161 protein-coding genes and 1 other RNA gene are annotated in these 173,106 nt (G+C 41.5%); 27 read left to right on the forward strand and 135 right to left on the reverse strand.

Annotation, left to right across the window (positions count from 1 at the left end):
- Positions 1–7 precede the first annotated feature (7 nt).
- The 6 genes from DWB64_RS01205 to DWB64_RS01230 all read right to left on the reverse strand — a co-directional run bounded on the left by DWB64_RS01205 (position 8) and on the right by DWB64_RS01230 (position 4,820).
- Positions 8–889 (reverse strand): class I SAM-dependent methyltransferase, encoded by an 882-nt coding sequence (locus DWB64_RS01205; RefSeq protein ID WP_164980153.1) that lies wholly within the window; start codon positions 887–889, stop codon positions 8–10.
- Positions 890–1,009: 120 nt separating this feature from the next.
- Positions 1,010–2,056 (reverse strand): CHAP domain-containing protein, encoded by a 1,047-nt coding sequence (locus DWB64_RS01210; RefSeq protein WP_129486353.1) that lies wholly within the window; start codon positions 2,054–2,056, stop codon positions 1,010–1,012.
- A 325-nt stretch (positions 2,057–2,381) separates the two neighbouring features.
- Complete coding sequence (locus DWB64_RS19590; protein WP_371682592.1) at positions 2,382–2,486, reverse strand: hypothetical protein; 105 nt, start codon at positions 2,484–2,486, stop codon at positions 2,382–2,384.
- Positions 2,487–2,595: 109 nt separating this feature from the next.
- Complete coding sequence (locus DWB64_RS01220; protein WP_129486354.1) at positions 2,596–3,054, reverse strand: ASCH domain-containing protein; 459 nt, start codon at positions 3,052–3,054, stop codon at positions 2,596–2,598.
- A gap of 87 nt (positions 3,055–3,141) precedes the next feature.
- On the reverse strand, positions 3,142–4,047 hold the full coding sequence (locus tag DWB64_RS01225; RefSeq protein WP_129486355.1) for a TIM barrel protein: 906 nt from the start codon (positions 4,045–4,047) through the stop codon (positions 3,142–3,144).
- Positions 4,048–4,301: 254 nt separating this feature from the next.
- Entirely contained in the window at positions 4,302–4,820 is a 519-nt protein-coding gene (locus tag DWB64_RS01230) for a GNAT family N-acetyltransferase (RefSeq protein WP_164980154.1), read from the reverse strand.
- 337 nt (positions 4,821–5,157) lie between these two features.
- Between DWB64_RS01230 and DWB64_RS01235 the strand changes: the two genes are divergently transcribed.
- Entirely contained in the window at positions 5,158–6,222 is a 1,065-nt protein-coding gene (locus tag DWB64_RS01235; RefSeq protein ID WP_129486357.1) for a GGDEF domain-containing protein, read from the forward strand.
- A 403-nt stretch (positions 6,223–6,625) separates the two neighbouring features.
- Here DWB64_RS01235 and DWB64_RS01240 read toward each other — a convergent pair whose 3' ends face one another.
- Positions 6,626–6,832 carry a DUF2087 domain-containing protein gene (locus tag DWB64_RS01240; RefSeq protein ID WP_129486358.1) on the reverse strand — a complete coding sequence of 69 codons (207 nt, stop codon included), beginning with the start codon at positions 6,830–6,832 and terminating at the stop codon, positions 6,626–6,628.
- 195 nt (positions 6,833–7,027) lie between these two features.
- On the opposite strand from DWB64_RS01240, the gene DWB64_RS01245 reads away from it, so the two are divergent.
- Positions 7,028–7,465, forward strand: a complete 438-nt coding sequence (locus tag DWB64_RS01245) for an ECF transporter S component (RefSeq protein WP_129486359.1) — start codon at positions 7,028–7,030, stop codon at positions 7,463–7,465.
- 72 nt (positions 7,466–7,537) lie between these two features.
- Here DWB64_RS01245 and DWB64_RS01250 read toward each other — a convergent pair whose 3' ends face one another.
- Positions 7,538–8,287: a hypothetical protein gene (locus DWB64_RS01250; protein ID WP_129486360.1), complete on the reverse strand. Its 750-nt coding sequence runs from the start codon at positions 8,285–8,287 to the stop codon at positions 7,538–7,540.
- A 274-nt stretch (positions 8,288–8,561) separates the two neighbouring features.
- Between DWB64_RS01250 and DWB64_RS01255 the strand changes: the two genes are divergently transcribed.
- Positions 8,562–9,248, forward strand: a complete 687-nt coding sequence (locus DWB64_RS01255) for a DUF2284 domain-containing protein (protein WP_129486361.1) — start codon at positions 8,562–8,564, stop codon at positions 9,246–9,248.
- A gap of 52 nt (positions 9,249–9,300) precedes the next feature.
- On the opposite strand, the gene DWB64_RS01260 is transcribed toward DWB64_RS01255, so the two are convergent.
- From DWB64_RS01260 to DWB64_RS01400, 29 genes are all read right to left on the reverse strand, one after another.
- Positions 9,301–9,729 (reverse strand): GNAT family N-acetyltransferase, encoded by a 429-nt coding sequence (locus DWB64_RS01260; RefSeq protein ID WP_129486362.1) that lies wholly within the window; start codon positions 9,727–9,729, stop codon positions 9,301–9,303.
- A 138-nt stretch (positions 9,730–9,867) separates the two neighbouring features.
- Entirely contained in the window at positions 9,868–10,344 is a 477-nt protein-coding gene (locus tag DWB64_RS01265; protein WP_164980155.1) for a DUF3795 domain-containing protein, read from the reverse strand.
- 66 nt (positions 10,345–10,410) lie between these two features.
- A complete protein-coding gene (locus tag DWB64_RS01270; protein ID WP_129486364.1) occupies positions 10,411–11,361 on the reverse strand; it encodes an N-acetylmuramoyl-L-alanine amidase in 951 nt (316 codons plus the stop codon).
- A 217-nt stretch (positions 11,362–11,578) separates the two neighbouring features.
- Positions 11,579–11,992, reverse strand: a complete 414-nt coding sequence (locus DWB64_RS01275) for a hypothetical protein (protein WP_129486365.1) — start codon at positions 11,990–11,992, stop codon at positions 11,579–11,581.
- 253 nt (positions 11,993–12,245) lie between these two features.
- Positions 12,246–15,287, reverse strand: a complete 3,042-nt coding sequence (locus tag DWB64_RS01280) for a glycoside hydrolase family 38 C-terminal domain-containing protein (RefSeq protein ID WP_129486366.1) — start codon at positions 15,285–15,287, stop codon at positions 12,246–12,248.
- A 56-nt stretch (positions 15,288–15,343) separates the two neighbouring features.
- Positions 15,344–16,237, reverse strand: a complete 894-nt coding sequence (locus DWB64_RS01285) for a helix-turn-helix domain-containing protein (RefSeq protein ID WP_129486367.1) — start codon at positions 16,235–16,237, stop codon at positions 15,344–15,346.
- 48 nt (positions 16,238–16,285) lie between these two features.
- Positions 16,286–17,599, reverse strand: a complete 1,314-nt coding sequence (locus DWB64_RS01290) for an ADP-ribosylglycohydrolase family protein (RefSeq protein WP_129486368.1) — start codon at positions 17,597–17,599, stop codon at positions 16,286–16,288.
- Positions 17,600–17,649: 50 nt separating this feature from the next.
- Positions 17,650–18,162, reverse strand: coding sequence for an AAA family ATPase (locus DWB64_RS01295; RefSeq protein WP_129486369.1), 513 nt, complete (start codon positions 18,160–18,162; stop codon positions 17,650–17,652).
- 19 nt (positions 18,163–18,181) lie between these two features.
- Positions 18,182–18,940: a WecB/TagA/CpsF family glycosyltransferase gene (locus DWB64_RS01300; protein WP_164980156.1), complete on the reverse strand. Its 759-nt coding sequence runs from the start codon at positions 18,938–18,940 to the stop codon at positions 18,182–18,184.
- A gap of 331 nt (positions 18,941–19,271) precedes the next feature.
- Entirely contained in the window at positions 19,272–19,835 is a 564-nt protein-coding gene (locus tag DWB64_RS01305; protein ID WP_164980157.1) for a DUF2441 domain-containing protein, read from the reverse strand.
- A 42-nt stretch (positions 19,836–19,877) separates the two neighbouring features.
- Complete coding sequence (locus DWB64_RS01310; RefSeq protein ID WP_129486372.1) at positions 19,878–20,360, reverse strand: GNAT family N-acetyltransferase; 483 nt, start codon at positions 20,358–20,360, stop codon at positions 19,878–19,880.
- Positions 20,361–20,537: 177 nt separating this feature from the next.
- Positions 20,538–21,035 carry a GNAT family N-acetyltransferase gene (locus tag DWB64_RS01315; protein ID WP_129486373.1) on the reverse strand — a complete coding sequence of 166 codons (498 nt, stop codon included), beginning with the start codon at positions 21,033–21,035 and terminating at the stop codon, positions 20,538–20,540.
- The gene (locus DWB64_RS01320; protein ID WP_129486374.1) at positions 21,007–21,282 is read right to left on the reverse strand and encodes a hypothetical protein; all 276 of its coding nucleotides are present in this window, start codon (positions 21,280–21,282) and stop codon (positions 21,007–21,009) included. The genes DWB64_RS01315 and DWB64_RS01320 overlap by 29 nt, the downstream gene beginning before the upstream one ends.
- Before the next feature lie 73 nt (positions 21,283–21,355).
- Positions 21,356–21,922, reverse strand: a complete 567-nt coding sequence (locus DWB64_RS01325; RefSeq protein ID WP_129486375.1) for an HD domain-containing protein — start codon at positions 21,920–21,922, stop codon at positions 21,356–21,358.
- Positions 21,923–22,100: 178 nt separating this feature from the next.
- Positions 22,101–22,457, reverse strand: coding sequence for an MmcQ/YjbR family DNA-binding protein (locus DWB64_RS01330; protein WP_129486376.1), 357 nt, complete (start codon positions 22,455–22,457; stop codon positions 22,101–22,103).
- 208 nt (positions 22,458–22,665) lie between these two features.
- Entirely contained in the window at positions 22,666–23,646 is a 981-nt protein-coding gene (locus DWB64_RS01335; RefSeq protein WP_129486377.1) for a Fic family protein, read from the reverse strand.
- A gap of 95 nt (positions 23,647–23,741) precedes the next feature.
- The gene (locus DWB64_RS01340; protein ID WP_129486378.1) at positions 23,742–24,212 is read right to left on the reverse strand and encodes a hypothetical protein; all 471 of its coding nucleotides are present in this window, start codon (positions 24,210–24,212) and stop codon (positions 23,742–23,744) included.
- A gap of 114 nt (positions 24,213–24,326) precedes the next feature.
- Positions 24,327–24,611 (reverse strand): hypothetical protein, encoded by a 285-nt coding sequence (locus DWB64_RS01345; protein WP_129486379.1) that lies wholly within the window; start codon positions 24,609–24,611, stop codon positions 24,327–24,329.
- Positions 24,612–25,076, reverse strand: coding sequence for an MBL fold metallo-hydrolase (locus DWB64_RS01350; protein ID WP_164980158.1), 465 nt, complete (start codon positions 25,074–25,076; stop codon positions 24,612–24,614).
- A gap of 265 nt (positions 25,077–25,341) precedes the next feature.
- Entirely contained in the window at positions 25,342–26,082 is a 741-nt protein-coding gene (locus tag DWB64_RS01355) for a YafY family protein (protein ID WP_129486381.1), read from the reverse strand.
- Between the two features lie 65 nt (positions 26,083–26,147).
- Positions 26,148–26,663, reverse strand: coding sequence for a leucine-rich repeat domain-containing protein (locus tag DWB64_RS01360; RefSeq protein ID WP_129486382.1), 516 nt, complete (start codon positions 26,661–26,663; stop codon positions 26,148–26,150).
- A gap of 417 nt (positions 26,664–27,080) precedes the next feature.
- On the reverse strand, positions 27,081–28,091 hold the full coding sequence (locus DWB64_RS01365) for a sensor histidine kinase (protein WP_129486383.1): 1,011 nt from the start codon (positions 28,089–28,091) through the stop codon (positions 27,081–27,083).
- Entirely contained in the window at positions 28,063–29,208 is a 1,146-nt protein-coding gene (locus DWB64_RS01370) for an iron-containing alcohol dehydrogenase (protein ID WP_129486384.1), read from the reverse strand. The genes DWB64_RS01365 and DWB64_RS01370 overlap by 29 nt, the downstream gene beginning before the upstream one ends.
- A gap of 975 nt (positions 29,209–30,183) precedes the next feature.
- Complete coding sequence (locus tag DWB64_RS19155) at positions 30,184–30,324, reverse strand: hypothetical protein (RefSeq protein ID WP_164980159.1); 141 nt, start codon at positions 30,322–30,324, stop codon at positions 30,184–30,186.
- Positions 30,325–30,703: 379 nt separating this feature from the next.
- Positions 30,704–31,816, reverse strand: a complete 1,113-nt coding sequence (locus DWB64_RS01380) for an alkaline phosphatase family protein (RefSeq protein ID WP_164980160.1) — start codon at positions 31,814–31,816, stop codon at positions 30,704–30,706.
- Positions 31,817–32,000: 184 nt separating this feature from the next.
- Positions 32,001–32,624 carry an HD domain-containing protein gene (locus tag DWB64_RS01385; RefSeq protein ID WP_129486387.1) on the reverse strand — a complete coding sequence of 208 codons (624 nt, stop codon included), beginning with the start codon at positions 32,622–32,624 and terminating at the stop codon, positions 32,001–32,003.
- A gap of 57 nt (positions 32,625–32,681) precedes the next feature.
- Positions 32,682–33,254, reverse strand: a complete 573-nt coding sequence (locus DWB64_RS01390; RefSeq protein WP_129486388.1) for a GDSL-type esterase/lipase family protein — start codon at positions 33,252–33,254, stop codon at positions 32,682–32,684.
- 68 nt (positions 33,255–33,322) lie between these two features.
- Entirely contained in the window at positions 33,323–34,024 is a 702-nt protein-coding gene (locus DWB64_RS01395) for a hypothetical protein (RefSeq protein WP_129486389.1), read from the reverse strand.
- A gap of 112 nt (positions 34,025–34,136) precedes the next feature.
- Entirely contained in the window at positions 34,137–34,739 is a 603-nt protein-coding gene (locus DWB64_RS01400; protein ID WP_129486390.1) for a YdcF family protein, read from the reverse strand.
- A 190-nt stretch (positions 34,740–34,929) separates the two neighbouring features.
- Here DWB64_RS01400 and DWB64_RS01405 point away from each other — a divergent pair, with 190 nt between their 5' ends.
- Positions 34,930–35,793: a phosphotransferase family protein gene (locus DWB64_RS01405; RefSeq protein WP_164980161.1), complete on the forward strand. Its 864-nt coding sequence runs from the start codon at positions 34,930–34,932 to the stop codon at positions 35,791–35,793.
- Positions 35,794–36,656: 863 nt separating this feature from the next.
- Here DWB64_RS01405 and DWB64_RS01410 read toward each other — a convergent pair.
- Together DWB64_RS01410 and DWB64_RS01415 are read right to left on the reverse strand one after the other, a co-directional pair.
- Positions 36,657–37,229, reverse strand: coding sequence for a hypothetical protein (locus tag DWB64_RS01410; RefSeq protein ID WP_129486392.1), 573 nt, complete (start codon positions 37,227–37,229; stop codon positions 36,657–36,659).
- Positions 37,226–38,368 (reverse strand): DUF3179 domain-containing protein, encoded by a 1,143-nt coding sequence (locus DWB64_RS01415; protein WP_129486393.1) that lies wholly within the window; start codon positions 38,366–38,368, stop codon positions 37,226–37,228. The genes DWB64_RS01410 and DWB64_RS01415 overlap by 4 nt, the downstream gene beginning before the upstream one ends.
- 395 nt (positions 38,369–38,763) lie before the next feature.
- Between DWB64_RS01415 and DWB64_RS01420 the strand changes: the two genes are divergently transcribed.
- Entirely contained in the window at positions 38,764–39,669 is a 906-nt protein-coding gene (locus DWB64_RS01420) for an L-2-amino-thiazoline-4-carboxylic acid hydrolase (protein ID WP_164980162.1), read from the forward strand.
- Positions 39,670–40,003: 334 nt separating this feature from the next.
- On the opposite strand, the gene DWB64_RS01430 is transcribed toward DWB64_RS01420, so the two are convergent.
- The 3 genes from DWB64_RS01430 to DWB64_RS01440 form a co-directional block, all read right to left on the reverse strand.
- Complete coding sequence (locus DWB64_RS01430; protein ID WP_129486396.1) at positions 40,004–42,412, reverse strand: PEP/pyruvate-binding domain-containing protein; 2,409 nt, start codon at positions 42,410–42,412, stop codon at positions 40,004–40,006.
- A complete protein-coding gene (locus DWB64_RS01435) occupies positions 42,413–43,084 on the reverse strand; it encodes a TetR/AcrR family transcriptional regulator (RefSeq protein WP_129486397.1) in 672 nt (223 codons plus the stop codon).
- Positions 43,085–43,314: 230 nt separating this feature from the next.
- Positions 43,315–43,932: an HXXEE domain-containing protein gene (locus DWB64_RS01440; RefSeq protein WP_164980164.1), complete on the reverse strand. Its 618-nt coding sequence runs from the start codon at positions 43,930–43,932 to the stop codon at positions 43,315–43,317.
- Between the two features lie 269 nt (positions 43,933–44,201).
- On the opposite strand from DWB64_RS01440, the gene DWB64_RS19160 reads away from it, so the two are divergent.
- Genes DWB64_RS19160 through DWB64_RS01450 form a run of 3 tightly spaced genes read left to right on the forward strand, consistent with a single transcriptional unit; the run spans position 44,202 to position 45,320 of the window.
- Positions 44,202–44,372 (forward strand): hypothetical protein, encoded by a 171-nt coding sequence (locus DWB64_RS19160; RefSeq protein WP_164980165.1) that lies wholly within the window; start codon positions 44,202–44,204, stop codon positions 44,370–44,372.
- Entirely contained in the window at positions 44,372–45,142 is a 771-nt protein-coding gene (gene istB, locus DWB64_RS01445; protein ID WP_129486399.1) for an IS21-like element helper ATPase IstB, read from the forward strand. The genes DWB64_RS19160 and istB overlap by 1 nt, the downstream gene beginning before the upstream one ends.
- A complete protein-coding gene (locus DWB64_RS01450; protein ID WP_129486400.1) occupies positions 45,135–45,320 on the forward strand; it encodes a hypothetical protein in 186 nt (61 codons plus the stop codon). Before istB ends, DWB64_RS01450 begins: the two co-directional genes overlap by 8 nt.
- An 869-nt stretch (positions 45,321–46,189) precedes the next feature.
- Here the strand turns inward: DWB64_RS01450 and DWB64_RS01455 are convergent.
- From DWB64_RS01455 to DWB64_RS01550, 22 genes are all read right to left on the reverse strand, one after another.
- The gene (locus tag DWB64_RS01455) at positions 46,190–46,852 is read right to left on the reverse strand and encodes a response regulator (RefSeq protein WP_129486401.1); all 663 of its coding nucleotides are present in this window, start codon (positions 46,850–46,852) and stop codon (positions 46,190–46,192) included.
- Complete coding sequence (locus DWB64_RS01460; protein ID WP_164980166.1) at positions 46,827–48,083, reverse strand: HAMP domain-containing sensor histidine kinase; 1,257 nt, start codon at positions 48,081–48,083, stop codon at positions 46,827–46,829. Before DWB64_RS01460 ends, DWB64_RS01455 begins: the two co-directional genes overlap by 26 nt.
- 34 nt (positions 48,084–48,117) lie before the next feature.
- A complete protein-coding gene (pgsW, locus tag DWB64_RS01465; RefSeq protein WP_164980167.1) occupies positions 48,118–49,242 on the reverse strand; it encodes a poly-gamma-glutamate system protein in 1,125 nt (374 codons plus the stop codon).
- Entirely contained in the window at positions 49,239–49,682 is a 444-nt protein-coding gene (pgsC, locus tag DWB64_RS01470; protein ID WP_129486404.1) for a poly-gamma-glutamate biosynthesis protein PgsC, read from the reverse strand. Before pgsC ends, pgsW begins: the two co-directional genes overlap by 4 nt.
- Positions 49,675–50,808, reverse strand: a complete 1,134-nt coding sequence (gene pgsB, locus DWB64_RS01475; RefSeq protein WP_129486405.1) for a poly-gamma-glutamate synthase PgsB — start codon at positions 50,806–50,808, stop codon at positions 49,675–49,677. The genes pgsC and pgsB overlap by 8 nt, the downstream gene beginning before the upstream one ends.
- Positions 50,809–50,952: 144 nt before the next feature.
- A complete protein-coding gene (locus tag DWB64_RS01480) occupies positions 50,953–51,573 on the reverse strand; it encodes a DUF6305 family protein (protein ID WP_129486406.1) in 621 nt (206 codons plus the stop codon).
- 199 nt (positions 51,574–51,772) lie between these two features.
- Positions 51,773–53,545 (reverse strand): gamma-glutamyltransferase, encoded by a 1,773-nt coding sequence (gene ggt / locus DWB64_RS01485; protein WP_129486407.1) that lies wholly within the window; start codon positions 53,543–53,545, stop codon positions 51,773–51,775.
- A gap of 143 nt (positions 53,546–53,688) precedes the next feature.
- Positions 53,689–54,246, reverse strand: coding sequence for a succinylglutamate desuccinylase/aspartoacylase family protein (locus DWB64_RS01490; protein WP_164980168.1), 558 nt, complete (start codon positions 54,244–54,246; stop codon positions 53,689–53,691).
- Between the two features lie 173 nt (positions 54,247–54,419).
- Positions 54,420–55,532 carry a succinylglutamate desuccinylase gene (locus DWB64_RS01495; RefSeq protein ID WP_129486409.1) on the reverse strand — a complete coding sequence of 371 codons (1,113 nt, stop codon included), beginning with the start codon at positions 55,530–55,532 and terminating at the stop codon, positions 54,420–54,422.
- A 179-nt stretch (positions 55,533–55,711) separates the two neighbouring features.
- Complete coding sequence (locus tag DWB64_RS01500) at positions 55,712–56,986, reverse strand: SLC13 family permease (protein WP_129486410.1); 1,275 nt, start codon at positions 56,984–56,986, stop codon at positions 55,712–55,714.
- A gap of 41 nt (positions 56,987–57,027) precedes the next feature.
- A complete protein-coding gene (locus DWB64_RS01505; RefSeq protein WP_206736634.1) occupies positions 57,028–57,630 on the reverse strand; it encodes a DUF6305 family protein in 603 nt (200 codons plus the stop codon).
- 265 nt (positions 57,631–57,895) lie between these two features.
- Entirely contained in the window at positions 57,896–58,483 is a 588-nt protein-coding gene (locus DWB64_RS01510; RefSeq protein ID WP_129486411.1) for a hypothetical protein, read from the reverse strand.
- Positions 58,484–59,095: 612 nt separating this feature from the next.
- Positions 59,096–60,814 (reverse strand): recombinase family protein, encoded by a 1,719-nt coding sequence (locus tag DWB64_RS01515; RefSeq protein WP_129486412.1) that lies wholly within the window; start codon positions 60,812–60,814, stop codon positions 59,096–59,098.
- 33 nt (positions 60,815–60,847) lie between these two features.
- The gene (locus tag DWB64_RS01520) at positions 60,848–61,849 is read right to left on the reverse strand and encodes a virulence RhuM family protein (RefSeq protein WP_243118932.1); all 1,002 of its coding nucleotides are present in this window, start codon (positions 61,847–61,849) and stop codon (positions 60,848–60,850) included.
- Between the two features lie 136 nt (positions 61,850–61,985).
- Positions 61,986–62,132, reverse strand: a complete 147-nt coding sequence (locus DWB64_RS19165; protein WP_164980169.1) for an SHOCT domain-containing protein — start codon at positions 62,130–62,132, stop codon at positions 61,986–61,988.
- Positions 62,133–62,162: 30 nt separating this feature from the next.
- A complete protein-coding gene (locus tag DWB64_RS01525; protein WP_129486413.1) occupies positions 62,163–62,462 on the reverse strand; it encodes a hypothetical protein in 300 nt (99 codons plus the stop codon).
- Positions 62,463–62,633: 171 nt separating this feature from the next.
- Entirely contained in the window at positions 62,634–62,990 is a 357-nt protein-coding gene (locus DWB64_RS01530; protein ID WP_129486414.1) for a hypothetical protein, read from the reverse strand.
- 69 nt (positions 62,991–63,059) lie between these two features.
- Entirely contained in the window at positions 63,060–63,497 is a 438-nt protein-coding gene (locus tag DWB64_RS19595) for a hypothetical protein (RefSeq protein WP_348983855.1), read from the reverse strand.
- The gene (locus tag DWB64_RS19600) at positions 63,494–64,015 is read right to left on the reverse strand and encodes an AAA family ATPase (protein ID WP_348983854.1); all 522 of its coding nucleotides are present in this window, start codon (positions 64,013–64,015) and stop codon (positions 63,494–63,496) included. The genes DWB64_RS19595 and DWB64_RS19600 overlap by 4 nt, the downstream gene beginning before the upstream one ends.
- A gap of 392 nt (positions 64,016–64,407) precedes the next feature.
- The gene (locus tag DWB64_RS01540; RefSeq protein ID WP_129486415.1) at positions 64,408–66,972 is read right to left on the reverse strand and encodes a PEP/pyruvate-binding domain-containing protein; all 2,565 of its coding nucleotides are present in this window, start codon (positions 66,970–66,972) and stop codon (positions 64,408–64,410) included.
- Positions 66,973–67,007: 35 nt separating this feature from the next.
- The gene (locus DWB64_RS01545; protein ID WP_243118933.1) at positions 67,008–68,258 is read right to left on the reverse strand and encodes an MFS transporter; all 1,251 of its coding nucleotides are present in this window, start codon (positions 68,256–68,258) and stop codon (positions 67,008–67,010) included.
- A gap of 26 nt (positions 68,259–68,284) precedes the next feature.
- The gene (locus DWB64_RS01550; protein WP_129486416.1) at positions 68,285–68,905 is read right to left on the reverse strand and encodes a TetR/AcrR family transcriptional regulator; all 621 of its coding nucleotides are present in this window, start codon (positions 68,903–68,905) and stop codon (positions 68,285–68,287) included.
- 772 nt (positions 68,906–69,677) lie between these two features.
- Between DWB64_RS01550 and DWB64_RS01555 the strand changes: the two genes are divergently transcribed.
- Genes DWB64_RS01555 through DWB64_RS01565 form a run of 3 tightly spaced genes read left to right on the forward strand, consistent with a single transcriptional unit; the run spans position 69,678 to position 71,864 of the window.
- Positions 69,678–70,490, forward strand: coding sequence for an ABC transporter ATP-binding protein (locus DWB64_RS01555; RefSeq protein WP_256369607.1), 813 nt, complete (start codon positions 69,678–69,680; stop codon positions 70,488–70,490).
- Entirely contained in the window at positions 70,471–71,178 is a 708-nt protein-coding gene (locus DWB64_RS01560; RefSeq protein ID WP_164980170.1) for an ABC-2 transporter permease, read from the forward strand. Before DWB64_RS01555 ends, DWB64_RS01560 begins: the two co-directional genes overlap by 20 nt.
- The gene (locus DWB64_RS01565; RefSeq protein WP_129486419.1) at positions 71,175–71,864 is read left to right on the forward strand and encodes an ABC-2 transporter permease; all 690 of its coding nucleotides are present in this window, start codon (positions 71,175–71,177) and stop codon (positions 71,862–71,864) included. The genes DWB64_RS01560 and DWB64_RS01565 overlap by 4 nt, the downstream gene beginning before the upstream one ends.
- 220 nt (positions 71,865–72,084) lie before the next feature.
- On the opposite strand, the gene DWB64_RS01570 is transcribed toward DWB64_RS01565, so the two are convergent.
- From DWB64_RS01570 to rlmD, 3 genes are all read right to left on the reverse strand, one after another.
- Positions 72,085–74,352, reverse strand: a complete 2,268-nt coding sequence (locus DWB64_RS01570; protein WP_129486420.1) for a TIM-barrel domain-containing protein — start codon at positions 74,350–74,352, stop codon at positions 72,085–72,087.
- Between the two features lie 451 nt (positions 74,353–74,803).
- A complete protein-coding gene (locus DWB64_RS01575) occupies positions 74,804–75,580 on the reverse strand; it encodes a class I SAM-dependent methyltransferase (RefSeq protein ID WP_129486421.1) in 777 nt (258 codons plus the stop codon).
- A gap of 301 nt (positions 75,581–75,881) precedes the next feature.
- A complete protein-coding gene (rlmD, locus tag DWB64_RS01580; RefSeq protein WP_129486422.1) occupies positions 75,882–77,234 on the reverse strand; it encodes a 23S rRNA (uracil(1939)-C(5))-methyltransferase RlmD in 1,353 nt (450 codons plus the stop codon).
- A 210-nt stretch (positions 77,235–77,444) separates the two neighbouring features.
- Between rlmD and DWB64_RS01585 the strand changes: the two genes are divergently transcribed.
- Positions 77,445–78,797: a GerMN domain-containing protein gene (locus DWB64_RS01585; protein ID WP_129486423.1), complete on the forward strand. Its 1,353-nt coding sequence runs from the start codon at positions 77,445–77,447 to the stop codon at positions 78,795–78,797.
- Positions 78,798–78,853: 56 nt separating this feature from the next.
- On the opposite strand, the gene DWB64_RS01590 is transcribed toward DWB64_RS01585, so the two are convergent.
- The 10 genes from DWB64_RS01590 to DWB64_RS01635 form a co-directional block, all read right to left on the reverse strand.
- Complete coding sequence (locus tag DWB64_RS01590) at positions 78,854–79,864, reverse strand: aldo/keto reductase (RefSeq protein ID WP_129486424.1); 1,011 nt, start codon at positions 79,862–79,864, stop codon at positions 78,854–78,856.
- 129 nt (positions 79,865–79,993) lie between these two features.
- A complete protein-coding gene (locus DWB64_RS01595; protein WP_129486425.1) occupies positions 79,994–80,410 on the reverse strand; it encodes a thioesterase family protein in 417 nt (138 codons plus the stop codon).
- A 129-nt stretch (positions 80,411–80,539) separates the two neighbouring features.
- Entirely contained in the window at positions 80,540–82,294 is a 1,755-nt protein-coding gene (gene pyk, locus DWB64_RS01600; protein WP_129486426.1) for a pyruvate kinase, read from the reverse strand.
- Between the two features lie 49 nt (positions 82,295–82,343).
- Positions 82,344–83,303 carry a 6-phosphofructokinase gene (gene pfkA / locus DWB64_RS01605; RefSeq protein WP_129486427.1) on the reverse strand — a complete coding sequence of 320 codons (960 nt, stop codon included), beginning with the start codon at positions 83,301–83,303 and terminating at the stop codon, positions 82,344–82,346.
- Between the two features lie 117 nt (positions 83,304–83,420).
- Entirely contained in the window at positions 83,421–86,891 is a 3,471-nt protein-coding gene (locus DWB64_RS01610; protein WP_129486428.1) for a DNA polymerase III subunit alpha, read from the reverse strand.
- 79 nt (positions 86,892–86,970) lie between these two features.
- Entirely contained in the window at positions 86,971–88,206 is a 1,236-nt protein-coding gene (locus DWB64_RS01615) for an ABC transporter substrate-binding protein (protein WP_129486429.1), read from the reverse strand.
- A gap of 114 nt (positions 88,207–88,320) precedes the next feature.
- The gene (locus DWB64_RS01620; RefSeq protein WP_129486430.1) at positions 88,321–89,478 is read right to left on the reverse strand and encodes an HD-GYP domain-containing protein; all 1,158 of its coding nucleotides are present in this window, start codon (positions 89,476–89,478) and stop codon (positions 88,321–88,323) included.
- A 192-nt stretch (positions 89,479–89,670) separates the two neighbouring features.
- A complete protein-coding gene (locus tag DWB64_RS01625; protein ID WP_129486431.1) occupies positions 89,671–89,937 on the reverse strand; it encodes an HPr family phosphocarrier protein in 267 nt (88 codons plus the stop codon).
- Position 89,938: 1 nt separating this feature from the next.
- Positions 89,939–90,877, reverse strand: coding sequence for a DNA-binding protein WhiA (whiA, locus tag DWB64_RS01630; RefSeq protein WP_129486432.1), 939 nt, complete (start codon positions 90,875–90,877; stop codon positions 89,939–89,941).
- Positions 90,878–90,894: 17 nt separating this feature from the next.
- Positions 90,895–91,326: an NUDIX hydrolase gene (locus DWB64_RS01635; RefSeq protein WP_129486433.1), complete on the reverse strand. Its 432-nt coding sequence runs from the start codon at positions 91,324–91,326 to the stop codon at positions 90,895–90,897.
- A 240-nt stretch (positions 91,327–91,566) separates the two neighbouring features.
- Here DWB64_RS01635 and DWB64_RS01640 point away from each other — a divergent pair, with 240 nt between their 5' ends.
- Positions 91,567–92,400, forward strand: coding sequence for an alpha/beta fold hydrolase (locus DWB64_RS01640; RefSeq protein WP_129486434.1), 834 nt, complete (start codon positions 91,567–91,569; stop codon positions 92,398–92,400).
- A gap of 74 nt (positions 92,401–92,474) precedes the next feature.
- Here the strand turns inward: DWB64_RS01640 and yvcK are convergent, their stop codons facing one another.
- Genes yvcK through murB form a run of 4 tightly spaced genes read right to left on the reverse strand, consistent with a single transcriptional unit; the run spans position 92,475 to position 96,028 of the window.
- A complete protein-coding gene (gene yvcK / locus DWB64_RS01645; RefSeq protein WP_129486435.1) occupies positions 92,475–93,464 on the reverse strand; it encodes a uridine diphosphate-N-acetylglucosamine-binding protein YvcK in 990 nt (329 codons plus the stop codon).
- 10 nt (positions 93,465–93,474) lie between these two features.
- Positions 93,475–94,326 carry an RNase adapter RapZ gene (gene rapZ / locus DWB64_RS01650; protein ID WP_129486436.1) on the reverse strand — a complete coding sequence of 284 codons (852 nt, stop codon included), beginning with the start codon at positions 94,324–94,326 and terminating at the stop codon, positions 93,475–93,477.
- A 40-nt stretch (positions 94,327–94,366) separates the two neighbouring features.
- On the reverse strand, positions 94,367–95,110 hold the full coding sequence (locus tag DWB64_RS01655; protein WP_129486437.1) for a PHP domain-containing protein: 744 nt from the start codon (positions 95,108–95,110) through the stop codon (positions 94,367–94,369).
- Positions 95,111–96,028: a UDP-N-acetylmuramate dehydrogenase gene (gene murB / locus DWB64_RS01660; RefSeq protein WP_129486438.1), complete on the reverse strand. Its 918-nt coding sequence runs from the start codon at positions 96,026–96,028 to the stop codon at positions 95,111–95,113.
- Between the two features lie 202 nt (positions 96,029–96,230).
- Between murB and DWB64_RS01665 the strand changes: the two genes are divergently transcribed.
- Positions 96,231–97,088, forward strand: coding sequence for an FISUMP domain-containing protein (locus tag DWB64_RS01665; RefSeq protein WP_129486439.1), 858 nt, complete (start codon positions 96,231–96,233; stop codon positions 97,086–97,088).
- 60 nt (positions 97,089–97,148) lie between these two features.
- Here DWB64_RS01665 and panD read toward each other — a convergent pair whose 3' ends face one another.
- Genes panD through DWB64_RS01685 form a run of 4 tightly spaced genes read right to left on the reverse strand, consistent with a single transcriptional unit; the run spans position 97,149 to position 100,087 of the window.
- Positions 97,149–97,538 (reverse strand): aspartate 1-decarboxylase, encoded by a 390-nt coding sequence (panD, locus tag DWB64_RS01670; RefSeq protein ID WP_129486440.1) that lies wholly within the window; start codon positions 97,536–97,538, stop codon positions 97,149–97,151.
- Positions 97,539–97,541: 3 nt separating this feature from the next.
- A complete protein-coding gene (gene panC / locus DWB64_RS01675; RefSeq protein ID WP_129486441.1) occupies positions 97,542–98,390 on the reverse strand; it encodes a pantoate--beta-alanine ligase in 849 nt (282 codons plus the stop codon).
- Positions 98,391–98,411: 21 nt separating this feature from the next.
- Positions 98,412–99,245, reverse strand: a complete 834-nt coding sequence (gene panB, locus DWB64_RS01680; protein WP_129486442.1) for a 3-methyl-2-oxobutanoate hydroxymethyltransferase — start codon at positions 99,243–99,245, stop codon at positions 98,412–98,414.
- Between the two features lie 5 nt (positions 99,246–99,250).
- Positions 99,251–100,087 carry a Rossmann-like and DUF2520 domain-containing protein gene (locus DWB64_RS01685; protein WP_164980171.1) on the reverse strand — a complete coding sequence of 279 codons (837 nt, stop codon included), beginning with the start codon at positions 100,085–100,087 and terminating at the stop codon, positions 99,251–99,253.
- Positions 100,088–100,575: 488 nt separating this feature from the next.
- Here DWB64_RS01685 and DWB64_RS01690 point away from each other — a divergent pair, with 488 nt between their 5' ends.
- Positions 100,576–101,190 (forward strand): hypothetical protein, encoded by a 615-nt coding sequence (locus DWB64_RS01690; protein WP_129486444.1) that lies wholly within the window; start codon positions 100,576–100,578, stop codon positions 101,188–101,190.
- Positions 101,191–101,269: 79 nt separating this feature from the next.
- Here DWB64_RS01690 and DWB64_RS19170 read toward each other — a convergent pair whose 3' ends face one another.
- From DWB64_RS19170 to DWB64_RS01730, 9 genes are all read right to left on the reverse strand, one after another.
- The gene (locus DWB64_RS19170) at positions 101,270–101,440 is read right to left on the reverse strand and encodes a hypothetical protein (protein WP_164980172.1); all 171 of its coding nucleotides are present in this window, start codon (positions 101,438–101,440) and stop codon (positions 101,270–101,272) included.
- Positions 101,441–101,691: 251 nt separating this feature from the next.
- The gene (locus tag DWB64_RS01695; RefSeq protein WP_129486445.1) at positions 101,692–103,365 is read right to left on the reverse strand and encodes a glycosyl hydrolase family 18 protein; all 1,674 of its coding nucleotides are present in this window, start codon (positions 103,363–103,365) and stop codon (positions 101,692–101,694) included.
- 13 nt (positions 103,366–103,378) lie between these two features.
- On the reverse strand, positions 103,379–104,833 hold the full coding sequence (locus DWB64_RS01700; protein WP_129486446.1) for a PLP-dependent aminotransferase family protein: 1,455 nt from the start codon (positions 104,831–104,833) through the stop codon (positions 103,379–103,381).
- A gap of 22 nt (positions 104,834–104,855) precedes the next feature.
- Positions 104,856–105,032, reverse strand: a non-coding RNA gene (gene ssrS / locus DWB64_RS01705) — 6S RNA.
- Positions 105,033–105,102: 70 nt separating this feature from the next.
- The gene (locus tag DWB64_RS01710; protein WP_164980173.1) at positions 105,103–106,140 is read right to left on the reverse strand and encodes a nucleoid-associated protein; all 1,038 of its coding nucleotides are present in this window, start codon (positions 106,138–106,140) and stop codon (positions 105,103–105,105) included.
- 116 nt (positions 106,141–106,256) lie between these two features.
- A complete protein-coding gene (locus tag DWB64_RS01715) occupies positions 106,257–107,510 on the reverse strand; it encodes an efflux RND transporter periplasmic adaptor subunit (RefSeq protein WP_164980174.1) in 1,254 nt (417 codons plus the stop codon).
- A 13-nt stretch (positions 107,511–107,523) separates the two neighbouring features.
- Positions 107,524–109,845 carry an ABC transporter permease gene (locus DWB64_RS01720; RefSeq protein ID WP_164980175.1) on the reverse strand — a complete coding sequence of 774 codons (2,322 nt, stop codon included), beginning with the start codon at positions 109,843–109,845 and terminating at the stop codon, positions 107,524–107,526.
- A gap of 29 nt (positions 109,846–109,874) precedes the next feature.
- Positions 109,875–110,576: an ABC transporter ATP-binding protein gene (locus tag DWB64_RS01725; protein ID WP_129486450.1), complete on the reverse strand. Its 702-nt coding sequence runs from the start codon at positions 110,574–110,576 to the stop codon at positions 109,875–109,877.
- 12 nt (positions 110,577–110,588) lie between these two features.
- On the reverse strand, positions 110,589–111,209 hold the full coding sequence (locus tag DWB64_RS01730; protein ID WP_129486451.1) for a TetR/AcrR family transcriptional regulator: 621 nt from the start codon (positions 111,207–111,209) through the stop codon (positions 110,589–110,591).
- A gap of 240 nt (positions 111,210–111,449) precedes the next feature.
- Between DWB64_RS01730 and DWB64_RS01735 the strand changes: the two genes are divergently transcribed.
- Complete coding sequence (locus DWB64_RS01735; RefSeq protein WP_129486452.1) at positions 111,450–112,157, forward strand: HAD family hydrolase; 708 nt, start codon at positions 111,450–111,452, stop codon at positions 112,155–112,157.
- 28 nt (positions 112,158–112,185) lie between these two features.
- Here DWB64_RS01735 and DWB64_RS01740 read toward each other — a convergent pair whose 3' ends face one another.
- From DWB64_RS01740 to ltaE, 5 genes are all read right to left on the reverse strand, one after another.
- Positions 112,186–113,091: an RluA family pseudouridine synthase gene (locus DWB64_RS01740; RefSeq protein ID WP_129486453.1), complete on the reverse strand. Its 906-nt coding sequence runs from the start codon at positions 113,089–113,091 to the stop codon at positions 112,186–112,188.
- 68 nt (positions 113,092–113,159) lie between these two features.
- Complete coding sequence (locus tag DWB64_RS01745) at positions 113,160–113,720, reverse strand: hypothetical protein (RefSeq protein WP_129486454.1); 561 nt, start codon at positions 113,718–113,720, stop codon at positions 113,160–113,162.
- Positions 113,721–114,055: 335 nt separating this feature from the next.
- Positions 114,056–114,826, reverse strand: a complete 771-nt coding sequence (locus DWB64_RS01750) for an enoyl-ACP reductase (protein ID WP_129486455.1) — start codon at positions 114,824–114,826, stop codon at positions 114,056–114,058.
- 88 nt (positions 114,827–114,914) lie between these two features.
- Positions 114,915–116,696 (reverse strand): oligoendopeptidase F, encoded by a 1,782-nt coding sequence (gene pepF / locus DWB64_RS01755; protein WP_129486456.1) that lies wholly within the window; start codon positions 116,694–116,696, stop codon positions 114,915–114,917.
- 8 nt (positions 116,697–116,704) lie between these two features.
- Positions 116,705–117,727 carry a low-specificity L-threonine aldolase gene (ltaE, locus tag DWB64_RS01760; RefSeq protein WP_129486457.1) on the reverse strand — a complete coding sequence of 341 codons (1,023 nt, stop codon included), beginning with the start codon at positions 117,725–117,727 and terminating at the stop codon, positions 116,705–116,707.
- Between the two features lie 310 nt (positions 117,728–118,037).
- Between ltaE and DWB64_RS01765 the strand changes: the two genes are divergently transcribed.
- Positions 118,038–119,951, forward strand: a complete 1,914-nt coding sequence (locus DWB64_RS01765; protein WP_129486458.1) for a glutamine synthetase — start codon at positions 118,038–118,040, stop codon at positions 119,949–119,951.
- A 35-nt stretch (positions 119,952–119,986) separates the two neighbouring features.
- Here DWB64_RS01765 and DWB64_RS01770 read toward each other — a convergent pair whose 3' ends face one another.
- The 11 genes from DWB64_RS01770 to DWB64_RS01820 form a co-directional block, all read right to left on the reverse strand.
- Positions 119,987–121,174 (reverse strand): RNA-binding domain-containing protein, encoded by a 1,188-nt coding sequence (locus DWB64_RS01770; protein ID WP_164980176.1) that lies wholly within the window; start codon positions 121,172–121,174, stop codon positions 119,987–119,989.
- Between the two features lie 123 nt (positions 121,175–121,297).
- On the reverse strand, positions 121,298–122,704 hold the full coding sequence (locus DWB64_RS01775; RefSeq protein WP_129486460.1) for an aminopeptidase: 1,407 nt from the start codon (positions 122,702–122,704) through the stop codon (positions 121,298–121,300).
- Between the two features lie 88 nt (positions 122,705–122,792).
- Positions 122,793–123,428 carry a response regulator transcription factor gene (locus DWB64_RS01780; RefSeq protein WP_129486461.1) on the reverse strand — a complete coding sequence of 212 codons (636 nt, stop codon included), beginning with the start codon at positions 123,426–123,428 and terminating at the stop codon, positions 122,793–122,795.
- On the reverse strand, positions 123,415–124,572 hold the full coding sequence (locus DWB64_RS01785) for a sensor histidine kinase (RefSeq protein WP_129486462.1): 1,158 nt from the start codon (positions 124,570–124,572) through the stop codon (positions 123,415–123,417). The genes DWB64_RS01780 and DWB64_RS01785 overlap by 14 nt, the downstream gene beginning before the upstream one ends.
- A 139-nt stretch (positions 124,573–124,711) precedes the next feature.
- Positions 124,712–125,170, reverse strand: coding sequence for a chemotaxis protein CheW (locus DWB64_RS01790; RefSeq protein WP_129486463.1), 459 nt, complete (start codon positions 125,168–125,170; stop codon positions 124,712–124,714).
- Between the two features lie 14 nt (positions 125,171–125,184).
- Positions 125,185–125,358, reverse strand: coding sequence for a DUF896 domain-containing protein (locus DWB64_RS01795; RefSeq protein WP_129486464.1), 174 nt, complete (start codon positions 125,356–125,358; stop codon positions 125,185–125,187).
- 59 nt (positions 125,359–125,417) lie between these two features.
- Positions 125,418–126,944 carry a histidine ammonia-lyase gene (gene hutH / locus DWB64_RS01800; RefSeq protein ID WP_129486465.1) on the reverse strand — a complete coding sequence of 509 codons (1,527 nt, stop codon included), beginning with the start codon at positions 126,942–126,944 and terminating at the stop codon, positions 125,418–125,420.
- A gap of 151 nt (positions 126,945–127,095) precedes the next feature.
- Complete coding sequence (locus DWB64_RS01805) at positions 127,096–129,045, reverse strand: YgiQ family radical SAM protein (protein ID WP_129486466.1); 1,950 nt, start codon at positions 129,043–129,045, stop codon at positions 127,096–127,098.
- A gap of 74 nt (positions 129,046–129,119) precedes the next feature.
- Positions 129,120–130,124, reverse strand: coding sequence for a LacI family DNA-binding transcriptional regulator (locus DWB64_RS01810; protein WP_129486467.1), 1,005 nt, complete (start codon positions 130,122–130,124; stop codon positions 129,120–129,122).
- A gap of 12 nt (positions 130,125–130,136) precedes the next feature.
- Positions 130,137–135,494, reverse strand: coding sequence for a diguanylate cyclase (locus DWB64_RS01815; RefSeq protein ID WP_129486468.1), 5,358 nt, complete (start codon positions 135,492–135,494; stop codon positions 130,137–130,139).
- A 15-nt stretch (positions 135,495–135,509) separates the two neighbouring features.
- The gene (locus DWB64_RS01820; protein WP_129486469.1) at positions 135,510–135,944 is read right to left on the reverse strand and encodes a MarR family winged helix-turn-helix transcriptional regulator; all 435 of its coding nucleotides are present in this window, start codon (positions 135,942–135,944) and stop codon (positions 135,510–135,512) included.
- Positions 135,945–136,451: 507 nt separating this feature from the next.
- On the opposite strand from DWB64_RS01820, the gene DWB64_RS01825 reads away from it, so the two are divergent.
- Positions 136,452–137,438 carry a M23 family metallopeptidase gene (locus DWB64_RS01825; RefSeq protein ID WP_129486470.1) on the forward strand — a complete coding sequence of 329 codons (987 nt, stop codon included), beginning with the start codon at positions 136,452–136,454 and terminating at the stop codon, positions 137,436–137,438.
- A gap of 15 nt (positions 137,439–137,453) precedes the next feature.
- The gene (locus tag DWB64_RS01830) at positions 137,454–137,927 is read left to right on the forward strand and encodes a polymer-forming cytoskeletal protein (RefSeq protein WP_129486471.1); all 474 of its coding nucleotides are present in this window, start codon (positions 137,454–137,456) and stop codon (positions 137,925–137,927) included.
- A 50-nt stretch (positions 137,928–137,977) separates the two neighbouring features.
- Here the strand turns inward: DWB64_RS01830 and DWB64_RS01835 are convergent, their stop codons facing one another.
- On the reverse strand, positions 137,978–139,162 hold the full coding sequence (locus tag DWB64_RS01835; protein ID WP_164980177.1) for a S1 RNA-binding domain-containing protein: 1,185 nt from the start codon (positions 139,160–139,162) through the stop codon (positions 137,978–137,980).
- 9 nt (positions 139,163–139,171) lie between these two features.
- Positions 139,172–140,554 carry an FAD-dependent thymidylate synthase gene (locus tag DWB64_RS01840; RefSeq protein WP_129486473.1) on the reverse strand — a complete coding sequence of 461 codons (1,383 nt, stop codon included), beginning with the start codon at positions 140,552–140,554 and terminating at the stop codon, positions 139,172–139,174.
- 168 nt (positions 140,555–140,722) lie between these two features.
- On the opposite strand from DWB64_RS01840, the gene DWB64_RS19175 reads away from it, so the two are divergent.
- Positions 140,723–141,385 (forward strand): MgtC/SapB family protein, encoded by a 663-nt coding sequence (locus tag DWB64_RS19175; protein ID WP_164980178.1) that lies wholly within the window; start codon positions 140,723–140,725, stop codon positions 141,383–141,385.
- A 96-nt stretch (positions 141,386–141,481) separates the two neighbouring features.
- Entirely contained in the window at positions 141,482–142,033 is a 552-nt protein-coding gene (locus DWB64_RS01850) for a hypothetical protein (protein ID WP_129486474.1), read from the forward strand.
- A gap of 81 nt (positions 142,034–142,114) precedes the next feature.
- Here DWB64_RS01850 and serS read toward each other — a convergent pair whose 3' ends face one another.
- Both serS and asnS read right to left on the reverse strand, forming a co-directional pair.
- Positions 142,115–143,395 carry a serine--tRNA ligase gene (gene serS / locus DWB64_RS01855; RefSeq protein ID WP_129486475.1) on the reverse strand — a complete coding sequence of 427 codons (1,281 nt, stop codon included), beginning with the start codon at positions 143,393–143,395 and terminating at the stop codon, positions 142,115–142,117.
- A 347-nt stretch (positions 143,396–143,742) separates the two neighbouring features.
- Complete coding sequence (gene asnS, locus DWB64_RS01860; RefSeq protein ID WP_129486476.1) at positions 143,743–145,131, reverse strand: asparagine--tRNA ligase; 1,389 nt, start codon at positions 145,129–145,131, stop codon at positions 143,743–143,745.
- Positions 145,132–145,508: 377 nt separating this feature from the next.
- Here asnS and DWB64_RS01865 point away from each other — a divergent pair, with 377 nt between their 5' ends.
- On the forward strand, positions 145,509–146,696 hold the full coding sequence (locus tag DWB64_RS01865; protein ID WP_129486477.1) for a GGDEF domain-containing protein: 1,188 nt from the start codon (positions 145,509–145,511) through the stop codon (positions 146,694–146,696).
- Between the two features lie 43 nt (positions 146,697–146,739).
- Here DWB64_RS01865 and DWB64_RS01870 read toward each other — a convergent pair whose 3' ends face one another.
- The 17 genes from DWB64_RS01870 to DWB64_RS01950 form a co-directional block, all read right to left on the reverse strand.
- On the reverse strand, positions 146,740–147,579 hold the full coding sequence (locus DWB64_RS01870) for a hypothetical protein (protein WP_129486478.1): 840 nt from the start codon (positions 147,577–147,579) through the stop codon (positions 146,740–146,742).
- Position 147,580: 1 nt separating this feature from the next.
- On the reverse strand, positions 147,581–148,060 hold the full coding sequence (locus DWB64_RS01875) for an S-ribosylhomocysteine lyase (protein ID WP_129486479.1): 480 nt from the start codon (positions 148,058–148,060) through the stop codon (positions 147,581–147,583).
- A gap of 28 nt (positions 148,061–148,088) precedes the next feature.
- Entirely contained in the window at positions 148,089–150,380 is a 2,292-nt protein-coding gene (locus tag DWB64_RS01880) for a BTAD domain-containing putative transcriptional regulator (protein WP_129486480.1), read from the reverse strand.
- Positions 150,381–150,555: 175 nt separating this feature from the next.
- A complete protein-coding gene (locus tag DWB64_RS01885; RefSeq protein ID WP_129486481.1) occupies positions 150,556–152,235 on the reverse strand; it encodes a formate--tetrahydrofolate ligase in 1,680 nt (559 codons plus the stop codon).
- Between the two features lie 166 nt (positions 152,236–152,401).
- On the reverse strand, positions 152,402–153,307 hold the full coding sequence (locus DWB64_RS01890; RefSeq protein ID WP_129486482.1) for a chemotaxis protein: 906 nt from the start codon (positions 153,305–153,307) through the stop codon (positions 152,402–152,404).
- A gap of 180 nt (positions 153,308–153,487) precedes the next feature.
- A complete protein-coding gene (locus DWB64_RS01895; protein WP_129486483.1) occupies positions 153,488–154,675 on the reverse strand; it encodes a glycine C-acetyltransferase in 1,188 nt (395 codons plus the stop codon).
- Between the two features lies 1 nt (position 154,676).
- The gene (gene tdh / locus DWB64_RS01900) at positions 154,677–155,723 is read right to left on the reverse strand and encodes an L-threonine 3-dehydrogenase (RefSeq protein WP_129486484.1); all 1,047 of its coding nucleotides are present in this window, start codon (positions 155,721–155,723) and stop codon (positions 154,677–154,679) included.
- Between the two features lie 106 nt (positions 155,724–155,829).
- Positions 155,830–156,795, reverse strand: coding sequence for an epoxyqueuosine reductase (locus tag DWB64_RS01905; protein ID WP_129486485.1), 966 nt, complete (start codon positions 156,793–156,795; stop codon positions 155,830–155,832).
- Positions 156,796–156,818: 23 nt separating this feature from the next.
- Entirely contained in the window at positions 156,819–157,649 is an 831-nt protein-coding gene (locus DWB64_RS01910) for a deoxyribonuclease IV (RefSeq protein ID WP_129486486.1), read from the reverse strand.
- A 46-nt stretch (positions 157,650–157,695) separates the two neighbouring features.
- Positions 157,696–158,247, reverse strand: a complete 552-nt coding sequence (locus DWB64_RS01915; protein WP_129486487.1) for a helix-turn-helix domain-containing protein — start codon at positions 158,245–158,247, stop codon at positions 157,696–157,698.
- Positions 158,248–158,264: 17 nt separating this feature from the next.
- A complete protein-coding gene (locus DWB64_RS01920) occupies positions 158,265–159,935 on the reverse strand; it encodes a PP2C family protein-serine/threonine phosphatase (protein WP_129486488.1) in 1,671 nt (556 codons plus the stop codon).
- Positions 159,936–160,163: 228 nt separating this feature from the next.
- The gene (locus DWB64_RS01925; RefSeq protein WP_129486489.1) at positions 160,164–161,822 is read right to left on the reverse strand and encodes a nucleoside kinase; all 1,659 of its coding nucleotides are present in this window, start codon (positions 161,820–161,822) and stop codon (positions 160,164–160,166) included.
- 63 nt (positions 161,823–161,885) lie between these two features.
- A complete protein-coding gene (gene lepB, locus DWB64_RS01930; RefSeq protein WP_129486490.1) occupies positions 161,886–162,428 on the reverse strand; it encodes a signal peptidase I in 543 nt (180 codons plus the stop codon).
- Positions 162,421–162,948 carry a signal peptidase I gene (gene lepB / locus DWB64_RS01935; RefSeq protein ID WP_164980179.1) on the reverse strand — a complete coding sequence of 176 codons (528 nt, stop codon included), beginning with the start codon at positions 162,946–162,948 and terminating at the stop codon, positions 162,421–162,423. The genes lepB (DWB64_RS01930) and lepB (DWB64_RS01935) overlap by 8 nt, the downstream gene beginning before the upstream one ends.
- Before the next feature lie 7 nt (positions 162,949–162,955).
- Positions 162,956–163,771, reverse strand: coding sequence for a hypothetical protein (locus DWB64_RS01940; protein WP_129486492.1), 816 nt, complete (start codon positions 163,769–163,771; stop codon positions 162,956–162,958).
- Positions 163,772–163,817: 46 nt separating this feature from the next.
- The gene (locus tag DWB64_RS01945) at positions 163,818–164,711 is read right to left on the reverse strand and encodes an RluA family pseudouridine synthase (protein ID WP_129486493.1); all 894 of its coding nucleotides are present in this window, start codon (positions 164,709–164,711) and stop codon (positions 163,818–163,820) included.
- Positions 164,712–164,723: 12 nt separating this feature from the next.
- Positions 164,724–165,551, reverse strand: coding sequence for a GNAT family N-acetyltransferase (locus DWB64_RS01950; RefSeq protein ID WP_129486494.1), 828 nt, complete (start codon positions 165,549–165,551; stop codon positions 164,724–164,726).
- A 333-nt stretch (positions 165,552–165,884) separates the two neighbouring features.
- Here DWB64_RS01950 and DWB64_RS01955 point away from each other — a divergent pair, with 333 nt between their 5' ends.
- From DWB64_RS01955 to hydG, 3 genes are read left to right on the forward strand one after another with little or no spacing between them, the layout of a single operon-like run.
- Positions 165,885–166,142: a TM1266 family iron-only hydrogenase system putative regulator gene (locus DWB64_RS01955; RefSeq protein WP_129486495.1), complete on the forward strand. Its 258-nt coding sequence runs from the start codon at positions 165,885–165,887 to the stop codon at positions 166,140–166,142.
- Positions 166,139–167,182 carry a [FeFe] hydrogenase H-cluster radical SAM maturase HydE gene (gene hydE, locus DWB64_RS01960; RefSeq protein ID WP_129486496.1) on the forward strand — a complete coding sequence of 348 codons (1,044 nt, stop codon included), beginning with the start codon at positions 166,139–166,141 and terminating at the stop codon, positions 167,180–167,182. The genes DWB64_RS01955 and hydE overlap by 4 nt, the downstream gene beginning before the upstream one ends.
- A 1-nt stretch (position 167,183) precedes the next feature.
- Entirely contained in the window at positions 167,184–168,560 is a 1,377-nt protein-coding gene (gene hydG, locus DWB64_RS01965) for a [FeFe] hydrogenase H-cluster radical SAM maturase HydG (protein WP_129486497.1), read from the forward strand.
- Between the two features lie 265 nt (positions 168,561–168,825).
- Here the strand turns inward: hydG and DWB64_RS01970 are convergent, their stop codons facing one another.
- From DWB64_RS01970 to DWB64_RS01985, 4 genes are all read right to left on the reverse strand, one after another.
- Positions 168,826–169,350 (reverse strand): hypothetical protein, encoded by a 525-nt coding sequence (locus DWB64_RS01970; RefSeq protein WP_129486498.1) that lies wholly within the window; start codon positions 169,348–169,350, stop codon positions 168,826–168,828.
- An 89-nt stretch (positions 169,351–169,439) separates the two neighbouring features.
- Complete coding sequence (locus DWB64_RS01975) at positions 169,440–169,694, reverse strand: hypothetical protein (protein ID WP_129486499.1); 255 nt, start codon at positions 169,692–169,694, stop codon at positions 169,440–169,442.
- Between the two features lie 218 nt (positions 169,695–169,912).
- Complete coding sequence (locus DWB64_RS01980) at positions 169,913–170,398, reverse strand: DUF2971 domain-containing protein (protein ID WP_129486500.1); 486 nt, start codon at positions 170,396–170,398, stop codon at positions 169,913–169,915.
- A 157-nt stretch (positions 170,399–170,555) separates the two neighbouring features.
- On the reverse strand, positions 170,556–172,253 hold the full coding sequence (locus DWB64_RS01985) for an S-layer homology domain-containing protein (protein ID WP_164980181.1): 1,698 nt from the start codon (positions 172,251–172,253) through the stop codon (positions 170,556–170,558).
- A gap of 292 nt (positions 172,254–172,545) precedes the next feature.
- Between DWB64_RS01985 and DWB64_RS01990 the strand changes: the two genes are divergently transcribed.
- Positions 172,546–172,767 carry an ATP-binding protein gene (locus DWB64_RS01990; protein ID WP_207713424.1) on the forward strand — a complete coding sequence of 74 codons (222 nt, stop codon included), beginning with the start codon at positions 172,546–172,548 and terminating at the stop codon, positions 172,765–172,767.
- Positions 172,760–172,945, forward strand: coding sequence for a hypothetical protein (locus tag DWB64_RS01995; RefSeq protein ID WP_129486400.1), 186 nt, complete (start codon positions 172,760–172,762; stop codon positions 172,943–172,945). The genes DWB64_RS01990 and DWB64_RS01995 overlap by 8 nt, the downstream gene beginning before the upstream one ends.
- Positions 172,946–173,106: the final 161 nt, after the last annotated feature.

The following is a 173,106-nucleotide window of genomic DNA, read 5'->3' on the forward strand; positions in this document are numbered from 1 at the left end:
TTATACTCTATTTAATGCCTCTTACCATCATCAGCAGATTCGCAGCGGTCTGCCAAGTTGATCCACCTTCTAGTGTGCGTTTTAGCAAGTTGTCATAACGTGTGTTGACAAGCGAGACCAAGCGTTCAAACTTTTCACTTTCAATCTTTCCTTCTAAGAGTTTCTCATCGATCCTTATGCAATCAAGCACACAATTTCTTTCAATTTCGACAATGTCTATTTTATGTTCTTCGTTCGAACGGTGATCGTCTGGTATATAGGTAATCACTTCAAAATCGACTTCAATATTCCTAAAACCAGTCTTTTCAAACCACTTAGGAATTTCGGTGATCCCTAAAGGATACTCGCAAACACCGGCTAGTTTTCCACCCTTTTGCTTTCTAATCAGTTCCCAAATGTCTTTTTCTTCAGAAGTGGTCTCGTCTTCATCATTCCTATGAATCGCCAGCTCCGGTCTTGAACTGATGACCGATAAGGTGCCACCATTTTTGAGCACGCGGTACTGCTCGTCAAAGAATTCTTTTGTAGGAACGTGTTCAATGACTGTGTGAGAAGTGGTCAAATCAAACGTTTCATCTTTAAAAGGTAGTTTGAGAGCATCGCCTTCCACAGCGGTAATCTCCAAGTTACGTTCAAGCGATTTTTGCTTCACATACTCCACAAAATTCGAATCCCTATCAAGGGCAGTCACACGTGCGTCAGGCAGCCATTCCTTTATTCTAAAACTAAGTGACCCGGGTCCACAACCGATCTCTAGAATGTCGGTGCCACCCTTTGCACCAATCCCTTTAAGTAGCTTGACTTTGTAAGCATGTCTAAACCTGATATTTCGTGTCTGATACAGTAGATCTGCTGTTTGAACTTGATTGGACCAGAATGTATGTTTCATAACAACCTCCATCTTTCACTTTAAGCCAGTTCTAAAAGTTTATCATAATTGACTCCGAAGATTTCGGATTAAATGCTTATAACAAAGTTATGCGTGACTGCGACTATCAAGAAAGGCATGCTAAAAGGAATACTCATAGTCATTCGCAATGCGTATAAATCCATCGATATTACTATTGCGATCTCTTGATACAACACCGGAATAATTCTTATTGTCAACATTCCCTTCAGCGACCTGAAGAACCCTTCCATCATAGTCCAAAACAATCCCTATGTGGTCACAAGCGGTAGCTGACATCAACTTATCATAAATAACGATATCTCCCCTTTGTGGGGTAAAGGTTTCATCTGTTGCTTCATGATAAAAATTGACGGACTTGTCCGTCGCCCAGTCCTTCCATGCGGGGCAAGCTCCGAATCGTATTTTTGATCCAATATGTTTGATCGGCAGTTCGAAGCCTGCCATTTTACAGCAGTAAAAAACAAACATCGCACACCAATTATTACAGGCGGTCTTGTAAATATTATCATCCGGCCAGTATTTGCACATATTTCTAAAATTTGTGTCAGCTGCTGTTCCAATAATATTCTCAAAAACCAGCTCTTGTGCGATGCTTGCAAGGCGATTTCTTCTATTATCCCCTGTTGCTATTTTAGGGATTGTTGCGTCTTCTAAGATTTCAAACTGGATAGGCAGCGACAACTCTTCAAGTACCATTGTCAGTCTGTTCACATGTTCTTTTTTTACCCCATGGTTTACATGATGCAAATATTTTTGAAGCAAGTCAGCATCCTTAATCAGTTCATCATACGCAGTATGGACAGCTTCCTTATCCTCATGATGAAAAATTGCACTAAGGATCGTATGTTGCTCTTCTTGATTGAAGATTCCCATGTCTCTGATTATCGGGCGGACCGCTTCTGAACTGTTCTGGGCATGATACTTCTGAACACCTGTGCTCATTAGATAGTAATCATGAAGCATACCTATTATACTGGCCAGCTCAGGATTCAACTCTCTTTTCATCGCCAATATCGCCGCTGTCTGGGCCACGCCATATAAATGGACAGATGCACTGCGTCTGTCTTTTGTACTATCAATCGTGAGCAGCATCTCATCTACAAGTACCTGCACACTTTCCAACCTGATCTGTTTTTTTAGTTGCATGATTACACCTTTCTTTGGAGTGATCTAATTCTCTACAAGCTCCTAACACCTCTCAACAGCCAAATCATGAACTTGAAGGGCAGCTTTCTTGTACCACTTCATATCTACATATTATACCAGAAAAAACCATTACAGTTAGGAGAATCTATGTTGATTTTCATGTGCGCCTACAATAACATAGGTTGGATTCTGTTCAGCGAAACATTCGGCAGACATAATTAAAGTACAAAAAAAGCTTCTCAATATAATTAAGAAGCTTTCTATTTTGCCTACATATTCTTATGACCTCTGACCAGTCACATCATCTCCTGATCAGAGGACTTGTCTATAAGTTCGATAAAAGCTTGCCTACTACTGACTTGACACTTTCTGTATATGTTCTGAACGTGTTTTTCACTGTACTTTCCGTGATGTACAGTTCAGATGCGATTTCTTTGTTAGATTTCCCTTTTAAAACAAGTTAAGCAAGGGCTTTTTCCCTTGAAGTAAGTAAACTTCGTTATGTGCTTATACAGGGTGTATGCCAACGCATGCTTTTCCTATACTTCTAGATTCCACAAGCCCAATCGTCCTTTTACGACTTCACCTGCAGCTTCCACTTTTTCGACATTTTCAAGTATCCAAGCATATCTTCCTGGTTCAAAATTTCCAAAGAGAAGTTCGTCGCCCTCCACTTTCAGCCCATTAGATAACACAGCATGTTCGTCTGTCAGCACTTTCATTTGAACGCAGTCCACCAGATCGGCATAGGCGACCACTTTGCCAAAATCAAAGTTGTAGACAGTTTTTTTGTCCTTAGCCAGTTGAATATAATCAGGCTGGAGTATGGTTAAGTACTCAGCTATTAGACAATCTTCCTTACTTGCCTTGTTGATGTTCTTTGACGCATGTATGGCGATTCTACCACGGAAACTGGTTTTCCATGATCGTGTTTCTATTCTTTTATTGCCTAGTGCGATCAGTGTCGCATACGGTTCCATTATTGTCAGACATTTCATTGAACGAGAAACCTCCATATTGGTTTAGTAAATAAGTTGCTAAACTTTAACTTAGAACGGCAGAACACTATTACAAACTCATCCCAGCTATCCTTTAAGCGTTTGGATAACCCAGTCATAACAGCTTATCAACTCTACAATTGTGATTCTTGTTGATTGATGTTCAAATAGGATGTTCAACTCCTTTGGTTGCTTGCTAGCGTTGAATGTTTGCAAGAAAGAGTGAGTATCCCCGTAACCGTCGCTTGTTCTTTCATCTTTCGAAACCGGATGATGACGATTGTGCAGTCCGTGTTCACTCACCATCACATTGGATAAGTGCAAAACCTTTGTATAGGGTGCCAACCTGCCGACCAGCTTTTGCATATCAAAGTTCGGGTCGATCTTAGCATTGACATGCATCCTTGCGCTATCGAGACATACTTTTACTGCCGAATTTTCTTTGAGTAACCCACTTAAAAACACACCATCGTTCAAATAACCGTTCAGCAAGTCCAGTTCGAGCACAATTGGTAGATCGTAATGAGTCGACAGTTCGTTAAGGCGCTTTATACAGTCTATGCATAGTTCTTCAAATTCCTTTTTACTGAGTTCCGATTCCGTGTATCTTTCCTTGTCCTGAACCACAGCTAGGTTCCAAGGTAGCTTAACATCCAATGGCATTGGTTTTGGAAAGTGCATGAGCAAGTACTCTATTCCCATTCGCTTACCTAAGATCAGCTCTTGCTCAATCGCATAGAACGCATCCTCACGCTCCTTTTTTTCCTTATGCAAATATAAAGGATCGCGCTGCTTATAATTCCCTTTAAACATGGGAAAATGTACTCCAACACTGAAACCATGCTTTTCCTTATGTTCAAATAGGGTGTTCACCTCGTCCATCGTTTCAAAACTGCACACTTCGATTCCTTGTATAAATTCAGGCATGTAATCTCTTGAAAACTTGTCGTGATCAAAGCCACCATGCATGCCAATACGATATGTTTTTTTCATGCTGTCCTCCTTGCATCTTATCCATTACTACTTATTTTACCAAATAGCACGGGAGAACAGGATGGATTTAAGGTATTTGTAATACTAATAATTGAAGTCCAGAAAACTTGCCGTTGAGGTGGGCATAAGAATAAAAAACAGCTTCACTTTTAACAGTGAAACTGTTTCCATTGTTACTCTTAGTTTAATCGGCAACGATCTCTTCACTCATCGCCAATCTTAGCCCATCAGCACTTAAACCAAAGACACTGAACTTATCCTCCAATTTTTTCTGAAGCTCGCCAGAGCTCTCGCGATGTGAAAAAGAGACTTCCACGATCCTGCATGTCGTGCACTTCTTCTATAAACCTATTCTGTTTAAGAAACACGATTGAATTCCTATTTTCAGGGTGTGTCTCCGCAAAAATTTCATCTTCATTTGTATGCGAGAAGTAGTTTTCGATCAACACTTTTGCCGCTTCCGCACAGTATCCCCGCTTCCAAAACTTTGGCATCATCCTGTATCCCAGTTCCGCCTTGCTATCTGAATCTCTCTTGAATATTCCAATCAAACCGATTGGCTCTGTTGATTCTGTTATCTCAAAAAGATAGACATTCAATAGACCATCACCATATTTCTCGTTCCAATCGTTAATGGAATCAATACAGTATTCCATGGACGCCGTGTCGCTAGATCTAAATCGATTGACCTCTTTATCATTATTCAATTCGAATAGGAAGTCCTTGTCTTGCATTGTAAAGGGTCTAATTGTGAGTCTTTCTGTCCTTATCATCTTTTTCCTTTCCACCTTCCAGGCGATGGCCTCCATTTGAGTGGAATCACATCATCATTTGAGCCCAACCCATACCTGGAGTAATTGTAATACTTGCTTGGAAATATTTTCATTTCTTATTTTACACTATTTCTAGACCTAATTACATAAATCGCTTCGTTTTATTTTGCTTTCAAAGTTCACTTCAAGACCTAAAGCTTCAAAGATCGCGGGCGTGTTATTGGGGTTTAGACTCACATCATCCGCTTTAACATTTGAGTACCAGAAAACAAGTTGGGTATTAAGCGAATATAGACTAAAACACATTCATCTCAATCATGTTTAATAGGAGCAAAAAATGAAATCACTGGAAGTGCTGAATAAATTAACTCACGAAGAACTTTTACTTTACTCCTTACTTGCGATAATCATTCTAACAACGGTCTTATTTCTGAGCATTTATATGATCTGGGTTCCATTTTGGCCTGCCCGGTTGGTGCATATCGTCTATTTGGCATTTCACTTCACACTCATCAGCGCTCTGAAACGGAAACGCTATTTGTACGTGAAGTTGAGTATCATCATAACAAATATCGTTCAGCTTTCTTTAGCGACATTCCTTTGGTTTCCTTTGACGACTAATTATGAGCTTTTTTATTTCTTACTGCCGATGGGATCCTTCGTAATAATGGATATCACCAAGCTAAAGGAAAGAGTTTTCGCATTAGCAATTAGTTTTGCCAGCCTCTTTCTTTTTTTTATCAGTCGATTCTCAGCAGTGAACTTCTACATTTATGAGATTGGACACGCTCCCGCAAGGATCATTTCTTTCTTTACCATTCTCTCTACCATGACCATACTCATCCTATATTTCTATTTGCATGCTTATTACTTAGCACAAAAAAGAGTGGAACTGGAGTACCTGGCAAACACCGACAGCCTTACCGACATTAGCAATCGACGAAACTTCTACAATCAAAGCAAGTTGGAATTTGATCTTGCACATAAGTACAATCACACCTTTACTTTGCTCCTTATGGACATTGACCATTTTAAAAAAATCAATGATACCTATGGTCATGATGCCGGAGATGAAGTCCTAAGGCAAGTTACCAAAGCTATAAAAGAAAACGTAAGAGATCAAGATATCTTTGCAAGACATGGTGGTGAGGAGTTCACACTTCTGCTAAGACGCACTGATGAGGTGAAAGGCTTATTGATTGCAGAAAAAATCCGTCACCTTATTGAGGACCTTGACATAATGACTCATGGTCATATCTTAAAAATAACTGTAAGCATAGGAGTTGTTCAGTTTACAAAGAGTTTATCTGAATTTGATATGCTGGTAAACCTGGCAGACCACGCTTTATACGAAGCGAAAAGACTTGGTAGAAATCGTTTCGTATTCAAGGAATCAACTTAATAATGGATCCCTGCCGTGCCCTTCACCTACATTATGCCATAGGACCGTCAGGTTTGAGGATGGATTCTATCTATTTAAAGCAACTTATCTCTTCCTGTTATGCTGTTTCACAATTTTTCACTTTCCAGTATTGTGAGCTGTTTCGGGTGCGCTCAAAAGCTTATTCTCAAACTTTCCAGCGATATACTTCAATTTAAGGTTTTATTATCAGGCCATTTGACTACCCGCCCCTGATCATCTAAAAATTATTAACCATACTCATGATGGTTCTTCCTTAGTATCCAGCAAAGCTTAGCAGTTCAATCAAAATTTAATTTTCCCCTTCATACTTGTGTAATCCCAATAAAAAACTCCAGTCATTCACAAGAAATCATGATCAACTGGAGTTAACTGCAAATTATCTTTATTTTTTAATCCAATACAGTCTACAGTCCTTCGGTCTGTCAAAGAAGCCGTACTGTATCAGATATCGCCTTATCCTTGCTATATCATCACTGATGGTTTTTAACCTTTCGTTTAACTCCTTACTCAGAGCAGACGTTTGATAAAGAAACCGATCAAGCTGGATTTGATCTTTAAAGACTTCAACGACGGCAAGGTCCAAGAGCATGTCTAGGATATCCTTATGATCGACCTCTATGTGCGTTTCGATAATTTCGAATCGGCTATTCCTAAAATCTAGAAAAAGCTTGTTAATATAGCTTACCAGTGGCTAACATCATTTAATCTTGTTAGAATGAAGCCGTTGGAGTATTATGATAAGTGTACCCCCACCCAATTAAGTATTGGAAGCACCAGGAAATATATGACATCAATATCTAAAAGAGAACTAACCAAAAAATTTGACACAAAAGAAATGATCAGGGCTTCAGTCTTGATGGGAACTGGTGTGATAGTGCCATTTGCAATGCACTTTTTGGGAGCCGCGAGCCCGGTGTTTTTACCTATGCATATTCCAGTAATTGTTGCAGGCTTCATACTTACTAGCCCCTATGCCGTGCTGGTTGCAATCATGACACCTCTTGTGAACAGCCTCTTGACAGGCATGCCACCTATTTATCCAATTTTGCCTATAATGATAGTTGAACTTACTTGTTACGCGCTGGCTGCAAACCTAAGCTATAAAAAGTTCAAACTCATCGTGCTTCTTTCTCTGCTGATCAACCTTATTTTCGGAAGACTCGGAGCAGGTCTTACCCTTGCAGTCTTAGTCGCTGCAATGGGGCTGAAGATTGAGCAGTAGAAGACAAGTTGGGTGCGAAATGAGTATCGCGTATACAAATCCATTGCAAGACAAGAGGATTACTGGTTGCTTTTAGTCTCCATAGGTCGCATCCTTTATGAAATTTTCATATGCGAGTTTTTCTTCTGAGAATAGATCCTTATAGACGTTCAGAGTCTCTTCGTCAATTTCCTCGTTCATGTACTTATAAATCGCAAGTTCATAATTTGATTTAGCTAGCAAAAGTCTAGAATCTTGAATGCCACCTCTTAAATCCACTAAAAAGTTATGAGAACCGATTACCTGATCCGACCAATCCAAGTTACCTATCTCACTTATTTGATTTTCAGATAAGCTGGCTTTGGTTAACTCTGTTAATTTAACGAAACTTTGTATGTATCCACTGATATGGTCAAGACTTGTCTCATATAGATATGGTTTAAACTTAATCCAATCTCCATCTTTTACTTGCGAAAAATAGGTAAAGCCAACCGGATCGTCAAACGGAAATACAATAGGTTGATTAAGCACATCAAATTGAGTTCCAATTTCACTTTTGCTCTTTTCAATCTTTGAAATAGTCGATTCCATTTCCTTAATGATACCTTCAAGTTCTTCAACTGAGCCTTTCAACACTTCATTTTGACTGTTAAGTTTAGTATTTTCATTCTTAAATCCTTCGATTGCAGTTTCTCTATCAGAAATCAAATGGTTTAGTTCGTCTTGATTCCTTTCTAATTCAGTAATTTTACTGTGACTAATCATATTGTTATAAGCGAGTAGAACTAACCCGATGATTGAACCAGTGAGTACAATCGTTAGGAGAATCTTATTGAATTTCATTGCTTATCTACACTCCTCTCATCTATCTTTACTTTGAGCAACGAGCAAATCGGAAAGACGTCACCATCTATCTTGTTAAAAGTCCTTCATGGCCAAATCAGCCTCGTGAATCTCTTTATTAAATTCTCCTTCTTTAACACTCGAAACCTTTGAAACATACCTGTTAATGAGCTGGTTTGCAGATTACACTACTCCCACTAATTTTTTTTGCGAGTCAATGACAGATATGCGTGCTTGCCTTTACACGCTATACCCTAGGTGTTAGAATGATTTTATGATAAAAGTCGACTTCAATATAAAATGTTTTACAAAAGAAGAACTGAATATCGCATATAAACCGGATGAAGCGTATGAGGGCTGCAAAAGATGTAGTAATTATAATTTCAATTACAGCTGTCCTGATTTACCCTACACCGCTGAAGAATATCTTAAGGACTATGATTACGTCCTATTTGTTCTTGCAGAAATTCACACCGAATCCATCCAGGAGCATATGGAAAACTGGGACGTGTCCGATTTTCCATCAAGGGTGCTGACCAATCATCTCAAAAGGCTGGATGATAAAGAAGTGCCTCTCAGTAGTGCCGTGTCCATGTATCTGTACAATCAGATAAAAGACATCATGACAGAGCGTCTTCTTTTGATGGAAGCGGATTTGGATGTGTTGGGGCTGCCACCGGGATCTTGCACAAGGTGCAAAGACTGCCTGAAGGAGATTGGAAAACCATGCGTTCACCCAGATAAGATCCGCCATTCGATAGAAGCGCTAGGTTATCTTGTATCCGATATCTACCGTCTGTTCTTTGATAAGAAACTGGGTTGGACAAAAGGCAAGCTGTCAGATACCATTCACAGTTGCAATGTAATCTTTGCGAAAGAGGAGTTAAACGTAGACGTTATAAGACCTTATTTAGAAGGCATAACCCTTACTCTTCCAGAAACAAAGGACCCTTACATTTAGCTAAAATGAGCACTGCATTCTACGAAATTTTCATAGAGAGCAGTGCTCATTCTTAATCCTCATAATAAAGGTAATCCGATTTTCCAGGGTATTTTGCCATGGCTGTCTTATGTTTATTGAATCCTAGTTTGGTATAAAAGTCTACCGCTTCAAAAGATGAGGTCAGACCGATCAGTAGATTTTCATTACCTTCAATAAGCTTATCCATAACCGCTCGACCGATTCCCAACTTTCTGTGCGAAGGTAGAACTGCAATATCGTGTATCCAACCATAGCATTCACCATCCGAGATCATTCTACCCGAACCTATGACAACTCCCGATTCCCACGCGGTAACAACAGAATGGCTCTTTTCAAAGGCTCTACGGATTTTATCGGTTTCTCGTTTACGACCTAAACCAATGCACATATTCGTCACATCATAAAGGTCAACCAACTTCTCCCAATCAAGATCTACCAAATCGGTTTTGTATGTTATCATCTCTTTCCTCCATGCGCTATAGATCATCTGAATAATCATTTGCCGATCACTCACAATTATATCATTCAATTCATTTCAAAAATGCGAAAGAACTCCTATACCTATCTTTTGAGCCTTTTACTACTCGATGAGTCGTGTTCAAATCTCCTCTTTTGTCGCATATGAATCAAGCGTCTCCTTGCAGCGATGGCACTGCTTCTCATAATACGAGAATTTCAGACCACAGCTGCAAGTCCATCTGCGTTCCGATGCGTCAAGCCACTCTTTCAATCCTTGCCTCATATGATCTGTATTTTTAATAATATCGAGTCGATGTCTTGCACCGTCCAATACAGCACCGTCTTGATGGAATTTCATTACGATGTCGCAAGGAAAATCATTACATGCACCACAATACTCTAGTCCCTTGTTATGAGCGCATTTTCTAATTTCACATTTGCTACAGTGCTCTGATAGCGAATCAGAATTACAGCCGTTGCATTTAAGCTTATCAATAGCTGGAGTTAGGTACTTATCCGTTTTAAGAAGATGCTCCTGCCCTTCTTGAAAAGCAAGATAATTATCACAGCCACCGCAATATAGACCACACGCACCTATTAGCTTATCATTCATCATTCGATCCTCCATGTTTATCTAAAAAAACTCGACCAACCAACTTTAATTTTAGTAAAATCCTCAAACTCATTTTTCAGTTAACGACAAATAAACAATGATCGCATTCGCGGCATTTTCAACTAGCGATTCCCAGTGATCACTTATGTACACTGCGTCGCCCTCATGATCTGCAAAACCATATTCGATGATGTAGCTAGGTGAATCGATGTACTTATGCATAAAATAGTAATCAAACTCAGGCGTGTCGCCCCTTCTATTGATGACTCTTAAAACCTTCAGATCCTCACTAGCGATTGCCTGGGCTAAAGTCTGAGCAAACTCCCGATCTGAGAGTTGACTGTAATGCACCTCAATCCCACTTGTCTTTTCATTGTATTTATTTATATGATTGCTGATAAACAGATCCGGCTTGATATAATTCGCAAGTTCAGCTCGTGTGAGGTTGGATACATAGTCGTCGGTGTCCCTAGTTAGAACGACATTGATTCCTGCGGCCTTTAGTAGCTCTTCCATTCTAAGGGTCATCTTAAGATTCATCTCTTTCTCAATAAATAAATCACTGTTCCCTTCACCCTCATCTAAGCCCCCATGCCCTGCATCAAGTACTACAAGCGGCCTATCATAAGTAAAGTTCAGCTGACCTTGGGGATTTCTTAACCACTGCAAATGCGAAATTTCAGAAGTATTGGGGTCATATAGGTATTGCACCTCTACTATCGAACCGATCTGAGCAAGTCGGTATTCAACAGCACTAACTGCTAGAACATCAGCATACTCTGAGTTGAGCAGTTCAAATTCAAGTAAATAGTCTTTTGTCTCATCCTCGTCAGTCCACTTATCGCTAATCATCACTTTTGATGTCTGCCATTCCAGCTGTTGTTCTATTGCTGCTTCAACCACTACTTTAGGAACCTCAGCTTTTTGAGTTCCTTTATCCCATAGGTATTTTCCAACTAATAGACCGATACCGATTCCTATGATGAGTAGTACAATTTGAATACTCCTTTGTTTTTTCATTTAGTTAAACCTTTCATACATTGCTGTCAGAGGCGGTTCGGGTTTGTCTTCACTATTTATACACTTATTATAGCATGGACCTAGAGGGATGTTCATCATTGCACCAAACACAAGTTTATTTACTTTCATCATAACAAAAAAGCAACTGTCATTAGTTTTTAAACTCATAACAGCTGCCAATATTCAAGTACTCTCTTTGATTTCTGTAATCCGACAATCAATTCACTGTATTCAGTGGTTCATCTTCTACAACATCTTCTACAATATCTTCTACAACATCTTCTACAACATCTTCATTCATCGCTAACTTCAATCCATCAGAACTTAATCCGAAACTATTGAACTTTTCTTCCAAGCGCTTCTGAAGATCCGCAGTTACTTTAAGCATTCTGTTACTCCAGTAAACTAGTTTAATCACGTTAGTTGCATGATCAACAACGATCACCGTTTTACCAAACTGATATTTGACAAACTCGTTATGCAGCTTTTCAGAATGAACTGCTGTATGAACTATCGCACTTAAGTGTTTTTCCAATATATCCTTTTTAGCTTCTGTACCTTTTTTTGAATAACTTCTAAAATCCTTTTCAGAATCTGCTGTTAGTTGATAAATTTCATCTATCTCTGCCATTTTCTACTCCGTTCTTAACTAGTGTCCACCCATATGATGCAATATTAAAAATTTCTTTGCTACTCATTATCTTTATACGATTCAATGATTTTTTTCGAATATGGTGACTTCAACTATAACTTTAGCACCTTCGACCAGAGTTATCAAATTCTTTTTAATAATTCATCCATGACATCGTGTGTTTTTAATACATATTGTTAATCGGTAACCCAATTTTCCTATTCACCATGGTACATTTTCCTTTTGTACATTATCACCGATTTACAAGCTTTAACGTGATTACCTCAAATGGGCTATAAGAGAGTTCAATGCATCCTTCTATGACTTCGATCTCTTTTATTGCCTTGCCGTTCATTTTGGTTTTTATGGCTTGGTTTACTTCACTTGGCAGTTTGATGTCACATGTGCCACTTTGGTTAAAGTATTCGACCAGCCTAAGTTCTATGCAATCATCCACTTGCCTAAACGAACTGATAAAAAGGTTCTCTGGTAGTTCAAAATCCGTCATACGATTTGTGGCTTCTTGATTGACGGGGTTTAACCTGAGTGTGTTGATACCTTCAGTGTAGAAGAGAGCTTCACGATGTACACCCGCTGCCGTATGTCTGCCTCTATGAGGCAGTACTGCGTAAGCAAACTCATGTAGACCGATATCAGATACTTCATTGGGCCATGTTGGAGACTTAATTAAACTAAGCCCGATGGTACCGCCTTTGGCATGATAACCAAACTTGTCGGGGCTCATGAGGGCTATGCCGTAGTTCTCTTCAGACAAATCCCCCCAGTGCTGGGCGCAAACTTCAAACATAGCCTGTTCGTAGCTGTTGTTGGCTCTATTAGGTCGATTTACATGTCCAAACTGGGTGTCATAAGTGGCATGTGTCGCATGGATGCTGGTGTCAAAGTCAACTCGTAAGAGCGTCTGAGTCTCCTTCCAATCCACTGCGCATTCAAAGTCGATGCGCTTATGATTGTGGTAAAAGAAAACTCGCTGGCTTATGGACGACTCATTCACCCTATACTTGATTTCTAGCACAATGGCATGTGCTCCCTCGCTTAAAAGAGTCACAGATTCACAGATGATGATATGCCTTTCGTAAGCTGTGTAGTCATCGTTGATATCCCATGCATCCCATTTGATCGGGCGGTCTTCAAAGAGTCTAAGTCTATTCCATGCCCCCTTTGCAGCGACAAGGTCTCGCTTGTTTTCTTTGTCATAGAGCTTGGTGATTCGGCCTTTGTCATCCAATGAAACATGATAATGGGCCGTACTGAAGTCCCTAGGATTGATCCTTTCTGTGATACGCTTTCTATTCACACATACCTTATCCGCCGGACTGGCACTTAGTGGCAAAAGGTTGGATACTTCCAACAACGCAAGGTCATCGCTTACAATCTGCGCCAGTCCTAAGAGCTTATCACTCAGGTCTGTTGGATTAAACTTAACTAGACCTTCAAATGCATGACCATGGGGATTAAATAGGCTAAGCTCTGAGTCTCTGTTTACAAGCTTGCTTTCCTCTAGTTTGCCGTCAATACTCTCAAGCGCCTTATCGAGTTGTTCATAAGCCTCATCGTAAACCCTTTTGATAGAGGTTCCTGGAATGATATCGTGAAACTGGTTTAAGAGAAGCACTTGCCACTGCTTACTTAAATCAATGGTAGCCTCACCCAGTACCGATAACAGTTTTTCTGTATGAATAAGCTTTTCTTCAAGCAATCTGTGTTTCTTCTTAATAAGCCCGTTTGTCGTATAGGTGCCACGGTGGTATTCAAGATAAAGCTCACCCACATGTACCGGCAGTTTTTCAAGGGGCTGTTCTTTTAAGTCGCTTAAAAAGTCGCTGACATGAGACATGACAACACTTGGCATTCCCGGCACGCCTTTAGCGAGTCGGCTTGCGGTTTCGAGCATCTCTTCTGTGGCACCACCACCTCCGTCACCGTAACCGTAGGGCATGAGGGCCAGTGGCACTTCCTTTATTTGCTGTTGACGTTTAACAGCGCCAAGAACCTCTGAAGGTGTGAAGTTGCCTTCGTAAATGGTTTTAAACTCTCCCCTTTTCAAAGTTTCATAGGGAATTGTCGTGATAAACTGGGTGAGAATTTTTGAACTGTCTAGACCTTCCCAGTAAAAGCTGTCAAAGGGCACTTTATTGGTGTCGTTCCACGATATTTTAGAGGTGACGAACAAGTCGATGTCGAAGCCCTTTAAAATTTGAGGCAGAGCGGCGCTATAGCCAAAGACATCAGGTAGCCAAAGGGTTTTGCTCTCGTTGTCAAAGTGCTCTTTTAAGAAGGCTTGTCCCTTTTCAATTTGTCTGATCATGGACTCGCCGCTAATCAGGTTGCAGTCCGCTTCTAAGAACATGGCGCCTTCCAGTTCCCAAGTGCCTTCCTGAAGGGCTTTTTTTATTTCTTCAAATAGCTCGGGTCTTTCTTCCTTGACCATTTCAAGCAAAATCGGCTGACTCGCCATAAACAAGTAGTCTTTGTATCTCTTTTGAAGATCTAGGGCCGTTGAGAAGCTTCTGACGACCTTTTCACGTGTTTGTTTCAAATCCCACAGCCACGCCACATCAATATGCGTATGGCCAACAGCGTGCACCCTACGCCTTGCAGCTAACGAATTTACACCATACAGCCTTCTGTTCAGGCGCTTGCTTAGTTCTTTGACTGATTTTAACGTTGTCTGGTCAGCTTTTGAGTGTAAAACAAGCTGCCTGACCGCTTCTAAAAGTTCCTCTTCAATCAGCTCCTTGCCGTCATTGCCTTCATCGAGGGTCTTGTATGCATCATAAAGTACTTTCAAGTCATAATACGCCCTATGGATGCATTCGTTTCTTTTAATAAGCTTTACCCTAAGTCTTGTCTCAGCCTTTGCCATTCCCGTGTAAAGGTGCAGGTCAACACTGACCGATTGATTGCTGAAGTTCTCATCAAAATGCACATACCTGTGGTTGGTATCGAGTCCACAGGTGATTTTGCCGTTGATAAAGCAAAGCATCTGGGGATTGACCGCATCCCATTCCCCTTCTCTGCCTGTGCTTACTTCTAATTGGTAGACGCTTCCTTCTTCAAAGGTCGGGAGTGTCAGATCAAAGTTAATAAAGTATCTTGAATCGCTTTCACGGATGGTAAAGGGAAGCAGGGTCGACACAAAAAGGTTCTGGTCGACTGCTTCTATATGCTTATAGTCACCCCTGATCATCTTTACTTTTTCAACGGTTTCCACATCATCGTAAATCCAGCTTTTCAACGTGTGCAGTACGCGTTCTATTCTATTTTCAATCATAAAAAACACCTCTCTTTTTTAATAGTATAAAAAAGAGAGGTGAAAGATGACATAGACTATTTAAGCCTTTTTTTATCATTTTCGGACATTTTTCTGTAATCACTTGGGCTCAACTTAGTATGCGTTTTAAAATACTGGCTAAAGTAATAAACGGATGAAAAGCCAAGCAAATCTGAAATCTGCGTAACCGGGTCGCTGGTGATTGAAAGCAGTTCCTTGGCCTGGTCGACTTTGGATTTAGTCAGATAATCCTTAACACTCATGTCCCTTTCCCGCCAGACAATTCGGTTGATGTGCCTGGTGCTCAGGTGCAGGTATTTTTGAAGGCTGCTGAGCCTTACGCATTCGTGCCTGTGGGTGCTGATGTACCTGTCTATTTCAGCCATGGTATCCGTAGAACTTTTTACCGGTATGTCGATTTGAAGGTCTTGAGTGCTGGCTACTTTTCTAACCGTTTCAAGTATGATCTGCTTAACCAGAGACTTTATCATCATATGATACCCCAAGGGCCTATGAACAGCTTCTGACAAGGCACTGTCAAAACAGCTTTTGATTCTCTCTATGCCGTCTATGGGCTGACACTTTACTGCGCTTAAGGCATTCATAATCTGTAGTTCCTCACTTTGATCTGAAGGCTTTACAATAATTGAACAGTTGAGGGAATACTCGATATAATTACTGGCACTACCTGACGTTTGGGCATGGTAGACACCAGGGGCTGTGATATACATTTGGTTTTCTTTAACCCTAAAGTCTCCATCGTCAGTAGCGACCACAGAATCGCCACTCATCACATAATGAAATTCAAACGAGGCGTGCGAATGTCTCTCTATTGCCCAGTCGCCTTCTTTCTTCATGACTCTGAACCAAAGCACTTTCAGGTTGAAGGTAGATTCATCTATGCTGATATCGACTTTTGATAATGCCTGAGAAGCTTTTTTTAGGTCCATGGGATTCTCCGTGATTCATTTATCTACACCTATAAGCGATATGGTCTACTACCACTCAAATTCGGATGCTCTCTGTGCGAGTCTAATGTATCTTTCTAAGACATCCGAAATCTTAAATTCATTTATTCCGTTCAGGTAGGTGTCAATCGTATCGTTAAAGGGTAGGTACCAGTGCTCCCCAAGATTCTTAACACCATATACGATACCCGCTATGCTGCCGGCGGTTGCAGCAGTACAGTCATTGTCCATTCCCATCGCCACGGTTTCAGCAATTACTTTTCCAATATCGCTGCCACCAATATGAAGCCCGAAGATGGTCAAGCATGCGTTATTATTGGTATGTGCATGACTCATTCCTTCAAATCGTTGGTCGACAAGCGATCTGGCATCCTTATAATCCTTTACCTGTTCTCTCACTTGTAGTGCCCATTTTATGTCTTGTGCCAGTAAACAGTTTTGCGGTATTTCTGTCAGCCCTATTTCAATGGCGTCTATTGTATCTTCACTCACAAAAGCGGCAGCGATTGCAGCTGCAAAGAACATAGCCCCGTAAACACCGTTTCTGCGATGGCTTAAAATAGCATCCCTATAGGCAAGTTCTGCCGCCTTTTCAGGATTGCCAGGTGTGACATAGCCATAAGAATCGATTCTAATATCTGCGCCGATCCACTGAGAATAAGGATTATCCTTTTCGCAAGCCTCGTGAACAGATATTCCTTCTTTAAGATGGTCTAAGGTAATCAGTTCGGCCGTATAAGCCATGGGTAAATACACTTTCCAGGCTTCAGCCACATCTTCCGTTGTAAAGTCTAAACCGTACTTTTCCATCACCATTAACCCCAACAAGGTGTAGGCGATATCATCATCGACTGGGACCTTATCTAAATTTTCCTTGGTGTATTCAACAAAATCGCCTTTGGTGTATCTTATTTCATTTGGGTGTTTGGTTTTGCTCCAATAATCCACTGGCGGAAAAGGTTCTGCGCAGTAGTCCGCCCAGTTTTTCATGTCATCCACCGACCAAAACTCCACTGGCGCACCCAGTGTACAGCCTGCAAGCCTTGAATAGAATCCACCCTTCAACTTGTCCAAAAACTCAACTTTGCTTAGCTTTTGAGGCATACGTCTTGGACCGTGTGGTCTTAGTTTTCTAATTTCTTCTAGACTATTCGGTTCTTCTAGTGCTAACGCTTTAGAGCCTTCAAGATTTTTAAGTTTTTCCAAGCACTTGATAAGTGATTCATCAAGCCCACTTAAAATCTCAGCTACGCCTTGTGCACCTTCCTCTACTTTTAAAGTCGAATAGTCTCTAATCAAGTTACCAAGTGTCTCAAAATCCGGTAGTTTAGGATAGTTCGGCATATTCACTTTCCTTTCACTCTAAGTTCAATCTCAATAGTTGCAACTATAAACTAAAGACGCAATGTTCTCATTACCCTTAAGTAAATCTCTTCTTTTTCCACCACGCTGTCAATGATGTTTTCACCTTCAAGCGGATAAATATCATATTTGGCATAATGTTCATGTGCACTCACAGTAGACCAAATACACTGGTTCGGACCTTCCGGATTTTCGATTCTCGCCAGAATCCTGCTTTCCCAAACCAAATCATCACTGCATGTGAAAAGGAACAAGCGAACTTTGTCAGCTGAAAGGGACATTTTCTTTAAGAAGCCTTCAAAGAATGGCGTATGCGAAAGGCCTATATCAACGATTGCAGGGATATTGTTATCATGATGCCACTGAATGTCCTGAACCAAACGGTCATAGGTAGTGTTATTCGCAGTTTCCCAGTCAACACCTTCATTCAGGAGTTTGTCAAAGACACTGTCCTTGTCCAAAACTGCTATGTCGTGTTGATTTGCAATGTATTTCGCCATTGTTGATTTCCCTGTAGCTGCTTTGCCTCTAAAAAATGTTATCATTTTTCTCTCCTATTGACTATTAACTTGATTTCCTAGGACGGTAGCCTATCCAAACTCTTTCTTTGACAACTTCAAATGCAAATCGATAAAGATCCTTTTGCCTCTCTTTTCTGCTAGGGTCTTGGAGTCTTCTATATAACCATTCAATATTCATCTTTTGAACAAATGCCGGCGCTCTTTTGACCGCTCCTGTTAAAGCATCAAATCCACCACCGACATCGATCGTCATTTTTATATTTAGCTTATCCCGGTTTTTCTTGAACCACTTATGTGCACGTGGTGACCCCATGGCCATTACTAGAAAATCAACATCCGATTCCCTTATTTGGCTTACAATTTCATCATCCTCATCTACATCAAAGTAACCGTTTCTTCTACCTGCAATTTTTAAGTTCGGATACTCTTTTCTGATTTGTTCATACAACGTTTGGTTTGTTTCCTCACTTGCACCTAACAGATACACCGAATGTTTTTTTTGCTCACACAAACCAAATAGTTCCGTCAATAAATCAATCCCCATGATTCTGTTTTTAATCCTTCTTCCTAGTATGAAAGAACCCCACACTATTCCAATACCATCTGCAACGATCAAATCTGAGGCTTCTGCTATCTTCTTGAACTCATTATCCCTGTTAACCTGCATAACAATCTCTGGATTAGCAGTAATGATGTGAAACGGCTGTGCTTTTTCTTTATTGAGTACCCAGTCTAAATACGTTATTGTTTCAGCCATCGTGTGATCAGAAAATGAAACACCCAATATGCTTCTCTTCTTCAATATCGTTCTCCTTTTTACAACATAGTATTCTGGCGACATTTAAAGCGGTTCTTAAACATATGCCAGATACTAACAGTCTAATTGTCCTTATCATTATACCATCTCAATTTATTCCATCAAAACAAATGGGAAAAAGTGGTGGCATATTTTACATTTTAAAAATCCAATTGGCAATTAACGAACGTGCGCATAATTAAAGAGCAAGATTTCTCTGGCCCTTTTACAATTATAGTTATATTCATTTTACCAAGAGACCGGCATCGTGTTGCTGCTATAGGCACACATTCAACCTTTTGCAGTGAATTATTCTAAGCTGAGTATGGTTAATCCGTTATCCCTTCTTAAAATCCTTAATCACTTCTACCACTCGAATTTGACCATCGATGATTGTTTCTAAGACTGGTGTTTCATTCTTATCATTCTTTAGTACCTTCCAGTAGTGTAAAGCACGTTGCACTGCCTCTTTTTCACTTAGACATTCATACCAGCAATTATGTGCATCCCCGGTAAAACTATTCCCTGTGTTTTCAAGAGCAACAATCTGAAAAGTTTCTCGACCAACCTCTATAAAAAAATCAGCCCATTTCTCAGCTTCTTCTAGGCTCTCAGAAACATAGAGGCAAGCCATTCTTGATGGATAATCGCTAAAGTTTTCTTTTCTCACCTTTTCAAGCATAGTTGCTCTGTTTGCTACATTGATCCAGTGCCCCATATTATCAAGCAAAACTTGGTCAAAGGGCGCTAAATCAGCCGGTGACATCGACGGGTTTTCTTTTAGTTCATTCACCCTTTTTACTAGATTGGCAACACCATTCTGGTGTTCAGAATCAAAGACAATCACTTGATTTAGAGCCATTGGCCTTTCTGTAACAACGTGGTAATATCTCTTACTCATCATGTCTCCTTCAACATTCATTCTTTTCTCGGTGCCAGGTCCTCACAGCAGTGCTTTATAATTTCCATAAGCTTTCATCAGTGTTCCAAATGAATTGACTGCAGTTTGAGCTAATCTAGTAAAACCGCACTTCTCATGCACACGTATTGAGGATAAATTCTTATCTGAGATATTCACAAAGATTTCCTTTATCCCTTCCTTCTTTAGTGCTTCCATGCCAAGTTCACTGATTTTTGTAGCGATCCCGCTATTCCTTTTGGCTTCGTGTACTTGAAGTCCTTCTAGGTACCATTTGTCATTCACATGGGGAGTGCACCAGAATCGAACAATTCCTACAACAGAACCCTTCTCAACGTGCAGCACGGTAAGTTTATCACCTTTGACTTCACCACTCACCCACTTTTCTGTGTATTCCAGTAACTCATCAAATCGATCAGGCTCATCATCTGCAAGTAGAGTCGCAATCCCTTTTGGTATCTGTTCTAATGCCAGTTGCTCTATAGTTGAAAACACGATTTTATTCATATGAACTCCCTAAGTTTCAATTTAAAATTAAACGTCTGCATTTTCATTATACAAAAACTACCACTTGTATTGTGGTAGTTAAGGTAATTGTAATATAAGTTAATGAATTACTATCGCGTGCCCCCCTTCATATTATGAAGCTTCCTTATTGGTATCACTCGATTGGTATCACTCGATTTATAACCAGGATTCTTTCGATGTGATGAATATGCTGCCTCTATCTTTTAGGTGATGTATTTCTTCTACAAACCTATTATTCTCAAGAAATCTAATTGAATTGGTATTCTCGGGGTGTGTCTCAGCAAAGATTTCAATTTCGTCAGTAGCAGTAAAGTACTGAATGATCAGGGCACTTGCTGCTTCTTTACAGTATCCCTGTCCCCAAAACCTCGGCATCATTCTGTATCCAAGTTCTGCTTTGCTGTCTGGACCACTCTTAAATATACCAATAAGTCCAACTGGTTCTTTTGAAGCGGTTATCTCCATAAGATTGACATTCAACAGACCATCACCAAATCTTTCGATCCAATCGTTAATTGAATCAATGCAGTAATTCATTGTCGCGCTGTCACTTGATCTGTATCGATTGACCTCTTTGTCATTATTCAGTTCATATAAAAATTCTTTATCTTGTAAAGTAAACGGCCTAATTGTGAGTCTTTTCGTATTCATCATTAAGTCCTCTCTTCTGATGTGTCAATAAATTTCTAGAAACGGTTATAAGTTGTGGACTATACCCCGCATACACTGGAACACCAACTACTAAAAAGTCTTCAGCGCTTAGTGAAAGCTCAAATGCATCTCTTTCACTGCTCGTTAAATCATGCAGGATAAAATCATCTGAAACGCTGTCAGCAACTTTATTCACAACAGACTTGGTCGTTCCAGTGGGACTAAAATGAACTTTATGATAGGTTCTCAAAGATACCTCCTGATAAAAGTTGTGCGAAAAAAAGAAATTTCACATTGGTGACTGTCAATGATGTGGTGCTCAGTTACATACTCAGTGTGTAGTTTTGCGTCATAAACTCATTAAATTTAAGGTCATTTACCACATTCTCTATCCGTTTTCCATGCTCCCTAGTCGTCGGGATACCATGTAAATATCTATCAAATGAATCCAAATCTTTCATTAGTTCGACATACTCATTATCTGATACTACGTCTTTATTACTATGCTCGGTAATCGCCAGCAGTATGGTTTCCAATTCATCCTCTGTGATTAAAGAAAGTCCTTTTCTTGCTTTCTCATTGTATCTTTCTATGAATTTGACAACATGTACTTTGGCATTCTTTGCATGATTCTCTTTCCGCTTGGTTTTAACAACTCCATAATCATGCAGTGCTGCAATTATTCCAGCTATTTCTGGATCCAAATTTCGTTTTAATGCCAAGATTTTTATCATTTGAGATGTGCTGTACATATGCATCATACTCCATCTCAGTGGCAGATCTCTATCTTCATCTTCTAATGCTGAAATTTCTTGAAAAAGCATTGCTAGAATTCTGTTAAGTCGCTTAACACTAATTTCATTTGACTGAAACTTTAAATTTTGTACCATGATACATCTCCCTATCTTACAATTGTGATTACTATTGATATTACTTGAATAGCACTCAAAATTCTTCACAAACGACTTGCGTAGCTTAACGAGTAATTTCCAGCACCTTCTTTGTATGCGTGTTGTTCTGAGACTTCATTGAATGACAAAAAATAACAGGAGTAATGATTTCTGATCATTATTCCCCAATTAATTCCTTTTGAATTTTTCTAGTGAGTGAGTGAAACATCATGTCATAGGACTGATCAATTAAAAATCTAATTTCATCATCAGGAACATCTGCATCAAGTAAAACGACATTCCATCGAAGGTTATCCAAGTTATCTGGCAGCAGTATTCCTTTATACATTTGTCTTAATACAATATTGAGTTCAGGGTCTGATTTAAGCACAAATCCTTTCATACCCAATACTTCATAGACTCTACAAAACTGTTTGCTACCAACAGTAAATGTTTGAATCTTATTGCTAAAAATATACTCCTCTTTAGCTCCAATTTTACTTAGACAGTATTTTACAGCATCCATATATTCCATAAAATCAACTCCTCAATCACTTTTACCAAATACCCTTATTCCATTTTAAAGAAAAAACACTCTAAGTTGAGTGTTTTTCTGAATATTTAAGGTTTATTTAATATCTGTGCTTAAATATGAACGAATGCGTCATTATTAGTTACAACAGCCTCGTAGCGAGCGTCTGGTGAATCCCCCTAAAAATTAGAGTACCCCAGCAAATAGATTATTACCTGATTTTACGATATCTTTGCTTGCTACTATTGGGTTTGTCAGGTATGGTCATTACAATGTAACCAAGTTCAATCGCCGGAAGCAAATAATTTTCCCTAAATGTAGGTCTATGTTTTATTCCGACTAGTTCCATCAACTCCTTGCTAGATAGAGACTCTGAACCAATCACATCTAGTAACTTTTTGACTTGTTCGGTGACTTGTTCGCCAACTTGTTCGGTCAAACTTATCTCTGTAAGCGTATCTAAAATAGCTTCTAACATAAACTCAATAAATTCCCCTGAATCCGCAGCTTTATCACACTCTCCTAACACATCGTAGTACTCCTGTTGCCTTTCTTTAATCAAGGATTCTACTGGTAACCAACCAAATATTTTTTTCCATCTATACAAAATTAGAGTTTGCCACATTCTTCCCATCCTACCATTGCCATCAGCAAATGGGTGTATAAATTCAAACTCATAATGAAATACACAGCTTTTAATCAATGGATGAACTTCGGTATCCTTCACCCAATCAATCAAATCCGAAACTTGCTCAGGAACTAAAGATGCTGGTGGAGCCATATGCACTAGCTTCTCTCCAGCAAAAATTCCTACACCACCTGATCTAAACTTACCTGATTCTTTTGTGAGCTCATTCATCAAAATCTTATGAGCTTTCAGCATGGATGTCATGTCATATGGATCGAAATCAAGCAAAAGCTCATACGCTTCAAAAGCGTTCATAACTTCCTTAATATCTTGTCCTGGACCAATTATTCTTTTACCGTTGATTATTGATGTTACTTGATCAAGAGATAAAGAATTATTTTCAATTGCTAAGGAAGCATGGATTGTCCTTATTCGATTATCCCTTCTTAACCTTGGATTAATGCCTTCTACTTCAGTCAAAGTTAATTTTGTAACTACCTCCATGATATCTGCAATCAAATTAATTATACGATCACTGATTGTAAACGGTGGTACATAGCCCATTTGGAATCACACCCCTTCTTGTACTATTATATCGTACAAGTTAAAACATTAATAGTTCCTATACCTATTTGTGCTGCACACTTTTAACCCGTTCTTTAGTTGATTCCAAGTAACACAAGCAGCTCCTCAGCATTCACACGACAATATATTTGCTGGAGTGCAATCAATGGCAAGCAAAATGTCACGCTTATGATCTGCCCCCAAAAGAGAGCTTTTGAATCTTGATTCAAGTAGATGTGTCTAAATATCCAGATGACAGCACCTGTCATCACGATGTGATTTGCTTGCGCCATCAAGTTATAGCCATCCCACGGAAAAATGAATAATCCCATGGTTCCAAAAAAGAAGAGCGGTACGGCAGATGCATACAGGAGTGCGACATGACCTTTGATGCGGTAGAGCAAATAACCAAGGATAAACACCACTCCCGTTGGTGCGCAAGCATTAAAATTCAGCCACTGCAGTACCGATGACTTGGCAATACCCAAGAAGTAAAAGGTGCTGTTCACACTGAGTATAAAAAGTAGCACAGCAATGACCAAACCAATACGATTAATTTTTTTCATAATATCCTCCCAGTAAGTTCAACGATATAAATTGCGCCAAAATCACTTTGGCTTACTAGGAGTATACACCCTCCTGTATGCAGGAGAGTCAAGAGGTCTGTTCGTTACTTATTGTCATTTCACATACTTTCTCCACTCAAGATTGATGAAATCATTCTGAGCCCCTGCCAGCGCTTCTCCAGTGCTGGCTTTGTTGTCACTTGTCAATAAGACATTCAAGTAGTTTATTCGGTCATGAATACCACCTTTCATTTTATCTATGGTGCTCATGACAGATCCATGAGACATAAAAATGGTTCTTTCCTCAAAATCCAAAAGTGTCCTTAACGCCATCATATGCTCTTTGACACCTGACCAGGAAACATAGGGTAGAGAATGTTCCCCTGTACTTAATGTCATTTAAGTATCGCCAATATGTAAATACTTGTCGTTTATCAAGATGAACATAGAACATTCCGAATGCCCTTTAACCAGTTGAAACTCAAACCTATGCTCACCGAAAGTTAAGATCTCTTTGTCTTTTAGGATGTGTGTTGGCGCGTAAATTTCATACTCTTCTTTTGTCAATTCAAAAGCCTCTATTGTTTTCAAGCTTTCCTGAGTACCATATATCCGCACATCCTCTAACATTCTGATCCCTTCAAAATGGTCCGGGTGGTAATGCGAGGGTAAAACGGCTGTGATTTTTATGTTTCTTTGACTAAGATCCTTTATTACTTCAGTCAAGTGTTTTGAGTAGGCTGTATCCAGAATAAGTGCTTCTTGCCCATCTAAAAAGGCATAGATGTTATAACCGAAATTTTTCTCCGTTTCACCTGAATGTTGGTATGCTATCATGTTTTCTTCAATCATTATTCTTTTCATCATCTTCTCCATTTCTTCACTTTTTTCTCAGTATAACAAAGAAACACTGACATAAACCTGTCAGTGTTATTTCAAATACTTTTGATGCAGTTTTGAGATGATGTGTGCTATTTTTTCCTGATAGCTTGCAGGACCTAACAAGGTGATTTCTTCTGGATGCTCCAAGATCATATTTGTAATAAGACGTTCGTGCTTAGTTCTGAGTTTAATCACCATCTGTGGTAACGTTTTTATAATCTCACAGTCAGAAAAATAGAAGTTATCTTTAAAGTAGCCTGTACAATCGGGATTCTATTTCAAAGGTATAGACTACTGATCTATACTTATCATCAATGCTCGTCAGTCTTTTGTCATAAAAGGTATTAGCAACCTCAAGGATTTCAACACCATAGATTCTATCTAAACGAAATATTCTCTTTTCATTTCTTAAATAGCAGTATCCTGACACATACCAGGCGCCACCGTCAAAATGAAGATCGTTTGGCGCTACTCTACGTTTGCTATATTCATCTTTAGCGGGGTGATAATACGTGAAGGCTATTTCTTTTGCCTGCAAGAATGCGTCAATAATACCTGACATGATGCCCTTATCATAGTTTTTGGGGATGACATTTGATACATAAAAACTCACTTTATCTAAAAAATCATGGATACGTTCAAGGTCGACATCATCAAGGGTGTTATTGATCTTGGATTTCAAAAGTGTATAGTCCCCTTTCAAATCCGGAAAATTGATTTCATCTCCAAGTTTCAAGAGCATCAATAGCATAATAGATTCATGCTCAGTTAGTTTAATGCTGGGCATGAAATAGGCTTGATCTATATCGTATCCGCCGCCTGTTCCTTCATAAGCGGTTATGGGCACCTTAAGCTGACTTAAGGCATCGATATCTCTGTAGATGGTACGTTCACTTACTTCAAATATATCTGATAAGGCTTTGGCAGAAAGTCGCCCTCTTTCCTTCAAGGCAAAAACAAGACCGTTGAGACGTTCTGATTTTTTCATTTAGATGCTCCTCTCATTAAGCTAGACCATCTCAAAGTACTAGGTACCCATAGGTTTACAAACCTTTATTTACCGTCTTTATCCAGGTAGTGAAGTGTTACATGATTACAGCCTTCAAAAGCCTTGTCGCTTATTGTAGTCAGCGAAGAAGAAAGATAGACATCGGTTAGCGAGGTGCAATCCTTAAACGCCCACGCATCAATGCGCAGGGTTCCTTCGTTAAAGACAACCTTCTTCAAAGCCTTTGACTGATTGAATGTAAAGGGGACAATGGCCTTAACGCTACCGGGAATCTCAATTTCCTCAATCGATGTTCTGGTCATGGCATATTGCCACATATCCGTTAAGCCTGCTGGGAGTACAATTCTTTTTAAACCTGTACAACCATCAAAAACAAAACCTCCAAGTTGAGTGACGGTATCAGGAATATCAACCGACTCAATTTCAGTATGTCCTTTAAAAATATCATCACTTAAAATCGTAACCTCAATGTTAGTTGGCACTTTCACGTGAACGTCATTTCCTGTGTATCCTGTAATGCAGTAGGTGTTACCTGGAACCATTTTATAGTAAAAAGACATCTTCTACCTCCTAAAGCTTTCTTTTATCTAGAACTAGTTTACATGAAGATTGGACTTTTAGTAATGAGCAAACACAAAACTATTAGCTGAGGAAATTGCATAATTACATTCAAAAAGAACAAACTATATCTAGTAGAGTAGTATCTTTAGCATATCAATATCTATTATGCAATATCCCTTGTGAGCTATTATGAAATTTTCTCAGCTAAAAAACAGTCTCTCTGCTGATGTCTGACACCGTGTGGTTCTTATTGATCTTCCTATTTAATCAGCTCAATATATTCTATCACAACAAATGGGAAAAAGTACCTACAAGCTGTATCATTCAAGATATGCACATTAGCTATTTGCACAAATCCTTAATGCAACACTAAAACTAAAATAAGCGCAATTAAAGTAATCTACTTTAATATGCGCTTATTTATTTGGAATAGTAATGATGAACTGAATACCTTCATTAGGATTGCTATCGATTTTAATTTGACCATGAAGTTGAGTGGTGATTAATTGTTTGATCGCAAATAGTCCTAATCCACTTCTTTTTTTACCTTTCTTCATCGTATAAAATGGATCAAAGATCTTGTCTATTTCCGATGCTGGAATGCCAATGCCATTATCCTTATAGTAGAGTTGTATCTCATCTTCCCCAGATAATAGACTTATGGTGATTGTTGGATCTAATGTTTCTCCTTTAAATGCGTGTAACACGGTGTCCTCAACTAAGTGAGTGACAATTCTAGAAAAGACGCTTGGTAGTCCATTGACAACGATAACATCTTGTATAGTGTGTAATACAACACGAATGTTATGACTTTGAGTGGAGTGTTCAAGTGTTCTAAGTACTTTTTTTATGTGTGAAACGACATCGAAAGTGATCGAGTCTTCCACAGAGTCATCTTCAAAGAGGGTTTGCATATCATCTACAAGGTGTTTATTTTGCTCTAAATTTCTTCTAATCAGTTCATTGGATTCTAATAGTTGACTCCAAAACCCGGGTGGGAAGGACGAACTTTTTGCATAATCCCTGATTAACGTCGCTTGAAAACTGGTAGTCATAATTGCGTTACCTAGTGGTGTATTAATTTCATGAGAGAGTCCCATTAACATTTTGGACATAGCTCGATTTTTTTCTTCGGCAATTAACACATCCATTGCTAATTCTAAATGATTGAGAGACTCTAATAATTGCTTGTTTGAGGTTTGCAACTCAGATGTTCGCTCCTTGATTCTAACTTCAAGTTGCTCATTTAATCGATTGAGTTTTTCTTCTGCTACCATTCTCTTTTGAATTTCTTGCTCAAGTTTAAGGTTATTCTTTTGCAGCGCTTTGGTTTTTTCTAACAACTCAGTATAGTAATTCTTACGAATTGAATTTTCACCAAGACCCATGAGTTTACTTCTAAGTTTGTCTTTCTCTGATGAATTCATATAACCACCTCACTCCCTCTGAAGTGACATCTTTTGGATTTGTGGCATTACAAGGATCATTTAAAATATACATCATCAAATCATCAATTTCAGCTGATTCAAAAATTACATTAGGCAAGTTATCATTTTTCCTTATTCTTAAAATAAAAGTATCCAATAAATCTGGAAGATTTGTAATACTTAATAGCAGCTCATCTTGAAAAAGTTTAATAATTTGATCGACGTTGATGGGATTATCTATTAAGTTATAAGTGACAACTCCGGTAAGTAACTGACCATTAAGTTGACCGTGTGTCAAATTATATCTCGCACCTAGTGCGTGGGCCATTGCATGAACTAAACCTAAACTAGCATTAGAAAAAGACAATCCGGCATGCACCGATGCAAGCATTATGGCTTCGCGGTGTTCAAGATTAAGTAAATCTTTTGAACATAATTCTAGGTGTTTTACTACAAGTTCTATGGATGCTAGTGCATGTAGTTTTGTAATTGGAGATGCAGCGTTTGACATATAAGATTCTATTGCATGCGCAAGCACATCCAGTCCTGTATTTATTGTCAAATCGAATTCTTTGGTCAAGGTTGTCTCTGGATCGATAATAGCAAAATCAGGTACAATCATTTTACTTACAATTGCCATTTTATAGCACTCTTCAGTATTTGTAATAATTGCAAACTGTGATATTTCAGCAGCTGAACCAGAAGTAGTTGGTATACACACAAGAGGCGCAATCGGTAAATGGATTTCATCAATTCCTTCATATAATAAAATTGGACTTGGGTTTTTTACTAAAATTGCAATACCTTTCGCACAATCCATAACACTGCCTCCACCAATGGCAAGAATTACATCACATTGATGAAGCAAGTATTCAATTTTACCTTGTTCACATTCTATATCCTTTGGGTTTTCTGTCACATTATCGTAGATACTATACTTGATTTTTTCATTGACAATAGACTCAATAATTCTTTCGAACCAATGTAATAATTTCACTGTTTTATCTGTTACAATGAAGATGTGATCAGCACCTAAGTTTTTAAGTGTTTGCCCTGTGTATTGAATAGAATTGGATCCAAAGATAAACTCAGGTGCGACAAATTTAAACATATCCATATATATCACCTCTGTTAATTAGTACCCACGAACTTGACAAAACAATCTTATAACATGGAGAAACAAACATGCAAAGCTAAGAAGAGTATGTCATGACAAAATCTATGACCATTTTTAAGGAAAATTATATAGAGTTGGAAGATTAGTGTAAATCAAATACACGAATGATCTTCTCCATTGGCATCTTATAGTAGAATCTGGATTTTCGCTTCTGATCATTTATCCACATTCCTCTGTAAAGAGAAGTCGCACCCAAGACGACGCCCCTACGGTTTTGAATATGAATAAAGGATCAGATTTCTCTGACCCTTGTGTTCATTATTACTGCTTAATTAGTTTGGCTATGGTTTCGAGTGTGGCATATCTGTCACTACCATTTTTCAAAATTAATGACTAAACTTATAAGTAATTTCAATATATTTTTCTTCTGATACTGCAATCTTAAAGACAAGTAAACTATCTAGATATCAAGCCTAAACAGACCATCCTGTTGCAATGAACATATAGGTTCATCCTTTTGTACTTTGGAATACGAAGTCCAATGTGTTGTTCAGGATACAACTCGAAACAGTCTTATCACTAATCGACAGTTCATTAGCCAGTTGTAGTTGCGTTAAACCTTTTTCTGTTCTAAGCGTATAAATGATTTCTCCAGTTTTTTTACAATCCATAATCATACCACCACATAAATCCTATATCCTACTTATCTAAAGCACAATAAACGATGCGTAGAGTTAAAGCAGTGCGCCTGGAATTATGGTTTAGCGGCGTTCATTACCATGCTTATAATGGCCTGTTATTTTGGCAAGTAGGAGTTGTACCTCTTTTGAAGTCTTGGCGTTTTCAAGCTGTTTATCTAACTTCAACATTGCCTTTCCTCGTAGAATTGTCACCATCTTGTGATGATGAAAAACCCTTATGCAGTCTTTAGTAGATTGATAGTCAAAGGGTTCTTCTTCAAGTTTATTTCTTTGATCAATTGGCATGTTTCATGTTCCTTTCTGTTAAAATTAAAAATAATTTTAAAGTCTCATTTTCAAGTTCCAAAGTTCTGATACTAGCTCTTGATTGGCACTTCACTTTTTCAGCCGTGCCTCTGCTTAATCTAGGTTTCATAAATTCTCCTTCAGCCCTTCTAATCTTTTATTAATCAGTTCTAAGTCTTTTTTGTCCTTATCTCGGTTCAAAATTTCCTTGTGCTTTTTTATACTCATATGTTTCTCTTCTACCGGATAATAATCACAATGTGAATCACACCTTGAATTTAAAAACAAAGGACGGGTAGACACAAGGCCTACCCCTACAAGGGGATTTGGTCGCGTAGGGGCGTGCCTTGTGTGCGCCCGCTCTTCAAACATGATATTAGTATACTAAAAAATGCCTCTTTTTAGAGACATTTAAGGTTTTTGTAATATTTGATTGTAAAAATTTGGTCACTTGCTGGCTTATTGGAAGTGCGTCTGTAAAAGTCCATTAGTATAGATTAGCTCCTTGATTATTTAATAGGAACAATGATAAGTGGGACATTCATTTCCTCTTCTGTTAAACCTGCATGTGTTGCTTTAAACAAGGTGTTTTCATCCACTCTATTGTATTCGAAGCTATAATTACTAATGGCAACTGCAACATAATCTCCTATGAAGTCATTACATCGTTCATGGGGAACTCCTGTACCAAATAGATTTTGCTTAAGTATTTCTTCTTTGGAAAAGAGTAAAAATTCATCTTTAAACAAGTCATTAAAAAGTAGTTTGAACTGTTTTGTAAATCCTTCTTTGATGAAGAAGGAAGAAGCTCTCGTTTCGACTGATGGTCTTCTACTAAAACAGTCAACCAATTCTGGATAGTCCATTAAGAATCGCCATTTTGTATCAATTAATCCGTGATCAGCTGTGATGATTACCAGTGTGTCTTTTAATTTTGAACACATATCCTGAACTTGATTGTTGATATCTTTCATAATCGCGCTTATTTTCTCATGTTTTGTGCCTAGGTCATGCATATCAAAATCTGGTTGTGGCCAGTAGGTAAAGATACAAGTTTCCTTCTGTTCCTTACTTATACTTATGACCTTTTCGCACATCTCACTTACACTACTTGGTTTTATATCAGAAAATGGCGATACTCTAACAGCATGAAATTTTCCATGACTAATCCCATTAATTTGATCAAGAACATCTTGATAAGGCATATGCCTTCTTCCTAAATGATAATCAGCTGCTGGCTCCCCTTGAGAACCACTCAGTGTATTTGGAAATACACTTACATTTGCATCAACTTCTTTAAAGTATAGACTCCAACCTAACCAACCATGTTCGATAGGTGACAATCCACTTTCTAAAGAAATAATAGCTGCTGTTGTTGTAGATGGAAATACAGAAGATAATGTCGTGCGGTGGTGCTCTGTTAAAAACCTAGCGACTTCTTTGTGACTCTCTAGTATGGATTCTCCCATTCCATCAAAAATCATAAAGACTATATTCTTATACTTCTTTTTAAGTGCTTCATCAATTGCCTTTTGACTAACATGTTGAGAGTCAATACCATAATACTTTAAAATGGATGTTATTGCCGACAAAGTACTGTTTTCATATTTAGGATAGATCATCATGGTCTCCTGTAAGTCAATAAATACACTTCTTCTAGCTTATAACATGCCCTAATGACATTAAACTGATAAGTAGTTATTATATAAACAACCGTGGTACTACTATAAGACCTCAGTGCCAGATACTTTCATCCATTTCCTTTTCTCTTGTTCGTTTTCCAGACTAGATTTTTACCTACATCAATTAGTACTGATTGAAATCAAACGTATTTTCAACAACTCCAGGTAAAAGCTTGTAAACTGACATGCCAGCTTTCTTGCTAAAATACGCAACTAAATCAAGGTAACTTTTCCACTTTTGTCTTGTATGTTCTGTAGCCCCTAGCCGTATGCCCGTTTCTAATAGGCGTTTTTCTACAAGGCAAAAGCCTTTAGTGTCAGCTAAGGCATCACACAGCTGAATTAACCTATCATAATCATCGTATACTACATCATCAAGATACTGCTTAAGAAAGTTCAGGTCATCATCAGAACTGTCCTTGTGACCTAAGTACTCATCAATGTTTGGATTTGGAAATGAATGTGTTAAACATATTCTTGCAACTGAGCTATAACCCTCTTTCATCATATACCTATAGCCATCTGTTACATGCTTTAGATGTGATTTGCCCTCTCTTCTACCAATGTCATGTAAAACTCCTAAGACATAGGCTAGCTCTTCATTCAAATCATCACAAGCACTCGCAATTAGCCAAGCGGCTTGCCCTGCATTTAAGCTATGTTCGTACCATAATCCAGGGTTCATCTTGTTTGCTTCTATCAGGTATTCTAAAGCTTTGTCTTTAGGTAGTACTTTTAGTGATCTCATATATTCCTCATGTCATTTAATGATGTCTGGTACAGAGTAGTTCCAAATCAATCGAAATCACTCGTTCAAAAAACTTGATAAGCCTTTAATCACACTGTCTCTCATGAGTAATTGACCTGCTTCATTGGGGTGTAACTTATCTGCAATGAAGTCATCAGGTGTTAAAAACTCATTAAAATCTATAAACGAACGTTCATCTTGGGTACAATACTCCATTAAGAGTCGTCTGTAGTCCTCAACACGTTTTGAATGCTTTCTATCCGAAGCAATTATACTCTCATCACTTGAGTCAAGGTCTGCATAGGACATTGGCGGAATGCCAATGATAACTTCTATTCCATTAAACTTGGCCTGTCTTGTCATGGCAAATATATTGTAAATAATTTGCCTAAAGGAAATATCAAAGAACAAGTCGTTGGTTCCCCCCATTATTAAAACATGGCTAGGCTTTTCGCTAACGACATCATGATAGAATCTTGCCAGCATTCCAGCGGTTGTATCTCCAGAAATACCTTTATTAACAACCTCGCAGTTCAATTTCTCTTTTAAGCCTTGAGTCCACCTAGCGGATAAGTCAATTTCATACCCTTGGGTCAGACTGTCTCCTAAACACACTAGTTTTTTTATCATACTTGCTCCTTCTTTCTAAAGAAAAAGTTTCTACCGTATTCATCAACTACTATTCTATGAATAAACGCTCACTCTAATTCACCCTTTAAAACTCTCCCAACGCGGTAGTCTTTTATATAAGTTGTGGTCATCAATATTATAAGTACCGTTCTGACACCCATGTTGCCATAACCCAGGATTGTGTTCAACATACTGATAAGGTCTAAGCTATTTCCTAAAAGATATTCAAAACCTGAGTTTAGATACCTTAAACTTATTGAGATGATAGAAATGGCAAACGAACCTATCAGTAGTTTATTAAGTATTTCATTCTCAAAAAAACGATACTTGATAAGTGAGTAGAACATTACAAGGGTGATAAAGGAATTTAGTAAATTCACAAAGGGTAATAAACCTGCTCCAAAATCCAGATGCGTGGTTGTAATCCCAGTGCTTAATAGTAGTGTTGGAATATTCAAAAGTCTCAATAAAACTAATAGTAGCACTAAAAATGGGACCAGCCATTTAAGTGTCTTCGACTTCTTTTTTATGTAAGCAATCTGCCATAACTCACTTGTCATGTCCAAGAAGAAAAAGATGATTACTTGAATACTAGATGCGAAAAATATTGGGGTAAAATTTATATTCACCATGCGGTTCTCAATCAGACTTAAATTGTAGTTATAGACAAGCAGTATACCTTGGTTTAACAATAAGCCAATAGTAGGTATAATTAGTGCCATGTAAAGCAATAGTCTTTCATTCTTAAGTACTTGTCTTAGTGTTCTCATAATTCCCCTTTTCTTAAATTAGTCTATGAACTATTTTTATCAATTGTTCTCGCTACTCGAACAGTAATAAACGCCAATCAAGTTCCAATAATTTTCAGTTAAGTAGTGATCTCTAGTGTGATACTAAAAAATCCTTAATTAATGCAAAAACCTCTCTTACGTTATTTTTCACAACAATACTCGCAATATTTGGTGCTGATTTTCCCTCAACTTGCATGCCAAGTCTTTTAAATAACATCTTTGCCCTATAGACATGAAAGTCAGTTGTAACAAACGCTAACTTATCGTAGCTTAACTGGTTTTTCTTAATGAGTTCTAATGAATAGGTGATGTTCTCAAATGTTGAGGTCGACTTGTCTTCTAATAGGATTCGATTTTTATCCACCCCTAGTTTCACCAAGTAGTCTTTCATGGCTTGGGCTTCACTCACTAGTTCATCCGGTCCTTGTCCACCTGATACGATGATCGTCATATGATCATTCTGTCTGATGATCTCAAACGCCGTCTTGAGTCTAAGCGCTAATTGAGGCGATACCCGATCTCCCCAAAGTCCAGCTCCTAAAACAATAAGAATATCTGTATTTGAAAGGTCCTCAATCTCAGAAGTCTTCTCTGAATGTATTAAAGGGTATGTAGATGATATGATGAATATCACGAAGATGATTACTCCTGCAATTAGCCTTATGCTTATTTTTTTATATGTTGAATTTCTCATAATTTCTCCACTTCCATTTAGAAAACTTTACCTTATGTCCTTTCTATTCTACTAAAAAAAACAGGAAAAAAAAGGATTTAAGAAAAATGTAATATGAATATATCATTACATCCAATCAAGATTTGTGGTTCTTTTCATCCGTATTGATTATTATAAAATGAGTCGACTAGATCAAAAAGGGGGCATCTTAATGACAAGCGATAAAACCGTTGCAAAACTGATACGAGAATTCAAACTGGATGTCTCTACGATTTCACCAGTACCTGAATCCTTTAGCTCAACAGTTCATATGCTTGAACTTGCCAGTGGTCAAAAGGTCATTCTTAAAATTCCCTACAGCAAATCTAAATTACATCGAGAAAAGCCCATTTTAGAATCTTTGCAAGGCAAGTTGCCCGTTCCAAAGCTCCTCAATTTTTGGGAGGGTGATGAGGACATCACAGGGGCTTTACTCCTGTCTTACATCGATGGAGAACCCATTGTTGGTCCAGTTTCTGAACACTTGGCCTATGACATGGGTAGACTCCTTGCCGAAATGCATCAAATCCCCATGAAGGATTTTGAACTGGTTGAAGGGGTCCACTTAAACTGGTGGGACTCTGTTAAAACCAGGTTTTACGAGTGGTATTCGGAGTGTGAAGGGCATCTTGATGACAACTTTTTAAAGAGGTGTGCCAGTAGGTTCGAGGAAATGTTTATAAACCTGCCACCAGCGGATGGTCCTGCCATGATTCACTTTGATTATCGCCCGGGTAACATCCTAGTTAAAGATAAAAAAATTGTAGGCTTGATTGATTTTGAAAGTTCCAGAGGCGGTTCACGTGATATTGATTTTACTAAAGTGAAGGTTTATATGTGGGATCTTTATAAGGGAACAAAGGAATCCTTTATAAGTGGTTACACGAGTATACGAGCGCTTCCTGATATAAGCAACACTCTTGACTTTTACTTGTTCTTCAATGGTTTTGGTGGCCTTGCTTGGTGTATTAGAAGAAATAAGACAGATGACGAGTTTTTTACTGAGAATTACGAGCAAGTCTGTCAGTATTTATAGTTTATAAATAAAAGCAGACCTCAGTGCCTGGGAAACCTCCGAAAAACTAGCAATTATTTTCAGTAATGAAATATTGAATACTCCACTTGCATATCAAAAGTATTTTTACTCTCTGAACACAAAATCATACCGATTACATACATATTTCGATCATTTACGATGATTCAATAAGTAATTATGAAGGTCGATATTTCTATCTTTCACATTTTTTAAAAATCAAGAGTTTTTTGGAGGCTTCACCGTCACCCATGCATTTCTAGATAATCCAAATCTAATTGTATCACACACAGTTAATCTAACGACTACTCCGACATAAATCAGAAGTTTCAAGGAATACATCATTCCATATCTAACATCCATTTATACCTATTCAATATTATACTGGACTTCCTACTAAAGAATTTCAGTCTGATAATGAAGATGCCGATGTCAGTTTTGTAAATAAAGAAAAAGAAAAACACATCCTCGAATTCGAAGATGTGCCAGTAAGAACCGCCATGCTCCTTGAAAACTTTTTTAAGTTAAATACCTTTATGCTAAATGAAGAATGGCCAAGCTATTCTTCATTTTTTTTATAATATTCACATATTTTGAATCTTCATTTAAAATATGATTAGTAATCCAAGTATCTAAATACGCTTTTAAATCCTTCACGTCTATTTTTACAAGCTCTATATCGCTCCATTCTAGTATTTTTTGTGCAAAAATTTTGATGTTTCTTTTTATGAGGTTCTAATCCCTCTACTTTAACTACCTACATCATATATTCTTCTGTACTGAAGTGATAGTTAGTATAATCTACTAATTCATTGATAATATTTCCTAACTCGATCAGGTTACTTGTTTTCATAACATCATCCAATTTATCTATCAGTTTCATTTATGTTTAATAGTCTTAAACCTCGCCATGCTCCTAAGGTCAGCATAACTAGGCTAAGGGGAATAGCCCATCTTGCAAAGGCGAGAAAAGATGTGGCTACACCACCAAAAATACTAACCCATACAATCACAAATGTGGGGGCACAACAGGCAAAACCAGAAAGAAATGCAGGTAAAAGAGCCATTATTCTTCCCCCTTTTGATTTTAGATTGCAAATTTTGGGCATTTTAATACTGGTTATTAAGAGGGATATGTTCAAAAATGCTAAAACAATAAGCAGACAGGTTAATAAGATATTCATGAATGAAAAGTCAAAAGTGATACCTAGTCCACTATAAAGACGGATTGTAGGTTCCCATAAAAAGGGGGCTCTCGTCTTAAAGGTCATATTGCTCCAATTGGGTATAGTTATTATTGAAAACTCATGAGCTTCAAACCTCATGTAGCCTATGGCAGCATAATAAAAAACACCATATGCTAAACCAGCTAAAATAGATTGATAAAGTATTTTTTTTTCTCTTAACAGAAAGTTTAGATACGTTTTGATTAATGTCATCTAATCACCTCTGTCTGTGGATAAAAGGCATACCATGCAAACCACATCACTTCAAAATACTGAGGACTTTGGAGATTTTCATGGTTTCCTATGGCTTGGCCAAGCGGGGTCCATTCTAATCCTGATTTACTCCTTATAAGGTCATCTTCAAAGTTTAATGCCTCCCCTTGAGGAGTAACATACAATCTCACTGCACCTATGCGGTCATCATACAAAGCTGAAAAGTCAGTCCCTTCAAACTCAAAAGTAAAGGGGGTGTCTTTTTGTGCTTTAACAGGGTTAAGTGCTAAGTAAGATTCCTTGTGTTTTAGTCCAATAATACTTGCCTTTGCCTTAAATGTATTGTTATGGTCTTGGTTCATAACTGGAAAAATGACGCCTTCATTATAGTAGTAGTTATTACTTTTTATATCATTATACGATCCATATGGATCAGTCTTATAATCCCTAAGAAAGCCTGTCTCATCTGTGAGTACTAAGGCATTTGGATATGCGACTTTTACATGCTGCCAATCAGACCAAAAGGTTGGTTGTGATATGAGTACATAACCTTTTAGGTCTCCTGTGAGTCCAACACCATCAATTTGAGAGATATAGGCATTGGTTGCACGGTCATACATAAGCAAATTACTGTTAATGAGACTGCCACTAGTACCAAAACTAGTGTCATATTCACTTGGATAGTCATAGGCAATGACTGAACCTGTTAAAGGACAGTAAGTAAGAGCAACTGGATTTTCTAATGATTTGAGGTTTACAATTTCATGCCACACTAATATGCGTTGTGGGAACAGGTAGACTTCCTCATTTGTTTCATAGATAAAAATTCTATCATAGTCATTGAGCCATTTATTTGCTTCATCAACTGATTCATAAAGACCTTCTTCTATTGGAGGAATCCCATCAGGTGGGGGACCGCCGCTTTGAATGTTGTCAATGAGTGTTTGCCTGAATTCATCATCACTTGCTTTTAAGGGTTCATCAGTAGAGCTCCCAATGCTCAAATCATCGGCCTTATTTTGACCGGACTTTTGCGGGCTACACCCCATGATAAAAATAAGAAGAATGATGATAAACCATAACTTTTTCATAAGATCACTTATTTTATATATACCCAATTGATTATAGTTTTCAAACAAATAAAACCTCTCCTAAAAATAGTAACTTGTGTTGTTCATCAATTACCAATATACCAAGTTCATATTCACTTGACCATTTAGGCATATTATTCCCCATCCTTTGCGATTTTTTTAAATTGTTTTTGTTGCATTTGTTTTCTAAATAGCACCCTTAAAATTTTATCGCGATTCGACGTTGATAAATTAAGAAAACGTGCAATAAAAGTAGTTTGGACTCCAAAATTGTAATATTTCGCTATTTTTATATCAAGGCTCAAATAAAATTTTGTGTCATCCACTTCAAGTTCTAAATGGAGATAATGGTGCCGCTCACCGAGTAGCTGTATAACGGTGCCGTAGAGAAATGAGTGACACTGACATACGGCATGTGGGTGAACGGCACGAGTTGTTTTACAATGAATGAAAAGAAAATAAGCCAAAAATGTTCGGTATCAGGAAGTACTTGGGATAAGATTGATTTCTTAGACTGGGCAACGAATAACAAGGTACAGGGTGAACCCTACAATATCGATATGATGAAGTTCCTGAAGCAACTCAAAAAAAGTATTCAAGGCAGATTTGGAAAACAATATGGAGGATATATCTTTTTCAAGTCAATTGTTTGGGATATGGTCTTTAATAGACCTAAATGGAGACCTGAAATGTTCAACTTGGATAATTCAGAGAGAACAAAGTTCTATAAAGCGAAATTTAAGGAGTTTATGCCTTTTATCATACTTTTTAATAACTTACAGAATAAAATGACTGCGATTGAAGCAGACAGATTCATTGCTGCTCAGATGATGCCATTGACTTTGGATATGATGAAGTCACGGTTTCATCCTGTTAAAGAAATCGACAATGTTGAAGTATGGCTAAAACAAGCTAGGGATTATTTAGGAGATGAAGTTGAGAAAAACAAAGGGTTTGAGGGCAAAATATATTTAGCAAAAGATAAAAGTGAAATGAGGTTTCATGTAACGAGATGCTCGAACATGGAGATTCTTCGTAATTATGGATTGAAGTTTTCAGCAGCCGCTTTATGTATGGCGGATCACATCACCTATCATACAGTATTCCCAAATCTGATATTCAAAAGATGTCACAGTATAAGTGTAGGAAATGAATACTGCGATCATGAATTCCGTATTAGAACAACAGAAGACCCTATTATGGACGAGAAGAATTATGGTGATTGTTATACAGTTGAAGGAATACGTGAATTAGTACGCGAATGGGAAGAGAAAGCTAAAATCATTCACTTTGGCAGCAAAGAGAAGTGGGATGAATATGCCATGAAGTATTTCGGTGAAACTAAATGAAATGCTTATAGGTTGAGTCTTGGCAGATAAAAGGGATATAGTGATATGCGTTTCATCTTAAGCATACCTCAACTACCACTTTTAAAGTGGTAGTTGAGGCAAATGTAACAACTCATATTCCGCCGAATCGATTATCGTTTAGTTTAGAAACATCCACCGAGTGACCAAGTAGCGACTCAAGGTAAATCGTTTCAAAATACTCGTCTAGGCGAGACAGAGGATGATGTTGGATGTTCACGTTGACCTTAGTGGACAATCATGTACAGAACATACCCTAATAAAGATCGAAGCTGGAATGCCTTGGTTAAAGAATGACTATCTTTTATGAATTTGCTCAATCATTAGTGAGGATCTCTATGATCCCAGTCTCACCGTTCACCCTTACTCGTTGACCATCCTTTAAGACAGCTGTTGCGGATGGAATACCTACGACTGCTGGAATACCGTATTCTCTAGCAACAATACCCCCATGACTCATTGGTCCACCGTATTCCATAATAATGGCACCCGCTGCTGCAAATAAGGGGGTCCAAGCTGGATTGGTACTCTCTGTCACAAGAATCTCACCTTCTTTTAGGGCGGTAGTCTTTGGATCGAAAACAACGCGTATCGTGCCCTCATAAGAACCTGGAGATAGCGCCATACCTTTTAAGACATCAGCATTAGGGTCGATTACCGTTGATGTATAGTATGTTGCACCGTTGCTGAGCACCATACGCGGAATAGATGTTCGTTTCATTTCTTTTTCATAGATTTCCTTATGCTCAGCGACCAAAGCTTTTAAATCCTGACCACTGTAAATCTCTTCTGAATAAAGAAAGAAAACATCTGTTGCCTTATCTAAGCTACCGCTTTTAACAAGATGATGACCTACATCGAACAAGGCTTTTCTACCCAGTTCAAGAAATCTAACAATATCTGACTTAGGGTATTCCCTCATGGCAACACCGTAACGATAATTGACCATTATTTTTTTCATTTTTTTAGCTAAACTGGTTTTCCCCATCGAAATCAAGTCATTGCAGATGTCTTCAATCATATGTTCTGCTTGCTTTCGCTTAGACTCATAATCTTCTAAGTTTCTTACATACATTTGATCAACCATATAACTCTTTACTAAACCGAGCAAATAACTCGGATCTTCCCGCCACCTTTCGGTTCCCAGATCTAACTCGATATTGGCCCGGTGTCCATATGTCTCAAGTATCTTTTGAAATTCTACATGTTCAACACTTGGTTCAAGCCCCTTTTCATCCAAGACTTCAGCATACTTGTTCAGGTCCACCATCATGGTCTGTGTGATACATCCTGGAAGGGACTGAACCAATTTCTCCGGTTGATACTTGTCTGGCAGGTGTTTCTTAAGCACCTTTTCTATCTTAATCAGATTATTCACATCCAAACAGTACATTGCCATCGTTTGTGATAACTTGAAGGCTTCAACCAAGACCTCTTTGGCAAAGCTCACTCGCTCTTCATCCGTTCTTAGTTCATCAAAAATCTTCTTTTGTACCGCAAAGGCTTTATCACCAAGCGCTCGTATTGCAGCATAGCGTTCAGCATTAGGAATTTTTTTAATCTCGCGCAACTTCCCTGTCAAACCAATACTATATTTTATGATCCCCAAAGGCAATCTGAATCGGTACCCCTGTCCTTTAAAGCGGTTTCCGTATTTCTCAATCACGCTGTTCATGACTCCTTTAAGGGGCAAATCGTTGCCTGAGAATGAATTAGCAAACTGCTTGGCTATAAACTTACTCGACATCAGGTAAGTTATATCCACATACATCCTGTAGGCATTATGTTTCACGAAACTGTTGGTCAAAAGGTTTTTCTTTCGCGCGGTTATGACATTGATGATTGTTGGAAACATAGTGCTCATTATACTAAAACCAAGCGGTGTAAAAGGTTCTTTCATTCCAAGCATCACAGTTCCTGTATTTAAATAAGCTCTAAACTTGTCATCCCTTTCAAAGGCATCCATCGGAAACAAGGTTGTGATGTCCCGTGACTGAAGCAAGAATAACTTACAGCTTGTATCAAAAGCAAATTCAATATCCTGGGGCTTTCCAAAAAATGCTTCCGTTTTTCCACAGACTTCAAGCAATTTTTTAAGCATAGAGCCATCCAAAGAATTTTCTTTTAAGGTTGATTCTATGATTTCTCCACTGCTCTTATCTACAAGATAGTGATCCGGTGTTACCTGACCACTCACAATCGCTTCTCCAAGACCAAAGGCTGTGTTTAAGACCAACTCGTCTCTCACACCACTCACCGGATTCGAGGTGAAGGCAATCCCTGATACATGTGAATTAACCATCTCTTGAACAACCACCGCATGGGAATAGCCTTCAGTAATTTTGTTCTTCAAACGATACTCTATGGCTCTTTCATTATTGAGTGAATCCCAGCACCCGCGAATCCTCTCTTTTAAGTCATCCCTAGTTACTTCTAGATAGGTGGAGTACTGACCCGCGAAACTAAGACCAGGCAAGTCCTCAACCGTTGAACTACTTCTAACCGCAACTAGTCCACTCTCCATTTTGTCAAAGGCTTTGTATACCTCTTCCATCAAGGTCTCATCTACTGACTCCAATGAACCATAAGTATCATATGCCGTTGAAAGAATCACAAATCCATTGGGAACTTGCATGCCTTGATTAAACATTTTCGCTAAGTTATAACCCTTACCACCGACTAGTTCAAAATCAGCTTCTGTAATGTCCTTAAACCATTTAATCATTTATAACATCCCCTCTCTTACAATCTTTTTCATTGACTGTAAATAAGCATCTCCCATCTCAACTAAACGAATCCTTCCACTCTCAATGCCTAGCTGACTGTTGATCAGCTCTTCGTCAAACTTGAGCATATCATAAAATTCATCTTCATTATCTTTGACGCCAGTAAAGATGCGCCTAGACATCTGGTGAAATTTTATTACTTCCCTACTCCATAGGGCGCCCAACTGTTTAGGGTATTGAACTTGAAATTCACCGCTCTCTATTCCTTGCTTAATCAAGTGATGATAGAAATCAGCTGTTTGCTCTTCAAATGCTTCCGCCATTCGTTTTAACAAAACATGATTGCCCTTGAATGTATAGAGCTTTTTAAGCTTATTCCAGTCTTTTGCCGATTCCTTCTTTGCTTCGTTCAACCGATAAAAGGATTCGCTCAACTTTGCCACCGCAGTAGTTGAGTCGTCATCTAAAACTTCCTTGTAATAAAGCACTATTTCTTCTATTGATGCAAAGATGATCTTTTCGAGAATCTCATCTTTTGACTTGAAGTGATGGTAAAATCCACCTTTGGATGCACCCGCACCTTTGATAATATCTGCTATGGTCGTCTTGTCATATCCCTTTGTTGCGAATAAGTCATAAGCCACCTCAACTATTTTGTCCTTTAATTCCATAATGATGCCTCCTAACAATCGACAACAGACCGACCGTCGGTTTGTTCTAATTTAATCTTATCCCTAATTGCATGAACTGTCAAGTTTAACAAATTCATTTTAAGTCTATTACATGAGGAAACTGCATAATTACATTCAAAAAGAAGATCAAACTATATCTAGTAGAGTAGTGTCTTTAGCATATCAATATCTATTATGCAATATCCCTTGTGATCTATTGTGAAATTTCCTCACTTATTAGCCATACGCTTATGATATCTTGGAAGAATAATGAATTTAGCGAATATTGGTAGTAACAAATTAAACATAAAACCAATAACCATATAGATATTTAGGTAGGGATTTGTTATCGTTCCACTTTTGCCTAATAGATTAATCATGACAATTGCATAAGGTGTATGCAAAAGAAAAGAGGATCTAATTCCTGGATTAATGATCATTTTCCCCTTTATTCCCATAGCTAAATGCGAGAGCGCTTGAAAAATTAAAAAATACGGAATCCAAGCAGCAAAGCCTAAATTCAAAAAACCAAGTCCAGAAAACACTGGAATCACAAGCCAAATATAAATCATATTTATCCAAAATACAACTTCTCTATCAATTGGAAGCACTTTATCATTTGATTTGACACCTAGTAAGTTTTCATTAAAAAACGCTGTGAATCCACCCGGAAGAATATATTCCTCAATTTCATGTATTAAATACATTGGAAAGGCTAGCAGAAGCATAAATTCGATCAACTCAAGTTTTGAATATAGTGGTAATAAAGTTGCAAGTACATAAAGCAAAACTACTATCGCAGTTTTTTGCCAATTATCTTTTAACCATTCAATATAACTCTTGCCCATAACAACCTCCATTATCTACAGATATAAAAGTCACTTGCTTGAAATCACACACTGTGATATACACTTATTATAATCTACCACGTTAAAAATGAATCAACAATATTGCTTAAATTGTCTATGCACTTATGAGGATAAGGAGAATTATCCACTGGATACGAAATGATATGAAAGTTTCATTATCTGAAATCAGCGGACTTATGCAAAACTTTGAAATGGAGATAATGGTGCCGCTCACCGAGTAGCTGTATAACGGTGCCGTAGAGAAATGAGTGACACTGACATACGGCATGTGGGTGAACGGCACGAGTTGTTTTATGATTCGGAGCCAGCTGAATGTTCCTGTCGATACAGGAGTCGTTTACTTAGCCCAGAAAGAAGTTCTAGTGGATCCTGTGGATCTAACCAAATACGATGAAAAATACGGAATGGTGGTGCAATGATGAAACAACCGAATGTGAATAAAGATAAAATTGCATTCTATGCAAAGCAGCTAAGAATGCCGACTCTTAATAGATACCAAGATGTCATACGACAGATGGACAAGCATGAAAGCTATGATGACTTCTTGATCGAGCTATTGAAAAATGAAACTGAATCAAGGTCGGAAAACAGGCGTAAACGCCGGCTTAAAGCAGCGAGCTTCCCTTTTCACAAGACCTTTGATGAAATGGATCTGAAGCGCTATGAGCACGTGTCAGAGGCTACTCTACGAGAGCTAGCGACATGTGACTTTATCAGCAAGGGACAGAATATTGTTATGATCGGCAATACTGGCCGTGGCAAAACCCATTATTCAATCGCGCTTGGTATCAATGCTTGTCTACAAGGATTCAACGTCAAGTTTTACACAGCAGCTAACCTGTCAAATGAACTCATAGACGCAGCTGAATACAAAAGATTAATCAAACTTGAAAAACAACTTTCTAAGGTGGACCTACTCATCATTGATGAAGCATCCTACATTACTTTTAGTCGGCACCAATCGGAACTGCTCTTTAAAGTCATTGCCGATAGAGCTGAGAAGAAAAGTGTCATAATATCAACGAATCTGAAATTCTCAGATTGGACTGAGCTGTTTGAGAATGAAACAATGGTAGCAGCATTGATTGACAGGTTGACCTTTAGGTCACATGTGTTAAACATGAATGGAACCTCTTATAGAAGAGAGCATTCGGCACCTCAAATCGAGGAGGTGAACAATCATGTATAAACCACAAGCACCGGATATCGAGTTGGAAACTTGCCTTGAGCAGCTGAAAGCGGCCTACTCAGAAGTCAAAGGTGACAATGAACGTTTGCAGTCTTATGCAGATCTTCTTCAGGCAATACTCGAATACCATAAGATTGATTATCCGGCTTTCGAGTCTCCAGAAGAACAGAACTTTTAGTTTATTATTAGGGAAATCTCAGTAATGACTTTTCCCTAATTTTATACAGTCAGTGGTAAACAAATTCGTGAGCGTTATCAGATTAATGGTAAACGAATTGATGATCACTAGTGGTAAAGAAATTCATGAGCGAGTGGTAAACTTTTTCATTGACATTCACAATAATGCAAACTTGTAAATTTCTAGAATATTAAAAACTCAAAGAAAAAGATAGTAATTATTTAATACAGTCTAAATATACTTTGGATTTTTAGAAGATTCAAATACCAAACTTCTATTATAACTAAGTTTTATAGTAATACCATTTTAACAACAATTTCCTACTTATTCAATTGCCGTTACTTATAATACGTTACCATAACGGGTTAAAGTGAATTTAATATAAATCACCATATCAGAAGAAACCGGACGAATTCAATTCGTCCGGTTTCTGTTTTTCAATAAATATTTTGTCAATCTGCCTCGGCCAATCTGAGCTACTAAGTTCAGATCTCTCAAGCGACTTAATAGATCAAAGGTTTGAGATTTCTTAAGCCCAAGTTCTTCTTCAATAGTGGCTCGACTTAAAGCATCACCCATTTCAAGAAGTTTATAAATCAACCGTTCTTTTTCATTCAGCTTATATGCTTCCCGCTCTACCGGTTGATATGTATTTGCTTCCGGTTGATTTGTTTTTGGCAGTATTACAACAATACAATTTTCAAGAATTTCAAACTTTGGATTTACAGCATAGTCCCGATAATGTTCCTTAATTCTTCGAACACCTTTCGCTAACTTCTCAATTTTTTTTAACGCAAAAATATATCTGCTAAAACTTGATTCCTAATAAACGACACATGAGGTTATTATACACCTCGTAAATCCATTTTTTACACACAATTTCTTAAGCTATTCCACTTGAATTGTTGCTTCGGACGTCCTATTTTCCCATATCTATAATCGGCTCTTACAACATCATACTCTAATAGATGCTTTAAATATCTATGAACTGTTTGATATGCAAGTCCTGTATTCTCAGATATTTCTTCAATAGTATACTCATTTTCATTATTCTTCATGAATTCAATAATTATATCAAGCGTATTTATATTTATTCCCTTAGTATAATCCCTATATTGAGCTGTATTTTCTGATTTAGAGGAATCAGCATTATCACTCTTTTTTTTAAGTGATGAAAATTTGAGATGCACCGATATCCGAGATATCAGATCTGGTGCTTTTATAGGCTTTAGTGCAAAATCATTAGCTCCATTGGATATGAATAAATCTGCTACCTGTTGCTTTTCATCAACCGTCAAAACAATAATTGGCACGTCCGGATCTTTTTCGCGAATCATTTTTACACCTTCAAGTCCATTAATTTTGGGCATGTGATAATCTATAAGTATTAAATCTATCTCCTCATTCATCAGAATTTCAAGCCCCTCTTTTACCAAAGATGCCGTTTTGGGTTCCCATCCTTTAAAATCACAGATCTGACTCAGAGCATATCTAATATCAGCATTATCATCTATAATTAATATTCTCTTCATTCCCAACCTCCCATTCGACTCTTGGTATCTTAATCCATGTTGTTGTACCCTGGTCAACAATCGATCTCATCTCAATTAAGCCATCATGACGTTCAACAACATTTTTTATATAGGTAAGACCTAAACCAAAAGAATCCTTTGTACTAAATCCCTTTTCCCATATCTGGCTGATTAAGTCCGGTTCAATGCCAGTACCGTTGTCTTCAATTTCTATTATTATATCCTGCCCAATAGAGTGAATACGAATATCCACACGTCCACGATGAGGAGGAAGTGCAGCTATACTGTTTGTTACAACATTTATTATCATTCTTGAGAATCTTACTCGGTTGACCGATATATATGCATCTTTGCATTTACACTTGAAGCAAACCGATTCATTGCCTTCCAAAGACGATATTTGAGACATAATACCTAACAACAATTCCTCTACAAGGATAACTTTCCTTTTATTTTCATTGAGTATCTCTGATATCATAATATTTAACTGCTCGACTGATTCTGATACCCTGCTCATGTATTCTTTTACTTTCGGATTAACTGTAATCATTTCAGAAACCGATACTAAAGCTTGAATAGAAGTCAATGGGCTCTTCAAGTCGTGAACAAGGTATTGTTGCTCCTCGTAAGTCCTGGCCTTAAGCCCTTGGATTCGTGCTTCTACAAGCTGCATTTCCATTTTCTTTTGTGTTTCAGCGGCATCTAATATTCTATTTTGGTCCATGAGAATCTTTAAAATCATAAGTGCATTGCTCGTAAATATAACAAAGAACACCAATGCCGAAAAAGTGAGTACCCCTGTTGAATCAGTAACTTCAGCGATTGACTTTACATCCGCCGAAACCTCACCATGCCCAAATCCGTACTTCGATAAAAATGGTACAATGTCAAGCCACTGAAATCCCATCAGCAGCAAAGCAAGAAAAATTGATTTTGATAACAGTTTTACGTGCTTTAGCTCTGTTTTAACAAACAAAAACATTACACACAGCATCATATAAGCCGGCATTCCAAAACTGTATTTGACATGGTATAACATATTTATCATTGCATAAATCACAGGTATACACAGAAATGAAACCATAGTAAATAGCGTTCTGTACAAGTTATCAACCAGATTCGTATGTCCCTCATCTATACATACAAATACAGCCATATATATGGGGAGAGCTCTAATTGAGTTCATCAAAACCAGCTTAAATGCTGCTAAAATAAGTAAACCTTGTTGCATGCTACCAACACCTATATATAGGTCTGAATATATCTTAAGACTGCTTACATTGATTACTCGTGGCAGCCCCAATGACACTGCTATCAAGATCATAACCCATGCCATTTTTAGATAGTATACAGTCACGAATTTTTTTGCTTTTTTCCTTACGCTGCAAATATCCATCTCTAATCACCACCATTAAGAATAGCAATATCCCCGCACAAACAGATACGCCATAGTAAATCCGGCCCACAAACACATCACCTTCCCCAGGCTTGGCAATAATATCGGGTTCAATTGGAAGCTGATACTTTACTGCTATGTCAACTACATTCAACATTTGAATAACAGGCTTGTCCAGTCCAAGAAATCGACCAATGAGTCCATCTTCACGATAATTCAATTTCTGCGTCGGCAGAATTAAGCCATAATCCCATGTATACCCAATATCAGAATGAAACTGAGATACTAAATTTCCTCCCACATTGATCAGAACCTTTGCATCTTTCATTAAGTTCATCCGTTTGTCTAAATTGGTATTTATGTTAGGTTCATTGTAAATGGTGTATCCGTACCTCGCCAATCGCTCTTCAATATTCAGGAGTATTTCAGGATCCATGTTGAGGCCTATATCTCCATCGCCTCCAGGTGAAACCAATATCGATCGTACAGAAATCAAACCCGCTTCATAAACTTGATGCTCCATATCTTGATATGTTTGTTTAGGATCATTCGCACCGTATGTCGATGATCCAATGGATGATATTATTACCGGAATACATCCCAACTCTTCGACCGCCACAATGGCAGCAAAATTTAATGCCGGAAACGAACCCGAAAGATTTATTGCTACCTCGTCTCCACGCTTCAAACCGCAAGCTAAAAGCATGTCCATAATAACTGCTGAAAAGTTTGGGTTTATTGAGGTTTTCTTTGATTTTATGCTCCCTAAAGTCGTTGTAATACCGCTGTAATCTTTTCCAATTAAGTCATGGGTGTGCAAGTATTCTCTCTCTTTTCCCGCAATGTTCATGAAAATACTCAGTGTTCTTTCACTCGCTCGAAGTTTTTCATCATAGTATGGATACTCCCCAATCTTTGATGTGCTAATAGCCAATACAAATGTGAAGAGCGCCGCCAACAAAATCAAGATGTTTCTATCACGCAGTCTATTCAAAAGATCACCTTTCCTTGAAACAAGAGAAGTACCAAGTAGAGTACAGAAGTGAGACTTCCGGTGTGTAACAGCGTTATCCAAATGCCCTGCTTTTTCATCTCATGCGCCATCAGACCTGGTATAATCATGCCGATTGATGTCAACAGAATAGTGCCATCAAATACATAAGCCAAAACAGAAGAAATAATCGTTCTTAAAACAAATGCTATAAGAATCGCAGCCACAAATTGACGTTTCCCATATAAAAATAATTTATCCCCAATATAACCAAGTATTAACGCTGTAGCAATGGCAATGATCAGAGTGTAAAAAATTTTATGTGGCTGATCTATAAAAAGAGCTAGGTACCCTGGTGTAATAATCCCGCTTGGTGATATACCAATCCATTCATCATACAATAAGCTCACCACAATACTAAAAGTTAAAAATGACTCAAGCATGTAACTCCTCCATCATTTTCTCTGCAAAACCCTTCAAATTTCCTATTCCAACGACCAGCCACTCATCATATTCAATGTCATCAATGTTATCAACACATACAATCATACCTTCGTACCCGTTTTGAACCAGTTTCCTTCGATTATACGATTTCATTGATCCGCTCAGATAAATGCGCTCAGGATTCAGACACACCAACCATGACAAGAACATGAGCCTTCTTAATGGACGGTCAATTCGATCATTGAATAGTACAGCTTTTCTCATCGTCTCATATTTTTTGACAAGCTTTTGGTAAAACAGTTGTGTTGAATCCAAGTCATTGATGGCAAACCCATATGCAACAACACCTGAACCCATTTCAATTTCTTTTGAAGAATACACATCGCGTACCCTTTTCGAAATGCCTTTAACGGTGGTAAAAATGTCCCATCCCATTATTTCAGCTACTTGAAGAGCCATAGCACAATTATCCTCATGCTCACTCTCTATCTCCATGATTTGTTTAATACAAGAGTCCAAACCCTTTTCAACAGGAAATTCACGATATTCTTTTCTTACCTTACATACGCTTCCTTTTATTTCAGCTACCTTTATGAAGCGTTCCAAATAGGAGGACTTCTCAACTACAACCACGCTATCCTCAGTTATTGATTGCGCTAAATTTTGGGCTATTTCATCACGATTCATGCCCATGACTTCCATATGATCTAGCCGAACATTGGTAATCAATGTGAGATTAGGCCTGATCATTTCGGAGCTCTTTTTTTGCAAATAAGGATTAACAGCCATACATTCAATAATCAAAATATCTGCATTTTGCTTTGCAGCTAAATATAACATCTTTTTTTGTTCCAGAATGTTTGGCATTTTCCGACGCTGAATACTCACACGCTTACCATCAACCCCTCGATATTCAGGCTTGGTACCTGTAACCTTTGAAAAAGTTTTATACCCTATTTCACGAGATATACCATCCAGCATCCAGACCAAGGTTGACTTTCCTCTTATGCCATTCACGTGTATAACATATGGCAGCCTCTCCCTTACTCTCCTTAAATACCACCCTTCGATTATAAGAAATCCAAAGTATACTAATACCGTGTATGTTGTAATTGTCTTTATCATTTACGTCACTCCCATACTCCATCCAAGTGATAATCGTCATTACTTCTTGGTTTTAAGTGAATCACTAAAAATGAAATCGCGCTACAAGTATTAACGGTCAAACTTCAACAAAATCAGTTTGGTAGGTTAATTCTCAGAACGCAATTAATCCACTACAAGACCTTCAATAACTTTTACAGCTTTAGGAATTGAAGGAACATAAATGACATAAGAGTCATTGGTATTCATGGTCTCTATACTATTTCTTACTTCTTCTTTCTCATTCACTACGATCAGAATATCAGCACTTGAAAGCACTTTTGAAATCAGTTTCGAAGTAAGGTCACCTTTTTTAAATTCGCCTCCTCTAAATACCGATATAAGGGTCAAATCATACTCATTTGCATACAGTAGCATGTCATCAACTCGTTGCAATTCCTCTTCAGGCTTGACCCCTGAAGAACTCAACCCTTTAACGGATGCACCTACCACAGCAATTATGGTCTTTATGTCCAGAAGATTTTCAGCATTCACGTAGGGATCATATCTAAAGTTCACTTTTTCCTTCTCAAAAAGCACTTTTAAGAGTGCAACATCGGCACTCTGTCCAAAAGATGTGAGCACTACTGGTTCCTGTCCAATTATGCCCACACTAACTAAGGTGTTCACTTCAAAACCCTTTTTTTCCAACTCAACTTTTTCCTTTAATGCAAGATGCACATACACCGTCGTAATAAGCATTATGCCACTTAGCAGTAGCATGGTTGCAATTCTTCTTTTTTTCATAATATTCCTCTTTGATTAAAGCTTATTTAATCTTAGGATTCATTTCCTTACATGCTTAAATATTTTATTCAAAATAGGAAAAGCTCCAGTAGTCAATCTATTATATCTGAAACTATTACATATACGCAAGATTAACTACTGGAGTTTTATGTGTGCCAATCAATTTTGAAACTAGACGCTTATTCGCTGTCTTGTTTTTTTAATAACCTAGTGCTTTACCATCACGTCTTGGATCAGCTCCACCCCTAAGAGTTCCGTCTTCTAGCATGATAACAGCATGTACACCACCGTAGTAATCATCCCAATCCAAAGTACGTGTAATTTTATGTCCCATTTCTGCCAATTCGTCCGAAACGGCTTCCGGAATACGTCCCTCCAGCTTAAGCTCCTCGTAGCCATCAAAGAATCTTGGCGCATCAATGGCTTCTTGAACATCCATATCATGGTCAATGACATGGCTGATCACTTGAGCAACAGTTGTAATGATACGTGTTCCACCTGGTGACCCAACTGACATAACAGGTTTGCCGTCCTTTAATACCAACGTCGGGCTCATTGAAGAAAGCGGTCTTTTATTACCATCAATTGAATTGGCCAGACCCGATCCAGTTGCAAAATCACCACACTCACTGTTAAGAAGAATCCCTGTTCCTTTTGCCATTACACCAGATCCACCGTTATTTGACTTTGTAAGAGATACCATATTCCCTTCTTTGTCCATAATGGAGATATGCGATGTATTGGTGCTGTGATAAATATACGGATCACCTGAGGTATAGGATTGAGATACCGAAAGATCAATCTCTTTAGCTCTTTCACTAGCATATTCCTTACTTGTTAAACCTTCTAGTGGGACATCAACAAAGTCTGTATCCGCCATGTATTCACCTCTATCAGAATAAGCTATTTTGAACGCTTCTGATAATAAGTGAATATACTCTGGTGAGTTGACTTCGAGTGCACCAACATCAAAATTCTCTAAAATGTTCAAGATTTCAACAATCGTTGTCCCACCGGATGATGATGGAGGCGAAGATATTATCTCATATCCTCGATAAGATCCAACGATCGGTTCACGAACCTTCACTTCATAGTTTGCAAGGTCTTCAAGGGACATCACGCCGCCATCAGCATTGACCGAATCAACAATAGCCTGAGCAATTTCCCCTGTATAAAATGCGCTTTCGCCTTCGTTGCTGATTCTCTCAAGTGAATGTGCAAGCTTTTCATTGGTATAGATATCGCCAACCTCATACGGCAGCCCATTTTTATAGTATGTTTCAGCAGTCTCAGGCTGATAGCCGTAGTAATCATACCAGTCTCCTGTTGCTTTTTTAAAGAACGGGCCTACTGGGAATCCATCACGAGCCAATTCAATCGCCGGTGCCATGATTGTCTGTCGATCCATTGTACCGTATGTCTCTAAAGCATATAAAAGACCTTTTACTTCACCTGGAACGCCTACAGTATATCCGCCGATATATGTATAGTTCCCACTCTCATCTTTTGGCCAATTCTCAGGTGTAGCTGCCGATGCAGCTGTTTCTCTAAAATCAATGAATTTAGTTTCACCGGTTTCAGCAAATCTAACGGTCATAAAACCACCGCCGCCTATGCCTGAATAGTAGGACTCGACAGCACTGATTCCAAACGCGACTGCCACTGCAGCATCAATGGCATTACCACCTGCCTCAAGAATGTCCGTTCCAATCTTTGACGCAAAATAGTTTGCAGAAGATACCACTCCATTTTCACCATTTCCGTCTCTTTCGCCTCTTTTAAAGTTGCCATCTTTGTCATATGGATACCATACATCCTCCGACACAGAAACTTCATCCACTTGCTCTGTGGATTCCACTTGAGTCTCTTGGGAACTTGCTTCACCCGTCTCAGGTGCTTTTGAACTGGTACAGCCTGTAGCTGAAATCACCAGCGACAAGCTCAAGAGTAACGCAATAATTTTCTTGTGCATTTGATTTCCCCCTTTAAATTAGTTGTTTTGCTCTTTTCTATTCCAAGCGCAGCTTCTACAAAACACCTCTTATGCAGTAGCACGCTGAGAACTCCATTCATAGCGATCTTTCTATGCGCCGATGCACGCTCTACACAAGCATCTTATTCACTCATATCAATGAGAGCTTTACTCAGCTCTACATGTTCTAAAACTCTTAAATCCAATTGGTCAAGACGGTTCGTTTCAATCGTATATGCCGGTATTTTCAACATATCCGAAGCGTATTGATTTAAACTACCCGATACTGGATTGTTTAAGTACGTAAATCCTTTAACTTGAGTAACTTTGCTCCCGACTCGATCAAACAAAGTCACAACATCAAGTAAACTCGCTCCATATTTTCCAACGATTATTGAGTCTTCAATTTGATCAGCGTTACCAATAGAAGGCAAAGCCTCATGTAGATCAATAACTAAATCAACGTCAAACTCAACCATCATCTGTATCACTTCATCAACGACTGGATTCCTGACAGTATTATCAGAAAATAAGCGATTGAGATCCCCTTGTCCAAAGGCGGTTCTTTGATTCAGCAATACAGCCGGCTGATTCACCACCGGAATAACAATCAACGATCCATCCTTCAAGCGCATATCACTCAGTACCTCTGCAGCCCTAATTCCAGCAACTTCATCCCCATGAATGCCTGCTACTATCATTCTGACACGTCCTTCTTTGCTTGCTACAATTATATGGGCCTCAGTTTCGTAGACAGTATCTTTACAGAGTGTAATGATATAATTCTCCTGTTTATTGTCAAGTGCAGAAGATGCAAAATAGAACAAAGTGCAAGTCAGCACGCCTAAAAGGAAATATTTTATAAATGGTCTCATTAGTTTAAGTACGCACCAACACCGTTTTCTACAATGTCATCATAGGCTGGCAAATTCTTTATGATCAAATTTGCTTCATTTTGATCTGAATATGCCTTTGCAACCGATAAAATGCCAACAATCTGTCGTCCTACCCGAACTTCTAGCGGATGACCCAAACTATCAAACGGTACGTACAGTCTCCCTGCTTTAAATGCTTTTTCGTAAAACTTGTCCTTGCCTGTTAGAATCAACTCTTCGTTTGTTTTCCCACGTAGCCGACCCTGAGATGGATTTGCAGTCTCCATCAACATTGCTAACGTCTCAGTAGCATCGCCTAGTTCCCTATGGGAGAGGCCTCTTAAATTAACAGGCGAAGGTTCAATTCCCATATTAATACCTTGTAATTGAAGGTCAATTATGGCCATGGATGAAATGTTCATCGCCTTCTCATGGGAAACCAAGGCATTAATGACTGGATATTCTGGTGATGCTTCATGTAAATCCATTTCCATTGTAATCTTTTCTGTTCTTATCAATTCGGCGATACCAAAACAAATTTGCTCAGTGAAACTTCCGTTCTTATCTCCTGGATATCCTCTGTTCAAATTTCTAGTTTCACTCCCAGACAGCTTCTGGCCTGATGAATGAACATACACATCGGGATCAGGCCACTGATGGATTGGATTCGTTGCTCTAGATCCAAAAGTAAACCGTCGTATCCCCGACTCTGTTGCTATTTCAAAAAATTGGGGTGCACCTTCTTGAGGGTCATTATGAGTAAACGCACTATTGTTGGCTCTTGGAATGACATAAAGCGTTCCTTCCTCAATCTGTGCATTTTCAATCAACGTGACTGCAGTTAAATAACCGCTTGGCTCATTGGCGTGGGTTCCACCAAGCACAAGCATACTTGCACCATCCTTGGCTCCCTTCATTACATAAACTTCTGTATCGCCGGCTGTTCCTTTAATACTGGGATTATAGTCGCTAAGCATCCGGATTTCTGTTACACCATCACCTTGAACTATAAGATCCTTTTCCCACATTTCTTTGAATGCTTTCCCTGTAAAAAATGTACAAACAAGTACACTCAGCAGTAGTATAGAGGCTGTAATCTTATTTCCCTTCATTAAATCGAATCCTTCCTCACCATTATTTGATCATTAAACCTCTAAGAATCAACGGAATTAGTACAATGGCATTGTTCGCCTGCTTTTTAAAATCCACTTCTTCATAAAGACAATGCACTGTTAAGACCGAAATCAGTAAAATTATTATCCTGTATATCAAAGTCATTGGTCAAAACCTCCTATGGCATAATGGACGCAATTTGGTTCGCACCCAATAAAGCAATCATTCCCCATGCAATTGTAACGAGAGCTGGAATTTTGCATTTCTTAAGAACTTCAAAGTAATTCTCAACGCCACAAATCTTAGCAGCAAATATGCCTGCAAGTGCTGTCGGAGGCATCAAATCTCCTAATGAAGCAATCAAGGATAAGGCCGATCCAGTTACAATTTGATCGTTGTTTATAAGAGCTAATAAAAACGGAACACACAAGACAGATGCTGCACCATAAGAGGATATCGCACCGAACAAAGGAACGGTAACCGCAATTGCCAAGTACAGCATGATTGGCGGAACACTGAGGCAAGTAGCAACGATATAGCCACGGACACCCGTTAAAGTCATTACTTGAACAAGCATACCGACTCCCATAAGAATACCCATAACAGGCAATGAATCTTTGACGCCCTCCTTGGCAGTTTCATATAATTTAAAACGTTCGCCAGAAAAACTGGCTACTGCAGCTCCGATCAGAAAAATTAAGGGCATCCCCAAATTAGGTATAAGTTTAGGAAAAGCGCGTGAACCTATCAGCAAAAGTAAAACCAAAGCAATTGGAAAAAAAATCTTGATACCATGCTTTTCCTTAACACTGTGGTTTAGTTTTTTACTTATCATTTCATAATCTAGATCTTTTGAGTGAGTGTAGCCTAAGAAGAGAACACTAAAAATCGCCAATGGCACCGTTAATATCAAAAGCGGAATTGTGAATCCCACATAGGGCATATCAATGCCTCCGCCGATTATCATTGCAGGCACGTTAATCGGTGGAGCAATCATACCCATTAGCCCTCCGATCGCTATTATCGCAGCAGTTTCCTCCTTCGGAATACCCATCAAAATCAGTATCGGATAAACAATGGCACCTGCACTAATTACAGCAGCTGTTGAAGATCCGGTAATCATCCCTGGGAACATCACAATAAACATGAGCATAATCAGCAATATCGCTGGTTTCTTATGAAATTTATCAACAAATATCACGTTCATAACATCCAATGCGCCTGATCGTTGAACATACTTCATAAAAATCATTGCTGAAGTAATAACCAAAATGGTATCAATGTATCCAAAAGTTCCTTCTACCAATTGACTGATAGGAATACCATTACCCGATATAATGGTTGTGATAACCGCTGCCAGTACCATGCCAATGCTAACCGGTGTTTTAAATACAAAGCAACTTATAAAAAATGTCCCAACCATTACAATAAAAAGTATTAGTTCGATGCTCATAGCAACCTCCTCATTTAAAATTATTCAGAAATCCCTTAATCTTATTTAAAAGCTTCTATTATAGGGGCACCTACAGCTGCTATATTTTCACTCAGAACAAGTGGAATGCCATTTTCCAAGGCTATTTCAGTAAAGTAGCCATCATCATCGCCACCTTCAACTACAATCATATAATCTGCATTTGGTGCAACTACATTTGCAAACGAATCCGAAAGTCCTCCGCGCCTTGATTCACCACCGATATGGACACCTAAGATTGTTGCATCCGCAGCGGCATCAAGAATACGTTCTGTCCTCGCAATTTCTTCTTCAGGTTTAATACCTGCCGCTCCTAACCCTTTTGAACTCCCACCTATTACAAAAATGATCGTCTTGTATTTTTCGATAGCATCTGCCTCAACAGTTGGGTTGAAGTCAAAATCAAATTCAAGGTTGGTTAATACCGCTTTTAACATTTGAACATCAGCACTCTGACCTGATGATGTCACTAAGATTGGCTGCTCTGCTTTTGGAATTTCGACAGCAACTGTTGCTTCTTCTTGAGTAGTCACATTCTGAGGCGTTGGTTCAGAATTACCACATCCACCTAGCAATGATGTAAGTAAAACACATCCTGTTAAAAAACAAACCCACTTTTTTTTCATTCGTATCATCCTTTCACAACTCTCATTAATTTTTCAGTAATCAATGAAGTATTCATTCCATACACATAATCTATTTTTCTGATTTTTTAGAAAAACTTATCTGAATTATAGCCCTAATCAATAGGCTTGTCCTATTTTTCTCATATTTCTACGAAAAAGCAACACAAAAAACCACCCCATATGGACTCATAACCTCAAAGCTTGGTTTCATAACTGTGCCCATAAATGGATGGTTTCATAATTGCTTATATTCTTTTCTATTGACTTAAATAAATCGATTCATCAGCTCGTCTATTACCTGATCGACGTTTTCAGAATGGATTTTGTTTGACTCACATATTTGAGTGATGCGCCTCTTAGAACCTATGTCAAAATCCTTGATTCCTTTAAGCATCCCCGTTCTTCTCCCTACTCTAAATAGCAACTTATCCACTTCAGATAGTTCCAAATACCAACTCAGAGCAGAAAGCATTTTTCCCTTATCCCTTGGTAATCGTCCCTCAACCTCTGGAATGAGATTTAAAATGTGATCACTCTTAACAATACTGTGAATACCATTCAAGGATTCAATAAACAAATACAATTCTTTCACCATATCGGTATCATTTGTTCTTGAAAACTCACCTTTATTATAATCTTTGTAAATCTCTGATTGCTTTGTTACAGCAAGTGTCCTTATCCGTATAAAGTCTGGATCAATCTGATTCATTGCATCAGCTGTTTCCAAAGCGTTTTCAATTGATAGCTCACGTCCACCAAGCCCAGGCATAAAATATTCTGAGAGCTCAATCCCAGCCGATTTGACCTTCTTACCCGCAATTATTTGAGAGGCTTTATCGATGCCTTTATTCACACTTTTTAACAATACCTCGGTGACAGGCACGAATATAGAGACACGTTTAGCTAACGTACTATTCTTTCTTATATAGTTTATAAATAAGATTCTGATACCATAAACAAGTTTGCTAAGTGTCTGGTTGTAATTGGTAATCTGCTTCAAACAGTTTGTAATATAGATTCATTTTCACCAAATCTATAATTACTATTATTCCGCGACAAATTATAGGATAAAATGCTCCATTATGATCCACTCTTCTTCGTCTTGACACGCAAATAGCTCCTATTGGTAATCGATCAATAAAAGGATGTAAATGCTAAAAACAAGTCTGCAACTTGCAAAATACATAACATATACTTATGGCGCTAACTCTGTCTCCAACCGAGTGACCGTCACCAGTAACCTCTTCAAAAGCAGTTTACTTCTTCAAATAGTTTTCTAGCTTAACTACTTAAAGTACTCACTTATTCATTATACCAAAATATAACATTAATGGTAACACCAATAATTTGCTTACCTGCAATTCATTCCATACATTTATATCGCCCCTCACTGTTAGATGCACACAAGGCCTAAAGAGCGTAGCTTGTTCTAAAGCCTCCTTCAGTTTTGGGTATGAAAAAAGGGTCAGATTTTTCTGACCCTTGTGCTCGTTGCTATTGCTTTATTAGTTTTACCACCGTCTCCACATGTGTCGGGTGATAAGTGGGAATATGGTTCTTTTCCCATAGTAATCGACGATTTTGGACCAGTTTTAAATACAAATGTCAACAGATGAGGGTCTTTTTGACCTTTGTCATCAATACCCCCAAGTATAATCTTCTCGACAATAGATTCAAAGACATCAGCATCAAACTTCTTTAGGGGCTTGTTGGCATCAAAGTATTTTCTAAAGCTTTTTAGCCTTGTTTTCATTTCTTTTTCTTCACTGGCTGTTAAAGACAGTTCATTGGTTTCTTTGATCAATCGTTCTTTATCTTTATTTAGTTCAATGAATTTGTTTTCATAATTTTCACGGTCAATGGCACCATCAAGATGAAGATCAATCAGCTTCTTGATTTTTTCTTCTACCCTATTCAGTTCTTTATTAAGGGTTGAAAGTTCTTTCTTGCTGGTGCTTTCACTTAAAGTATTTTCGATGATTGATAGAAACTCTTCTATGATTTCTCTATTATACTGGCACATTTCATTAAAGATTTTAACAAAGGCTTCTTCAATAACAGCTTCATGAATACCCTTGCTATCAGGACAATGCTTCTTACCATGTTTACTGGATTTGATACAGTGCCACACCACTTTTTTATTCTTGGTGCCTGAGTTCCATGCTCTTCTGCCAACAGTGGTTTCGCAAAAGCCACACTCAATTTTACTGCTAAAGGTATACTGTCTGCTATAACGTTTCAAACGCCCTTTTTCCATGTTGCAATTACGCTTGTTTCTAATTGCTTGGGCTTTTTCAAAGGTTTCTTTACTGACGATAGGTTCATGATGATCTTTGATGTAATACTTCTCTTCTTCACCCATATTGTCAAGGCGCTGCTTGGTGATTGGATCAACAGTAAAGGTCTTACCTAGGAGTAAATCGCCCATGTATTTTTCATTCTTTAATATGTCCCTGATGGTGCTGTCAGGCCAATTAGTACTCCCTCTTTTGGTTTTGTAGCCTTTGTCCTTTAATTCCTTTCCAATGAGGCGGGCACCCTTGCCTTGATTATAAGATTCAAAGATAAAACGAACTACTTCAGCTTCTTCTTCATTAATCACAAGCTCTTTAGTTTCCTTATCATAGTCATATCCTAAACAACCTTGAAAACCAACCAGCTCACCACGTTTCATTTTCATTTTAAGACCCATCTTCACATTAGTTGAAATACTTTCACTTTCTTGTTGGGCTATTGATGTTAGAACGGTCATGGCTACTTCGCCTTGCATGGAGAAGGTGTTAATATTCTCTTTTTCAAATAATACAGCAACATTATGCTTTTTTAATAGTCTGGTGTATTCCAGCACGTCTTTTGTATTTCTACCAAATCTTGAGATACTCTTGGTAATGACTAGATCAAACTCACCAGCCACGGCATCCCGAATCATTTCTTGAAATCCCAGACGTTTATCAATATTGGTGCCACTAATACCAGCATCAGAATATATCTTTGCCAATTCCCATTTAGGATTTTCTTTAATCTTCTGCTCATAATAAGCTACTTGAGAATCATAACTTGCCATCTGTTCAGCCGAATCAGTACTGACTCTACAATATGGGGCAACTCGTATTTTGGAAAGTTCTTTGCCCGATGCACGGTCAAATTTATTCTTTTTAGGTTTTATGACTTCTACTTCTTTCAATTCATCACTTCCTTCACTGAACCTATAACAAGGTTACTTCTTATGAGTCCACTCATGTTCTTCTAAATACACATCAAAATCATCTTTTTCAGGTGCGCTTAAACGCTTTTGATTAAACTTCTCATACTCTTTTTCAGCTAGTTCCTTAGCCACATCATGTGAAATAGAACCTGCACCAGTAAGAATATCTCGCTCATTAAATTTTAGGAAGGCATTGAGCTTTTCTTCCCAATCCTTCATATGCATAGGATTACGTCTTTCTGCCTGATCTTCTGCATAATCGAGATACATGGTTACAATACGATTGAGGGATTTTATTTCTTTTTCCGTCAAATAATTCTTGGCAACGGTAATATCTCCTTTACGTACCTTGTCACCCTTCCATGTGGTAAGGCCCATATTGTCTTTTGTTGCATCAGCTCTTTGTTCGATGAGTTCTGCAGCTGTATGACCATGAATAGCAAAATGAAGCTTGTTTTGCACCGTCGCATAGAACTTTTTAGCTTCTTCTGATTTTCCATCATAATCTATAGATAAGGCATAGATATCAGTGATTTTCTTATAAAATCTTTTTTCTGAGGCTCTTATATCACGAATACGCTCTAAAAGCTCATCAAAATAATCATCACCAATATTACGCATACCCTTAAGACGTTCATCATCCATGGTAAAGCCCTTGACTAAGTACTCGTTTAGTCTTTCTGTTGCCCATCGTCTAAATTGGGTGCCTCGGCTAGAGCGTATACGATAGCCTACCGCAATAATTAATTCTAAGTTATAAAAACGTACTGTTCTCTCAACCTCTCTATTTCCCTCAGTTTGAACTATTCGGTTTTCCCGAATAGTTCGATTTTCTTCAAGTTCACCTTCTGCATAAATATTTTTTATATGTTCATTAATAGTATTAACACCCTTTTGGTAAAGCTCAGCAATTGCCTTCTGTGTCATCCATACGGTTTCATTTTCAAGTCTTACATCAATTTTTGTTTTTCCATCTTCTGTCTGATATATGAGTAGATCATTATTATGTTCCAATGTAACCCTCCTTCTCCAAATGTAGTTTCAATCCATCAGACGCTGTCTGACGTTTTTTAGTGAACTATCCGGTAATTCCGGATAGTTCATCAATCTATGTTCCTAATTATCATTTTAATTTTATCACAGTAGATAATTAAGTGCCACTTAAACCTCGTTTAATTTTGTATTTTCTTTCCAACTCAGCTTTGATTTTGATGAATTTTTTTTCTGAAATCATCTTTTCATCAAGCAGGCTGGAAAGCATGGCTAACTGTATTGTAAACTTCATTAAGTTTTCCATCTGACCCTCCTGCTTGATCGTCTTTTTATATTATTTTAAGTTCTTAAGAGCCTCCTGTAGCTCTTCTAGTTCTTTGGTGTATTTTGTCATATTCACCAATTTAATTTTTCCTTGATGACATAACACCACCAAATGATTTAACTCACCCCCAAGCTTTGATAGTCTTGCATTTATTTCATGCAAATCATACTGGATTATTTCTTTGTTTAAAGCTTTATCTAGGATATAATCCGTTAATGATTTACATCTACTCTTAGTTGCTAACTTTATAATTTTTGTTCTATCTTTTTCTGTTAAGCGTATATTGATTTGCTTGTTTCGCTGTCTCATAATGTTCCTCCTGCAAATGGGTGTGGGCTTTCCCACTTTTAGACACTTTGGCTGTACAAAGTGGAAGCTTGCCCCTGTTAAAACAGGGTAAATAAATCCTCTGGCTTTTCCTACTGTCCAGTAACAAACTAGACGCTTTCGGATTTATTTGGGATATTGAAGATGAAGGCATTATGGTTTCGTCAGCAAATAGTGAACTGTACTTTTGGACCATTTCTCACCGGTATATTCTGTCATTTTATCTGCAATTTCCCGATAGGATAATTGATTGCACTGATACATTTTAAGAAGTCTCATATGTTCACCAGATGCTCTTGATGTTCGTCCAAAATGATCTGGACGTGCCTTTAATTGGTCATTTTCATCAAGCAATGATTTAATATTTTCTTCCAATATCATCACGGCATCTTCAAGTTGCTTTATGACCTTTTCCTTGCGCTCAAGTTTATGTTCAAGTACTTGGATCTCTTCCCTCGCTTCTTGTAATTCTGCTTTTACTTCTTCTACACCAAATAACTTGCCTAACATATCTTCACCAGCCTTTCAAGGGTGCAAGCGTGCAAAGGTTATAAGCATTGCCCCCTTGCACCCTTAATTTTATAACTGCCATTTCCACCCTTCCTTTGTTTTAATAGATTTCACTTCAAGATTCTTTTTAGCGGTCTTCAGTGTTCTTTGAGATATCTGCTTCTCTTTTGCTCTTTCAACAACATAATCACTGGCTTTAGCACCATCATCAAGAACTTCTTTAATCAGCTTTTCTGCTCGTTTTAGAACACTTTCCGTTGAACTACCACCAAGTAATTCATCTAACTCAATGTCGTATTCTCCTATCCACTTAAAGCCATTTTTTTCATCCAGCTTAAAGGCATTTTTCTTGCCTTCAGGTGCTAAGCTTGATTTGATCTGCGCCAATACTCGTATAGTTGGCTCTGCTCTTACCCTCCCTACTAAGAGAACACTTCTAGCGGCAGCTGTAATATCAATAGAACCTAGTCCACGGTAAAGCCCTTTGGTACCGCCAGCTTTATTCATATGGCAATAATGACAATGGCACAGCCCGTTCTCTCTGCTACGCTAGAAAGATTCTTGAAAATGGGTCTGATTTCATTTGCCCTATGCATATCTACACCAGAACCTAAATAAGCCTGTAAGGGATCAATGATAAGTAGCTGGGCATTCGTCTCTATAATGGCTTCTCCAATCCTCTTATCTGATAAAGTTAGCTCCTTATGACTTTCATCAATAACAATTACTTTGCTACAATCAGCACCTGCTGCTAATAACCTTGGTTTAATAGTGTCACTTAAGCCATCTTCTGCTGTTTGGTAAATAACATTGCTACATTCTAAAGCCTCCTCACTTAAAGGCAATATGGCACCTGTCGTCAGTGCTGATGCAATTGCCAAAATCATGGTCGTCTTCCCCTCTCCTGGATCACCTTGAATAATGGTGATTTTCCCAATGGGAATATAAGGCTTCCATAACCATTTCACTTCTGTTACCTCAACATCACTCATATTGATGAGTTTTAGTTCATTTTCATGTTCCAACTTGTTTACCTCCTTTTTGTCCCTATACTTATAAGCCGATTTTTCGAGGGGGTTGGTCTATTCATTTTGCATTTTAATTCTTCCCCCTCACCTATTAGCCGAAAAAACACATGAGGTGGGCGAAACTTTTTCAAGATTATTTTCCCCCCTCACTGTTACGCCGAAAAATCATAGGGGTGTACCAAAAAAATATAAAAAAATCCCCCTATCTATAAGCCGAAAATAGATAGGGGGGTGCTGAAAATATTTTGTTTTATTCTCCGTTAAAATAATCTGTGTCAATTTTTAAAATTAAATAGGTAATTTTGCTTAAAATCTTTATTGTGATATCTCTTCCACTCAATAGCTATATGAATAAATATGGTGTATTTTATAAAATATGAAATACCAACTTACCTATCTTTTGAAGATTCTATTATCCTCACTAAGCCATTATACCCATCCACTTCCAATAAATCTCCATCCTTAATTATATCCATGATACCCATAAGTCCGCTGACACATGGAATTCCATATTCTCTTGCAATAATTCCTCCATGTTGAAGTGGTCCACCGATTTCCATTACAACACCATCAGCGTTAGTAAATATAGGTGTCCATGAAGGTTCAGTGAATTTCGCGACTAATATTTCACCTGGATTTAATGGCTTTTCATATGGAGAATGAAGTACTTTGGCTCTTGCAGTAACTCTTCCTGGTGCTATAGCATCGCCAACATAGTCGCCGTCTTTCACTTCCAACTTTGCCTTATAAATCTTTCCGCGACTATCAATAACAAGTGGCCAATCATTTGATTCGATATAGCCCGATAGATTACCTTCTCTTGCAGCTCTTATATCAAATGATTGATCTTTCTGTGCTTTATCTATATCCTTTGTTGTTAGATCAAAGATATCATATGGTTGGTCCAATCGCCCCTGGTCAACCCACTTGTTTGCAATTTCCAGACAAATATCATGAAGTTTGGCCATAATAATGACAATCATATACTTAGGGTGCTCACGATAGCCAAAGGTTGCTTTCATCCTTGCTGCAGCATCAACAAACTTTTTCTCTTTACCCTTTTTCTTTGCTACCACTAGCAGTTTATCATAAGCTTCTTGTCGTTTAGCAACAACTAAATGCATATGATTGTCCTCTATGTTAATCTCAATCAACTTATCATAAAGCATGCCTAAGTCTTCATAAATCCTCTTAGCGGCTATGTCTATTTCATTAAACCCTCTTGCTGAGAATTTATCCATAAATTCATCAAACAGTTTCAAAAAACTATCCGAAAAGTCTCTCTTATCTGACCTTTCTATAAATGCGCTTCTTGAAGAGATCTCTCTGAAAGCATCATCACTAGCCATTGCTAGAAGCAGGTGTCCCATTTCACTCGTTGGGTTACCATCAAGATCCATGTTCATTGCAGCTAATTCTTTTGCAACATCGTCACCTTTAAAAATCTTAGACATCTTTGCATTACTAATCATACCTGCGATGATAACAGGTGCTGTTCCCATTACCTCGTTCATTAAGGTTAACACATCTTTCGAAAGCTTTGAAAAATCACCTTCTCCAGTTAGTTGATCAACTTCAGCGAGTATTTTATCTGACATCTCATCATATGCTTTAACAGCCTTCTTATAGTTACCAAAAGCGCCACTAAGCATACTAGGCAACATCTTTAGAATACTCTTAAACATAATCTTTTTGGTATCTTTTGTACCTTCAACTTCACCTTCAAATGGATTTGCGTCAAGATCAATTTCATCAAAGATTTTTTTTATGTTACCATCGTAGGTATTGACGAATTTCAACCCTGCCTTCTTGCCAACAACCTTCTGAAAAGCCGTCAAACTAATGTATTCTTTACCATAAATAGCCGGTACAGAACCATTCGCCTGTGGTGTCATCATATGCATTTTTATTTCTAGAAGCATATGTGCCCATAGTTCCATTCCAAGAACACTCATTGGTTGGTCAAATCCTTGTGTAAGCGCCATCAAATCTATATAAAAGCGTTTGTTCTTACCTGGCTCGGTTAATAATTCTTTAAAGAACGGAAAGTGTGTTGTTATAGGTCTACTCTGCAGTAAATATAATTGTCCATTTTCATAAGCCCACTCTATATCCATCGGTTTACCATAATATTTTTCACACTTCTTAATAAGCCTAGATAGTTCAATGATTTGACCATCATCTAAAGCTTGTTCTTCAGCATTTTTGTTTTGTGCCTGGGAAGTACCATTATTTTCATCAAGCCATATGGCAATCTTCTTCTCACCAATCTTCTTTTCAATTATTTTATCTTCTAGACTGTCAACAAGGTAGGTATCTGGTGTAACAATTCCTGATACAATGGCTTCTCCTAGACCAAATGAAGCATTGATCATAACTTCATCAAAGCAGTTATTTAGTGGGTTTAAAGAAAAGCCAACACCACTCACATCCGATGCTATTTGACGTTGTACGATTACAGCAATCGATGTACCATTAAGATCCATACCGTTTTGCTTTTTATAGGCCATAACTCTAAAATCAAAACAAGATGAAAAGGCTTCTGCCACCGCATTTTCTAGTTGCTCTCTTTTTTGTCCTAATAATGTTTCGTACATACCAGCAAAGCTCGTACCTTCTAGATCCTCTTCTGGTGATGATGAACGTACAGCGAAAATATCGCCTTCAAGCGATTTCATTTCAAATAAAAAGGTATCTTTCATTTCATCTGAGAAAATCATAGCTTTTGCATCATTCACAATTAAATCACAATTTTCCTTGGTTGTCTCCTCTAACATCTTTTTCCACTGAGCACTGGTCTTAATTTGTCTTAACCAGACCTCAAAGAAATCAACAGATAAAGAAATACCCTCTGGCACAGGAAAACCTGCCAATGTAGTTTCTATTAAAGCTTTTGCTTTACCACCTACTTGATTTAGTTTTCGTACCTCACTGCCATTAAACTTATAAATCATAATAACCTCCGTATAGTTTATTATTTTTGAACTGTTTAAAATTCTTCCATTTGTCTGATTTTATTAAGGAACTCCAATGATAGTAATAAAACGATGACACTTGCAATCATTGCAGTCGTATGAATGGATACTTTGTCTAGTACTGCACCATATATTAGTGCACCGAGTGGCATACCGCCTTTACTGATGACACCTACAATGGAGAAAACTCTTGACATGTATTCCGGTGTTGTTTGCTTCTGAATGATCGTTTGTAAAGGTATACTCACAAACATAATAGCTGTGTACATCATAAACAACGTAAAACCGAACCCTATCAAATATATAAAACTATCATTTCCAAGCCTACCTACTATAGTCGGAAGTAACATAACTGCAAACCCTATGAGCGCTAAGGACATAACAGCTACACCGGCAAGGAATGTTTTTTTCATGTTGTTATCTTTTGAACTAAAACCTGCTCCGATACTGCCAACTAAAGCACCAAATATCAAGACCACTTGAAGATATCCATATACTGTATCTGTATAATTAAGTTCGGTTCTAAAAAACAAAGGTAATACAACACTGATGACTGGATGAATTAAGGCAAATACCATTAAAAAGAATATGCTTAATCTTTTTATGAGAACAGCATTCCTTATAAACATGATGCCATCTTTCAAATCCAAAAATACACCTTTTAACCCTGCAATCGATTTTTTCCCAACATGTTTGTACTTAATCATTGATTCTGATAATGCAGAAACTAGAAAGGAAATCCCATTAATCAAAAATAACAATGTGATACCATATCGTGTATAGAGTGCCATTGCAACCAGTGGCGCAATCATACCTGACATAATTCTAAGTGTTGCAACTTTAGCATTTGTCCTAGCTAACATATCTGATTCTACAAGCTGGGGTATCATACCCTTTGTTGCAGGATCAAAGAAACCATAAAAAAGTGCAACAAACCCTTGAACTGTTAATAGCATAATCAGATTCATATGGCCAAAATAGGACTGTCGCGCCAGTACGAGTACAAAAATAGCACTCAATGAATCTGCTCCTACCATGATATACTTCCTATTCAGTCGATCCCCCATCACACCTGCAAAGGGGTATGCCAACATAATCGGCATTAATGACAAGAATGTGGATAGTCCAATTGTTGCTGCTGATCCACCAATATCAATAATATATAGAGGTAGAATCAACATTTGTATGGAGGAACCAATATCTGAAACAACTCGTCCAAATAGAAGTAATATCAGATTTGTATTTAGTTTATTTATTTTTTTCACCTTCCTTTTATGTTGTGAAATATAAATTACTTATAGAATTGCTCTTTCATAAAATCAATATACTCATCGCACTCTTCTATAAAATGATTAGTTTTGATATCAAATTCATCCACTTCATAGCTATCAATAAAATCCTGCATCATACCTTTGACTGTCCATCTGAGGACATTAATCATCTTCTCAACATCAACATCTTCTCTTAAGGTATCAAATAAAATGTTATAATGATAAATTTTATCGCGAAATCCAGGATACTCCTTTTCAAAATTTATTTTGATATTCTTTGTTCTGGTATGGGTGCGATACTTATCAAAAAAAGAAAGCATATAGGGATATGTTTTGAAATAACCAAGTTTTGCGGCAACCATCATCTTGTACCGATCAAAAAAGTCTGTATTGGTCCAATCAATACTGTCATTTATACCTTTGAAACTCATATTCATTGCGAAATCAAACAGAAAATTGAATAACCCCTCTTTATTACCAAAATAATGATAAATGAGTCCCTTTGATACTCCAGATGCTTTAACAATGTTATTCATTGATGCTTTTTCATAGTCATTCTTTGTAAATATTTCAAAAGCACTGTTAATAACCCTTGGGATTTTTTCATTATTTAGATCTATATTTTGCAACTCTACATTCATTCTCTTTTATCCTCCTTTAATAAACCGAAACGGTCTATAATTAGAATATCATAATAAACCATTTCGGTCAAATTGTAAATACCATACTACTAAGTTCTTTTCAAGGTCATTTTATGTTGATATTCAAGTCATCCAATGGAATATGTGTTTAGTTAAAATCTATAAATTTTTCCAAAGAAATATCCACCGATTCTACACCAGTGGATTCACATTTTTTATTCAATTCTTATGTCCCTATATTTTGCATCCAAAAGCCAAGTCTTACGATGATTTCATCTTTCAATTCTTTATCGCGATAATTCGCAATATCCGTCTTAAACATAAAAAGCTTGGTTTTAAGCGGTATATGGGCAAATACGATCAGTCTTTTTTGTATAGTGCTACTACAGTCTCCACATGTGTTGTAACTAGGTCGCAGACATTTTAAAAGACGGTATTGATATAGACATAAATAACTCATCTCCAATTATTTATTTTGAACTTTTTAGATGTAAATTAAATAAATGATCATTGCAGTAGCGACTATAACATTAAGAAGATAAAGTTTCATAGACTGCATAGTGGGTAAAATGTGAATATAATTGTAGATTTGATTGTGAAATTGTACACATCAATAAGAATTCAATTGGAATGACATCAATCATATCAATAATTTGGCAATAGTAATGATTTTTAGGATATGATTCTTTCGTTAACATCAGATGTCTATTTAAGAAAGAAGGAATATAATGTATACGATTCAATTTGATAATGTGACAAAGAAGTTTAAAGGATTTACCTTGACAATGTATCATTCCATTTAAAAAACGACTGTATCATGGGATTAATCGGTTCTAATGGTGCAGGTAAAACAACTATTATCAAACTTCTTATGGGACTTTATGTAAAGGATAAAGGTGATATATGTATACTTGGAGAGGATCCGTTCAAGACACCAGCTATCAAAGATCAAATCGGTTTTGTATATGACAATCCGCAATTTTACGATTTCAAACTAAAAAAAATTACCAAGATCATCCGCCCTTTTTATAGTAATTGGGATCATAGCGTCTACAAAAAATACATCACCGCATTCAAATTGTCTGAGACAATGCGGTTTAAAACAATGTCCCGAGGTATGAAATTAAAATACAATTTAGCACTTGCACTATCACATCATGCCAAACTGTTAATATTAGACGAACCAACGTCCGGACTTGATCCAGTGTTCAGAAATGAATTTTTGTCCCTATTGTTGAATATCAGATCCAAAGAAGAACTATCAATACTCTTCTCATCACACATAACTGATGACATCGAAAAAATAGCCGATTCTATCACTTACATCCGTAGTGGTGAAATTATTATTTCAGATACTAAGGTCAATGTATTCAACAGCTTTCAGTTAATCAAAGGAAGAGAGTCATTGCCAAATGTTTTAAACAATCACCTGATAGGTATAGAAAAAAAACAGGAGAATTATACTGCACTCATCACACATCATCCTAATGCAGAAGAGTTATGTTCAAATGTCACACAACCAATGCTCGAGGATATCATGTACTTTCACGAAAGGAGTGAAAATGATGATGCGTTTAATCTTTAAGGATTATAAATCTTTCAATCATATAATTGTGTTTCAAACATTGATCATATTGATGATGATGTCATTTGGAATTTTTATTGATCATAACGGTACTTTAACGGTGTTAATGCTTATAATATATCCAATGACATTACCAACTGTCTTATTATTGAATGATATAAAGTATGAACGATTAACCCTTTCATTGCCCGTTAATCGATACCAATTTGTATTCAGTAAGTATTTAGGTGGATTAATATTTGCCTTTCTTGTAATTGTTATTGGGTTGGTTTACAGTTATATCATCACAAAATTTAAAACTTCTATTGATTTTAATCAATTATACAGTATGACAGGATTCTTGATTATGTGTTTCCCAGTAGTTTTATGTTCCAGCTTCTTGTTTCCTGTTTACTTCCGATTTTCAAAATCTAAAGCTAGCGGAGTTATAATTCTAATGTTCGCTATCTTCCTTATAGGACTCATATTAGGTTTAGTTTATTTGGAAAAAACATTGGAAACAAGTGTGCAATACTCAAAAGAGGATATATTCCCTGTAATAACATCACATATTACAAACTACGTTAACAATACTGGACCAAAAATGTTTCTAGTGCAAATAATTGTCAGTGTATGTGCATTATTAACACTTTCAATAGGCATGTCCCTTTTACTGATATCTAAGAAAGATATTGGTGATCCATCATGAAAGCCCTAATTAATAAAGATATAAAAGTTTATACCTTGCTCATGTTAGGGATGCTAGTCAGCATCATACTATACACTTATTTATGTATTCGATTCAGCTCCATAAAAGGTATTCTGGGTCTGACAGTTATTATGTTACCATCAATCGTAGCGATAATTGTGTTTATTGGAGACCATCAGTTACATCAGTTAATCCTTTCTATGTCAGTTTCCAGGAAAACATTTGTCATTTCAAAATATATAAGCACTCTACTCTTCAGTTTCACCTTAATTGGTATTAGTGTTCTGATTATGTATCTACTCAGTTTAAAGTACACAGAGGCAAAATTAGAACTCGATCAACTACTTTCATTGAGAGGTTTGACATTTTGTACAACACCTATAATTCTCATCATCAGTGTTTGTTACCCTCTGCTTTTTAAGTATGGACTAAAAGTTGGTGTACGCATAGTCATGGGGTCTTTTGCATTACTATACGGAATGGGAATGGTAGTTGTAGAAAAATGGATTCAATCAAACTTCTTAGTACCAGGTGGGGGTATCTTTAACGTATTTATCGGTGTCTTCAATCATTACAATCACTTAGGAACAGGCTTCTATCTAATAATAATTCTATTATTGATTGGACTCCTCTTCCTTTCAGTCATGTTTTCTGTTCATACACTTAAACAGAAAGATATAGCCTAAAAATAAACCACTCAAGATGATTTTATCTGAGTAGTTTTAAATAACCTAATTAATACAAACTTATTTACGGACACTCGCCTAACTCCCCATAATAATCAGAAACAAAGTACCTACAAATAGTTTATTCTTTATGAGTAGTGATCAACACTTCACATGTGGAGACACTTTTTATTTGCTTGTATAGTCAAATAATTATACTTCAACGAAAGCTTGTGACTTATTAACTTATATCAAATTGTGTTATTTCATCTAAATTATCAATATGAACAGAGTGGTACATATCTTTTGAATCTTGTGTACTCATTTTGCCATTTAACTTAAAGGGTTCAGTTGAATAAACCGTCAAATCATAAATACGATGAGGTACGTCAAATTGTCCATTTTGATTCACTCTAATATCTAGAGTAAAAGTCTCTTCACCTTTCAAACAGAATGTAGTCTCCATATAATCTTTATCACAGTCATTTGTGTAACCATCATCTTCGTATAAAGTGTAACAGTCATCTATCAAATCTTTTTCCCAGTACAACTCCAATTGGATCTTTTTTGGTGTCGACGAAGCCCTCAATTCATAAGGCTGTTTAACGATAAGCTTATTTGCTTTGTAGTAATGTGGTGGTAACTGATCAACTTTATTAATAATATAATGATTTTTATTACCATCACTTTTTATCACTTCACTCATAAATCCAGAGAACCAAGTACCTTTGGGCAAATTGATCCATCGAAAACCTCTTTCATCAAGAATTGGAGTACAATAAATTCTGTCACCGAGATAATAACTATCCCAGCATGTTTTGCCTGCTCCCCATTGAGGATCTGATAAGATGTTTGATCGTAACATTGGTAAACATGTTTCATGACTTTCTTTAACCAGAGTATATAAGTATGGCATTAAGGTCATTCTAAAATACATTACATTTTTTAAAGCGGATTCAACTATTGAATCATAAATCCATGGTAATCGTTCACTACCACCCGAAGAATGTAATCTAAAAATTGGACTCATTGCACCAAATTGATACCAGCGACAAAGTAATTCTGGATTGATATGCTTGTAGGGCCACATATGTCCTCCAATATCATGTGAAATAAAACTTTGACCTATATGACCTGCACGAAGGGTATATTCCACTTGAGATTTAAGTACTTCAAACTGGCAGTAGGTATCACCAGTGAAGTGTATCGCATGTCGATGACTCCCAAGTCCAGCAGATCTTGAGCATATAATTGGTCTTTTATCGTTTTGTTTTCTTATATGATCCATATAGACTTCATTAGTGAAAAATTGATTTCCTAACGACTCAAGCGAGACATGACTTGATCCATCTATCCACCAAAATTCAATACCCTTGTCAAATTGTGGTTGATGAAAGACTTCCATAAAAGCCTCAGATGTTTTTTTCTGATAAAGGTCTATGTAACAGATCTCTTTAGAAGTCTCTCTCTTTATACTAGATTTACTTTCAAACTCATCAAACCCAGCATCTAGAACTGGTACACCATCAGGGTGAACATTCAAAACAGTGTATATGTTTTGTTCTTTTAAAGTCTTAATATACTCGTTAGGTGTAGGAAACTCATCATGATTCCAATCAAAACCATACCAACCACTTTTATGCCATTCCAAATCCAAAACCAGTACATCTAAAGGTAATTCTTTTTCTTTGAAAGTTTCAACCAATTGCAACAATTCATTTTGGTTTCGTGTAGGGTATCTACTAAACCACAATCCTAGAGTATATTTGGGAATCATAGGTGTTGCACCAAATAGTCTTCTATAATCTCTAAGAGCTTTTCTATAATCCGTATCGTATATGAAGATATAATAGTCTAAATTTGATCCTATTCTTTCAACAGGCCATTTACTATGATCATAAACAGGTGTTTTAGAATCATTGTATAAGAAATAACCACTTTCACTCAGTAGCCCTGGAGGATAACATAATCTTTCTTTAATTAATTTCTGTAGCTCTAGTGATAAGTTCTCAAGAGGTTTAAGTGCCAGAAGCTGCTCCAATGATAAATTATGTTCATCATAATGTACGTCTGGATCAACAACATCAGATTCGCCAAACAAATATCGCCACAAATGATACTCAGAATCGTTGTGATGGTATGCCTTAGTAGCTGAATGTACTGAATTAGGTATCATCCCTCTTTGTATACAGTCCATTGCCAAATGAACCCCTCCTAAGTTACTGTTATCAACTTGATCTGGTTGCCAATGTACATTATGACTATAAACTCTTAAGTTTCCATCATGAAAAGACTGACCATCACTCTGGTATTCAATTGTCAGATCTGATGTCTTAAGTGTATATTGATCACCTTCATTATTAACTGTCATAAATGTCTGATCTTCATATTCAACTTGAAGTCTTACACTCTTTCGATTCTCAAAATCACTTTTTTCTGAGTACTCCATCCGTACCAGACTTGGTGTTATACAGGTAAAGCGCGCTTGATCAATTACAATTTCATTCATACTATCTATCCTTTCTATTAAGTCAATTTTAAATCATTGTACTCGATAAAACCACATTGGATTTTTCACTATTTATGTGTATATTCTCTAGGTTCATTAAATAGAATGCTACAGCTGCACATAATAAAGGTGATATCAACAATGATATACCCTTTATATGTGCAGTCATCAGCACTCCACATGTGTTGTAGCTAGGTCGCAGATAAACTATGTATCCAATATTGTTACCAAAATTCTATATGATTATCTATTTAATATTCAAGTAAATCTTTTCAATTTGTCATGATGTGACTATTTATGGTAGGGTTCACCGTATCTCACTAAACTGCGTTTTTTTTCACTAATTAAAGACCATCAGTATTTTCGATGCAACATACACATATGATTGCTTTATAATTTATCATAATATTAGCGCTTTATATTGAAAATCATCAGTATTACTGAATTCAATTTACTTAATTGATGCAGTAATCACATATGGTTGCTTTCCCTCTACACCTATTAGTCTATAGTTTCCATAAGTTTCAATATCTTCAGCCTTCTCAAATCCAAAGTTCCAGCCCAATTCAAAACCAAGTAAAAGTTTTGAAGACCAGTCACCAATTTTTTTATACAGACCTTCAGTAAGTTTCTTATCTAATGCATCTGTCACAAGTAGAGAATTAGAAAATCTTTCCGATATTGCACCTAGAAGCTTTTTCACATCTTCCTCTTCAAAGTACATAAGTAGGCCTTCCATTACAAGTACGAAATTACTATTTCCTTCTTTAGTTACTTCGTCGATCCAATCAAAATTTAAAACCGATGTTGAAATCATGTTATAGTTTATCTGGTCTCCTAATAACTCTTTCTTCTGATCAATTACCTCAGGAAGATCAAGCTCAATATAAGTACAATCTCTTCTGTCTAGCCTCCAGTATCTAGTGTCAAAACCGCAGGCAATATTGATGACAGTACAATCTTGATGATTTAATATATAGTCATTTATAATACGATCTATACTACTAACTCGCTTAACAAGTGACTGAGCTTCCTTTTTTGAATATTTACCATACATCTTTTTAATTTTATGAATGGTTTTCTTTTCTGATTCAGATGCTAAGTCAGTTAATCTTCTCAGACTCTGAGTAGACATTGGATCATTGAAATCTGACTTAAGGTTCTCTGTTTGTGAAGAACGACATGTCATTGTTATAATAGCTGTCTTTGAAACATTTGATAAGTTCATTTTTACTTTCCCTCCAATAACTATTTTGCTAGGCAACTCGGATTATTTCCAAATGTCTAATTAACTCATTTCGACTTATATATATCATTTTAACACAACATTTCATTCGAGATAAATACACATTGATAAGAACAAAAAACCGCAGTCACCTATGATACGGTTCATTCTAGATGATCCTAAACAAATTGTGACATAAAACAAAAACAATAATGTCTACTCCCACACAAATGATCGAATCTCATTCCAAGAAAAAAGTTTTGAGAAATTAATCTCAAAACTTGATTTAATATTTTGTATTTATTTATAATGTTAGTTTAAGCTTCACAACCGTCTCCACATGCATGCTATGCGGGAACATATCAACCGGTGTCACTTCTACAAGCTTATACCCGTTTTCTGTAAGGTGCTTGATGTCCCTTGCAAGGGTGCTTGGTTTGCAGGATACGTAGACGATTCGGTCTGGGTTCATGGTGATGATGGCGTCGAGCACTTCTACTTCGGCGCCTTTTCTTGGTGGGTCTAGTACGACTACGTCGGCTTTTGCGCCTGTTTCAAGCCATTTTGGCACTTCGATTTCGGCGGGGCCTGCGATGAACTCGACGTTTGTGATCTTGTTATGTTTTGCGTTCTGCCTTGCGTTTTCAACGGCCTGTTCTACGATTTCGTTGCCGATGACGTGTTTTGCGTTTTTCGCTAGGTTCAGGCTGATGGTTCCAGCGCCTGAATAGATGTCCCAGACGATCTCGTTGCCTGTAAGCGCAGCGTACTCGATCGCTTTGTCGTAGAGCGCGACGGTCTGTTCAGGGTTGATTTGGAAGAAGGACGGCATGGCGAGTTCGAATTCGAGCTCGTTGATGGCGTCGACTACGGTTTCCTTACCGTATACTTTTACAAATTCCGGTCCCATGATGGTGTTTCCGCGTCTTGTCTGTTTGTTCTTCATGATGCTGACTATCGACGGGTAGGCGTCTGTCAGGCTGGCTGTCAGCTCGTCCTGGTAGGGTAGCGCGTCGCCGTTTAAGATAAAGCCGACCATGTGATCGCCCTTGATGGTGGATCTGATGAAGACGTGTCTTAAAAGTCCCCTATGTGTCTTTTCGTTATAGACGGTGATCTGATGGTCGTTGGCCCATTTTTTGATGATCTCGAGTATTCCGGCGTTGTCCTTGTGCTGGATCATGCACTCTTCGATGGGCACTAGGGTATGTGTGCCCGCTTTGTAGAATCCAAACACCACTTGACCCCTGATGTTGTCCGCAGGGTAAAGCGCCTTATTTCTATAATGATACGGGAATGTCATTCCTATGATGTCTTTTAAGATGAAGTCGTTTTGTCCACCGATTCTTTCGATCGCGTTCTTGACCAGTTCTTGCTTTCTTACCAGCTGTTCGTCATAATCGAGGTGTTGTACCGAACAACCGCCACAGCTGTAGGCGTGCGGGCAAGGTGGGTTGATTCTGTGCTCTGAGGGCACAAGTACTTTTACTATTTTTGCCATCATGAAGTTCTTTTTGACTTTCATGATCTGCGCGTTTACGGTGTCGCCGACGATTGCGCCTTGTACAAATACGACACGGTTGTCGATTCGTCCTATTCCTGCTCCGTCTTCTGACATGTCTGTGATGTTGATTTCGATAATGCTTTTAAGTTGCATAGTCCACCTCTTCTTTATAGTTTACTACCATACATTATCAGAGAATCTGATAAATGAACAGCTTTTATGAATTATTTTGATGTTTGTGTAGTAAAGACAGAATTTTTTTTCTATAATATAAGTGTATGACAACTTATTTTAAATCAAGATATACCATATGGTGTAAATCTGTTAACACATAAAATAGACCACTAATCCGGAGGCTCTTAAATGAAGCGCATTATGACCCTGTTAATTTATGTACTACTAATCTATACGGTTTATGTCATCCCGATAAATACCACCGCTTTTGAAATTGACTTCAGTTCCATATTCGCACCCGACGAAACAGCAGAAGAGATTGCGGAAGATCCTATCCATTATTCGATGACGCCTCTGACGACCGACGATTATTTCATCGCTCCAAACGAGTACGCTTTCGCAGTCGACACAAACCGACCTATCGGCGATACCGAACTTTCAGATTTGGCGATCGAGCTGGTTGTACAAGGCGCTTCTGGCATGAATAAGAGCTATGGCACATCTGAACTGACCATCACACATACAAAAAAAGATACCCGATACGTGATCACCGTTGCGATTGATCAGAGTTCGTTGAGTCTCGGTCATGAGAACTATATGCTCACGATTACTGCAAGCATTTCTGACCAAGTTCTCAAAAATGAGTTCAGCACCTTCTACCCGGACGACATGCTAAAGCCAAACGGACTGTCTGCCGACCAGGTTACAACTGAACTTGCACCTTTTTATTACCCGGATGAAAACAATTTATTCAATATACCGGTCTACACCAAAATGGAAAGCGGAAGCAACTATTTTAGAAGGATCCTGAACACGCTCTATGTGGCACCTTCCCTTCCGGGCATCAGCAACGAGAGCGCTTTTCCTTACAGCAATTACGTCTGGTATTCTGCAGGGCTTTTAGAACTGAAGTTTAGCGAGAGCTCACTTGAGAACTATACAACACAAGAAGCAGCCAAACTTTCACTAAGCACCCTTATTAAGACGTTGGAAAGCTCTTCTCGCGATACGATTGTGAACAAGGTGCGTATGCTCGTCAACGGTTCTCAAAATTCGCAGGCGTTTGGCGGACTTGATCTGACCACAGAGTTTGTCGTAAACCGGGAACCAAAGGTCTATCTGCCACTTCTTAGTCATGACAGCACGATCTGGCTGCCGTTTGACATCGCCTCTGATGATGATATTTACGAAACCGCAAACAGAATCATCAGTGCCTACAAATCGCCTACAAGCTACACTGAAGATGAACGTATCACTACGCTGATCCCTGATTCTCTGAACCTTGTAGACGCCCAGCTGGTCAGCGAAACGCTTCAACTCAAGTTCAGTGCTAACATCAGGTCGATGTTCGGCGACCGCAGAGACTATGTGAACACCTTGCTCGAAGGCTTGAGCCTTTCGATGACTAGCATTCCTTATGTGGAACAGATCGAATTCTATGTCGGCACAGAAAGACTTTCCTCGCTCGGTCCGATCAATTTTGAAGTACCGCTCACAAGACCGGATTACTTCAATGTGGATCCCAAGTACGTGATCGAATAAGCTACTTAAAACAAAAACCGTAATTGAGAAGTTGAACTTCTCAATTACGGTTTTATTTATTTTCCGAATCGTGCCGCGACTTCCTCGAGCATAGAACGGATCTCCAGGTCGTAAGGACACTTGGGCTCGCAGGCTCCGCATTTTGTACAGCTTCCCGCCGTGACAGGTAGCGCCATGTATCTGCTTATCGCCCAATCTTTAAGGTCATACCTTGTCAGATAGGCGTCCAGCGAGAACATGCTTGGTATGTCGATTCCCTCAGGACATGGTCCGCAGTATCCGCATCGTCTGCAGAAGTTGTTGCCCATCTTCACTCTGAAACTGTCGATGAACTCTATCTGTTCAGCTGTCAGCGGTCTGATGTCCTTACCTGCTGCGGCATTCTGTATGACCTGCTCCTTGCTTTCCATGCCAGGTATGGTGACTGTGATGTGGTCGTTGTTTAGGATGAACTGAAGCGACAGATTGACATTCTCGATCGCTCCGCCCGCAAGCGGCTTCATGACGAGTATGCCTATTCCAAGTTCGTGAGCTCTTTTGAAAAGGTCGAGTCCCTGGATCTCTACAAAGTTATACGGAAACTGGATGGTTTCCCATAAGCCCGATTCGATGGCTTTGAGCAATACGTCCTTGTTGTGGGCCGTGGCTCCGATGTGTCCGATTTTACCGGCTTTTTTCGCTTCTAAGAGGGCTTCATAGGCTCCGCCTTCTCCTGTGATCATGCTCAGTTGCTCCAGATCTTTGATGAAGTGGCACTGGTAGACATCGATATAGTCGGTTTGAAATGCCTTTAGGCTCTTTTCGATTTCTTCTGCCATGGCCTCTTTTGTTTTTGCTGGTGATTTTGTCGCAAGATAGAACTGATCCCTTCTGCCTATAAGGGCATTGCCCAGCAGCTCTTCAGAGGCGCCGTATCCCCTTGCAGAGTCGATGAAGTTGACGCCTTGTTTGACGCATTCGTCGATGACCTCGTTTGCTATGTCCTGGTTGAAGCGCTGTATGGGAATACCGCCAAGGCCGATGACGCTGACTTCTAGGCCGGTGTTTCCTAGATTTCTTTTTTGCATTTTTTTACCTCCGGTTAGAGAGCGGGTAGACATAAAGCCTACCCCTACAAGGTTTTTTTGTGGGTAGACATAAAGCCTACCCGTACAGGTTTTTTTGTGGGTAGACATAAAGCCTACCAGTACAGGTTTTTAGATTTGCTTAGTTAGCAGGTTGTAAAATTCGGGATTTTCTTTTTTTATGTTCACCGGCTTCATGTCCATGTTGACAAAGGCGTGCGTCGTGCTGCCTTCCACCAACAGGGTTTCCCTGCCGTCGTCTATTCTGATTGCCTGATAGGCAAGTTTGATCCTTACCCCTTTGTGCGATGCTATCGTGGTTCTGATGATGATCTCATCATCGTATTTTGCGGGCTTTTTAAAGTCGCAGTCGCAGCTTGTCAGTGGAAGCATGAATCCTTCTTCTTCAAACCTCTTGTAGGAATATCCCAAATCTCTGAAAAAACTGGCTCTGGCAGCCTCAAAGTACCTGAAGTAGTTACTGTGATAAACTACACCCATTTGATCCGTCTCTCCGTATCTCACGCGAAGTGTCATGTCATGTGTCATTTAGTTACCCTCCCACTTGATAGGATAACAGACAAAACATGGATTGTGAAGTCCGTATGGATAAAGTGACTCCTGGGCAATAAAAAAAGCGACGTGCCTGTTGGCACGTCGCCTTGTATGAGTTGCTTCTTATAATACTCTAGTTCTACCTGAGTAGACAATACCTTTATCAGAGTCAAGTGTGATCAATTGACCGTTCTTAAAGATTTGAGTCGCGTTTTGAGCGCCTACGATTACTGGAATGCCAAGGCTTAAGCCTACGATCGCAGCGTGAGAAGTGTATCCACCCTCTTCAACGATTAACGCGCCAGCTCTGTTGACAGCTTCCATCATGTCTTTGTCAGTAGCGTTTGTGACAAGGATTTGTCCGTCAACAAGGTTTGCAGCTTCAAAAGCTGTCTTAGCCACACAAACTTCAGCAGAAACTACTTTTTTACCGATGCCAAGACCTTTGATTAGGATTTCGCCGACTAGGTGTACTTTCATAAGGTTTGTAGCACCTGCGATACCTACAGGAACGCCAGCAGTGATTACGACCAGGTCGCCTTCAGTGACATATCCAAGTTGTTTGGAAGCGTCTAAAGCACTTTCGAAGATTTCATCTGTCGTACCGTGCTCGCCGATGTTGATCGACTTGATACCCCATACTAGTGCAAGTTTTCTTCTAGTTTCTTCGTTCACGCAAGCTGCGATAATCGGAGCTTGTGGTCTGAATTCAGAAATTTTTCTTGCTGTGAATCCTGTAGCAGTAGCTGTGATGATAGCAGATGCTTCAAGATCTTGAGCTGTAGCTACTGTCGCGTGTGAAACAGCATATGTCACGTCGCAAGCTTTTTTAGAACCACGAGCTCTTAAAAGTTCTCTGTAGTTAAGTGCGTTTTCAGCAGCCTTAGCGATTGTAGCCATCGTTACAACTGACTCGACAGGGTATTTACCAGCAGCTGTCTCACCAGAAAGCATGATCGCGTCTGTACCGTCAAAGATAGCATTCGCTACGTCTGTTGACTCAGCACGAGTAGGTCTTGGGTTTCTGATCATTGAATCAAGCATTTGAGTGGCAGTGATTACCGGTTTTCCAGCTTCGTTACATTTTCTGATCATTGTCTTTTGAGCTAAAGGCACTTGCTCAGTCGGGATCTCAACACCAAGGTCGCCACGAGCTACCATAAGGCCGTCAGATACACGGATGATCTCATCTAGGTTGTCGACACCTTCTTGGTTCTCGATCTTAGAGATGATATGAATACCGAACGCGTCGTTTCTTTCAAGGATTTCTCTGATTGCAAGTACGTCATCCGCTTTTCTGATGAAAGAAGCAGCGATGAAGTCGATTCCGTTTGCGATACCGAACTCGATGTCCGCAGTATCCTTTGCAGTAATCGCAGGCAGGTTGATCTTAACGCCAGGAACGTTGACACCTTTGTTGTTTTTAACAACGCCGGCGTTGTTTACTCTACATTTGATATCTGTCTTTGTAGGCTCTTCGATAACTTCAAGCTCGATAAGACCGTCATCGATAAGAATTTTGTCACCGACAACAACATCGTTTGGTAGCTCTGTGTAAGAAACCATACATTTGTCTTGGTCGCCTAGGTAATCCGCAGTTGTAAGTGTGAAGATTTGACCTTCTTTAAGTTCAACTGCTTCAACACCGAACTTGCCTGTTCTGATTTCCGGACCCTTAGTATCAAGTAAGATCGCCACAGGTTCCCCAAGTTCTTCACGAACTTCTTTGATCATGTTGATACGAGCTAGATGCTCCGCGTGGTCGCCGTGAGAGAAGTTAAGACGGGCAACGTTAAGACCATTCTTAACAAGTTGTGCGAATACTTCTTTGTTTTCACTAGCTGGACCAATCGTACATACGATTTTCGTCTTTTTCATGGTGTAGACCTCCAATAAGTCGTGTATCCTTAAGCATTACTTAAGTGAGTTAGATTGACAGGATATCTGCCAGTTCATACATTTCCTTATCAATCTCTTTTACCATAGATAAGGCTTCGTCTATGTCGAGATCGAATACTTGCGCACCTTTGATGCCCACTACCCGTGATGTGCGGCCTTCGAGTAATGTTTTTACTGCGTGATGTCCGAACCTTGACCCTAAGTTTCTGTCAAATGCTGATGGTGTCCCACCGCGCTGAAGATGTCCCATAATGGTTACGCGTGTGTTTATCCCTACGCGTGATTCGATTTCTTCTGCTATTTCATAAGGCTTTCCAACGCCTTCAGCGAGTAAAATAATATTATGTACCTTGCCTCTACGTTTACCGTTTAAAAGCTTGATGCATATTTCATCAAGGTCGAAACCTATTTCTGGGACAATTACCGACTCGGCGCCTCCAGCAAGTCCCGCGTAGAGCGCGATGTCGCCGCAGTGGCGTCCCATGACCTCCACGATGTTCGCCCGTCCGTGCGCCGAAGTGGTGTCTCTTAGGTTTCCGATTGCCGATACGACAGTATTAAGAGCGGTATCAAACCCGATCGTGTATTCTGTATAAGCCAGGTCATTGTCGATAGTCGCCGGAATTCCGACAGTCTTGATGCCTGCGTGCGATAGCCTTTGAGCTCCTCTGAATGATCCGTCGCCACCGATGACCACCAGGCCGTCGATTTTGTACATCTTGAGCACATCAAGTCCTCTGTTGAATCCTTCATCTGTTTTGAAGTCAAGGCATCTTGCGGTTTGAAGCTTCGTTCCACCTCGGTGGATGATGTCTCCAACCGATGAGACCGTCATATTTTCAATATCCGCATCAAGGAGTCCTTGGTAACCTCGGTGAATTCCACTGACTTCCAGTCCGTTGTAAAGTGCTACTCGAACCACCGCCCTAAGAGCGGCATTCATACCAGGAGCGTCTCCACCACTGGTCAATACACCAATTCTTTTCATACATTCACTCCTATTCGCCGAAATCTTCCCATACTAATTGTAATGAATAAGTTATCAAAAGTAAATTGTAACTTCTCACATTTACCCATGAAAACGTTTGTTATCACTCCATAAGCGCTATTTTTTTAACGCGATCGCATCTTTCCCGTATAATTCTGCCAGTGCTTCCAACAGACTTCTATCAATAGTTACCCCATTTTTAAGCGCAATACGCTTTTTGCTCGACGATTCATAGACGATCAGCTCACCTTTCCCCGGATATCTGCCCACTATTTCTGAAATGGCTTTCTTGTCCTTGGTGTCAAGCACTTCGACTTTGACATAGACCTTTGAAGGAAGCTTCGGTTTATAAAGCAGCTTATAGGTCTCTTCATTTAAAGGATACACTTTTTCCGCGATCATTTTAGGTGCTTCATCCTCTTTTAGGTTGATTGTTCCGAGAACCACGAGGGCCTGGTCTACCTTAAATAAGTTGAAGTACTGGTCGTAATGTCTAGGAAAAACGATAATCTCCAAACTACCATAGAGGTCTTCAAGCGTCACAAAGGCCATGAACTTGTCATTTTTGGTCGCTTTTTCGACTTTTCTGACCACCATTCCGCAGATCATATGCTTTTGACCGTCACGTTTGAAGTCGGGCTGCCCTTCCTCGTCTGTCAGTTCTGCCGTGGATATGGTCTGTAGCGCCTCAACCCACTTTGCGTACGCCTCAAGCGGATGGCCGCTCAAATAGATGCCCAGCATCTCTTTTTCAAAATTGAGCCTGATGTTCAAGTTGAACTCGTCCCTGATTGGAAACACATGGTTGGCTTCTTGGGTTCCTGTTTCATTTAGGCCTTCAAACAGGCTAAGTTGTCCCTCAATATTTCTTCTTCTTTCGCTTAAGATACCGTCTATCAGCTTTTCAAAACCGCCGAGCAGTCTTGCCCTATAGATTCCAAAGCCGTCGCACGCGCCCGCTTTGATCAGGCTTTCAATCGCTTTCTTGTTCAGCTCTTTTGTGTCGATTGCCTCTAAAAAGCCTTGGAAATCTTTAAAATCAGCTTCTTTTCGTTTTTGAATGATGCTTGCGATGATGCCCCTTCCGACATTTTTAACCGCCAGTAGACCAAAACGGATCGCTCCCTTTTCGACAGTGAAGGTCTCATAGGAATACCTCACATCGGGCGGAAGCACTTCTATGCCAAGCACCTTGCATTCGCCGATGTACTGGGCGACCTTGGAATGCGACCCCATGATCGATGTCATCTGGGCCGCCATAAATTCCACAGGATAATGCGCCTTTAAGTAAGCCGTCTGATAGGCGATGATCGCATAACCTGCGGCGTGGGACTTGTTGAAGGCGTATTTTGCAAAATCGATCATGTCGTCGAAGATGACACTTGCAGCCTTTTCAGAGATCCCGTTTCTCATACAGCCGGCAATTTCCACATTGCCCGCCTCGTCCGTCTTGCCGTGGATAAAGAGCTTGCGCTCCTTTTCCATGACATCCATCTTCTTCTTACTCATGGCTCGTCTGACAAGGTCGGATCTGCCGTAGCTGTATCCGGCAAGCTTTCTCACCGTCTCCATGACCTGCTCCTGGTACACAAGGCAGCCGTAAGTCACATCCAGGATGCTCTTTAGGCTGTCGTCCACATAGACGATACGGTCTGGATGGTTCTTGTTTTCGATATACTTTGGAATCGAATCCATCGGACCCGGCCTGTAAAGGGAGATTCCTGCGATGATATCCTCAAAGTGCGTCGGCTTTAGCTCGCGTAAAAACCTTCGCATGCCCGATGATTCAAGCTGAAAGAGTCCTAGCGTATGACCGCTGGCGATCAGCTGGTAAGTTTTTTTATCTTCGACACCAAGGGTGCTGAAATCAAGCACGGTTCCTGTGGTCTCTTCTATCAGTCTTAAGGTGTTACCGATGACAGTAAGCGTCCTAAGTCCTAGAAAGTCCATCTTGAGAAGTCCAAGTTCCTCTAAAAGGTTCATGTTGAACTGGGTGGACATGCTGCTGTCATGCAGGTAAAGCGGTACGTAATGGTCGACGCTTTCCTTTGCGATCACCACACCCGCCGCATGGGTGGACGCATGCCTTGGCATGCCCTCAAGGGCTTTTGCAATATCGATCAGCTGATGGACGTTGTTGTTCTCGTCATACAGCGCCTTAAGCTCCCTGCTCTGTTCGAGTGCGCCATCGATGGTTATACCGATTGAAAAAGGAATCAGTTTTGCGACCCTGTCCACTTCGGCATAACCAAGGCCCAGCACTCTTCCGACATCCCTGATGGCGGCGCGTGCGGCCATGGTACCGAAGGTGATGATCTGGGCGACCCTTTCCTGACCGTACTTGTCGATCACATAATCGATGACTTCCTGCCTTCTGTCATCCTGAAAATCGATATCGAAGTCGGGCATGGTGATCCGCTCCGGATTTAAGAACCTTTCGAAGATCAGTCCGTATTTTATGGGATCGACATCCGTGATTTCAAGGCAGTAGGCCACAAGACTTCCGCCGCCGCTGCCCCTTCCGGGACCGACAAGGATAGACTGCTCCCTCGCATACCTGATAAAGTCCCAGACGATTAGGAAATAGTCCTCGTATCCCATCGTCTTGATCACATCAAGCTCATAGTCAAGTCTTTTTCTTATGTCCTCACTTGCATCCGGATATCTTTTTTTGAGTCCCTTTTCACATAGTTCCAGCAGGTACTCATAGGGCGTCTGCCCGGTACTCACAGGAAAACTCGGCAGATGAAGCGTGTCAAAATCAAACTCCACCCTGCACCGCTTCGCTATCTTCTGTGTATTTTCAATCGCGTCCGGGCAGTAGTGGAAGAGCGCCTTCATTTCTTCTGGAGACTTTAAATAGAACTGTTCGCTCGGAAAACGCATTCGGTCCGGTTCTGCGAGAGTTTTTCCCGTTTGGATCGCAAGCAGCACATCGTGGTTCGTCGCATCCGATTTTTTTAGGTAGTGCACATCGTTTGTCGCGACAAGCGCGCAGTCCATCTCTTTGGAAAGCTTTAAAAGACCCATGTTCACTTTCTTCTGCTCAGGCATTCCATGGTCCTGTAGCTCCAGGTAAAAATGATCACGACCGAAGATGTCGAGATACTCACCCGTCAACCGTTTCGCATCGTCCATGTTTCCATATAGCAGGGCCTGCTGCACCTCACCCGCAAGACAGGCGCTGAGTGCGATGATCCCCTCGCTATGGTTTCTGAGCACCTCTTTGTCGATTCTCGGCTTGTAGTAAAATCCCTTCGTGTATCCAAGGGACACAAGCTTGATCAGGTTCTGGTAACCCTTCTGATTCTCAGCAAGCAGAATAAGATGGCTGCTTGACTTGTCTTTGCCCGCTTCCTTGTCGTCCATCCCTCTTGCGGCAACATACACTTCGCAACCGATAATGGGGTGGACGCCGTTCTTTTTTGCCGCCTTATAAAAATCGACCACGCCGAACATCACACCGTGGTCCGTTATCGCCACGCTGTCCATGCCAAGTCTCTTGACCTCGTCAAATAGACGGTCGATACGTGCGAATCCGTCTAAAAGGCTGTATTCGGTATGTAGGTGAAGGTGTGTGAATGACATGTTTTCTCTCCTGTGCAACGAAAAGGATAAATCATCGATTTATCCTAATTTCACTTAATATGATCTCACGAATCCAGACCTAGTTATTGTCCATCATAGACGTCTGCGGTCCAAATATCGTTTCTTTCCAAATTTGATAAATCAACTCATGATACTTGCTTGGAATATCATGTACCCTGTTTTCCATCAGGGCTATCGTGTCGATAACCGTCTTCTTCTTCATGGCCTTTTTTATGGCGGACGAGGTAACTTGGTCGATCATCTTGATATCGTAGACCGGTTGCCCCTTATATTTTCGACTTCTCAGCTTTTCGGTCTGTGATTCCACACTAAGCAGCTCATGCATGACAACCATGGCGCCCGACTTGTTCTTAGCGTTCATGGCGATGCTCATGTAGTCCTTTGGACCGACAGAGGCTTCACCAAGCACAAAGGGTCTAGTTCCGCCTGGATAAATCGCGTCACCGGTCATGTAATAAGCATGTAAAAAATCGTTGCTCATGGTCATCACCAGCAGTCCGTCGGCAAATAGCTTATCGAGGACCTCCTCTGATTCAGGATACGAGGTTCCGCCTCCATATAGATAAGGTGTCAACTCTTTTAAATACGCCATACCAGGTGCGACAAGCTCTCTTAGCTGAGCTTCCGTGAGGTCGGATTCTACAAAGGCCTTATCCTTTGCGAAGTTTAGTAGCACACTTCTTAAAAAGGCACCACCGAGTTCTGTCTTGGGATCGGGATAGACGACCATCCCCTCATTCACCTTTGCGACACTCAGCAGCTCGTCAAGCGTTTTGGGAGCATCATAGATGATGTCCTCGTTATAATAAAATGTGATCTGGCTCTGATTGAAAGGGACGGCGAATCCTTCGATAGGCACTTCTTCCATATACATGTTGTCAAGCGCTTTGAGACTCATCATCCTCTGATAATTATAGATCCGTTCAACGAATGGACCGTATAGCAGCTCGGCATCCTTATATTCTTGAAACTCAGCTTTATCAAGCCACAGCATGTCGATGTCGCCAACCGCCCGTTCGTTGACCTTATCGGACATCAGGCTCTGGTAGACCTCGTCCTGCTCCGCTTCAACCAGGTTTAGTGTGATATTGTACTTGGTCTTAAGTTGCTGCTTGATCGCAGTGTTGAGCCAGTTGAACGCCTCGTCATCCTCAGTCCATATGTAAAAATTGACAGTGGTACCGTCCACGCTGTCGATTATTCTATCCCAGTTGGTGTTGCCGGTATTGGATCCTGTGGTGCAGCCTGTCGTCAGCATTACTATCGCTATTACAAAACCTATTAGTTTCTTCATTTTGATCTCCCTATCCTACCCCTATTTCTATCTATTATACCACGTTTCAGGCGCGCTACACAGAATAGAAAAAGCCGCTAGGACAACGTGTTGTCCTAGCGGCCCGATATCAGGTCAAGAAATGCCTTCATTCTTTCTTTTAAAGTATTCCATATGCTCGTACTCACCCGCTACAAGGATTTCTTTAATCCTCACCGACGGATTCTTCATCAGGTCGATTTCGAAGTGACCGTGCATCTTGTTGTTGCCCGCATCCTGAACGATCCTCACAACAGGCTTATGACGGTGTCTCACAGTCACCACAGCCACATCACCGTTCATCAGCTTCACAATCGCACCGTGATAGAAGTAGCCCACAGCGCTTGAAAACTCCTTGACGGTCTTAGGATCAAAATGGATGCCCGATTTTGCCACAATGTAGTTCATCGCGCTATAAGGACTGATTTTTTTTGAATAGACCCTATCCGAAGTCAAGGCATCAAAAACATCAGAAATGTTCACAATTTTTGAGAACGCATCGATCTCATCGCCCTTGAGACCTTGAGGATATCCGCTACCACAGTGCTGCTCGTGATGGTTGAGCGCGATTCTCGCAGATCGTTCCGATATGTCCTCTGATCGTCTAAGTACTTCATAGCCGAGTTTACTGTGATGTTTGATCATCGAAAACTCTTCTATAGATAACGATTCAGGCTTGTTCAGTATATTTTGATCGACAAACAGCTTTCCGATATCATGCAGGATGGCTCCCATAGCGATCTCCCTTAAGGCGTTCTTATCAAACCCTGTATGGATGGACATCACTATCGCCAGTATCGTCACGTTGATCGCGTGATCGAAAAGATAGGAATCCACCTCGCGTAGCTGATCGATATGAAATACCACTTCATCGGAATTGAGGATGTCGTTGATGATTTTTTTTACAACCGCCTGGATGATCTGGGCGTTCACCGCTTCTGATTCAAGCAGCTCAGTTACGGCCAGTTCAAGCTTCTCTTTCGCCTGTTCGCGGACCTTTATGATACGCTTTTCACGTTTTTCTTTAATTAGGGCGATTCGAACACTCTGAGATTCTTCTGGCGACTCATGCTTTAACAACGCTTCTATCGCTACAGTCGTCACTAGTGTCTCTTCAATCTTATTGATGTAAGTGTTTCTGAGTTTTATACCGCTGGCAAGCAGGATGTTTCCTTCGGTATCATAGATGTTTTCTGCCAACACCATGCCCTCTTCCAGTTCGGACACGGTGACCATGATTATTTCTCTATACATGTCTCCTCCACTGCCGAAACTTTCGACAACCTTTTCACATTACAAAAGGTCCTTAAGACCTTGATACCCACAGTGTATGCTTTGCGTGGTAATTATATCAAAATTTTTATTCGAAAATATATGTGTATTTCGTCTTATCTATTAAGATTATGTAACTTTAAAAATAGAAAAAACGCGCCCACGGCGCGTATTCTATAGATCAATCAATTCATTATTTACAAGATCAACCATGTTTTCCATCGCTTGTTTCTCGTCGATCCCATCAAAGGTCAAAAGCAGTTCAGACCCACAAGGGACTCCCAGCGAAATGATACCCATGATGCTCTTCGCATCAACTGTTTTTCCGACATAATTGATGTAGATATCACATACATATCGGTTGGTATGTTGAACAAATGCCGCTGCAGCTCTTGAATGCAAACCTGCTTGATTCTTAATGATTACTTGTGTACTTACCATATCAATCACCCTCCGTAATTTTCATTGCTAATTTTTCTATTTTTTTTAGGCGATGATTGATTCCCGATTTTCCAATCGGTGGTGACAACATCTGACCTAATTCTGTCAAACTCAGTTCCGGTTGTTCAAGTCTCAGCAGTGCGATCTCGCGCAAGTTGTCAGGTAGGGATTCGAGTCCCATGACATCTCTGATTTTTGCTATCGACTCGACTTGTCTAATCGCAGCGTTCACTGTCTTGTTAAGATTTGCTGTTTCACAGTTAACCACTCGGTTGACATTGTTGCGCATCTGCTTCACAATCCGCGTATTCTCAAACGCGAGAAGAGTCTGGTGGGCACCGATGATGTTTAACACATCGACAATTTGATCGCCCTCTTTAATATATACCACATAATTGTTTTTTCGCACAACAGATTTCGAATAAAGTCCATAACTATTTATGAGATTTATCAGGCTGTGGGCATAGGTTTCACTATGGGTCACAAATTCCAGATGGTAGGACTTTTCAGGATCACTCAACGATCCGGATCCTAAGAACACTCCTCTGATGTAGGCGCGCTTTGCCGCATCGCTCTTCACAATGTTTTCAGGAACGACATCTATGATCTCGATGCCGTTTTCCTTGTTGATGATCCCCATCTCGGCTAAGAGATCCAGAGCATCCTCCACATAAATCTCGTAGATGTGATGTTTTTTTAGAGAAGAGTTCTTCTTAACGATAACTTCGGTCTGTATCTTGAATATTTTTTTGAACAAAGTAAAAATCAACCTTGCAACCGCTGCATTTTCAGATGAAATCAGCACATCTATCTTACCACCCGACTTGAGCTTAAGTGTTCCGCACACCCTTACGATAGCGGACAACTCGGCAAGCAGACTTTGCCTGTTGTCGGAAAGCTGCCTCGCAAGCTGGGTTTTGGTTTTAGACGCAAATGACATGACGCTTCCTCACTTCTTTAAGTATTGTTCCTATAATATCTTGCAGTATATGCTAAAATCGATTTTTCAATGATATTGCGCTCATCATCGTACTTGATGATTTTTGCCGCCTTATTCATATGGATGAATCTCGCAGCCTTGAATCCTTCTTCCCGTTGCGGTACACACCGCATCGACTGAGTGGTCATCAAGTACCATGAGACTGTCTTATCCACTAGATGATTGTCAGTCCAATAGTTCTTATAGGTATAATGGATATCACCCACATATTCAAGGATCTCAGCCTTTACTCCAGTCTCTTCAAGAACTTCACGCAGAGCTGTTTCAGATTTTAATTCATTCTCTTCAATTCGCCCTTTTGGGAGTACCCAGTCGCCATTCATCTTCATCAGCAATAACACTGTGTTACCGAAGAACACGACTCCTCCCGCGCTATTTTCTTCTCTCAAAGTGACCTTCCTATCCTTAAAGTATAAGCTGTATCTAAAGTTATCCCAATATACTACATATAGTATAGCATATTGAATAGGGATATGCTAGGTGGTGGCACATTAAGAACACCAATTCCAATCCATTGGCTAAACAATTGTTAAATGCTTGTAATAATAAAGCTGAATTTTCAGACAATTTTGTCATTGTTGACACATCGCCATTCTATTTTAGTAGAATACACCTAGGGAGGATTTTATATGAATATGAAACTGATTGTATTGTTAGTGGGGATCACATTCGCCTTAGCGGCATGTAGTTCTCAGGTGAGTGAACCTTCGGTTGGTGATGTAACCGAATCTGGCGAGGCTGCCGCTGTCGTCGAAATCAAACAAGAACCCTATGAGACGGTAGAAATTCTTTCGCAGGACGGGCTGGTTATCACAGCGGATTACTATTTTCATGATAGCTCATCCGATTACATGCTGCTGATGCACCAAGCAGGCTCAAGCAGAGGTGAGTTCCGCGAATCGGCACTTCGTTTTTTGGAACTCGGATACAATGTTCTGACCATTGACCTAAGAAGCGGTGAAAGCTTCGAAGACGTAGTCAATCAGACCGCAGCACTTGCCGTTGAGCAAGGTATCGCAAATCAAAGAACCGATGCATATCAAGACGCTGTTGCAGCGCTGAAATACATCGATGAGACCTTTGCACACGAGCGGATTTTCGTATTGGGCAGCTCTTACTCATGCGGACTAGCACTGCAGCTAGGTGTTGATTATCCAGGTCTTGTAGATGGTATTCTGACGTTTTCGGCCTCAGAATCCGTGATGATCTCAAACCAGATGATCGCCGACAACATCGAAGGACTATCCATACCGGTATTCTTCACCTCAGGCAAGTTTGAGGCTGATGCGTATAACTACATGAGAAAACAGGTGAAGTCCGATATCAATGTCGCATTCCTACCCGAAGGAAACGGTGTTCACGGTGCAAGTTCACTGCTTTCAAGCAATGAGAACTATTTGGAGTACTGGGAAGCTGTGGAGGCGTTTTTAGAAGAAGTGAAAACAGGGAAGATTGAAGATTAGGGATTGATGATTGGTGATTGGTGATTGGTGATAAAAACTATTAAATGCCCTTGGACTTGTCCAAGGGCATTTGTCTATTTTACATATCTTACGGTGTCGATCAGGTCAAGCAGCCTTTCCGATAGTTTGTCGGCGTCGTGTCTGATATACCCAGCCTTTACTTCTATCAGGGATTCCTCGATCACAGACACTCCGATCAGCTCGAGCTTTGCAATGTCTGTTTCTGTCAGCCTCAGCATGTCGGCGCCTTCGCTTTTATAGCGCTGTTCAACATCGAATTCGACATGTTCGTTGTTGACGAGAATGCTATCTATGATTCCAATACTGGTATGTTCAATGATAGTCTCCACATGATCCATCAGCGACATCTGGTCTGTTTCGCCAGGTTGCGTCATCAGGTTCATGGCCAATACCTTTTTTGCCTTGGTCCTAAGCAGGGCCGCTTGAATATCGTCGATCAAAAGGTTTGGAAGAATACTCGTATAAAGGCTTCCAGGACCGATCATGATGATATCAGCATCCAAAATGGCTTTCACACTTGCATCAAGCGCGTTCACCGCATGGGGTTCGATAAAGACGCGCTCGATGCTTGCCTTGTATTTGGACACCATTTTAGGTATCTTCGATTCTCCTTTGACGATCAGCCCGTTGCTAAGTTTGGCATAGAGCACGATATCGTCAAGAGACACAGGCAAGACCTTACCTGTCACAGCGAAAATCTCATGGATTTTCGTCAGCGCCTCTTCCATACCACCTGTCATACCCACCATTCCTGCGATCAGCATATTGCCGAGTGAATGGCCTTTTAGTTTACCATCTGAAAATCTGAATTGCATCAGGTCCTGCATCACTTGCTCGGCATTCGAAAGCGCCAAGATGCAGTTTCTTATATCTCCCGGGGGTAGCATGCCAAGATCTTCTCTAAGCTTTCCCGAACTGCCACCATCATCAGCGACGGTGACAATGGCTGTTACATCCGTCGTAAAATGCTTAAGTCCCCTTAGCACTACGCTAAGGCCCGACCCTCCGCCAATTACGACCACCTTTGTCTGATATCTTTTCATCTTCCTTGCCTCATTTCAGATCTCTGTGTTTGACCGTGGATACGTAATGTTCCGATTCAAAATCCGATGCCAGCTTGTTGGCAATGGATACAGACCTATGTCTGCCTCCCGTGCAACCGATGGCGACAATTACCTGGTTTTTACCTTCCCTTATGTATTGCGGCACTAAAAAATCAAGCAGATCCTTCAGTTTTTTGTAAAACGTCTTTGTTTCATCCCACTTGAACACATACTCCTGTATTTCAGTATCGTTTCCAGAAAGCGGTCTTAGTGCTTCATCATAATAGGGATTCGGCAAGAATCTGACGTCAAAGACCAGATCGCTGTCCATTGGAATACCCTTTTTAAAACCGAATGACTGAAACGTGATGGCGATCTGCTTTGCGGCAGCCTCACCCAAAAATTGCTTTTTAATCGTCAGCCCTAAGGTGCGTCCGTTCATATGGCTTGTATCTAAAACGATAAAGGCCTTAGATTTCAGTCTATGCATCTTATCGCGTTCCATATTGATTCCGTCCATGATCGAACCTTCCGGGTTGAGCGGATGAGTTCGTCTTGTTTCTTTAAAACGATCGATAAGCGCCTTATCGGATGCATCTAAAAAAACAACCTGACACCGAGGGTAAAGGGCTAAAAAATCTTCGATATCGCTTTCAAAGCTATCGAAAAAACTTCTGCCCCTGATATCCACGCCGATGGCGATTTTATCTATCGGGTCTTTGAGTTGCTCGCACATCGTGACAAACTGCGTCATAAGCGCAGGGGGTAAATTGTCGATGCAGTAATACCCCATGTCTTCGAGACTTTTAATAACCGTGGATTTTCCAGCACCTGAAAGTCCGGTAATTATCTTGATATCCATTGCTATCTCCTCATCTATGCTTCTCTAATCTATCTGTAGCTTAGTTCTTCTTTAACCGGTTCACATTGAAAACATCGTCTTCAGTAAGTCCCGCCTCTACGGCTCTTGCAATCCCTTTGTCCACACGGCCCACATGCCTTGGATCATGTGCATCGGAATTGATGATGAATCTCGCGTGTTTCGCTTTCGCCCTTCTGATTTCTTCGACACTCAGGTGTCCATGATGGGCGTTGATCTCAAGTAGGATGCCTTCTTCAAAAGCGGTTTGAGCCACGCGGTCGATATCGATCGGACCTTTCGCACCAGGATGTGTCACAGCAAAAAGAGGATAACGCTTCATGGCGTTTACCATGGCTACCGTGTTTCTTTTAGTGCAAGCCTTCCTTAAGCCGGGTATCCACTTTGAGAGCAGATTGGACACATGATGCCAGGTGTCTCTGAAGACCTTTTTGGGTACAGAACCGAAATGATAACCTGCCATTACAAAATCGAGTGATCTGAGAAGCTCCTCATCCACATCGATGTCACCTTCAACGTTCAAGATATTCGCCTCTAAACCGAATTTGATTTGAATTTGCGGATATTTCTGATTGAGCTCATCGATTTCTTCTTTGATCTGATAGAGCTTGTCCCTTTTCACACCGAATGTCAGATGTCCATAACTGTGCTCTGCGATGGCGATCACTTCAAAGCCCTTTTCAATTGCTGCAAGCACATTTTCTTCAATCCTACCTACTCCGTGCGAGAACAAGGTATGGGTATGGTAATCACCGTTAATCTTCATTTAAGCACCTTCACCGATCACACGAACTTCTGGACAAAGCTCCACATCGAACTGGTCTTTCACAGCCTTTTGAATGACCTTGATCAGCGTGATCACCTCGCGGTAAGTAGCCTCTCCGACGTTGACGACGAATCCGCAGTGCAAATCGCTGACCTGAGCGTCACCGTATCTGACCCCTCTAAGACCAGCATCTTCAATAAGTTTTCCTGCATAAAATCCTTCGGGTCTTTTAAAGGTCGATCCCGCGGAAGGTAGCTGCAGCGGCTGCTTGGTGGTACGTTTGACAGTCAGTTCGTTGACTCTTGACTGAATCTCATCTATTGCATCCTCATGAAGCTGCAGTTCCACCTCAAGTACCGTATACCCCAAATCCTGAACGTTTGACGCCCTATATCCAAATTTTAAATTTTCTTTTTCAAATCGTATGACATTGCAGTCCTGATCGAGCGCGGTTACAGAAACCACAACATCCTTCATCTCACCACCGTACGCTCCGGCGTTCATAAATACGGCCCCACCTATGGTTCCGGGGATTCCACTTGCAAACTCGAATCCGCCAAGACCGTGGCTAGTCGCTAGGTTTGATGTAGATGAAAGTAACGCGCCCGCTTGCGCTTTTATGGTACTACCTTCCACTTCTACCCCACTGAACTTCTCGGCGATTTTTATCACAGCACCTCTGATCCCTAAATCGGTAACCAGGATGTTCGATCCGTTTCCGATAAGTGTGACCGGCACCTGATGCCGTTTTAACACCTTATAGGCATGTTTGATCTCATCCACAGAACTCGGGGTGATCATCAGTTCTACTGGCCCCCCTATTTTGAACGAGCTATGCGATTTCATCTGCTCATCCCTGCTGATATTTCTGTCGTCGATTCTAAGTTTCAGTTCGTGTACGATTTCATTTATATTCATGGCTTTCTCCTAACCCGTTTTCCTATACCCGCAATTATGTATCTCTAACTACCTCGTTTATTATACACTACTGCTCCGCACATTCAAGCAAAGCAATCAAGCATTTTTATATTATTACACTTTTCTGACAAATATGATTTTACGTTGCCAGCAAAGAGACCGTATTCTATAATTGAACCATCAGATAAAAGGGGATAAACGAATGAAACGAAAACTAATTGTCACGTTGTTTTTTATAGTAATGCTGTTCATCTTATCAGGTTGTGGGGGTAAGTTGGCCGTTAGCGACACGACGGTACATGCGAGTGAGGCGCTTGCCAAAGACGGTAGCGTCACGCTCCATATCACCGGCGGCAAAAAACCATATGCTGTAAAATGGTTGGATGGAAGCACAGAACTCGTACGCGAGGGACTGCCATCAGGGCGATACATCATCACTGTCAGTGACGCAAGAGAAGAAAAGATCGTTACAGAGGTTGTCGTCGAAGAGCCGACAACCGGCATCATGACAACAGAAGACGGTTTGGAATACGGCATCGTTAAAATCGGAGATCAGTGGTGGATGGCTGAAAACTTTAGAGGAACAAGCAGTCCTCTAGGTACTCCCCTTCATGGAATCAGCTACGAAGACAAATCCGAAACAAACGGACTGCTTTACAACTACGAAGATGCTGTCAGCGGCGCACCCGACGGTTGGCACCTTGCGACAGATATGGACTTCATGAGGCTTGAATACCTATACGGCATGACCGAAGTCGATGCCGAGGAAGTAGGCACTCAAGAACGCGGAACCTACCAAGGGCTCTTGCTCCACCCAGGTGGAGAAACCGGATTCGACAGCGAGTTTTACGGATGGTACGGCGGCGACACCCCGCAGTTCGAAGGTTACGGAGAATTCGTCAAGTACTGGGCCGACTCGGGGCATGACGACTCAGAGGGTGACGTCTATTCAAGGGTACTTGTGAAGAACAGGGACGATATCGGCAAATTCATCGAAGAAAAAGAAAGCAAGATGTATGTCAGGTATGTCTATGGTCCGCCCGCAAAATCGATAGATTGAAAAAACGACTCACCATATGGTGAGTCGTTCGTTTTAAATAAACAAATTTCCGTTCAGATACTAACAGCCGTGAGTATCTCCGTGATGCTCCTTATCTGCGATCACATCGATCTTGTTGTTCTTATTGACAAATACGACGTTCGGCTCGAATGTCTTCGCCTCTTCTGGAGTCATCAAGGCGTAAGCGATGATGATGACTACATCTCCAGGCTGTGTAAGTCTTGCAGCCGCTCCGTTAAGACAAATGATTCCGCTTCCTCGTTCTCCTGCGATCGTGTAGGTTTCAAGTCTGGATCCATTGTTGTTGTTTACGATCTGCACCTTTTCACCTTCAAGGATTCCTGCCGCGTCAAGCAGGTCTTCGTCGATTGTGATCGAGCCCACGTAGTTCAGATCAGCTTCTGTAACGGTCGCTCTGTGAATTTTCCCTTTAAACATGGTAATGAACATGACTTATACCTCCAAATATAGATTGTCTATCAATCTTGTCTTATCAATATATACAGCAAGTGCTATCAAAATTTTGCCGCTGATGGCCTCCACCGGCTCGAGCGTGCTGAAATCGACGATTTCAATATAGTCGATTTTGGCAAGACGGTTCGGCAGAATATGATTGAGTATGGCCTTTTCGATCACATTCGCACTGCGTTCCCCTTTTTCGATCAACGTTTTGACACGAGCTAAGGCACTGCTTAAGCAAAGCGCCTGGACTCTGGCTTCTTCACTCAGATATTTGTTCCTAGAACTCATCGCAAGTCCGTCTGATTCGCGTACGATCGGACATGGAACCACCTTGACATCAAAGTTCAAGTCTTCCACCATCCGGCTGATCACTGCGACCTGCTGTGCGTCCTTTTGACCGAAATACGCCCTATCGGGTTTGACAAGGTTAAAAAGTTTTCCAACTATCGTAGTGACACCTTTAAAATGTCCTTCTCTTTTTGCACCGCAAAGTCCCTTTACGATACTTCCCTGTGTTTCGATGTAGGTCTGAAACCCTCTAGGGTACATCATTTCATCCGTAGGGAAGAAACAAGCGTCCACACCGACAGAATCCATCAGCTGGGAATCCCTTTTTTCATCTCTCGGGTAACTGTCAAAGTCTTCTCCTGGTCCAAACTGGGTAGGATTCACGTAAACACTTGTGACAACCAGATCATTTTCTTCTTTCGCTTTTTTCATCAGTGACAGGTGTCCTTCATGTAAAAAACCCATGGTAGGCACAAACCCTATCGTTTTTCGGTTCGCTTTTGCTTCGTTTATAAATGCCTTAAGCTCACCTATACTCTTGATTGAGATCACTTCATCCACATCCTTTATTTATTAATAAAGCGTTTCCAGTTCGACATCGCTTGGTTTGAAGCTATGTTCCTCTTTTGGAAACTCGCCTGTTTTGACTTCGTTATGGTAATTCGTCAATGCTTCTTTCATTAAATTGCCTAGTTGAGCATACTGTTTGACAAACTTAGGGCTTATCTTGTCGTAAATGCCGAGCACATCATGAAACACGAGTACTTGACCATCCACATCGCTGCCGGCACCTATTCCTATCGTCGGTATCACAAGCGACTGACTGACCCATTTTGCTATATCAGGCGGAATGCACTCGAGTACGATAGCAGATACACCCGCCTCCTGAAGCGCCAGCGCGTCTTCAAGGAGCAGCTTTGCAGCTTCCTTCTCTTTTGCCTGTACTTTATATCCGCCAAATGCGTTCACAGATTGCGGTGTAAGTCCCAAATGCCCAATCACGGGAATTTGAGCGTGTAGTATCGCTTTTATCGCAGGTAGGAACTGTTTGCCGCCTTCTAGCTTAATGGCGTTCGCACCTGCTTCTGTCACTAGCCTTCCTGCGTTTCTGACGCTTTCTTCTACAGAAATATGATAACTGAGGTATGGCATGTCGACGATCATAAAGCCCTCGGGCGCGCCTCGTCTTACCGCTTTTGCATGGTGTATCATATCTTGCATTGTTACTTTTAAGGTATCATCGTATCCCAGCATGACCATGCCGAGCGAATCTCCTACAAGTAAGGTATCCATTCCTGCCTGGTCCGATAATTTCGCCGATGAATAGTCATATGCCGTCATCATCGAAATTTTTTCACCATTAGTTTTCATCAAACTAAATGATTGATTTGAAAATCTTTTTTTCATAACCATCACTCCTCGTTTATGAGTTTTTTAATCGCTAGTTTCACCTCGTCGGTCAACTGCTCCTGGTAACTTTCATGTGTGGCTCTTGCGAGTGCCAAGTAAAATTCCTTATCTTTACCGGTTAAAGCCTTCAAGTGTTTTTCAATCGTCTTGACATCACCCCTGAACAGTGGTCCTGTCTGGGCATTTCGCACCCCCCGGCTGCCGACATTCATCAGCGCCGTCTTGGCGAGCCCGACAGCGATCTCAGTAGCTTTATCCTCTTCGAATCCGATACTCTGATAAAGCCCGATCGACCGGTTCAGCACGGTAACGATATAATTGGAAGCCATCACAGCCGCCGCATGATACACCGCCTTATCGTCTTCTGAAATCTTGATCATCCTGTCTTTAATTGTAGGAAGCTCGGCTTTCCATAGTTCAAACAGCTCAGAGGAAGCCTCCACACCGAAATAGGTGTCCTTAAACAAGGAGACGTCATCGTAAACGCTTGCGAACGCCCTTATCGGATGAATGCCTACTACTCTTATCGATGGATTCAATTCTCCGATGACAGAAGCGCTGAGGGCGCCGCTTAGATGAATTACTCCAGTAGTAGCAGCGTCCAATTTCAATGAAGAGAACACTTGTGCGATCTTATCGTCCGGAACGCTGAGAACCAGCCACTGTGAGCTTCTAATCAGTTCCTCGACAGACGTTATCCTAGCCTTAGGCGCACAACTTTTAGCAAGTTCCAGCTGCGCTGACGACCTGTCATAAAACGCAACCTCGTGCTCGTTTTCGATGAAGAGTTTAGCCATATTAATTCCAGCACGTCCAGCTCCAATAATACCGATTTTCATGGAATCACCTTTTCCTTGCATTAAAAAAAGCTACTTGAAGATACAAGTAGCAACTTATCAGAACTTATGACACAGCACGCATAAAACTCCACTACAGATGAGTGGATCGGTCAATTTATGCTGTCTCTCGCAAAACGCTGAAAGCAGTACTTGTAAAAAAAAGTTGAAAGTATAGTGCGGCTCATACGATACCACCTATAGGGTAAGTTTATCACAGGGTTCCAATTTTTAAAAGTAAAAGAGCAACATTGGTTTTTTATTTGAATCAAGCTTTCATTAATGGTATAATCACATTTGAACCTAGAAGTCGGTTTACCCCGATTTCACACAATACCCCAAGCGGCAAGAAGACATGACCCCCATGTCTTTTTGTCATTTTTTTGACCCTTTACCGCAAGCAATTATCAGATCAACACCTCCATTGCATATTTACATTTTTATGTTAATAAGCACGTATTATGGGTATAGTGCGTATTGGGAGGTTAACTATGAAAAAAGAAAATCTTGTTGAGATCTATAAGACGCATGATATGGGTGATATCCCCATAGAAAAAACAATAAAGGCCGTGGAATCCCTAGGCCAATTTTTACTTCAAAGAGACCTGACATTTGAAACTGCCCACATAGAAGCCATCGAAGAATACGTATCCTATTTGGTCAAATACCATCATAACGACGCTGAAACCCTGCTGGCAATCGCATATTATTTCAACGCTATCAAACGCACAGATGCATACCATTACTTCAAATCCTTATTCAACAGTCACGAGATCTTCGAAACCATCAAACAGCGGGTTGTCACCTACGCGGGAATAGGAGCGTTGGAAAAACTTTTTTCCGGGCTGAAATATCCGCCACTTGGCACACCGCCGACTGCGTTTGGCAGCTTCACCCAAGACCTGATGGATAAAATGCAAGAGCATCTGTCAGCAGACGTCTACAAGAAGGTTCTGACCACCACCAAGCCCAAAAACCATGAAGACTATATTTATGAAAAGCAGGTCTACAGAAACCTAGGACTACCTGAGTTCGATCAGACGAATCATCACCATCATCTACCCATCCGAAGTGATTTCGACAAAAAAATCAAATGGCGCCAATAAACTTAGTGTCTAGGCTTAAACCAAAAATAAACCCAGAGGATTCTTCCTCTGGGTTTTGATTTTCAAGATTCACTTGTCATCAGTAGTCCATTGTCTGAGCCGTATAAAGCAGGCTATATTCATAATCGACTTGTGTATCACATTCACTGCACAGACCGATCGGATTAAGATCGCTCTCTTTTCCACATCGTTTACATGTAATATTCTTTAGCTTCATCTCGTCTTTTTTCTCTGCAAATTTCAATAACATTGCAATCCCTCCCTCAAATCGTTCGCGTGAATAATTGTATACAGTAATACCTTAATGTAATAATACCACCGGAAATGACTTGTGTAAATACAATTCAGTCACTTTTTCATTGCATTCTTAAGTTTTTTCTTCATTTTTGCAAGTTGGGCATCGTTTGACTTGCAAGATGGTTTTCTTGCATCAAAAAACGGTTGTATGCATCCTTTGATGCACACAACCGTCAAATTTTTGAACTCAACTTACATTACATACTAATTATCCAGCTTCTCGTTCACCCAGTCCCAAAAAGCACTCACTTCAAACCCATGCCTCCAACTGGCGACTCCCGCCAGATCGTATTTTGAAATCAGTTTCAGTCGATTGGTCACCGACCGCTCATCCTCAGCCCAGATCCGCAAGACGGTATCCTCACCATCTCCCTGCATCTCGTAGTAAGTCTGTCCTATTTTTTCATCATAGGATTTATACACGTCGTATTTCAGTAAAAAGTCGGCCATATTCTTCATCGAAAGCGCAGAACTGCTGACTTTAATACTGTCCTCCACTTTTGTTTCTGTCCATACCCTCATATAGGTGGGTACGCCCAGTATCAATTTATGCTTTGGAACTTCCTTTAAGGTCAGTTTGATGCTCTCTTCAACCCAAGGAATCGATGCGACCGATCCTGAAACCTCCGAGGTTGCCCAGTGCTCGTCGTAAGCCATCAGTATCACATAGTCCGCAACTCTTGCGACATCCGCACGATTGATAAACTTTGACCAGTTGTCGCTTCCGCCAGGCCTTGTCACATCAACAGACAAAACGATACCCAGTTCCTGTGTTTTTTCATTAAGTTTGGTAATAAAGTCGGTGATGGCATCCTGATCTGCTATGTCGACATTCTCAAAATCGATATTGATGCCGTCAAGGCCATAATAGATCGCATAAAATGTCAGTTGATCGATAATCCGCCTCACTAAAACCTCATCCTTTAGTGTCGCATGGGTCAGCTCAGGATCGAACTGGTTGTCGAATAGGGCATGTACCTGATACCCAAGGGCTTTTGCCTCTTGTATGTACCGCTTATCCATGTTGTTAAGCACCCAACCGTCCACAGTCAACCTAAATACCGTGGGAATGATGATATCGAGCCCTTCGATTTTCTCTGTAGGCGTCTGGTCGATCAGTTCCTCATAACTGCTTACATGGTCCCAAGTCATCTGAACCCTTCCATACTTGGTCTTTGCCTCTTGCTTGACAAAAGAAAAGGGCGGTTTGGGCATATGGTACAGATCTCTTACATCTTTCTTATCGACAAAACCCATTTCGCCCACGCTAGTGACGATTTTCATATAGTCGCCGGTCTCATCGACCACAAGGACCCTTTCCTTACCGAAAAGGGTTCTGATGACCGCAGATAATGGCGCACCTTTAACCCTCAAGGCTGATTTGTCATCGACAAACCCGTATAGGGACTGTTGACTTCCTGTGAAGAGGACCACATGATTTTCACCCTCGATAAGCTTATATCCCATCAGTTCACTCAAATGGCCGACTTCGATATATTTAGCCCCCCCAACATCGACAACAGGCAGATTGATTTCAAAATCGCCACTGATCAGCTGGGACTTAAACGGCTCAGGCACACCCGACAGGTCGAGTCCGTCTTTTGAGAAAAGAATTCTCTTCCCTGAGGGAGCGATCCTATAGTTTTGGGGCATGATATGTTCGACGACATCCACTAGGACGAAGGTATGGGCGTCTGTCTTATGGATCACAGCCTCCCCTTCTACCGCTTCTGCGTCAATAAAGAGCTGTGTCTTCTCCAACATCATCTGGTATGAGAGCAGTTCGCTTTTTGTGACATCCATGAAATTGTAATAGAAATAGGAGCTAAGGACTAAAACAAGTATTAATAAGATTAGTATCGTTTTTTTCATGTTCATCGATCGCCTCTGATTACAATATCGGTTTAAACTGATCTGTTGTTTCTGTATTCATTTCGTCTAGCACTTTGCCGATCATCTTGATTCCAAAGGTAAGCTCATCCGCTTCCACACCGGCAATTGTGATCCTAAAGTACGGCGACTCCACTTTAGAGGCATAAAACGCGTCACCCGAAGTGATCAGCACGCCTCTGATTTTGAGCTGCTCATAGAGCGTTTTAGAAGACGAGAACTTCCTGAGCTTTAGCCAGAAGTTAAAGCCTCCTTCAAAGCACATGACCTCGCAGTGCGGGGCCAGGTACTTTTTAATCGCCTCACTCGCCACTTGGTATCTATTTTTAAATGTGTCATGCATCATGTTTTTCTGAGTCTCGTAGTAGCCGTGGGTGATAAACCGTTCAAAAGCCCTTTGGGTCAGACCTGAAGTGGTAATATCCGTGGACTGCTTGGCCATGATCACCTGCTGCTTGAGCCTTTCAGGAGTCAGCATGAATCCCAGTCTTAGACCAGGCATCACCGCTTTTGAAAAACTCTTGATATAAATGACCAAATCGTCGGTATCGATAGCTTTTAACGGTTTGACATGCTGGCTTGAAAAGGCCAGATCAGAACAATAGTCGTCCTCAAGCACCATCAGCTGGTGTTTGTTGCATATCGCGATCAGTTCCTCACGTTTTTCTTTGCTGTACACGACGCCCGTCGGATTTTGAAGGATCGGCATGACATAAAGCAGTTTCGGGCGGTACTGGTAAATATACTCGCGCAGCTTGATCAGGTTGGGCCCGTCTGCCTCAAGAGGCAATTCGAGAATCCTCGCCCCACGGGACTTAAACGTAGCGATCGCTCCTGTATAGGTCGGAGCCTCCACGATCACCGTATCGCCATAATTGATCAGCGCCTTGGATACAACATCCAACCCCTGCTGCGCACCGGACAATATCTGAATCGAATCTTCGTTTGTCTCGATACCGTTCTCTTTGAGCACATGAAGACACAGCGCCTGTCTGAGCGCCGAGTACCCTCTGGAGTCCTGGTAGCCGAACGCACCGCCCTTGTCCCTATCGAGCACTTCATTCAAGACGCTTTTAAAATTCTCAACAGGAAAAAGGTAATCAGATGGGGTCGTGGTGGCGAGATTGATTCCTATCGTATGGTTTGTCTGGTTTGGAAGCTGCGATTCCTTATAACGCTGATCCACCACGATGGATTCACTGTTGTTTTCGATTCGCACATACGTGCCGCTTCCGACTTTCTTATAGACCAGCTCATGCTTCTCAAGAAGCTTGTAAGCGTTGATGATTGTGATATTGTTCACATTGAGTGCTGAAGCGTATGTTCTAATCGGAGGAAGTTTTTCATTCGCTAGGATCTCTCCTGATTCAATCAGTTTTCTAATCGCCTTATAGAGCTGAACATACAAATGTTCCCTAGCCTCTGGTTTTAGTTCCACACTAAAAAAAATCGACATACTGCCTCCTTTTACAAAAAATAAAAAACCCGAGATGCCGTCTCCTTTGAATTAGACACCACACCTCTATTCAGGTGGGTGATCTGTCCAATGTTTCTGTCTTCCGGTCATGCCGGCTTGACATCCTCATTAAGAACGCGATGCTCCCAATTCTACATTGGTGGTTCTATTCGTAAGGCTACGCACATCCTAGGCTTTTCTTAAGTTTATTATACTATATTTCAAGTGATTTTTAAAGGGATGTGCTGTGATATATAACACTCTACCTCTTACTTCTCTTTGGTATGCCTCACACCTTTGATGATGTAGTTCACTGTTCCGTCACCGTTTCGCTGCACTTCGATAAATCCGTCGTCTTCGAAAAGTTCGAAATCGCCTCGGATGACAAATCCCGTGTCTGTGCGGATCGTCTTGCTTTTCATCTTCTTGTCGACAAAACGCTTGTCGATTTCAAACTTCTCATCACTTGCGATACCCTGCTGCTCAAGTTTTGTGATCAGGCTGTGTCTTGCATTCGTATCATGGGCAAGCGCTTCTTTGGCAAGATCCTCGGCAGAAACAAGCGCGTGGTATCTCAGCTTGTCATCCACTGATTTTCTCAACTCGCTCGCAGTGTCAAAATCCTCTTTCAGGTTTTTTTGCGCCCAGTCCTCGATCGTCTTTTTGAGCGTCTTGGTCTTGTCCTTATAGTCGAACTCACGGGTTGCGTTTAAAAAGATCTTCACAAATCGTATTTTCTCTTCTTCATCGCTTGAGCGTTTCTTGTTCAGAACGATCAGGTCGTATTCGTTGTCATCACTCACAGGTACGCCGAATGCGCACTGCATGACCTTTTGCTGTTGTGACGGCAGCGCGATTTCTTGAGCGACGATGTTCACATTGAACGACGACTCATTAAACTCGATTTCGTGGATATACGATTTTTGAAAATCAAGCTTCATCAGTCCATAAGCCGAAATGTTTCCCGTATGGAACTTGATGACCAAGAGGTCGCACGAAGGTTCCTTTGTTTCCTTGATCATGTTGAAGAGTCTTAGGGCCAGCTCATAGGACGCCTCTAAAAAGTCATCCTCATCCAAAAGCCGCATACTTCTTTCGATCATCGCCGTACCTGGCATGAATTTGGCCTTGAAAGCACCCTCGTCGGTCAGCGCCTTTAGCGCATGTTTGGTGATAAATTCATGCACATCCTCACGGTCCAAGTCTAAAAGCTGCTGTGCAAGAATAGGCTCGTCCATCTGTGTATCAAGCACGTGAAGCACCGCCTTATCAAGCACCACGTTTTCTATATGTCTTAAATCCATCATATTCATTACTCCCTTTTCGCATTGTTATTCCTTATTATACATGAATGCTTTGTCGGGTGTAACCGTTAATTTCAAATCGCAAGGAAAAGCCGCGGACGAACCCGCGGCTTTCATTGTTACCTCTCGTCCATGATGCTTTCTTCTTCAAGTTGAACGGTCATTCCGTCCTCCAGTTCTGTTGCAGGTGACTGGACCACCATGTCTCCTACCTGTAGCCCGCTTACCTCGTAGTAGTCGACACCTTCTGTCAATGTTTCAATTTGGGTCAATACGACCTCCATGTCTTTCACAAGGAACACGTGACCGTTTCCATTGATTTTAAAGTAGGCGCTGTCTGGAATTCTGATACCTTCCACTTCTTTTAAAACGACTTCAAGGTCATATTCATAGCCAAGCTTCATACCTACCTGGCTGTCAAACTCAATCTCTACCGTCACTCTTTTTTGCTCGACACCAAGGTCTGAAACCTTTGTATGTGCCTTAGGATAGATTTTTCTGATTTTCCCTTGGGTCTCGATCCCTGAATCATTCGAAATCACAACTCGCGCTCCTACTTCAAGCATCATGATATCGTCTGCGAGCAGGTCGGCCTTGATGTACATCTGCCCTAGCTGATCGATTGTGACAAGCGGCATGCCCGTCGCCACATAGTCGCCGATGCTGACATGTTTTGTGACGACCACCCCTTCATAAGGTGCTGTCACCGACGCTTTTGCGATCATCGATTCCAGTTCTGAAATTTGCACATCGACAGCCGCAAGCGAGCTTTTCGCTTGGTCGACCACGTTGCCGCTGGTTCCCTTCTTGGCCATCTGATAGTCGTTTACGGCCGCCTGATAATTGGCATAGGCAATGTCCACGGCGCTTGATAAGTCATCTACCACAGATTGGCTCACCGCACCGCTTTCGAGCAGCGCCTCTTGCGTCTTAAGTTGATCCGAAAGCTGTTCATACGCGAGTTTGGCGCTGTTTACCACCGCGCTAAGCTTTTGTAGCAGATTGCTGTCAGTGGGTTTCTCAAGCTCCGATTTGCTTGCGGTCAGTCCTGCCTTTGTCGCCTTGAGCACTTCAAGCTGATACTGCAGCGCATCGTCGTCGAGTGTGAATAGAATATCGCCTTTTTTCACTTCATCGCCGATATCGACATTGATCGTCTCGACCTTAGCGGTCAGGTCGCTGTAGATTGTAGCGGATTGTTCCGCGATTACCTCACCCGTGTCTTCAATATAATCGACAACAGGTCCCTTATCGACCTCGTATACCTTGACCAGTTCGCCTGTCGATCCCATTTGCATATAATACGCGCCCGCTGCGATCACGCATACAACGCTAATGATCCAAAGCCACTTGTTTTTCATCAATTTCTTCATCATAAACCTCCCACTAAGATACACGCGCTTTGAGCGCTTCTATAAAGTCAAGCTTTTGAATTTTTTCATAGGTCGCGAATTGAGCGATAAGAACAAAGAGCAACGTCATGACTCCCGTCAGTATATAAATCGACGGATTTGAGTCCACCTTCATCGTGTAAAGCTCACTGCTGAACGACTTCATCATGGTGTCGATCATGCTGGCACCCATGGGAATTCCTATCAAGATGCCAAAGAATGTCATCACCATGTTTTCTCTTTGTATCATCTTGAAAATATCTTTCTTATCAAAACCGAGTACTCTTAGTGAAGAAAACTCCAATTTTCGTTCATTGATGCTCATGATGGTCGAATTATAGACGATTGCAAACCCCAGAATCCCAGATGCGACAATCATCACTACGATGGACGAATAGGTGAGCGTGGTGAACTGTTCGAATATTTTCATCAGGTCGGTCAAGGACTCTGCCGACTTGATATGCTCGACCGTATCAAAGACGCCCGCATCGATTTCATCACCTTTTAAGACGACTCCGTTAACAAAACCGTCATCAAGGAGCGTTCTTTGCATGTATCCGATATTCATATAGGCGTTCACACCAAGGGGTTGCTCGACAATCGCGGTCACCACGATCGACTCATCGTCCCGGCCGGGAATAAACGACGAAATCGTCACTTCGTCTCCAACATGTACCTGCAAGAGACCTGCAAGACCTTCTGTCAGCGCGATCCCTTCAGATGGTAGCGGTATGGGCTCGCCATTCACATTTGAAAAATGATACATCTGTGACTCATCGACAATACCTAGAATGTTGACAATCTTGCTTTTCCATCCCCGATTGATCTCAAACGGGAACTCCACGATGGGTTCAATCACATCGGCATCGACAAGATCGCCTATTTCAAAGGCTACCGATTCGTCCACGACTTTTGAAAGCGTCAGGGTATAGTCCATGGTGTACATGACTCCGTACTGCTCATCGAACATGTTGAAGAACGCGTCCATCATGTAAAAAGGCAAGAGGGTTATCGCAAAGGTGAGTGCGATTCCAAGGACGATGAACAGAACTCGTCTTTTGCTTCTAAAAATATTTCTGATGACGATTTTCCATGAAAAGCTGACGCGGTTCCAAAACACACTCCAGCGCTCCAGCATGATCCTTCTTCCTGTTTTCGGAGCCTCAGGTCGCATCGACTCCGCGGGATGGATCTCCATGATCCCTTTTGCTCCCCAGAATCCAGCAGCTATGCAGAATGTACTTCCAAGCACCATCGCAAGTGCCAGATACTGCGGGTATACCTGACCGATCAGAATCGGAATATTGAATACGGTATCCGTATAGACCTGAGCCAGCTGGTTTGCAAGGGCCGCTCCACTGAGCATTCCAGCAGCCGACCCTATGAGGCCGATAAGAAGCGCATATTTTGTATAATGCCATATGATATCTAGGTTGGAGTAGCCCATCGCCTTAAACACGCCGATAGTGATTCTGTCATTTTTGACAATCCTACCGATCATCACAGCGATGATGAATGCGGCTACCGCCAAAAATAGTACCGGCACCACATTCGCGCTTTTCTTACCTTGTTTGATCTCTTCGTTGACCATTCTCGCACTGATCAGGTCGTCTCGTTTAAAGAGTCTTATCACACCATACTTCTCAATCTTCTTTTCAAGCTGATTGATCATATCGTCTTCATCGATGTTCTCATCGATCTTAAAGACCAAGCTGTTATAAGAGCTGCTGAATCCCAGCTGCGACTGGGCGAACTGTTCTGTGACATATCCGACTCCAAACGCGGCAGGATCAGGCAGCAGACTCTGCTCATCTTCAATCAGGTAGATGTACTCCGGATTGGCGACGATCGCCGATACGATCAGTTTTTTGTGTTTTCCTGCGATGACCACTTCAAACTCACTGCCGACTTTCAGATTTCTTGCAGCGGCATACATCTCAAGCAGCATCACTTCATTGTCCTCGGCAGGAGGTTTTCCGTCCACAATATAATTGGAACTGATGATTTCACCCGATTCAGGGATAGAAATCAGCCTAATTGTAGATTTTTCAAGCTCATTGCCAGTATCGAATTTTACATTCTGAATCACCCTGCCATTGACGCCGGTCACTCCCGGAATCGACAAGAGCTGTTCTATCTGACTTTCTGGAACGCGCATCACTTCAGAGAAGATATCTGCGGTGTTGGTCATTTCGTAGTAGGTATTTACCGTCGTCTCTAAATTGAGGAGTGTCATATTAAGCGACACATAAGATAAAAGGCCGACTGCAAGTACTACAGTAACAGCGATAAACTGACCACGCGTCGTTCGTATCATACGCCATAATCGTTTGTCTAAGGCTCGCATTACCACTCAATCCCTTCTGGATCTATCGGATTTTCGTTGATGTAATTTTCCGTCACTAGACCGCTTCGCATTTTAATCACCCTATCCGCCATTGCCGCAATCGATGCGTTATGCGTGATGACCATCACTGTCTTATGATAGTCCTTGTTCACCTGATGCAGCAGCTGCAGTATCTTGATACCCGTCGTATAGTCAAGCGCCCCTGTAGGCTCATCGCATAGCAGCACTTCGGGGTTCTTTGCGACCGCCCTTGCGATTGCGACACGTTGTTGTTCGCCACCGCTCATTTGCGAAGGAAAATGATCGCTTCTATCCGCCAATCCCACATCGCTAAGCACTTTGTCGATATCGAGCGGATTCTTGCATATCTCTGTTGCAAGTTCCACGTTTTCCTTACCGGTCAGATTGGCCATCAGATTGTAAAACTGAAAGACAAAACCCACATGGTCACGTCTGAACTTGGTCAGTCCCTTTTCACCTAATTGGGTAAGGGACGTACCGCGAAGAACGACGTCTCCTTTTGTGGGCATATCCATTCCGCCAAGGATGTTCAGCAGCGTACTCTTACCAGAACCGGAAGGTCCAAGAATCACTACGAATTCACCCTCGTTAATCGCAAAGTCAACGCCTTTAAGCGCTTCAACCTCAATTTCTCCCATTTGATATACTTTTGTAACTCCATCCACTTTAAGAAAACTCATGGCTAAACCACCTCAATCCCATTTGTTCGCGAAATAAGCATTGACTTTTTCTTCGATTCTTTCATAAACCGTATCCATCGACCTACCGTTATCAAAGTAGGTATACAAAATCTCACATCCTGCGATGCTGTAGATGCTTTCCGCATGAAGCCTGCAGTTGAAGCTTTCAGGGAGCACGCCTTGGTCCACCTTCACTTCAAACGCCTTCACAAGCTTGTTGAGCACCATCAGGTCGATCTTGACCAGCGCCTGGATCATGGGGCTGTCCAGTCCCGCATTGACCATGGCCTTGGTCATCGACATCATGATCTTTGAATCGATTTTTAAATACGGAGCGATGTACTTATGAAGATAAGCCATCACCATATCCGTCAGGTCGTCGATTTTCATGGTTTCTTTAAAGAAGTCCTCATCCATTTCAGGACTCGTAGCGCCTGTCATCACCGAAATATAGACTTCGGGCTTTGACTTATAATAGTTGTAAATGGTTCCCACGGCTATGTCGCTCGCCACAGCGATATCAGCCATACTCGTATTTTCATACCCTTTTTCATTAAATATCCGCTCTGCTTGAACCAGTATTTCATTCTTTATCTTTTCTTTTTTCTTCTCTCGTAAGTTAATCGTGGCCACCTCCTATGAATTAGTTCATTTATGAATCGATTCAATAATGAACTGATTCATCTTTTCTTTAGTTTACTCCTTTATCAGAAAATTGCAACATGATTTTGAGTATTTTTTATCACATGATAAAAGACTACCCAGCGCTGCATAAATTATGTAAAATGATTAGAAGGACCAATCAATCCATTCTGATATCCGAGCATTCATTCACAAGCGTTCAAGTGAAGAAGCACAGCGAAGGAGCGAGAGATGCAAGACTTAAGAACTTTCATATTCGATTTAGACGGAACACTGCTGAAAATGGACACGGAGCTGTTTATGAATCTCTATTTTGGAGAAATGACAAAACACTTCAGTGGGATCATCGAAAGCCAGACATTGATAGACTCCATACTAGCCTCGACAAAAACAACAGTGATGAACACGGATCACCTGACAAACGAAAGTGTTTTTTGGGGCGATTTCAATCAGCGTATGTCGGAGCATAAGGAAATCATCATAAAGGAGATCGCCAACTATTACGAGACCGGCTATCTAAAAACCAGACAGGCGACAATGAGAAGTCAACACATGATAACCGCTGTGAAGCTACTCAAGCAAAAAGGCTACGACGTCGTTATCGCAACCAATCCGCTGTTTCCTCGAAAAGCGATTCTCGATAGAATCAGATGGGCCGGATTTGAGCCTGAGGATTTCAGCTATATCACCTCATTCGAAAACAACCACTACTGCAAGCCTCATCTTGAGTTTTACAGGGAAGTCTTATCTGACATAAGAAGACAAGCAAAAGAATGCATGATGGTAGGCAACGACGCCCAAGAGGACATGGTCGTCTCCAAACTGGGTGTCAAAACGTGGCTTGTGGAGGACTGCCTGATCAACAGAAAAGCAGAACTTCCACCCGTTGACCACAAAGGCAGTTCCGAAGCATTTTTGAACTGGGTCAAAAACCTATAAAAATCAAAAAAGAAAAACGCGGTTCAGTTTAACTTAAAAACTGTACCGCGTTTTTGATATCTTCCGGCAGAGGTGCGACAATTGTCACCTCTCCGTTTCTAGGCGTTTTGAATCTCATCTCACATGCGTGTAGCGCCTGTCTGTCGATCGCCATTCTTTCAAACGAACCATAAAGCGCGTCACCGACTAGCGGATGCCCTAAATGGTTCATATGCACTCTGATCTGATGGGTCCTTCCTGTCTTAAGCTGAATTTTCACCAGCGTGGTGTTGCTTAGTTCCTGTTCCACTTCGTAAAGCGTCAACGATTCCTTACCGTCCGGTCGTACGATCCTTTTCATACTTTCTGCGGATTCCCTTTCGATTGGTTCGTTGATTTCACCTTTTTTGATCTGGAACTTTCCATGAACAAGAGCCCTATAATACTTCTCGACCCTGTCCGCTTTCATTTCTTCTGATACGATATGCTGTCCATAGGCGTTTTTTGCAAAAATCATGATACCCGTGGTATCGCGGTCAAGTCGATTCACCAGTCTCGGTTTGTAGTCTTCACCCTTTGAAAGCGCATAATGCCTGACAGCGTTCGACAGCGTATGTGACGGATGCCCCTTGGTGGGATGAGCGACCATGTCGGTCTGCTTGTTGATCACAACAAGGTCCTCGTCTTCGTAAATGACTTGTATGGGTATATCATTGGGGTAGATCTGATGGGGTTCTTCGATAAACTTAAGCTCGATCACATCCCCTTTTCTTGCCTTGCCGCTCACCGAAACGACATGCCCGTTAAGGGTCAAAGCCTTTTGACGTTTCACGTTTCTGATCATCCTCGTGGACACGCCCATATCCTCGATCAGCACCTCGAGCAGGGTCTTACCCTGGGTCTCTTCGACCTTGTATATTAAATTGTTGTAGCTTCCTGTCAGTTTCATCCTCATTCCAACTCTCTATCCATATTAAAAAAGACTAGCAACCGCTAGCCTTATCTATTCTACTATGTAATTGGTCATACTGCAAATTTTAAAGCGAGCATCGCTTGCGTGGGACCTTCGCTGATCATGATGAACTGCTTGAAGTTCTCTTCGCAGAACTCATAGATTTCTTTGATGTCCGTGACACGCTTGCCAAAATCGAGAATTTCGACTTTTACTTCGTCCCATCCCATTTGCTTGAGTGCGAAAGCGGCGTCTTCCGAGATCAGTTCTTTGGGTACCGAGCCGAACACGTTTCCTTTGATCACATTGTGGTCTGTCCAGAATTTATTGTGCTCGCCGATGGCGCCAGCACGCTTGAGCTGCTCAGTGCGTTCCATGGAAAAGGTTTCTAAAAAATCACCTTCATAGGGATTCAATTTGTAGACCGGCTTATATAAGAAGGGAATCGTGTTGATCGATTTAAAATAGATGCCGGTCGTCTTCTCTTTGACCGACTTGAAGTCATAATCGATTTGTCCCAATAGATCCTTCATGACACGGGTGGTATTTCTAACAACATCCGCATCACTTGTAGCGATCGCGTGTTCTAGCTGTAACACATAATGTTTCAGTGTTTCAATTTGCTGATTCATGCTGTTCCCCCTTCTTCACACTCTGGTATTTAAACGTGTGCTCTCTGTCACTTACGAATTCTATCTATTATGACTACCGACATTATAACAAAAAAAACGATGAATTCCTACTCCGAAAAATACGCTTTACTGAAATATATCGCAAGATATAGATGTACACTACTTATTTTACCACTATATGTGTGTTTATTCAAGCAAATTTTTGAATTTTTGAAACAAGTTAGAAAATTATGGTTATTAACCCATTTGCATTTTTACACGCACCAGGCGCGCAAAAAAACAGCAGCGCATCATGCGCTGCTGTCAAAATAAGTTGTATGATTGCGATTATACTGCTAAACGCCGATAATATGAAACCCGCAATCGACGTGAATCGTCTCTCCTGTCACTCCGCTCGAAAGGTCGGATACAAGGAACATCGCAGTTTTTGAAATATCATCGTGAGTGACCATGCGTTTAAGAGGTGCTTTTGCAAGGTATGCGTCTTTCATCTCATCTAGTCCTGAAACGCCTTTTGCAGCAAGCGTCTTGATCGGACCTGCCGATAGGGCGTTGATTCTAAAGCCGTCTTTGCCGATATCCGCAGCAAGGTATTTGACACTTGCTTCAAGTGCCGCTTTTGCGACTCCCATCACATTGTAGTTCGGTACAACCCTTTCACCACCAAGGTAGGTCAAAGTAATGATCGCGCCGTCCTCGTTCAGATGCTTTACAGCCTGTTTTGTTGTAGCGACCAAAGAGTACGAGCTGATTTCCTGAGCCATCAGGTAACCGTCTCTTGATGTGTCAAGGTATCTGCCTTCGAGTTCTTCTTTTTTAGCATGGGCGATACTATGGACCACACCATCTATTTTTCCGATCTTTTCACTGATCTCATTGAATGCTCTTGCGATATCTTCATCGTTTGTCACATCGCATGAGATTAAAAGCGCGTCTTCGTCGTTTTCTTTTGCCAATATCTTTTTCAAATTCCGTTCGCTTGAGTCACCGTAATACGTGTAAATGACGTCCGCGCCGTTGTCTCTGAGTTTTCTAGCGATGCCCCAAGCGATCGACCACTTGTTGGCAACCCCCATGACTACGACCTTTTTATTATTCATTAACATAATGTTCCTCCACTCTATTAGTACCTGCTTTTAATATTATATACTAAAAAAGAGTCTGTGAAAAGCCACAGACTCTTTTTAATACATTTTAGACCAAAGCTTCAAATTCATCAAGCACTTCGTCGAATACCGACAAGGCTTCGATGATGGCACCTGGTTCTGACATGTCTACGCCCGCAAGCTTTAGGGCATCAAGAGGGTAGACCGACCCACCGGATTTTAGAAACTCGAAATATCCTTCCAAGGCGCCTTCGGTTCCATCCAGGATTCTTTTTGATATCGCCATCGCGGCAGAGAAGCCGGTTGCGTATTTATAAACGTAGAAGGCATTGTAAAAATGAGGGATACGCATCCACTCGTACTTGATGGCATCGTCTAGGATCATCTCAGGGCCAAAATAGGTCTTATTCAGATCGAAATACATCTTAGACAAGTCGTCCACACTAAGTGGATTATCCTGCTCAAACGCCTCGTAGGCCTTCTTCTCGAATTCAGCGAACATGGTTTGCCTGAATACGGTACCTTTGAACTGTTCCATGAAGTGATTGAGCAGGAAGAGTCTCTCTTCGCGCTCAGTGGTATGCTCGAGGAGGTATCTCATCATGATCGCCTCGTTCACAGTCGATGCCACCTCAGCGACAAATAGCGAGTAACCGGATTTCACGGATGGCTGCGCCTTGTTTGAAAAATGGCTGTGCAGCGAATGTCCAAGCTCGTGGGCGAGTGTGAAGACGTCATTCAGGTTGTTCTGGTAATTGAGCAGTATATACGGCTTTGACCTGTAGGTTCCCCACGAATAGGCGCCGCCTCTCTTACCTTCTGTCTCATACACGTCAATCCAGCGATTGTCACGAGCTTCTAATAGAAGCTTCTCATATTCTCTTCCAAGGGGTTTAAGTCCCTCAAGTACCATTTCATATGCCTCATCGAAGGGAATTTCACGTTTTGCCTCAGCGACAAGCGGTGCGTAGACATCATAGATGTGCAGTTCTTCCACTCCAAGCATCTTTTTTCTCAGTCCTACATAGCGGTGCATCAGATCGACCTTTTCATTGATTGCCGCAACCAAATTGTCATATACGGCCACTTCGATATTGTCACTATCCAGAGACATCTGGACAGCCGAATCATATCCTCTGATTTTTGAAAGGGCGATGTCCTTTTTGACAGACGAGGTATAAGTCGAAGCGATGGTATTCTTAAGGGCTTCATAACTCTTGTAAAAATTGACGAACGCCGCTTTTCTGACCTCTTGGTCGGCATCCTCCATAAACTTGATATACCCGCCCTTGGTGAGCGGTTCTATGTCGCCGTTTGGCATGGTGACATCCTCATAGGTGATATCCGCATTATCGAGCATTCCAAAGATGGCCTGGGCCGCTCCCTGAACATCTCCGAACATGGCGATTAGCTGCTCCGCCTCGGGAGTGAGCACGTGCTCCTGCTGCCTGATCAGATTGTCGATCATGTGGTCGTAGTCGCTGAGCGCAGTTTCTGATTTCACTTTTTCAAGAAGCCCCGCCGCATCTAAACCAAGCAGTTCGGGCTCGATAAACGACACGGCAGCTGCAGCTTCGATCGCAACCGCGCTGGCACGTTCGAATCTTGTCTGAGACGTCGTATTTTTTGTGTTCTCATCCAGTTTCATGTGCGAGTAGGTGAAAAGGTCCGCCAGGTTCAGTTCAAGTTCGTCTCTCAGTTTAAGCACCACCGACAGGATATCACCGTCTAAGGAAAGCTTTCCTTTGTAGGTTGTCAGTTCTTTGATCTGTACTTTAACCGTCTTGATCAGAGCATCGAAGGACGCTTCTGTGAACATCTCGTCGATGGACCATTTAAGTGATTCATTTACATCATTTCTGTTTTTCATAGCTTCCCCTATCCTATAAGCGATTTGACCGCTTCTACTATTTTTACAATGTCCTCATCGCTAATCCAGTGATGTGTGACAAAGCGGTATTCCTTGTCTTCTGTTCCGTTGATGATAATTCCCTTTTGCCTTAAGCCCTCTACAAAATTTGTTTCATTGATTACCGATTCGGGTAATGTGAAAAATACCATGCTGATATCGCGTCGTTCCCAGATGACATCGATATTGGTGATAGCATCAAGCGCATGTGCGAGTCTTTCGGCTTTGGCATGATCGCCTTTCAAAAAAACAGGCATTTCCTTCATGGCGATAAGACCGGCAGCTGCTAGAATTCCAGTTTGTCTCATTCCGCCTCCCATCAGCTTTCTGTTTTTTCTCGCTCTTGCGATAAAGTTCTCACTACCAGCAAGTACAGAACCGATAGGAGCGCATAATCCTTTAGAGAGGCACACGTTGACCGAATCGGTGTACTCCGCTATGGTTTTGACATCAACACCCAGCACAGCCGCGGCATTAAAAATACGAGCACCATCCAAATGAAGCGGTATTGCGTGTTCTTTTGCAATCCCGTAGATCGCTTCCATATTTTCAAGCGGTACGACCGTTCCGTTTCCATGGGCGTTTTCCATACAGATCAGACCCGTGTCCGGATAATGGATGTCATCGGTTCTTATCAAGCTTTTCACTTCATCTACATTAAAAACGCCGTTTTTCGTAGTTGTCGCCCTAAGCTGTACACCGGCGATCACAGCGGCAGCTCCGACCTCATGCAAGACGATATGCGAATCGTGACCGACGATGATCTCGTCACCTCTTCTGGTATGTGTAAGAATCGCAAGTTGATTTCCGAAAGTTCCCGATGGTACGAATAGTGCAGCTTCTTTGCCAAGAAGGTCTGCGGCTGTTCGTTCAAGTTCAATCGTTGTCAGGTCGTCACCATATACATCATCACCAACAAGAGCGTTTGCCATTGCATTTCTCATTTTATCCGTTGGTTTTGTTACCGTATCACTTCTCAAGTCAATCATCATCAACACCTCTTTCTTTTTTTCGCTATTATCATTGTCTTACAAATCGTTTGACTTGTCGATGCTTTAACTAGAAAAAAGAGCTTCTGTACTCGTATTAACTACCGCGAAACGTTTTCACAAAGCATATGCCCATCGTTCGTCCTTAAACGAACATTGAATCACCTTTTGTCAATTATAGGACATGACCTTAAATGCGCATAAACGCTCTATTATACGATAAAATAAAGCGCAAAAAGTATTTACAAACACGAACTCGCTCGTTATAATAGCAATATTGAATCATCCGACCCAAAAACCGAAGGAGGCTCCAATGGAAAACTTACTCTACACCATCTACCCTGCAAAACAAACCAGCGAAGAAATAATCGAACTATTAAATGCAAATAGCAATATAAAGTTCGTGTCTTTAGTCGCTGTCGATTTAGGTAACAATCACACTGATGAGAAAATCCCTATGGAAATCATGCTCGAAGACTATAGCGCATTCATCGAAAAAGGAATCCAGACCGACGGATCATCTGTTTATCTTCCTATCATCGCTGAAATCAACAACGCCAAAGTCGATCTGATACCTGATACAAGCGTTAGATGGATCGTAGATTACAACGGCGCACACATCGACGAGAACACAAATCTTCCTGTAGGCACATTGATCATTCCAGCCTTCTTAAAACACGAGGGAGTATACGTGGATTCACGTTCGGTTTTAAAAGCAGCAGTTTCACATTTTGAGACTTCAGTAAAAGAACTGCTGATCAAAACCCCTTCAGCCTGCACTCATTTAGGAATCCAATCCGCTGACGAAATCGCCAAGGTCGTCCTAACAACAGCAACCGAATTGGAGTTTTGGGTGAAGACACCCGACTACACCACAGACATAGAAAAACTTTCGACTTCACAATCGCTTAAGGAACAGTACTGGAAGCGCACCGTGGGCCCTGTACGTACTGCGATGGAAAAATCGTTATTGGCCCTCAATCACTATGATTACATAGCCGAAATGGGACACAAGGAAGTAGGCGGCGTACCTGCAAGGTTGAAGCGCGCTAACGACTTCTCACACGTCATGGAACAGCTCGAGATCGACTGGAAGTATGATAGTGCGATGCAAACTGCAGACAACGAACTGTTCGCAAGAGACATCATCAGCGACATTTTTGTTAAAGAGGGATTAGAAGTCACTTTTAGGGCAAAACCGATTGAAGGCGTCGCAGGCAGTGGCGAACATCACCATATGGGCGTCGGTGTCATTACAACCTCGGGCAAATTCATCAACCTTTTCGCACCTCAAGATATGAAGAGCGATTATTTGAACCCCTTCGGTTACGGCGCACTGATGGGCATTTTAAACAACTACGAGGTCATCAATCCTTTTGTCACATCCACCAATGACGCATTCAACCGATTAAAACCTGGCTTTGAGGCTCCTGTATGTATCGTAGGTTCGCTTGGTCACAGCGTTTCAGAACCCTCTAGAAACCGTACAGTGCTCATAGGACTGGTTAGAGACATCGAACAACCTGCAGCCACACGTTTTGAGCTTAGGGCACCTAACCCTACCTCAAACACCTACCTTCTTACAGCCGCCTGTTACCAAGGTATGCTTGACGGTATGAAATACTCGGTTTCAAGTGAAAAATCTACTTCGGAACTACTTAAGGAACTAAGAAAAGAAGCTGGTCAAGCGGCCGACTATCTTGATCCTTCAAGAATGTACCTAAGCGAAGAAGACGTGTTCGAACACTATACTTCCGAAGAAAGAGACGCCTTGTTCTCAAAACCTCCAAGAAACGTATTCGAGAACATTTCAAGCTTCAAGACATTCGAGAACAAGCTTACCGTGCTAAAAGACGGCAATGTGTTCACCCCAAGCATCATCGCATCCTACGAAGCGACACTTCTCGGCCAGTGGACGACAGAGCTTGGAAACAGAATACTTCCTGAAAACGTGGATCTTGTAAGGAGCTGCAATCGCCTTCACAAGCTCGATGACGAAACGATAACGGATGTCGACGTAGTCAGATGGGAAGCCATTCACGCACTTAGAAAAGAACTGATGAAGGATAGCTTGTCGAACAAGAGCCTATTCACGCAAATCCGCGAGGCTATCGGCACACTCAATTACGAAAGAGTCTCTTACCTGCAAGTGAACATGAGCGAAAAGACCACTGAACTGAGAGACCTGTTTATCTCTTACAAGCAGAACCTTTTCATCATTGACTGAACCATCCCCTGAACACAAAAGAACGAGCCTGAAGATCAATCCTCTTCAGACTCGTTCTTTTTACTTGTAAACCTGGCGATACCGGGCAGTATCACTTTAAACAGGTTGTTTTTTCGCAAATTGGCAAACTTGACCCCGCCAAACTCAGCGACCGTCCTTTTGATTTTCACAAGGCCTAATCCATATTTTGTAAACCGATTCCCCTCATCTAGCAGCAACAACTGATGGTACAACCACGTATTCCTTCGTTTGGGTGTCGCTGAGCGTATGATGTTGTTCAGAGGCTCCCTGTCGAAGATCGCTCCAGGATTGCTGATCTCGAGGTTTTTAAGTCCCAAATACACGACAATGCCTCTTGACCAGTCAAAATAATCCCTGTGCACAAGCGCGTTCGTAAGCGCCTCTTCTATGCCGTCATAGGGGTAATCCAAATCCCCCATCAACCGTTTGACCTCATGGAGCGTCCGATCAAGCAGTTCAATGATCGTTCCGGTGATGATCATTTGCTTTCTATCCCTATCGCCCTCATGATAGATGATCTTCACGCTCGTATGGGGCAGAAACTGCTGAGGATTTTTTCCAAAGAGCAGCATCCCTCCAATGGTAGGATAAAACCGGTTGTCCTCCTGCTCATAAACAAGAATTCCAACATCCGACAGCAGGATCTCCTGTCCCGGTTCATATCTGCTGTTCGCAACCTGTTCAAGGTAAGCGTTCACTTTATCAAGGTCCAGATGTTCGATTCGGGCATTGAGGACTGGGATGAGTTCATTGTAAAAGAGTCCCGCATGTTGCATCATCGAAGCAATCTCATCGCGCCTTGCAAAGTCCGTAGTCGATCCGCGCCTGATATAGAACGCGCCGGTCTGCCTCATCTGGTGTGGCTTGTTATGGCTTTTAAAGACCGTAATGGCAATCACATACACCTTGTCGATAGGAACCGTCTCCACCCTGATGGTAATTGGCGGGTCGCATCGGTTGAGTACGATCTGCTGGATTTTTTCTTCAGGATAATCTGCAGGGTCCACGCCGATGATGCGCTTTGTCTTATCCTCTATGCCGATAATCAGATGCCCTCTGCCGCCTGGCGAGTTGGCTATGGCTATCACGTCTTTTGTAAGTTCTTTCTTATGACCTTCTGTGGTCAGCGATAAACACATTTTAAAATCCAGTTTCGGCCCCTCATGGGCAGACAACAACTTGACCAGTTTACCGTTATCCATAGGCTCCCCTCCCTTCGACCGCATACTTCCTATAGCTTTATTATACCCTTTCAAAACTCTTGCCACCACGACTTTTGAACAAAGAAAAAACCACTCCGACTGTGGAGTGGTTTTATAAGCTTCTTAAGAGTTGAAGAAAGCCCTATAGCCTTTAAAGGTCATATAGAGGTCGGCTTTTGAAATGACTTCGTAAGGACCGTGCATGCTTAATACAGGAACTCCGCAGTCGATGACATCAGCACCGCGATTTGCAAGGATGTAAGCGATAGTACCGCCGCCGCCTTGATCCACTTTACCTAGTTCACCTGATTGCCAGATGACTCCGTTGTCTTCAAACACGTCTTTTACAAATCCTACGAATTCCGCATTCGCATCAGAGCAGCCGCCTTTACCGCGTACACCCGTATATTTTGAAATGCATATTCCATAATTTATTTTTGAAGCGTTGCGCTTATCAAGCACATCAGGGAAGTTGGGATCGAATGCCGCAGTCACATCTGCAGAAAGCACTTTTGTATGGTGGAATGAGCGTCTTAACTTAAGCTCAAGTTGAGTATCCGCCTGTAAGGCGATCAGTTCCGCCACGCAGTTTTCAAAGTATAGGGATTCAGATCCTGTGTTACCCTGAGATCCTACCTCCTCTTTATCCATAAACATGCCCACTGAAGTGAATTCAGGCATGTCGACATCAAAGATCGCTTCGATTCCCGCATAAGAGCAGACCCTGTCATCATGACCGTAACCGGAGATAAGCGATCTGTCAAAACCTACGTCACGAGCATTGCCCGCCGGTACTATTTCGATTTCCGATGAGATGAAATCCGATTCGGAAATATTGTATTCCTTCTCCAAGTGAATCAGCATCGCTTCTTTCACTTTTTCCTTAGCGTCTTTGTCTTTTACAGGGATAGAACCGATCAACAGGTTTAAGCCTTCACCGTTTATGCCCTCCGCAAGCGTTTTCGCCATTTGATCTTTTGCCAAGTGCGGTAGTAAGTCTGTGATATAGAAGACAGGATCTGTTTCTTTGCTTCCAATTGCAAAGTCAACTGTTTCTCCACCCTTTTTCACAACTCTGCCGTGTAGTGCAAGTGGCATCGATGTCCACTGATACTTTTTGATTCCACCGTAATAATGCGTCTTGAAAAGCGCAAGTTCAGCGTCTTCATATAATGGGAAAGGTTTTAAATCGATACGCGGCGCATCGATATGTCCGCCGACGATTCTCATTCCCTTTTCGATATCTTGCTTTCCGATGACAAAAAGAATTACTGATTTGTCTCTGTTGATCGCATAGATTTTTTGACCGGCTACTAATTTTTCACCTTTTTCAACAATCGAATCCAAAGAAACATAGCCTTGTTCTTTTGCAAGTCTTACGATTTCTCTTGCAGACTCACGCTCCGTTTTTCCAGCGTCTAAAAACGACTTATAACGCTCGCCTAGCGCGAATGTCTTTTCACTTTCCTGTTCGTCGATCACCGACCAGACATTTTTAAATGTGTATCCCTTACTTTTAAAATCCGCCATTTGGTAAAATCCTCCTTAGTATGTCTACTCCATAGAGTCAATACCCTATTAGTTTAACATATTTCGGGTCTGAAAGTAATTTAGTATATCAAATTTTTTTTATGTTATGTTTAAAAGCGTAGATAGCGGCTTGTGTGCGATCGGTGACGTTGATCTTCTTAAAGATGTTCGACACATGGTTCTTGACCGTCTTTTCACTGATAAACAGGGTTTCAGCGATATCCTTGTTATTGAGCCCCTCAGCGATAAGTGTGATCACTTCATATTCACGGTTGGTGAGTATCTGCTTCTCATCCTTCATCGCTCCGTATCCCTTGACTAGATGATTGGCAAGAACGGGTTGTATGTAAGTTCCACCTTCATAAACTTTCTTTATCGCCATCATCAGGCTGTCGGCGTCGACATCTTTGAGCAAGTAACCGGACGCTCCAAGAGACATTGTTTCCAGCAAGTACTGGGCATCGTCATGAATTGTGAGCATGATCACTTTGACATCAAGTCCCATTTCCTTGATTCTTTTCAAGGCTTGTATACCGTTGACGACGGGCATATTGATATCAAGAAGCAGCACATCGGGTTCTAGCTTCTTGCATAACTCAATGGTTTCTTCCCCGCCAGCGGCAAGTCCTGTTATCACAAGATTTTCGTCCAGACCCAGCAGTTGTTTCAATCCCTCTCGCATCAGCGCATGGTCATCCGCGATCATTACCTCAATCTTCTTCATAATAGCCCTCATCCCTAATCGGTATCACAATTCTCATTCTAGTACCTTTGTCAGGAACAGAATAGATTTCCAGATCACCTTTGAGTAGTTTGACACGCTCTTTCACTCCATATAAACCAAATCCCGAGCTTTCATCTATCGAATCCAGCCGTTTGGTCTCATCTATTCCTTTTCCATTATCATGGATACCGATCTCCAACCGATCATGCAGTATGTTGAGTTCCACAACAGCCTTTGTGGCTTGGGCGTGCTTGACTATGTTGTTCACGCCTTCCTGTATGATCCTGAAGGCCGCAAGTCGAACTAGCCTGCTTAACTTGTCTTGTTCCTGCGACTTGACCACCAGTTGTATCGGAAGGTCATGGTACTCAAAAACGTCGTTGATGAACTTTTGAACCGTAGGTACCAGCCCTAGGTCTTCAAGTGACATCGGCATCAGGTCATAGATGATCCTTCTGATATTCTTCAAGGAATCCCTGACGACCTCTCTGAGCAGTTTCAGCTCAACTTTGGCTTTAACAGGATCGATATCGAGCAACTTTTCAAAATACTCGGTTCTAATCACCACATTCGAAAGAATCTGGGCCGGTCCGTCGTGTATTTCCCGACTCACCCTTCGTCGTTCTTCTTCCTGCGCCTTGATGATTCTGATACCTAGATTATCTCTTAACTTCATATCTTCGACACGTTCAGAAAACGCACCTGTCAGGTAATCGAGCGCCACCCCTACCTTGGATGTCAGCTTTTCAGAGCGTTTCATCACCTCTCTCGAGTCCCTGATGCGCATCTCAAGCTTGGTTCTTTCCTTGATGAGTTCGCCTTCGCTATGTCTTTTTATCGAAAGCTTGACTTGCAAATCCCTAGCGGTGTCGTAGGCTTTTTTGATTTCGGGTTCGGTAAATTTCTTAAAATCCTTTGAAACCTGCAATAGTCGTTGACGGCTTGCCTTTTCCTGTATTTCCAATTTATCTACTTCATCGATGACCATGGCGATTTTATGCTGGACATCGACCAATTCTTCTTCTAGGGTCTTTACATCATTTCGCGCTTTTTCGGCAATTTCAAAAATTTCTTGCTTGCCTTCTTCAATCGCTTCTACTGTCTTATTTAAAATTTCATCCATTTGCTTAACGTCAGAATGCATAAGAAACCCCCATCATCGTCTTATCTTCTTACTTTAATGCATCTTAAGGCCCATTAGAAGTGACTATAGTCCCATTATAGCAGATTCCATACCAATAACAAAAAAAACACTGGCGGGAGTATCCGCCAGCATTTCAACTCTATTCCTCTTTCATGCCCATTACAAGCGCTCTTTCCTCTTCATCGAAGATATTCTCAAGGTCAAGGACAATGGCGATCTGATCGTCGATCTTCGCGATACCTGAGATGTACTTGCCACCCTTGCCTTTTATGATTTCAGGAGCAGGCTCGATATTGTCATCCGTGATCCTAAGCACCTGCGAAGCTTCGTCTACCAAAAATCCGATATCCTTGCCGTTAAAGTTGATGTTGATGATACGGGTCTCTTCAGACAATTTTGTTTCTTCAATGACAAAGCGTTTTTTCAAGTTGACCACCGGAATGATGTCACCCCTTAAGTTGACCACACCTTCGATATAGGAAGGCGAATTAGGCACACCTGTGATTTCTTTGTATTCCGTGATTCCGCTGACATTGGATATTTCCACACAGAATCTCTCTTCACCTAGTTTGAATACTACATATTGCATTTCAGCCATGTTTACACCTCCGACTATCTCTTTTCGTACTTCACATTGGCAAGGTTTCCCCTAACATATGTTCTTAAGTTACCCAAATATTCATCCCTCAACTCTTTTTGTTCCTTTAATTCTTCTTCGCTCAAAGGTTCTACCTTCTTTTTTCTTGCGATTTCATTCAATCTGTCCAGTTTCGTTTTTTCTAGCATCGTATTCTCTCCAAATAATAAGAAAACCCAAACAACAATCACTGTTTGGGTTAATGTTGTTATTTCAATTGTCCTATAGTCGACTCTACTTTGTCAACTAAAACATGAGATTTTACAAGTTCGAACACTTTGTTGATATCGTGATACATCACTCTATCCTCTTCAAGCTTAGGTACGACACTTCTTACGATGTCGTATGCAGCTCTTGTGGCTGGTGCCATTTTTGAAGTATCGCCGAACTCAAGCGCTTGACAAGCCGCAAGCAGCTCAATAGCGATCACATTCATCACGTTGAAGTTGATGTCTCTAGCTTTTCTTGCTGCGATCGTTCCCATGCTGACGTGGTCTTCCTGATTGGCAGATGAAGGAATCGAGTCCACACTTGCAGGATGGGCAAGTACCTTGTTCTCTGATACAAGCGCTGCAGCAGCGTATTGCATGATCATAAAGCCTGAATTCAAGCCGCCTTTTTCAGTAAGGAAGGCGTGAAGTCCTGAAAGTTGAGGATTGACTAGACGCTCAATCCTTCTTTCAGACACGTTGGCAAGCTCCGCAAGAGCGATCGCCAAGAAGTCGAAAGGTAGCGCCATCGGTTGTCCATGGAAGTTACCTCCAGAGATCGCATCACCTTGTTCAGGGAACAGTACCGGATTATCAGTAACCGCGTTCATTTCAATCGCGACTTTATTTTCGATGAAGTTAAGCGCGTCCTTGCTCGCTCCGTGTATCTGAGGGATGCAGCGCAGTGTATAGGCATCCTGAACTCTGATCTCACCTTGACGGGTAGTCAGTCCGCTGCCTTCTAGAATCTGAAGCATGTTGGAAGCCGTATCTATCTGACCCTGATGCGGTCTTACCGCCTGAAGTCTAGGATCATAGGCATCAGTGATGCCGTTTAAAGCCTCTACTGTTAGGGCAGCTGTGATATCTGCCAGTTTTGCAAGCTTTAATCCGTCATAAAGCACATGTGCGCCAGTCGATGTCATGACTTGCGTACCGTTTATAAGGGCAAGACCTTCTTTTGAAGTCAGCTCGATTGTAGGAATTCCCGCCTTATCCATCGCTTCCTTACCTGTCATCGCAACGCCTTCATACCAGGCTTCGCCTTCTCCAAGCATCACAAGCACCATGTGTGAGAGCGGTGCCAAATCGCCACTTGCACCCAAAGAGCCCTTTTCTGGAATCATTGGAACCACATTTTTATTAAGCATGTCAAGCAGGGTCTGAATCGTAGAAAGACGAGCTCCTGAATGGCCTTTTGCAAGCGCGTTGGCACGTAAAAGAACAATACCGCGGGCGATATCTTCAGCAAATGGTTCGCCGACACCGCAGGCATGTGAAATGATCAGATTACGCTGCAGGTCCTTCGTCTCATCCTTTGAGATCGAAACATCGCTAAACTTACCAAAACCTGTTGTAATGCCGTATACTACTTTTTTATTGTCAACAAAATAATCTACAAGTTCACGCGCTTTGTTGATCGCACCAACCGATTCCTCTGTCAATGAAACCATCGCCTTACCGCGAGTGACAGCGATGAAATCTTCAAGTGTCAACGAACAGCCATCAATCTTAATAAATGACATAATAAATCCTCCTGAAAAGTTTAAGAAAACGATATCCCTAGTGATTAAATTATAGCACAGCAAGTCAAGCACAGGGCTTTAGATAGATAAAGTAGATTCATCTATCCCCGCAAAATAAAAAGACACCAGGAAAATCGCCTGGTGTCCACCACTACTTTTTGTTATACTTGCCCTTCGTGCTTTTACGATCGTTTGATTTAGACTGTTTCTTCAGCGCCTGCGCTGCTGCGCTCTTCTTCTTTTTAGGCGCTTCCTTTTCATTATACATGGCTCTGACTTCTCTTTTTACTTCTCTTTCACTTTGCTGGGCTCTAGGCTTGATCAGACATTTTTGTCCGTTTCCGATCAAATCCGTCCTTCCAGCCTCCTGCAAGGCTCTTTCCACCCATTTATAGTTGTTGGGTCTGCTATACTGCAGCAGACATCTCTGCATCATTTTTTCTTCGAAGGTCTTTGGTACATAAACCTCTTCGCCGTTTCTTGGATCGATTCCCGTGTAATACATCGTAGTCGAGATCGTTCCAGGAGTAGGATAGAAATCCTGAACCTGCTCGGGTTGATAGTTCGTGTCCCGCAGGTACTCAGCCAGTTTTATCGCCGACTTCAACGTACTTCCCGGATGCGAACTCATCAGGTAGGGTACTATATATTGCTCTTTTCCGACCCTTTGGGTTGTTTCATAGAACCTTTTGACAAAGTCGTCGTAGATCTTTCCGCCCGGTTTACCCATCTTTTGCAAAACTTCTGGCGCGATATGCTCCGGCGCGACTTTAAGCTGTCCGGACACGTGGTGCTCGCAAAGTTCTGTCATAAACTCGTCGTCAGGATCCGCCATCAGATAGTCGTATCTAAGCCCCGAACGCACAAAGACCCTTTTGATGCCGTCGAGGTCCCTAAGCTTTCGCAACAATTCAAGATAATCCTGATGGTCGATTTCCAGGTGCTTGCACGGCTTAGGGAACAGACAATCCTTGCCTCTGCATGTACCTACCTTCAACTGTTTTTTACAAGACATGTGCCTGAAGTTGGCAGTCGGTCCGCCGACATCGTGTATGTTGCCCTTGAACCCCTTTACATCCTTGAGCTTATTCGCTTCTTCGATGATGGACTCATGGGATCTTGTTTGGATGATCCTGCCTTGGTGGAAGGTCAACGCGCAGAAGGAACAGCTGCCGAAACAACCTCGTTCGCTGACAAGGCTGTACTGCACTTCCTGTATCGCGGGTATGCCGCCCATCTTCTCATAGATAGGATGAATTCTTCTCATAAAATTCAGATCGTACACTGCGTCCATTTCTTCCTGAGAAAGAACCATGGCAGGTGGATTCTGAACCAGAATCTTTCTTCCATGCGCCTGAATCAGAGTTTTACCCCTGATCGGATCCTGTTCTAGATACTGGTCTTTAAAGGCTTTTACATACTGATTTTTATCGGCCACGACCTCTTCATAGGAAGGTAGCTCGATCGCACCTAAGAGTGATGGCATTTCATCGGTGATATAGCAGGTCCCGTGGACATGCTGGATATAATTGATCTCCATACCGGATGCCAGAAGCTCTGCGATTTCGACGATCGGTTTTTCACCCATGCCATAGATCAAGAGGTCCGCTTCCGAATCGACGAGAATCGATCTTCTCACAGCATCCTGCCAGTAGTCGTAGTGGGCGAACCTTCTTAGGCTCGCTTCTATTCCACCGATGATGATCGGCATTTTCTTGTAGGCGCCCTTGATCAGGTTGCAGTACACAAGCGTCGCACGATCGGGACGCAGACCCATCTTCCCGCCTGGAGAGTAGGCATCTGTGGTTCGTCTTTTTTTACTGACACTATAATGGTTGACCATTGAATCTATATTTCCGCCAGAAACCAAAAATGCGTATTTCGGGCGACCAAGCACCTTCACCGAATCCGGGTTCTTCCAGTCCGGCTGCGCGATGATGCCCACATTGAAACCGGCCCGCTCAAGCACTCTTGCGATGATCGCATGTCCGAACGAAGGGTGATCCACATACGCATCCGCAGATACGATAATGAAATCACACTGGCTCCAGCCGCGTTTTTCCATATCTTCCTTACTAATTGGTAAAAAGTCTTTTAACATTTTTACGCCTTTCCACTAAAAGGACTGTTCCATCAGTTTACCCGCTTGAACAGTCCCTAAAATTTTTATCTACATTAAATTCGTTTTGTACTGTCCCTTATTATAATTTCATATGGCATAATAATCAACTTATCTTTTGGTTCCTGACCATTAATTTTTTTTATGATCAAGCGAACCGCAATAGCACCAATGTCGTAGATAGGATGTTTAATTGTCGTAATCTTTGGTCGATAGATCCTTGAGATCCTCGAATCATAGGATCCAGCCACAGAAATATCCTCGGGAACGCTTAGTCCGTTATCGACGATGGCGTTGATTGCACCGACAGCCATCTCATCGGACGCCGCGAAAATCGCAGAGGGCTTGTCGCCTTCCTTTATCAGAGAATCAACAATCTTATAAGTCTCTTCAAGACTGAAGTAGCCTTCAAAGACCCTCGCAGGATTGAACTCGATCTTGTTCTCCTCAAGGGCGTTCCTATACCCTTTCACCTGATCCACACCAAAGGACTCATGGTCGTCACCGGTTCTGATGAGAGCGATGTCCGTGTGCCCAAGCGTCACAAGATAATTCGTCATGTCATAGCACGCCTTGGCCTGGTCGATCGAAACCGAAAGCACATCAAGCTCCGAACCGTCCCTATTGATCATCACAATCGGCAGATTCAGCGCCTTGATGATATCCTTATGGATCTCGTTGATTTTTCTTGTGATGAAGATGATTCCTTCCACTTGCTTGGATTTGAAGAGTTCAAAGTATCTGATCTCCTGCTTCAGCTCGCCGTACGAATTACACAGAATGATATCATAACCGTAGGTCTTGGCGATTTCCTCGACCGCATTCAGCAGTTCTCCTACAAAGGTGCTCGAAATGTCGGGAATCATGACTCCGATCAGTTTTGATTTTTTCATGACTAGGTTTCTAGCCACCGGATTCGGGCTGTACCCAAGTTCCTCAATCACTTCGAAAACTCTTTTTTTGATATCTTCCGACACGGGCTTAGACCCGTTGATTACACGCGATACGGTCGAAATCGACACATTCGCCTTCTTTGCTACATCTTTAATCGTTATTGACATGTTTACTCCCCCTTATAACAAAAGTGTGCCGATTACCCCTGATAGGTGTTTGACAAAGTTATAGTGCTTAAATTCGAACTCAAATTCTTTGATCGGTACCCTTACGACGATAACCCCTTGTTTTTTCGAATTTCTTACGATAGGGCATACGATATAGGATTTCCAATTTGGCATTCCCGTGAAGTTGTCGATGTCCTCGACATCGTTCCACTGGATGAAATAGCCGTCTTCCTTCCCTTTTAATATATCCTTGAGCAAAGCATAATCAAAGGTATGGGCATTCGTCTTGTCGCTTAAGGCTCTTGAATGCTCAAATACTTTGATCGACCTGCCCGTTCCTGTGACAAGAGCCACATCGTGTCCTTCTGTGATATCTAAAATCACTTGTAGGGACTTGCTGATTTTCTCATCCACAGTCTGGTCTTCAGAGATCAGATCGATCACGTCGATCATCGATTTTATGATCCTGGCGTCATTCGACACATTTCCAGACAGTATTCCAGTAAGTTTATCATAACGCTTGTTGACTTCTCTTCTGGAGCCGTCGAAAAGGGTTGTCCTGTCCCTACCTGAGTTCTTAGAATCATACAGGGCCTGATCTGCTTTCTCGATCAACTCATCTTCTGTATGTCCCATATCGGGATACGTCGAGATACCAAGGCTGATCGTCAGCGGATGGTTCTCTCCTAAAAGGTTTGCTTCCTTGACTTGCTTGCGTATTTTCTCACTCACCGTATAGGCGTCCATCGATCCCGTTTTAGGCAGCAGAATGATGAATTCCTCTCCGCCATAACGACCTGCGAAATCACCGTGGCGAATCGCATTCATGATGATCTGGCCGATATTGAAGAGTACCTCGTCACCCTTTCGATGCCCGTAAGTATCATTGACGGTTTTAAAGTGATCGATATCCGCCATGATCACCGACAGCTCATAACCGAACTTTCTTGAATCGATGATCTGTTTGCTAAACTCCGTCTCGATATACTTTCTTAAAAAGACGCCAGTCAGCTTGTCGACACTCGACTCCTTTTTTAGCTTAAAGTTGTCCAGCATCATATAGATCAGCGAATTCAGTTCCTTAACCGCCTCGAAGCTGGCTTCATTGATGTTGTTAAGCAAGGTGTGCGACGACAGGTATAGATAGCCTGAAATCTCGTGATACTCTGGTATGCGCTCATCGTACTTTCTTCGATGAGGGCCTTCGTCGTTGCCGCTGACACTATAGATGGGCAGACAGATTACAGCGGTCTTGTCAAAAGTGTGTCTTTCGATAAGCAGCCGTTTTGAATTCTCAATCAATAGCCCGTCTTTGATCTCGTGCTGATGCCTGATGAACTGTTTGATATCTATCGCAGGTATGTTTTCATCAGAACTGAAAATTTCATCGACTTCACCATTGTCGTCCAGTAAAAAAACGAATCCGGATTCCGACAAGGTCATTTGAGTCAGGTATCTGATGACTAAAACGATATTGTGCTGCTGGTCCCTTTCTAGAGCCGACAAGAGGTCGTTCATATCGTTAAGTTTGATTCCGTATCTTTTTGAGTAGGCATCTTTGATGGAATGTCTGAATTTTTCATTCTCGAAGCTGCCGCTGATCCCTTCCAGATCGAAATACTCGTCAAGACTGCTGCTCTTACTCGCACTTTCATACTTAGGGCTGATGGCAAGCTTGTCTTTGAGGATCTGGATCTGATGGTAGAGCTTCATTCTTAAGGGGTCTTTAAGCACATAGGAATCCCTTAGTTTTTTTGGAACGCTCATCGTTTGGTCATGGACGATTCCTAGGGCTTCTAGGTAATAAAGGAGTGCTTTATAATAGTCTCCGCTCTCATAGTATCCGCTTCCCATGATGAAATAGATCAGCCATCTGTTTTCAAGATTGATATCCTTTTCATACCGTCTGAGGATATCCTCATACCTTGAAACATGCGACCCCTCTTCAAGGGCGGTCACCACGAGCATCCGCTTAAGTAGCATGGACTGTGTTTCATTTCCTTGAGGAATTCCGTAATAGTAATCCATAATCCGCCTTAGCTCCGTACCGCAACCAAAGCATATGATATCCAGACTCAAGTCCAAGAGCATATCCTTGACATAGAGTTCCTCTATCGGATGTACCGCATTCTTTATGAGTCCTTCGATATGATTGTAATCGATCTGACAAAGTTCGCGTCGGCCGCTAAAAACATGGTCGATGACAAACTGTAGCAGACGGTGCTTATACCTTGATATCTGATCGATATAGCCTATCTCGGGATCGTTGAGCTTATCCATAAAGGAACTTGCGAGTTCAAATTCGCGCATTCTCAGATAGAACATCGCCGAAGCATAGAAGTACTGGTCGACTCCGATGAACTTGATCATGTCCTCATACTTCTCATACAGCTTTTCAAACCGTTCCATATAACGATGGGCTTCGCTATAATGCTTGAGAGACAAATGCGCCTCAAAGAGGTTCATCGTTCCTATGATGATGCCGTCCATATTTTCGGTTTCTTCAGAAATCTGCTCGGCTTCCAGGTAATAGGCGATCGCCTGTTTTATGTTTCCGTCAAGCATGGCGATCTCGCCAAGATTGTTAAGGTAGGTGCTTCGGCCCTCGATCACATTGTTCTTCACCATGATGTCGAGCGCTTGCTGGAAGTATTCGCGTCCCTTTTCCACATCTCCAAGCACGTTGAGGGCGATGACGCCTAAGTTGTTGTATGACCTTGACAGCTCAATCTTGTTTCCTGCCTTATCCAAGTAGTTGCTTGCAGATAAAAAGCATTTGAATGCGAGATCGTATTCTTCCATGCGATTGGCAAAGATGCCCTTGTTGTTCAAATAACGACCGATATAGTAGTCATTCTTAAGTTCTTCACATAGCGACAGGTTCTCAGAAACGATTTGCCTAGCCTCTTCGTTCTTACCCACCGCCAAAAAGTATCTGAATTTATGTAGCCCCAGCTCCAGCAGTCCGATATCATAGCCTATTCCTGATGCAAGGTCGCTTATCTCATCGAACAAGGTCTCGATTGCAAGAAACATCTTTCGATTTACCATGATCTCAGACAGCTTGATCAGCGCGTCAATTTTGACGATCGTCATATGATAATCGTCAGCAAGCACAACCAGCTGCTGATAGAGGTCATAGGCCTCTTTGCTTTCGCCGATCTGATAGTGAATGTCCGCGATCGACTTGAGGGTCTTCGCTCTCCACTCGGGAGCTTCGACTTCTACAAAAAAGTCAAGCGCCTGATGATAATAGGACATCGCCTGTTTGAACAGCGACAGACTTGTCATCTTATCACCGAGCTGTACGGCATATTCAATCGCTTTTAGCGTCTGATTTGAATTTGCAAGGTGGTTGATGAGTTCCTCTCCGTTTGTTCCCTCTTTTAAAAAGAGAACCTCCACCGCATCCGCCGCGTTCCTGTGATATTCAAGACGTCTTACATCGGATATTTTAAAATAGACCATTCTAAGCAAGTTGCGGTTGTAGTAGTCATAGGTGTAACCCCAATCCGAATACTTGATCTGAATGATTTTAAGCTCGATCAGCTGGGATACCTTGGCATCGAACGCTCCACCACTGACTCCCGCGACATCCATGATCTGCTCTCTTGGCATGGGTTTGCCGAACACGGACAAGGCTTCAAGGATTCTTATGCTTTCCTCGTCAAAGGTGGACAAACTCCTTAGCGTCGCTTCATCCAGACTTTGCGGCAACTCGATGGCGTTGAACTCGTTATCTGTGACATGCCATTTACGGTCCTCGCCTATGTAGATGAAGTCGTTCATAAACATGTGTTTGACGACTTCTTCAATATACCTTGGATTACCGGATGCTTCAGAAACGATCAGCGATGCCAGATTTACCGGTTTGCGCTCGATTAATAGAATCTCCTTGAGGTATTCCGCCGCCTGATCGATTGAAAACCCGTCCATCACAAGTTCCTGGTATTCCGAACTGTCCTGAATCGTTTTGTAGGCAGCGGCAACACCCGCAGGCAATTCCTGATAAGAACAGATCATATAAAGGGGCGTGCTCTCATTGAGCTTCAAGAGCGACTCTAAAATCATAAGTTCGTTGATGTCCAGCATGTCCACATTGTCGAGGATGATGACCATCCCGCCGATCGCAGCCATGTCAAGAATGAAGCTTACCAGTCGGTTGTTTAGTTTTAGACGTTCTCTTTCTTCCTTAAGTGAATCAGAAGGTTGCACCTTCCAAATTTCAATCATTTCTGGAATCAGCTTGACAAGCTCCTGCCCGTACTTATCGATAAGCGTTTTTGGAACATCCTGATTTCGAATGATTTCATAAACGATCTGCGTGAACACCTTGTGCTCACCCCGCAGATTCTTATCGACATCGATAGCAATCAACGCTCTGCCAAGCATCCTCTGCTCATAGGTGATCTCACGCAGGAACCTGCTTTTTCCTATTCCCGATGGACCGATGATAAACGCGCCCGCTTGCCCTTTCATGTTATCCACACGATGGGAGATCTGCTGCTTGATCAGCATGAGTTCCTTACTGCGCCCTATCAATTTAGAGTTGAAGTTAAGCCGTTCGTAATAGGTCTTATCCTTAAAAGGATACACTATCACCTTCGACTTCACTAGTTTTTCAATAAGTTCATCGATATCCTGGAGCCGATTGGCCGGCTCTACGGACAGTCCATGACTGATCGCTTCTACCAGTTCGTCGTAGTATTGCTGCTCGTCCTTGTGGTCATCCATTTCTTTAATCGCGCCTAGGATATCGTCATATAGCACACACAAGCAGTAAATGTCAGAATATCGCCCTTTTTCAGTTCCTTTGATTATCTCTGGAGCAAGTACTCTTCTCACATTCGAGTCATTCACATGCGCTTGATCCAAATAGCCGTAAAGGCTTGGAAGATCCCTTAACTTTACTTTTAAACCGTCCTTTTTGTCCCTGATGATCAAAAAATTGTCAGGGGTTAGAAAGGAGTAGACTTCCCCTCTAAAATGTAAAAATTGCACCGCATATAACACTTGAGTCAGTATGCCTCTTTTTTCGGCAACCGTTAAGTGTTCGTAGGGTACAAGTTCTGTTTTCTTATAATGTTCAAGCACATAAAAATATTCATTGTCTTCGGTTACTTTGTTGTCTTTGGATACAACGGTGTCAAATCTCAAGGCTGATAGGAGATGTTCGTGTTCGATCGCGGCAAGGCGGATAAATTCTTTGCTATAATACTGATAAAGCTCATTGGAGTGATGATTCTTACCGAGTATTTTTATAAGCAGTTTCTTTTTTTGCCTTGTGAGATCGATTGCGGAGTAGTACTTACCATAGTGATCTTCCGCTTCTTCATTTAATAATTGATACCGCCGATTGATGACCGTCATAAACTCAGCTCCTTGTTAGATTACCAACAATTCGTTCAATATCGCTATACTTTTGGCTAACGACTCACGTTCTTCTTCATTTAGTTTTTTTAAGTTGTCGGTAATATACTTCCTACGATGGTGAAGCACTTGCTCAATCAGGTCATTTCCCTTTTCAAGCACCTTCACACGGTAGACACGTTTGTCTTTTTCATCCTTATATCGTTTAACCAGCTGCGATTTTTCCATTCGATCGAGTAAATCCGTGATGGTGGAACAGGCCAGATACATTTTTGAGCTCAACTCACCAAGAGTCATTTCACCATCAAACACCAAATACAGCAGCGCGTTAAACTGAGGTGTCGTTATATCGAACTCCGAAAGAATTTCACGCCCTTTGTTTTTAACCTTGACGCAGATAGAGCGCAGGTCTTTTTCCACATCTACAATCAGATCATCGTATTGATTCATTTTTTTCTCCTCGTGATGGCAATACAAGTTAACTTTCCTTCATAATTATAACGTATTTTAGTGTACTTTTGTAGAAGTTTTCCCGTTTTTCCTCAATAATCAACGCATTTTTCCTGATTAATTTCTACTTATCGAATTTTCTGACAATACCGGCGCATGAGTTGAACCAGTATGTGCTGAATATGCGTCCCCTTCACAAATAACCGAATCATGGGCAAAGTAAAGCGGATTAAAAGTGGATAACAAAAAATAAGTTAGTAGACCTATACACAACATCTCGTACCCCCCATTAAACTGGTATTTATGGCCTACAAGATGATGGGATTTGATACCACTTTCAAAATAGTGCGAGAATATAATTGTTGAATTCGTAACACAAATTTAATATACTGTAAACTAGGCTAGTAAAATATCCTGCTTATATTATTCACAATCGTGTTTAACATAGATCTCACAGAGGAGAGAAATCCTGAAAAAGAGCGAGAGTTTCGGGTGAAAGAGGAGCAAGTGAACTATTTCAAATTGATCAGAGATCGTCTGAACAAGAAAGTGACGATTATGATCATACCTACCGCAGAAGGTGAAATAAAGCAAGTAAGATTGCTTAAATCCCTAATGGTCGCAGCCGTATTCCTTATGGTATCGATTGGTCTATTCTTGACGACTTCCAGCGTTTTACTACTGAGAAATAATCAGACCCTAGCCAATGAAAACACAGATTATAGTGATGCGATCGTCTACAAGGACGACGCGATCGCCGCACTTTCCGGCATCACCTCACAGCAAGAGACAGAGATTTCGCAGTTGTCACATCAGGTCACCGTTTCTGCGGACTATTTCAATAATAAGCTAAAAGAAATCGCTGTGCTTGAGGGTGAACTGAATCAACTGATCGGCATGTTCAACCAGCGTACCGACTTGGAAGTAAAAACACCAGTCAGCCGTTCTGGCAACTTTTCTAACGATGTGACACAGGAAGTTTCCGTTTTGGATGACCTGTCGAACTGGGAGGGCGAAGATGTCCTATCCGATCAGATCGCTGAACAGATCAGCGCCTATTCAGCACTTGCAGGCGAGCTTGAAAACACACTGGATTTCTTAGATGCAAAACCTACTTTGATGCCTGTAAATGGCATTATCACCTCTAAGTTCGGAAACAGGCGCGATCCCATCACTAGAAGGATCGCATTCCACAAGGGTATCGACATCGCAAACAGCACGGGAACCTCGATACACGCCGCTGGCTCTGGTGTCGTGACCTTCGCAGGCTGGAGCGGAACTTACGGTAGAGTGATCGTCATTTCACACGGATACGGTTACGAGTCGGTCTATGCCCACAATAGCAAGATTTCAGTAAAAGTCGGCGATCAGGTCACAAAAGGTGATGTCATCGGCAAAGTCGGTTCCTCAGGAAAAAGCACAGGACCACATACGCATTTCGAAGTTCATTTCGAAGGCGTTCAAATAGATCCATTGACAGTACTCAATAAGTAAATCAGGAGGAATTACATGTTTCCAAGGAAAGATCAGACAGCTAAACTCTTCGACATCATCGTCGGCAAAAATTCAACAATCGAAGGTAAAATCACATCAGAAGGCTCTGTAAGGATCGACGGTCAACTGACAGGCGATGTTATCAGCAAAGGTGATGTTCTTATCGGACCGGATGCAAAGACAACCGGACATATCGAAGCGATCAATGTCGAGATTTCAGGCGAGGTTGAAGGCAATGTGACTGCGTCAGGCGCTTTTAGAATTTACGAAACGGGAATGCTGTTTGGCGATATAAAAGTATCAAGCTTTGCGATCGACGAGGGCGGTGTCTTCGAAGGCTTATGCCATATCAATACGCAAGGTGTCAAGTCACCTGCTAGAAGGAAACCTGTTGACAATTCCCTAGGACTTAAAAACAAGGATTCAGAAAAGCAAAACGACATGGATAAGAATAATAAGGACGCTCAAAACATCAAGAGCGTAAAATAATAAACAGCTAGGCTCATGCCTAGCTGTTTTCTTTCTGTTCATGACCTAGTTCAGTCGAACTTAAGTCCTTTTAGCGCATCGCCGAATAGGTTGCCGATACTGTTGGAGTTTTCTTCATCAGCCTCTTCCTCTTCGTAGGCATCCACTTCAAAGTAATAGGAAAGTTCAATTCGTTTTCTTTCCTTATCGATAGAAACCACTTCAAGCACATGTGCATTTTCTGTGCCTTTCACCTCTACAGGTAGATCCTTTTTAAACAATGAACCCTGGATACCTTCTACGAGCTCATAGAAATAGAAATTCTGATTTTCACCGTTCGGATACACCTCAAAGACATCTCCCACAGCGACTTCTTCATCAATCCTAGACCATGGGTCCTCAATCAGGTCCTTAAGGCTCAGGATGAGTTTTTCATCTCTTTCGCTAAGCTCCCTGATGACAAGTTTGAGCACATCGCCTTCACTGATCAGGTCCTCGGCCTTTGTCTCTCTTGAGTAGCTGACTTCTGAACGAGGTATGAAACCTCTCATGCCATCGACATTCACGACAACTCCGCCGCGGTTGAATCCTTCGAGCCTTCCCTCGACGACATCGCCCTTCTGATGCGCCTGATAGAAGTCTCTTTTTACTTTGTCATAGATTTCTTTTTCTATAGGAAGCCTTGTGAACACATAGCCTCTGTTATCGTTTTTTTCAACCTTCAATAAAGTTTTTGTACCTACTAGCTCTTCAGGATTTTCAAGATATCTAGACTGATAAAGCGAAAACGGAAGATACCCTTCGACGCCGCTGACTGAAATTCTGAATCCGCCTTTCGCCGTCTTAAGTATCTCACCTTCAAACGTACTGTTGTTTGCCACCGCGTCTTCAAGTATGGCCTGTCCGAACTGTCTTTGCGCCTTCGTTTCAGAAAGTACGACCTGACCCTCTTTCGAAAAATCGATGATGATCAGCTTAAGCGTTTCGTTCTCTTTATACTCACTCGCTTTTTTAACAAGCTCCTGTTCATAGACTACCCCGTCCTGAACATAGCTGATATCCGTTATTATGCTGTCACCTAGCACCTGGATGATTCTTGCATCCACTAAGTCGCCTCGTCTCAAATCCTTGAAGGAATCATTGATCTGATCCATAAAATCTTCCATGGTCTCTTCAATTTCTTCTTCGACGTCTTCAACTTCAACTTCTTCTTTTTCCACCACTGGCTGTTCGAGCTCTAGTTCATTGCGTTCCATCATCACACCTCATTCTTCGTTTTTATCAAACTTCAGTCCTTCAAATCTATCTTCAACATCTTTAAAAGCCTCGTGAATACGATTGGCAACCGTTCTAATCTCATCTTGGGCGTGCTTTTCTTTTCTTAACGTCAGAAAATGCGCAAGACCGTACACATTGCCAAAAAAATCGACCCTTCTCATATTGCAGTTGATCACAGCATAAGGCGCCAGCGCATCAAGTCCTTGCGCGCACATCGACTCGTATACAAGGCAAGAGGCTTTGTATACCCTTTCAATTTCATCGGTGATCTTATCTGTTATCGTTTCATTTCCTGATTTGACGACCTCTTCAGGAAGCAGGATTCCATACCTTACATCAGGCATTTTCGTATGCAGATCGAATGCACGATGTCTGATGAACTGGTGATGAGCCCCTTCGGACATCAAAATCGATATGTGTTTGCCTATTCCCCTAAAGGTGTTGGGCAACTCATCAAACCTTGTCATCAGGCTCAAATCACCCACACGCTCAATTGTGGAGAGGTCTCCGACAAGCTCTTCCTGAACGCTTACGACAGGTGTTCTGTATACCTTATAAGGTTCTAGGATTTCTTCACGCTTATAGTAGGCCTTTACATAAGACTTTTGATACGCAGACGCGTCCACGTGTCTGACCATGCCTACAGAAACCTTTTCAGCTTCCTCTTTCATGGCCTCGGCTGTATTGAATATTTCCGAATTGATCTCTTCATAGGCTGTCATTTCGCTTAACGCGCTACAAAACGCCCTAAGGTTGGATTGCATCCCCATATTGGCGAGCGTCGAAAGCGGTAGAACGTTACGTGCGTTTTCAAAGGCCTTTATAGCCCTTTCACCTTGCTTAAGTTCTGGATATCTTTTCTCAAAGAGCTCTAGAAAGAGTTGATTGAGTGCCTCATAGCTTTTGAATGTATCATCGCAAAAGCTGATGTAGGACTTCTTAAGTTCAGGATATGCGTCGAGTTCTTTTGGAACATAGTAGTCTTTTGGGGGATTATACCTTAGGCTATACTCTATGTAACTCATAAACTTATAGGGCTGAACGGTCTCCAGGACTTCTGTGAACCATCTCGACTTGTTTTCGATGCACATTTGAAGCGTATCTAGCTCCTTGATGGATGAATGGCCATAATTTACGCCCCACTTCTCCATGAATCCGTTAGCTACAACCACGGAATTCTTAAACTGCTCATAATAATTCTCATCCGGAAGATTGATCAAATCACCTTCCACCATATGGATCAGATCATCCCTAAACCCTTCCTTCTGCCTCGACACCTTGCTCATCAGCATGGCGCCAAGAACACTTGGGACGAGGGGGATAAACACATCTTTATCTCTATTTGTCATCAGATTGCTATACTCGCGCATCAGTTCCTCCTTATTTCTTTTCAATTATTATAACATATTAGTCATTCATAAAAGGACCAATCGCCCATTTCCTTGGTCTTTGAATTATTTTTTACAAATCTTCAAGAAGCGGATTTAACTGTCCGAGAAATTGGGGTATAGTAGGTATACAAGCAAAAGGAGCTAAAGATGACCAATACATATGAACTGATCATACAACTTATTGTCGCAACGATACTCGGCGGACTGGTAGGGCACGAACGGGAAGGACTCAAAAGACCGGCTGGATTCAGAACGCACATACTGGTGTGCCTTGGCGCGACGATCGCTGTGCAGACCAATGGATTTCTAATTATGAAATACATGGGAGTGCTCAACGTCGATCCGGCAAGACTCGGCGCTCAGGTGATCAGCGGCTTAGGTTTTTTGGGCGCAGGAACAATCATCAAGGAAGGCTCAAGTGTCAAAGGACTTACAACGGCCGCCAGTCTTTGGACGATGGGCATCATAGGTCTTGCCGTCGGTAGCGGATTTTACATACCTGCTGTCATCGGTACGATCGTCATCTATATCACACTTCGCCAGTTTCAGGATATGGAACGAAAAATCAAAACACGAAAAGGGAATACGACGCTTGAAATTATCGTAGAGAACAGGCGTGGACTTCTTGGAGATATCGGAAACTCTCTTTCTGCGGCAGGTATTGCGATCGTATCGGTTTCCACCGTCAGATTATCAGAAACCACTGAAAAAATACTGATGGATGTCACACATCCCAGGGGTACAGATCATTCAAAATTGATCATCCTGATTTCACAAATTTCAAGTGTGATTTCAGTGACAACCGATTAACAAGCTTTGACAAGAGCATTTATGGTATGACAAGTGAATTTTAGTGTGTTAGAATGAAACATGCTATATAATACAAGGGAGAAAGGTGGTGAAAAAATGCCGAATAAACGCAAAGAAATCTATTTGCTACTAACCTATACCGGCACCATGCCATCAAAATTGATCAAACTATATACGCGCAAGACATTCACACATGTTTCGATCTCGCTCGATCGAGATTTCAACGACTTATATTCGTTTGGCCGAAAGTATCTCTGGTATCCTTTGATCGGCGGATTCGTAAAGGAAGATCCCGACTCGGGCGTGTATGCGATGTTCAAAAACGTGAACTGCAAAGTCTATAAATTATCGGTAACCGACACGCAGTACGATCTGATCAAACAGACCATCGAGGAGTTCAAGCGCGACCAAAAGAAATACAATTATAACTTCTTAGGTCTTTTTGGCGTGATGATCAATAAAAAAGTGGTGGTCGAAGACAGGTATTTCTGTTCTGAGTTCGTTGCTAAAGTTCTTGAAGACGGTGGTGTGGATATATTCGATAAACCCGCACAATTCGTAAGCGTCGATGATTTTACACAGGTGGAAGAGCTTGAAGAGGTCTATTCCGGAGACATAAAGCAGTATCGGACTTCACTCAACCATTAAATTCTTAGTTTGCCATTATAATTTATCTTATTAAAAAAGACATGCCGGTCGGCATGTCTTTCTATTTTTATGCTGTTCCATTTAGCCGATGACGGCTTTGCCGCCCATGTAGATTCTTAGCGGCTCAGGAATATTGACTGTTCCATCTTCATTCAGGTTGTTTTCAAGGAAGGCGATCAGCATTCTTGGCGGTGCCACCACCGTGTTGTTAAGCGTATGCGGGAAGTATTTCTCGTTTTCTTCCGTTCTCACCCTGATTCCCAAACGTCTTGACTGCGCATCGCCCAGGTTTGAGCAACTACCCACTTCGAAGTATTTTTGCTGTCTTGGAGACCATGCTTCGACATCGATGCTTTTCACCTTCAGGTCCGCAAGGTCTCCCGAGCAACATTCAAGCGTTCTTACAGGTACGTCAAGCGTTCTGAAGAACTCGACTGTGTTCTTGTACATTTTTTCAAACCATTCTTTACTGTCCTCAGGTTTGCAAAGCACCACCATTTCCTGCTTCTCGAACTGATGGATCCTGTATACGCCGCGTTCCTCGATACCATGGGCGCCGACTTCTTTTCTAAAACACGGAGAATAACTCGTAAGCGCTTGCGGAAGTTCATCTTCTGTCATCAGCGCGTCGATGAACTTACCGATCATAGAATGTTCGCTTGTGCCGATCAGGTACAAATCCTCACCCTCGATCTTATACATCATGTTGTCGCGTTCTGCAAAACTCATGACACCAGACACCACATCGCCTCTGATCATGAAGGGTGGGATATAATACTCAAATCCCCTATCGATCATGAAGTCTCTTGCGTAGGCGAGAACGGCTGAGTGCAGTCTTGCTACATCACCCTTAAAGTAATAGAAGCCGTTTCCACTTGTTTTTCTTGCGCTCTCAAGATCGATACCTTTGAGTCTTTCCATGATCTCTACGTGATATGGAACTTCAAAGTCAGGTACTTTAGGATCACCGATTCTCTCCACTTCGACATTGTCGGCATCACTCCTGCCGATAGGCACTGAGTCTTCGATGATATTTGGAATGATGAGCATCTTTTCTCGTAGCACAACAGATAGCTCAGCTTCTACCGCTTCAAGTTCTGCGAGTTCTTTTGCAAGGGCTGCGACTTCCATTTTGGCGTTTTCAGCCTCTTCTTTGAGTCCTTTTGCCATAAATCCGCCGATCTGCTTGCTGATTTTGTTTCTATTGCCTCTAAGTTCTCCAGCTCTTGTAACCGCATTTCTCAGTTTCAGATCGATATCGATCACTTCATCGACCAGTACCAGCTTTTCATCCTGGAACTTCTTTTTTATATTCTCTTTCACCAGTTCCGGATTCGCTCTCACAAATTTGATATCTAACATAACAGCCTCCTTAATCAAAAAACAAAAAACTCCCTATCCCAAAACCATGGGACGGAAGTAACCGCGTTGCCACCCAAATTGCCTGTAAACAGACCACTCGTACATGCTATAAAGGGCATACCCTTCGATTTATCATCGACAGCTCCCAGAGTAGACCTATACGCCCAGACATTGACTTGCAGCTACCGTCAACTCTCTAAAGACCAAAACGCATATCGGCTCCGATTAACACTGTTTCACTATTAACTCTATTCTACATGCTTTTCGTTTTTTTTCAAGCTTATTTTTTCATCCTTTCATCGATCTGATAAAAGAAACGCCACGACTAGACGTCGTGGCGCACAGGATTAAAAATCAGCAAGTTTTGATGCTCTAGGGTACGGCTGCGTATCTCTGATGTTAGCCATGCCTGTCACATACATAAGGTATCTGTCAAAACCTAGACCGTAGCCCGAGTGATAGACTCCACCGTATTTACGCGTATCAAGGTACCAATCGTATTCGTCCTTTTCAAGTCCCATCTGCTCCATACGCTCCACCAACTTGTCAAAGCGTTCTTCCCTTTGTGAACCACCGATCAACTCTCCAACACCAGGTACGAGCATGTCACAGGCTGCAACCGTCTTACCGTCATCATTGAGTCGCATGTAGAACGACTTGATGTCTTTTGGATAGTCTGTCACGAATACAGGTTTTTTATAGATTTCCTCAGTCAGGTAACGCTCGTGCTCTGTTTGTAGGTCCATGCCCCATGCCACAGGATATTCGAATTCCTTACCCGAAGCCAATAGTTTTTCGACAGCCTCTGTGTACGAAACTCTTCCGAAATCTGCTGCGACAAGCTTTTCAAGTCTGTCGATCAGGCCCTTTTGAATTCTGTCGTTGAAGAACTCAAGCTCTGGTCGCGCGTTTTCAAGAAGATACTTAGTGACGTATTTCACCATTTCTTCCGCAAGGTCCATGTTGTCGCTAAGATCGGCAAATGCCATCTCAGGCTCAAGCATCCAGAATTCTGCGGCATGGCGAGCCGTATTCGAGTTTTCCGCTCTGAATGTCGGTCCAAATGTGTAGACGTTCTTAAAGGCTAGTGCGAACGGTTCTACAGCCAACTGGCCACTAACAGTAAGTGAAGTCTGCTTGCCGAAGAAATCCTTGCTGTAGTCGATAGCCCCTTCCACAAGTGGTGGGTTTTTCATATCAAGCGTAGAGACTTGGAACATCTCTCCAGCGCCTTCACAGTCGCTTGATGTGACGATTGGAGTATGCACGTACACAAATCCTCTAGTGTTGAAGAATTCATGGAATGCGAAGGAAGCAAGCGAGCGCACTCTGAACATCGCAGAGAACGTGTTGCTGCGCGGTCTTAAGTGCGCGATCGTTCTAAGGTATTCAAAGGTATGTCGCTTCTTTTGAAGCGGATAATCGCTTTCAGAACCGGCGACAAGCGTCACCCTCTCTGCTTTTATCTCAAAAGGCTGTTTCGCATCCGGTGTCAATACCAGTACGCCCTCTACTTCAAGTCCTGATGCGATGCTGAATTTTGTAATCGCTTCAAAGTTGCCAAGTTCACCATCATAGACCACTTGAATGTTGTTGTAATAGGTACCGTCATTGAGTTCAATGAATCCAAAGTTTTTAGAACCGCGATTCGTGCGGATCCACCCTTGTAAAGTTACTGCTTTATCAGCATATGCTTCTTTGTTTTTGTAAATGTCTCTTACTTGTGTTATAGCCACTGCAAACCCTCCTTAATTTAAGTTTCAAAAAAATAAAAGAGCGCCTTCGTTGGGACGAAGCGCTCGTGGTACCACCCATTTTTGTTCTCTAACTGTTAACGCCAGGTTACGCCTGATCCTAATAGTGCGGAGCACGTTCAGTCAGGACCTCAGGGCTGTTCTTCACTCAATGGCTTCGACTTGGCTTACACTATCCCAAGCTCGCTGGTCCCACTTCAATCGAGTTACTCGTCCCATCATAGGTTAAGTATTCTTATTAGTTGCAATTATAGTATAGAGTTTCACTTCTGTCAATACGCGAAGATCATACAAAGTGTGGTTTAATGGATGATAAATTGGTATAATGATAAACACATCACTTACAAAGGAGCAACTCTATGACAGGGCTTACACTTAACAATCTTGTAGATATACACTATACGATCCTCGTGGCATTCTGCTTCTCTGCTTTCGTCTTCTCAGTTACCTATAGGCAACTTGGCGACAGGAGAGTGCATCAAGCTACGCGCCTGATCGGTGTGCTGTTTTTTGTAGCCATTCAAAAGATTTGGGTCAATGACATCTCACTTTTTAAGGCGCTTATGATGGGCGAAACCATCTACTTTATCAGCGCCGCCATCTCAGAGTTCGTGTCAGACAAAAGTTCAAAGCAAGAGGTGCTTTCTTTCTTTACTGCAACTCTTTTGATAAGCTCCAGTCTTTACCTCACCTTCAATCCAGAGATACCAGAAATCTATAACTTGAACCTCCGGTGGATAGCGATCGCACACATCGCGGCGATGCTTATCGATGTCAGTGTCAAACTGCTTAAGCATAGGCCGATGAGCTTTGCGATACCACACCTCTTCAATACCCTTGGAAGTCTTACGATCATCTTCCTATTCAACGTGGATGGCCTTTTCTTCCTCATCATCTTCAAGACCGTCTATTTCATCAGCATCCACGTAGGCATCTGGAGAGCCATTCAGAACTATCACCTCGAGCACCTCAGTCACGCAAGGCATATCGAAAAGAATTTTGACAATGCCGTTCGTAAAGAAGTCAATGAGCGGATGTTCTATATGGAACTTTCAAAGGAAAAAATAGCGAAGGTGGCTAGAACCGATGACATGACCGGAGCACTTAACAAAAAGGCACTCCTTAACGAGATGGACAAGCTGATCGCCGATAAGCGCACGCATACCTATTCGGTACTGATGTTCGATATCGATAAGTTTAAAAACGTCAACGACACCTTAGGCCATATCGTAGGCGACAGGTGCATCAAAACCCTCGCCCGGATCGCCAAGGAAAGCATTCGCGACGAGGACTTCCTTGGCAGGTATGGCGGAGATGAGTTTTTCATCCTACTCACAGGCGCCGATATCCAGACTGCGGTCGTCGTCGCCGAAAGGTTCAGAAGAAAAGTGGCTCAGACGGACAATCCTCATTTCACCATCTCGGTTGGAATTTCAAACTATCCCGATAACGGAAGAACGGTTCAGGAGATCATCCATCACGCGGATGAAGGCCTGTATCTCTCAAAAGAAAAAGGTAGAAACACGGTCAGTTATAAAAGCACATGAAAGCAAAAAAAGTACGCCCCTTCTTTAGAAGGGGCGTTTTCATTTATAGATTAACAAGCACTAACCCAAACATCGTGATGATAAGGGCCGTCCGTGTGCGTCTGTTCGATTTTTCTCCAAATAGGATACGGCTCATGATCGTGATTGTCGCTATGGCACCCGCGCTATAGAATGCGAAGACCACAGACGTATTGAGCACAGAAAGTGCTGCGATTAAAAAGAAGGACGTCAGCATGTTGGGTATCCCGACGGCGATTCCTGTCATCATATCTAGCCTTGTTACCTTCACCTTTTTCAAGACAAGCATGGTTCCACTTAGGACCATCGCAGTCGCGAAGGTGGTTAAAAGGAACACCGCTTTCATATGTTCAGGTTGCGTCTGCTGAAAGAACTTATTCATGAATTCCGCCATACCGCCGACCGCGAACAGGATGACAAGACTTGTGTTCACTTCCAGCTTAAAGTCTTTCGTCGTATTGGAAATCACAATCGCGGCCATCAATATCGCGACTCCTGCAAATTGAATACCTGTCGGGACTTCCTTCCAGATGACGAGTGCGAAAATCATCGGTACTAGAATTCCCATCTTCATATACATTCCAGATAGCGACGCGCCAGATTTTGCCACCGCATGCTGGTAGGTCAAAAAGGCTCCCAAGAAGAATATCCCCGTAACAAAGCCGATCGCCACTGTTGCCATCGACGACACGAAGGAGATGTCTTCAAGAAAAGGATTGCTAAGCAGCGTGATCAGACTCATCACAGTCGCTGCGATATAGTTGAAAAAGGAAACCGCCATAGAATGTGTGCCTTTGCCAGTCGCCCATTTGAAGACAAGTGCGATGCTTGCTGAAAATAGGATGGCGATAAGTAGACTACCCATCTTAAAGCGCCGGATAGTTCAGGCGACTGTCGTCGATGTCCTGAAGTACTTGCAGGTATGTCCTTGCCTCTTCTTTTGCTCCTGCGAGATCATGGAGCTCATATTGGCCGCATTCCATTCTTTTGGTTCCTGGAACCTCTCCTTCATATCCAACGACAAACTCCATCGACGCGGTAATCATGGGTAATACGTCATCCGAAGTATAACTTCCATGAAGCACCAGATACATTCCTGTCTGACATCCCATCGGTCCGAAGTAGACCACCTTGTCAGAGATCGTCTCATCCGACCTGAAATAGGTCGCAAGCAGGTGTTCAAGCGTATGCGCCACCTTAGGGGTCATGTAATCCCCACCGTTTGGCAACTTGAACCTTAAATCAAATGTCGTTACTGTCTCTTCACCCAGATGGTCGATTCTCGAAACGTAGACACCTTCCTTCAATCGATCATGATCGACGGTAAAACTAGCAATCTTCTTCATGTCGTCCTCCTCCTATATACCCCTTAGTTTACAAGGCTTCTTCCTGTTTATCAAGCAAGTCCGAAGTCTTATCTTGTGATAGTTCAATCCTTGTGTAGATCAGTTCCAATTTCCTGTTGATTGGAGACTTGACATCCATACGGTAGCAGTAGTGGTCAAGGGCGCTGAACATGTCCGATTCCTTATAGCGGGCGACCAGCTTGAGCATCACCTCATATTGCCAGACAGGCGCCTTATGTTCAACCAGATAGTGTACATAATCGGTAAACACCTTGTAGATCAGACCGATCTCGTATTTGTTGCCAAGTTTCTCAGCCTTTTCAAGGGCGCTTAACATGGCTTCGTGCTGTCTCTCTTCAAATCCGTTTTTATACAGGCCGCATGCCACGCCATATGCTCTGGCGATAGCCTGGCCCCACCTGTACTCATATTTCTCATAAAGGTTGTTGGCCTTTTTAAAGTAGGACCTTGCCGTGTCATACTTGCGAGCCTCATAAGCGACTTGACCGGCCTGTGTGTAAAACACGGTCAGACGCCCGTACAAACCTTTGCTTTTTAACTGTCTTATCGCCTCTTCAAGAAGCGTCAGCGCTTCATCATAGGCACGGGTCAACCGCTTTGATTCAGCCAAATAGTATTTACAAGCCACGATACCGAGCGAGTACTGCTGCGCGTCATCTAGCGTCAAGGTGTTATGAATCGACTCTTCCAATAGGGTGTTCCCTCTTTCAAAATCACCTCTAAGTACCGACTCAAGTCCACTAAGCCTTAAAAAACAAGCATTAGGGTAAGTGTTGATGTCGTCAAACACCTTTAGACCTTCATCGACAATCCCCTTTAGCCCGTCCACATCGTGGATGTTGATTTTGTGAAACGCCAGCTGCAGCATTCCTTTAAACAGCATTTCAACGTCATTGTCCTGTTTGGCTTCCCTGATCAGCCGGTCGATCGAACAAACACCCTTGTCGTACTCTCCGCACTTTATGGCGTACCTGCCCTTGATATGCAGCACCTTTTGACTCAGGTTGGATACTTTCTGCCGATAGCTTTTAGGAATGATCAGCGAGTCAAAAAGATGGTCGATGACTTCAAGCTCCTTGTCTACCGCCTCATTGCTCATATAGATCAGGCTGGGATGGATCGACCTCTGATAATTGATCACAGGGAATGTCTCGTGGTTCACTTGAAGGTATTCGGAAAGATACTCCACCCGGTACTTCAACTCGTTCAAGCGGTCCCCTGCCTTCTGGTAGTGGTGGATTAGCGACTTGAACTCCGTGATCGCCATATTGTCCTTGAGCCTGATCTGAACCTGATTGGCGATACGTTGATGGATGATTCTTTTTTGAGCTTTTAAAAGTCCGTTGTAGACAAAGTCCTTGAGTGTCTCAGAAACAAAGGAAAATCTAAGCTCATCCTTTTTTTCGAACTCGACGACCAGCCGCTTTTCGACAAGTTCTTTGATCGATGTCAGTAGATTCCATTCACTTTGTCCGCTCATGGCGAGAATATCGTCAAAGGGTATCGAACTCATATAGCAAGAGAAGATGGCGATAACATGTTTGGCGTCTTCGCTGAGCGAGTTCAATTGATTCAGTAGTCCATCCCCTTGTGTCGAATGATCGGGACTCACCACCACGTTACTGTCCGTTTCTTTGAAATCCAGCACTTTTTTATAAAGGGCGGCTGTCTGAGTGTCGGGCGTTATCCCCAGATCCTTCTTCAATTTCTCCTCAAGACGCTTATAGGCGTCGATTCCCTTGTTGTACTGCTGGATGTTCATGTAGGTCTTCATCAGTTTCCTGTAAATGGCCTCGTCATAAGGATCCTGTGTGAGGATCAGTTTACACCACCTGATGATCTGATCGGGTTCTGTGGATACTGTCAGTTTCTCATACGCATTCGATATCCTCGACTCCCTGTACTTATCTCGCTCGTACATGACCCATTCGTCAAAAAAATCGGCTTCTTTGACATGAAAGTTATGTAGGAATTCACCGCTTAAGGATAGGTATTTGCTTCCGTCCACTTTGGTTTCGACATCGATAAGCTCCTCGTTTATCGAGATGGTCTGTCTTGTCTGTGTAATAAATATGCCAGGCCCGAACAAAGTCTTAATGATATATAGGGCGTTTCTTAAATTTTTTTTGGCAGACTGGTCTTCAAGATCCGCCCAGAACAAGTGGATCAGACGTTCCCTTGTCACCTCTTTGTGGATCGCCATGTAATAGAAGAGTCCTTCCGCTTTTTTAAAAGGAAACCTGACCTGCTGGTTGTTCAAATATACACCGGGTTCTCCAAATACAGTCACTCTAATCATGTAGGCCTCCAACCGTCAATATCCGTCTCATATACTCTCTATTATAGACGTTTTTTGAGTATCTGTGCGCATTAAATCGTTAAAGTGCGATCCACTCAAGATAAAAGGCAGTTAAGCGAATACACGCCTAACTGCCTCGGGTTTTTAAGTCACTTGGAATCTAAGACAGTGTCACCTAGAACAATCCAGTGATGTTGCCGTCGTCATCCATATCCATATTCATCGCCGCAGGGACTTTAGGAAGTCCAGGCATTGTCATTACCTCACCGGTAAGAGCCACGACAAATCCTGCGCCTGCAGATACCTTAAGTTGTCTTACTGCGATTCTAAATCCTTCAGGTCTACCTTTTAGCGATGGATCGTCACTAAGTGAGTACTGGGTTTTAGCCATGCAGATCGGAAGATGGTCATAACCGATCGCTTTGATGCTGTCGATTTGCTTTAGAGCGGCTGCTGAGAAATCCACGCCGTCCGCGCCGTATATCTCCATTGCGATTGTTTCGATTTTTTCCTTTACAGGCATATCAAGATCATAAAGCGGTTTGAATACGGATTCGTTTTTATCTGTGATCTCAATGACCTTTTCAGCAAGTGCAACTCCGCCGTCTCCGCCATTGGCCCAGACATCCGAAAGTACAACATCCACACCGATTTCTTCACACAAGTCATTCAAGAGATCAAGCTCAGCCGCTGTGTCTGTCGGGAACTTGTTGATGGCGATAAGGGCCGGAACACCGAATTTACGGATATTCTCAACATGTTTCTGAATGTTTCCAAAGCCCGCTCTGAGCGCGTCGAGGTTTTCTTCGTTCAACTCGTTCTTGCCTACTCCGCCATGGTTCTTAAGCGCGCGAACCGTACCTACGATCACTGCGATCGCCGGATCAAGTTCTGCGTATCTGCATTTGATATTGAAGAACTTCTCAGCTCCAAGATCCGCACCAAAGCCAGCTTCTGTCACAACATAGTCGGCAAGCTTTAAAGCAGTCGAAGTAGCCATGACACTGTTACAGCCGTGAGCGATATTCGCAAAAGGACCACCATGAATAAAAGCAGGTGTGTTTTCAAGGGTTTGCACAAGGTTAGGCTTGATCGCGTCTTTAAGAAGCAGGGAAATCGCTCCTGTAGCACCCAAGTCATCGACAGTCACAGGCTTTTGCTCGTAGGTATAACCGATGATCATTCTACCGATTCTTGCTTTAAGATCCGCTATGCTTGTAGCAAGGCAAAGTACCGCCATGATTTCTGAAGCTACAGAGATGTCAAATCCATCTTCTCTAGGCACTCCGTTGGGTCTACCGCCTAGTCCGATTACTGTATGTCTTAAGGCCCTGTCGTTCATATCCAGTACGCGTTTCCACGCAAGTCTTCTAGGGTCTAGGTTGAGTGCGTTTCCTTGATGTATGTGGTTGTCGATCAGTGCGGACAACAAGTTGTGCGATGTCGTTACCGCGTGGATATCACCTGTAAAATGCAAGTTGATGTCTTCCATCGGTACCACTTGTGCATAACCGCCACCAGCAGCTCCGCCTTTTACGCCGAAACAAGGTCCAAGAGAAGGCTCTCTTAGCGTCGTGAATGTCTTTTTACCTATCTTGTTAAGACCCATGCTAAGACCGATATTCGTTGTCGTCTTACCTTCACCAGCCGGTGTCGGATTGATTGCGGTTACAAGAATCAGCTTGCCGTTTGGCTTATCTTTCAGACTGCTGATAAAATCAAGATTGACCTTCGCCTTATAGTGACCATACAGTTCAATTGAATCCTCGTCGATTCCAACCTGTTCCGCCACCTCGATGATTTTTTTCATTTCTGCCTTTTGGGCAATTTCGATATCCGATAAAAACGTTTTCATTATTGCAGCCTCCTCATTAGTTTTATTAATTACACCTTACTTGCCAAACGTCTATGAAAACGTCAATAGATTGATTCTTGTAGATGTTTTATAGCTTTAATTGGGTGAAGTAATCGTCTGTCGTTTTCCAAAGAAAAGAACTTGCCCAAGGCAAGTTCTTGCTATGCTATTCGATTCCTAACAGTAGATCGATCATTTCTATCAGCTGGCCGATCTCCGGTTTACTCATCTGAGCGTCAGCTCCGACCGCCTCACCCTTATGGCGTAATTCGCCGGTGATAAGCGATGAGAAGATGATGATCGGTAGATTGCGAAGTACCTTATGCTCTTTTAATCTTCTGGTCAAGGTGTGCCCGTCAAGTTTTGGCATCTCTATGTCGGTGATCAGCAGTTGAGCTTCTCTTTTGAAGTTCTCGCCCTCGGTTTTGACCAGTTCGTCAAAATAGTTGAGCGCTTCCTGACCGTCGTTGAAAAACCTCAGCTTGGTGTATCCTGCAAGCGTCAGGGTATCCAGCAACACTTTTCTGATTATTGGCGAGTCGTCTGCAAGTACGAGCTTGTAACCCGCACGGTCCTTAGTCTCGATATGCTGCATACGCTCCACGCTGATTCCAGTCTGTGGGCTGATATCCATCACAATTTTTTCGAAGTCAAGCAGCATGAAAATCTTCTGATCCAGATTGATATTTGCGATGACAAGACTCTGATCAAGCAGTTCATCCGGTTTGATCATATCCGCCCATTTGATTCTGTGTATGCCTAGTACCTCATCCACACAAAATGCGACTTTAATCTGATTGAACTCACACAATAAGGTCATTTTGTTCTCGGTGCTATCAAACGCCTTTTTCTCTAGCACGTGCTGAAGATCGATCACAGTGACGACTTCCCCTCTTACAAGAGTAAGTCCCATGATTGAAGCATGGGCGTTGGGCACTTTCGCAGTCTCTCCCAATTGAAGTATCTCACGAACTTTTACCACATTTATAGCATAATGTTTGCCATGGACTTTGAATTTAAGTATCTCTACCTCACCGGTTCCTGTCTCTAATAGAATTCCCGTTTGATCCATACTTGCTCCTCCTCGGTTATTACAGCTTTATGTTCTTTAGCTTATTGTAAATCCGTATACCCCAATTTTAACATATAAAAACACTTGTTAGTAATGTAAATACAATAATAAAGCCGACATATCTGAAATATGTCGGCTCCTTTATTAGGTTGTTACACTCACCACATGCGAAAATCGGATTTAGATGATTCCCATCTCTTTACCAACTTTTTCGAAGATGCCTACAGCTCTTTCGAGTTGGTCCTTCGTGTGGGCGGCTGTCACCATGCATCGCACGCGACCAGTGCCTTTGGCAACTGTCGGGAACACGATGCCCGATACGTAGACGCCCTCTTCAAGCAGTGCTTTTGAAAACGCCATCGTCTTCGCTTCGTCACCTATGATTACAGGTGTAATCGGAGTTTCGCTATTACCCGTATCAAAGCCCAGTCTTCCAAGCTTCTCTTTGAAGAATCTTGAATTGTCCCATAGACGCTCTGAATACTCTGAAGTGTCCATAAGTATATTCACCGCTTCAATGATCGCGCCTACTGCAGCTGGTGGAAGCGCTGTTGAGAACAGGATCGGTCTTCCGCGGTGGTTGAGCCATTCCTGAGTCACTTTTTTACCTGCGACGTATCCGCCTATGACGCCGATCGCCTTTGAAAGTGTTCCTATTGTAAAATCGACTCTTCCATGAAGTCCGAAGTGATCCACAGTACCACGGCCGTTCTCACCGAGAACTCCTGAACCATGGGCATCGTCCACGTAAGTCATCGCTTCATATTTTTCAGCAAGTTCCACGATTTCAGGAAGCTTTGCGATATCGCCATCCATACTGAACACGCCGTCAGTGATGATCAGCACGTTTCTGTAGTTTGCACGATTCTCTTTCAAAACGCGCTCAAGGTCTTCCATATCGCTATGCTTGAACACTTTTTTATCCGCTCTTGAAAGTCTTGCGCCATCGATGATCGACGCATGGTTAAGCTCATCAGAAAGAATCAGGTCGCCCTTTTCTGTAATCGCTTGAATCGCTCCTGCATTGCAGTTGAAGCCGGACTGGAATACCATGACCGCTTCTTCTCTTTTGAACTTGGCAAGTACCGTTTCAAGCTCTTCGTGGATATCCATGTTTCCAACAATCGTACGAACCGCACCCGCACCGACACCGTATTTTTCAACCGCGTCGATAGCCGCTTTTTTTAGGCGTGGATGCGTTGCGAAACCCAAGTAGTTGTTCGAGCTTAAATTGATGACCGTTTTGCCGTTCAACATACATTCTGCTTCATTTGCTCCGTTGAGTACAGGTAATTTTCTATAGGTACCTGCATCTTTCAATTCTTCGATTTTATCCTGTAAAAATTTAAGTTCATGAAAATTAGACATCTTAGTCCTCCTTATGTGTTGGGAACAATACCACTTTTCCACAATTACCAGATTCCATCAAGTCCATTCCTTTTTGGAAGTCATCCATCGGCATCTTATGTGTGACGATCTTATCAAGATGTAGTTTTCCCGATTGGATCAATCCCTTTACCTGATACCAGGTATCGTACATGCGTCTTCCGACGATTCCGTGAATGGTGATTCCTTTGAACACGACATCTGTGGCGATATCAAGTTCCACTTTGCCATTAGGTATGCCGAGCATCGACATACGTCCGCCCAATTTGATATATTTAAGCGCTTGGTTGATCGCAATCTTGTTGCCGCTCATTTCAGCGACCACATCCACACCAAGTCCGCCTGTTTCTTCTAAAACTCTTGCGATAACATCGTCTTTCATCGGATTCAGTACCACATCAGCACCTATCTCGCCTGCAAGGTTCGCTCTGTAGTCATTGATTTCGATTGCAATGACTTTCGCAGCACCTGACGCCTTAGCGACATCTACAGCCATAAGGCCGATTGGACCGCAACCGACTACAGCGATTGTTTTTCCAATGATTTCTCCGCTCAATACGGTGTGCACGGCATTTCCAAGAGGTTCTTGAATGCAAAGATACTCAGGTGAGACATCTTTGTCGTTCAACCATGCGTTTTGCTCTGGAATCACGACGTATTCAGCGAAGGTACCTTGCGTGTCCACGCCTAGAATAAGGGTATCCTTACAGATATGCGCGTTGCCTGTTTGGCAAAGCTCGCAAACCTCACAGACGATGTGAGTTTCTGCCGATACGATATCACCTAATTTGACCTTTGTAACCTTATCACCAATAGCAATTACCTCACCGGCGAATTCATGACCCATCACCTGAGGCGTCTTGATTCTGTTCTGCGACCACTCATCCCATTTGTAAATATGAAAATCTGTTCCGCAAATCGATGTGGCTTGCACCTTGATTAGCACTTCTCTTTCGCCAACCTTAGGTTTTGCAATTTCTACAAGGGTTGCACCCTCAGCTGGTGTTTGTTTGATAATCGCCTTCATCATGATGATTTCTCCTCCATATTGAGCAAACGTATTCACGTTCAATTTGACAAACTTATTATACTACATTGTCCGCCTCTCGCATACATAGCAGAAAGCTTTATGACGATTATTTAACACTTTTCAGACTCCACGTTTTCAGAATCTCATACTGATCCTTTAACATCGGTATCCTCTGAATCGTCTCGAAATAGTCGTCAAGTGCTTCTATTCCGTACTGCCTAGCCAAGATGACCATGGCGTTTCGCTTCAGTCTCGACGCCCCAAGATACCCATAAGCCCTAGTTAGATGGTTTTTCTTAAAAGTGGACTTGGACTCCATCATCATGCTTTTCAGATCCAAGTTTAAATTCCCGTCGACTTTGACCTTGTCATTGTAAGGACAGCACCACTGGCATATGTCGCATCCGTAGACCCAGTCGCTGATCAGCATCATCTGATCCGAATCGAGCGGTCCCTTTTTTTGGTTCAGGGCGGAGCGGCACTTTGAGGTATCCAGAGGCCTCCCTTCAACAAGGGCGCCGTTAGGACATCCCCTAATGCATTTTGTGCAGCTTCCACACTCAGAACTCCTCACCTTTGGAGCGGGAGCGTCCAATTCGATGTCCGTCAGCAGATAGCCGATATTGAATGCGGAGCCGTATGCTTCATGAATCAGCAAATTATGTTTTCCCCAAAAGCCAAGCCCCGACGCATGAGCGATCTTTCTATCGTCATAGCCGTGCTTATCGATAAAGAGCTTATGGTTGAAGTCGACATAGTGCTTTTTCATCTCACCCGCGAGCGTGTCCAGTATCGATTCCAAATCTTCATGGTAGTCAAGCTCTCTGCCTGTCGATGCCAGTCTCCCTTTACCGATTTCTCGCTTAGTCAGACAAAGGGCATAGGGTCTTGCGATCACGATCGCCCATTTTGCATCAGGCACATGATAATCGGCTGAGTTCCTACTAAGCCATTCTTCACTTGCCATTGCTGGCTGCGCATACCGTTCAAGCGTTCTGACGTCAACAAAAGAGACATCAAAATCTCCCTCGACAAACCGTTCTAGCTCACTCCTTACCCAACCAGCATCCATCTTCCACCATCCATTTTCAATCTTCAATCCTTGTCCGTTCCCAACAACAACTCGATCTCCCTAGCGTGCTCTTCCACACTCACCGGCGTTTCAAGCAGGATAGGAAGGTGTCTGATGGCCGGGTGATTGATAAAGCTCACTAACGCCTCAAGGCCTATAGAACCCTTGCCGAGGGTCTCATGCCGGTCCTTTTTACTCGCGAAAGGTGTTTTCGAATCATTGAGGTGGACAGCACTTAATCTATCCAGACCAATAACTCTATCGAATTCTTCAAGTACCCCGTCAAGATCGTTCACAATATCATAGCCGGCAGAGTAGATATGGCACGTATCCATACATATACCCAAATGTTCGTTACACTCCACACCGTCAATAATCGCTCTAAGCTCTTCGAATGTCGAACCGATCTCCGTACCCTTTCCAGACATCGTCTCAAGCAACACCTTGATTTTCATCTCTTTTTTTAGAACTTCGTTCAAAGCTTCGATGATCAGCTGGGTTCCCTTCTCCACGCCGATTCCCGTATGAGAACCTGGGTGAAGGTTGTACAACTGGCATGGAAGCATTTCGAGCCTTTCGATATCCTCTTTTAAGGCTTGTTTTGCAAAGCGCAGCGCACTTTCCTTAGACGAACATAAATTCATCGTGTAGGGCGCGTGGGCAAGCAGCCTGCCAAACTCATATTCCTCCATCAAGGCTCTGAGCGCCGCTGTATCGTCGCTATCAAAAGCTCTCATGGATCCGCCACGAGGATTTCTCGTGAAGAACTGAAATGTGTTGGCATGCATTTCTATCGCTATCTTCGCCGCTTTCTCATAGCCCGAAGCGATAGACAAATGTGATCCTATAATCATGGATTTCCTTCTTTCAACTAAAAAAAGAGAGCGAATGCTCCCTTGGTCAGTATGGCAATATCATATGAGACACAACATATCTTGACGTGTTCTCACGTTTCACTTCTGAAAGTTCTTCATACTTCTTGTAGACCGAGTCGATTTCATCCTGCATCTCTTTGATCTCATCCATCGTCAGGTGCATGTCATGAAGCATATTCAGTTTTATCTGATGCGAAACCGATTTGTCTTCAATCGCTTCGTAAAAAGCGGTTGCAGTGGTGTCAAAGATCATAAGCCTATATTGATTGATCGACTCATGTACGGCATCATCAGAAATCTTAAGCGTATTGCTGTCCACCACAAACTGCTTGGCTACCGGCAAATAATATTTTTCAACGATTCCAAGCTTTACGACTTCTTCAACCAGGTTGAGTATTCCGTGTTTGAGCATTTCCTTCAAGTGGTAGTTGATTTTGGCATGCGGTTCACCCAGTCTCTCAGAAATCATTTTGGCGGTTGCGGCCTGATCTTCAAAAGCCTCCAGTATGTTGATTCTATATGCTTGCGAAATACACTTGATCTGGTCAAGGTCTTTCATCAGTAGTACGTCCTTCATATCCTTGCCTCCTATGGCTATTTTGTTATGTCCATGATGATGAACGTGATATCGTCATCCAACTTATGGGCGACACTGCCTATTTCGCTGGTTAGCACTTCTTTTATGCCTTGAATCGACTTTTTACGATGACTAAGCATCAGGTCGATAATCTTTTTGTCGTCATAAATCTGTGTCTTGCCTTTGTCGGTCAGTCCATCCGTATAAAAGAACACACGGTCTCCAACGCTTAACTCGATTTTAGCGCTATGGAATTCAGGCGTATAGAAACTTCCTACCTTACAGATAGGAAAACCGGTGGAATCGTCAAGCCTTATGACTTCGCCGTTCTGTCTGACGACATACGGAAGCGTATTCATACCTCCGGAGCAGTAGGTCAGCACCCTTGACGGCTCATCGTAAGAAGCGATGAACATGACCATATGCATTTCATCAGGAAAATTCATCTTATTGAAGGCTTCAAAGAAATGCTTGAGATTACGTTGAGGTTTCTTCGCCCTATACACGTTGATCAGCCTTTCGGATGACTTGATGTAATTCATACAGAACATGGTCATCAGCGCCGCAGGCACACCGTGCCCCGAAACGTCCAAAACATACATGCCGATGGTTTCCGGATCAATTCTAAAGACGTCGTAAAAATCGCCGCTCAACCTTTCGCATGGATAGTAGGCTGCCACAAAATCGGTGTTTTCAAATTCCAGATGAGTTCCAGGCAATAAGGATTGTTGAATGTTTTTAGCATATTCGATATCTCTGATAAACTGCATGTTGGCCTTTCGCATATCAGCTGTTCTTTTTTGCACGATTTTTTCTAGGTTTTCCGCATAGAGCTTAACCTGCTGTTCCGCATTTTTCTGATGCTTTACAGGTATGCTGATATTGTATTTGAATATCGCATAAACATAAATCAGCAGACCAGCAATCAGATAAATATAAAAGAATAGACTTCGAACAGGACCGTTAAAAGGTGGCAACAGCCTGAGCACCATCGCCGATGTCATAAATACGGCACTTACAGCCAGACGAATCTGAATCCGCTCCAGCGTCAAGATGTAGTTACGTATTTTCATGACAATCACACTGAGAGTCAAAAGGATCGCGGCGGATAGGAAGATTTGGTTCAGACGGTCGAACAAGGGTTGTGAATCAATCCGACCCAAAAGATGCATGCTGACAAAGGTGACCGCAGACAAGGCCAATCCGATAGCAAAAGGCATCCCCTTCTTGATTCCTGTAAGATCCATAAACTTGATATCATTATCAATAAAACTCGAGGTTAAAGTACCCACAGCAAACACGAACAGTAAGAAAGTAAGTATGACCTCACTCCTCATAAATGCCGTATCGAGTGCTGTGCTATGTGCCCCTAGGGCGTTCAGTATGAAGTAGAAAAGATAGACAACCGCGAAATAGCCTGAGGTCGTCGACAGAATCAACATTTTTGTTCCCCGATAACTCACAAAGGAGTAGTAGGTCGTATTGAACAGTAAAAAGGCGCTCACAAGCAGTACGATGTTAAAGGTCGTTCCTGCCATAAACATCATCGGGTAAGAAAGGTAGATTTCAGCAATTCTATCGTGCATTTGTACATAAAAAAACAGTCCTGCAATACATACTCCAACTATCAGACCGAATTCAACAAGTAGCATATGGCGTTCCTTCGCCTTAGCCTGCAACATTTCCATAGTAGTCTCCTAATACAAAAGCGCAATAAGTCATTATTTCTATCCTTACACGATTCGCTAAACTAATTGTAACATTTTAGCGTGTACAGTAAAATCTATTTCTCAAGTTTTCTCAATGAAACCACCATTCTTCGGTTATTTATCGATATAAGCGCATAAAAATAAGAGCGAGTGCTTAAATTTCACTCGCTCTTTAAACCTTTAATGCATAAAGATAAATTATCTCCTTTATTCTCTGAATACGCTACCGCCCACGAACTCCCTGACAATTGACGTATTCGGTATTTCATCATTCGTTTCGATCGACTTCACATAGCTTAGGAACTTTAACAATCTTTTCGCTTCGGCGAATTCCGGTTCTGTTTCAGGAATTTCTAGAAGTAGCGGTTCGATATGTTTTTTTAGGACCGCTAGTTCATAGACCATTGCGGAATTGAACATCACATCGGCCGTTTCCTGATATGGGAAGATGTTTCGCTCTTCGCCTCTTCTGACAGAAGCCCATAATTTAAGCGTTGTGAGGGCGTTATGTCCTCTGTAATTGTTATCCCTGACAATACGTCTGAACAATCTTGAATCCGTTGTCGGAATTCGATTGTGGTTGTCGATATTAAGCTGCGTCAAGCAGGAGATATAGATTCTGAACTTGTCCTCCTCACTGATATCGCTTGTCAGTTTCGGATTCAGTCCATGAATTCCTTCGATGATGATCGGCTGATGGGCACCGATTTTCATTTTCTTACCCCGGTACTCGCGCACACCCAGTAAAAAGTTGAACGTTGGCAGTTCCACCTCCTGACCATCAAGAAGAGCGGCCAGGTCCTTGTTGAACTGATCAAGATCCACAGCTTCGATCGCTTCAAAATCATACTTTCCGTTTTCGTCGACAGGCGTGAATTCCCTATTCACAAAGTAATCGTCTGTTCCCATCGTCACAGGATGAAGACCGTTCACCCGCAGTTGGATTTTAAGCCGATTGGCAAAGGTGGTCTTTCCAGAAGACGACGGTCCCGCGATCAGAATAAGTCGCTTATCGTTCGCACTGATATGGTCGGCGATCTCCGCGATTTTTTTCTCATGAAGCGCTTCGGTGATCAGAATCTGTTCTCTGATCTGATCGCTCTCGATCAGTTCATTGATATTGTAAATGTAGCCGACGTTTAGGATGTCACCCCATTTTTCAGCTTCTCTATGTATTTGAGCAAGCTTGGGTTGCGGTTCGAACGGAGGTACTTGACCGCCCGAATACGCCGTAGGGTGTCTCAGAATGATTCCACCGTCGAAGAACGTCAGCTCAAACGCAGACAAGCCGCCGGCGCTGACAAGCATGTATCCGTAAAAATAATCCTTCAGCCAACCGTAGCTATAGATGTTGATATTATCGGTTTGCCTGTATTTCAAAAGCTTCGCCTTTGCTTCCATATGCTGCTCACGAAAGATGACTTCTGCTTCCTCATTTGTAATCTTCGTCTTTAAGAAAGGCTCGTCAAGAGCGATCAGTTCTTTCATTTTTTCTGTAATCAGGGCCATATCCGCCTCGCAAAGCGCGGGGGACTTATGCACCACGCAAAACAAGCCCTTGCTGAGTGAATGTTGAATGTCAACGGTCGCACCCGCATATAACTCTTTTACCGCTCGAATGAACACGAAAGCCAGGCTTCTCTGATAGATCCTGATGCCGTCCGGATTGTTCATGTCCACGATCTCAAGGTAGTTATGGCATTCCTTGAGCGTATCGGATAACTCTTTAAAATGATTGTTCACCTTGAACGCCACGATTTGACTGTCATGCTCACTTTGTATCTGTCTTGCGATGTCTGCTAGCGGTGTACCTATCTTCGATTCAATTTCAAATAATTCCCCTATGCGAATGAAACAGTCTGACATATAAGGCCTCCTTGATCATCTTGATCGGACTTGATTGTTCAATACCCCAGTCTATGTGTTACTTTAAAATGAAGCTATCTCGTTGAACGGGAAAATTCTAAAATATACTTTTCCCTTGATATCCCCAATCGGCACATAACCGATCTCGCTATAGCGTGAATCGTTTGAATTCACACGGTTATCCCCCATGATGAATACATGGTTCTCAGGTACGGTTCCCTCGAATGTGCCGTTTGTGAAACCATCGCGGATATAGTTTTCGTCAATCACTTTACCGTTGATCTCGACAAGTCCGTCCTTAATCAGTATGTGGTCCCCAGATAGTCCGATCACTCGCTTTATGACGGATTTGTTCATAAATGAATTAAGTTCAATCCCGGTTTTTGCGACAATGATATCGCCCATTTGAGGTTCGCCTGTGATGTATGAGATTTTTTCAACAAGCACCACCGTCTTATCATGGAAGGTCGGTTCCATCGAAGGTCCGATAATAAATGAAGGTCTGGCAAACAATAGGATAAGTCCGCCTACTGCAAGTGCGAAAAGGAGCGATTTGGTCCATTCCTTGATCTCATTTTTGATTTTTTGCTTCGTTTCGTTAGTCATGTGTAATATCTCCAAATTTTCTAAACGGAAAGACTCTTAGATAAGCTTTACCGTCAATCGCTTCAACTGGTACAAATCCTACTGAAGCATGCCTTGAATCGATCGATTCCAACCGATTATCTCCCAGAACAAAAAGATGGTCCCTTGGCACGACCCTATCGAGCTTACCGATGGTTCCACCATCCGAAAGATAGCTTTCCAGTATCATTTTTCCATTTAAGTAGACCAGACCGTCTTTTATTTCAATATGGTCTCCAGGTAATCCAATGATTCTTTTGGTCAGTTTCGCGTGCTTTGTTCCGTTTATTTCTAAATCGGATGTCAACAGCACGATATCGCCATGTTCGAAATTATGCTTTACAACACTCACTTTCTCAACAAGCACGATATCACCGTCTTCGATGGTAGTAGCCATCGAGTTGCCGTGAACCACATTAGGTCTTGCATAGGTCGAAAAAAGGGCAAATGCCGCAAGACCCACTAGTACTGCCGTACCTATCTGATACACTTTGTTTTTCATCATGTCCTCATTCAAATTTTGCTGTATCCGAATAGTAGACTTCGGTTCGCACAGTAGAGGCCAGCTTGAGTATGAAGCTGTTTATCTCACTGTACTTATAACGGGACAGGTCGATTTCCAATTTTTCAAGGCAGGCGCTAAAATCGTCAAGTACGCTATAGGGATTCCCATAGACCCTGCCGATGTCTGTTCTGCTCACACCTGTGAATCCATGGCCTACAATCGATTCGTTTCTTAGCTCGATCAACTCGGTCATACGCTCCGAGTTCAAAATTTTAACGATCTCCATCATCTTGTAATCGTCTTTTTGATATTTGTTCATATAGATGGTGAGCGCGTAGACGATATTGTTGTTGAAAATCTTATATTTTTTGCGAAGTACCTTTAACTGCGACCGTTTCGACATCATATCGATCTTTAAGGTGAATTTTCTTCTATCGATGTGCTTTTTAACAAACATATATTTGAAGACGGCTTCTTTAAAGCGGTACACACGACCTAAAAAATCGATATACTCATCATTGATCAGCTTGATTTTCAAGTTTTCCATCAGTTCGGAAAAAACAGCCTCAGACTCCCCATCGATCAGTGCGAGCAGGTTCTTGTTGAGCTCCGCATATTCAGACATCGACTTTGTCTCATCCGAAATCTTGTTCAAAATATGTCTCGCGCTTTCAAAATCAAAGTTGATCGCATACCGGCATGACCTTGTCAGGATTGCGACATCGGAATGTTCAAGCTTCATATTCACCAAAAGCGTATATGCACCGCCGTAATCATACCGTTCTAAAAGATTTTGCAAAACCTCATTGTCATTAAGCATCTACGTCACCTTCTTCTATCATAAAAAAGCTATAAAGAGTCGTTTGTTATATAGATGCCCAAAAATCTTCTAAATATTGATTAGGTTTCTCAAAAATTTTATCTTCCACTTTTAAATAGTGGGCATGCAGCAGTTGTGTCGTGACGCCCTTGAGTTTCTTGCCGCCGTACTTGCTGTCTCCGACTATCGGATGCCCGATCGACGCAAGACTCGCCCTGATCTGATGCGACCTTCCTGTTTTTAGGTCGATAAGCACTTTCGTGTACCCCGCCTTGTACTCGAGCGGTTCCACGATAGTCAGGACTTCCTTGGCACCTGGGACCGGTCTGCTGATAAGCGACACTTGATTTTTCGCTTCGTTCTTCACAAGATACCCTTTGATCACCCTTCGGTCCACGAGCTGCCCTTCGACAACGGCCATATACCTTTTCTCAATTTTTCTTTCGCGCATCAGTTCGTTATAGTGCTTTAACGATTCATAGGTCTTGCAAAACAGCACCAGACCGCTTGTGTTCTTGTCCAGCCTGTTGATGCTAGACGGCTTGAATGTAGGCGTGCTCAAGGCTCTAAGGTAATACTGCACTTTTGTCGCAAGCGTGTTCTTGTATTCACTCTTGTCCGGATGCGTAAGAAGACCCCACGGTTTATCCACCACAAGAAGCTCATCATCTTCAAATAGAATATCCAGTCCGATCTTGCCAGGGTTTACGACCCTCACGTCTTCTGAGTAATCCTTTATGACAGGGTCTGGTAGGAACACGTTGATCACATCGCCTATTTCAAGCCTTTGACTTGCTTCGCCGCGCGTGCTGTTGACTTTTATTTTTTTAGTTCTGATCCACTTCTGGACTTCACCCTTTGATGCTTTTGGCAGCAATTTTCCGATATAGCGGTCTAAACGCTGATCGCCGGACTGCGCATCAATTGTAAATGTTTGCATAACTCACCTCGACTATAATTGTATTACCATGTCCATCATGGCAATCGTCTTTTTGAATCCCATTTTCTCATATAAGGCTATCGCATTGTGGTTGGATTGTGCCACATACAATATTGGAGTCTTGTCCTGCGCCCTGATCTGTTGGATCGAGGCGCTCATCAAGGATCGTCCGATTCCCTGCCCCCTAAAGGCAAGCCTTACATACAATCCTCCGATCACTCCGTATGCCCACGTGCTGAACTCACAAATCACCTGGCCACAAACTCTATTTTCATGCAAATAGACATCATAAAAATCAAAATCAATGTTCTTCGCAATTTTAAGACGTAAATTATTGATCGTTAGGGGTTGGTCCCTAAAGTGCTGTTCGACTTCAAGTAGAAAGTGCGGTTGTTTGAGCCAGTCGACACTCGATGCTTTTACAATGTGTTCGTCCCGCTCAAGGCTATCTGACCCTGCGTATTCCATCAGGAAAGTCTCCTGAAACTTAAAGGATTTCAAGGCTCTTTGCAAGAAGTAGAACACCTTGTCGACTTGGTTCTGGGCACCTCTGATGACAATCGGCTGTTCCCTATGGATGGTTTTTAAAAAGTCCACCTTCGAAAACATCGCCTCAGACCGGTAACTGATAAACATGATCCCCTTTTGACTGAAGAGCACAAGTGCTTCGATTTCATCGTCCTCTATCGAAGCATACAATCTGCCACCACGTTTAGCGCCTGGTTCGTCAATGCCATAGTGATGCATTAAGTAATACGTTATTTCCAATGTTTCAAGCGGGTTTTCAAAACAATAAGCCTTCGCTGCGCTTACCCACGTTTCATTCACTATTTCAAACACATGCGCCTCCCATGTTTTTCATTATCACTACTTATTTTATCACATTTTGACAGGCTTGGGTGTGAAGAAACTATGAACTCCGCCAGGCCCCTTTTCTTACAGAACAGCCCACTGTCTACAATTAATATTATGTTGACAAGATGCCGCTTCTTTGATAATCTATTAACAAATAAACCATCGTAGCGAGTCAACACTTTCTGCCTTGGTACCACATCCAATACCTTTTGCGACGAGTCGTTTGACTTTTCCACGAGGGAGCTTGGTCACAGGACACTCTTTTTTTGTGCGCAAACTCCCTAAGTTCAAGGGAGTTTTTTTATTTAGGAGGCGTACATGAAAAAAATCGCAGTAATCGGAGCGGTACTTGACCACCCCGAAGCCAGTCAAAGCAGGTTCAATGATGTATTAAGCGAATTCAAACCCATCATACAGGGTCGAATGGGACTCCCCTTCGACGAGTACGACATCTCTGTGATCGCAATCACGGTGATGGGCTCTTTGGATGATATCAACACACTCACAGGAAAATTGGGCAGTATCCCCGGCATCACTGTCAAAACATCTATCACAAAAAAGGAGATCGACCAATGAAGAACCTCATCGACAAGCTGTATGAGACCAATTCCTTAACAAAAGAGGAGCTGATGACTCTGCTAAAAGGACTTGATGAAACAACAAAGCCTTATCTATTTGAAAAATCGCTCCAAACAAAAAAACGTGTCTATGGAGACACCGTTTATATGAGAGGACTACTCGAAATCAGCAATATCTGTAAGCAAAACTGCGCCTACTGCGGCATCAGAAGAGACAACAAAGAAGTCGACAGATACCGCCTTGACAAGGAGACCATCCTCGCTTGTTGCGAAGAAGGGTCACGTCTTGGCTACAGGACTTTTGTGATACAGGGCGGAGAAGACGCCTATTACACAGACGACATCCTCGTCGATCTGATAAAAAGCATCAAAGAGAACCACCCGGACCATGCAATCACCCTCTCGCTAGGTGAAAGAAGCGAAGAGAGTTTTAAAACGCTAAAAGCAGCGGGTGTCGACCGTTACCTGTTAAGACATGAGACGGCAAGCAAGCACCTTTACGAAGCGCTTCACCCGGGCATGAGCTTCGAAAACAGACGCAACTGCCTCAAACAGTTAAAGGAGATCGGCTTCCAGACAGGCGCAGGCTTCATGGTGGGTCTTCCAGGACAGACGCCGGAGGACCTTGTTGAGGACCTTCTTTTCATCAAGGAATTAGAACCTGAAATGGTCGGAATAGGACCTTTCATACCCCATAAGAAAACTCCAATCGGACACCATGAGGGCGGTACGGTAGATCAGGTGCTTGTCATGCTGGCATTCGTAAGAATGCTGCTCCCATCGGTACTTCTGCCATCGACGACGGCTCTTGGAACCCTCGACAAACAGGGCCGCGAGAAAGCCTTGAAAGTAGGCGCCAATGTTGTAATGCCCAACCTTTCACCTACAAACGTACGTGAAAAATATGAACTCTACGAAGACAAGATCTGCACAGGCGACGAAGCTGCCCACTGCAGAGGATGCATCGAAGGTAGAATCAAAGGCGCAGGATTTGTAGTGGACATGGGACGCGGCGACCAAGCCGACTGGAGGAATTAATATGTTTATCAATCATGAGTATATCAGCAACCTGTTGAATCAAACGAAGAACGCCCCTTTATCAGAAATAGATGAGATCCTTACAAGAGCTGAAGCCTTCAAGGGACTATCTCACGAAGATGTAGCAAAACTTTTGACGCTGACTGACAGCGAACGCCTCACACGTATGTACAACATCGCAGGTAAAGTCAAAAAGAGCATCTACGGCGACAGGGTCGTCATGTTCGCACCGCTATATATCAGCGACTACTGCGTGAACAACTGCACCTACTGCGGTTACCAGCGCGACAACAAGTTCGCCCGCAGAAAGCTCACACAGGAAGAAATCAGAAAAGAAGTCATCTTGCTTGAAAAGATGGGCCACAAGCGCCTAGCCCTTGAAGTCGGCGAAGATCCAGTCAACGCGGACATCGACTACGTGGTGGAAAGCATCAAGACGATCTACGACACTTACGAATCAAACGGCGACATCAGAAGAATCAACGTAAACATCGCAGCTACCAGCGTTGAAGAATACAAGAAGTTAAAAGCGGCAGAGATAGGAACCTATATCCTCTTCCAAGAAACCTACCACAGACCGACCTACGAGATCAAGCATCCTAAAAGCCTAAAGGGCGACTACGAACGTCAGCTTTACGCGTTCGACAGAGCCATGCAGGCGGGTATCGACGATGTGGGCGCAGGTGTCCTGTTCGGACTTTACGATTACCAGTTCGAAGTGCTCGCACTCATGCTGCACAACGAAGAACTAGAAAAGCAACACGGCGTAGGCTTCCATACCATCTCTGTTCCAAGACTAAAAGCCGCAGACGGACTTAGCTTTGACGACTACCCGCACCTGGTTTCAGACGATGAGTTCAGAAAACTTGTGGCGATCATCAGACTTGCCGTTCCATTTGTAGGCATGATCCTTTCCACAAGAGAATCGGCCGAATTCAGAAAAGAGCTTCTAGGCTACGGCATCTCGCAGGTTAGCGCAGGCTCGTGCACAGGTGTGGGCGGATACAAAGAGCGTGAAGAAGGAATCAACCACGAACAGTTCCACACAGCCGATGACAGAAGCCCGATGGAAGTTGTTTCAGGACTCATCGAAGACGGCTACATCCCAAGCTACTGTACGGCGTGCTACCGTTCTGGAAGAACAGGCGACAGATTCATGCAGCTCGCAAAATCAGGCAGCATCGGATTTGTATGCGAACCCAACGCCCTGATGACCCTCATGGAGTACATCCACGACTACGGCGACGACGCATTAAGAGAAAAGACACTACCCATGATCTACGAAAAAGCCAACGCGATCCCAAGAGCAGACGTAAAAGAACTACTACTCACAAACCTCGAAAAGATAGCCGCAGGCGAAAGAGATTTATTCCTATAAACCAAAAGACGAAGTCAACCGACTTCGTCTTTATCTTTTTTATAACTTCAATCAGATGTAGGGGCGACGCCTTGTGTTCGCCCTCTCTCTAACGATGTGTTCAAAGAGACACACATAAAGAGGCTATAGCCATCAACGATTCCGTATCGAACCCTTGAGCAAACCCGCTCCCTTTTACAAATGTGAGAATCTAGTTCACCCTTCAATATTCTGTCCATTACTCTTTCGACCCTAGCGCCTATGCAATATAAGCGAATTCTCAATTTTATTTCTTAAGGAGCCTCTCAAGCTTTTCTCTGTATTCTCTGAGAGGCTGATAGATGTCAACTCTTCCCGATTGTAGCATCTCATCAATCAAATGAATTGCACTCTGATACCTCTGCGTACTCTCGTATATTCTCAACAAGTTATATCCAGCAGGAACACCATGATTGTTTATCCTATATATGCTTTCTGTAAGTTCCAAGGCTTCTTCAAACATTGAAGCTTCCCCAAGGACTCCTGTAATTATCTGAAGTGACTCTTCATTTATAATTCCTTTATCGATTATTCGAGTAAAAATTTCTAAACCTTCTTGCTTATTCCCACTTCTAATATGATATGCACCATACATTAATTGAGGACGCCAAGCATTTTCAAGTTTTGCGAATTCTTCGATCCTATCGTTAACCGTACTTTCACCAAATTTTTCTTTAATAATGGATAAGTACCAGGTAAATCCATTCTCCTGATTTGGATCTTGATTTAGCCCTCTCTCGAGAGTGCTAAATCCTCTATCGTTCTCACCCATTTCGTAATATACTTTTGCTAAATTTGTTAGAATCGTCCCGGTTTCTCCATTTTTCTTACAAAACTTCAAGAGAATTTTTTCTGCCTTTCTTAGCTCTTCATTTTTAAGTTAACGATGCCCATTATTGTATGAGACCGCTCCTTGAACGAATCAATTTTCAATAACCTTTTTGCAGGAGCGATCATCTCTGAATAGAACTCATCATTTAATGACATGAGAATTAGCTGATATAGCTTATTGCTGTCATTCCAAGCCTGCTTGATATTGTTCGGAAGTACTTTCGCTCTATATACATCATTGGGTACGGTCATCAATTTTCCATTTGCATCATAAAATTTTATCATTAGCTTAACCTTTCATTTGATATTTCACTTAGCGGGAATGCATCAAGCGATCTTGTTACTTTTTTCTTTCGTTTTTAGATGTAACTTATCGTTCGAAACAATTTGGTCGCAGAACCAAAGATGTGTCCCGAACTCCACTTTAGATTTTGTCCTTTGACTCCATACATCCCTTGTGCTTATGAAGTGTTCGTCGATATAAATTATTATGCTCCCGCAAATTACTTTAACTTAATAACAGAAGGTACACCATTACTCAAGACTAATCTATAAATCTCAACATTCGAATATTCAAGTAAGTTTCTTAATGAGCTCATATAAACGTCTGGAAAATCCAATCCACAAAATACAGCTTTAAGTGAATTATGAATATCTATGAAGTAATCCGACTTCTTATTATCAGTTAATAATAGAAGACGATACTCAAACTCATCTTTCCAATCTGTATTCTTAGTAAAAAACAAATCTTCTCTATATCTAATCAAATGTTCTGTTATGAAAAAATCTCTAAAATTTATCAATGCATCACTATTAATGTTAATGTGATAAGCTTTTCTGACATCTGTAGATGAATCCTTATATCTTATATCGCCACGGTATAGCTTAAAATTGTTATAAGTCTTCTTAATATCATCCACAAGATCATCTCTTGAGAAAGCCAAGCACAAACCTCTATGAAGATCACCATACTGTGCCCACATCCGCATCTTGAAGAATCCAGTTTTATAATAAGCATAAAGAGTATTATTATAAGTAAAAGTATGTACTACAGTTACATTAAAAAACGGCAAAATCTACTAATCTTGCCTGTAGATTTTACCGTTATAACGCTTTCTCTTTTATTATTTCTTGCCTAATATTCTTTTACCAATCTATTCTTTTTGTAATAAAGTTAAAGTACTTAAGTTCACTTGGTATTCCAACCATGTTTCCATGGGTATAGCCATTATCAAGCAGGGCAGAAAACTTTACTTCTTCATTAATAAATTGAATGAGTATTTCTTTTTCTTTGGTCATGATTGGTAAATCATTAACTGCTTCAAGAAGAGCTTCTTTTCCTTCTTTGGTTAACATGAGTCTTCCAAATTCTATTTCATATTGTTCATCATCAGCATTCACATAAATTCTAAATTCAAAACTAAAGTTTTGAGCATAGTCCACATCTGCTTGAACAAAGTCAAAGACTTCATGGTACTTACTGTTCTTTTTGAATGTTTTTACAAGGCTGCCATACTTGTTTTTAAGGACATCCGAAAATCCAAATCTAGTTTCTGATTCTTCGTAAGTAAAGTTACCATCTCTAACATCAAAACCATTCTCATCAATCTTTTGTGGTAATTGATTTCTTGAGGTTCCTTTAGCATTAAATCCTACACCTTCTTCTGTAGTAATGGTATCACCTGTTAACAAATGCCACCTAGTTGGTAAATTATTTTCATCAATAAAGCCAAGAATTTGCATTGGTCTATGGTCTCCAATGGTGTTATACCAATTGTAGGCCACTAAATTAATAAGAATTGGTCTTAGTGTACTTTTATTACCCTTTAAATCAATATGTTCAAAGCTTGACCCTTTGTAGATATCTCGCATGGTTACCATACTTAAATGTAAACCATATTCATCTGAAATATATGCTGCTGGATTTTTATAGTACCTATTGATCCATAAGTCAAAAGCTACATCTTCTGAAAGTATGTCAGGATCATTGTTTTCAACGAAGCCGTAGAACTGAAAACTTGAACTGTCTGATCCAGCATTTTTTTCTGAATAAGACACTAAATCAAATAAGGCTTCATGAGAAATCTCTTCGTAAGTAATTTGATTCTTAAGTAATTGCTCGTATGTCTGAATGTAAATGGGTTGAAAGTAGTCATGTTCCTGCAAATCATATTTTAACAATTCACCTTTGGTTTCAACTGTTTTACCCATTGCCTTTAAATCTGATTCAATCATATGATTAACTAATTGATCAAGGGCATTAAATTTAGAGTACTGATCAATATTTAATACGCCGCCAACATATCCTCTTCCTGGAGCAATACTAAAAATGGACCTTGAAACCATTTCAAAAACATGTTTTCTTTTAAGTACTGGAGCCGTTTCGCCTTCTAGTGAATAAATTTTATGTTTATACTTTGCAATGCTACTTGCATTAGCATAGTCTACTTCATAGCCAACATTGTTCACTAAAAACTTACAAACTTGCTGATAAGTTAACTTAGCTGTTGGACTAAACTTACCACCACCTGTACCACTTGTAAGTCCCAAATGATTTACTGCTTCTATGTACTTATAAGACCAACGATCTTTTGCTACATCAGAAAAAGTTGGTGTTTCAGGTAGCTCTGGTATAGATTCATAGATTGCAATTTTCATCAGAATTTTCATAAATTCTTCTCTGGTTATTGGGTCTTCTTCTCTTAAGTCCCCATTGGCATCACCATTTATAATGCCGAGTTCCTTTAAGTGATAACCATAGGTTTTTTCACTTCCATCGGCAAATGGCAAAAGAGTTACCATTAATACTACTAGTAAAACAAGTACTATTTGTTGACGTTTCATACTACTCCCCCTCATCCTCTTTCATGAATCTACTTGAATAGTATAACATAATAAGTTCATCAAACCTTGTAAAATTCACTTTAGTTGTCCAAAAGTACATCTTACTAGTTAGCCCTTTAAATGCATATTTTCTTTTGCTAGGATACAGTTAAGGCTGTTTAAAAACTCACCACACGGGTCCAACTCCTACATCAATCTTTTGCAGGCCTAAACTACTAATGTTCTACAGTACAATCATTATACACTTTTACGTCTATTTACTTCAATAATACATAAAAATGTATTATCGGAACTGCTCTTTAAAGTCATTGCCGATAGAGCTGAGAAGAAAAGTGTCATAATATCAACGAATCTGAAATTCTCAGATTGGACTGAGCTGTTTGAGAATGAAACAATGGTAGCAGCATTGATTGACAGGTTGACCTTTAGGTCACATGTATTAAACATGAATGGAACCTCTTATAGAAGAGAGCATTCGGCACCTCAAATCGAGGAGGTGAACAATCATGTATAAACCACAAGCACCGGATATCGAGTTGGAAACTTGCCTTGAGCAGCTGAAAGCGGCCTACTCAGAAGTCAAAGGTGACAATGAACGTTTGCAGTCTTATGCAGATCTTCTTCAGGCAATACTCGAATACCATAAGATTGATTATCCGGCTTTCGAGTCTCCAGAAGAACAGAACTTTTAGTTTATTATTAGGGAAATCTCAGTAATGACTTTTCCCTAATTTTATACAGTCAGTGGTAAACAAATTCGTGAGCGTTATCAGATTAATGGTAAACGAATTGATGATCACTAGTGGTAAAGAAATTCATGAGCGAGTGGTAAACTTTTTCATTGACATTCACA

Origin of the sequence: Fusibacter sp. A1, from assembly GCF_004125825.1 — a bacterium.
Taxonomy (GTDB): domain Bacteria; phylum Bacillota; class Clostridia; order Peptostreptococcales; family Acidaminobacteraceae; genus QQWI01.

What these genes read in the sequence shown, in the direction of transcription:
- DWB64_RS01205 (WP_164980153.1), bottom strand. Translation starts at nt 889, where the DNA reads ATGAAACATACATTCTGGTCCAATCAAGTTCAAACAGCAGATCTACTG.
- DWB64_RS01210 (WP_129486353.1), bottom strand. Translation starts at nt 2,056, where the DNA reads ATGCAACTAAAAAAACAGATCAGGTTGGAAAGTGTGCAGGTACTTGTA.
- DWB64_RS01220 (WP_129486354.1), bottom strand. Translation starts at nt 3,054, where the DNA reads ATGAAATGTCTGACAATAATGGAACCGTATGCGACACTGATCGCACTA.
- DWB64_RS01225 (WP_129486355.1), bottom strand. Translation starts at nt 4,047, where the DNA reads ATGAAAAAAACATATCGTATTGGCATGCATGGTGGCTTTGATCACGAC.
- DWB64_RS01230 (WP_164980154.1), bottom strand. Translation starts at nt 4,820, where the DNA reads ATGATAAGGACAGAAAGACTCACAATTAGACCCTTTACAATGCAAGAC.
- DWB64_RS01235 (WP_129486357.1), top strand. Translation starts at nt 5,158, where the DNA reads ATGAAATCACTGGAAGTGCTGAATAAATTAACTCACGAAGAACTTTTA.
- DWB64_RS01240 (WP_129486358.1), bottom strand. Translation starts at nt 6,832, where the DNA reads ATGCTCTTGGACCTTGCCGTCGTTGAAGTCTTTAAAGATCAAATCCAG.
- DWB64_RS01245 (WP_129486359.1), top strand. Translation starts at nt 7,028, where the DNA reads ATGACATCAATATCTAAAAGAGAACTAACCAAAAAATTTGACACAAAA.
- DWB64_RS01250 (WP_129486360.1), bottom strand. Translation starts at nt 8,287, where the DNA reads ATGAAATTCAATAAGATTCTCCTAACGATTGTACTCACTGGTTCAATC.
- DWB64_RS01255 (WP_129486361.1), top strand. Translation starts at nt 8,562, where the DNA reads ATGATAAAAGTCGACTTCAATATAAAATGTTTTACAAAAGAAGAACTG.
- DWB64_RS01260 (WP_129486362.1), bottom strand. Translation starts at nt 9,729, where the DNA reads ATGATAACATACAAAACCGATTTGGTAGATCTTGATTGGGAGAAGTTG.
- DWB64_RS01265 (WP_164980155.1), bottom strand. Translation starts at nt 10,344, where the DNA reads ATGATGAATGATAAGCTAATAGGTGCGTGTGGTCTATATTGCGGTGGC.
- DWB64_RS01270 (WP_129486364.1), bottom strand. Translation starts at nt 11,361, where the DNA reads ATGAAAAAACAAAGGAGTATTCAAATTGTACTACTCATCATAGGAATC.
- DWB64_RS01275 (WP_129486365.1), bottom strand. Translation starts at nt 11,992, where the DNA reads ATGGCAGAGATAGATGAAATTTATCAACTAACAGCAGATTCTGAAAAG.
- DWB64_RS01280 (WP_129486366.1), bottom strand. Translation starts at nt 15,287, where the DNA reads ATGATTGAAAATAGAATAGAACGCGTACTGCACACGTTGAAAAGCTGG.
- DWB64_RS01285 (WP_129486367.1), bottom strand. Translation starts at nt 16,237, where the DNA reads ATGGACCTAAAAAAAGCTTCTCAGGCATTATCAAAAGTCGATATCAGC.
- DWB64_RS01290 (WP_129486368.1), bottom strand. Translation starts at nt 17,599, where the DNA reads ATGCCGAACTATCCTAAACTACCGGATTTTGAGACACTTGGTAACTTG.
- DWB64_RS01295 (WP_129486369.1), bottom strand. Translation starts at nt 18,162, where the DNA reads ATGATAACATTTTTTAGAGGCAAAGCAGCTACAGGGAAATCAACAATG.
- DWB64_RS01305 (WP_164980157.1), bottom strand. Translation starts at nt 19,835, where the DNA reads ATGAGTAAGAGATATTACCACGTTGTTACAGAAAGGCCAATGGCTCTA.
- DWB64_RS01310 (WP_129486372.1), bottom strand. Translation starts at nt 20,360, where the DNA reads ATGAATAAAATCGTGTTTTCAACTATAGAGCAACTGGCATTAGAACAG.
- DWB64_RS01315 (WP_129486373.1), bottom strand. Translation starts at nt 21,035, where the DNA reads ATGATGAATACGAAAAGACTCACAATTAGGCCGTTTACTTTACAAGAT.
- DWB64_RS01325 (WP_129486375.1), bottom strand. Translation starts at nt 21,922, where the DNA reads ATGGTACAAAATTTAAAGTTTCAGTCAAATGAAATTAGTGTTAAGCGA.
- DWB64_RS01330 (WP_129486376.1), bottom strand. Translation starts at nt 22,457, where the DNA reads ATGGAATATATGGATGCTGTAAAATACTGTCTAAGTAAAATTGGAGCT.
- DWB64_RS01335 (WP_129486377.1), bottom strand. Translation starts at nt 23,646, where the DNA reads ATGGGCTATGTACCACCGTTTACAATCAGTGATCGTATAATTAATTTG.
- DWB64_RS01340 (WP_129486378.1), bottom strand. Translation starts at nt 24,212, where the DNA reads ATGAAAAAAATTAATCGTATTGGTTTGGTCATTGCTGTGCTACTTTTT.
- DWB64_RS01345 (WP_129486379.1), bottom strand. Translation starts at nt 24,611, where the DNA reads ATGACATTAAGTACAGGGGAACATTCTCTACCCTATGTTTCCTGGTCA.
- DWB64_RS01350 (WP_164980158.1), bottom strand. Translation starts at nt 25,076, where the DNA reads ATGAAAAGAATAATGATTGAAGAAAACATGATAGCATACCAACATTCA.
- DWB64_RS01355 (WP_129486381.1), bottom strand. Translation starts at nt 26,082, where the DNA reads ATGAAAAAATCAGAACGTCTCAACGGTCTTGTTTTTGCCTTGAAGGAA.
- DWB64_RS01360 (WP_129486382.1), bottom strand. Translation starts at nt 26,663, where the DNA reads ATGTCTTTTTACTATAAAATGGTTCCAGGTAACACCTACTGCATTACA.
- DWB64_RS01365 (WP_129486383.1), bottom strand. Translation starts at nt 28,091, where the DNA reads ATGAATTCATCAGAGAAAGACAAACTTAGAAGTAAACTCATGGGTCTT.
- DWB64_RS01370 (WP_129486384.1), bottom strand. Translation starts at nt 29,208, where the DNA reads ATGGATATGTTTAAATTTGTCGCACCTGAGTTTATCTTTGGATCCAAT.
- DWB64_RS19155 (WP_164980159.1), bottom strand. Translation starts at nt 30,324, where the DNA reads ATGAAACCTAGATTAAGCAGAGGCACGGCTGAAAAAGTGAAGTGCCAA.
- DWB64_RS01380 (WP_164980160.1), bottom strand. Translation starts at nt 31,816, where the DNA reads ATGATCTATCCTAAATATGAAAACAGTACTTTGTCGGCAATAACATCC.
- DWB64_RS01385 (WP_129486387.1), bottom strand. Translation starts at nt 32,624, where the DNA reads ATGAGATCACTAAAAGTACTACCTAAAGACAAAGCTTTAGAATACCTG.
- DWB64_RS01390 (WP_129486388.1), bottom strand. Translation starts at nt 33,254, where the DNA reads ATGATAAAAAAACTAGTGTGTTTAGGAGACAGTCTGACCCAAGGGTAT.
- DWB64_RS01395 (WP_129486389.1), bottom strand. Translation starts at nt 34,024, where the DNA reads ATGAGAACACTAAGACAAGTACTTAAGAATGAAAGACTATTGCTTTAC.
- DWB64_RS01400 (WP_129486390.1), bottom strand. Translation starts at nt 34,739, where the DNA reads ATGAGAAATTCAACATATAAAAAAATAAGCATAAGGCTAATTGCAGGA.
- DWB64_RS01405 (WP_164980161.1), top strand. Translation starts at nt 34,930, where the DNA reads ATGACAAGCGATAAAACCGTTGCAAAACTGATACGAGAATTCAAACTG.
- DWB64_RS01410 (WP_129486392.1), bottom strand. Translation starts at nt 37,229, where the DNA reads ATGACATTAATCAAAACGTATCTAAACTTTCTGTTAAGAGAAAAAAAA.
- DWB64_RS01420 (WP_164980162.1), top strand. Translation starts at nt 38,764, where the DNA reads ATGAATGAAAAGAAAATAAGCCAAAAATGTTCGGTATCAGGAAGTACT.
- DWB64_RS01430 (WP_129486396.1), bottom strand. Translation starts at nt 42,412, where the DNA reads ATGATTAAATGGTTTAAGGACATTACAGAAGCTGATTTTGAACTAGTC.
- DWB64_RS01435 (WP_129486397.1), bottom strand. Translation starts at nt 43,084, where the DNA reads ATGGAATTAAAGGACAAAATAGTTGAGGTGGCTTATGACTTATTCGCA.
- DWB64_RS01440 (WP_164980164.1), bottom strand. Translation starts at nt 43,932, where the DNA reads ATGGGCAAGAGTTATATTGAATGGTTAAAAGATAATTGGCAAAAAACT.
- istB (WP_129486399.1), top strand. Translation starts at nt 44,372, where the DNA reads ATGAAACAACCGAATGTGAATAAAGATAAAATTGCATTCTATGCAAAG.
- DWB64_RS01450 (WP_129486400.1), top strand. Translation starts at nt 45,135, where the DNA reads ATGTATAAACCACAAGCACCGGATATCGAGTTGGAAACTTGCCTTGAG.
- DWB64_RS01455 (WP_129486401.1), bottom strand. Translation starts at nt 46,852, where the DNA reads ATGAAGAGAATATTAATTATAGATGATAATGCTGATATTAGATATGCT.
- DWB64_RS01460 (WP_164980166.1), bottom strand. Translation starts at nt 48,083, where the DNA reads ATGCAACAAGGTTTACTTATTTTAGCAGCATTTAAGCTGGTTTTGATG.
- pgsC (WP_129486404.1), bottom strand. Translation starts at nt 49,682, where the DNA reads ATGCTTGAGTCATTTTTAACTTTTAGTATTGTGGTGAGCTTATTGTAT.
- pgsB (WP_129486405.1), bottom strand. Translation starts at nt 50,808, where the DNA reads ATGATAAAGACAATTACAACATACACGGTATTAGTATACTTTGGATTT.
- DWB64_RS01480 (WP_129486406.1), bottom strand. Translation starts at nt 51,573, where the DNA reads ATGAAAAAAAGAAGAATTGCAACCATGCTACTGCTAAGTGGCATAATG.
- ggt (WP_129486407.1), bottom strand. Translation starts at nt 53,545, where the DNA reads ATGCACAAGAAAATTATTGCGTTACTCTTGAGCTTGTCGCTGGTGATT.
- DWB64_RS01490 (WP_164980168.1), bottom strand. Translation starts at nt 54,246, where the DNA reads ATGATAGTAGCAGGCATTCATGGGGATGAAGTTGCTGGAATTAGGGCT.
- DWB64_RS01495 (WP_129486409.1), bottom strand. Translation starts at nt 55,532, where the DNA reads ATGAAGGGAAATAAGATTACAGCCTCTATACTACTGCTGAGTGTACTT.
- DWB64_RS01500 (WP_129486410.1), bottom strand. Translation starts at nt 56,986, where the DNA reads ATGAGCATCGAACTAATACTTTTTATTGTAATGGTTGGGACATTTTTT.
- DWB64_RS01505 (WP_206736634.1), bottom strand. Translation starts at nt 57,630, where the DNA reads ATGAAAAAAAAGTGGGTTTGTTTTTTAACAGGATGTGTTTTACTTACA.
- DWB64_RS19165 (WP_164980169.1), bottom strand. Translation starts at nt 62,132, where the DNA reads ATGGAAAACTTAATGAAGTTTACAATACAGTTAGCCATGCTTTCCAGC.
- DWB64_RS01525 (WP_129486413.1), bottom strand. Translation starts at nt 62,462, where the DNA reads ATGAGACAGCGAAACAAGCAAATCAATATACGCTTAACAGAAAAAGAT.
- DWB64_RS01530 (WP_129486414.1), bottom strand. Translation starts at nt 62,990, where the DNA reads ATGTTAGGCAAGTTATTTGGTGTAGAAGAAGTAAAAGCAGAATTACAA.
- DWB64_RS19595 (WP_348983855.1), bottom strand. Translation starts at nt 63,497, where the DNA reads ATGAATAAAGCTGGCGGTACCAAAGGGCTTTACCGTGGACTAGGTTCT.
- DWB64_RS01540 (WP_129486415.1), bottom strand. Translation starts at nt 66,972, where the DNA reads ATGATTTATAAGTTTAATGGCAGTGAGGTACGAAAACTAAATCAAGTA.
- DWB64_RS01550 (WP_129486416.1), bottom strand. Translation starts at nt 68,905, where the DNA reads ATGAATGTAGAGTTGCAAAATATAGATCTAAATAATGAAAAAATCCCA.
- DWB64_RS01560 (WP_164980170.1), top strand. Translation starts at nt 70,471, where the DNA reads ATGATGCGTTTAATCTTTAAGGATTATAAATCTTTCAATCATATAATT.
- DWB64_RS01565 (WP_129486419.1), top strand. Translation starts at nt 71,175, where the DNA reads ATGAAAGCCCTAATTAATAAAGATATAAAAGTTTATACCTTGCTCATG.
- DWB64_RS01570 (WP_129486420.1), bottom strand. Translation starts at nt 74,352, where the DNA reads ATGAATGAAATTGTAATTGATCAAGCGCGCTTTACCTGTATAACACCA.
- DWB64_RS01575 (WP_129486421.1), bottom strand. Translation starts at nt 75,580, where the DNA reads ATGAACTTATCAAATGTTTCAAAGACAGCTATTATAACAATGACATGT.
- rlmD (WP_129486422.1), bottom strand. Translation starts at nt 77,234, where the DNA reads ATGCAACTTAAAAGCATTATCGAAATCAACATCACAGACATGTCAGAA.
- DWB64_RS01585 (WP_129486423.1), top strand. Translation starts at nt 77,445, where the DNA reads ATGAAGCGCATTATGACCCTGTTAATTTATGTACTACTAATCTATACG.
- DWB64_RS01590 (WP_129486424.1), bottom strand. Translation starts at nt 79,864, where the DNA reads ATGCAAAAAAGAAATCTAGGAAACACCGGCCTAGAAGTCAGCGTCATC.
- DWB64_RS01595 (WP_129486425.1), bottom strand. Translation starts at nt 80,410, where the DNA reads ATGACACATGACATGACACTTCGCGTGAGATACGGAGAGACGGATCAA.
- pyk (WP_129486426.1), bottom strand. Translation starts at nt 82,294, where the DNA reads ATGAAAAAGACGAAAATCGTATGTACGATTGGTCCAGCTAGTGAAAAC.
- pfkA (WP_129486427.1), bottom strand. Translation starts at nt 83,303, where the DNA reads ATGAAAAGAATTGGTGTATTGACCAGTGGTGGAGACGCTCCTGGTATG.
- DWB64_RS01610 (WP_129486428.1), bottom strand. Translation starts at nt 86,891, where the DNA reads ATGTCATTCACACACCTTCACCTACATACCGAATACAGCCTTTTAGAC.
- DWB64_RS01615 (WP_129486429.1), bottom strand. Translation starts at nt 88,206, where the DNA reads ATGAAGAAACTAATAGGTTTTGTAATAGCGATAGTAATGCTGACGACA.
- DWB64_RS01620 (WP_129486430.1), bottom strand. Translation starts at nt 89,478, where the DNA reads ATGTATAGAGAAATAATCATGGTCACCGTGTCCGAACTGGAAGAGGGC.
- DWB64_RS01625 (WP_129486431.1), bottom strand. Translation starts at nt 89,937, where the DNA reads ATGGTAAGTACACAAGTAATCATTAAGAATCAAGCAGGTTTGCATTCA.
- whiA (WP_129486432.1), bottom strand. Translation starts at nt 90,877, where the DNA reads ATGTCATTTGCGTCTAAAACCAAAACCCAGCTTGCGAGGCAGCTTTCC.
- DWB64_RS01640 (WP_129486434.1), top strand. Translation starts at nt 91,567, where the DNA reads ATGAATATGAAACTGATTGTATTGTTAGTGGGGATCACATTCGCCTTA.
- yvcK (WP_129486435.1), bottom strand. Translation starts at nt 93,464, where the DNA reads ATGAAAAGATATCAGACAAAGGTGGTCGTAATTGGCGGAGGGTCGGGC.
- rapZ (WP_129486436.1), bottom strand. Translation starts at nt 94,326, where the DNA reads ATGGATATCAAGATAATTACCGGACTTTCAGGTGCTGGAAAATCCACG.
- DWB64_RS01655 (WP_129486437.1), bottom strand. Translation starts at nt 95,110, where the DNA reads ATGAAGATTAACGGTGATTACCATACCCATACCTTGTTCTCGCACGGA.
- murB (WP_129486438.1), bottom strand. Translation starts at nt 96,028, where the DNA reads ATGAATATAAATGAAATCGTACACGAACTGAAACTTAGAATCGACGAC.
- DWB64_RS01665 (WP_129486439.1), top strand. Translation starts at nt 96,231, where the DNA reads ATGAAACGAAAACTAATTGTCACGTTGTTTTTTATAGTAATGCTGTTC.
- panD (WP_129486440.1), bottom strand. Translation starts at nt 97,538, where the DNA reads ATGTTCATTACCATGTTTAAAGGGAAAATTCACAGAGCGACCGTTACA.
- panB (WP_129486442.1), bottom strand. Translation starts at nt 99,245, where the DNA reads ATGAAAAAAAGATTTTCAAATCAATCATTTAGTTTGATGAAAACTAAT.
- DWB64_RS01685 (WP_164980171.1), bottom strand. Translation starts at nt 100,087, where the DNA reads ATGAAAATCGGTATTATTGGAGCTGGACGTGCTGGAATTAATATGGCT.
- DWB64_RS01690 (WP_129486444.1), top strand. Translation starts at nt 100,576, where the DNA reads ATGAAAAAAGAAAATCTTGTTGAGATCTATAAGACGCATGATATGGGT.
- DWB64_RS19170 (WP_164980172.1), bottom strand. Translation starts at nt 101,440, where the DNA reads ATGTTATTGAAATTTGCAGAGAAAAAAGACGAGATGAAGCTAAAGAAT.
- DWB64_RS01695 (WP_129486445.1), bottom strand. Translation starts at nt 103,365, where the DNA reads ATGAACATGAAAAAAACGATACTAATCTTATTAATACTTGTTTTAGTC.
- DWB64_RS01700 (WP_129486446.1), bottom strand. Translation starts at nt 104,833, where the DNA reads ATGTCGATTTTTTTTAGTGTGGAACTAAAACCAGAGGCTAGGGAACAT.
- DWB64_RS01710 (WP_164980173.1), bottom strand. Translation starts at nt 106,140, where the DNA reads ATGATGGATTTAAGACATATAGAAAACGTGGTGCTTGATAAGGCGGTG.
- DWB64_RS01715 (WP_164980174.1), bottom strand. Translation starts at nt 107,510, where the DNA reads ATGAAGAAATTGATGAAAAACAAGTGGCTTTGGATCATTAGCGTTGTA.
- DWB64_RS01720 (WP_164980175.1), bottom strand. Translation starts at nt 109,845, where the DNA reads ATGATACGAACGACGCGTGGTCAGTTTATCGCTGTTACTGTAGTACTT.
- DWB64_RS01725 (WP_129486450.1), bottom strand. Translation starts at nt 110,576, where the DNA reads ATGAGTTTTCTTAAAGTGGATGGAGTTACAAAAGTATATCAAATGGGA.
- DWB64_RS01735 (WP_129486452.1), top strand. Translation starts at nt 111,450, where the DNA reads ATGCAAGACTTAAGAACTTTCATATTCGATTTAGACGGAACACTGCTG.
- DWB64_RS01740 (WP_129486453.1), bottom strand. Translation starts at nt 113,091, where the DNA reads ATGAGGATGAAACTGACAGGAAGCTACAACAATTTAATATACAAGGTC.
- DWB64_RS01745 (WP_129486454.1), bottom strand. Translation starts at nt 113,720, where the DNA reads ATGAATCAGCAAATTGAAACACTGAAACATTATGTGTTACAGCTAGAA.
- DWB64_RS01750 (WP_129486455.1), bottom strand. Translation starts at nt 114,826, where the DNA reads ATGTTAATGAATAATAAAAAGGTCGTAGTCATGGGGGTTGCCAACAAG.
- pepF (WP_129486456.1), bottom strand. Translation starts at nt 116,696, where the DNA reads ATGAAAAACAGAAATGATGTAAATGAATCACTTAAATGGTCCATCGAC.
- ltaE (WP_129486457.1), bottom strand. Translation starts at nt 117,727, where the DNA reads ATGATGATTGACTTGAGAAGTGATACGGTAACAAAACCAACGGATAAA.
- DWB64_RS01765 (WP_129486458.1), top strand. Translation starts at nt 118,038, where the DNA reads ATGGAAAACTTACTCTACACCATCTACCCTGCAAAACAAACCAGCGAA.
- DWB64_RS01770 (WP_164980176.1), bottom strand. Translation starts at nt 121,174, where the DNA reads ATGGATAACGGTAAACTGGTCAAGTTGTTGTCTGCCCATGAGGGGCCG.
- DWB64_RS01775 (WP_129486460.1), bottom strand. Translation starts at nt 122,704, where the DNA reads ATGGCGGATTTTAAAAGTAAGGGATACACATTTAAAAATGTCTGGTCG.
- DWB64_RS01780 (WP_129486461.1), bottom strand. Translation starts at nt 123,428, where the DNA reads ATGAAGAAGATTGAGGTAATGATCGCGGATGACCATGCGCTGATGCGA.
- DWB64_RS01785 (WP_129486462.1), bottom strand. Translation starts at nt 124,572, where the DNA reads ATGCATTCTGACGTTAAGCAAATGGATGAAATTTTAAATAAGACAGTA.
- DWB64_RS01790 (WP_129486463.1), bottom strand. Translation starts at nt 125,170, where the DNA reads ATGGCTGAAATGCAATATGTAGTATTCAAACTAGGTGAAGAGAGATTC.
- DWB64_RS01795 (WP_129486464.1), bottom strand. Translation starts at nt 125,358, where the DNA reads ATGCTAGAAAAAACGAAACTGGACAGATTGAATGAAATCGCAAGAAAA.
- hutH (WP_129486465.1), bottom strand. Translation starts at nt 126,944, where the DNA reads ATGTCATTTATTAAGATTGATGGCTGTTCGTTGACACTTGAAGATTTC.
- DWB64_RS01805 (WP_129486466.1), bottom strand. Translation starts at nt 129,045, where the DNA reads ATGTTAAAAGACTTTTTACCAATTAGTAAGGAAGATATGGAAAAACGC.
- DWB64_RS01810 (WP_129486467.1), bottom strand. Translation starts at nt 130,124, where the DNA reads ATGTCAATAACGATTAAAGATGTAGCAAAGAAGGCGAATGTGTCGATT.
- DWB64_RS01815 (WP_129486468.1), bottom strand. Translation starts at nt 135,494, where the DNA reads ATGACGGTCATCAATCGGCGGTATCAATTATTAAATGAAGAAGCGGAA.
- DWB64_RS01820 (WP_129486469.1), bottom strand. Translation starts at nt 135,944, where the DNA reads ATGAATCAATACGATGATCTGATTGTAGATGTGGAAAAAGACCTGCGC.
- DWB64_RS01830 (WP_129486471.1), top strand. Translation starts at nt 137,454, where the DNA reads ATGTTTCCAAGGAAAGATCAGACAGCTAAACTCTTCGACATCATCGTC.
- DWB64_RS01835 (WP_164980177.1), bottom strand. Translation starts at nt 139,162, where the DNA reads ATGGAACGCAATGAACTAGAGCTCGAACAGCCAGTGGTGGAAAAAGAA.
- DWB64_RS01840 (WP_129486473.1), bottom strand. Translation starts at nt 140,554, where the DNA reads ATGCGCGAGTATAGCAATCTGATGACAAATAGAGATAAAGATGTGTTT.
- DWB64_RS19175 (WP_164980178.1), top strand. Translation starts at nt 140,723, where the DNA reads ATGACCAATACATATGAACTGATCATACAACTTATTGTCGCAACGATA.
- DWB64_RS01850 (WP_129486474.1), top strand. Translation starts at nt 141,482, where the DNA reads ATGCCGAATAAACGCAAAGAAATCTATTTGCTACTAACCTATACCGGC.
- serS (WP_129486475.1), bottom strand. Translation starts at nt 143,395, where the DNA reads ATGTTAGATATCAAATTTGTGAGAGCGAATCCGGAACTGGTGAAAGAG.
- DWB64_RS01865 (WP_129486477.1), top strand. Translation starts at nt 145,509, where the DNA reads ATGACAGGGCTTACACTTAACAATCTTGTAGATATACACTATACGATC.
- DWB64_RS01870 (WP_129486478.1), bottom strand. Translation starts at nt 147,579, where the DNA reads ATGGGTAGTCTACTTATCGCCATCCTATTTTCAGCAAGCATCGCACTT.
- DWB64_RS01875 (WP_129486479.1), bottom strand. Translation starts at nt 148,060, where the DNA reads ATGAAGAAGATTGCTAGTTTTACCGTCGATCATGATCGATTGAAGGAA.
- DWB64_RS01880 (WP_129486480.1), bottom strand. Translation starts at nt 150,380, where the DNA reads ATGATTAGAGTGACTGTATTTGGAGAACCCGGTGTATATTTGAACAAC.
- DWB64_RS01885 (WP_129486481.1), bottom strand. Translation starts at nt 152,235, where the DNA reads ATGAAAACGTTTTTATCGGATATCGAAATTGCCCAAAAGGCAGAAATG.
- DWB64_RS01890 (WP_129486482.1), bottom strand. Translation starts at nt 153,307, where the DNA reads ATGGATCAAACGGGAATTCTATTAGAGACAGGAACCGGTGAGGTAGAG.
- DWB64_RS01895 (WP_129486483.1), bottom strand. Translation starts at nt 154,675, where the DNA reads ATGTCTAATTTTCATGAACTTAAATTTTTACAGGATAAAATCGAAGAA.
- tdh (WP_129486484.1), bottom strand. Translation starts at nt 155,723, where the DNA reads ATGATGAAGGCGATTATCAAACAAACACCAGCTGAGGGTGCAACCCTT.
- DWB64_RS01905 (WP_129486485.1), bottom strand. Translation starts at nt 156,795, where the DNA reads ATGGATGCTGGTTGGGTAAGGAGTGAGCTAGAACGGTTTGTCGAGGGA.
- DWB64_RS01910 (WP_129486486.1), bottom strand. Translation starts at nt 157,649, where the DNA reads ATGATTATAGGATCACATTTGTCTATCGCTTCGGGCTATGAGAAAGCG.
- DWB64_RS01915 (WP_129486487.1), bottom strand. Translation starts at nt 158,247, where the DNA reads ATGAAGGACGTACTACTGATGAAAGACCTTGACCAGATCAAGTGTATT.
- DWB64_RS01920 (WP_129486488.1), bottom strand. Translation starts at nt 159,935, where the DNA reads ATGGAAATGTTGCAGGCTAAGGCGAAGGAACGCCATATGCTACTTGTT.
- DWB64_RS01925 (WP_129486489.1), bottom strand. Translation starts at nt 161,822, where the DNA reads ATGTCAGACTGTTTCATTCGCATAGGGGAATTATTTGAAATTGAATCG.
- lepB (WP_129486490.1), bottom strand. Translation starts at nt 162,428, where the DNA reads ATGACTAACGAAACGAAGCAAAAAATCAAAAATGAGATCAAGGAATGG.
- lepB (WP_164980179.1), bottom strand. Translation starts at nt 162,948, where the DNA reads ATGAAAAACAAAGTGTATCAGATAGGTACGGCAGTACTAGTGGGTCTT.
- DWB64_RS01940 (WP_129486492.1), bottom strand. Translation starts at nt 163,771, where the DNA reads ATGCTTAATGACAATGAGGTTTTGCAAAATCTTTTAGAACGGTATGAT.
- DWB64_RS01945 (WP_129486493.1), bottom strand. Translation starts at nt 164,711, where the DNA reads ATGCAAACATTTACAATTGATGCGCAGTCCGGCGATCAGCGTTTAGAC.
- DWB64_RS01955 (WP_129486495.1), top strand. Translation starts at nt 165,885, where the DNA reads ATGAAAAAAATCGCAGTAATCGGAGCGGTACTTGACCACCCCGAAGCC.
- hydE (WP_129486496.1), top strand. Translation starts at nt 166,139, where the DNA reads ATGAAGAACCTCATCGACAAGCTGTATGAGACCAATTCCTTAACAAAA.
- hydG (WP_129486497.1), top strand. Translation starts at nt 167,184, where the DNA reads ATGTTTATCAATCATGAGTATATCAGCAACCTGTTGAATCAAACGAAG.
- DWB64_RS01970 (WP_129486498.1), bottom strand. Translation starts at nt 169,350, where the DNA reads ATGGGTGAGAACGATAGAGGATTTAGCACTCTCGAGAGAGGGCTAAAT.
- DWB64_RS01975 (WP_129486499.1), bottom strand. Translation starts at nt 169,694, where the DNA reads ATGATAAAATTTTATGATGCAAATGGAAAATTGATGACCGTACCCAAT.
- DWB64_RS01980 (WP_129486500.1), bottom strand. Translation starts at nt 170,398, where the DNA reads ATGCGGATGTGGGCACAGTATGGTGATCTTCATAGAGGTTTGTGCTTG.
- DWB64_RS01985 (WP_164980181.1), bottom strand. Translation starts at nt 172,253, where the DNA reads ATGAAACGTCAACAAATAGTACTTGTTTTACTAGTAGTATTAATGGTA.
- DWB64_RS01995 (WP_129486400.1), top strand. Translation starts at nt 172,760, where the DNA reads ATGTATAAACCACAAGCACCGGATATCGAGTTGGAAACTTGCCTTGAG.